General features: G+C 69.0%; 172 protein-coding genes and 4 tRNA genes (2 of these 176 cut by a window edge). 110 read left to right on the forward strand and 66 right to left on the reverse strand.

Features of this window, described 5'->3' with window-relative positions; translation table 11 throughout:
• The 5 genes in view from QFZ53_RS04830 to QFZ53_RS04850 are tightly spaced (at most 42 nt apart) and all read left to right on the forward strand, a layout consistent with a single transcriptional unit that may run on beyond the window.
• Positions 1-476: the 3' end of an ABC transporter substrate-binding protein gene (locus tag QFZ53_RS04830; RefSeq protein ID WP_307294118.1), read on the forward strand. It extends 802 nt beyond the left edge of the window; only the last 476 of its 1278 coding nucleotides appear in the window; its start codon lies off the left edge, out of view; it ends in the stop codon at positions 474-476.
• Between the two features lie 8 nt (positions 477-484).
• Positions 485-1444: a carbohydrate ABC transporter permease gene (locus QFZ53_RS04835; RefSeq protein WP_307294122.1), complete on the forward strand. Its 960-nt coding sequence runs from the start codon at positions 485-487 to the stop codon at positions 1442-1444.
• A complete protein-coding gene (locus QFZ53_RS04840; RefSeq protein WP_307294125.1) occupies positions 1437-2327 on the forward strand; it encodes a carbohydrate ABC transporter permease in 891 nt (296 codons plus the stop codon). The genes QFZ53_RS04835 and QFZ53_RS04840 overlap by 8 nt, the downstream gene beginning before the upstream one ends.
• A gap of 3 nt (positions 2328-2330) precedes the next feature.
• A complete protein-coding gene (locus QFZ53_RS04845; protein WP_307294128.1) occupies positions 2331-3380 on the forward strand; it encodes a LacI family DNA-binding transcriptional regulator in 1050 nt (349 codons plus the stop codon).
• A 42-nt stretch (positions 3381-3422) separates the two neighbouring features.
• A complete protein-coding gene (locus QFZ53_RS04850; RefSeq protein WP_307294131.1) occupies positions 3423-4592 on the forward strand; it encodes a Gfo/Idh/MocA family protein in 1170 nt (389 codons plus the stop codon).
• 113 nt (positions 4593-4705) lie between these two features.
• On the opposite strand, the gene QFZ53_RS04855 is transcribed toward QFZ53_RS04850, so the two are convergent.
• Complete coding sequence (locus QFZ53_RS04855) at positions 4706-5794, reverse strand: hypothetical protein (RefSeq protein ID WP_307294134.1); 1089 nt, start codon at positions 5792-5794, stop codon at positions 4706-4708.
• Positions 5795-5973: 179 nt separating this feature from the next.
• On the opposite strand from QFZ53_RS04855, the gene QFZ53_RS04860 reads away from it, so the two are divergent.
• Together QFZ53_RS04860 and QFZ53_RS04865 are read left to right on the forward strand one after the other, a co-directional pair.
• Positions 5974-6540 carry a TetR/AcrR family transcriptional regulator gene (locus QFZ53_RS04860; RefSeq protein ID WP_292907527.1) on the forward strand — a complete coding sequence of 189 codons (567 nt, stop codon included), beginning with the start codon at positions 5974-5976 and terminating at the stop codon, positions 6538-6540.
• Positions 6541-6554: 14 nt separating this feature from the next.
• On the forward strand, positions 6555-9761 hold the full coding sequence (locus QFZ53_RS04865) for an efflux RND transporter permease subunit (protein WP_307294136.1): 3207 nt from the start codon (positions 6555-6557) through the stop codon (positions 9759-9761).
• Positions 9762-10037: 276 nt separating this feature from the next.
• On the opposite strand, the gene QFZ53_RS04870 is transcribed toward QFZ53_RS04865, so the two are convergent.
• Positions 10038-10934, reverse strand: coding sequence for an aldose 1-epimerase family protein (locus tag QFZ53_RS04870; RefSeq protein ID WP_307294137.1), 897 nt, complete (start codon positions 10932-10934; stop codon positions 10038-10040).
• Positions 10935-11295: 361 nt separating this feature from the next.
• Here QFZ53_RS04870 and QFZ53_RS04875 point away from each other — a divergent pair, with 361 nt between their 5' ends.
• A complete protein-coding gene (locus tag QFZ53_RS04875) occupies positions 11296-13524 on the forward strand; it encodes a DEAD/DEAH box helicase (protein ID WP_307294139.1) in 2229 nt (742 codons plus the stop codon).
• Between the two features lie 231 nt (positions 13525-13755).
• Here the strand turns inward: QFZ53_RS04875 and QFZ53_RS04880 are convergent, their stop codons facing one another.
• From QFZ53_RS04880 to QFZ53_RS04900, 5 genes are all read right to left on the reverse strand, one after another.
• Positions 13756-14295, reverse strand: a complete 540-nt coding sequence (locus QFZ53_RS04880) for a YaeQ family protein (protein ID WP_307294141.1) — start codon at positions 14293-14295, stop codon at positions 13756-13758.
• Positions 14296-14322: 27 nt separating this feature from the next.
• The gene (locus QFZ53_RS04885) at positions 14323-14502 is read right to left on the reverse strand and encodes a hypothetical protein (RefSeq protein WP_307294146.1); all 180 of its coding nucleotides are present in this window, start codon (positions 14500-14502) and stop codon (positions 14323-14325) included.
• 29 nt (positions 14503-14531) lie between these two features.
• Positions 14532-16055, reverse strand: coding sequence for an Rv2578c family radical SAM protein (locus tag QFZ53_RS04890; protein ID WP_307294148.1), 1524 nt, complete (start codon positions 16053-16055; stop codon positions 14532-14534).
• Between the two features lie 58 nt (positions 16056-16113).
• Positions 16114-16653 (reverse strand): SRPBCC domain-containing protein, encoded by a 540-nt coding sequence (locus QFZ53_RS04895; protein ID WP_307294150.1) that lies wholly within the window; start codon positions 16651-16653, stop codon positions 16114-16116.
• A gap of 91 nt (positions 16654-16744) precedes the next feature.
• Entirely contained in the window at positions 16745-17950 is a 1206-nt protein-coding gene (locus QFZ53_RS04900) for a trans-sulfuration enzyme family protein (protein ID WP_307294152.1), read from the reverse strand.
• Between the two features lie 96 nt (positions 17951-18046).
• Between QFZ53_RS04900 and QFZ53_RS04905 the strand changes: the two genes are divergently transcribed.
• Positions 18047-18490 carry an Lrp/AsnC family transcriptional regulator gene (locus QFZ53_RS04905; protein WP_307294155.1) on the forward strand — a complete coding sequence of 148 codons (444 nt, stop codon included), beginning with the start codon at positions 18047-18049 and terminating at the stop codon, positions 18488-18490.
• A 44-nt stretch (positions 18491-18534) separates the two neighbouring features.
• Here QFZ53_RS04905 and QFZ53_RS04910 read toward each other — a convergent pair whose 3' ends face one another.
• Positions 18535-19944, reverse strand: coding sequence for an aldehyde dehydrogenase family protein (locus QFZ53_RS04910; RefSeq protein ID WP_307294158.1), 1410 nt, complete (start codon positions 19942-19944; stop codon positions 18535-18537).
• The gene (locus QFZ53_RS04915; protein WP_307294161.1) at positions 19941-20996 is read right to left on the reverse strand and encodes a homoserine dehydrogenase; all 1056 of its coding nucleotides are present in this window, start codon (positions 20994-20996) and stop codon (positions 19941-19943) included. The genes QFZ53_RS04910 and QFZ53_RS04915 overlap by 4 nt, the downstream gene beginning before the upstream one ends.
• Before the next feature lie 292 nt (positions 20997-21288).
• Here QFZ53_RS04915 and QFZ53_RS04920 point away from each other — a divergent pair, with 292 nt between their 5' ends.
• Entirely contained in the window at positions 21289-22764 is a 1476-nt protein-coding gene (locus tag QFZ53_RS04920) for an amino acid permease (protein WP_307294164.1), read from the forward strand.
• A gap of 110 nt (positions 22765-22874) precedes the next feature.
• Positions 22875-23624, forward strand: a complete 750-nt coding sequence (locus QFZ53_RS04925) for an IclR family transcriptional regulator domain-containing protein (protein WP_307294167.1) — start codon at positions 22875-22877, stop codon at positions 23622-23624.
• Between the two features lie 8 nt (positions 23625-23632).
• On the opposite strand, the gene QFZ53_RS04930 is transcribed toward QFZ53_RS04925, so the two are convergent.
• Entirely contained in the window at positions 23633-24418 is a 786-nt protein-coding gene (locus tag QFZ53_RS04930) for an IclR family transcriptional regulator (RefSeq protein WP_307294168.1), read from the reverse strand.
• Positions 24419-24481: 63 nt separating this feature from the next.
• Here QFZ53_RS04930 and QFZ53_RS04935 point away from each other — a divergent pair, with 63 nt between their 5' ends.
• The 5 genes from QFZ53_RS04935 (at position 24482) to QFZ53_RS04955 (ending at position 31424) form a co-directional block, all read left to right on the forward strand.
• Positions 24482-25411, forward strand: a complete 930-nt coding sequence (locus QFZ53_RS04935) for a M15 family metallopeptidase (protein ID WP_292907557.1) — start codon at positions 24482-24484, stop codon at positions 25409-25411.
• 121 nt (positions 25412-25532) lie between these two features.
• Positions 25533-26696 carry an acyl-CoA dehydrogenase family protein gene (locus QFZ53_RS04940; RefSeq protein ID WP_292907559.1) on the forward strand — a complete coding sequence of 388 codons (1164 nt, stop codon included), beginning with the start codon at positions 25533-25535 and terminating at the stop codon, positions 26694-26696.
• Between the two features lie 238 nt (positions 26697-26934).
• Entirely contained in the window at positions 26935-28491 is a 1557-nt protein-coding gene (locus QFZ53_RS04945; protein ID WP_307294173.1) for a glycosyltransferase family 2 protein, read from the forward strand.
• A gap of 64 nt (positions 28492-28555) precedes the next feature.
• Positions 28556-29890: a glycoside hydrolase family 26 protein gene (locus QFZ53_RS04950; RefSeq protein WP_307294177.1), complete on the forward strand. Its 1335-nt coding sequence runs from the start codon at positions 28556-28558 to the stop codon at positions 29888-29890.
• Between the two features lie 109 nt (positions 29891-29999).
• Positions 30000-31424: a UDP-glucose dehydrogenase family protein gene (locus QFZ53_RS04955; protein WP_307294179.1), complete on the forward strand. Its 1425-nt coding sequence runs from the start codon at positions 30000-30002 to the stop codon at positions 31422-31424.
• 96 nt (positions 31425-31520) lie between these two features.
• Here QFZ53_RS04955 and QFZ53_RS04960 read toward each other — a convergent pair whose 3' ends face one another.
• Genes QFZ53_RS04960 through QFZ53_RS04980 form a run of 5 tightly spaced genes read right to left on the reverse strand, consistent with a single transcriptional unit; the run spans position 31521 to position 36567 of the window.
• Positions 31521-32219, reverse strand: a complete 699-nt coding sequence (locus tag QFZ53_RS04960) for an ECF transporter S component (protein ID WP_307294182.1) — start codon at positions 32217-32219, stop codon at positions 31521-31523.
• Positions 32216-33091, reverse strand: a complete 876-nt coding sequence (locus QFZ53_RS04965) for a siderophore-interacting protein (protein ID WP_307294185.1) — start codon at positions 33089-33091, stop codon at positions 32216-32218. Before QFZ53_RS04965 ends, QFZ53_RS04960 begins: the two co-directional genes overlap by 4 nt.
• Positions 33092-33101: 10 nt before the next feature.
• Complete coding sequence (locus QFZ53_RS04970) at positions 33102-33908, reverse strand: energy-coupling factor transporter transmembrane component T (RefSeq protein WP_307294187.1); 807 nt, start codon at positions 33906-33908, stop codon at positions 33102-33104.
• On the reverse strand, positions 33905-35629 hold the full coding sequence (locus tag QFZ53_RS04975; RefSeq protein WP_373426234.1) for an ABC transporter ATP-binding protein: 1725 nt from the start codon (positions 35627-35629) through the stop codon (positions 33905-33907). Before QFZ53_RS04975 ends, QFZ53_RS04970 begins: the two co-directional genes overlap by 4 nt.
• Before the next feature lie 50 nt (positions 35630-35679).
• Entirely contained in the window at positions 35680-36567 is an 888-nt protein-coding gene (locus QFZ53_RS04980; protein WP_307294192.1) for a helix-turn-helix transcriptional regulator, read from the reverse strand.
• Between the two features lie 101 nt (positions 36568-36668).
• On the opposite strand from QFZ53_RS04980, the gene QFZ53_RS04985 reads away from it, so the two are divergent.
• Both QFZ53_RS04985 and QFZ53_RS04990 read left to right on the forward strand, forming a co-directional pair.
• Positions 36669-37901, forward strand: a complete 1233-nt coding sequence (locus QFZ53_RS04985) for a multidrug effflux MFS transporter (protein WP_307294195.1) — start codon at positions 36669-36671, stop codon at positions 37899-37901.
• Between the two features lie 11 nt (positions 37902-37912).
• Entirely contained in the window at positions 37913-38938 is a 1026-nt protein-coding gene (locus tag QFZ53_RS04990) for a zinc-dependent alcohol dehydrogenase family protein (RefSeq protein ID WP_307294197.1), read from the forward strand.
• Between the two features lie 119 nt (positions 38939-39057).
• Here the strand turns inward: QFZ53_RS04990 and QFZ53_RS04995 are convergent, their stop codons facing one another.
• Positions 39058-39603 (reverse strand): ECF transporter S component, encoded by a 546-nt coding sequence (locus tag QFZ53_RS04995; RefSeq protein ID WP_307294199.1) that lies wholly within the window; start codon positions 39601-39603, stop codon positions 39058-39060.
• A gap of 146 nt (positions 39604-39749) precedes the next feature.
• On the opposite strand from QFZ53_RS04995, the gene QFZ53_RS05000 reads away from it, so the two are divergent.
• A complete protein-coding gene (locus QFZ53_RS05000) occupies positions 39750-42797 on the forward strand; it encodes a S8 family serine peptidase (protein WP_307294203.1) in 3048 nt (1015 codons plus the stop codon).
• A gap of 60 nt (positions 42798-42857) precedes the next feature.
• Here the strand turns inward: QFZ53_RS05000 and QFZ53_RS05005 are convergent, their stop codons facing one another.
• Positions 42858-43796, reverse strand: coding sequence for a pirin family protein (locus QFZ53_RS05005; protein ID WP_307294206.1), 939 nt, complete (start codon positions 43794-43796; stop codon positions 42858-42860).
• Positions 43797-43879: 83 nt separating this feature from the next.
• Between QFZ53_RS05005 and QFZ53_RS05010 the strand changes: the two genes are divergently transcribed.
• Complete coding sequence (locus QFZ53_RS05010; protein ID WP_307294208.1) at positions 43880-44260, forward strand: hypothetical protein; 381 nt, start codon at positions 43880-43882, stop codon at positions 44258-44260.
• 1 nt (position 44261) lies between these two features.
• On the opposite strand, the gene QFZ53_RS05015 is transcribed toward QFZ53_RS05010, so the two are convergent.
• The gene (locus tag QFZ53_RS05015) at positions 44262-44567 is read right to left on the reverse strand and encodes a GNAT family N-acetyltransferase (RefSeq protein WP_307294211.1); all 306 of its coding nucleotides are present in this window, start codon (positions 44565-44567) and stop codon (positions 44262-44264) included.
• Between the two features lie 93 nt (positions 44568-44660).
• On the opposite strand from QFZ53_RS05015, the gene recQ reads away from it, so the two are divergent.
• On the forward strand, positions 44661-46694 hold the full coding sequence (recQ, locus tag QFZ53_RS05020) for a DNA helicase RecQ (protein WP_307294212.1): 2034 nt from the start codon (positions 44661-44663) through the stop codon (positions 46692-46694).
• A 10-nt stretch (positions 46695-46704) separates the two neighbouring features.
• On the opposite strand, the gene QFZ53_RS05025 is transcribed toward recQ, so the two are convergent.
• Together QFZ53_RS05025 and QFZ53_RS05030 are read right to left on the reverse strand one after the other, a co-directional pair.
• Positions 46705-47940 carry a hypothetical protein gene (locus QFZ53_RS05025; RefSeq protein ID WP_307294216.1) on the reverse strand — a complete coding sequence of 412 codons (1236 nt, stop codon included), beginning with the start codon at positions 47938-47940 and terminating at the stop codon, positions 46705-46707.
• A gap of 34 nt (positions 47941-47974) precedes the next feature.
• The gene (locus QFZ53_RS05030) at positions 47975-49240 is read right to left on the reverse strand and encodes a TetR/AcrR family transcriptional regulator (RefSeq protein WP_307294219.1); all 1266 of its coding nucleotides are present in this window, start codon (positions 49238-49240) and stop codon (positions 47975-47977) included.
• Between the two features lie 138 nt (positions 49241-49378).
• Here QFZ53_RS05030 and QFZ53_RS05035 point away from each other — a divergent pair, with 138 nt between their 5' ends.
• From QFZ53_RS05035 to QFZ53_RS05060, 6 genes are all read left to right on the forward strand, one after another.
• Positions 49379-50677 carry an MFS transporter gene (locus QFZ53_RS05035; RefSeq protein WP_307294222.1) on the forward strand — a complete coding sequence of 433 codons (1299 nt, stop codon included), beginning with the start codon at positions 49379-49381 and terminating at the stop codon, positions 50675-50677.
• Between the two features lie 2 nt (positions 50678-50679).
• The gene (locus QFZ53_RS05040) at positions 50680-52440 is read left to right on the forward strand and encodes a glycoside hydrolase family 3 protein (RefSeq protein WP_307294225.1); all 1761 of its coding nucleotides are present in this window, start codon (positions 50680-50682) and stop codon (positions 52438-52440) included.
• Positions 52441-52770: 330 nt separating this feature from the next.
• The gene (locus QFZ53_RS05045) at positions 52771-56247 is read left to right on the forward strand and encodes a choice-of-anchor G family protein (protein WP_307294227.1); all 3477 of its coding nucleotides are present in this window, start codon (positions 52771-52773) and stop codon (positions 56245-56247) included.
• A gap of 74 nt (positions 56248-56321) precedes the next feature.
• Complete coding sequence (locus QFZ53_RS05050) at positions 56322-57125, forward strand: DUF5819 family protein (protein WP_307294230.1); 804 nt, start codon at positions 56322-56324, stop codon at positions 57123-57125.
• Positions 57122-58291, forward strand: coding sequence for an HTTM domain-containing protein (locus QFZ53_RS05055; protein ID WP_373426236.1), 1170 nt, complete (start codon positions 57122-57124; stop codon positions 58289-58291). The genes QFZ53_RS05050 and QFZ53_RS05055 overlap by 4 nt, the downstream gene beginning before the upstream one ends.
• 288 nt (positions 58292-58579) lie before the next feature.
• Positions 58580-60619: an acyl-CoA dehydrogenase family protein gene (locus QFZ53_RS05060; protein WP_292907605.1), complete on the forward strand. Its 2040-nt coding sequence runs from the start codon at positions 58580-58582 to the stop codon at positions 60617-60619.
• 106 nt (positions 60620-60725) lie between these two features.
• Here QFZ53_RS05060 and QFZ53_RS05065 read toward each other — a convergent pair whose 3' ends face one another.
• On the reverse strand, positions 60726-61706 hold the full coding sequence (locus tag QFZ53_RS05065) for a hypothetical protein (RefSeq protein WP_307294232.1): 981 nt from the start codon (positions 61704-61706) through the stop codon (positions 60726-60728).
• A 115-nt stretch (positions 61707-61821) separates the two neighbouring features.
• On the opposite strand from QFZ53_RS05065, the gene QFZ53_RS05070 reads away from it, so the two are divergent.
• The 10 genes from QFZ53_RS05070 (at position 61822) to QFZ53_RS05115 (ending at position 79211) form a co-directional block, all read left to right on the forward strand.
• Positions 61822-62865 (forward strand): NAD(P)-dependent alcohol dehydrogenase, encoded by a 1044-nt coding sequence (locus QFZ53_RS05070; RefSeq protein WP_307294233.1) that lies wholly within the window; start codon positions 61822-61824, stop codon positions 62863-62865.
• On the forward strand, positions 62862-63431 hold the full coding sequence (locus tag QFZ53_RS05075) for a DNA-3-methyladenine glycosylase I (protein WP_307294236.1): 570 nt from the start codon (positions 62862-62864) through the stop codon (positions 63429-63431). Before QFZ53_RS05070 ends, QFZ53_RS05075 begins: the two co-directional genes overlap by 4 nt.
• A gap of 103 nt (positions 63432-63534) precedes the next feature.
• The gene (locus tag QFZ53_RS05080; protein ID WP_307294239.1) at positions 63535-64662 is read left to right on the forward strand and encodes a serine/threonine-protein kinase; all 1128 of its coding nucleotides are present in this window, start codon (positions 63535-63537) and stop codon (positions 64660-64662) included.
• The gene (locus QFZ53_RS05085; protein ID WP_307294242.1) at positions 64662-70616 is read left to right on the forward strand and encodes an Ig-like domain-containing protein; all 5955 of its coding nucleotides are present in this window, start codon (positions 64662-64664) and stop codon (positions 70614-70616) included. The genes QFZ53_RS05080 and QFZ53_RS05085 overlap by 1 nt, the downstream gene beginning before the upstream one ends.
• Positions 70613-71578, forward strand: a complete 966-nt coding sequence (locus QFZ53_RS05090; protein WP_307294244.1) for an AAA family ATPase — start codon at positions 70613-70615, stop codon at positions 71576-71578. Before QFZ53_RS05085 ends, QFZ53_RS05090 begins: the two co-directional genes overlap by 4 nt.
• On the forward strand, positions 71575-72945 hold the full coding sequence (locus QFZ53_RS05095) for a DUF58 domain-containing protein (protein ID WP_292907619.1): 1371 nt from the start codon (positions 71575-71577) through the stop codon (positions 72943-72945). The genes QFZ53_RS05090 and QFZ53_RS05095 overlap by 4 nt, the downstream gene beginning before the upstream one ends.
• Entirely contained in the window at positions 72942-75476 is a 2535-nt protein-coding gene (locus QFZ53_RS05100) for a transglutaminase domain-containing protein (RefSeq protein WP_307294248.1), read from the forward strand. Before QFZ53_RS05095 ends, QFZ53_RS05100 begins: the two co-directional genes overlap by 4 nt.
• A complete protein-coding gene (locus QFZ53_RS05105; protein WP_307294251.1) occupies positions 75473-77560 on the forward strand; it encodes a DUF5684 domain-containing protein in 2088 nt (695 codons plus the stop codon). Before QFZ53_RS05100 ends, QFZ53_RS05105 begins: the two co-directional genes overlap by 4 nt.
• Positions 77557-78390 carry a PP2C family protein-serine/threonine phosphatase gene (locus tag QFZ53_RS05110; protein ID WP_292907625.1) on the forward strand — a complete coding sequence of 278 codons (834 nt, stop codon included), beginning with the start codon at positions 77557-77559 and terminating at the stop codon, positions 78388-78390. The genes QFZ53_RS05105 and QFZ53_RS05110 overlap by 4 nt, the downstream gene beginning before the upstream one ends.
• Positions 78390-79211: a hypothetical protein gene (locus QFZ53_RS05115; protein WP_307294253.1), complete on the forward strand. Its 822-nt coding sequence runs from the start codon at positions 78390-78392 to the stop codon at positions 79209-79211. Before QFZ53_RS05110 ends, QFZ53_RS05115 begins: the two co-directional genes overlap by 1 nt.
• Before the next feature lie 103 nt (positions 79212-79314).
• Here the strand turns inward: QFZ53_RS05115 and QFZ53_RS05120 are convergent, their stop codons facing one another.
• Complete coding sequence (locus QFZ53_RS05120; protein ID WP_307294255.1) at positions 79315-80748, reverse strand: HNH endonuclease signature motif containing protein; 1434 nt, start codon at positions 80746-80748, stop codon at positions 79315-79317.
• Between the two features lie 193 nt (positions 80749-80941).
• Between QFZ53_RS05120 and QFZ53_RS05125 the strand changes: the two genes are divergently transcribed.
• From QFZ53_RS05125 to QFZ53_RS05235, 23 genes are all read left to right on the forward strand, one after another.
• On the forward strand, positions 80942-81697 hold the full coding sequence (locus QFZ53_RS05125; RefSeq protein WP_307294256.1) for a DUF4870 domain-containing protein: 756 nt from the start codon (positions 80942-80944) through the stop codon (positions 81695-81697).
• Positions 81698-81814: 117 nt separating this feature from the next.
• Positions 81815-87895 (forward strand): Ig-like domain-containing protein, encoded by a 6081-nt coding sequence (locus tag QFZ53_RS05130; protein WP_307294257.1) that lies wholly within the window; start codon positions 81815-81817, stop codon positions 87893-87895.
• Positions 87896-88033: 138 nt separating this feature from the next.
• Positions 88034-90847: an Ig-like domain-containing protein gene (locus tag QFZ53_RS05135; protein ID WP_307294258.1), complete on the forward strand. Its 2814-nt coding sequence runs from the start codon at positions 88034-88036 to the stop codon at positions 90845-90847.
• Positions 90735-94154, forward strand: a complete 3420-nt coding sequence (locus tag QFZ53_RS05140; protein WP_307294259.1) for an Ig-like domain-containing protein — start codon at positions 90735-90737, stop codon at positions 94152-94154. The genes QFZ53_RS05135 and QFZ53_RS05140 overlap by 113 nt, the downstream gene beginning before the upstream one ends.
• Before the next feature lie 123 nt (positions 94155-94277).
• Positions 94278-100343 (forward strand): Ig-like domain-containing protein, encoded by a 6066-nt coding sequence (locus QFZ53_RS05145; protein WP_307294262.1) that lies wholly within the window; start codon positions 94278-94280, stop codon positions 100341-100343.
• 40 nt (positions 100344-100383) lie between these two features.
• Positions 100384-101355 carry an AAA family ATPase gene (locus QFZ53_RS05150; protein WP_292907639.1) on the forward strand — a complete coding sequence of 324 codons (972 nt, stop codon included), beginning with the start codon at positions 100384-100386 and terminating at the stop codon, positions 101353-101355.
• Entirely contained in the window at positions 101352-102617 is a 1266-nt protein-coding gene (locus QFZ53_RS05155; RefSeq protein ID WP_307294264.1) for a DUF58 domain-containing protein, read from the forward strand. The genes QFZ53_RS05150 and QFZ53_RS05155 overlap by 4 nt, the downstream gene beginning before the upstream one ends.
• Complete coding sequence (locus tag QFZ53_RS05160) at positions 102614-104953, forward strand: transglutaminase family protein (protein WP_307294267.1); 2340 nt, start codon at positions 102614-102616, stop codon at positions 104951-104953. Before QFZ53_RS05155 ends, QFZ53_RS05160 begins: the two co-directional genes overlap by 4 nt.
• A 63-nt stretch (positions 104954-105016) precedes the next feature.
• On the forward strand, positions 105017-106582 hold the full coding sequence (locus QFZ53_RS05165; RefSeq protein ID WP_307294269.1) for an RDD family protein: 1566 nt from the start codon (positions 105017-105019) through the stop codon (positions 106580-106582).
• A complete protein-coding gene (locus QFZ53_RS05170; RefSeq protein ID WP_292908000.1) occupies positions 106579-107388 on the forward strand; it encodes a PP2C family protein-serine/threonine phosphatase in 810 nt (269 codons plus the stop codon). Before QFZ53_RS05165 ends, QFZ53_RS05170 begins: the two co-directional genes overlap by 4 nt.
• Positions 107388-109073, forward strand: a complete 1686-nt coding sequence (locus QFZ53_RS05175; RefSeq protein ID WP_307294274.1) for an FHA domain-containing protein — start codon at positions 107388-107390, stop codon at positions 109071-109073. Before QFZ53_RS05170 ends, QFZ53_RS05175 begins: the two co-directional genes overlap by 1 nt.
• On the forward strand, positions 109070-110692 hold the full coding sequence (locus QFZ53_RS05180; protein WP_292907996.1) for a serine/threonine-protein kinase: 1623 nt from the start codon (positions 109070-109072) through the stop codon (positions 110690-110692). Before QFZ53_RS05175 ends, QFZ53_RS05180 begins: the two co-directional genes overlap by 4 nt.
• Positions 110689-111408, forward strand: coding sequence for a hypothetical protein (locus tag QFZ53_RS05185; protein WP_292908006.1), 720 nt, complete (start codon positions 110689-110691; stop codon positions 111406-111408). Before QFZ53_RS05180 ends, QFZ53_RS05185 begins: the two co-directional genes overlap by 4 nt.
• Before the next feature lie 81 nt (positions 111409-111489).
• The gene (gene eccD, locus QFZ53_RS05190) at positions 111490-112842 is read left to right on the forward strand and encodes a type VII secretion integral membrane protein EccD (protein ID WP_307294279.1); all 1353 of its coding nucleotides are present in this window, start codon (positions 111490-111492) and stop codon (positions 112840-112842) included.
• 3 nt (positions 112843-112845) lie between these two features.
• Positions 112846-114162, forward strand: coding sequence for a type VII secretion protein EccB (eccB, locus tag QFZ53_RS05195; protein WP_307294281.1), 1317 nt, complete (start codon positions 112846-112848; stop codon positions 114160-114162).
• Entirely contained in the window at positions 114162-115433 is a 1272-nt protein-coding gene (locus QFZ53_RS05200) for a S8 family serine peptidase (RefSeq protein ID WP_307294285.1), read from the forward strand. The genes eccB and QFZ53_RS05200 overlap by 1 nt, the downstream gene beginning before the upstream one ends.
• A gap of 83 nt (positions 115434-115516) precedes the next feature.
• Entirely contained in the window at positions 115517-116263 is a 747-nt protein-coding gene (locus QFZ53_RS05205; protein WP_292907988.1) for a hypothetical protein, read from the forward strand.
• 16 nt (positions 116264-116279) lie between these two features.
• Positions 116280-117947 (forward strand): hypothetical protein, encoded by a 1668-nt coding sequence (locus tag QFZ53_RS05210; protein WP_307294290.1) that lies wholly within the window; start codon positions 116280-116282, stop codon positions 117945-117947.
• 33 nt (positions 117948-117980) lie between these two features.
• Positions 117981-118802: a hypothetical protein gene (locus tag QFZ53_RS05215; RefSeq protein WP_307294292.1), complete on the forward strand. Its 822-nt coding sequence runs from the start codon at positions 117981-117983 to the stop codon at positions 118800-118802.
• On the forward strand, positions 118778-119560 hold the full coding sequence (locus tag QFZ53_RS05220; protein ID WP_292907983.1) for a hypothetical protein: 783 nt from the start codon (positions 118778-118780) through the stop codon (positions 119558-119560). Before QFZ53_RS05215 ends, QFZ53_RS05220 begins: the two co-directional genes overlap by 25 nt.
• Before the next feature lie 100 nt (positions 119561-119660).
• Entirely contained in the window at positions 119661-120371 is a 711-nt protein-coding gene (locus QFZ53_RS05225; RefSeq protein WP_307294294.1) for a DUF2510 domain-containing protein, read from the forward strand.
• Positions 120372-120487: 116 nt separating this feature from the next.
• Positions 120488-120850, forward strand: a complete 363-nt coding sequence (locus QFZ53_RS05230) for a hypothetical protein (RefSeq protein ID WP_292907979.1) — start codon at positions 120488-120490, stop codon at positions 120848-120850.
• Positions 120851-120860: 10 nt separating this feature from the next.
• Positions 120861-122153, forward strand: a complete 1293-nt coding sequence (locus QFZ53_RS05235) for a hypothetical protein (RefSeq protein ID WP_307294297.1) — start codon at positions 120861-120863, stop codon at positions 122151-122153.
• A gap of 90 nt (positions 122154-122243) precedes the next feature.
• Here the strand turns inward: QFZ53_RS05235 and QFZ53_RS05240 are convergent, their stop codons facing one another.
• The gene (locus QFZ53_RS05240) at positions 122244-123740 is read right to left on the reverse strand and encodes an FHA domain-containing protein (RefSeq protein ID WP_307294300.1); all 1497 of its coding nucleotides are present in this window, start codon (positions 123738-123740) and stop codon (positions 122244-122246) included.
• On the reverse strand, positions 123737-125065 hold the full coding sequence (locus tag QFZ53_RS05245) for a hypothetical protein (protein WP_307294302.1): 1329 nt from the start codon (positions 125063-125065) through the stop codon (positions 123737-123739). Before QFZ53_RS05245 ends, QFZ53_RS05240 begins: the two co-directional genes overlap by 4 nt.
• A gap of 85 nt (positions 125066-125150) precedes the next feature.
• On the opposite strand from QFZ53_RS05245, the gene eccCa reads away from it, so the two are divergent.
• From eccCa to QFZ53_RS05260, 3 genes are all read left to right on the forward strand, one after another.
• On the forward strand, positions 125151-129143 hold the full coding sequence (eccCa, locus tag QFZ53_RS05250; RefSeq protein WP_307294304.1) for a type VII secretion protein EccCa: 3993 nt from the start codon (positions 125151-125153) through the stop codon (positions 129141-129143).
• 157 nt (positions 129144-129300) lie between these two features.
• Entirely contained in the window at positions 129301-129612 is a 312-nt protein-coding gene (locus tag QFZ53_RS05255) for a WXG100 family type VII secretion target (protein WP_292907969.1), read from the forward strand.
• Positions 129613-129632: 20 nt separating this feature from the next.
• Complete coding sequence (locus tag QFZ53_RS05260) at positions 129633-129923, forward strand: WXG100 family type VII secretion target (RefSeq protein WP_292907967.1); 291 nt, start codon at positions 129633-129635, stop codon at positions 129921-129923.
• Between the two features lie 88 nt (positions 129924-130011).
• On the opposite strand, the gene QFZ53_RS05265 is transcribed toward QFZ53_RS05260, so the two are convergent.
• Both QFZ53_RS05265 and QFZ53_RS05270 read right to left on the reverse strand, forming a co-directional pair.
• Positions 130012-130482 (reverse strand): recombinase family protein, encoded by a 471-nt coding sequence (locus tag QFZ53_RS05265; RefSeq protein ID WP_307294311.1) that lies wholly within the window; start codon positions 130480-130482, stop codon positions 130012-130014.
• A gap of 80 nt (positions 130483-130562) precedes the next feature.
• Positions 130563-131552: a malate dehydrogenase gene (locus tag QFZ53_RS05270; RefSeq protein WP_307294313.1), complete on the reverse strand. Its 990-nt coding sequence runs from the start codon at positions 131550-131552 to the stop codon at positions 130563-130565.
• A 44-nt stretch (positions 131553-131596) separates the two neighbouring features.
• Here QFZ53_RS05270 and ypfJ point away from each other — a divergent pair, with 44 nt between their 5' ends.
• Positions 131597-132499: a KPN_02809 family neutral zinc metallopeptidase gene (gene ypfJ, locus QFZ53_RS05275; RefSeq protein WP_292907961.1), complete on the forward strand. Its 903-nt coding sequence runs from the start codon at positions 131597-131599 to the stop codon at positions 132497-132499.
• 33 nt (positions 132500-132532) lie between these two features.
• Complete coding sequence (gene pip, locus QFZ53_RS05280) at positions 132533-133504, forward strand: prolyl aminopeptidase (RefSeq protein ID WP_307294315.1); 972 nt, start codon at positions 132533-132535, stop codon at positions 133502-133504.
• A gap of 140 nt (positions 133505-133644) precedes the next feature.
• Here pip and QFZ53_RS05285 read toward each other — a convergent pair whose 3' ends face one another.
• The 4 genes from QFZ53_RS05285 to QFZ53_RS05300 all read right to left on the reverse strand — a co-directional run bounded on the left by QFZ53_RS05285 (position 133645) and on the right by QFZ53_RS05300 (position 137761).
• Positions 133645-135414, reverse strand: coding sequence for an aldehyde dehydrogenase family protein (locus tag QFZ53_RS05285; protein WP_307294318.1), 1770 nt, complete (start codon positions 135412-135414; stop codon positions 133645-133647).
• A gap of 83 nt (positions 135415-135497) precedes the next feature.
• Entirely contained in the window at positions 135498-136874 is a 1377-nt protein-coding gene (locus QFZ53_RS05290; RefSeq protein ID WP_307294320.1) for an MFS transporter, read from the reverse strand.
• Between the two features lie 28 nt (positions 136875-136902).
• Entirely contained in the window at positions 136903-137166 is a 264-nt protein-coding gene (locus QFZ53_RS05295; RefSeq protein WP_292907953.1) for a glutaredoxin family protein, read from the reverse strand.
• A 142-nt stretch (positions 137167-137308) separates the two neighbouring features.
• Complete coding sequence (locus QFZ53_RS05300; protein ID WP_292907951.1) at positions 137309-137761, reverse strand: adenylyltransferase/cytidyltransferase family protein; 453 nt, start codon at positions 137759-137761, stop codon at positions 137309-137311.
• Between the two features lie 208 nt (positions 137762-137969).
• Between QFZ53_RS05300 and QFZ53_RS05305 the strand changes: the two genes are divergently transcribed.
• Positions 137970-139136 carry a glycosyltransferase gene (locus QFZ53_RS05305; RefSeq protein WP_292907949.1) on the forward strand — a complete coding sequence of 389 codons (1167 nt, stop codon included), beginning with the start codon at positions 137970-137972 and terminating at the stop codon, positions 139134-139136.
• A gap of 176 nt (positions 139137-139312) precedes the next feature.
• On the forward strand, positions 139313-141979 hold the full coding sequence (locus QFZ53_RS05310) for a right-handed parallel beta-helix repeat-containing protein (RefSeq protein ID WP_307294326.1): 2667 nt from the start codon (positions 139313-139315) through the stop codon (positions 141977-141979).
• Positions 141980-142027: 48 nt separating this feature from the next.
• Here the strand turns inward: QFZ53_RS05310 and QFZ53_RS05315 are convergent, their stop codons facing one another.
• The gene (locus tag QFZ53_RS05315) at positions 142028-143704 is read right to left on the reverse strand and encodes a polysaccharide deacetylase family protein (protein WP_307294329.1); all 1677 of its coding nucleotides are present in this window, start codon (positions 143702-143704) and stop codon (positions 142028-142030) included.
• Positions 143704-145914, reverse strand: coding sequence for a glycosyltransferase family 4 protein (locus QFZ53_RS05320; protein WP_307294332.1), 2211 nt, complete (start codon positions 145912-145914; stop codon positions 143704-143706). The genes QFZ53_RS05315 and QFZ53_RS05320 overlap by 1 nt, the downstream gene beginning before the upstream one ends.
• A gap of 122 nt (positions 145915-146036) precedes the next feature.
• On the opposite strand from QFZ53_RS05320, the gene QFZ53_RS05325 reads away from it, so the two are divergent.
• From QFZ53_RS05325 to QFZ53_RS05340, 4 genes are all read left to right on the forward strand, one after another.
• Positions 146037-146777, forward strand: a complete 741-nt coding sequence (locus QFZ53_RS05325) for a CDP-alcohol phosphatidyltransferase family protein (protein ID WP_292907941.1) — start codon at positions 146037-146039, stop codon at positions 146775-146777.
• Entirely contained in the window at positions 146770-147681 is a 912-nt protein-coding gene (locus QFZ53_RS05330; protein WP_307294335.1) for a glycosyltransferase, read from the forward strand. The genes QFZ53_RS05325 and QFZ53_RS05330 overlap by 8 nt, the downstream gene beginning before the upstream one ends.
• 78 nt (positions 147682-147759) lie before the next feature.
• Positions 147760-148410, forward strand: coding sequence for a hypothetical protein (locus QFZ53_RS05335; protein WP_307294337.1), 651 nt, complete (start codon positions 147760-147762; stop codon positions 148408-148410).
• 151 nt (positions 148411-148561) lie between these two features.
• A complete protein-coding gene (locus QFZ53_RS05340; protein ID WP_307294338.1) occupies positions 148562-154276 on the forward strand; it encodes a PKD domain-containing protein in 5715 nt (1904 codons plus the stop codon).
• Between the two features lie 107 nt (positions 154277-154383).
• Here QFZ53_RS05340 and QFZ53_RS05345 read toward each other — a convergent pair whose 3' ends face one another.
• The 4 genes from QFZ53_RS05345 to QFZ53_RS05360 all read right to left on the reverse strand — a co-directional run bounded on the left by QFZ53_RS05345 (position 154384) and on the right by QFZ53_RS05360 (position 159647).
• Positions 154384-155598, reverse strand: a complete 1215-nt coding sequence (locus QFZ53_RS05345) for a hypothetical protein (protein ID WP_307294340.1) — start codon at positions 155596-155598, stop codon at positions 154384-154386.
• A complete protein-coding gene (locus tag QFZ53_RS05350) occupies positions 155595-156920 on the reverse strand; it encodes a lipopolysaccharide biosynthesis protein (protein ID WP_307294342.1) in 1326 nt (441 codons plus the stop codon). The genes QFZ53_RS05345 and QFZ53_RS05350 overlap by 4 nt, the downstream gene beginning before the upstream one ends.
• A complete protein-coding gene (locus QFZ53_RS05355; protein WP_292907929.1) occupies positions 156917-158398 on the reverse strand; it encodes a polysaccharide biosynthesis tyrosine autokinase in 1482 nt (493 codons plus the stop codon). The genes QFZ53_RS05350 and QFZ53_RS05355 overlap by 4 nt, the downstream gene beginning before the upstream one ends.
• Before the next feature lie 73 nt (positions 158399-158471).
• Positions 158472-159647, reverse strand: coding sequence for a glycosyltransferase (locus QFZ53_RS05360; protein WP_307294345.1), 1176 nt, complete (start codon positions 159645-159647; stop codon positions 158472-158474).
• Positions 159648-159788: 141 nt separating this feature from the next.
• Here QFZ53_RS05360 and QFZ53_RS05365 point away from each other — a divergent pair, with 141 nt between their 5' ends.
• On the forward strand, positions 159789-160385 hold the full coding sequence (locus tag QFZ53_RS05365) for an arsenate reductase/protein-tyrosine-phosphatase family protein (RefSeq protein ID WP_307294347.1): 597 nt from the start codon (positions 159789-159791) through the stop codon (positions 160383-160385).
• A 10-nt stretch (positions 160386-160395) separates the two neighbouring features.
• On the opposite strand, the gene QFZ53_RS05370 is transcribed toward QFZ53_RS05365, so the two are convergent.
• Both QFZ53_RS05370 and QFZ53_RS05375 read right to left on the reverse strand, forming a co-directional pair.
• Positions 160396-161562, reverse strand: a complete 1167-nt coding sequence (locus QFZ53_RS05370) for a glycosyltransferase (RefSeq protein WP_307294349.1) — start codon at positions 161560-161562, stop codon at positions 160396-160398.
• A gap of 5 nt (positions 161563-161567) precedes the next feature.
• On the reverse strand, positions 161568-163100 hold the full coding sequence (locus QFZ53_RS05375) for a sugar transferase (RefSeq protein ID WP_307294351.1): 1533 nt from the start codon (positions 163098-163100) through the stop codon (positions 161568-161570).
• 319 nt (positions 163101-163419) lie between these two features.
• Here QFZ53_RS05375 and QFZ53_RS05380 point away from each other — a divergent pair, with 319 nt between their 5' ends.
• Positions 163420-164607, forward strand: coding sequence for a low temperature requirement protein A (locus tag QFZ53_RS05380; protein WP_373426241.1), 1188 nt, complete (start codon positions 163420-163422; stop codon positions 164605-164607).
• A gap of 14 nt (positions 164608-164621) precedes the next feature.
• On the opposite strand, the gene QFZ53_RS05385 is transcribed toward QFZ53_RS05380, so the two are convergent.
• Entirely contained in the window at positions 164622-165236 is a 615-nt protein-coding gene (locus tag QFZ53_RS05385) for a TetR/AcrR family transcriptional regulator (RefSeq protein ID WP_292904407.1), read from the reverse strand.
• A gap of 368 nt (positions 165237-165604) precedes the next feature.
• Between QFZ53_RS05385 and QFZ53_RS05390 the strand changes: the two genes are divergently transcribed.
• The 5 genes from QFZ53_RS05390 (at position 165605) to QFZ53_RS05410 (ending at position 169448) form a co-directional block, all read left to right on the forward strand.
• A complete protein-coding gene (locus QFZ53_RS05390; protein ID WP_307294353.1) occupies positions 165605-166552 on the forward strand; it encodes an intradiol ring-cleavage dioxygenase in 948 nt (315 codons plus the stop codon).
• Between the two features lie 217 nt (positions 166553-166769).
• Complete coding sequence (locus QFZ53_RS05395) at positions 166770-167054, forward strand: hypothetical protein (RefSeq protein ID WP_307294355.1); 285 nt, start codon at positions 166770-166772, stop codon at positions 167052-167054.
• Between the two features lie 140 nt (positions 167055-167194).
• Positions 167195-168313 (forward strand): fatty acid desaturase family protein, encoded by a 1119-nt coding sequence (locus QFZ53_RS05400; RefSeq protein ID WP_307299362.1) that lies wholly within the window; start codon positions 167195-167197, stop codon positions 168311-168313.
• Positions 168314-168414: 101 nt separating this feature from the next.
• Positions 168415-168852, forward strand: coding sequence for a MarR family winged helix-turn-helix transcriptional regulator (locus tag QFZ53_RS05405; protein ID WP_292904400.1), 438 nt, complete (start codon positions 168415-168417; stop codon positions 168850-168852).
• Positions 168849-169448, forward strand: coding sequence for a DUF998 domain-containing protein (locus tag QFZ53_RS05410; RefSeq protein WP_292904398.1), 600 nt, complete (start codon positions 168849-168851; stop codon positions 169446-169448). The genes QFZ53_RS05405 and QFZ53_RS05410 overlap by 4 nt, the downstream gene beginning before the upstream one ends.
• Before the next feature lie 53 nt (positions 169449-169501).
• Here the strand turns inward: QFZ53_RS05410 and QFZ53_RS05415 are convergent, their stop codons facing one another.
• Together QFZ53_RS05415 and QFZ53_RS05420 are read right to left on the reverse strand one after the other, a co-directional pair.
• Positions 169502-170935, reverse strand: a complete 1434-nt coding sequence (locus QFZ53_RS05415) for a cell division initiation protein (RefSeq protein ID WP_307294356.1) — start codon at positions 170933-170935, stop codon at positions 169502-169504.
• Between the two features lie 176 nt (positions 170936-171111).
• Complete coding sequence (locus QFZ53_RS05420; RefSeq protein ID WP_307294358.1) at positions 171112-171630, reverse strand: hypothetical protein; 519 nt, start codon at positions 171628-171630, stop codon at positions 171112-171114.
• Positions 171631-171690: 60 nt separating this feature from the next.
• Between QFZ53_RS05420 and QFZ53_RS05425 the strand changes: the two genes are divergently transcribed.
• The 4 genes from QFZ53_RS05425 to QFZ53_RS05440 all read left to right on the forward strand — a co-directional run bounded on the left by QFZ53_RS05425 (position 171691) and on the right by QFZ53_RS05440 (position 174765).
• The gene (locus tag QFZ53_RS05425) at positions 171691-172464 is read left to right on the forward strand and encodes a DUF2071 domain-containing protein (RefSeq protein ID WP_307294360.1); all 774 of its coding nucleotides are present in this window, start codon (positions 171691-171693) and stop codon (positions 172462-172464) included.
• A gap of 9 nt (positions 172465-172473) precedes the next feature.
• A complete protein-coding gene (locus QFZ53_RS05430; RefSeq protein WP_307294362.1) occupies positions 172474-173682 on the forward strand; it encodes a sensor histidine kinase in 1209 nt (402 codons plus the stop codon).
• Positions 173679-174341: a response regulator transcription factor gene (locus QFZ53_RS05435; RefSeq protein WP_307294364.1), complete on the forward strand. Its 663-nt coding sequence runs from the start codon at positions 173679-173681 to the stop codon at positions 174339-174341. The genes QFZ53_RS05430 and QFZ53_RS05435 overlap by 4 nt, the downstream gene beginning before the upstream one ends.
• Before the next feature lie 121 nt (positions 174342-174462).
• Entirely contained in the window at positions 174463-174765 is a 303-nt protein-coding gene (locus tag QFZ53_RS05440) for an SHOCT domain-containing protein (protein ID WP_292904387.1), read from the forward strand.
• Positions 174766-174813: 48 nt separating this feature from the next.
• On the opposite strand, the gene QFZ53_RS05445 is transcribed toward QFZ53_RS05440, so the two are convergent.
• From QFZ53_RS05445 to QFZ53_RS05465, 5 genes are all read right to left on the reverse strand, one after another.
• Entirely contained in the window at positions 174814-175731 is a 918-nt protein-coding gene (locus QFZ53_RS05445) for an AEC family transporter (protein WP_307294368.1), read from the reverse strand.
• A gap of 274 nt (positions 175732-176005) precedes the next feature.
• Positions 176006-179365, reverse strand: coding sequence for an AAA family ATPase (locus tag QFZ53_RS05450; protein ID WP_307294369.1), 3360 nt, complete (start codon positions 179363-179365; stop codon positions 176006-176008).
• Between the two features lie 331 nt (positions 179366-179696).
• Positions 179697-179769, reverse strand: a tRNA-Phe gene (locus QFZ53_RS05455).
• A gap of 68 nt (positions 179770-179837) precedes the next feature.
• Positions 179838-179911, reverse strand: a tRNA-Asp gene (locus QFZ53_RS05460).
• Positions 179912-179940: 29 nt separating this feature from the next.
• Positions 179941-180013 (reverse strand) — tRNA-Glu (locus QFZ53_RS05465).
• Between the two features lie 210 nt (positions 180014-180223).
• Between QFZ53_RS05465 and QFZ53_RS05470 the strand changes: the two genes are divergently transcribed.
• Positions 180224-181600 carry a peptidoglycan DD-metalloendopeptidase family protein gene (locus tag QFZ53_RS05470; protein ID WP_307294371.1) on the forward strand — a complete coding sequence of 459 codons (1377 nt, stop codon included), beginning with the start codon at positions 180224-180226 and terminating at the stop codon, positions 181598-181600.
• Positions 181601-181684: 84 nt separating this feature from the next.
• Here the strand turns inward: QFZ53_RS05470 and QFZ53_RS05475 are convergent, their stop codons facing one another.
• A complete protein-coding gene (locus QFZ53_RS05475; protein WP_045257580.1) occupies positions 181685-182176 on the reverse strand; it encodes an inorganic diphosphatase in 492 nt (163 codons plus the stop codon).
• 60 nt (positions 182177-182236) lie between these two features.
• Positions 182237-183205, reverse strand: a complete 969-nt coding sequence (locus QFZ53_RS05480; protein WP_307294373.1) for a LysR family transcriptional regulator — start codon at positions 183203-183205, stop codon at positions 182237-182239.
• 144 nt (positions 183206-183349) lie between these two features.
• On the opposite strand from QFZ53_RS05480, the gene QFZ53_RS05485 reads away from it, so the two are divergent.
• Entirely contained in the window at positions 183350-184720 is a 1371-nt protein-coding gene (locus QFZ53_RS05485; protein ID WP_307294375.1) for an MFS transporter, read from the forward strand.
• Positions 184721-184769: 49 nt separating this feature from the next.
• Complete coding sequence (locus QFZ53_RS05490; protein WP_307294377.1) at positions 184770-185561, forward strand: 3-hydroxybutyrate dehydrogenase; 792 nt, start codon at positions 184770-184772, stop codon at positions 185559-185561.
• A gap of 51 nt (positions 185562-185612) precedes the next feature.
• Here QFZ53_RS05490 and QFZ53_RS05495 read toward each other — a convergent pair whose 3' ends face one another.
• Positions 185613-186251, reverse strand: a complete 639-nt coding sequence (locus QFZ53_RS05495) for a TMEM175 family protein (protein WP_292907415.1) — start codon at positions 186249-186251, stop codon at positions 185613-185615.
• 76 nt (positions 186252-186327) lie between these two features.
• Here QFZ53_RS05495 and tilS point away from each other — a divergent pair, with 76 nt between their 5' ends.
• Entirely contained in the window at positions 186328-187329 is a 1002-nt protein-coding gene (gene tilS, locus QFZ53_RS05500) for a tRNA lysidine(34) synthetase TilS (protein ID WP_307294381.1), read from the forward strand.
• 20 nt (positions 187330-187349) lie between these two features.
• Here the strand turns inward: tilS and QFZ53_RS05505 are convergent, their stop codons facing one another.
• On the reverse strand, positions 187350-187808 hold the full coding sequence (locus tag QFZ53_RS05505) for a DoxX family protein (RefSeq protein ID WP_307294383.1): 459 nt from the start codon (positions 187806-187808) through the stop codon (positions 187350-187352).
• A gap of 81 nt (positions 187809-187889) precedes the next feature.
• Between QFZ53_RS05505 and QFZ53_RS05510 the strand changes: the two genes are divergently transcribed.
• On the forward strand, positions 187890-188450 hold the full coding sequence (locus QFZ53_RS05510) for a TetR/AcrR family transcriptional regulator (RefSeq protein WP_307294386.1): 561 nt from the start codon (positions 187890-187892) through the stop codon (positions 188448-188450).
• Positions 188451-188517: 67 nt separating this feature from the next.
• On the opposite strand, the gene QFZ53_RS05515 is transcribed toward QFZ53_RS05510, so the two are convergent.
• Entirely contained in the window at positions 188518-189111 is a 594-nt protein-coding gene (locus tag QFZ53_RS05515) for a DUF937 domain-containing protein (protein ID WP_292907407.1), read from the reverse strand.
• Between the two features lie 110 nt (positions 189112-189221).
• Here QFZ53_RS05515 and QFZ53_RS05520 point away from each other — a divergent pair, with 110 nt between their 5' ends.
• The 11 genes from QFZ53_RS05520 to QFZ53_RS05570 all read left to right on the forward strand — a co-directional run bounded on the left by QFZ53_RS05520 (position 189222) and on the right by QFZ53_RS05570 (position 198666).
• On the forward strand, positions 189222-190076 hold the full coding sequence (locus tag QFZ53_RS05520; RefSeq protein WP_307294388.1) for an isocitrate lyase/PEP mutase family protein: 855 nt from the start codon (positions 189222-189224) through the stop codon (positions 190074-190076).
• Between the two features lie 9 nt (positions 190077-190085).
• The gene (hpt, locus tag QFZ53_RS05525; RefSeq protein WP_292907403.1) at positions 190086-190637 is read left to right on the forward strand and encodes a hypoxanthine phosphoribosyltransferase; all 552 of its coding nucleotides are present in this window, start codon (positions 190086-190088) and stop codon (positions 190635-190637) included.
• Positions 190638-190708: 71 nt separating this feature from the next.
• The gene (gene ftsH / locus QFZ53_RS05530) at positions 190709-192709 is read left to right on the forward strand and encodes an ATP-dependent zinc metalloprotease FtsH (protein ID WP_292907401.1); all 2001 of its coding nucleotides are present in this window, start codon (positions 190709-190711) and stop codon (positions 192707-192709) included.
• 2 nt (positions 192710-192711) lie between these two features.
• Positions 192712-193350, forward strand: a complete 639-nt coding sequence (gene folE, locus QFZ53_RS05535) for a GTP cyclohydrolase I (RefSeq protein ID WP_307294391.1) — start codon at positions 192712-192714, stop codon at positions 193348-193350.
• Positions 193347-194147 (forward strand): dihydropteroate synthase, encoded by an 801-nt coding sequence (gene folP / locus QFZ53_RS05540; protein WP_307294393.1) that lies wholly within the window; start codon positions 193347-193349, stop codon positions 194145-194147. The genes folE and folP overlap by 4 nt, the downstream gene beginning before the upstream one ends.
• Positions 194148-194149: 2 nt before the next feature.
• Positions 194150-194530: a dihydroneopterin aldolase gene (gene folB, locus QFZ53_RS05545; protein WP_307294395.1), complete on the forward strand. Its 381-nt coding sequence runs from the start codon at positions 194150-194152 to the stop codon at positions 194528-194530.
• Positions 194527-195066: a 2-amino-4-hydroxy-6-hydroxymethyldihydropteridine diphosphokinase gene (gene folK / locus QFZ53_RS05550; protein WP_307294398.1), complete on the forward strand. Its 540-nt coding sequence runs from the start codon at positions 194527-194529 to the stop codon at positions 195064-195066. Before folB ends, folK begins: the two co-directional genes overlap by 4 nt.
• Positions 195063-195560, forward strand: coding sequence for a DUF3180 domain-containing protein (locus tag QFZ53_RS05555; RefSeq protein WP_307294402.1), 498 nt, complete (start codon positions 195063-195065; stop codon positions 195558-195560). The genes folK and QFZ53_RS05555 overlap by 4 nt, the downstream gene beginning before the upstream one ends.
• Positions 195496-196092: a PH domain-containing protein gene (locus tag QFZ53_RS05560; RefSeq protein WP_307294404.1), complete on the forward strand. Its 597-nt coding sequence runs from the start codon at positions 195496-195498 to the stop codon at positions 196090-196092. Before QFZ53_RS05555 ends, QFZ53_RS05560 begins: the two co-directional genes overlap by 65 nt.
• Positions 196089-197969, forward strand: coding sequence for a PH domain-containing protein (locus tag QFZ53_RS05565; protein WP_307294407.1), 1881 nt, complete (start codon positions 196089-196091; stop codon positions 197967-197969). The genes QFZ53_RS05560 and QFZ53_RS05565 overlap by 4 nt, the downstream gene beginning before the upstream one ends.
• Complete coding sequence (locus tag QFZ53_RS05570) at positions 197962-198666, forward strand: DUF2520 domain-containing protein (RefSeq protein WP_307294410.1); 705 nt, start codon at positions 197962-197964, stop codon at positions 198664-198666. Before QFZ53_RS05565 ends, QFZ53_RS05570 begins: the two co-directional genes overlap by 8 nt.
• Positions 198667-198716: 50 nt before the next feature.
• Here QFZ53_RS05570 and QFZ53_RS05575 read toward each other — a convergent pair whose 3' ends face one another.
• On the reverse strand, positions 198717-200564 hold the full coding sequence (locus QFZ53_RS05575) for a DUF2207 domain-containing protein (RefSeq protein WP_307294412.1): 1848 nt from the start codon (positions 200562-200564) through the stop codon (positions 198717-198719).
• A gap of 83 nt (positions 200565-200647) precedes the next feature.
• On the opposite strand from QFZ53_RS05575, the gene lysS reads away from it, so the two are divergent.
• Positions 200648-202198, forward strand: a complete 1551-nt coding sequence (lysS, locus tag QFZ53_RS05580) for a lysine--tRNA ligase (protein ID WP_307294413.1) — start codon at positions 200648-200650, stop codon at positions 202196-202198.
• Between the two features lies 1 nt (position 202199).
• On the opposite strand, the gene QFZ53_RS05585 is transcribed toward lysS, so the two are convergent.
• Positions 202200-203297: a DUF4192 family protein gene (locus tag QFZ53_RS05585; protein WP_307294415.1), complete on the reverse strand. Its 1098-nt coding sequence runs from the start codon at positions 203295-203297 to the stop codon at positions 202200-202202.
• Between the two features lie 113 nt (positions 203298-203410).
• Here QFZ53_RS05585 and QFZ53_RS05590 point away from each other — a divergent pair, with 113 nt between their 5' ends.
• From QFZ53_RS05590 to QFZ53_RS05600, 3 genes are all read left to right on the forward strand, one after another.
• Positions 203411-203584: a hypothetical protein gene (locus tag QFZ53_RS05590; protein WP_292907379.1), complete on the forward strand. Its 174-nt coding sequence runs from the start codon at positions 203411-203413 to the stop codon at positions 203582-203584.
• A 97-nt stretch (positions 203585-203681) separates the two neighbouring features.
• Positions 203682-205142: a cardiolipin synthase gene (cls, locus tag QFZ53_RS05595; RefSeq protein WP_292907377.1), complete on the forward strand. Its 1461-nt coding sequence runs from the start codon at positions 203682-203684 to the stop codon at positions 205140-205142.
• Positions 205143-205174: 32 nt separating this feature from the next.
• Positions 205175-205909 (forward strand): hypothetical protein, encoded by a 735-nt coding sequence (locus QFZ53_RS05600; RefSeq protein WP_307294418.1) that lies wholly within the window; start codon positions 205175-205177, stop codon positions 205907-205909.
• Positions 205910-205911: 2 nt separating this feature from the next.
• On the opposite strand, the gene QFZ53_RS05605 is transcribed toward QFZ53_RS05600, so the two are convergent.
• Positions 205912-206910: a diacylglycerol/lipid kinase family protein gene (locus QFZ53_RS05605; protein WP_292907373.1), complete on the reverse strand. Its 999-nt coding sequence runs from the start codon at positions 206908-206910 to the stop codon at positions 205912-205914.
• Between the two features lie 55 nt (positions 206911-206965).
• Here QFZ53_RS05605 and QFZ53_RS05610 point away from each other — a divergent pair, with 55 nt between their 5' ends.
• Positions 206966-207487: an RNA polymerase sigma factor gene (locus tag QFZ53_RS05610; protein WP_292907371.1), complete on the forward strand. Its 522-nt coding sequence runs from the start codon at positions 206966-206968 to the stop codon at positions 207485-207487.
• A 32-nt stretch (positions 207488-207519) separates the two neighbouring features.
• On the opposite strand, the gene QFZ53_RS05615 is transcribed toward QFZ53_RS05610, so the two are convergent.
• Positions 207520-207900 carry a YybH family protein gene (locus tag QFZ53_RS05615; RefSeq protein ID WP_307294424.1) on the reverse strand — a complete coding sequence of 127 codons (381 nt, stop codon included), beginning with the start codon at positions 207898-207900 and terminating at the stop codon, positions 207520-207522.
• 113 nt (positions 207901-208013) lie between these two features.
• Between QFZ53_RS05615 and serS the strand changes: the two genes are divergently transcribed.
• From serS to QFZ53_RS05635, 4 genes are all read left to right on the forward strand, one after another.
• On the forward strand, positions 208014-209303 hold the full coding sequence (serS, locus tag QFZ53_RS05620) for a serine--tRNA ligase (RefSeq protein ID WP_307294427.1): 1290 nt from the start codon (positions 208014-208016) through the stop codon (positions 209301-209303).
• Positions 209300-210142 carry an HAD family hydrolase gene (locus QFZ53_RS05625; protein WP_307294429.1) on the forward strand — a complete coding sequence of 281 codons (843 nt, stop codon included), beginning with the start codon at positions 209300-209302 and terminating at the stop codon, positions 210140-210142. Before serS ends, QFZ53_RS05625 begins: the two co-directional genes overlap by 4 nt.
• 42 nt (positions 210143-210184) lie before the next feature.
• Positions 210185-210269 (forward strand) — tRNA-Ser (locus QFZ53_RS05630).
• 60 nt (positions 210270-210329) lie between these two features.
• Complete coding sequence (locus tag QFZ53_RS05635) at positions 210330-211583, forward strand: LCP family protein (RefSeq protein WP_307294432.1); 1254 nt, start codon at positions 210330-210332, stop codon at positions 211581-211583.
• Positions 211584-211684: 101 nt separating this feature from the next.
• Here QFZ53_RS05635 and QFZ53_RS05640 read toward each other — a convergent pair whose 3' ends face one another.
• A complete protein-coding gene (locus QFZ53_RS05640) occupies positions 211685-212260 on the reverse strand; it encodes a TetR/AcrR family transcriptional regulator (protein WP_307294435.1) in 576 nt (191 codons plus the stop codon).
• 93 nt (positions 212261-212353) lie between these two features.
• Here QFZ53_RS05640 and QFZ53_RS05645 point away from each other — a divergent pair, with 93 nt between their 5' ends.
• On the forward strand, positions 212354-214645 hold the full coding sequence (locus QFZ53_RS05645; RefSeq protein WP_307294437.1) for a glycoside hydrolase family 3 C-terminal domain-containing protein: 2292 nt from the start codon (positions 212354-212356) through the stop codon (positions 214643-214645).
• A 138-nt stretch (positions 214646-214783) separates the two neighbouring features.
• Here QFZ53_RS05645 and QFZ53_RS05650 read toward each other — a convergent pair whose 3' ends face one another.
• A complete protein-coding gene (locus tag QFZ53_RS05650) occupies positions 214784-215239 on the reverse strand; it encodes a MarR family winged helix-turn-helix transcriptional regulator (protein ID WP_307294438.1) in 456 nt (151 codons plus the stop codon).
• Between the two features lie 78 nt (positions 215240-215317).
• Here QFZ53_RS05650 and QFZ53_RS05655 point away from each other — a divergent pair, with 78 nt between their 5' ends.
• A complete protein-coding gene (locus QFZ53_RS05655) occupies positions 215318-216175 on the forward strand; it encodes an SDR family NAD(P)-dependent oxidoreductase (protein ID WP_307294441.1) in 858 nt (285 codons plus the stop codon).
• Here the strand turns inward: QFZ53_RS05655 and QFZ53_RS05660 are convergent.
• Both QFZ53_RS05660 and QFZ53_RS05665 read right to left on the reverse strand, forming a co-directional pair.
• Complete coding sequence (locus QFZ53_RS05660; RefSeq protein ID WP_307294444.1) at positions 216161-217372, reverse strand: low temperature requirement protein A; 1212 nt, start codon at positions 217370-217372, stop codon at positions 216161-216163. The genes QFZ53_RS05655 and QFZ53_RS05660 overlap by 15 nt on opposite strands.
• 28 nt (positions 217373-217400) lie before the next feature.
• Positions 217401-218180 carry an SDR family NAD(P)-dependent oxidoreductase gene (locus QFZ53_RS05665; protein WP_307294445.1) on the reverse strand — a complete coding sequence of 260 codons (780 nt, stop codon included), beginning with the start codon at positions 218178-218180 and terminating at the stop codon, positions 217401-217403.
• Between the two features lie 122 nt (positions 218181-218302).
• Here QFZ53_RS05665 and QFZ53_RS05670 point away from each other — a divergent pair, with 122 nt between their 5' ends.
• Positions 218303-219199 carry an AraC family transcriptional regulator gene (locus QFZ53_RS05670; protein WP_307294447.1) on the forward strand — a complete coding sequence of 299 codons (897 nt, stop codon included), beginning with the start codon at positions 218303-218305 and terminating at the stop codon, positions 219197-219199.
• Positions 219200-219269: 70 nt separating this feature from the next.
• Here the strand turns inward: QFZ53_RS05670 and QFZ53_RS05675 are convergent, their stop codons facing one another.
• The 7 genes in view from QFZ53_RS05675 to QFZ53_RS05705 are tightly spaced (at most 39 nt apart) and all read right to left on the reverse strand, a layout consistent with a single transcriptional unit that may run on beyond the window.
• Positions 219270-221024 (reverse strand): DUF5605 domain-containing protein, encoded by a 1755-nt coding sequence (locus QFZ53_RS05675; protein ID WP_307294450.1) that lies wholly within the window; start codon positions 221022-221024, stop codon positions 219270-219272.
• 39 nt (positions 221025-221063) lie between these two features.
• Positions 221064-223847: an alpha-L-rhamnosidase gene (locus QFZ53_RS05680; RefSeq protein WP_307294452.1), complete on the reverse strand. Its 2784-nt coding sequence runs from the start codon at positions 223845-223847 to the stop codon at positions 221064-221066.
• Entirely contained in the window at positions 223844-225358 is a 1515-nt protein-coding gene (locus QFZ53_RS05685; RefSeq protein ID WP_307294454.1) for a glycoside hydrolase family 43 protein, read from the reverse strand. Before QFZ53_RS05685 ends, QFZ53_RS05680 begins: the two co-directional genes overlap by 4 nt.
• 29 nt (positions 225359-225387) lie before the next feature.
• Positions 225388-226518: a serine hydrolase domain-containing protein gene (locus QFZ53_RS05690; protein ID WP_307294457.1), complete on the reverse strand. Its 1131-nt coding sequence runs from the start codon at positions 226516-226518 to the stop codon at positions 225388-225390.
• Positions 226515-228920: a glycoside hydrolase family 3 protein gene (locus tag QFZ53_RS05695; protein ID WP_307294460.1), complete on the reverse strand. Its 2406-nt coding sequence runs from the start codon at positions 228918-228920 to the stop codon at positions 226515-226517. Before QFZ53_RS05695 ends, QFZ53_RS05690 begins: the two co-directional genes overlap by 4 nt.
• Entirely contained in the window at positions 228917-229768 is an 852-nt protein-coding gene (locus QFZ53_RS05700) for an ATP-binding cassette domain-containing protein (protein WP_307294463.1), read from the reverse strand. Before QFZ53_RS05700 ends, QFZ53_RS05695 begins: the two co-directional genes overlap by 4 nt.
• Positions 229765-230686: the 3' portion of a dipeptide/oligopeptide/nickel ABC transporter permease/ATP-binding protein gene (locus QFZ53_RS05705; protein ID WP_292907335.1), read on the reverse strand. It continues 974 nt past the right edge of the window; the window shows 922 of its 1896 coding nt (coding positions 975-1896); the start codon falls outside the window, past its right edge — the gene reads right to left on this strand; the stop codon is at positions 229765-229767. The genes QFZ53_RS05700 and QFZ53_RS05705 overlap by 4 nt, the downstream gene beginning before the upstream one ends.

The following is a 230686-nucleotide window of genomic DNA, read 5'->3' on the forward strand; positions in this document are numbered from 1 at the left end:
TGTTCCAGAACGGCTCGTGGGCGGCCATCGCCTACGCCGACAACGCCGACATCGGCGGCAAGGTCGACGTCGCCCCGCTGCCGGCGGGCCCCGACGGGAACCAGAGCGTCATCCACGGCGTCGGCAACGTCGCCAACGCCAAGAGCGCGCATCTCGAAGAGGCCCAGGCCTTCGCCGCGTTCGCCTCCGGTGAAGAGGCGGCCAAGATCCAGGCCGAGACCGGCACCGTGATCCCCGCGTTCAACGGCACCCAGCAGGCGTGGGTCGACGCGCTGCCGCAGTACGACCTCCAGGTCTACATCGACGCGCTCGACACCGCGGTGCCCTACCCCGTCTCGAGGAACACCTCGGCGTGGACCAGCATCGAGAGCGAGATCCTGTCTCAGGTGTGGTCGGGTGCAGTGACGCCGAAGGACGGCCTGAAGGACCTCGCCGAGAAGATGCAGGCCGCGCTGGACGACGAGCAGAAGAAGTAAGGACCTCCATGAGCGTCGTCGCGCCCCACGCGCGCACGTCGGAGGGGCGGATGCCGGAGGCCCCCAGCCCCGGCATCCGCCGCCGGCGGCGCAACCCCGGTGCCTCGCCGTGGTGGGCACTGGTCTTCATCGGTCCCACCGCACTCGGCATCACGGTCTTCTACCTCTGGCCGACCGTGCGCACCCTCATCATCTCGTTCACGAAGTCGGGCCCCTTCGGCGGATCCGAGTGGGTGGGCTTCGAGAACTACGCCCGCCTTCTGCAGGACCCCGAGCTCATCGGGGCGCTGCGCAACACCGCGATCTACACCGTGATCGCTCTGATCGGCATTCCGCTCGCCGTCGCGATCGCCGCCCTCTTGAACACCACCGGACTCAAGGGACGCAGCGCCTATCGCACGCTGTACTTCATTCCCTTCGTCACGATGCCGGCGGCGATCGCGCTCGTATGGCGGATGATCTACAACGGCGACTACGGCGTCTTGAACGCGGCGCTCGGAGCCGTCGGCGTCGAAGGCCGCAGCTGGCTCACCGATCCGAGCACCGCGCTCGTCGCGATCGCCGTCGTCGGGATCTGGGCGGGCCTCGGCACCAACATCGTCATCTTCCTCGCGGGTCTGCAAGGCATCCCCGACACGATCATGGAGGCCGCCGACCTCGACGGCGCTGGCCCTGTGCGCAAGTTCTTCTCGATCACGATCCCGATGCTGTCGCCGTCGATCTTCTTCGTGAGCGTGATCAGCGTGATCGGCGCGCTGCAGGTGTTCGACCTCATCTACATGATGCTCGGACGCAGCAACCCGGCGATGCCGAACACCCGCACCGTGGTGTACCTGTTCTACGAAGCGGGCTTCCTCGACAACGATCGCGGCTATGCCGCCGCTGTCGCGTTCCTGCTGCTCGTGATCATCCTGCTGCTCACCGTCGTCCAGTTCCGCCTGCAGAAGAAGTGGGTGCACTATGAGTGACCTCTCGCTCGACACGCGCGCCGTGATCGGCGTACCCTCCGGGCGCACGCCACGCGCGGGGAAGCCGAAGAACCGGGGCCTCTGGATCGTGCACCTGCTCCTGAGCCTCGGCGCCGTGATCATGGTGTTCCCCTTCATCTGGCAGCTGCTGACATCGTTCAAGACGCTGTCCGACTCTGTGCAGGTGCCGCCGAGCATCCTTCCTCGCGAATGGGTCTTCACGAACTTCGCCGAGGTCTTCGAATCGATGCCGTTCGCGCAGATGTTCGCGAACTCCGTGCTGCTCACGGTCGGGCGCACGATCGGCCAGGTGGTGCTGTGCACCATGGCGGGCTATGCGTTCGCGCGCATCCCGTTCCCCGGCCGCAACGCGCTGTTCGTGGTGTTCCTGTCCGTGCTCATGGTGCCGTCGCAGCTGTACCTGCTGCCGCAGTACGAGATCATCCAGTCTCTCGGCTGGCTGAACTCCCTGCAGGCTCTGACCGTGCCCGGCATCTTCAGCGCATTCGGCACGTTCCTGATGCGGCAGTTCTTCATGTCGATGCCGGCCGAACTGGAGGAGGCGGCGCGGATCGACGGAGCGAATCCGTGGCAGACGTTCTGGCGGATCATGGTTCCGCTCGCGAAGCCTGGCATCATCGCTCTCGTGGTGTTCACTGTGCTGTGGTCGTGGAACGACCTGCTCTGGCCGCTGATCGTGACGACGGATCCCGCAAAGATGCCGCTCTCGGTCGGGCTCTCGCAGCTCGTCGGCATCCACGGCACCGACTACCCCGTGCTGATGGCGGGCGCCCTTCTCGCGACGCTGCCGATGCTCGTGACCTTCATGATCCTGCAACGGCAGTTCATCCAGGGCATCGCCTTCAGCGGATCGAAGGGCTGACCGATGGTGCAGCGCAGGAAGACGGATGCTCGCCGCCCCACTCTTCGGATGGTCGCCGAACTGGCCGGCGTGTCGACTGCGACGGTCTCGTACGTGTTCTCCGGACGTGCAGGGACGGGCGGGTCCGGTGTCGCCGAAGCCACCGCGGCGCGGGTGATCGCGGCGGCCGAGGAGCTGAACTACCGGCCGAACACCGCGGCACGGGCGATCCGCACCGGACGCAGCGGCATGGTGCAGCTCTCGCTGCACATGCTCAGCGACCCGTGGTCGCTCGCAGTGGCCGATGCCGTGAACGCCGAGGCGAACAAGCACGGGCTCACGACGCTGATCCTCGCGGACGGCGACTGGCACGCGGCACTGGATCGGGTGGAGAGCGACGTCGCCTATCTCGACGGCGTCGGACTCGACGAGGTCGCGAAAGAGAAGCTGCGCGACCTCGTGCGGCGCGGGCAGCGGCTCGTGGTCTTCTCGGAGCACCTCGAACCAGACGGCTTCGACGTCGTGCGCTCGGACGCCATCCCGGGCTGCGAGCTCGCGATGGATCACCTGATCGAGCGTCGCACCCGGATCGGATGCCTCGCGGCGGAGGGGGCCGTGCGCCTGGCCTCCACCCAGGTGACCCGGTACACGCCGTACGTCGAGAAGATGTCGGCCGCAGGCCTCGTCTTCGATCCGGCGTGGACGGAGACCTACGCCGAGACCCAGGCAAGCGCCTTCGCCGCAGCCGTGCGGCTGCTGTCGAGCGAGAACCGCCCGGATGCGGTCTACGCGACCACCGACTTCGCGGCCATCGCGGCCATCAACGCCGCGCACATGCTGGGGCTTCGTGTGCCGCACGACGTCGCCGTGGTCGGCGTCGGCAACACGCCGGACGCCCGGCTGATCGCTCCCACACTGACGACGGTCGGCCCGACCGACTTCTACGAGCGGCAGGCGCGCATCATCATCGAGCGCGCCCTCTCGGCCGACGACGTCACCGGTCGGCTGCACGAGTTCTCGTGGTCCCTCTTCCCCGGGGCCTCGACCGACATCGACGCTCCGGCATCCCGCTGACGGCCCCGCCGTCCTCGAATCGACACTCCCAGAAAGGCCACCGTGGACCTCCGCATCGGCATCATCGGCTTCGGCGCGCGCGCCACTCTCCGCGAGGAGGTGCAGCGCCCCGGCGAGGGCTCGCGCATCACCGCCATCTGCGACCCGTCAGAGCGTGCTCGCGATGACGCACGACGACTCGTTCCAGACGCCCTCGTCACCGGCTCCGTCGACGAGCTGCTGGCCTCCGGCGTCGACGCCGTGATGGTGCTCACACCCGACGACATGCACGCCGCTCTCAGCATCCGCGCCCTGGAGGCGGGCGTCGCGGTGTTCTGCGAGAAGCCGCTCGCGATCGATCTCGCCGACGCCGACGCCATGCTGGAGGCCGCGCGCCGTACCGGCAGCCGCCTCTACATCGGACACAACATGCGGCACATGCCCGTGATCACGCTCATGCGCGAGCTGATCCTGGACGGGCGGATCGGCGACGTCAAGGCGGTCTGGGTGCGCCATTTCGTCGGCCACGGCGGCGATTTCTACTTCAAGGACTGGCACGCCGACCGCCGGCGCACGACCGGGCTCCTCCTGCAGAAGGGGGCGCACGACATCGACATCATCCACTGGCTGGCCGGCGCCTACACCGAACGGGTCGCGGCGATGGGCGAACTCAGCGTGTACGGCGGCATCGCCGATCGGCGCGACCGCACCGGCGAACGGATGCCGGACTGGTTCAGCGTGGACAACTGGCCGCCCACGTCGCTCACCGGACTGAACCCGGTGATCGACGTCGAGGACATCTCGATGGTGAACATGCGGCTCAGCGGCGGCATCATGGCGTCGTATCAGCAGTGCCATTTCGCCCCCGACTACTGGCGCAACTACACGGTGATCGGCACCGAAGGGCGGATCGAGAACTTCGGAGACACCGCGGGCAGTGAGGTCAAGCTGTGGAACCGCCGTCACCGCGGCGCGGGGGAGGCCGACGAGACCTTCATCGTGCCCGAGGTCGAGGATGCCGGGCATGACGGCGCCGACGCGCTGCTCGTCGCCGAGTTCCTGCGCTTCGTGCGCGACGGCGGTCTCACCGAGACGTCTCCCGTCGCAGCCCGCGAAGCCGTGGCCACCGGCATCCTCGCGACGCAGTCGCTCCGCGGAGACGGCTCGGCCATCGAGGTGCCGCAACTCGATCCCGAGCTGGTCGCATACTTCGAGCGCGGCCAGGTCGAGTAGCGGGCTTCAGTCCGCAGTGCGCCACCGTGATGTCGACGCGCCACCGCCGAGATGACGTCGCTCGGGTGGTGGCGCGTCGCTCACGTGGTGGCCGGCGCCCTCCGGCGCCGCGCTCACGATCCGGCGTTCAGCACCTCGCGCCCGACGGCGGTGTCGGTGAGACGCCAGTCGGTCTCCTTCACGGTGTGGAAGAAGTCGACGAACGACGCGCCGGCGTCCTGCGCGCGTTCGATCAGCATCCGCGACCATCCCTCCTGGGTGATCCAGTCATCCGCTGTCGCCTCGTAGGGAGGGTTCTCGGGCCACTGGAACACCCAGCTCCCCCAGGAGCCGTAGCCCGGTCCGCCGGGCTGGAAGTCGGCGGGACGGTCGGGAGCGGATGCCGTCTCGGCGATGCCCCACGGCTTGGAGCCCGCGAGCGCCTTGAGCCGCGGCACCGGGCCGTTCGGGTCGGTGAAGCCGAACACGTCGTCGGGGCTCTGCCAGCCGGCCTGGCTCATCGGGGTGTATCCCCAGTTGAAGCCGTCGAGAGCGAGCGCGTCGACATAGGCCGATCCGGGGTAGTACGCCTCGAACGGATGCGGGCCCGCTCCGTAGTTCAGCGGGTTCCAGAGCATGACGACGTCGGGGGCGACGGCTTGCTTCAGTTCGTAGACGTGCCGCCACATCGCGATGTAGTCGGCGGGGGTGCTGTCTCCCGGCGCGGTTCCACTCGACCAGGGACGCGTGGTGTCGTCCATCTCGGGTGCGAAGCGCACGATGATCTCGGCGTCGGCAGTGCGCTGCTGGGCCGACGTGAGCCACGACGTCAGATACGTGTCGTAGTCGCCCGCCGCGATCAGCGCCGGTGCGAACTCGGGCTGCTGATCGGCGGGGAGGTTCCAGTCCCACGGCTCCCACGCGATCAGCAGAGCTGAGCCGCGTGCCTCGGCGGCGTCGGCCTCGTCATCGGGGAAGGCCGGCGATTGCACGAAGTCGACGTAGGTCGAGATCATCGCATCCGATCGCCCGAAGGCCGCTTCTTCTGCGGCCATGGTGGTCAGGTCGTGCGATGCCCAGCCGAGGATCATCGTGTGGTCGCCGTCGAGGATGCTGACGCGTGTGGTGACGGATGCCGGAGCCGCGGTCGACGTCGTGAACACCGCGGCGGCGACGATTCCTGCGGCGATAAGGGCGCGCACGGTAGGGGGTCTTGCGACCATGGGGGCCTCCGGAAGGCCGCAGCGGTAGGGGAGTCGGCAGCGGCAGCATCCCATTGTCCGTGCCACGAGCGGCCGGCGGTAGAGACCATCGGCCAGACTTCGCCGGATGCGGCGAACGTTCAGCCTGCCTCGGCATAAAATGTACAAACGTACATGTACTGCTTGTACAGGGGGTGGGGATGAGCGAAGCACTGCGGCGCAGGCGCGACCCCGAGGCGCGCCGGCGCGAGATCGTGACCGCGGCAGCCGAGCTCATCGTCGAGATCGGCGTCGACGCGATCACGCACCGCAAAGTCGCATCCAGGGCAGGGGTGCCGCTCGGCGCCACGACCCAGTACTTCGCCACACTCGACGATCTCCGCGAAGCCGCAGTCGGCGAGCTCGCCGCCGAGGTCGACAACCGCATCGAGGCCACGCGACAGGCCGTCCTCGCCGACGGCGTCACACCTGCAGGCCTGGCTCGGCTGATCCACGAGAGCCTGTCGGACGTTCACGCCGTGCAGGCCGATCGCGCCGTGGTCACCGCGGCCGTCCATGATCCGCGCGTGCGCGAACTCGCACGGCACTGGTCCGACGAGGTCGTCGGATTCATCGCACCCGTTCACGGTCTGGACCGAGCCAGGGCAGCTGCCGTCTTCATCGACGGCGTACTCTGGCACGCTCAGATCCACGACGAACCGCTCGACGAGGGCATCATCCGCGACGCCCTCGTCGGAATCCTGACACCAGCCGCAGCATCCGCCTAACCGAGAGAACCGCCTTGTCGAAACTCGCCGTCCTGAGCCTGAAGAACCGCGCGCTCATCGCGCTGATCACGATCGTCGCCGCGGTGTTCGGCGGCCTCGCGCTGACGAACCTCAAGCAGGAGCTCATCCCGTCGCTCGAGCTGCCCAACCTCATGGTCATGACGACCTACCCCGGGGCGTCGCCGGAGGTCGTCGAGAACGACGTCTCCACGCCGATCGAGTCGGCCATCCAGGGCGTTCCGGGGCTCGAAGGAACGACGGCGACCAGCACGACGAACGCATCGATCGTGCAGGCGACGTTCACCTACGGCACGAACCTCGCCACCGCCGAGCAGAAGATCCAGCAGGCGATCAACCGCATCTCCTCCACTCTGCCGGATGATGTGACCCCGCAGGTCCTGTCGGTGTCGATCGACGATTTCCCGGTGATCCAGGTCGCGGTCTCCGGCTTCGCCGATGCCGACAACGCCCAGGCCGAGCTCCAGAGCGTCGCGATCCCGAAGCTCGAAGACGTCAAGGGCGTCAACGCCGCGCAGATCGTCGGCGGTGTCGGTCAGCGCATCACGATCACTCCGGACGTCGCCAAGCTCGCAGCCGCAGGCGAGAGCACCCAGGCCATCAGCTCGGCCCTGCAGCAGAACGGCACGCTGTTCCCTGGCGGTGACATCACCGAGAACGGTCAGACCCTGACGGTGCAGACCGGCGCGAAGATCACCTCTGTCGACGAGATCGCCGCGCTCCCGCTCGTGGGGACGGACGCGACGATCGGCGACGTCGCGACCGTGGTGCAGGAGACCGATCCTGTGACGTCGATCTCCCGCGTGGACGGCAAGGACGCTCTGTCGATCTCGATCACCAAACTGCCTGCCGCGAACACCGTCGAGGTGTCGCACGGGGTGATCGCCGCTCTCGACGACATCAAGGAGGCGTTCCCCGACGCGAAGTTCACGATCGTGTTCGACCAGGCGCCCTTCATCGTCCAGTCGATCGACACGCTCGCGACCGAGGGCCTTCTCGGGCTCGTGTTCGCGGTGATCGTCATCCTCGTGTTCCTGCTCTCGATCCGCTCCACGCTCGTGACGGCCATCTCGATCCCCACCAGCGTGCTGATCACTTTCATCGGGCTGCAGGCGTTCGGATACTCGCTCAACATCCTCACCCTCGGCGCCCTGACCATCGCGATCGGACGCGTGGTCGACGACTCGATCGTCGTGATCGAGAACATCAAGCGCCACTACGTCGGCGACGCCGACAAGGGCGACGCCATCCGTCTCGCCGTGCGCGAGGTCGCGGCGGCCGTCACGGCATCCACCATCACGACCGTCGCGGTCTTCCTGCCGATCGTGTTCGTCGGCGACATGGTCGGCGAGCTGTTCCGACCCTTCGCGATGACCGTGACGATCGCGATGGTCGCCTCTCTGCTCGTCGCGCTCACGATCGTCCCCGTGCTGGCCTACTGGTTCCTGCGCCCCGGCAAGCCTCTGCTCGACGACCACGGCGTGCAGATCGACCCGGAGCACCCGGACGCTCCGCCGACGCGACTGCAGCGCGCGTACCGGCCGATCCTCGGCTGGACGCTCAAGCACTCCGGCATCACGGTGATCCTCGCGGTCGTCGTGCTCGGCGCGACGCTCGCCGCAGCCCCGCTGATGAAGGTGAACTTCCTCAGCGACTCCGGCCAGAACACGATGACGGTCACGCAGGATCTCGGTCCGACCGCGAGCCTCGAATCCAAGTCGGATGCCGCGATGAAGGTCGAGAAGGCTCTCCTCGGCATCGACGGCATCACCCACGTGCAGGCCTCGATCGGCTCCAGCGGATCGGCGCTGCGCGACGCGTTCTCCGGCGGTGCCGGAGTGACGTTCTCGGTGCTCACCGACAGCGACGCCGATCAGGAGAAGCTGCGCGCCGACGTGCAGGAGGCCATCGACGGGCTGAAGGACGTCGGAGACGTCGCCGTAGGAGCATCCGCCGGCCTCGGGTCCAGCGACATCGAGGTCTCCGTCACTGCGTCGAACTCCGAGGACCTCGAGAAGGCGACCTCTGCGGTCGTCGACGAGATCAAGGGGCGCGACGGTGTCGGCCAGGTGACCGACAACCTCGCCGCCGCGCTGCCGTACCTCGCCGTGGTCGTCGACCGTCAGGCAGCGGCCGAGCGCGGGCTCTCCGAGGTCGCCGTGGGCTCGATCGTGTCGAACACCATGCGTCCGCAGCAGGCCGGGTCCGTCGAGATCGACGACACCGCGCTGACTGTGTACATCGCAGCCCCCGAGCCGCCCACGACGGCGCAGGCCCTGAAGGAGCTCGCGATCCCGACGATGGCCGGCATCGTTCAGCTGCAGGACATCGCGACCGTCGAGGAGCGCAACGGCCCCACCTCGATCACGACCGAGAAGGGCAAGCGCACGGCTACCGTGACGGTGCCCCCGGCATCCGACAACCTCGCCGTCGCGACCGCCTCCGTCTCCGCCGCGCTCGCCGCGGTGGACCTGCCGGACGGCGCCTCGGCAGAGGTCGGCGGTGTCGCGACGCAGCAGGCCGACTCGTTCTCGCAGCTCGGACTCGCGATGCTCGCGGCCATCCTCATCGTGTACGTGGTGATGGTGGCGACGTTCAAGTCGCTGCGCCAGCCGCTGCTGCTGCTCGTCTCGGTGCCGTTCGCGGCGACCGGAGCGATCCTGCTGCAGATCGTCACCGGCGTGCCGCTCGGCGTCGCCTCGCTGATCGGCGTGCTGATGCTCATCGGCATCGTGGTGACGAACGCGATCGTGCTCGTCGACCTCGTGAACCAGTACCGCGAGAAGGGGCTGCCCACGGCGGAGGCGGTGCTCGCGGGCGGTGAGAAGCGTCTGCGCCCGATTCTCATGACGGCGCTCGCGACGATCTTCGCGCTGACCCCGATGGCGCTCGGCATCACCGGCCACGGCGGGTTCATCTCGCAGCCGCTCGCGATCGTCGTGATCGGCGGACTCGTGTCATCGACCGTGCTGACGCTCATCGTGCTGCCGACGCTGTACAACCTCGTCGAGGGCGCCAGGGAACGCCGGAAGGCCCGCAAGGCCGGGGCGGGTTCGGATGCCGGTTCGGATGCGGCGGATGACTCGGATGCAGCCGAGGCGTCGTCCGGTGTCGAGGGGCCGTCGTCGGCATCCGCTTCCGGACTCCCGCACGCTCCGCAGCTCACCCGGCGGCAGCTGCGCGAGCACCCGACGGCCGAGTAGCCGGCGTTCCGGCATCCTCGTTCGGGTCGCCAACTGTGCCGCTCATCTCGTGAGTTGACGACACCGATCGCGACCTGAGTCGGATGCCGGTGGAGGTGTGCGTTGCGGTCGCCTTTTGGCGAGAAGGCGGCGGTAGCGCGCACCTCGGCTCGCGGGCTCGGTTCACCCGGGGCTGGCGGCTTTCGCGCCTTTCGCGCGGATGCCGGTGGAGGTGTGCGTTGCGGTCGCCTTCCGCAGCCCGAGGCGACCGTAACGCGCACCCGGGCAGCCGTCGGTTCAGCCGAGCTCGACGCCCCAGCGGAGGCTCCAGGTCTCGCCGGGAGCGAGGCGGCGGATGCCGAGACCGCTGTTCAGCGCATCGGCGGGTGCCGTCATCGGCTCGATCGCGACAGCGAGCTCACGGCCGGGGTAGTTGGTCGCGGTGTACACCTGGACGTAATCGAAGCTCTCGTCCTGCCAGAGCGTGACCCGTCGGCCGTCCGGGGCCGTGAGCGAGTGCCGCACCAGGCCGTCGTCGTCGCGGTCCAGGTCGGTGAAGCCGGTGTCGAGGGTGACGTCGCCCACGCGCACGCCGTCGCGCAGCGCCGGGTCCGCCGCGCGGGTTCCGGTGGGCAGCATCCGCTCGTCCGTCTCGATCGCCGTCCGGGCCGGGACCCGGAGCACCAGCTCGTGCGGGTCGACGTCGCCGATCGTGACGAAGGGGTGCGTGCCCAGCGCGACCGGAGCCGCCTCCGCGGAACGGTTCGTGAGCGTGTGCCTGACCTCGACGCCCCACGCCGTGAGCGTGTAGGTGACGGCCGTGTCGATCAGATACGGATAGCCGGTCTGCGGGACGACCGCCGCGCGCAGGGTGGCGGCGGCATCCGTCTGCTCGATCTCGTAGGCGGCGAAGCGGAGGAGTCCGTGGCTGGCGTTGCCGAACTTCGGCTCGCTGATGGCCAGCTGGCGCTGCGAGCCCTCATCGTTCCAGAGGCCGTCGCGAACCCGGTTCGGCCAGGGGACGAGCACCACGCCAGAGCACGAGGGCGTCGGCGCCTCGAGCGGGTAGGGCGCGATCAGGTCGACGTCTCCGATGCGCAGCGAGCGGAGCGACGCGCCCACCTGCGCGATCTGAGCGGTGACCTCGCCGCGTCGGAGATGAACCTGGGTGCCGGTGGGGGTTTCGGTGCTCACCCCGCAATCGTACGGCGCTGGCCGTGTTCGCAACTGCTCGCGATCCGCGAGCGGATGCAGGATTCACGATCGATCCGGCGGCTGCGAGGAGACGTGCTCCCGGGTCGTGCACGCCGCAGCCCGGCTCTCTCCCAGCCGAAGGCTGTAGACTCGTGCGGTCGGCTTCGGACACCCGCGCATGTCGCGGACGTTTTTGTGCAAGAAGTGTGAGTCCAGGGGCCGATGGTGAGCGTCGATCGACGTAAATCAACCATCACATGAATGGCCCCGGCCGCAGACAGTCCGGACCCGCGCTCAGTCGCAGGGTGCTCGCGCGTGCGCGCAGCGCTGTTCTCGTGCGAGAACTCAGAAGGACACACCCATGCCCAAGAACAAGAAGCCGCGCGGCGGCCGTCCCGCCGCCAACTTCGAGCCGCGCTACGGCGCCAAGAAGACCTCCTTCCACGACCGCCACGCCGGTGCCCGCGACGGCGCCCGCGATGGCGCCCGTCCCGAGCGCGGCGCCTTCCGCGCGGATGCCGGCGAACGCCGCAGCGCACCCGCCGCCGGCGGCTACGACCGTCGCCCGGGCAGCCGCAGCGCCGGTCACCGCGGTTACCGTCCGGCTGAGGCTGAGTCCGGTGCCCCCAAGCAGCGCTGGAACGCGCAGGAGCGCGCCGGCCGTGACGAGGCCCGCAGCATCCGCAACCGCGCCGAATCCGGTCGCCGCGAGGCGCCGCACCACCGCGACGAGCGTCCTCGTTTCGACGAGCGCTCCGAGCGCCCCCGGTTCAACGACCGCCCGACCACGGGGCGTCGCTTCGACGAGCGCTCGCGCCCGTCGACAGGCTCGGGAGCCCCGTACCGCGGCGCAGAGCGTCCTCGCTTCGAGCGCGACGGCCAGCGGCCCACCGGTCCCGGCACGTATCGCGACGACCGGGGCGGTCAGCGCCCGCAGCGCGACGACCGCCCGCAGCGCGACGACCGTGGTTTCGGCGATCGTGCCAATCGCGCAGGCGACCGCACCGAGCGCCCCCGGTTCAACGACCGCGGCGCCGACCGCCCGCGTTTCGACCGTGACGAGCGTCCGCGTCGCGATGACCGCAGCGAGCGCCCGCAGCGCAACGACCGCGGCGCAGCCGAGCGCCCTGAGCGTTCCTACGACGCCGACCGTGCGCGTCGCGCCTTCGACCGCGATCGCGCACAGCGCTCGATCGAGGGCGGCCGCGACGAGCGTTCGCGTCCGTCGACCGGCGGCGCGTACCGCACCGATCGCCCCCGTCGCGACGACCGCACGGCCCGTGACACGCGTCCGAGCCGCAACGACTGGAGCGCGAAGCCCAAGGCCGCGTTCGAGCCGACCGACGATGTCGTGCACGAGCGCCTCGAGGCCAAGTCCGTGGCGGCCGTCGAGGTCGACGGTGTGAGCTTCGGCGATCTGGGCCTCGGCTCCAACATCGTCGAGACCCTCGCGAACCTGGGCGCCGCGTCGCCGTTCGCGATCCAGGCGGCCAGCATTCCCGCAGTGCTCGCAGGTCGCGACGTCCTCGCCCGTGGCCGCACCGGCTCGGGCAAGACGATCGCCTTCGGCGCTCCGCTCGTCGAGAACGTGCTGAAGTCGCAGGCCGGCAAGCGTCGTGAGTTCGGCCGCTCGCCGCGCGCGATCATCCTCGCTCCGACGCGCGAGCTCGCGCTGCAGATCGACCGCACGATCCAGCCGATCGCGCGCAGCGTGGGCCTGTTCACCACCCAGATCTACGGCGGCGTGCCGCAGGGTCGTCAGGTGGGCGCACTCAAGAAGGGCGTCGACATCGTCATCGGCACTCCCGGCCGCGTCGAGGACCTCATCAACCAGGGCAAGCTCGACCTCTCCGACTGCCGCATCGCGGTGCTCGACGAGGCCGACCACATGTGCGAGCTCGGCTTCGTCGAGCCCGTGCAGCGGATTCTGCGTCACACCGCCGACGGCAGCCAGAAGCTCCTCTTCTCGGCCACGCTCGACCGCGAGGTCGCGGCTCTCGTCGATGAGTTCCTCGTCGACCCGGCCGTCTACGAGGTCGCCGGTGAGGACCAGGAGTCCAGCACGATCGAGCACCGCGTGCTCGTGATCGAGCACCGCGACAAGGCCGACATCCTCACCTCGCTCGTCGACCGTCAGGGCAAGACCCTCGTCTTCGCCCGCACCCGTGCCTACGCCGACATGCTCGCCGAGCAGTTCGACGACGCCGGCATCCCTGCCGTGTCTCTGCATGGCGACCTCAACCAGGCCAAGCGCACGCGCAACCTCGAGCGTCTGACGTCGGGCCGCGTGAACGTGCTCGTCGCGACGGATGTCGCCGCCCGCGGCATCCACGTCGACGACATCGACCTGGTCGTCCAGGCCGATGCGCCCGACGAGTACAAGACGTACCTGCACCGCTCGGGCCGTACGGGCCGCGCCGGTCGCTCGGGCCGCGTCGTCACGCTGATCACTCGTCAGCGCCAGCGTCGGATGACCGAGCTGCTGCAGCGCGCCGAGATCGACGCGCCGTTCGAGAACGCCCGTCTCGACGACGACCTGATCGAGGAGATCGCCGGTCGCGTTCCGACCGCAGCCGACCTCACCTCCTGAGCTGTGCTCACGAAGGCCCCGTCACCGCATCCGCGGGGCGGGGCCTTCGTCGTGGGATCTGCAGGTGCCGGGGCGCACGTTGTGGAGGAGATCTCTCGCTTCGAAGGAAAGGATCCGCCGGACTGATCCTTCGCAGCGAGAGATCTCCTTCGAAGCGAGAGCTGCTCAGACGGCAGACGGCAGACGGCAGACGGCAGAGGGCAGACGGATGCCGTGGGGCTGCGGCGGGGCTCAGCCGAGTTCGTGCTCGTGCACCGCGGTGCTCAGCGTCACGCCGTTGAGCGAGAGGTACAGCGTCTGCTCGGTGACGGTGATCGTCATGGTGTTGCGGCGCTCAAGCGCCGGCACAGCCGAATCGATGAACCCGGGGTCGAAGCTGTAGACCCTGATCTCCGAAGCGCGGTGGATGCGCTTGTCGGCCCAGGGCGCCATGACCTTGGCGGGATCGCGATGCGTGTAGACGACCGTGCGCTCGGCGATCCGGCTGCCGTAGTGCAGTCGCTCGGCGTCGGGAGCGCCGACCTCGATCCAGGCGGTGGTGAGGCCGGTGAGGTCTCGCACGAGCACGGCCGGCTCTTCGGTGGACGAGACGCTGCCACCGAAGGCGATGCCCTCGGTGTACTCGAGACCGTAGGCGAGCACGCGGGTGAGCATGTAGGCATCGGTCTCGGACGGATGCCGCGCCACCCGCAGCGCGTAGTCCTCGTACACCCCGCGATCGGTGTCGGCGAGCTGCACGTCGAACGTGTACATAGTCGATCCGATAGCCATAGGGCCCAAGCCTACGGCGCGCGGAGGCTACTTCTTCGCGGACTCCTGATCCCACAGGCGCGTGCCGATGTGCACGAGCCCCGCACAGAACGCGGCCGCGCCCAGGGCGACGATCGGGATGCCGATGCCGGCCGCCGGTATCGACGCGCCGAAGTACACCGCTCCGATTCCTCCGAGCAGCAGAACGATGATGAATCCGGCATACATGCGCCTGATCCTAGCGATACGGCTCCTGTTCAGAAGAGCATCGGCTGTGCCGGGGCGGATGCTGCCACAGGTGCCGGGCGCACCGGCATCCGTCCGAACCCCCTGCCGCTCGCCGGTTCGACCTCGATCTCGTCGTACCCGTCGAGCCGGTGCATGCGGATCAGCGGTCGCACGCGTTTCGACAGCCACTGCCGGTAGGGCTTGGGCGCCTCGGCCGACATCCCCGGATACAGCCCGCGATACGACGACAGCAGATCAGGGCGGAACTCGCCGAGCCACTGCATGAACCACGGCTTCACACCGGGTCGCAGATGCAGGGCGCCGTAGATCACGCGCACCGCTCCCGCCGCCTTGATGCGGGCCAGCGCCGTGTCGATCGCGTCGACCGAGTCGGTCATGTGGGGCATGATCGGCATCAGGAAGACGGTCACCCGGAACCCGGCATCCGTGAGGGCCCGCACCGTGTCGAGCCGCGCCTGCGTCGTCGGCGTGCCCGGTTCGATCGCCTTCTGCAGCTCGTCGTCGTACATCGCGATCGACATCTGAATGTCGACATGCACGCGCTGCGCCGCCTTCACCAGTTGCGGGATGTCGCGCCGGATCAGCGTGCCCTTGGTGAGGATCGACATGGGCGTGCCGGATGCCGCGAGCGCCTCGATGATGCTCGGCATGAGCTTGTAGCGGCCTTCGGCGCGCTGGTACGGATCGGTGTTCGTGCCGAGGGCGACGAGCTCGTGCTGCCAGCTGCCGCGCCGCAGCTCCTTCTCGAGGATCTCGGCGACGTTGACCTTGACGACGATCTGGGAGTCGAAGTCGGCTCCGCCGTCGAGGTCTAGGTACTCGTGGGTTCCTCGAGCAAAGCAGTTGTGACTGATCACTCCGTTGGCGATGAAATCCCCGGTGCCCGTCGTGATGTCGAGCAGGTCGTGCTCCCCCTCGAGCGGAACGATCTCGACGACGCGCAGATCGGCGACGGTCTTGACCGCTGTCCTCTCGACCGAGATGCTGTCGACACCGATGCCGAATCCCATGAGCCGGTTATTCAGAGTGAGGTGGGGACGCTGCCCGGTCTCCGCATCCGTCACGTGCTTCCATCCTCGGTCAGTGAGGAAACGGTGGTCTCCGCTGGCGACGAGCTGCGTGCCGTCGGCGAGGCCGACGCGATACGCCGGTTTCCGGCTGTCCCATTTCGCCGTGATCGTCGTCCTCACGTACCGTCTGTAGGCGCCCTGGACCTCGGTCCCGATGATCTCATCGCCGATCTCGAGATCGCGAAGCGGCCGCTGGCGCCCGTCGGCGCACAGGATCAGCGTGTCCGGAGACAGGCAGTAGACGCAGGCATGGCTGCATCCCCGATAGGGGTTGATCGTCCATGCGAAGGGCATCCGCGAGGCGCCGGGAACCTTGTTCAACGCGGACTTCGCGAGCACCTCGTGGAAGGTCATCCCGGCGAACTCGGGAGTCGTGACGGTGCGGAGGATGCCGGCACGGTTCTCGAGGCCGGGCAGGGCGGCGCTGTCGGTGTCTCCGAGCTTCTGACCCTGCCAACGCATGCTTCATTCGAACAAAGAAGCGAACAGATGTCAAGCCGACATCGAAACTATCTTCCCATCATGAGGCGGTGGACGGCTCGACTCCGAGGGCTGCGGGAAGACCGTTGAGCCGCAGCGCCGTGCCCGTGCGCAGATGCGGCAGATCGGCGCTGCCGTCGCCCGTCCGAACGAGGAAGGTCGCCTGCTCGGTCCACGTCAGTGTCGTGCCTCCCTCGGGTGCGTCCTCGAGCGTCACGGTCACCAGGGAGACCCATCGGGTCACGTCGTCGACGATCGCCTCGTACACGAACACGATCCGTCGGCCCGGAACGATGTCCAGATAGCGCGATCGATTCCGCACCGTCTCGGCCGGCACGCCTGGCAGAGAGAAGGTGCTTCGTGCATCCTCTCCGCCGCCGACCCGGAAGTCGTGATCGTAGGTGGCGCCGCTGCCCGGCATCCTGACCCATCGCCTGCGGCGTCGATCGTCGGCGAACCCAGCGAACACCTCGGCGCGCTCCAGGTCGAACGTGCGCGTGATGGTGAAGGTGTCGTGAGCGATTCCCGGGCCGGGCGTGGCTGGCACCTCGAGTGCGGGCGAGGGGTGCGTCTCTGTCATGTCGGCGTGCCGTCTCTAGTCGTCGTGCGGAAACCCTGCTTGTGAATGCAACACGCGGCGCCCGCGGGTGCTTCCCGCGCGTCGTGGCGAGTCAGTGCGAGAACGTCGCGTCGAGTGCGGCTGCGAGATCGTGCAGCAGGTCGTCGGCGTCCTCGAGGCCGACCGAGAGGCGGAGGTGCCCGTGCGTGCGGAACGGCTCGGGGTAGGCGGCGACCCGCCCGCCCTCGGTGCCGGTGTGCACGATCAGCGAATCGTCGTGACCGAGCGAGAACCCGGAGGTGATCAGGCGGAGGTTCGCGACGAAGCGGTTCTGCACGTCGGGCGACCCCTTCACTGCGAACGTCATCATGCCTCCGAAGCCGCGACCTTCGAACTGCCGCACGGCGAGGGCGTGATCGGGGTGCGAGTCGAGCCCAGGGTAGGCGATGTACTCCACGCGAGGATCGTCGGCCAGCATCTCGGCTATTCGGGCGGCCGACGTGAAGTGCTGACGCAGACGCAGAGGGAGCGTGACGGTTCCGCGTTGGATCTGCCAGGCGTTGAAGGGCGAGATGATGCCGCCGACGTCGACCATCGCGTCGGCCTTGATCGGCTCGATGAGCTCGTGACGGCCTGCGACGGATCCGCCCATCGCGTCGCCGTGACCGTTCAGGTACTTGGTCAGCGAATGCACGACGAGGTCGGCCCCGTTGCGGATCGGCCGGAAGAACGGCGGCGGGGTGAACGTCGAGTCGACCATCAGGAGCGCTCCGCCGGCATGGGCGATCTCGGCGATCGCGGCGACGTCGGCGACCTTCGTGGTCGGGTTCGCGATCGCCTCGATGCATACGAGTCTGGTCTCCGGGCGCATCGCGGCCCGCACCGCATCGAGATCGCTCACGTCGACGAAGGTCGCCTCCAGCCCGTAGCGGCGCGGGAGCAGTTCGGTCCACAGCCGCCAGGTCGCCTCGTAGACGACATCGCTCACCACGACGTGGTCGCCGGCGCGCACGTGGGTGAAGAAGACCGCGTGCAGCGCGGCGACGCCCGAGGCGAGGGCGACGGCTTCTTCGGCCTCGTCCAGCGCGGCGAGTTTCTGCTCCAGCGCGGCCTGGTTCACCCCGGTGTTGCGCGTGTAGAGACCCGGGGCCGTGGCGGACCAGCTGATGTCGCTCGGATCGTCGGGGAGCTGATACGAGTTCGCCATGACCAGCGGGGTGCGCAGCGCCAGCGTCGAGTCGAGCTGGATGCCGGCATGCACCGCCAGGCTCAGATCCGAGAGGGTGCGGGGGTCGTGGCGGTCAGGGCGCGCGTGCATGGATGCTCCTTCGCTCCGCGATGCGCGGATGGTTCTGTCCGATCTTAGAGTGCATAATAAGCACAGGCAATTGCTGATAATGCACGGGAGGTGCAGATGAGCGAGCATCGTCTGGACGAGATCGATCGCCGCATCATCGCGGCGCTCACCGAAGACGCGCGAGTCCCGCTGGTGTCGCTCGCCGCCCGCGTGCATCTCTCGCGCAACGCCGTCAAGCAGCGCATGGACCGCATGGAACGCGAGGGAGTGATCGCGGGATACACCGTCGTCTCCGGGCGCGCGGGCCGTTCGCGGGTGTCGGCCATCGTCATGGTGTATCGCAGCGACAGGATGCGCGGGGGAGGGGTGATCGCCGAGATCTCCCGCATCCCTGAAGTGCGCCGATGCGATGTGATGTCGGGGGATTTCGATCTGCTCGTGTCGCTGGAGGCGGAGTCCATGGACCGCATCGGGGAGATCTGGGAGATGCTCGCCGCGCTGCCCGGGGTGTCGAACACGGTCACGGCGGTCTCGCTCACCCGCGTCATCGACCGCGAGTGAGCGGTGGGCGGATGCTGCGCAGCATCCGCCCACCCACTCCTGCATCACAGCGCGATGCAGGTCACCTTCGGCTGCGTCATCTCCTCGAAGGCGAACCGCACGCCTTCTCGGCCCATGCTCCCGTACTTGGCACCGCCGAAGGGCATGCTGTCGACGCGGTAGTCGGAGGAGTCGTTGATCATCACCCCGCCGGCCTCCAGCGACTCGGCGACGCGCAGCGCGCGGGTGACGTCCGAGGTGAACACGGCCGCGTGCAGCGCGTACTCCACGTCGTTCGCGCGCGCGACGGCCTCGTGCTCGGTGTCGAACGGCATGAGCGCCACGACGGGGGCGAAGACCTCCTCGGTCCACAGTCCGCTCGTCGCGTCGACGTTCTCGACGGCGGTCGGCCAGTACACCGAGCCCTCACGGCGATGCCCGGCGATGACGCGGGCGCCGGCTGCGACGGCATCGTCGACCGCGGCCTCGGCGCGCTCCGCCGCGGCCTGGGAGATCATCGGACCCACATCGACCGAGGGGTCTGCCGGGTCACCGGCCGTGAGAGACGAGGTCCGCGCCGCAAGGCGATCTCGGAACTCGTCGTACACGGGGCGCGCGACGAGGAGGCGCTGGGCGCCCACGCAGTTCTGCCCCGCGGCCCAGAACGCACCGGAGACGCACGCCTCGACGGCCGCGGGGATGCCGGCATCTGCGAACACGAGCACGGGGGCGTTGCCGCCGAGCTCCATCGCGAGCCTCTTGAGACCGGCGGCGCGTGCGATCGCCTCGCCGGTCGCGAAACCGCCCGTGAACGACACCATGCGGATGTCGCGCACCGAGACCAGCGCCTGCGCCAGGTGGCGGTCGCCGTGCACGAGTGTCACGATCTCGTCGGGGAGGCCGGCGGAAGTGAGCACCTCGACGAGCAGCTGCGCGGTCAGCGGGGTGAACTGCGACGGCTTGAGAATCACCGAGTTGCCGCCGGCGATGGCGGGTCCGAGCTTGTGCGCGACGAGGTTGAGTGCGTCGTTGTACGGCGTGATGGCGAGGATCACGCCCAGCGGCTCCCGGGTGTACCAGCCGCGCCGATCGGCCGAGCCCTCGTACGCGTCGAAGGGGATGACCTCTCCCTGGAACGACCGCGCGGTCTCGGCCGAGAGCGACAGGGTCGTGATCGCCCGGCCGACCTCCTTGCGCGCCTGGACGATCGTCTTGCCTGCTTCGCGCACGATGAGCGCCGAGGCCTCGTCGGCACGATCCTCGAGCAGTCGCGCGGCACGGGCGAGGATGGCATGCCGTTCGAATCGGGTGAGCTCCCGCGACAGCGACGCCCCGAGGCGGGCGCGCGCCATGATCTCAGCGACGTCTGCGGCATCGCTCTGCACCACCTGCCCGATGATCTCGTCCGAGAAGGGATCACGGACGGTCAGCAGCGAGTACGCGGGAGCGGGCGGAAGCATGGTCTGCAGGCTCATCGTGCAACTCCGGCCAGAGCGGTCTGGTGCGCGTCGATCGCGATGATGTCGGAGAGCAGGGCGTACGCCGTCTCCATGCGCCCGGCACCCGGGCCGGAGATCGTCACCGTGCCCAGCAGATCGGTGGTGAAGGCGACGGCGTTGGTGGCTCCGGAGATTCCGGCCAGAGGATGCTCGGCCCCCAGCGCGAGCGGCTGGACCGATGCCGTCACCGATCCCGACTCGTCGCGGGCGATCGAGCCGACCAGCTTCCAGCGCTCGCCGTCGGCCGCAGCCGCAGCGACGTCGTGCTCGGTGATCCCGCTGATGCCCGTGCGGCTCACGTCGGCCGTGGTGATGCCGGCGCCGAGGATCTCGTTGGCGAGGATGACGACCTTGAGCTGCACATCCGATCCCTCGACATCGGCGGTCGGATCGGCCTCCGCGTAGCCGAGCGCCTGAGCCTCGGCGACGGCGGCGTCGAGAGAGGCCCCCGCCTCCATCCGCCCGAGCACGAAGTTGCTGGTGCCGTTGAGGATGCCCTGGATGCTCGAGATCTGGAGGCCCTTCAGCGTCTCCGCAGCGAGACGCAGCACGGGAGTGCCGCTCATCACCGAGCCCTCGTACTCGAACCGCACGCGGTGCGCCTCGGCCAACGCCGACAGCTCGCGGCCGGCCAGAGCCACGGGGCCCTTGTTGGTCGTGGTCACGCTCTTGCCCGATTCGAGGGCGGCGCGCACGTGCGAGACGGCCGGTTCCCCGTCGATCGGGTTCGTGAAGGTCGCCTCGACCACGATGTCCGCTGTCGTATGGCGGATGACGTGTTCGTTCTTCGGCTCGGAATCGCCGCCGGGCATCCCGGCGAAGCTCTGGTCACCCGTCATCGAGAGCACGGCGGCCAGGTCGATGCCTCCGCTCTGCATGAGCGACCCGAAGCGCAGGTCGGTGATCGCCACGACGCGCAAGGTGCAGCCGATGTCCGCGGCGAGGCGCTCGCCGCGGGAGTGGATGATCTCGGCGAGCGCCCGGTTGACGCCTCCGAAGCCGATGAGAGCGATGTCGTGGTGGCTCACGGGGTTCTCCAGTTCTTGATGGGGATGCCGCGCGGCGACGCCGTGCGGGGCAGATCTCCATCGTCGGCTCGGGTGATGTCCGTGCGCCCCTTCCGGAACGGCCGCGGACATGGGCGCATTGTCCGCCGCGATGACGGATCGCCCGCTCTGGCCGAGAGCGGGCACGGATGCGGATCGGGTTCTTGTGGGATGCCGCGTCGCCGGGGTAGTGTCCCGGCAACCCACAAAAAGATGCATCATAAACACAAGGATGTGAATATGATGCACATAGCACCCGATTGCGAGTTTCCCGATGACGCCACTCCCGGGGGAGAAGACCCTCCCCAATGCCCTGCCGCACACCACGGCTACCCAGGTGCCGCTGAGGCGTCTCCAGCGCACGATGGACGCGCGGCATCTCATCATGATCGCCCTCGGAGGCGTGATCGGCTCCGGCCTCTTCCTCAGCTCCGGGTACACGATCTCGCAGGCCGGCCCTCTCGGCGCGATCATCGCGTACCTCATCGGCGCGGCCGTCGTCTACCTCGTCATGGCGTGCCTCGGTGAGCTCGCTATCGCCTACCCGGTCTCCGGGGCGTTCCACATCTACGCCGCGCGCTCGATCGGCCCCGCAACGGGCTTCACGACCGCGTGGCTCTACTGGCTGTGCTGGGTGGTGGCGCTCGGATCCGAGTTCACCGCCGCCGGTATCCTCATGCAGCGATGGTTCCCCGGCGTCGCCGTCTGGGTCTGGTGCCTCGTCTTCGCCGCCGTGCTCTTCATCCTGAACGCGATCTCGGCGCGAGTCTTCGGCGAAGCCGAGTTCTGGTTCTCCCTCGTCAAGGTCGTCGCGATCGTCGCGCTGATCGTCCTGGGCGCCGCGGCGGTCTTCGGCTTCACGCCGCTGTCAGCCGAGCATCCTCCTGCCCTGCTCTTCAGCAACTTCGAGACACCTGGCGGGCTCTTCCCCAACGGATTCAGCGGCGTCCTCATCACCTCGCTCGCCGTCTTCTACGCCTTCAGCGGCTCGGAGCTCATCGGAGTCGCCGCCGGCGAGACCAAGGACCCGGCGAAGAACATCCCGAAGGCCCTGCGATCGACGGTGCTCCGGCTGGTCGTGCTCTTCGTCGGCGCGATCACGGTGGTCGCCGCGATCCTCCCGTATGACCAGGCCGGCGTCACGAGCAGCCCCTTCGTCGACGTCTTCCAGTACGTCGGGGTGCCGTTCGCGGCCGACATCATGAACTTCGTCATCATCACCGCGCTCCTCTCGGCGGGGAACAGCGGGCTCTTCTCCTGTGCGCGCATGCTGTTCTCCCTTGCCGAGGAAGGGCACGCTCCGAAGGCGCTGACCCGCCTCACGAAGCGCGGAGTTCCGATCATCGCTCTCAGCGTCAGCATCCTGATCGGCATGGTCTCGCTGCTCACCAGTGTCATCGCCGCGGGAACCGTGTACCTCGTGCTCGTGTCGATCGCGGGTTTCGCGGTCGTGGCGGTGTGGATGTCGATCGTCGCCTCGCTGTACTTCCACCGGCGAAAGTTCGTCAGAGAGGGCGGGCGCGTCGCCGACCTCGCGTACCGCACCCCGCTGTACCCGGTTCTGCCGATCGTCGCCTTCGCACTTCTGCTGGTCTCGGTCATCGCGATCGCCTTCGACCCGAACCAGGTCGCCGCGCTCTACTTCGGCCTGCCGTTCGTCGGCGCGTGCTACCTGTACTTCTGGTGGCGGCACGGACGCAAGGGCCACGCGACTGCCGTGGACCACGAGTCCGAATCCGACGGGGTCTGACTGCTCCGCACTGATCGACGGACGAGCGGGACGCTCCTGCGCAGGGGGCGGCGGCCACGCCGGCCCCTGCGGTTAGGCTGGCGGTCTCGACGCGTGGAGGAGATCGCACGGTGGCATCATCATCGCTGACCCAGGGGCTCGCCCTCCTGGCCGCCGCCGTCGAACAGGAACGCTCCGCTCGTCCCGGTGTCACGGCTTCCCGCCTCGCGGAGTACACGGGCATCGAGCGGAGCCGGGTCTCCCGCCTCAGCCGCGAGCTGAGCGAGCGGCGGCTTCTCGAGCGCGACGGCGACGCGCTCTTCACCGCCGGCGCGGAGTTCTTCCGCACTGCGGCTGCGCTCAACGTGTCCTGGCTGCGGGAGTCGCGTGTCGCGCTCCGCTCCCTCGCATCCGCTCTCGGCATGAACGCGTTCATCACCGTCGCCGAGGGAGTGCGCGGCGTGGTCCTGAGGCACGAGACCGCCGCGGAGGGTCCCGATCGCTCCCTCAGGGACGGCCTGGTGACGCCGATCTGGTGCACCGGAGCAGGGCGGGCGCTGCTGTGGGATCACGGCCGCGCCGACATCGAGACCCTGCTCCGCGACGTGCAGTTCGTCGGGGTGGGCGGACCGACTGCGCCACGTTCTGCGGACGAGGTCGAGCGGATGCAGGAGCGCGACCGTGCGGCCGGATTGATCTCCGCACGGGAGGAGTACGACCAGGGCGTGGACGAGTTCGCTCTTCCCATCCGGCATGGCGGCGCGGTCATCGCCTCGATCGCCGTGCGCGGCCGGCACACGGCCAAGGGGCCGAGCCGGCGGACCAGGATGCTGCTCGAGCAGTTCTCGCAGCAGCTCAGCGATATCGCAGAGCGCGGCTGAGCCTCATCTCACGCGCTTCGCGGCGCACCGAGGGCGTCTGAGAGGGCGGTCGCCGCGCGGGCGCACGCCGCACCGCACTCGGCCGCACGCGCCGACATCGCCTCGCGTGCACCCACCACCTGGATCGCGGCGACGACCTCTCCGCGGAAGTCCCAGACGGGAGCCGCGACCGAGTACAGCTCCGCCTCCGCCTCCTGATCGACGATCGAGTAGCCGCGGCTGCGATCGTCATCGAGCCTCGACAGGAACTCCTCGATCGACAGCGGCGTCCGCGGCCCTTGCGGCGAGAACTCGGTCGTCTCGAAGACGGCGCGGACCTCTTCGTCGGCCGCGTCCCAGAGCGTCGCCCGCCCGGCATCACTGCAGTAGGCGGGATATGCGCGCCCGATCCACGAGCCGATCATCCGCGAGGCAGCTGGCAGGCTCTCGAGCATCGTGAGCGTCGTCGCGCCCTGCAGCACGCTCAGGAACGCGGCCTCGCCCAGCTCGGCGGAGAGGCTCTGCAGCACAGCGAGGCCGTGCACGCGCATCCTCTGCGCCGTGAGCTCCTGCGCGGTCGCGTACCACCCCCAGGCGAGATCGAAGGAGCGATCGGCGCGACGCTCGATCAGGCCGCTGTCGGCCAGAGTGGCCAGGGTGCGCGACACCTGGGAGCGCTCGCGGTCGAGCACGCGGGCGATCTCCGCCACCGTCGGCTTACCGCCGTCTCGACGCAGCGCGGTCAGCGCGGTCAGAACGTCCATGCCGCGACCCATGCTCGTCGAAGGGGAGACGGACTCTCGGGCTTGCGGCATGCAATGAGGCTACAAGCATGCGTCCGCGTTGGCGTCGTCCCCGCGGTCGGCGACAATGGAGTCATGCATCTTCCGCGGCAGCCCCAGCACGCGCCGCCGCGTTCCCCGATCCACGGTCCCGCGCTGCCGATCGGGCTCGCGGTCACGGCGATCGGCATCCTCATCGCGATCGGCACGGCGCCGACGAACGGAGCGTCCGCCGAGCAGACGATGCCCGAACCCAGCGTCGTGGAGGCGGTGCCGGGGATCGAGCTGGATGCGATCGCGGCAGCCGATCCGTGTTCCGAGCCCGCCGTGCAGGCGGCCATCGCGAGCGCGGATGACGCCGCCACCATCGCCGCGTTCGGCGGGGGCGAGAGCTTCCGCGAGGCCGTCGTCGCCGGCAACGCCCCGTGCATCGCCCTGAACGACCCCTCGCACGTCTGGGTCGTGGTCAACAAGGCGCGGCCGCTCGACCCGATCGACTTCACACCGCAGCCGCTCACGGCGGCGCCGCTGCAGCTCACGACCGGGTCGGGGCAGGCGCGATCCGATGTCGCCGCAGCCGTCGGCGAACTCGCCGCGGGGGCTGCGGCCGACGGCGTAGGGCAGATCGGCGCCAACAACGGCTATCGCTCCTACGACCTGCAGGTTCGCACCTACGCCTCGCACGTGCGGGCGGAGGGGCAGGATCACGCGGATGCCGCATCCGCGCGGGCCGGGCACAGCGAGCACCAGACGGGTCTGGCCCTCGACCTCGTCGCGTGCGCTCCCTGCGGCGGCATCGAGGCTTTCGGCGCGACGCCACAGGGCGCCTGGGTCGCCGAGCACGCGTGGGAGTACGGCTTCATCGTGCGCTACGAAGACGGATCGACTCCGATCAGCGGATACATGCCCGAACCATGGCACGTCCGCTACATCGGCGTCGAGCTGGCGGAGGCGTACCACGCGGGGGGCTTCCACACGCTCGAGGAGTTCTTCGGGCTGCCGGCCGCGCCCGATTATCTGCAGTGAACAACGCAGGGCCGCAGCATCCGCCGATCGCGGTACTGAGTCTCACCAAATGTGGAATCAGTTCTCATTCCGACATAGAATCTCGGGAGCAACGACGCACGAGACTCATCGGAGGACCCCCATGGAACGCGACATCTACGAAGAGGACCACGAGGCCTTCCGCGACCTCGTCAAGGACTTCGTCAAGCGCCACGTCACGAACGAGGCGATCGAGAAGTGGGATGCCGCGGGTGAGATCGACCGCGAGACCATGCTGGCGGCGGGAGAGGCCGGTCTGATCGGACTCTCCGTCCCCGAGGAGTTCGGCGGCGCGGGAATGCTGCAGGACTACCGCTTCCGCACGATCGTGATGGAAGAGGTCATCGCGTCCGGTGCGGGCTCGCTCGCCGGCGCCTTCGGCATCCAGGACGACCTGGCCGTCCCGTACCTCGTGCACATGGGCACGCAGGAGCAGAAGGAGAAGTGGCTGCCGCGCATGGCCACCGGCGAGGTGCTCGGCGCTCTCGCGATGACCGACCCGGGCGCCGGCTCCGATCTGCGTGGCATCAAGACCAACGCGAAGAAGGTCGACGGCGGCTACATCCTCAACGGCGCGAAGACCTTCATCTCCTCGGGCACGACGGCCGACGTCGTCGTGACCTTCGTCAAGACCGGCGAGGGCAACCGTCCCGACGCTTTCAGCCTGCTGCTCGTCGAGAAGGGCATGGAAGGCTTCGACCAGGGCAAGAAGCTCCGCAAGATGGGCTTCCACGGCTGGGACACCGCCGAGCTCAGCTTCACCGACGTGTTCGTCCCCGACGAGAACCTCATCAGCGGCAAGGAGGGCCAGGGATTCATCCAGCTCATGCTGAACCTGCCGCTCGAGCGTCTGTCGATCGGTGTGGCCGCCGCGGCCGCCGCGCAGGCAGCGCTCGACTGGACCGTGGCCTACACGAAGGATCGCGAGGCGTTCGGCGAGCGCATCGCCGACTTCCAGAACACCCGCTTCCGGCTGGCCGACATGTCGGCCACGACCGACGCGATGTGGGCGTACATCGACCGCGCCCTGCTCGCGTACAAGGACAAGAAGCTCACCGCGGAAGACGCGGCGAAGGTCAAGTTCTGGGCGACCGAGCGCGAGTGGGAGGTGCTCGACACGGGCGTGCAGCTGCACGGCGGCTACGGCTACATCATGGAGTACCCGATCGCGCGGGCCTTCACCGACGCCCGCGTTCACCGCATCTACGGCGGAACGAACGAGATCATGCGCGACCTGGTGGGTCGCCAGATCGTCGGCAAGCGCTGAGCCGAGGAGGGATGAGAGGGCGGATTCCCCCTCTCTGACATCCCAATATTCTGCCACCTGAGCAGGGATTAGATCCGCGCTGTCCGCCAAATGGCGGACAGCGCGGATTTGTTAACGGCGTATGACGAATCTCGTCAGAAGCTTGCGCGCGGTCGCGAGTGCTCTCACACTCGGCCTTACCGAAAGCGCCCCCAGCGTCGCGGGCTCCACCAACCGTTCGAACTGTTGAGGGAGTGCGATGTTCATCTTTCTGCTGCAGCTGAGGAACATGCTCGGGGGGTATCCCGAGCTGTACCTCTTCGTCGTGTACTCGGCACTGATCTGGGGCCTGTGGCTCACCAAGCTCCTGATCAGCCAGCACTACCGGCCGTACACCGAGCCGCACAGAGCCGGCACGAGCGTGATCATCCCGGTGGTCGACGAGCCGCTCGACCTGTTCCGCGACGTTCTCGGGCGGATCATCGACCAGAACCCCGACGAGATCATCGTGGTGATCAACGGTGCGCGCAATGTCGGCCTCGAAGAGGTCTGCGCCGAGTTCGCCCCGAAGGTGCGCTGGGTGCATACGACGATCGCCGGCAAGCGCAACGCGGTCAAGGTCGGCGTCGAGCTGTCTTCGCATGAGATCTCGATCCTGGTCGACTCCGACACGGTCTGGACGCCCGGGGCGCTCGAGGAGCTGATCAAGCCCTTCGCCGACGAACGCGTCGGCGGAGTCACAACCCGCCAGCGCATCCTCGAGCCCGAGCGGCGGTGGATGACCCGCTGGGCCGACTGGCTGGAGAACTCCCGCGCGCTCTACGCGATGCCGGCGCAGAGCGTGCTCGGGCAGGTGGGATGCCTGCCTGGACGCACGATCGCGTTCCGCCGCGAGATCCTCGTCCGCGTGATGGACAGGTTCATGACCGAGAGGTTCATGGGCGTGTTCCTCGAGGTGTCCGACGACCGTACGCTCACGAACCTCACCCTCAAGGAGGGTTACCGCGCGGTCTATCAGCACACCAGCCTCGTCTACACGGATGCTCCGACCCAACTGGGGAAGCTGTTCAAGCAGCAGCTGCGCTGGGCCCGCGGCAGTCAGTACAACACCTTGCGGATGCTCCCCTGGATGCTCGCGCACGCCCCGATGCTCGCGGTGTTCATGCTCATGGACATCGTGCTGCCGTTCCTGCTCGCCGGCGTGATCGCGGGCTGGGTGTACCGCGCGGCGCTCGGAGCCGGGCACAACTTCTACGAGGCGATCCTCGAGGAGTTCGGCGTCGGATCAGGGCTGATCTGGGTGGTGGCGCTGATCGTCGTCTCGTCGGTGCTGAGCATGGCGATCCGGCAGCTGCGGCATCTCTCGGAGAAACCCAGCGACTTCCTGCGGCTGCCGGTCTTCATCCTCGCGTCGACGTTCTTCCTCATGCCTGTTCGACTCATCGGGTTCTTCCGAATGGGGCACGTGGCCGGCTGGGGGACCAGGGCGGGCGCCTACACCGCAGGTCAGGACGATCCGGGCGACAGCATCCGCGGTGCTGACCCGGAGAGCGAGCGGATGCTGCAGGAGCTGCGCGATCTCTCCGACGGCGTGAAGGTCTCCCCGGAGTCGAGCACGGCCGATCCGGTATCGACGTCGACGGGATCGACAGCGGTTCTCGTGAAGACCTCTGCTCCGCTTCGCCGCAAGACCATGCAGGACGTGCCGGCGGCCGTCGAACGCCGACGGCTGAACCCGAAGGCCGCGTGGCCGTACGTCATGGGGTTCACGATCTTCGGATTGGAGGCGATGTTCATTGTCCTCGGCACCGCGTAATCAGAGCTGGTGGGCTGCCACCCCCGCGGCAGGTCGCCGCGGGCTCATCGGAGGAGCCCTCCTGGTGGTCTCCCTCGTCATCGTCAGCGTCTTCGTCTGGGTGAGCCCGGGCGGAGCCACCCCGCCGCCGAGCGTCGACGCCCAGCTCGCCGCCAGCCAGACGGAGAACGCCGAGCTTCAGGAGAAGCTCGACGACGCTCAGGCGAAGCTGGATGCCGCCGGCAGGAAGGGCGACAAGTTCACCCCGACTCCCAGCCCGACTCCGACACCCGCTCCGACGCCCACGGCGGCGCCCGATGCCCCGACCATTCCCGAGTCCGAGACGATCGTGGTGTACCGCGATGCGGAGAGCGAGGGACAGCCGCACCCGACATCCCCGCCCAAGCCGACCGTGCCGGTGGCGCCCGAGACGGTCACGGCCCCCTCGATCGCCAGCATCCTCGCGCCGGAGTCGCGCTATTTCGGGATGTACACCTCGCAGGCGCCGTTCGATTTCGCCACCTTCGATGATGCCGCGATGGATGCCGGCAGCCGGCAGTCCCTCGTGGGCTACTTCGGCGGCTGGGATCAGACCTACCGCGGCGACGTGGTCACCGCGTCATGGAAGCGGGGGCTGCTGCCGATGCTCACCTGGGAGTCGCGGCCGATCAGCGCGCCGAACGACCAGACGGTGCTGCCGGAATACTCGCTGCCGCGCATCCTCGCCGGCGACTTCGACGCCTACCTGCATCAGTACGCGAAGGACATCGTGGCCACCGGGCTCCCGCTCGCGATCCGGCTGGATCACGAGATGAACGGCACCTGGTATCCCTGGTCGGAGCAGAAGAGCGACGGCTCATCGCTGAACGGCAACGGTCCTGGCGACTTCGTCGCGATGTGGCGCCACGTCCACGACATCTTCGCGGCGGAGGGGGCGAACCAGTTCGTGATCTGGACCTGGGCGCCCAACATCGTCAACAACCTGCCCACTCGTCATCAGGACGTCTCGTACCTGCAATCGCTGTACCCCGGTGACGAATACGTCGACCTGGTCGGCGCGTCGGGATACCTGCGCACTCCGTTCAAGCCGGAGAACGACTTCACGTTCGGGTACACGTTCGACGCCACTCTGGATCAGCTGCGCGCGATCACCGACAAGCCCATCATCATCGCCGAAGTCGGGGCGACCGAGACCGGCGGGCACAAGGCCGCATGGGTGACGTCGATGTTCGACGCGTTCGCCGATCCCGCGAATGACGACATCATCGGCTTCGCCTGGTTCAATCTCGCGGTCACGACCATCAGCGGAGGCGAGCGCGTCACGAACGACTGGCGCATCGATTCGCGGGCCGATTCGCTCGCCGCGTTCGCAACGGGGCTCGCCGATCCGGCTGGTCGCTTCCGCCTCATCCCCTATTGATCCGCTCCGGGGAGCGTCGGCCGACCCGCCCAGCGGTCTCGGCCCCGTCCCCTCGACCGCACGTCCGCACCACCCATCGCTCGACTCGTGTGAACTGGAGGGAAACATCATGAAGACCAAGAACGCGCACCAGATACACATCACCCCGCTGCCGTCGGAGGATCGATCCGCCCCATTGCGGATCAGCGTGATCGGCACCGGCTATCTCGGCGCCACCCACGCCGCAGCGATGGCCGAACTCGGCTTCGACGTCATCGGCGTCGACACCGATCCGACGAAGATCGCGGCGCTGGAGCGCGGCGAGGTCCCCTTCTTCGAACCGGGCCTGCCCGAACTGATCTCCCGACATGTCGAGACCGGGCGCCTCTCGTTCACGACGGATCTGCGAGCGGCCGTGCAGGCCAGCGATGTGCATTTCATCTGCGTCGGCACGCCGCAGCATCCGTCCAGCCATGCCGCCGACCTGCGGTTCGTGGATGCCGCGACCCGCGCGGTGGCCGAGAGCCTCGGCCACGATGGGCTCATCGTCGGCAAGTCGACGGTGCCGGTCGGCACGGCGGCGCGGCTGAGGGAGATGGTGGCCGCGACCGCGTCGCCGGCCGTGCACGCAGAGCTCATCTGGAACCCCGAGTTCCTTCGCGAGGGGCTGGCCGTGGAGGACACCCTGCGGCCCGATCGTGTCGTGATCGGGGGAGCATCGCCGTGGGCGGAGGAGCGGATGCGCCACGTCTACGGCACGGCGATCGCGGCCGGGGCGCCATTCGTCGCCTGCGATCTGCCGACCGCCGAACTCGTGAAGGTGAGTGCGAACGCTTTCCTCGCGACGAAGATCTCGTTCATCAACGCGATCGCAGGTCTCTGCGAGAAGGCGGATGCCGACGTCTCGGTGCTTGCCGACGCGATCGGCTACGACGCGCGGATCGGTCGGAAGTTCCTCAACGCCGGGTTGGGCTTCGGCGGCGGGTGCCTGCCGAAGGACATCCGGGCGCTGATGCACCGAGCCGGTGAGCTCGGGGCGTACTCGGCCGTGAAGCTCATGCAGCAGGTGGACGAGATCAACATGGACCAGCGCCAGCGGGTGATGGACATCACGCTCTCCGCTCTCGGCGGATCGGTGCTGAACGCGCGTGTCGCGGTGCTCGGGGCGGCGTTCAAACCCGACACCGACGACGTACGTGATTCTCCGGCTCTCAACGTCGCCGCGGCCCTGCACCTGAGGGGGGCTCTCGTGACGATCTACGACCCTGCGGCCGGGCCCACCGCCAAGCGGATCTTCCCGACGCTCAGTTACGCGGATCGCATGGACGACGCTGTGCGTGGAGCAGACATCGTGCTGGTGCTCACGGAGTGGGAGGAGTTCCGCGCCGCCGACCCGGCGCGAGTCGGCGCGCTGGTCGAGCGCCGCGCGGTCGTCGATGCGCGCAACTGCCTGCCCGCCGAATCGTGGCAGGACGAGGGCTGGGCGTACTGGGGTCTCGGGCGTCTGGGCACTGCCTCTGCGGCAGAGGTGGGCAGTCGCGTCAAAGCCGCCTGATCGAGCCCGACGAGCGTGCGAGGGGAGCGCCTGATTCCCTCGCACGCCCGTGCGGTCCGCGGCAGCATCGGGTGCAGATGCCTTGAGTGCGCGGCGTTACGGGCGCGAACGCCGGGGTTGCGGGAGACGCCCGCCGACGCCGGCCCTGCGCAGCCGGTCGGCGATGAGGATGCCGAGAGCCGTGGCCCCCACGCAGCTCGCGAGCGTGACCGCGAAGAACAAGACCTGGTACCAGAGGCCGAACGCTCCCAGGTCGAACGACACCCACGCCATCACGGGGTAGACGACGCTGACGACCAGCGCGCCGATGTAGTGCATCCAGGTGCCCCAATAGCGCCAGATCACGAAGAGGAACGGCAGCTCGGCGAACGCGGCCCACCACAGGTTCGTGAGGACGCTGCTGAAGCCGTAGCCGGAGAACGGCACGATCACGAGGCCCGCCAGCAGGCCGACCAGCATGCCGACCAGGGGACGCCGCAGCAGGCGCAGCCCGATCACCGAGGGCAGCAGCCACAACCCGGCCATCGCGACGCTCACGATCGGCAGCACGGGGAAGAGGATGGTCGACAGCCAGTTCGCCGGGGCGAGCAGCAGTCCGCCCGCGACGCCGAGCGCCGCGCAGGTGAGGAGGATCGCGGTCGGGAAGCGGAAGCGTCCGGCATCCGCTCTCCTCCCGCTCGCGCGTGGTCGATTCTGCATCTCCGCGGGCGGGGCGGGATGCGTTTCCGACCACGCGCCGTCAGGAAGGGGGGTCTGGGACTCGTGGCCGGCGTTCACGGCATCCGTCCCGCTCATGCGAGGGGCTCCGCTGCGGCTTCGCGGGCGGCCTTCGACGCGGGAGACGCCGCGCCGATCTTCCAGTACCCGCAGAAGCTGACGGCGTTCTTGTCGACACCGCGCTCGCCGACCAGATGCTTGCGCACGCCCGAGGCGAGCGACTGCTCGCCTGCCGCGTAGGCGTGGAAGGGCGCGTCGGGCAGGGCGTTCGTAGCCAGTGCCGCCAGGGCGAGCACGCCGGGGGCCGTATCGTGCGGACGTGTGATCCACGTGACGTCGACGCCGTCCGGGTGCGGGAACGCCAGGGCGTCCTCATCAGAGGGCACTTCGATGATCGCCGTGCCGACGGCGGTGGCGGGGAGTGAGGCGCAGATGCCGGCGATGGCCGGAAGCGCCGTCTCGTCGCCGACGAGCACGACCCGGTCGGTGCCTCGCTGCGGATTGAAGGTGAGACCCTCATCGATGATCAGCACGTGCTCGCCGGGCGAGCACGTCTCCGCCCAGCGCGACGCCGGTCCGGCGGTGCCGTCTGCGGCTGAACCGTGCAGCACGAAGTCGACGTCGATCTCGGCGCCGGCGTCGCCCGTCGCCCGTCGGTACGCCCGCACGGTGTAGTTGCGCATGACCGGCCGTTCGCCGTCGGGGATGCGCAGGAACTTCAGGTACCCGAACATGCTGTTCGCCTTGGCGGGCACACGCTCGAGCCCGGCGTCTCCGCCGATCGGGAGGAACAGCCGGAACCACTGGTCGTAGCCCATCGGGCGGAACCTCTCGACTTCTCCTCCGCCGAGAGTGACTCTCAGCCAGTGGGCGGAGAGCCGTTCGGTGCGCAGCACGGTGAGGTGGATCAGCTCTGCTGACTCGGGTTTGACCATCTTGCTGAATGCCATCGGGCGCCTTTCAGAGGTTCCAGGAGAGGAGGAAGATCGTTGCGGATGCGGCCAGCACCACCACGATGAAGACGATGTCGCGCGCGCGGAACGGCACCAGATGCCGCTCGGTGCGGGTGGAATGGGCGCCGAAGGCGCGCGAGTCCATCGCGAGGGCGACGCGCTCGGCGTGACGGATCGCCCCGGCCAGCAGAGGCACGATGTACCCCCAGCCGCGGGCGATCCGCGAGAACGGTCCGCGCCCGCCGTGGTGCCCGCGGACGCGGTGCGCGGCGCGGATCACCGAGAGCTCGTGCCCGAAGCGGGGCACGAAGCGGAACGCGGCGAGTGCCGTGTAGCCGATCCGGTACGGCACCCGCAGCTGCTGCACGCTCGCGCGCACCAGGTCGGGGCCGGTCGTCGTGAGCCCGCCGATCAGCGCCAGCGCGACGATCGAACCCAGCCGCAGCGCGGTGGCGAAGCCGATCGCGAGGGCGCCGGAGTAGAGCGTCCAGCCGCCGATCTGCAGGGCGGGGGCGCTGCCGTGCACCTGCGCCGCATCGACCCATACCGAGAACCCGAGGCCGATCAGGAGCATGCCGGCGGGAAGCGCCCCGAACAGGATCGCCGCGAGCCGGCCGGTGAGCCGCGCGCCGACGAGCAGCAACGCGTAGGCGAGGAGCAGGAACGCTGCGGGGGTCGCCAGATCGCGCGCGAACACGAGCAGGAACATGGCCGGCGCGACGGCGGCGATCTTCGAGATCGGGTTCAGGGCGTAGAGGAACTGTCGCGGCGAGGTCGCCACGATCCGCGCGTAGGGGTCGAAGGCGCCGCTCACGAGAGCTCCGCTCGCATCCGCTGCAGCGCGGGCAGACGCAACCCGGCGTCGGCGAACGTCTGCTCGCTCCGGAACAGCTCCTCGGTGGTGCCGGCCGCGTGCACACGTCCGTCGGCGAGGATCACGGTATGGGTCGCGTGCTCGGCGACGAGCTGCAGGTCGTGGGTGACGATCACGATCGTCGTGCCCTCGGCGCGCAGGTCATCGAGCAGGCTGAGCAGTTCGGCGGCCCTCGCGCGATCCTGTCCGAAGGTGGGCTCGTCGAGCGCGAGCACGTGAGGGCGCGTGATCAGAGCGGTGCCGACCGAGAGGCGGCGCTTCTCGCCCCCGGAGAGGAGGAACGGATGCCGGTCGGCCTTGTCTTCGAGCCCGAAGCGGACGAGCATCTCTCGGACGTCGTCGCCGACGGACGGCCCGCGGGCGCCGTGCGCGAGTTCGTCGAAGACGGTGTGCGCGATGAACTGGTGCTCGGGATTCTGGAACACGAACCCGATGCGCGCCGCGAGCTCGTGCGGTGAGGCCTTGGCGGGGTCGAGACCCGCGACGTCGACCTGCCCCTTGGGCGGAGGGACGACGCCGGCGAGAGCCTGGATCAGCGTGGTCTTGCCCGCGCCGTTCGTGCCGACGATCGCGGTCAGGCTGCCGGCCGGGATGTCGAGGTCCACGCCGTGCAGGATCTCGCGGCGCCCCTTGCGCACGGTGAGGCCGCGGGCCCGGATGACCGGGTCGTCTTCCGCATCGTTCGTTGAGCGAGCGAAGCGAGACGAAACGCTTTTCTCCGAGCTCGACGTGGGGTGGACGCGTTTCGTCTCGGTCGCTGCGCTCCCTCGCTCAACGACCCGTGAGCGTGCTCGCTCAACGACCGGTGCGGCCGAGAGGACGCGCCCCAGCTCTTCGGCGGTGAGCGGCAGCGGGTCGAGCACGACACCGGCATCCCGCATCCGCAGCGCCTCCAGCGTCGCGGCCGGAAGCCATACGCCCATCGCCAGCAGTTCGTCGACGTTGTCACGCAGCACCGGGGCCGCTGGGCCGTCGAAGGCGATACGGCCGGCGCGATCGAGCACGATCACCCGGGTCGCGAATCCCATGGCGGCGTCGAGGTTGTGCTCGACGAGCAGGATCGCGCGGTCGCCGGCCGAGACGACGTCGGCGAGTGCGTCGTACACGTCGTCGATGCCCTGCGGGTCGAGGTTCGCGGTCGGCTCGTCGAGCACGATGAGCGGAGAGCCCATCGCGAGGGCGCACGCGATCGCGAGACGCTGACGGCCGCCGCCGGAGAGCTGGTCGGGGTTGTCGGCGCGCCGTTCCCAGAGGCCGATGCGACGAAGAGCGTCCTCGGTGCGGCGTTGCACCTCGGCGAGCGGAAGCAGCAGGTTCTCGGGGCCGAAGGCGACCTCGTCGTACACGGTGCCGGTGACGATCTGCGCGTCCGGATCCTGGAACACCATGGCGACGTGCGTGCTGAGGGTGGGCGTCGGAGTGGTCGCGGCGTCGAGACCGCCGACCTCGACGGCGCCCGTGAGGACGGCCGGAACAGCGTGGGGGATGAGCCCGTTCGTCGCGAGCGTGAGCGTCGACTTGCCCGAGCCGGACGGTCCGAGAAGCAGCACGACCTCTCCTGAGCGGATGTCGAAGTTGACGTGCGCGGGAGCGGGGTCGGCGGCATCGGCGTGGGTGATGGACAGGTCACGCACGCTCAGCAGGGGCGCAGATGGGCGCACGGTGCCCTTCGACAGGCTCAGGGACCCAGGGGTCAGCGAAACGAACCCTTCTAACTTAGCTGAGCCTTACCTATTTCGCCACGCGCGTCCGCCGCCTCCCACGATGCGAGCAGACGCAGCCGCTCCGCCGAGGGCGACCCGGGCTCCGCGCTGTAGATCAGCATCACGTTCCCCGGCTCGGCGGTGAGCGTCAGCTCCTCGAAGGCCAGCACGAGCTCGCCCACCAGCGGATGCCGGAACCTCTTCGTGCCGGTGCCGTGGATGCGCACGTCGTGCGCGGCCCAGAGCTGACGGAACGTCTCGCTGTGCGTCGACAGCTCACCGACGAGGTCCTGCATGGCCTTGTTGTGCGGGTCGCGCCCCGCCTCCGCCCGCATGACGCCGACGCACATCCGCGCCATGAGCTCCCAGTCGGGGTAGAACTCGTGCGATGCCGGGTCGAGGAACTGGAAGCGCGCCAGGTTCGGCATCCGTCCTCCGTCGCCGACCACGAGAGTGTAGAAGGCGCGTCCGAGCGCGTTCATCGCGACGAGGTTCTGCTGCGGGTCGCGCACGAACGCCACGGCCTCGGTGATCGCGTCGAGCGCCCAGTGCAGGCTCGGTCGTGGAGCCGCGGCTTTCGCGACGCGCCCGCGGGAACGTCCGCTCGTCGGGATGCCGTCGGCGGCACGGGCCAGATCGAACAGATGGGCGCGTTCGGCGTCGTCGAGCTGCAGAGCGCGCGAGAGCGCGTGGAGAACGGATGCCGAGGCGCCGGCGATCGCGCCGCGCTCGAGCTTGGCGTAGTACTCCACGCTCACTCCGGCGATCGCGGCGACTTCGCTGCGGCGGAGGCCGTCGACGCGGCGGTTGCCGCCGGCGTTCAACCCCGCGGCTTCGGGGCTCACCCTGGCGCGCCGCGACATGAGGAACTCCCGCACCTCTGCTCGATTGTCCATGAACAGCAGGCTAGACCGGCTGCCCGCGCTGTGGGATGCCCTGCCGGTACACCCTTTCTCAGGGACTCCCACGCGATCGCTCGAATGCGGATGCTGGAGTCATGACCACTTCGTCCCGATCGCTCGCCCAGCGGATCCTTCCGGCCCTGCTGCTCCTGCTGACCGTGTTCGGCCCGATCTCGATGGACCTCTACCTTCCGGCGCTGCCCGCCCTCACGCTCGAGCTCTCGGCTGCGACGTCGGTCGCGCAGCTCACCGTCACGGCGTGCCTCGTCGGCCTCGCGGCGGGGCAGCTGATCGCCGGTCCGCTCTCCGACCGGTACGGGAGGCGGGGCATCCTGCTCATCGGCATCGTCGCGTACATCGCGACCTCGCTGCTGTGCGCGGCCAGTCCCTCGATCGAACTGCTGATCGCCGCGCGGCTAGTGCAGGGGCTCACCGGAGGGGTCGGCATCGTGATCGCCCAGGCAGCGGGGCGCGACGTATACGCGGGCGGCGCGCTCATCCGCTTCTACGGCCGGCTCACCGTGGTCGGCGGCTTCGCGGCGATCGTCGGACCGCTGATCGGCGGGCTGCTGAACAGCGTCACGGACTGGCGTGGGCTCTTCGTGTTCCTCGCCGCGATCGGCGCCGTCATCCTCCTGACCACCCTCATCGCCTTCGATGAGACGCTGCCGATCGCGTCGCGCACGGCGGGTGGCCTCGGCCGCACGCTGAGCGACTTCCGCACGCTCGCGAGCGACCGGGTGTTCCTCGGGGCGATCCTCAACCAGGGATTCCTGTACGCCGCGTTGTTCGCGTACCTCTCCGGCGCCACCTTCGTACTGCAGGACATCTACGGCCTGTCCCCGCTCGGCTATGCGCTCGCCTTCGGCGCGAACTCCGCAGGTTTCATGGTGCTCGGCTTCGTCGCCGGTCGCACCGCCGGCCGTTCGCTGCGCGGCACGTTGAGCGTCGGCATCGTCGTGGCCGGCGCCGGCGCGCTCGGCCTCCTCGCCTCGGGCCTGACCCGGATGCCGCTGTGGGTCGTGCTCGTGTCGCTGTTCCTGCTCGCGGGCGGTGCGGCCGTCACGTCGCCGCCCGCCACCACGATCGCCCTCGTCGAGTATCCGCAGATCGCGGGCACGGCGTCCTCTCTGCTCGGCATGGTGCGGTACGGGTTCGGCGGCATCGCCGCGCCTCTCGTCGGGGTCGCGGGGGCGACCAGCATCCTCCCCCTCGGCATCGTCACGGTCACGTCCCTCGCGCTCGCCGCCCTCGCCTTCGTCTTCCTCGTCCGGCCGGCTCGCGTCCCGCAGCCGATCGCCACGGGGACCATCACCACCATCCATTGAAAGGAACCCTCATGCGCGGAGTAGTCATGCACGCCCCCGGCGACGTGCGCACCGAAGAACTCGACATGCCTGTGATCGTCGAACCCACAGACGCGATCATCCGCGTCACCGCCACCTGCATCTGCGGATCGGATCTGTGGCCGTACCGCGGCATCGAGCAGCTGAACGGCCCGCAGCGCATGGGGCACGAGTACATCGGCGTGGTCGAGTCGGTCGGCGACGCGGTCGTTCTCGTGAAGCCCGGCGACCACGTCGTCGGATCGTTCGTCGCCTCCGACAACACCTGCGAGATCTGCCGCGCCGGCTACCAGTCGCGCTGCGTGCACCAGGTGATGATGGGCGCGGTCGGCACACAGGCGCAGTACGCCCGCATCCCGCTCGCCGACGGCACCCTGGTCGTCACCCCGGGCGAACCTCCCGCAGACCTCGTGCCCTCGCTGCTCGCGGCGTCCGACGTGCTCGGCACCGGCTGGTTCGCCGCGGTCGCCGCAGAGGCCGGCCCTGGGAAGACCGTGGCCGTGGTCGGCGATGGCGCGGTCGGACTGCTGGGTGCGCTCGCCGCAGCCCAGCTCGGCGCAGAGCGCATCATCGTGATGTCGCGTCACGCCGACCGACAGGCGCTCGCACGCCGCTTCGGTGCGACCGACATCGTCGAGGAACGCGGAGACGCGGGCGTCGCGAAGATCAAGGAGCTCACAGACGGGCTCGGCGCCCACTCGACGATCGAGGCCGTCGGAACTCAGGAGTCGATGGACCAGGCGATCCGCGCCACTCGCGCCGGCGGACACGTCGGCTTCGTCGGCGTCTCGCACGACGTCTCGATCGACGGGCTCGAGCTGTTCTTCTCGAGCGTGCACCTGCACGGCGGCCCCGCCCCCGTGCGGCGTTTCCTGCCCGAGCTCATCCGCCTGATCTGGGATCGCGAGATCGACCCGGGCGCGGTCTTCGATCTGACGCTGCCGATCGACGAGGCCGCCGAGGGCTACCGCGCGATGGACGAGCGCCGCGCCACGAAGGTGCTGCTCACGACCGATTGACTCACGACGCCCCACCTCAGCGTCCGCGCCCCATCTGGGTGACGGCGCCCAGGTGGGGCCTCGGCGGGGTGGGGAACGGGGAGTCGGCGGCTCGGAGAAGGAGCGGTCGGATGCCGACGCTATCGCCGTGCGACTCCCGCGCGGTTCAGCGCCGACCCGATGCCGAGCCCGACGGCCGTCCAGGCCACGGGACCGAGCACGGAGATCACGAGGTAGGCGATCTGCTCCCACGCGGGCCTGACCGACAGATCGACCGCGAAGTACACCACGACGGCGACGATCACACCGATCAGGGCGGCCGAGACGAAGAACCGCCAGGCGCCCCACGCGCGGTAGCGGGTGAGGGCGGCAACGCCCTCCTGGATCGCGCCGAACAGCAGCGCGGTGCCGAGGAAGCGCATGGTCCACGCGGGGTTGAACGCGCTCGCGATGAGCGCTGCGATCACATGAGTGATCAGGGCGACGAGCGGGCGGCGCAGCACCTCCTGCGCGATGATGCCGGGCAGCACGTGCGACCCGAGGACCAGGCCGTAGAGGAAGGCCGGCCCCGCGATCACCGGAACCGTGACCCAGCCGGCGATGCCTCCCAGCATCCCTGTCGCCACGCCGATCGCGGCGCACACGAGGAGCACGCGGGTCGAGAGCGCGGAGGAGGGGGATGACACGCCTCCAGCCTACTGTCGACCATCGGATGCAGAGCCTGGCCGATCGGCCAGGAAGCGCCTATGGATCTGGTGTGAGTCCAGGGGCGAGGCTACGTTGAGCGATGGTGCGGCAACCCAGTCGCATCGTGATCATCTGGGAGCAGCACATGGGTCGAACCCCCCTCCGGATGGCAGCAGCCACCACCCTGGCAACGCTGTTCATCGCGTCGACGGCCACCGCAGGCTACGCAGGCGTGGAGGAGGTGACACATCCCACTCCCGTCGAGGGCACCCCCGGGCACTACATCGTCGTGATGAAGTCCGACCCCCTCGCCAGTTACACCGGCGACGTGAAGGGTCTCCAGGCGACGAAGCCCGCCGAAGGCGAACAGCTCGAGACCGACTCGGCCGAGTCGCAGCGCTACGTGCAGCACCTCGAGACCGAGCAGCAGAGTCTGGCTCAGCAGATCGGCGTGACTCCCGACACCAGCTACCAGGTCGTCCTCAACGGCTTCAGCGCCCAGCTGACCGGTGAGCAGGTCGACAAGCTGCGCGCGTCGAAGGACGTGTACGACGTGTATCCCGATGAGATCCGCCACCCCGACGCGCAGACCTCGACGTCGTTCCTCGGGCTCGGCGACGACAAGAAGGGCCGCGGCGGCATCTGGCAGGCGACCGGCGGCGTCGACCGGGCAGGCGAAGGCATCGTGGTCGGCGTGATCGACACGGGCATCGCGCCCGAGCATCCCTCCTTCGCGGGCAAGAAGCTCAAGAAGCAGAAGAAGCAGCAGAACCGTCACAAGGGTGCGGAGCCCTACACCGACGGTACGTACATCTACTTCGACAAGTCCGACGGCGGTCAGTTCAAGTCGCTCATGGTCGAAGGCCAGGAGTGGGACAAGAGCGACTACTCGTCGAAGATCATCGGCGCGCAGTACTTCTACACGGGCGCCGAGGCCGACGGCTTCGACTTCCAGTACGACTTCCTGTCGCCGCGCGACGGCGCAGGCCACGGCTCGCACACCGCGAGCACGGCTGCCGGGAATTTCGGCGTGAAGGCGTCGATCGAGAACGTCGACTTCGGCAAGATCTCGGGCGTCGCGCCCGGGGCGAAGATCTCGGCGTACAAGGCCTGCTACGAGGGCCCCGACCCCGCGGTGACCACCGATGACATCTGCGCGCTCAGCGACCTCGTCGCGGCGATCGACCAGGCCGTCGCCGACGGCGTCGACGTGATCAACTACTCGATCGGCGGAGGCGCGGCCAAGACCGTGCTCGCACCGGAGGACATCGCGTTCTTCAACGCCGCAGCCGCCGGAGTCTTCGTGTCGGCTAGCGCCGGCAACGACGGCCCCGACGCCTCGACCGCCGACCACGCGTCGCCCTGGTACACGACCGTCGCGGCATCCACGATCCCCACGTGGGAAGGAACCGTCACGTTCGACGGGTTCGCCCAGGCGGGCGCCTCGGTGAGCGTGCCCTTCGGCAGCGAGGTGACCGGTCCGTCGATCTACGCGGGAGACGCGGCCGCCTCCGGCGCCGCGAACGCTCAGCAGTGCCTGCCGGGGACTTTGGATCCTGCGAAGGTGACCGGACATGTCGTGGTCTGCGATCGTGGCAACAACGCGCGCGCCGAGAAGTCACAGGTCGTAAAGGATGCCGGAGGCACGGGCATGATCCTCGTGAACGTGCCCGGTGGCGCCGACTCGCTCGACAACGACTTCCACGCCGTGCCGACCGTGCACCTCGCCTCCGCCCACCGCGCTGCGGTGCTTGCCTACGTGCAGGGCGGCGTCGACCGCCCCGTCACGCTGATCGGCGAGAACACCACCGGAGTCACGACTCCGGTTCCGCAGATCGCCGGATTCTCGAGCCGTGGACCGATGCTGGCCGACGGCAGCGACATCATGAAGCCCGATGTCGCGGCACCCGGTGTCGCGATCCTCGCGGCGACGAACAACGCCGCCGACGAGGCGCCGACCTTCGGCATCCTCTCGGGCACCTCGATGGCCGCTCCTCACGTCGCGGGCCTCGCCGCCCTGTACCTCGGCGAGCGTCCGAATGCGACGCCGGCCGAGATCAAGTCGGCCATGATGACCACCGCCTACGACACCGTGAACGCCGACGGCTCGAAGAACACGAACCCCTTCGAACAGGGTGCGGGTCAGGTCGATCCGAAGCGATACTTCTCGCCGGGTCTGCTGTATCTGAACGGCGTCAAGGACTGGACGGCGTACCTCGAAGGCAAGGGGCTGGCCGACTTCCCCGGAGACCCGATCGACGGCAGCGATCTCAACATCGCCTCGTTCTCGATCGGCTCGCTCGCCAGCGCGCAGACGGTCACCCGCACGGTCACCTCGACCGAGAAGGGCACGTTCACGGCATCCGTCGACCTCCCGGGCATCGACGTCACGGTCGAGCCCTCGACGCTGAAGTTCGATCGTGCGGGGCAGACCGCCAGCTTCGCGGTGACGTTCGACAACGCCAGCGCTCCGGTCGAGCAGTGGGCGACCGGCTCCCTCACCTGGTCGAGTGCGAAGAACTCGGTGCGCTCGCCGATCGCGGTGTTCCCGGTGACGGCGGATGCTCCGGCAGAGGCGTCGGGCACAGGCGTCGACGGAACCACGGCGGTCGAGATCACCCCCGGTCTGAGCGGAGACCTCGCGCTCGACCTGTCGGGCCTCACCCCGTTCGAGTTGCTCGCCGACCCGGATGGCCGGGTTCAGGGCCACTCGGGCGACGAGGCCTCGGGTGACGAGAACAAGGACGTGTCGTGGATCGTCGACGTGCCCGCCGGCACGACGCTGTCGCGCTTCGATCTCGACTCGTCCGACGACACGGGCAGCGACCTCGACCTCTCGGTCTACCACGTGGTGAGCCCTGACGATCTGCGCTACTACACCAAGTGGCAGTCGGCGACAGGATCGGCCGACGAGCAGGTCACGCTCACCGCTCCGGAGGCGGGGACCTACCTGGTCGTCGCGAACGTGTACTCGACCTCGGCGCCGATGACGTGGGACATGACCTACGCCAATGTGCAGCCGGGCGGCGAGGGCGCGTTCACGGCGAACCCGAACCCGATCGCCGCGGTGCGCGGCGAGAAGACGAGCTACGAGCTCAGCTGGACCGGTCTGACCTCCGGCGCCCGCTACCTCGGACTCGTGCGGTACGCCGATTCGGCCGTGTCGACCATCGTGACGGTCGACGCGCGCTAGCGCTCAGCGATCGACGCCCCGTGCTCTTCGGAGTGCGGGGCGTCGAGCTGTGCGGATCCGTCAGATCTTCCGTCCCCGGGGCATCAGCCGCACATCGGGAAGCGGAGGCGCGGGGATGCGCACGTCGTGGCCGTCGACGACGCCGAAGCGATCGGTCGGCGCCCCGGCGGACTCGGCCTCCCACTCGGCCCTCGCCTGAGCGATCTCGTCGTGGCTGCGGCCGGCGAAGTTCCACCACATCACGATCTCGTCCTCGAAGGGCTCTCCGCCGAGCAGGAACAGCAGCGCGCCGCCACCGCTCGACACCTCGACATGATCACGGGAGTCGCCGAGATACAGCAGATCGTTCAGAGCGAGCGGATGCTGAGCCACGGCGACGTCGCCCTCGACGAGCATCACGGCGTGCTCCCACCCGGAGTCGAGCGGCAGCCGCACCGTCGCACCCGCCGGCACGACGATCTCGGCGCCGACGATCGGGGTGTGCACGGTGGCGGGGGAGCGCACGCCGGCGAAGTCCCCCAGCACGACCGTGGCCGCAGCATCCGCTCCCTGCACAGCGGGAAGAGCGATCCGCGGCAGATCGATGTGGCGCTCGAAACCGGGAGAGCCGTGCCGGGCCGAGTCCGGCAGCACCACCCAGAGCTGCAGAGCGTCGAGCGGGATCGGGTCGTCGCCGATCGAGTACTCGGAGTGCGAGATGCCGTCGCCTGCGGTCATGAGGTTCAACTGTCCGCGGCGCAGATCCGCGTCGCTGCCGATCGAATCGCGGTGGCGGATCTCTCCGACCAGAGGCCATGTCACCGTCTGCAGTCCGATGTGCGGGTGCGGCTCGACGCGCATGCGCGTGTCGGCAGGGCCGAACCTGTCGAGGAAGCACCAGGCGCCGATCGTCGGAAGGTTGCGGTGCGGCAGCGCGCGCAGCACGTTCATGCCGCGCACTCCGCCGAGCGGCACCTCGCGCGGCTCGAGGACTATGCGTCGTTCACCGACAGGTGTCATCGGGTCTCCCTCTTCTGGGTGTTTCGTACTGCGGGGCGCCGGTGGGCGACGGGCGCGAACTGCCGCTGGCTAGACTCGACGCCATGCGCGCCGCCACCTCATCGTCCCTCTTGGTCGTCCTCGGTGCTTCACTCATTCTGAGCGGCTGCGCCTCCGGCGGCAACGCGGGGTTCTGCGGGCCGCTCCATGACGACAGCGAGATGGCGGCCGTCGTGTTCACTCCGATGATCCCCGAGATGAACAACGGGGACGAGGCTGAGGAGCGGCTCGAACTCGCCGAGAAGCTCGAGCCGACCGCCGAGCTGGCGGACGATCTCGAGACCTGGCGCACCTATCTCGAGGCCGTGGTCGACACCATAGACGACGACCCGGCAGCGGCGCTCGCCGCCTACAACGATGATGCCGCAGTGGCGAAGGCCGGCACGGCGCTCTCCGACTACTACGGCGACGTCTGCCTGATGTAGCTCAGTCGGATCCGGGGGCCTTCGGCCAGCGGATCTCCGCTCCGGGGATCTCGTGCGTCTCGAGGTACTTGGCGATGTAGGGGCAGAGGGGCACGATCGCATCGCCGGATGACGCGGCGTCGGTCAGCGCAGCCTTCGCGAGGACACCGGCCAGCCCCCGGCCCTGGAAGGCGGGGTCGATCTCGGTGTGCGTGAAGCGGATCGCTCCGGGGCGCAGGTCGAACTCGGCGAATCCGGCGAGCACGTCGCCGACCGTGATCTCGTAGCGGGAGGCGTCGTCGTTGCGGGTGACGGTGGTGTCTGTCATGCGACCAACCTACGCCCCGTGCAGACCGTGGGCGCGGGCGGATGCTGTGGAGAACGCGGGCCTGGTGTCGGCGCGGGTCGTTACGCTGGAGGGATGCCGCAGACTTCCCGTGACCCCTACGAGGATCTGCCGTATGCAGACGAGCCCTGGGGCGACGGGTGGGAGCCGAGCGATGCGCCGGAGCCCATGGACTGGGAGCCTCAGGGTGCCGGGTACGAGCCGCCGCTCGACTGGGGTCCGGGCCCGGTGACACCTGTGGCGGCGTCCGCCGCGGGTGCGAGGCGGGCGACGCCGAGCCGCTACGCGACCGCCCGCGAGGCCCTGCACACGGTCTTCGGCTACGACGAGTTCCGCGCCGACCAGGCAGAGATCGTCGAGCAGGTGATCGGCGGCGGAGACGCCGTGGTGCTGATGCCGACCGGCGGCGGCAAGAGCATCACGTATCAGGTTCCCGCTCTCGTGCGCGAGGGCACGGGGCTTGTGATCAGCCCGCTCATCGCCCTCATGCACGACCAGGTCGACGCGCTGCGCGCGAACGGCGTGAAGGCCGCGTACCTCAACTCGACGCAGTCTCTCGACGAGCGCCGCGAGGTCGAGCGGGCGTACGTCGCCGGCGAGCTCGACCTCATCTACGTGGCCCCCGAGCGGCTGTCGAGTCCGGCGACGACCTCGCTGCTGCAGCGAGGCACGCTCAGCGTGATCGCGATCGACGAGGCCCACTGCGTGTCGCAGTGGGGCCACGACTTCCGCCCCGACTACCTCGCTCTCGGCGACCTGGGCGAACGGTTCCCCGGCGTGCCGCGCATGGCTCTCACCGCGACCGCGACACGCGAGACGCACAAGGAGCTCACCGAGCGCCTGCGCCTCGACGGTGCCGACGGAAGAGCGGCCGCGAAGCACTTCGTGGCGAGTTTCGACCGCCCGAACATCCAGTACCGGATCGTGCCGAAGGTCGATCCGCGCAAGCAGCTGGTAGCGTTCATCCGCTCCCAGCCGAGCGGATCCGTCGGCATCGTCTACGCACTGAGCCGCAAGTCGGTGGAGCAGACCGCGTCCTACCTCGTCGCGCAGGGCTTCGATGCGCTGCCGTACCACGCCGGTCTTCCGGCCGAGGTCCGTGCGGCGAACCAGTCGCGCTTCCTCCGGGAAGACGGCGTCGTCATGGTGGCCACGATCGCCTTCGGCATGGGAATCGACAAGCCCGACGTCCGCTTCGTCGCCCACATCGACCTGCCGAAGTCCGTCGAAGGGTACTACCAGGAGACGGGGCGAGCCGGCCGCGACGGCGAGGCGTCGATCGCATGGATGGCCTACGGCCTGGGCGATGTCGTGCAGCAGCGGCGGTTGATCGACCAGAGCCCCGGCGACCGCACGTTCAAGATGCGCATGGGGCAGCACCTCGATGCGATGCTCGCGCTGTGCGAGACCGTCGAGTGCCGACGGCAGAACCTCCTGGGATACTTCGGGCAGGACTCTCAGCCCTGCGGCAACTGCGACACCTGCCTCGAGCCCGCTGACACGTTCGACGGGCTCGTGCCCGCGCAGAAGCTGCTGTCGACGATCGTCCGGCTCAAGCGCGAACGCAATCAGGCCTTCGGCGCCGGGCATCTGATCGACATCCTCCGGGGAGCCTCGACCGAGCGCATCCGTCAGCAGGGGCATGAGCAGATCGCGACCTATGGCATCGGCGCAGACCTGTCCGACCAGGACTGGCGCAGCGTCATCCGCCAGCTCCTCGCCCGCGGCATCCTCGTCGCGCAGGGAGACTACGGAACCCTGGCGCTCGGCGAACCTGCCGCCGGTGTGCTGCGCGGCGAGATCCCGGTGCCGTTGCGCAAAGACACGATCGGCAGGCCGGCGTCCACCTCGCGGGCCCGGAAGGCGAGCGCCGCGGACGCGCTGGATGCCGGTGACCGCCCGCTCTTCGAGGCGCTGCGCTCCTGGCGCGCCGAGACCGCGCGGGAGCAGGGCGTGCCCGCCTACATCGTGTTCGGCGATGCCACGCTTCGTGCTCTGGCCGAGCACCGGCCGGCATCGCTCGCCGATCTCGACGGCATCACCGGCATCGGCGCGAAGAAGCGCGAGGCCTACGGCGAGGGCGTGCTCGCGGTGATTTCCGCAGCCTGAGCGCCCGCGTTCAGCGCTCTGCGGCCCACTCGGGGTCCACGGCGATCGCTGTGACGTGGAGGTCCTTCCGCGGGAAGTCGATGCCGTCGACCTCGATCTCGATCCTGCGCTCGCCCGTTCCCACGTCGGCGCTGAAGATCGCGAGTCCCAGGAGCTTGTCGTAAGACTCGCCGCGACTGGGGTTGATGAAGTCCGTGTCGTCGGCGACCCCGAACACGCGACCACCGGCCTCCACGAGCACTCCTTCGTCGGTGCGGACGACGGGCCAGTAGTCGCCGATGAAACCGCTCAGGTCCGCTGCGGCCTCAGCCTCGACGGTGTCGGTCTTGGAGACGAGCGGAACCGACCACAGAGTCGACTGTGCAGTCCAGTACAGCCGCCCTTCCCAGACGAAGGGAGCGCCGTACGTCCAGGCGCTCACGGCCTCCGGATAACGGATCTCGACCGAGCTCGACGCGCCGGTCGCACGATCCCACACGCGCAGCGTCTGATGCGAGGTGCTCTCGTCGGAGACGATCTCGTCGAGGCCGTATAGACGATCCTGTTCGCACACCAGGGCCTGCACGCCGTCGAAGACTCCGAGACCGTCGAAGTCGGTCGTCTCGGCTGTCACCGTGCGCACGCCGGTCTCGCCCACGAGGACGAGCTCCTCGCCGCAGGCCGCGAGCGCCGTGCTGGTGTAGCCGGCGTCGACCGCCGTCAACTCGTCGGCTGCAGCATCAACGAACGCCAGCTGCTGGCCTTCGGCTGAGCCGGTGTAGACGGCGAATCCGTCGCCGAGGGCGAACCGGCCCCGCTCTGAGGGCGCCTCGCCTGCAGCGGGCAGGGGCAGGCGGGTGAGTCCGTCGTCACGCAGAAGGTACTCGTCCGTCGGTCCGCCGGTGCTCAGACCTGCCTCCGACCAGGCGAGCCCTGACTCTTCGAATCCGCGTTCGTCGAGTTGGACGGAGCGGGTCTCGCCGGCTTCGTTCACGAGTACCAGGTACGACACCTCGTCAGCATCGAGGCGCAGCGCGACGACGGCGTCTTCGATCCCGAAATCCTCCGAGATCGGCGGTGCGTTGACGTTCCTCATCAGTGCCGGGATGCCGAAGAAGACCGCCCAGATCCCGAACGCGACCAGGGCGATGATGCCCCAGTTCCGCAGGAGCCCGGGTTTTGAGACTTTCTTCCCGCCCTCGGGGGCGGCCCGCTTGGCAGACGCCGTCTTCGCAGGCGTCGTCGATCTGCCCCCCGCTGAGCTCATGCCTCGATCCTCTCAGAACCTCAGTGCGCGCTGATCACCGCCGAGGCAGCACGTCCTCGAGGTGCGCACGAAGCTGAGCTGCGACGTCGACGGCGTTCCGATCGTAGAGCCACTGGTACTGCAGGCCGTCCCACAGCGCGATGAGCCAGACCGCCTCGCGCTCCGGGTCGCGGTGTGCGGGGAGATCGCCGTCGAGCTGCGCGAGCCGGAACACCTCGGTGAAGTACTCCATGCTGCGGGCGAAGCGGTTCTGGAAGTAGGCGTGCGCCGGGTGCGAAGCCGGCACGGCCTCGCATGACAGCACGGCGTACACCTCGATCAGGCCCGGTTCGTCGACCGCGTTGTGCACCGCCCCCGATGGCATCCCGCGCAGCAGGTCAGCAGCCCGACGGGCGTCGGCCGTCTCACCCTGCACGCGGATCGCCTTGTCACGCTCTGTGAGCACGGCTCCCAGCAGCGCCTCCTTCGTCGGGTAGTGGTGAAGCAGCGTCGACTTCGAGACCCCGACCGCCTGAGCGATGTCACGAAGGCTCGTGTCGCCGTAGCCCCGACGGGCGAACAGCTGCATGGCGTCGGCGAGGATCTGCGAGCGACGCCGCCGACCAGCGGCGTAACCCGATTCGTCGTCGTGGTCGTCCGGTCCGCCGATGACGAGCTCGGGCAACGGACCGGCGCTCTCCGCAGACGTCTCCTGCTCGCCGGGATCCCGCCAGCCGACGGGCGTGGCCCACAGGGACTCGCGCTCTTCGAGCATGTCGACGACGTCGACGCGATCGGGGAGGTACTGGGCCATGAGCTGCAGGCCGTCCCACCCCGCGATCGCTCGAGTGGTCTCCGCCTCGACGTCGCGATCGGGGGCGATGACACCGTGGTCGACCGCGTCCTGCAGCGCATCGATCGTGAGAGCGCGCATGTCGGCGTATCGTTCGCGCATGCGCTCGTGGCTCGGGTGGCCGGGAGCGGATGCTTCGCCGGTGAGCGCCGCGAACAGCTCGAGATAGCCCGGGGTGGTGGCGTTGCGCGCCGCGAGCTCAGAGAACATGAGCGCGCCGGGTTCAGCCGCTGCGACGACCACGGTGAAGACGTCGGCGTTGTCCTGCTCGAACTGCGCCACGACCTCGGCCAGCAGGTCGTCTTTCGACGCGAAATGTCCGAGGAGCCCCGGGTGGCTGACGGATGCCGCCGCCGCGATGTCGCGCAGCGACGTGGCGCGGTAGCCCTGGGAGACGAACAGCTCGTGTGCGGCGTCGAGGATGCGCTGCCGTGTGGCAGCGGCGCGAGCGCTCCGGGTGCTGGTCATCGCATCCTCCAAGGTCACTCTATCCTCGCGCATTACCAATCGGTCGACATTCACTTACCAAACGGTCGAATTTGAGGTATCGTCGATTGCGCGCCGCGTCGTGGACGACCGGCGGAACCTTGCCCGAAAGGATCTCCCATGACAGAGCTGTCATCGGCGGCGAGCGCCGCCGCTGCCGGAACGACCGGTTTCAAGCTCCCCGGAACCACGCCGGAGAAGACCCCGCGCGGATACACGCCCGGCCTCGCCGCCGTGAACTTCGGCGTCTACCTCGCACTGCTCACGCCGGTCATGGTCTCGATGGCCTTCAAGGTGCAGCACCTCGACCCCGTGAACACCGAGGGCAGCCTCGGGCTCGTGATGGGTGTCGGCGCGGCGTTCGCGCTCATCGCCAATCCTCTTGTCGGGCGGCTCTCCGACCGCACCACTTCGCGCTGGGGCATGCGTCGTCCCTGGATCCTCGGCGGAGCGATCGTGGGCCTCGGCGGCTTCGCGCTGATCGGCGCGGCATCCTCGGTCTGGGTCGTGCTGCTCGCCTGGTGCCTCGTGCAGACATCGATGAACGCCGTGCTGGCCGCGGCCAACGCGACCCTTCCCGACCAGGTGCCCGTGTCGAGCCGTGGCAAGGTCTCGGGCCTCGTCGGCATCACCACGCCCATCGGCATCCTCGCCGGCAGCTTCATCGTGAACTTCCTCCCCGGCGACTTCGAGCGCTTCGTCGTGCCCGGCGTGATCAGCCTCATCCTCGCGGTCGTCTTCGTGGCGATTCTCAAAGACCGTGTGCTCACCGAGAAGCCGGCCGAGAAGTTCACGATCGGCATGTTCTTCGGCTCGTTCGTCTTCAACCCGCGCAAGCATCCCGATTTCGGCTGGACCTGGCTCACCAAGTTCCTGGTGATGTTCGGCTACGCCGGCATCGCGACCTTCCTCCCGCTCTACCTCGTCACGAAGTTCGGCCTCGACGAGCAGGGCGCCGTCGGCGTCATCCTCGCCGCCAACCTCGCGTCGATGGCCGCCATGGCCGTCTCCTCGCCGCTCGGCGGGTTCCTCTCCGACAAGGTCGGCAAGCGGCGTCCGTTCGTCGCGATCGCGGGCGTCATCATGGTGGTCGGCCTCGTCATCCTCGCGGTCGCGCCGAGCATCGCCGTCGTCATCATCGGGCAGGCGATCATCGGCCTCGGGGCCGGGTCGTTCCTCTCCGTCGACCTGGCGCTCGCCACCGAGGTGCTGCCCAACGCGGATGACGTCGCGAAAGACCTCGGCGTGCTGAACATCGCCAACGCTCTGCCTCAGTCGATCGCTCCGGCGATCGCGCCAGGAGTCATCGCCCTGGGTGCGGCCACGCCGCTCGGCGGCTACCCGACCTGGTACCTGTTCGGCGCGCTCGTCGCGCTCGCCGGCGCCGTTCTCGTCTACCGCATCAAGGGAGTCAAGTGACCATGACCGAACAGAGTGGACGTCCCTGGCTCGATGCCGGGCTGCCGATCGAGGAGCGGGTCGGGCTGCTGCTCGCCGAGATGACTCTGGAGGAGAAGGCGGGTCTCTTCTTCCAGACGATGATCGTGATGGGCGAGGGTGGCGAGCTCTCCGAGGGCGATGCGAACTTCGGTATCCCCTCGAACCGCGAGTACGTCGTCGGCCGGCACATGAACCACTTCAACCTGCTCGGCGTCGCGCCGAAGGCGAGCGACATCGCCGCCTGGCACAACAGGCTGCAGGAGCTCGCGGCATCCACCCGCCTCGGCATCCCGGTGTCGATCTCGACAGATCCGCGTCATTCATTCAGCGACAACCCTGGCGCCACGATGTTCGCCGGCCCGTTCTCGCAGTGGCCCGAGCCTCTCGGCCTCGCCGCCACGCGCGACGCCGAGCTGGTTCAGCGCTTCGGCGACATCGCCCGTCAGGAGTACACGGCGGTCGGCATCCGCGTCGCGCTGCACCCGCAGGTCGACCTCGCGACCGAGTCGCGCTGGGCGCGCCAGCTGCAGACCTTCGGAGAGGATGCCGCGCTCGCCGGCCGGCTGGGAGCCGCCTACGTTCGCGGGTTCCAGGGTGCGTCGTTCGGACCGGGCTCGGTCTCGACCATGACCAAGCACTTCCCCGGAGGCGGCCCGCAGAAGGACGGCGAGGACCCGCATTTCGACTACGGACGCGAGCAGGTGTATCCCGGAGACAACTTCGAGCACCATCTCACGCCCTTCGAGGACATCTTCGCCGCGGGCGGACGGCAGATCATGCCCTATTACGGCATGCCGGTCGGTACGCAGTACGAAGAGGTCGGCTTCGGATTCAACAAGGGTGTGCTCACCGGCCTGCTCCGTGAGCGCTTCGGCTTCGACGGCATCGTGTGCACCGACTGGGGGCTGGTGACCGACCAGCCGATCATGGGCGCCGACTTCTCGGCCCGCGCGTGGGGCGTCGAGCACCTGACCCCCGCCGAGCGGATGGTGAAGATCCTCGACGCCGGGGCCGACCAGTTCGGCGGCGAGAGCGAGACTGGTCTGCTGATCGACCTGGTGCGCTCGGGCGAGGTCTCCGAAGAGCGCCTCGACGTCTCGGCACGCCGTCTGCTGCGTGAGAAGTTCGAGCTCGGCCTCTTCGAGGATCCGTACGTCGATGTGTCCGCGGCGGACGCGATCGTGGGGTCGGCGGAGTTCCGTGCGGCCGGCGAGCAGGCGCAGCGCGCGTCGATCGCGGTGCTCTCGAACGATGGCGTGCTCCCGCTGCGCCGCGGGCTGAAGCTGTACGTCGAAGGGATCTCCCCGGAGGTCGCCGCACGGTTCGGAGAGGTGGTCGGGTCTCCTCAGGAAGCGGATGCGGCGGTTCTGCGCATCCAGGCTCCGTACGAGCAGCGCGCCACGATGTTCGAGAACTTCTTCCATGCCGGTTCCCTCGACTTCCCCGAGGAGGTCGTCGCCCATGTCGCGGAGATCGCGGCATCCGTCCCGACGGTCGTGGACGTGTTCCTCGATCGGCCGGCGATCCTCGGTCCGATCGTCGACGCCGCGAACGCGGTCGTCGCGAACTGGGGAGCGAACTCGGAGGCGCTGCTCGACGTGCTGACGGGTGCAGTGACGGCGACCGGAAAACTGCCGTTCGACGTGCCGAGCTCTATGGCCGCAGTCGAGGCGTCGCGGCCGGACGTGCCCTTCGACACGGCCGACCCGCTGTTCCGATTCGGACACGGTCTGTCGCTGTAAGCATCCCCCGTTCCTCGAAACGCCCCCGCAGCCGTCTGCGGGGGCGTTTCGACGTTGGCGGCGCGGGGCTGGCGGCCCGAGGGCGAGGCGATTGTCACGATTCGCTCGCGGTGTGACGGAAGTCTGTGCATTTGCTGGACATACCCTAGGGATACCGAGATACTGGCATGGCATGCGCTCTGCCGACTTGTCGTCGGCGCCTGGGGAGGGCCGCGTGACGCGAACACAGTCCGCATCACACGGGAGAGGCAAATGAGAATATTTGAGGGGAAGTCTCTGCGGCAACGCAGAGCAATCGGTGGGAGCATCGCCGCGGCAACCGCGGGCGCTGTGATTCTCACCAGCGCGTTGGTGCCCATGGGCGCCACAGCCGCACCGACAGATGACTCCGAGGCACTCGGCCAGGTCATCCGCACCGAGCTGCTCGGCGGAGGCATCCTCGATGTCTCACAGGCGATCAGCGGCAACCCGAGCGACCTGGGCCCGAACGTCACGCCGCTCAACGTCACCCTGCTCGAGGGCTTGACCGTCGACCTCGGCGGTGGCCTGCAGCTTCCGCTGATCTCGGGACCCGGCGGCGCCGGTCTTCTCGACCTCGGCGAGCTCGGAGCCCTCAACTCGTTCGCAGGCTCGCCCACGGCGAACACCTCGACGGCGAGTGCGGGAGCGATCACCTCGGACGGCGCGATCGCCACCGACATCAACAACCCCGGCGCCTACGGCAACGCGAAGGTCAACCTGACCGATGTGCTCGAGCAGCTCGGTGTCGCGGGAATCACTGACCAGGTGGTCGACAACCTCGGCCTCGAGCTGGGCGCCATCGCGTCGACCGCGACGGCGACCGGTGCTGCCGGAACGGTCGACTTCGCGTCGGAGTACACGGTCGCGGACCTCGAGCTGAACGTCTCCAGCCCGCTCGTGGGCACAGTGGCCACTTCTCTCGGCGGAGTGCTCAACGGCGTCGGAGACACGCTGAACACGGCAGTGGGGGCTGGGGGAGTCCTCGACACCGTCGTCGGCGCAGTCGACCTCGACTTGGGCGTTCCAGCCGTTCTGCAGGTGCAGATCGGCGGCGGCACGATCGCGATCGACGGACTCGACGCCGCGATCACCGCTGCGACGAACACCCTGATCGCGGAGCCGCTCGCTGACCCGAACGGCATCGTGTCGATCGATCTCGCGAACGGTCTCATCTCAGTCGATCTCGCGAAGATCGTGAACGGGCCGGCGGCGACAGACCTCAACGGTCTGGCCCCGAACACGCTCGTCCTCGACGACACGACGATCACGGCGATCACCTCGGCCGTCTCCGCGGCTCTGGGCACGTTGACGACCAAGGTCACGACCGTCGTCACCGACTTGATCAACAACCTGAGCGTTCACATCACGCTCGGAGCGCACGTGACCGCTCTCCTGCTCAACGCCGACGTCGACATCACCGTCGACGCGAAGCTCGGCCAGCTCACGGGTGCCATTCCCGGCGCCCCGGTCGTGGCAGTCGTCGGCGACCTGGCGGGCATTCCGCTCGGCGGCGTGCTCAGCCTCGTCACCACCCCGGTGATCAACCTGCTCACGTCCACGCTCGCGCCGGTCATCAACACGCTGGTCACCACCGTGACCACGGGTCTCGCTCCGGCAATCGACGGCATCATCAACCCGGTTGTGACCGCGCTGAGCCCGCTGTTCGACGCGCTGAACGAGGTCGTGGAGATCACGATCAACGAGCAGCCGACGCCGGGCATCCTCGGCGCCGAGTCGTTCACGGTGAACGCGATCAGCCTCGAGCTCCTCCCGGGCCTGGGCGCGCTGAACCTCGACCTCGCGTCCTCCACGGTGCGTGCGGCTGAGCTCGCCGTCGCCGCGGTCGACGCGGCGGCTCAGGTCCAGGCAGGCACGAGCCTTCCGGTCACCGGTTCCGGCTGGCCCGCGAACACTCAGGTGTCGTTGCAGCTGACCGCTCCTGGTGGCGGTGCCAACGTCGGCGGTCCGGTGCTCGTTCAGACCGACGCGAACGGCGCCTTCACCACGACGTACCCGGTGCCCCCGGGAACGCCCGCAGCCACCGGCTACACGGTGACGGCGACAGCCGGTACGGTCACCGCGACCGACACGACTGAGGTCACAGCCGGTGGCGGCGGAGACGTCAACACCAACGCGGCGGCCTCGGCATCCGCATCGGCTGACGCCACCGCTGACGGCGACCCGTCCGCACAGGCGGCGGCTGAGGCTGCGGCCTTCTCCGACGCGACCGCGATCGCCTCTGCTGCGGCCACGGCCGACGCTGAGGCGGCAGCCGAGGCTGCGGCCACGGTGACCGCTTCTTCGGAGGCCTCGACCACGGCTGACGCCGATGTCAACGCTTCGGCAGCTGTCGCTGCTCAGGCTGCGGCACAGGCTGACGCGTCGGATGACGTGAACGCTGCGGCTTCGACCGCTGCGGAGGCGAACTCCTCGGTCGCATCCGACTCGGCAGCAACCGCTGATTCATCGACGGAGGCCTCGAGCGAGGCATCGGCGAACACCAATGCGACGGCTTCGGCCACCGCATCGGCGAACGCCGACGCATCGACCGCGGCAGTCGCCGAGGCCGCTGCTCAGGCGGCTGCTTACGCTGAAGCCGAATCGGACGCCTCCGCGGCAGCCGACATCGACGCGAGCGCAGCGGCGGAGACCGCGGCAACAGCGACCTCGTCGACTGCGGCCACCGCCGACGCCACTTCGGCGGCCAACGCCGGTGCGGCCATCGCCGCTCAGGCTGCGGCTCTCGCCGACGCCACGTCCAACACGGAGGCCGACACCTCGGCGACGTCCGATGCGAGCACGTCCGCTGCGGCGAACGCCTCTGCCGCGGCGATCGCCACAGCGTCGACCACGGCGTCGGCTGACGCGGTGGCCGAGGCCACCTCGACGGCTACCGCTGCGGCTGACCCGGACGCGACGGCAACGGCAACGGCATCGGCTGAGGTGAACACCAACGCCTCGGCGTCGGCGGCAGCTTCGGCTCAGGCGGATGATGACAGCAACGCTTCGGCGGAGGTTGCGGCTCAGGTCGCTGCCCTCGCAGACGCGACGAGCGTCGCTACGGCGGCTGCGGACGCCTCGGCGAACATCGCAGCCGAGGCGGCCGCGACGGACGACGCATCGACCGATGCATCGACCACGGCCACGTCCGAGGCGAATGCTGCAGCTGCGGCATCCGCTCAGGCGGCGGCGCAGACGGACGCGACGTCCACGAGCGCGGCTGACACGTCGGCATCGGCTGACGCCGACCCGAACGCGGCAGCTTCGATCGCGGCCAACGCCACGTCGTCGAACACCGCCTCGGCCACTGCTGCGGCTGACGCCACGGCAACGGCCACGGCGAGCGCCACCACGTCGGCTACCGCGTCCGCCTCGGCGAACGCGAACCCGACGGGCAAGCTCGGCATCACGGTGAAGGTTCCGGTCCTGGAGCGCGGCCAGCAGCAGACCACTGTCGGCACGGGCTTCAAGCCGGGCGAGGTCGTCACCGGTGTGATGACCTCCGACCCGCTGGCACTGGGCACCCAGGTCGCCAACGCGCAGGGAACCGTCACCTTCACGTGGGCGATCCCGGCCGGCACCGACCTGGGCACGCACACCGTCACCCTGACCGGCGCAGAGTCGGGCAGTGTCGCGGGTACGTTCCAGGTCGTGGCCAAGGGCCTCGCCGCAACGGGTGGCACCGCGCCGAACGGCTGGATCGTCCTCGGAGCACTGCTCCTGATGTTCGGTCTCGGCACGGCGCTGGTCGCACGCTCCAAGCGTGAGACCGTCACCGCAGAGTAAGTGAGACGCTGACAGAGGTCGGGGTCGCCCGTTCAGGGCGGCCCCGGCCTTCAGTGATGAGAAGGACCTTTTCGATGAGCACGAACACTGAACCGGTGCAGAGCGACGCGACCGTCGCCTCCCGACCGCGGCCGACCTGGTGGGTGAAGCTCATCGCCTTCGCCGCGTGCCTATTGACGCTCTGGCATGTCGGGGCGTCGTTCCTGTGGATCGCGCCGTACTCGGCGCTGCGTGAGATCCCCACCCAGAACGTGCTCGCGAGCTACATGCTGCCCATGTTCGGCCAGTCCTGGAGCGTCTTCGCCCCAGAGCCGATCAACGGCGACTACCACTTCAACGTCCGCGCCCTCATCGAGAAGGACGGCGAGGAGACCGAGACCGGCTGGGTCAGCGCGACCGACGTCGAACTCTCGATGATCCGCTACAACCTGTTCCCCCCTCGCGCCGGCATCCAGTCCAGCGAGGTCGCGAGCAACCAGATGAACGCCTACAACGACCTCAGCGGCGAACAGCAGGCCGTTGCCGCGCTCGACTTCGACGAGGATGACTGGGAGGACTGGATGGTCCGCTCCTTCGACAAGCTCGAGGGCGACGACAACCCCGACACGACCGAGTACATGGCGGCGGAGCATCTGGCCACCGCGTACGCCACCCAGGTCGCCTACGCGATCTGGGGAGCGGATGCCGTCGTCAAGGTGCAGTACCGCGTGAGCCGGCAGAACGTGGTCCCGTTCGCCCAGCGCAACAATCCCAATGCGCAGCGCCCCGACCCCACTTTCGCGACGACAGGCTGGCGCCTGCCGATCGAAGAGAAGGGGCAGAGCCGCGAGGACTTCGCCGACGTCTTCCGCGCCCAGTTCGAGAGGACCCAGCAGTGACCGTCGCGCCCGACACCAAGAAGAAGGCGGATGCTGCGCCCACGAAGTCTGCGTCGAAGGCATCCGCTCCGCAGAAGAAGAATGCACCGGAGCCCGAGACTCCGCAGGCGTCGCTGCCCGCGCGTCTGCTGACCTTCGCCGCCTCGATGATCGCCGGCTTCTGGAACATGGTGCTGTCGGCGGTCGACCGCATCTCGGCATTCGTGTTCGATTGGCTGTTCGGCGGCAAGAAGGCGCTGTACGGCCTCGCCGTGACCCGCATACTGTTCGGCGTCACCGCGCTCGGGCTGCTGGCGTCGAACTTCGGCACGCGGCTCTACACGTTCGGTGCGGGTTCCGCCTGGAACGGCGAGATGGTCGAGCCGGTCAGCGATTTCCCGAAGATCTGGGTGTTCAGCGCGTTCCACGCCGCGATGGGCAACGACGCCGTCTACACCGCGCTGTACGTGCTGCTGGCCGTGCTCGCCGTGCTGTTCGTGCTCGGCTGGCGTTTCCGCATCGTGCTTCCGATCTTCTTCTGCATGTGGGTGGGCTTCATCGAGGCCAACGACATGGTCGGCGATCAGGGCGACAACATGTTCCGCATCGCGCTGCTCCTGCTGTTCTTCGCAGACCCCGCCGCTCGCTGGTCGCTCGACGCCCGTCGTCGTGCGAAGAGCGGGGAGTGGTTCGCTCCAGGCAGCCAGCCGGCTCTGCTCGGCACCGTGTTCCACAACCTCGCACTGGTCGCGCTCACCGCGCAGGTCTGCTTCGTCTACGCGTCCGGCGCGCTGTTCAAGGCCGGCGGCGCTCCGTGGGAGCAGGGATACGCGGTCTACAACCCGCTGCACACCATGCGGTTCGGCACCTGGCCGGTGCTCAGCGACCTCGTCACGACCTGGGGACCCATGGTCGTGCTCTTCAGCTGGGGATCGATCCTGCTGCAGGTGGCGTTCCCGCTCGCGCTGCTCACGCGGCCGACCCGGCTCATCGCACTCGTCGGCATCCTGTCCTTCCACGTCGGCATCGCGGTGCTGATGGGCCTGCCCTGGTTCTCGCTCACGATGATCGCGATCGACTCGATCTTCATCCGCGACCGCACCTGGCAGCGTCTGAGCGTGGGGGTCGTGAAGCGCTGGAACGAGGCGAAGACCGCACCGCCACCCCGCGCGTCCTCGCTCGCGTAGACCGGCAGCCGCTCGTGGGTGGTCAGATGTGCAACTCCGGCGGCGGATTCAGATGCAGATTTGACCACGCACCGGCGGCGCGATGCGACTGTGGCCCCGCAGGAGCTCCGCGGCGCGCATCGTCGCTCGCTGAGGGAGCCGGGGGACGCGCGGCCGCGACTGTGCGGTGGTGACAACGAGACCCGGCGACGTCGCGGCATCCGCTTGTGTGAACCCCACACGCGAGTTCGTTTGATGTTGTCGCAGACCTACCATTGACGTATCCCTGAGTCCTTTGAGAGGAACGCCATGGTCGACGTCGCCACCGTGTCCGAAGTGAAGAATCCGCAGCTCGATGTGGAGCAGATCAACGAGCTCCTGATGGGCACCTGGGCGCAGACCCGCCGTCAGGCCCGAGAGATGATCAAGGACCCGGCGTTCTGGCGCAAGGACGACCTCGGCAAGGACGAGCACCGCGAGCGCGTGCTCAGCCAGCTGCATCTGCTCGTCGAGAACAAGGCCGTGCATCGCGCGTTTCCGAAGCGCCTCGGCGGCGAGGAGAACAACGGCGGCAACATCGCCGGGTTCGAAGAGCTCGTGGTCGCCGACCCCAGTCTGCAGATCAAGTCGGGCGTGCAGTGGGGCCTGTTCGGCTCGGCAGTGTTGCAGCTCGGCACCGCCGAGCATCACGACAAGTGGCTTCCGGGCATCATGAGCCTCGAGATCCCTGGCGCCTTCGCGATGACCGAGATCGGCCACGGCTCCGATGTCGCCTCGGTGGGCACCACCGCGACCTACGATCCCGCGACCGAGGAGTTCGTGATCCACACGCCGTTCCGCGCGGCGACCAAGGAGTATCTCGGCAACGCCGCCCTGCACGGCATCGCCGCAACGGTCTTCGCTCAACTGATCACGAACGGGGTCAATCACGGCGTGCACTGCTTCTACGTGCCGCTGCGCGGTGACGACGGCTCCGACCTCCCCGGCATCGGCCGTGAGGACGACGGGCTCAAGGGCGGCCTGAACGGCATCGACAACGGCCGGCTCAGCTTCGACCACGTGCGCATCCCCCGCACGAACCTGCTGAACCGCTACGGTGACGTCGCCGCCGACGGCACCTATTCGAGCGCGATCGACAGCCCTGGCCGCCGATTCTTCACGATGCTCGGCACCCTCGTGCAGGGTCGCGTGTCGCTCGACGGCGCCGCCTCGTGGGCCTCGGCCCTCGGTCTGAAGATCGCAATCACGTACGCCACCGAGCGCCGCCAGTTCGGCGGCGCCGATGGCCAGGAGGTCGTTCTCCTCGACTACGGCAAGCACCAGCGCCGTCTGCTGCCGCGGCTCGCGACGACCTACGCGCAGATCTTCGCGCACGACGAGTTCCTGCAGAAGTTCGACGGCGTCTTCTCGGGTCGCACCGACACCCCGGACGATCGCGAAGACCTCGAGACTCTGGCCGCTGCTCTCAAGCCGCTGTCGACGTGGCATGCGCTCGACACGCTGCAGGAGGCCCGGGAGGCCTGCGGCGGCGCCGGGTTCATGTTCGAGAACCGTCTGGTGGGCCTGCGCGCAGATCTCGACATCTACGTCACCTTCGAAGGCGACAACAACGTGCTGCTGCAGCTGGTCGGCAAGCGTCTGCTCACTGACTACGCCGCGCAGTTCAAGGGAAAGGATGCTGCCGCACTCGCCAAGTTCGCGGTCGGTCAGACCGCGGGCAAGGTCTTCCACGGCGCCGGCCTCCGGCAGCTCGGCCAGGCCGTCGCCGACCTCGGCTCGACCGCCCGCTCTGTCGAGAACGGACTTCGCGAGGAACAGCAGCACGAGCTCCTCACCGGCCGCGTGCAGCAGATGATCGCGGACATCGCGGGACGGCTGCGTGCCGCCGGCAAGGACAAGGAGCTCGGCGCGCGCCTGTTCAACGAGAATCAGGCAGAGCTCATCGAAGCCGCGCGCGCCCACGGCGAGCTGCTGCAGTGGGAGGCGTTCACCGACGGCGTGAATCGTGCGACGGATGCCGACACCAAGAAGGTTCTGACCTGGCTGCGCGATCTGTTCGGTCTGCAGCTGGTCGAGAAGCACCTGGCCTGGTACCTCATCAACGGGCGACTGTCGACGCAGCGCGCCGCAGCCGTGTCGAGCTACATCGACCGCCTGTGCGCGCGCCTGCGCCCGTACGCTCTCGATCTCGTCGACGCGTTCGGATACGAGCAGGAGCACCTGCGCGCCCCGATCGCGAGCGGTGCGGAGAAGATCAGGCAGGACGAGGCCCGGGCGTACTACGCCGAGCTCGCAGCATCCGGCAACGCCCCCGTGCAGGAGAAGGCGCTCAAGGCCAAGAAGCGCTGACGCTGCTCACTCGATGACGTGGCGCCTGCCATCGGATTCCTGCGCGGATTCAGACGACGGGCGCCACCTCAGTCATCCCCGAGCAGGCAGTGGGGCTGACCGGTGGTTACGGCTGCGCGTGGGGCTGACCGGGATATGCCGGCGGCTGCGCGGGCGGATAGGTCTGCGCCGGCTGAGCTGCTGGGTAGGGCTGAGCCGGCGGGTAGGGGTAGGGCTGCGCATACGGGCCGATCGGTGCACCTCCGACTCTGGCCCGGCGTCGGGCCCGCAGCAGCACGACCGTGAACAGCACGTAGCTCAGCGCGGCAGCGACGCCGGCGCCCGTCAGCAGCAGCGGAAGGAGCGCGCGGCTCAGATCCATGGACGTGCGGAAGATCAGATCGTAGAACCCGCTCACCGGCGTCAGCGACATCGGCGTGATGATCAGCAGCACGAGTGCCGGCAGGAGCAGGGCGAACGGCGACCATCGGGTGGTCATGATGCCCGCGACGATCAGGATGACGCCGGCGAGGACCGAGGCGGCCGCGTCGATCGCGAAGTCGAACCGGAACTGCTGGAGGGCGACGAGCGTGCCCCTGGCGAGTCCCAAGGTGAGCAACCAGGCGCCGGCGATGAGCAGAACAGGTGCGACGAAGAGCCCGACGACGCTCAGAGCGGTGTTCGGCCGTGCGGGGTACCTCTTCGAGAGCAGCAGCACGAGCCCCATGGCCCCGAAGGCGGGGAACAGGGCGAGCGGGATGCCGTACATCATGCCGTCGACCCACTCCATCGGCAGCGGGCTCTGATACATGTCCAGGAGCAGGACGGGGAACAACGCGAGCACGATCGGCACCACGGAGAGGACGCCGACTGCGAGCAGCCCGGCGGAGCTCCAGAACCCGGTCGCGACGACGGCGAGCAGAAGCAGGATGCCGAGCGCCTGCAGCAGGACGGGACCTGCGAACTCGGCGGCGTCGACGCCCCCGTATGCGCCGAAGGCGTACTGCCAGGTCCTCCCGCCGGCGTTGAGCACGCCGACGCCGACGGGTGCGACGATGACGGAGAACACCGCGGTGATGATCCGCGCGGGCACGGTCGATGGACGCATGGGACTTCCCTCCAGAGTCGTACCGCCACGGTACCGCCCGCCCGGCTGCGGCGGAAGGCGACCGAGCGGGCGCGGAACAGGAAGAATGGAGAGCATCACACCGAAAGAGGACCCGATGACCCGCGTCACCGCCTACGCCGCACCCCGCGAAGCAGCCCCGCTCGAGAAGACCCTCATCGAACGCCGCGAGCTGGGCCCGAACGACATCCTGATCGACGTCGCCTTCGCAGGCATCTGCCACTCCGACATCCACACCGTGCGGGGCGACTGGGGCCCGCAGCGCTACCCGCTCGCTCCCGGACATGAGATCGCCGGCACGGTGGCCGCGATCGGCGATGCCGTCACAGCGCACGCCGTCGGAGACCGGGTCGGCGTCGGCTGCCTGGTGAACTCGTGCGGGGAGTGCCGCAGCTGCCTGCGCGGCCAGGAGCAGTTCTGCCTCGAGGGCGCCGTCTTCACCTACGGCAGCGTCGACCGCGACGGCACCGTGACGCAGGGCGGCTACTCGCAGCAGGTGGTCGTGACCGAGCGCTTCGCGGTGCGCATCCCCGATGCACTCCCGCTGGACAAGGCCGCGCCTCTGCTCTGCGCCGGCATCACCACGTACTCGCCGCTGCGCAACTGGAACGTCGGGCCCGGCACCCGCGTCGCGGTCGTCGGAATGGGCGGTCTGGGCCACATGGGCGTGCAGATCGCACACGCTCTCGGCGCCGAGGTCACCGTGCTCTCGCAGACGCTGAGCAAGAAGGACGACGGCATCCGTCTCGGCGCCGATCACTACTTCGCCACGAGCGACCCCGCCACGTTCAAGCAGCTGCGCGGATCGTTCGACGTCATCCTCAACACGGTGAGCGCCGTGGTCGACCTCCGCTCGTACCTCGGCCTGCTCGATGTGGGCGGCGCGATGGTCTGCGTCGGCGCCCCCGGCGAACCGCTCGAGGTCGGCGTGATGTCTTTGATCGGCGGCAACCGGATCCTCGCCGGTTCCAACATCGGCGGCATCGCGCAGACCCAGGAGATGCTCGACTTCTGCGCAGAGCACGGCATCGCCGCCGAGATCGAGGTGATCCCGGCATCCGAGATCAACGCCGCCTACGAGCGGGTCCTCGCCTCCGACGTGCGCTACCGGTTCGTGATCGACGCGGCGACCTTCGCATGACGTCGCTCCGTACCGGGCCCGACGCACGAGACAGATGCGCCTGGGTCGGCGACGACGCGGAGTACCGGCGCTACCACGATGAGGAGTGGGGAACCCCGTTGCACGGCAACAGGGCGCTGTTCGAGAAGATGGCGCTCGAGGGCTTCCAGGCGGGGCTCAGCTGGATCACGATCCTGCGCAAGCGCCCGCGGTTCCGAGAGGTGTTCGCGGGCTTCGACCCCGAGATCGTCGCGGAGTTCGGCGAGAGCGACGTCGAGCGCCTGATGGCGGATGCCGGCATCATCCGCAACCGCGCCAAGATCGGGGCCACGATCGGCAATGCGCGCATCGTGCGCGAGATGGCCGAGGGTGAGCTCGACGAGCTGATGTGGTCGTTCGCGCCGTCCGCATCCGGCATCCGCCCTCGCGGCATGGCCGACGTGCCGGCCGTCACGCCGGAGTCGACCGCGATGAGCAAGGAGTTGCGCCGACGGGGGTTCCGATTCGTCGGCGCGACCACGATGTACGCGCTCATGCAGTCGGCAGGCATGGTCGACGACCACATCGAGGGATGCTGGCGAGCCTGAGCGCCGAAAGGCGACCCCTGACCACAGATATAATCCCCGTTGGGGGAACTGCGCTATCGGGTCGATGCGCCTCTCGCCGTGAACGAACTCGAGGGGAATCGCAGTGGCCAAGCGCACCATGTCGGCACCACCGGTGCTCGCCGGGTACAGCTATGTGCGCCCGCTGGGCTCCGGCGGCTTCGCCGACGTCTTCCTGTACGAGCAGGACCTGCCTCGACGCGTAGCCGCGGTCAAGGTGCTGCTGGCGGATGCCGTCAACCCCGAGGTGCTGCGCAACTTCAACGTCGAGGCCGACATCTCGGCCCGGCTCAGCGCGCATCCGGCGATCGTGACGATCTACCAGGCCTCGATCTCGTCCGACGGTCGGCCGTACATCGCCATGGAGTACTGCCCCGACAACATGGGCACCCGGTACAAGAAGGGCCCGCTGCCCGTCGCCGAGGTGCTCGACGCAGGCGTGCGCATCGCGGGCGCCCTCGAGACCGTGCACCGCGCCGGACTCCTGCACCGCGACATCAAGCCGTCGAACGTCCTGATGAGCTCGCTGGGCTCGCCCGTGCTCGCGGACTTCGGCATCGCCGCCGCGGTCGTCGACGAAGGCGACCCCGAGATCATCGCCATGTCGGTTCCGTGGAGCGCACCTGAAGTGCTGCAGGAGCGGATCTCCGGCTCGGTGGCCAGCGAGGTGTGGAGCCTCGCCGCCACGTTGTACACGCTGTTCGCGGGTCGCACGCCCTTCGAGAGCGACGACCGCTCCGCGAACTCGCGCGCACAGCTCACCAAGCGCATCGTCAAAGCGCACTACACCCCGGTGCCGGTTCCCGGTTTCCCGCGCGCGATCGACGACGTGCTCTCGACGGCCATGCAGCGCGACCCGTCTCGCCGTTTCTCGTCCATGGCCGAGTTCGCCGAGCGGCTGCGCTGGGCGCAGTACGACCTGGGCACCGCCCCCACGGCCTTCGAAGCGGCCTCTGCCGAGTGGGCCGCCGCCGCGCCGGTCAACTTCTCCGATGCCGCACCCCGCGGCCCGGTCGTGACCACCGTCGACGAAGGCGGGCGCCGAGCGGTGCGCGCCGCCCGTCAAGACCGCGGGCCACGTGAACGCGACGAGCTGCCGGCGCCGTCCAGGCAGCGCTCGCCGCTCGCCGCGGGCCTCATCGGCGCCGGAGTCGGCATGGCGGTGCTCGCCGTCGTGGGGGTCGCCGTGCTCATGATGACGGGGGTGATCTGATGCCGATCGGCGATCGTGCAGCCACCGAGACGCGGCCCCGTTCACGCAGCCGCGTCATCGCGGCCGTCGCCGGACTCGCGTCGCTCGCGGCCGTCGTCACGTTCGCGGTCACCGCCCAGGGATACCAGGCGCAGGAGGTTCCGCGCCTGGAGTCGTCGGTATGGGTCATGCGCGACTCCGGTCAGTACGCACGCGTGAACACCGATCTCGCCGAGATCGACACGGTGCGCGACGTCGACTCCCCCGAGCACGTGTGGCAGAGCGGGGCGGATGCCGTGCTCTTCAGCCAGGGCTCCCGCCACCGCTGGGACCTCGATCCCGCCGATCCGCAGGACCTCCTCTCCGACTCTGGCGAGGAGGGCGCACCGCTCGCCTCGCAGCCCACTCCCGTCGGCACCCGTGAGATCGTCTCGGCCGGCTCCTACGTCGCTTATCGCACCGACACGGGCCAGGTCTCGGTGACGACTCTCGAGGCGAAGGCCGCCACCGCCCTCGTCGACCCGTTCGCCGAGGTCGAGGTGAAGAAGGGCGAAGAGAAGCCCACCTACACGGCCGACGCGATCGGGCTCTCGCCCGACGGCATCCTGGCGCTGTACTCGTCCGAGGAGTCGGCCGTCCGCCGCTTCGACGTCACCGAGCATCGTTTCATCGGCGACGGCGACAAGATCTCCTCCGCACCCAAGAGCACCGCAGGCCTCGCCATGACCGTGGTCGGCGATACCTGGGCCCTTCTGCAGCTCGACAAGAGCAGGCTCTGGCTCTCCGGCCGCGGCGATCCCGTCAGCGTCGACCTCGGCGAGGGCGCGCTGCTGCAGAGCGGCGCCTCGTCCGGCGACGAGATCCTGATCGCCGATGCCGACGGGCTCGTCTCCGTTCCGCTGTCGGGCGGCAAGGCGACGCGCATCGCCGAGGCGAACGGCGTTCCCGCAGCTCCCGTCGTGATGAACGGGCACGCCTTCGCCGCCTGGATCGACACCGGCTCGGGAACCCTGTGGGCCGACGGCGACACAGTCCCGCTGACGGTGCCGGACGCCGCACTCGAGTCCTCAGCCATTCGGCCGGTGCTGCAGACCAACGGCGACCGCACCGTGCTCGTCGAAGCGGGAACCGGCCTGATCTGGACCGCGCCCGAGGGTCGTCTCATCCCGCTCGAGCAGTGGGCCATCGAGGACGAGACCGAACAGCAGGAGGGCACGGTCGTCGTCGAGGACGTCGCCGAGGAGCTCCCGCCAGTGGCGGTCGACGACTCCTTCGGAGTGCGCAGCGGCCAGCAGGTGATCCTGCCCGTGCTGTTCAACGACCACGACCCGAACAAGAAGGACGTGCTCACGATCGACCCGGCGTCGGTCGGGGCGTTGGCGGATGCCGGCTTCGGCGACCTGTCGCTCGTCGGCAACGGGCAGTCGCTCGTCGTGAACGTGCGTGCGGCGTCAGGGCAGACGAGCTTCACCTACACGGTGACCGACGGAGCGGCGGTCTCCGAGCCGGCGACCGTGACCCTCACCGTGGTGAGCCCCGACGTGAACTCCGCCCCGGTGTGGTGCGGAGTCGAAGCGTGCCAGCAGGAGTGGCCAGCGCCTCAGCTGCTTCCCGGTGGCAGCACGATCGTCTCGGCGCTCGCGGGCTGGGTCGATCCCGAGGGCGACCCGTTCGTCCTCAGCGACGCCTACGAGACCGACTCCGCGGCACCCGTGATGGTCGTGCCGATGGCTGACGGGCGCGTGGCGATCCGCCACACCGATCCGAACGCCTCCGACGCCGCGATCGCGATCACGATCATCGTGCAGGACTCGCACGGCGCCACAGCCGAGAAGACCATCGAAGTGCGCGTCACCGGCAGCCCGACGATGGTGGCGGCTCCCGTCGCCCTCACCGTGCGCATCGATGAGCCCCAGTCGATCGACATCGCCGACCACCTCTCCGGCGGATCCGGCACGTACCGTCTGCTCGACGCCGTGCAGACCGCTGCGGCCGCCGAGGGACTCGAGGTGTCGCCGAACACCGCTGCGGGCACGGTCGACGTCACGGTCGCCGTACCGGGCCAGTACATCGTCACCTACACCGCGCAGGACGTCACGACGCAGGCCGAGAAGTCGGCGGTGATCCGCATCACGGCGGTGGACGGCTCGTCGGCTCTGGCCATGGCGCCGCTCACGGCGTTCGTGCGCGAGGGCGAGGACACCACGGTCGACGTGCTGCGAGCCGTGCAGAACACCAGCGGACGCGTGCTGATCATCTCGGAGGCGTCGAGCTCGACCTCGCGCCTCAACGTCGGCATCGTCGGCAACGAGAGCATCCGCGTGAGCGGCACGACCGAGAACGGCGAGTCGGGAGTGATCGGCACGGCCGGTGTCACGGTCGCCGACGGCGCAGGCGCCGCGGTGAAGGGCACAGTGACGGTCTTCCTCGCGCCGCCGTCATCCGTCACACGTCCGATCATCTTCCCCGATGCGATCACCGTGCGGGCCGGCTCCCTCGCGCGCATCGACGTCGCTGCGAACGACGTCGCCCCGCGCGGCGAGGCGCTCATCGTGCAACCCGAGGTCATCGGTTCGGGGCAGCCCGACGAGCTGGTCTTCGCCGACGGCAACAGCCTGCGCTATCTCGCCCCGAGCACGCCTGGCACCTATCGCCTCACCTACGCCGTCTCGCTCGAGCGCAATCCCTCGCTCTCCGACAACGGAACGGTCACCGTGACTGTCGTTCCGCCCGGGACCAACCGCGCACCCACGCCCACCGGTCTCACCGGTCGCGTGCTCAGCGGGCAGACCGTCACGCTCACGGTGCCGACGACCGGGATGGATGCAGACGGCGACAGCGTCGTGCTGTCGGACGTCGCCCAGCCGGGCAAGGGACAGGGAACCGCCACCGTCACCGCCGCCGGCGACGCGATCGTGTACCGCGCGCCCGCTGCGGGCGTCGAGGGCGGCCAGGTGGCGTTCAACTACACGGTTCGCGACCCCGGGGGCGAAGAGGGCACGGGGCAGGTGCGCATCGGCGTGCTCGACGGCAAGGTCGACGACGCGGCTCCCGTGACCTACAGCGACTACGTGCGGGTGCAGGCCGGTTCGTCGACGCCCGTCATCCTCGACCCGCGTGCCAACGACCTCGACCCGGCCCAGGGCGACCTCGAGCTGATCGAGCTCGTGCCGAACGCGCCGCAGGTCGAAGGCAACCCCGACTTCGAGCGGCTGAAGGCGCTCATCGACGACAGCACCTCGCTCGACGACGGCAGGGTCGTGCTGCGGGCGGGTGAGACCGAAGGCACGAACTCGTACATCTACACCGTGCGCTCGACCCGCACGCAGAGCACCTCGCAGGGCCTCGTCGTGGTCACGGTCACCGAAGACGCCGTGACCGACCAGCCCACCGTCGCCGACACCGTTCTCACCGCACGCACCAGGGGAGAGCTGGGCGACGGTGGTCTCGATGTCGTCACCGACCGGGTGCAGTGGACCTCGGGCGACACCGGGTCGCTCCGGCTCAGCCTGTGGGGCGAGCAGCCGGGCTTCACCGTGAACGGCAGTCGTATCGTCGGTGAAGCGCCCGCGGAGGGTGCTCTGATCCCGTTCCAGCTGACTGGCACGGCCGAAGGCGGTCGAGAGGTGGTCGCCTACGGCTTCCTCCGCATCCCGCCGTTCGACGATCTGCGCGTGCAGCTGAAGCCGGGGGTCACACCCGTCGTGGTCGACGAGGAGAAGTCCAAGGCGTTCGACGTGATCGACTACCTCGACCTCCCCTCGTCCGACCGGGTCGAGCTCGCGACCGGGGAGTTCACCGTGCAGCGCGCCGCCGCAGGCTGCACCGCGGAGGGAAAGCTGTCGGTCGAGTACTCGGCGGGCGCCGACGCGCCCTGGTCCGACACCTGTCTCGTGCAGGTGCGGCTGCAGGGCCAGCAGCGCTGGTCGTACGTCGAGGTGCCGATCGGCATCCGCCCCGCCGCCCCGCAGGTCGTGCTCACCTCGATCTCGCACACCGTGGCGCCGGGTGAGACCGAGACCGTCGACCTGTACTCGACCATGACCTCCTGGGAGGGCGGTCGCGAAGGCGACCCGAAATCCCTCGACTTCGGCGTCGTCTACACCGGCTCCTCCTTCACGGTCACGCAGAACGGCTCGTCGGTGTCGATCCTCGCGAACGCCGATGCGAAGCCGGGCACGCGTGAAGACGTGGATGTGACCCTGACCGCCTTCGGCGGAGCCTCTGCATCCCTGCGCGTCGTCGTCGGGATCGCACCGCCCGACGCTCCCCGCGGCGCGACGCTGACGCGTCAGTGCGTCGTGACGAGCGCGAACTGCTCGATCGAGGTCGTCGGCGTGGCCGGCGAGTACGACCCGTTCCAGGGCAAGCCGGGGGCCGGCCTCACTCTGGTCTCGCTGGGCGAGGGCTCGCGCTGCGACGTCGCGACCGCCTCCGCATCGGGAGAGCGCGCGATCTCGGTGAGCTGGCCCGGTGGCGGCAAGGCGCCCGGCGGTCAGTGCATCTTCCCGTTCGTCGTCGCGGATGCGCAGGATCGCACAGGCACCGGGTCGCTCACGCTCGATCTGCAGGGTTATCCGCAGGCGCCCGCCAGCGTGACGACGGTCGGCTACACGCGGACCACGGTCGTTCTGGAAGTGCCGCTCGGTGAAGCCGCGAACGCGCACCCCGCCGTCACCTCGGTGACGATCATGCAGGACGGCGCCCCTGCGAACGCCTCGTGCTCGGCGTCCGGCGCCGTGTACCAGTGCACCGTGAGCGGACTCGTCACCGGTGCACCGCACAGCTTCACCGCGGTCGCCGTGAACTCCGTGGGGGCCTCGGCGCCGACCTCGGCGCACACGAGCTGGGCATACGCGCCCCCCGAGGTGACGAACGTCACCGCGACTCCCGTCTATCGCCCCGGCGTCACCGACACCACGCGGGGCGTCGCGGCCCTGTCGATCACGTCGTCGAACGACGCGGCGTCGTTCCGCGTGCAGGAGACCGGCGAGATCATCCAGCGTCAGGGGCCGACGACCACGGCAGACATCGTGCTGAGCCCCGGCGGCCAGTCGGTCACGATCGTGCCGATCAGCCAGTTCCAGCCGCCCGCGGGCAACATCGGCAACGAGGGCGGCGCCTTCCCCGTCTCCGTGCAGGTCGCTGGCGCTCCCTACTTCGACCCGCGGTCGCCGAGCGCGCAACCCGTGTCGAACACGTCGGTCAACGTCTCGGGGATCGCCGCACAGAGCAACGGCAGCACGCAGCCGCTCACCGTGAAGTACGTCGCCTGGCGTTCGGGCAACGTGAGCTGTACGGTCGACGGCAACGGCGGTTTGATCGTCTCCGGAGGCATCGCCTCTGACTCCCCGTCGATCGGCAATCTCGAGCAGTACAAGCGCTACAACGTCAAAGCCTGCGTGTCGAACGGCTTCGGCGTCGGCGAGTCGAACACGACCACCGTGTTCACCTTCACTTCGGTCAGCGGCCCCGGCGGCAACACCACGTACTCCGTGGCGACCTCTCCGCAGCAGAACGGCAGCACGTACACCTACGGGCTGGCCTCGGCGCCACTCGCCGACGGTCGAGGCGGAATTCACGCCGTGGTACCTGCTGTACGGCACCTGGCGCACCGATTTCACCCTCTCGTCGGACTCGGCACCGGGGCAGATCAGCGTCAAGGCGTGCAACAACTCCGAACCCGACAAATGCTCGGGGACGGCGCCGATCACGGCGGCCACCGCCCCCACCACCGTGAAGGTGACATTCGACGCCTGCCTGCCGCTGGTGGACCAGCAGAGCGCGGTGAACGTCTCGGCGGCCGCGAGCGGCTCGTACAGCTTCTCAAGGACCGCCGTTCCCGACACGATCGGCGTCTACGACGTGAAGATCGACTTCACCGGCGCCTACAACACCCTGTCGACCATCACACATCGGATGAACCTGTGCTGAGCGCGCAGCATCCGATCCGAAAGGAAGCCCGGATCTCATGACCATCGCGAAAGAGCAGGCGGCCTGGTTCGCCGAGACGTTCTCGATCCTCGCCGGCAACGTCGAGCAGGCCATCCTCGGCAAGCGCCACGTCGTCGAGCTGGTGCTCGCCGCGGCCGTGACCGGCGGCCACGTGCTGCTCGAGGACTTCCCCGGCACCGGCAAGACCGCGCTCGCGCGGTCGATCGGGCAGACGATCGACGGCGTCAGCTCGCGCATCCAGTTCACGCCCGACCTGCTTCCCGGAGACGTCACCGGCATCACGGTGTACGACCAGAAGCAGGGCACCTTCGAGTTCCACGCGGGGCCGATCTTCGCCAACATCGTGCTCGCCGACGAGATCAACCGCGCATCGCCGAAGACGCAGTCGGCGCTGCTTGAGGTCATGGAAGAGGGCACGGTCACGGTCGACGGCGTCTCGCGCCCCGTCGGATCGCCGTTCCTCGTGATGGCCACCCAGAACCCGATCGAGCAGGGCGGCACCTACCGCCTGCCAGAGGCGCAGCTCGACCGCTTCATGATCAAGACCTCGATCGGCTACCCCGACGACGCCGCGACCATGCGCATCCTGCAGGGGGCGGCGACCGTGAAGCCGCCGCTCAAGGGCATCGCCGGCACCGACACGATCCTCACGATGGCCGAGATGGCCCGTGAGGTGTACGTGAACCCGCTGATCTCCGACTACATCATGCGCATCGTCGACGCCACCCGTCGCGCCTCCGAGGTGCGCCTGGGCGTGAGCGTGCGCGGAGCCTTGGCGCTCTCGCGTCTCGTGATGACCTGGGCCGCGAAATCGGGTCGCACCTTCGTGACGCCCGACGACGTGCGCGACCTCGCGGTCACAGCCCTCGCGCACCGCCTCGTCCTCGAGCCGGAGGCCGAGTTCGACGGCGTCACGGCCGTGGCCGTCGTGGGGCAGATCCTGCTCGACGTCGAACCGCCCCGTGAGAACGGGACTGCGTGAGCTACAGCACCGAATCGCGTATCACGCGCACCGCCGCCGGGACGAGCACCTCGACCCGGACGTCGACGGTGACGCGATACGACCGCACGCGCCGCGGACCGGTCCGCGGCGCGGTGTTCGGCACGCGCAGGATGCTGCGCCGCACCGGACGGATGCTTCGTCGCGTGTACGCCTGGATCGGCGAGACCGTCACCGCCGCAGGCGTCCTGGTCTCTGCGGCCCTGGTGCTGGGCCTGGTCTGTGGTCTGCTGTTCGGCTGGGTCGAGGCGTGGGCGGTGGCGGCGATCGCCTTCGTGCTGCTCGTGGTCTGCATCCCGTTCATCCTCGGTGAGCACGACTACCGCATCGAACTCGCACTCGGCCGCGACCGCGTGGTCGCCGGCACCGACATCGGGGCGGTGCTCGACGTACGCAACAACGGCTCGCGCCTCGCGCTGCCGGGCGTCGTCGACGTGCCGGTGGGCGAGGGGCTGGTCGAGGCGCACGTCCCGCTGCTGCGACCCGAAGGGCACCACCGCGAGGAGCTCACGATCGCGGCGCATCGCCGCGGCATCATCGACGTGGGCCCCATGACCATCACGCGCGGCGACCCCATCGGCATCCTCCGCCGCGAGTTGAGCTGGCCCGAGGTGCAGCGCATCCACGTGCATCCGGTGACTGTTCGCATCCCCAGCACGAGTGCGGGGCTCATCCGCGATCTCGAAGGAACCCCGAGCTCGGTGCTCGTCGACGCCGACCTCTCGTTCCACGCCGTGCGGGAGTACGTGGTGGGTGACTCGCAGCGCCACGTGCACTGGAAGTCGACCGCCAAGACCGGCAAGCTCATGGTGCGGCAGTACGAGGAGTCGCGCCATGCGCGGATCGCGATCATCCTCGATCTCGCCGCGTCGTCGTACGACAGTGATGACGAGTTCGAGACGACCGTGAGCGCCGCGGCGTCTCTCGCCCTGCAGGGCGTCACCGAGGGTCGCGACGTGTTGTTCGTCGTGAGCAACGAGATCCCCGAGCACGCACGAGCCGAGGTGCTGTCGATCAGCACGCTGCCGACCGTGACCCCGAAGGCGCTCTTGGATGCGACGAGCGGCGTCGACGCCGCCGACAACGTGATGCGCCTCGAATCCGTGACGAAGCTCACAGTCCAGTCCTACCCCGACCTGTCGATCGCGTTCCTGATGACGGGTTCGCTCATGCCTCTGGATCGCCTGAGGATGGCGGCGATCTCGCTGCCGGCCGCCGTGGAGGCGGTCGCCGTGCGCTCCGAGCTCGGCCAGGAGCCGACCCTGCGCAGCGCGCGGGAGCTCGTGGTGATGACGCTCGGCGCTCTCGGAGACCTGCCGCAGATGCTCGCTCGCGGAGTCCTGAAATGAGCGGCACGGCGGCTCGACGCGAGCAGGATTCCCTGTTCAGCGTGCTGAACCTGTGGGGCCTCGGCTACGTCTTCGCCGGCGTCGTGCTCGCGACGCTCGCGGCCTGGCCCGTGTACGACGCGCCGCGCGCGATCGTCGTCGGCATCGTGGGAGGGCTCGTCGGCATCGCCGCGGCCGTCGTCGCCCGGGTGCTGCGCTGGGGCACGCTGCTCGCCGCGCTGCTCGCCGCGGTCGCCTATGTCGTCGTCGCCGTGCCGCTCGCCATCCCCTCCGCGCTGTCGTCGCCGGGCGCGTTCTTCGGCGGGCTGCGCGACGCCGTACTGGGCATCGTGCTGGGCTGGAAGCAGATCCTGACGCTGAATCCGCCGCTGGGCGAGTATCAGGCGGTGCTCATCCCGTTCCTCGTCGTCGTGCTGTTCGGCGCCTTCATCGCGAGCCTTCTCGTGCTCGGCCGCAGTAGCCGGCGCTCCACGTTCGCCGTGATCGTGGTGTCGGCCATGAGCGTGTTCGGCATCGCGTTCGGCGCCACCGGCACCAGCGCCCCTGTCGTGCTGCTCGGGTTCACGCTTCCGTCTCCGCGCGAGTGGGTCATCGGCGTCGCGGTCTTCGTCATCGCCCTGGTCTTCCTGGTCGGGGCGTCCCGCCTCCGGCGCGCGCGGGCGCTGCGCGCCGTCGCCGCGCACAACATCACGCGGCGGGCGGCTCCGGTATGGCTCAGCATCCGCCGCCATCTGCTGTCGGGTGCGCTCATCGTCGTCGCGCTGGTGGCCGGTCTCGCGATCGCCCCTGCGGCAGCGGGCTGGCACGATCGCTCGGTGCTGCGCGACGAGGTCGAGCCGATGATCGTGGTGCAGCAGCAGTCGAGTCCTCTCAGCGAGTACCGGTCGTGGTTCACGGCCGAGCGCGCCGACGAGACGGTCGTGAAGATCGACGGCGACCCCGGTGCCATCGAGCGCATCAGGATCGCGACCCTCGACGCCTACGACGGCCAGGACTTCCACATCGCCGCAGACGACCGATTCACCCGACTGCCGCGTGCCGCGGCCCCCGGCGATGGCCGGGTGCAGCTCGGCATCACGGTGGGCGACGCGTACAGCGGGATCTGGGTGCCGACCCCATCGGGGCTCGCGCAGGCGCCCACGTTCTCGGGTTCGCGTGCCGACGAACTGGCCGACGGCTTCCACGTGGATGCCGACGGAGACACCGCGATCACGATCGCCGAGACCTCAGGCACGGGAGCAGGTCTCGTGCCGGGCGACCGCTACAGCGTGCTCGTCGACGCCCCGGGTAAGCCCGCTTCGCTGACCGACGTGCAGGGAGGGGAGTCGCTGCTCGACGCCGATGATCATCCCGCCCTCGCGGAGTGGGCGGACATGCAGGAGCTTCCGCGCACCGGAGCCGGTTTCCTGGAGCTGATCGAGAGGCTGCGGGCCCGCGGCTATCTCTCGCACGCACTGCTCGACGACGAGGCGGCGGCGACGTGGATCGCCGCACTGAAGGCGTCGGAGGGCTACTCGTTCGCCCCCAGCTACGCCGGACACTCCACGGCGCGGATCGAGGAGCTCTTCACATCGTTGGTCGAACAGCAGCGCAGGGCCGGCGCCGATGCGACGCCCGAGATGCTCGTGGCGGCCGTCGGCGACGACGAGCAGTTCGCCACCGCGGCCGCCCTGCTCGCGCAGCTGTGGGGTCTCGAATCGCGCGTCGTCCTCGGCGCACGCCTCCCCGCGGCTGACGAGGTGCCGGGTGTGCCCGCCTGCGACACCGAGTGCACAGGGGCGAACATGACCGCCTGGGTCGAGGTACGCGCGTCAGGCGGAGAATGGGCCGCGGTCGACGTCACGCCGCAGTACTCGCAGCTTCCGAGTCTGATCACGGAGGGCGAGCAGCTGCCCGAGCACCCGACGGTGCCCGAGCAGCCGCATTCGGAGGCTCTCGACCCGCCGCAGGCGCAGAGCGACTCGCATGACGGAGAGGTGCCGCCCGAGCCGGTCGCCTCCGACGCGCTCGCGGTCGTGCTGTTCATCGCGCGCATCGTCGGCCTCAGCCTGCTCGCGCTCGCTCTGCTGCTGCTTCCGCTGATCGTGGTGCTCGTGGTCAAGGCTCTGCGCAGCAAAGCTCGTCGCACCGCGGCGGACCCGGAAGTGCGTCTGGTGGGAGCGTGGGAAGAGCTCACCGACGTGTATCTCGACCACGAGATCCCGATCTCGACCGAGGGCACCAGGGTGCAGAGCGCCCGCACCGTCGAGCGTCCCGCCGCAGAGCGTCTCGCACGAGCCGTCGACCAGGCCGTCTTCGCCGCGCATCCGCCCGGTGAGGACGACGCCGATCACGCCTGGAGCGTCGTCGACGAGGAACGCGAGGCGCTGCGCGCCGAGCAGAGCCGATGGGCCGCTCTGCGGTCACGGCTGCGCCTGAGGTCGTTCGTAGCCAGGATCGCGCCGACACGGAGGATCGCGTTCGGGAGCCGCCACCTGGCACTCGGTACGCTCGCATTGGCCGGTCCCCGCCGGCAGGAGGAGGACGCATGATCGCGGTCGCAGACCCCAGGTTCCTGGCAGAGGTCACTGCCCCCGACCTCGTCGCGGCATCGGCCGTCGTCACGGGCGTGACCGCACTCATCGGGCTCGGCGTGTACGTCTGGTACGCGTTCGCCCTGTCGAAGCTCTTCCCGAAGCTCGAGCAGGACGCCTGGAAGGGTTGGGTTCCCGTTCTCAACGAGGCGACGATCCTGCAGATCGGCGGTCGGCCCGCCTGGAACGTCGTGTTCTACTTCATTCCGATCGTTCAGCTGTACGGTCTGTACCTCAAGGTTCTCGCGACCCACGACATCAACAAGCGGTTCGGCCGCGGTGCGGGATTCACCGTGCTCGCGGTGCTGCTGCCGCCGGTGTGGGCGACGCTGCTCGCGTGGGGCGCCCCGCCGTATCCCGAGGGCGACCGGCTCGCGGGCCTGCACGGTCCTCGTCGGGTGGGAACGGATGCTGCGCGCGCCGCCGGCGCGCCCTCAGGCCAGGGCTTCCTCGCCGCGCCGATCCCGCATGCGGGCGCCGCTCCTGGTCCCGCATCCTTCGCACCCGCTCCGGGCTCTTTCGCACCGGCGCAGCCCGCGGCGCCGGGCGCATTCGCCCCGCAGGGCTTCGTTCCGCAGCCACCGGCACCGGGATCCGGTCCGGCGGCCTACGTCGATCCGAGGTATTCGGATGCCGCTGCGCCTGATGTGACCATCCCGGCGCTGAACCGCACGAGCGCCTCGACGGTCGATGCGGCCACCGGGCTTCCGTCTCCCGCCTTCGAGCAGCCGGCTCCCCCGCAGCCGGCGCCTCTGCCCATTTCACAGGGCCTGATCGACTCCGTGCCCGGCGTCGCCCCCCACGTGCCGTCCGCAACGGTCGAAGCCGAGCCGCAGAAGCCCGTCGTGCCGGTGGAGCCTGCTGCTCCGGCGGCGCCGGTGGAGCCTGTGCAGCCCGTCGAGCCCAGCGTGCAGTATCAGCCGGTGGAACCGTCTCAGCCGGCCCCGCCTCCTGCGCCGGTTCAGCCCGCCGAGCCGACGCCGCCCGTCTCGCCCGTGCAGCCGGTCGCTCCGCATGATCCGTACTTCCCGGTTCCTGCTGAGCCTGCTCCTGCTGAGCCTGCTCCTGCTGAGCCGACCTGGCCGGCCTCGCCCGCGGCTCCGGCCCACCCGGCTCCCGCCGATCCGGCTCCGGCCCAGCCCGCCTGGCCTGCCCCGTTCGAGACTCCGGCGCCGCCCGCAGAGTCCGTCGCACCCGCTCAGCCGGTCGCGTCCGCCCAGCCGATCGCGCCGGCACAGCCGGTCGCACCCGCTGAGCCGGCTGGCGTCGCTCAGCCTGCCGATCCCGGCGCGACGCCGCCTCCCCCCGCGGCGCCGCAACAGGAGCCGCTGGTATCCGCACCCATTCCGCCCGAATCACCGGCGGCCCCCGACGCGTCAGCTCCCTCGGCCGCTCTCGGGCCGGTCCCCTCCGCAGCCGAGGCGCCTGCTCCGCCCGCATACGACGGCGGCGCCGCCAGCGACGAGCCGCCGGTGGCGCCGGAGCCCGCCGCTGAGGGCGCTCCCGAAGCCCCGGCATCCGATCCCTTCGCCGAGCCGCAGCGTCTTCGCGGCTCGGGCCTGGGAACCCGCGCCGACCGTGCGGCGTCGATCAAGCCCGTCCCGGTGGTGCTGCCGGTTCCCGAGCCCCAGGTTCCCGTCGCCGCGGCGGCGCCCGAACCCGCGACCGCTGATGACGACATCGAGGCGACGGTCGTCGTGCATCGCAGCCGCGGTCCTCGTCGGGTGCTCGTTCTCGACGACGGGCGCACCTTCGCCCTCTCGGCGACGAGCATCGTGATCGGCCGCAACCCCGAGGGCGATCCGGGCGAGCAGCGTCTGTCGATCCCCGACAAGACGCGCACTCTGTCGAAGACTCACGCGCGTCTCGTCGTGCAGGGCGAAGAGTGGCGTCTCACCGACCTGCACTCGACCAACGGCGTCGTGGTCGTCGCCGATGACGGCGCCGAGACCCTGCTCGACGCCGGTGAGAGCGTGACCGGAGCCGGGCGGTTCGTGCTCGGTGAAGTCGGCATGCACGTCGCGGTGGAGTCCGGTTCGTGACACTCGCATCCGTCGTCCTCAACGTCGCAGCGCTCAGCGATCTCGGCTTGAAGCGCGCCGTCAACGAGGACTCGGTGTTCGCAGAGTCGCCCGTCTTCCTCGTCGCCGATGGCATGGGCGGGCACGCGGCAGGAGACAAGGCCAGCCAGGCCGTGGTCGCCGCATTCGCGCCGCTGGCAGGCACGCGGGTGTCGACGGCCGAGATCGGCGCCGCACTCGCCCGCGCGAACGAGGCGGTGTCGACGATCTCGGCCCAGCATTCGCGCGGCGCCGGAAGCACGGTCGCGGCCGTCGCCCTCGTCGAGTACGAGGAGGTGCCGCACTGGCTGGTGTTCAACGTCGGCGATTCGCGTGTCTATCGTCATCACGGCAACGAGCTCGAGCAGCTCACGATCGACCATTCGCTGGGTCAGGAGCTCGTCGACGCGGGCGAGCTGCGTGCTGAGGATCTCGCGACCTTTCCGCAGCGCAATGTCATCACACGGGCGATCGGCGCCGACGACAACATGGCCGACAGCTGGCTGGTGCCGGTCGTGAACGGCGAGCGGCTGCTGATCTGCTCCGACGGGCTGAGCGGCGAGGTCAGCGACGAGGGCATCAGGGCGACTCTGACCATGTGCGGACGTCCCGAGACCGCGGCTGCCGCTCTCGTGCGCCGGGCCAAGCAGGCGGGTGGGCGCGACAACATCTCGGTCGTCGTGGTCGACGTCGTCTCGGGCGGAATAGCGGGCGGTCTGCAGGACTCCACCGACAGCCGCCAGTCCTCCTCGGCGGTGCACACGTCGACCATGCTCGAAGGCACCACGGTCCCCGTGAGGAGGCGCGGCTGATGGACTCCGACGACGACATCCCCGAGGCGACGGTGAGACTCACCCGCCGGGTGCGTCGGCGCAGCCAGGCGGGCGAGGGGCCGATCCCAGCGGATGCCGGCACCGAGGCCGTCGCAGGGGACGGCGCCGACGAGGATTCGCCGATGGTCGAGGACCGCACCGTCGTGATGGGTCGACGCCGGCGTGCCGTGGATGCGGAGTCCGATGACGACGTCGACGAGGATTCGCCGATGGTCGAGGACCGCACGGTGGTGATGGGTCGACGCCGGCGTGCCGTGGATTCCGAGTCCGATGACGACGTCGACGAGGATTCGCCCCTGGTCGAGGATCACACCGTCGTGATGGGTCGTCGGCGTCGCGGCGGCGCAGACGATTCCGAGTCCGACGACGACCTCGATGAACACACGCACATGATCGACGATCGCACCGTCGCGGTGGAGCGGCGGCGTCGACCAGATCTGACGGCTGACGAGGTTTCCGTCGAGGACCGCACGGTCGCGGTCGAGAGGCGCCGACGGACGGATGCTCCACCGGAGCGCGCAAAGGACGACGAAGAGCTCTACGACACCGTGAGCCGTCCTCCGGCTGCCGAAGTGGAGAAGCCCCCGGCCATCTACAAGCCTCGTGCAGCGCCGCGCACACCGCACCGTCCTCCTGCGTCTCCTGGAGACATCGCTCCGACCCGCGTGATCGACGCCGACAGGGTCTCGGTGGCGAAGGCCGCACGCCGGCGCAGCCTGTATGCCGTCGCTGCCGTGTCGGGGGCCTGCGTCGTGTCGGCCGTCGGCCTGGTGCTCCTCGGATTCAGCGTCCTCCTCTGATCGCGCTTCCCCCGAATCGTGCTTCCTCTGAATCGCGCTCGGCGCGCCGAGGGAGGGTGCCCCCCGCGCCATAGCGTGAACGCTGAACCCGGTGCGTGATCGGTCAGACGAACATCACTCGCCGGGGCGGCGGGTCGACGTACGCGCGACCGAGAGGGCTGGTCCACTGCACTTCTCCGCCGGGGAGCTGCCGCGCTGTCCATCGGTGCCGCTCATCGAGGTCGGGGTGTTTCAGAGTGTGATGGCCGACGCAGAACGCCGAGAGGTTGTCGAGCCGGGTTCTGCCGCCGAGAGCATGGTCGTGATTGTGGTCGATCTGGCAGCGGTGCACCGGCATCCGGCATCCGGGGAATCGGCAATGCGGGTCGCGGGCACGCAGGAACCGTTTCATCGCGGCGGTCGGTGTGTACGCGTCGGTCTCGACGAGCATCCCGGTCGGGGAGAGGAACAGTCGCGACCAGGTGTCGGCGTGCCCGGCGAAGTCGCGGGCGGCGTCGGGCTGCAGGGGCCCGTGCCCGTCGAGCTCCGCGGGGCGGTCGTCGTGGTCGGCGAGGGTCGTCGCAGACAGGGTGACCTGCACCCGCCCGCGAATGTTCTCGATCGCCGTGCCGGTCACGGTGGTCGGGGCGGCGCCGAGGAGGAGGTCGGTGGCGAGATCGGCGCGCACCGCGTCGATTCCGCGGTCATCGATCCGAGGATGCTCCCAGTCGGGTGACGCGTCGTCGGTGAGGGGGTCAACGAGCGGGTCGGTGGTGAACGTGTCGGACTCGCCGAAGATGGCCATGTCGTCCCAGCCAGGGTCGGCGGCGTCGAGGTTCTCTGGGCGCACAGGGTCGTCACCGCGGTCGAGGACGTCGAGGTCGAGCACCGGGTCGGAGTCGTCAAGGGTGCTCATCAGATGCTGAGCGACCTGAGTCAGTCGGTCGAGGATCGCGACTGCGAGGTGCTCGGGCAGCACGAGCTGCAGCAGCGCGAGACCGTCGCCCACGCTCGTCATCGTCACGGTCCGCTCGCTCTGCGCGCGCCGATGCCGCTCGGTGACGCCGACGCCGGCAAGGGCGGCTGCGATCTGACGCACCTGTGCCTTCGTTCGCGCCGGGGTCGCGGTTTCGGCGACGAGGAGAGCGGCCGCCTCGTACATGTGATGCAGGCCCGCATCCGCTCGCCCGTCGTCGATCGCGTCGCGCACAGCGAACCCGGCCGAGATGATCTCGTGCACGTGCGCCGCCGTCACCTGTCCGCGCGTGAAGGATGCCACGACCTCGGGGTAGTCCCGCTGAAGGAAGAACGCGTCGACGAACGCCCGCTCGACTGTGCCCTGCGCGATGCGGCCGGAGGCGGAGTACTCCGCGATCATCGACCGGTGCATCGCGTCACGGTGGAACCCGTCACCCTGCACGTCCGCGTCGTACACCCGCAACCGGGCGGCAAGAAGATCGGACGCCCGCGCCTCCAAGACCGCGATCTGGCGGCGCGCCTCGAGCCAGTCGTCGAGCAGCGTCTGCCGCAACGCGAACTCGTCATCCAGGGAGGTCATGCCTCAAGTTTAGAACATAAGTACGAATAAAGGAAGGGGGCAGTCGCCTGTGTCCCCTCATCCATCAGCAGTTCGGACCGGAGCTCGAGCGCCTCTGCGGCTGCCTTCCCACGCGACGGAATCGCGCGCCCTCGATCGTGCGAGGATGGGAGCGTCGGGACTCAGGGGGAGCCCGACTGGCCGGGGGAGAGTCATGTCCGACGCGCAGTATCCGCAGCAGCCGAGATCGGCATCCGCCTACGAGCCGACGGCTCCTCCCGCGGTGCCACCGGGGCAGAGCCTGCCGCTCGCTCCTCTGAACCCCGGCCACTCCGCCGGCCCCGCACCTCTGCATCCGGCACCCGCACCGGGCTACCCGACGGCGCAGGGCGGCTACCCCGCGCCGAGCTACCCCAACGCGCAGGGCGGCTACCCGGCGCCGGGTTACCCGAGCGCACAGGGCGGATACCCCGCCCAGGGCTACCCGACGCCGCAGGGCTACCCGATGGCGCAAGGCGGATACCCGATCTCGCCCGGCTATCCCGCATACGGCTACGTCGTGCCCAGCGGTCGAAAGTTCTGGGGCCTGCAGTTCCTCGTCTTCGTGCCCTACGTCGGCGCCCTCGTGACGGTGATCGTCTCGCTCGTGCAACGCTCGAGCGCGCGTCGATCACCCCTCCCGATCGTCCGCGAGAACGCGCGCTGGGCGGCGAACTGGGCCCTCAGCTTCCTGCTGTACGTGATCGTCTCGTATGCGCTGATCGTGATCGTCGGCATCGCGACGTCGATCTCTTCATATGAGGAGTCGTACGGCGCCTATCGGAGTGCGCCGTCGGGCTGGATCGGCATCCCGGTGCTCCTTCTGCTCGGCATCGGGGTCTACTGCCTGGTCACCATGATCCGCGGGTGCGTGGTCTCCGACCGTGCTGTGCACCGCCCGGTGCTCGCGCTCCCGTTCCTCCGCGACTGAGGGCGGGATGGGCAGGTCTGCCCATCGTCGGTTCAGTCCGCGACAACTAGACTCGCCGGGTGCGTCGTCGGCTCGGAGCCGGCGCGGCGAGCAACAACCCCGGGGGAGTATCACCAGATGAAGGTCTTTTCGCGAATGCGCGCGCGGCCGAAGACGCTGGCGTCGGCGGCGGGCGTCGTCGCAGGCGTCGTCGCGATCACCACGTTGGCCTTCTCCTACCAGGGCAATCCCACCACCAAGGTCGACCTGAACGACGGCGGCGTGTGGATCACCAAGACCTCGAGCCTGCTCGTCGGGCATTTCAACTACGAGTCCGCACTTCTCGACGGCGGGCTGCGCAACGGCACCGACAGCTTCGACATCCTTCAGGATGCCGCGAACGTCGTCGTCGTCGACACCGACGCCGCCACCGCGACGGTCGTCGACCCCGCGCACGTCACACTGGCGGATTCGACCGCGATCCCCGGCTCGGCGAAGGTCGCGCTCGGGAATCAGACCGCTGCCGTCCTGGACCGCAAATCCGGCGATCTGTGGGTCGTGCCGATCAAGGGGCTCTCGTCGTTCGAGATCAAGGCCGCCGATCCCACTGCTGAACTCGGCGCGGACGCCGACGTCACGGTGGCGAAGGACGGCACCGTGTTCGGGCTCTCCTCGGCGCGCGGCGAGGTCGTCACGGTTCCCGTCGACAACGAAGGCGAGGGGCTGGAGCCCTCCACGTCCTCCATCGGAGAGATCGACGATTCCGAGACGGCGTCGATCACCGCGGTCGGCAGCACTCCCGTGGTGCTGGATTCCGCGGCGGGGGTCGTCCTCGCCCCCGGCGGCATCCGCACCGAGATCCCCGACGCCGATGGCGCGGTGCTGCAGCAGCCGTCGGCGCAGACGGGCTCGGTGTCCGTGGCCACGGCATCCTCGCTTCTGAGCATCCCGCTCGACGGCCGCGAGCCGACGACGACGGATGTCGGCGGCACGGGGGCGCCGGCGGCGCCGGTGTGGCTCCGCGGCTGCGCCTACGGCGCCTGGGCCGGATCGGCGACCTTCGTGCGGGAGTGCGAGGGCGACACGAACGACGTGAACCAGCAGATCCCGGATGCCGAGGGCTCGAAGCGCCTGGTCTTCCGTGTGAACCGGGACGTGATCGTGCTGAACGACACCGTCGGCGGAGCGGCATGGCTGCCCAACCAGAGTCTGCAGCGGGTCGACAACTGGGACGACATCGTCCCTCCTGAGGGCGAGTCGGAGAACCAGGAGGACACCACCGAGGAGACGGTGGAGACCACACTCCCCGAGCGCAGTGAGCAGAACACGGTCCCCGTCGCTGAGGACGACGACTTCGGCGTCCGTCCTGGACGCACGACGATGCTCCCGGTGCTCGACAACGACACCGACGCCGACGGCGACGTGCTCGTCGCCGCGCTCGCGCAGAGCCAGCCCGCGCTCGGCGACGTGCAGCCCGTGAACAACGGCGGCGCCCTGCAGATCGCGGTCGACGAAGACACCACGGGCGGCGGATCGTTCGAGTACGACATCGACGACGGGCGAGGAGGCAAAGCGTCGGCGACGGTGCAGCTCTCGGTGCACGGGTGGGATGTCAACGGCGCGCCCGGGCAGCAGCGCACGACCGCGCTCGCCGTCGAAGAAGGGGGCGCCGTCTCGTACAACGTGCTGCCCGACTGGCTCGACCCCGACGGCGACGACATGTATCTGCAGGACGTGATCGCCGCCCCGGGAGACGAGGTCGACTTCACGACCGACGGCCAGGTCACCTATCGCGCGGTCGCCAGCCTGCAGGGGCGCAAGGATATCCAGATCGTGGTGTCCGACGGACTCGGCGAGACCACCACGGGCACGCTGCGGCTCGACGTCCGACCGGCGGGGTCCACGCTCCCGAAGACGAACGCCGATCACGTCGTGACCCGCGTCGGTGAGACCATCGCCGTCGCGCCCCTTGTCAACGACACGAGCTCAGGGCGAGAGCCGCTGCGTCTCGTCAGGGTCGACGAGGTGGCGGGAGCGACCATCGTTTCCGACTTCCAGAACGATTCCTTCACGTTCCGCTCGGATGCCGCAGGCGTCTACTACGCCCAGTACCTCGTCAGCGCGGGTCCCAACGCGGTGCCGGGTCTGGTCAGAGTCGATGTGATGCCGCCCTCCGAGACCGCGCTGCCGCCGATCGCGGTGCGCGACGTCGCGCTGCTGCCGTCGGGCGGCGAGGTCCTCGTCGGCGTGCTCGGCAACGACACGGAGCCCTCGGGCGGCATCCTCGTGGTCCAGTCGGTCACGGTGCCGCCGCACAGCGGCATCTCGGTCTCCGTGCTGAATCACGAGACTCTGCGCATCGGCGACCAGGGTGCCCTCGATGAGCAGGTGCGCATCAGCTACCGCATCTCCAACGGCACGCAGACCGCCGAGGGAGACGTGATCGTGATCCCGATCCCTCGGCCGGCGCAGCTGATGCCGCCCGTCGCCAACGACGATGAGGTCGTGGTCCGCGCCGGCGACGTGGTCACGATTCCGGTGCTCGACAACGACACGCATCCCAACGGCGATGTGCTCCACGTCGATCCCGAACTGGTCGAGCCGCTGGTCGATCCGAAGGACGGCGAAGCCTTCGTCTCGCAGGACTTCGTGCGGTTCCGTGCGTCCGACACACCCGGAACCGTCTACGTGACCTATCAGGCGGTGGACTCGGCGGGCCAGAAGGATGCCGGATACATCACGATCCAGGTCCGCGCGATCGACGAGGAGGCGAACTCCGCCCCGAAGCCGAGGGACCTCACCGTGCGCGCGCTCAGCGGGTCGACCGTGCGCATCGCGGTTCCGCTCGACGGCATCGACGCGGACGGTGACTCCGTGGAGCTCATCGGTCAGGAGAGCGCACCGGGGAAGGGCCAGGTCGCCGAGGTGGGCAGCAACTACCTCGTGTACGAGGCCTTCGAGGATGCGACCGGAGTCGATTCGTTCACCTATCGCGTGCGCGATCGCCTCGGCAAGGAAGGCGTGGCGACGATCAGGGTCGGCATCGCGCCGGGAGACGCGGCGAACCAGGCGCCCTACGCGGTCAAGGACACGGTGGTCGTGCGGCCGGGCCGGACGATCGCCGTTCCCGTGCTCGCGAACGACTCCGACCCCGAAGGCGATGCGATCTCGCTGGTCAAGAAGGGGCTGGAGATCGCTCCCGATGCCGGTGTCGAGGCCAGCGTGTCGGGCGACCGTGTCGTGGTGAAGGCGCCGAACACGTCGATGGACACGTCGATCCAGTACACGATCCGCGATGCCAGGGGAGCCACGGCGACGGCCGTGCTGCAGATCACCGTCGACGAGGACGTGCCGCTGAAGGTGCCGACGGCGCGCGACGATCGCGTGGTCGCGGCCGACGCGAAGGAGAGCCTGCGCGTCGACGTCGATGTGCTCAAGAACGACGAGGACCCGGACGGCACCGTCGACGCGCTCGATCTGTCGGTCGAATCCGGCGGCGTCGTGCAGGACGACCGCTCCATCAGGGTGACCGTCGGCGCGGAGCGTCAGCTCATCCGCTACACGATCACCGATCAGGACGACCAGGCGGCTTCCGCCTTCCTCTTCGTCCCGGCGCTGAGCGAACTGCGCCCGACGCCGACGTCCACGAAGCCGGTCGTGGTCAAGAGCGGCGAGACGATCGAGCTTCCGCTGTCGAAGTACGTCACGGTCGCCGGCGGTGGCGACGTCGTGATCACCGAGGCGGCGAAGGTGAGCGCGGTGAACGCCGACGGAGCGCCGCTCATCAAGGACCAGTCGACCCTCGTCTACACGTCGAAGCCGGGGTACTTCGGCAAGGACGCGCTGACATTCGAGGTCACCGACGGCACCGGTCCGGACGATCCCGAGGGTCGGAAGGCGACCATCACGATCCCCATCACGGTGCTGCCGCCGGAGAACCAGCAGCCGGTGTTCGTGAACGGCCAGGTCGAGGTGGCCCCCGGAGAGCCGGCCACGACTCTGGATCTCGCCGCCCTCACGACCGACCCCGATCCCGAGGACGCGGACAACATCAGCTTCACCGTCAGCGGTCAGCCGAGCGGCGGCGTGAAGGCGCGCATCGACGGCACGAAGCTGCTCGTCGAAGCCGATTCGAGCACGCCCAAGGGGACGAGCGCGACCGTGCAGCTGCGCATCGACGACGGAACGACCGAGCCTGTCGAGGGCTCGGTGGCGGTGCTGGTCGCCGCGTCCACCAGATCGCTGCCGACGGCGAACACCGACACCGTCCCCGAAGCCGATCAGGGCAAGTCCATCACGGTGCCCGTGCTCGACAACGACGTGAATCCGTTCCCCGAGACACCGCTGAAGGTCGTCTCCGCCGTGTCCGAGACGGGATCGGGCGCGGTGTCGTTCACCGCGAGCGAGGTGAAGATCACACCCGATGCCAGCTTCGTCGGGACCATGGTGGTGCGCTACCGCATCCAGGATGCGACGAAGGATGCCGACCGCGAGGTCGACGGTCGCATCGTCGTGACGGTGCAGGGTGTGCCGGAGGCGCCCGGCACCCCGACGGTGTCGAGCGTGCAGGACCGCACCGTGGTGCTCTCCTGGTCGCCGCCGGCGAACAACGGCGCCGAGATCACCTCGTACACCGTGACCTCCGTCGCGGGCAACTACACGAAGAAGTGCACCTCGACGACGTGCACGCTCGACGGGCTCACGAACAACGTCGAGTACGTGTTCCAGGTCGTGGCGACCAACCGCGTCGGCGATGGCAAGCCCTCGGCGACCTCGGCTGTGGCCCGCCCCGATGCGCGCCCCGACACCCCGCAGCCGCCCAAGCTCGTGTTCGGCGACAAGAGCCTCAAGGTCTCCTGGGTGACGCCGACCACGCCTGGTTCGCCGGTGGAGTCGTACACGCTCGAAATCTCGCCGGCCCCGCCATCGGGAATCGCTCAGAAGACCGGCGTGACCGGCAACTCGCTCACCTGGGACGGACTGGAGAACGGCGCGAACTACCAGGTTCGCGTGCAGGCCGTCAACCGAGCGCCTGAGCCGTCCAGCTGGAGCGGGTGGTCGGCCGCAGAGATCCCGGCCGGAGTTCCGGGCACAGTGGCCGCGCCCGCGGCGCACAGCGCGCCGTCGGTCGGCAACCAGGCGCAGATGACCGTGACCTGGGGCGCCGCGCCTCAGAACGGCGACGCGATCGCGGAGTACCAGCTCATCGTGATGCGCGGCGGAAGCGTCGTGAACCGCGTCACCGGCATCCCCGGAACCCAGCTCAGCCAGACCGTGACCGTGGCGACGTCGACGGCCGACTACACATACGCCGTGCTCGCCCGCAACAAAGCCGGCTGGAGCGCGCAGAGTCCCGCGTCGGCACCGCAGCGCGCGTTCGGCAGCCCGGGTGCGCCGACCATCACCGGGGCGCAGGAGCACGACGGCTACGTCACCGTGACATACAGCGTCGCAGACACCAACGGGGCGAACGCGGCAAGCGGAGAAGTGCGTTACGAATACTCCCTCAACGGCGCCGCGTGGAGCCGCAGTTGGGACGGGACGCGCATCAATGCGGCCAACGGCGCCAGTTACACGGTCCGGGTCAGGGCCTACTCGGTCGTGAACGGACAGGAATCGCAACCGGGGGCGTCGTCCGCGTCCTCGGCCCCGCTTCGGCCGTACGGGCCGGTGCGGAACCCGGGTGTCTCGGCCGCGAACCAGGGCACGTCGGTCAAGGTCGCCTGGTCCCCGCCGAACCCGAACGGCCGAAACATCGTGCAGGTGCTGGTCAGCCTCGACAACGGCGGCTGGCAGGACCTCGGTCTGAGCGGCAGCCGCAACCTCGGCAACGGGTACAGCGAGACGCACAGCATCCAGGTCAAGGCCAAGGACGAGGCCGGCCAGTGGTCGAACGTGGTGTCCGCATCGGCGGTGACCGACTCGAAGCCGGTACCCGAGGCGTGGGTCACCAGAGGTGAAGCGAAGACGAACGGCTGCACCAGCGTGAACGGCGGACCCTGCTACAACCTCAAGCTGAACACCAAGAACTTCGCGGGCGGCTCGTACCGCGTCGAGTGCACCGCCGACGGGAAGGTCTTCTCGACCAACGCGGGGTTCCCCGTCGACATCCCCTCGAACGGATCGGTGATCATCGACTGCTGGAACGGCTACGTCACCCGGAAGGGCGTGAACATCATCGGCGGCAACCCGTCGAGCGCGCAGGAGGGCAACTTCTAGACGCCGTCACGAGCATGCACCCATGGGCAGAACTGCCCATGGGTGCATGACCGCCGACGGCTAGACTCGGCACGGGCGTGGAGTGCCTCAGCGCGCACGCGCGGGCACCCGAGAACGTGGCCCTGGGGGGAACCGGGTATGAGGGTGCTGTCGTGGATGCGCGCGCGTCCGAAGGTGCTGGCGTCGACGGCCGGAGTCGCCATCGCGGCCGTCGCCATCACCACGATGGCGATCACGTACCAGGGCAACCCCACCACCAAGGTCGATCTGAACGACGGCGGCGTCTGGATCACGAAGACCTCGAGCGTGCTCGTGGGGCACTTCAATCACGAGTCGACCCTGCTCGACGGAGGTCTTCGGACCACCGGCGAGAACTACGACATCCTGCAGGACAAGAGCAACATCCTGCTCGTCGACCGCGGCTCGTCCTCGGTCACGGCAATCGACGCCGCACGTGTCGCGCTCGGTGACAACAGCCGCATCCCTGCGTCGGCGAAGGTCGCGCTCGGCGACAAGACGGCCGCGATCCTCGATCAGAAGTCGGGAAAGCTCTGGGTCGTGCCCGTGAAGGGCATCGCGGCCTTCGAGATCGAATCCGCGAAACCCGCCGCTGACCTCGGCGCCGGGGCCGATGCGACCGTCGCCTCCGACGGCACCGTGTTCGGCCTGTCCGCGGAGCGTGGCGAGGTCGTCACCATCCCGGTCGACCGCGAGGGCCAGGAGCTCGCGTCCTCGACGGCCTCCCTCGGCGACATCGACGACTCCGTCGCCCCGAAGATCACGGCCGTCGGGCGAGTGCCCGTCGTCCTCGACGCGGCAGCAGGAGTGGTCACCACCCCCGGCGGGTTCCGGACGAAGATCGCGGATGCTGCGGACGCGGTGCTGCAGCGGGCGTCCGCAGCATCCGGCGAGGTCGTGCTGGCCACCGCCGACGCACTGGTGAGCGTGCCGCTCGACGGCAGCGAGCCGACCACGACCAAAGCAGGGGGCGCCGGCATCCCCGCCGAACCTGTCTCATTGCGCGGCTGCACGTACGGCGCCTGGGCGGGGTCCGCCCGTTTCGTGCGCGAATGCGCCGGATCCGAGGACGACGTCTCCGCCCGGATCAGCGGAGCCGAGGCATCGACCTCGCTCACCTTCCGCGTCAACCGCGACGTCATCGTGCTGAACGACGCGGTGGGAGGCGAAGCGTGGCTCGCGAACGAGAGCCTGCAGCAGGTCGACAACTGGAACGACATCACTCCGCCCGAGGGTGAGACCGAGAACGAAGAGGACTCCACCCAGGAGACGGTGGAGACGACGCTCCCCGATCGCAAGGCGGAGAACACCCCTCCGGACGCGGGAGACGACGCCTTCGGCGTGCGCCCAGGGGCGACCGCGCTGCTGCCGGTCCTCGACAACGACAACGACCCGGACGGCGACGTTCTGGTCGCCGAGCTGATCGAGCAGCAGCCCTCCATCGGAACCGTGCAGTCGATCCAGAACGGCGGCTCGCTGCAGATCGCCGTCGACGCCAAGGCGTCGGGCACGGCGTCGTTCACATACGAGGTGAACGATGGCCGCGGCGGCAAGGACACGGCCGTGGTCACCCTCGCGGTGCACGACGGCGATGTGAACGCGGCGCCGACGGCCAAACGCAAGACCAGCCTGACGGTCGAGAGCGGCGGCACGATCTCCTACAACATCCTCCCCGACTACATCGACCCCGACGGCGACGACATCTATCTCCAGAACGTCGAGCCGGCGCCGGGCGACGAGGTCGACTTCACCACCGACGGTCAGATCACCTACAAGGCGACGGCGAGCCTGCAGGGACGCAAGGACGTTCAGGTCACGATCGCGGACGCGCTGGGGGAGGTCTACACGGGTTCGATCTCGCTCGATGTGCGTCCGCAGGGGTCGACCGCGCCGAAGACGAACGCCGACCACGTCGTGACCCGCGTCGGCGAGCAGGTCACGGTCTCCCCGCTGGCCAACGACACCAGCTCCGGTCGCGAGCGCCTGCGGCTCGGGCGTGCCGACGAAGTCGCCGGCGCCACGGTTCTGCCCGACTTCACGAACGACACCTTCACCTTCGAGTCCGACGTCCCGAACACGTACTACGTTCAGTACCTCGCCACGGCCGGACCCGAGAACGGCGAGGGACTGGTCCGCGTCGACGTGCTCGACGCGGCCGCGAGCGAGCTGCCGCCCGTCGCCGTGCGCGACGTCGCCCTGCTCCCCACCGGCGGAGACGTCCTCGTCGGCGTGCTGGCCAACGACATCGATCCCTCGGGCGGCGTCCTGGTCATCCAGTCCGTGTCGATCGAAGACCGCACCGGCGTCTCGGTTTCCGTGCTCAATCACGAGACGCTGCGGATCACCGATCAGGGTGCGCTCAAGGATCAGGTCCGCATCAGCTACACGATCTCGAACGGCACCGGTTCGGCCGACGGCGAGGTCGTCGTGATCCCGATCCCCGCCCCCGACAAGATCCTCCAGCCCGTCGCGAATCCCGACATCGTGTACGTGCGCGCCGACGACGTCGTGACCATCCCGGTGCTCGACAACGACACGCATCCGAGCGGCGATGCCCTGCACGTCGCGCCCGAGCTGATCGAGCCCTTCGTCGACCCCGTCGACGGCGAGGCGTTCGTGTCGCAGGACACGGTGCGGTTCAAGGCCGGCTCCGAGGCGAAGACGGTGTATCTCACGTACGAGGCCGTCGACTCCCGCCAGCAGAAGGCCGCGGGCTACGTGACCGTGCAGATCCTGCCGGTCGACGCCGAGACGAACGCTGCACCCAGCCCGAAGGACATCACCCGCGCGAGCGCTGAGCGGCACCGAGATCGACATCGCGGTGCCGCTCGACGGCATCGACGCCGACGGCGACTCCGTCGAGCTTCTGAACATCTCATCGAGCCCGACGAAGGGGCGCATCACCGCCACCGGCGCCAACTACTTCACCTATGAGGCGCTCGACGGGTCGACCGGGGTCGACACCTTCACCTATCTGGTGCGTGACCATCTCGGCAAGGAGAGCACCGCGACGATCCGGGTCGGCATCGCGCCACCGGAGGACGTCAATCAGGAGCCGTATGCGGTGAAGGATGCGGTGGTGGTGCGTCCTGGGCGTGAGATCGCGGTGCCGGTGATGGCGAACGACTCCGATCCCGAGGGCGACAAGATCACTCTGGTCGATGAAGAGAACGATGGACTCGAAATCCCCGAGATCGACGGGCTGTCGGCGCGGGTGTCGGGGGACCGGGTTCTCGTGGATGCGCCCGATCGTGCGTTGGAGACGTCTTTGCAGTACACGATCCGCGACGCGCGGGGTGCGACGGCGTCGGCGGTGCTGCAGATCACGGTCGACGAGGACGTGCCCTTGCTGGCGCCCGTCGCGCGCGACGACCGCGTCCGTCCTGAGGACCTCACGGGCACAGGGCTGACCGCCGACATCGACATCCTGAAGAACGACGAGGACCCGGACGGCACGACCGAGGGTCTCGCCCTCGACCTCGGCACGGGCGCGAGGGAGCTCGACGACGGCGTGGTGCGCGTCACCGTCACAGACGAGATGCAGCTGATCCGCTACACGCTGACCGACCGCGACGGCCTGGAGGCCTCGGCGTTCATCTTCGTCCCCGCGGTCTCCGGTCTGCGGCCGACCCTGAAAGACGGCACGAAGCCCGTGCAGGTCGTCAGCGGCGAGACCAAGTCGCTGCCGCTGTCGGAGTACGTGACGATCGCCGGCGGAGGCACCGCCCGCATCACCGAGCATGCGAAGGTCAGCGCCATTCACGCGAACGGCGCCGACCTCGTGCAGGACGAGACGACGCTGGTCTACACGTCGGCGGCCGGGTTCTTCGGCCAGGACGCGGTGACGTTCGAGGTCACCGACGGCACCGGCCCGGATGATCCCGAGGGGCGCAAGGCGACGCTCACCATCCCGATCGATGTGCTGCCGCCGGAGAACCAGCAGCCCTCGTTCACGGGCGCGCAGATGGAGGTCGCTCCGGGCGAGGAAGCGATCGGCCTGGACCTCGCCGCGCTCACCGACGACCCCGACCCTGACGACGCGGGCTCGCACACGTTCACGTACGTCAGCGGGGCAGGCTCCGGGATCAAGGCAGAGGTCGACGGATCGACGCTGCGCGTCTCGGCTTCTTCCGACGTCGAGAAGGGCACCGTCTCCTCGCTCACGCTGAAGATCACCGACGGCGTCACCGAACCCGTCGAGGGGACCGTGCAGGTGATGGTGACGGCATCCACGCGTCCCCTCCCTGCGGCGAACACCGACACGGTGTCCGAGGCCGACCAGGGCAAGAGCATCACCGTGCCGGTGCTCGCCAACGACTTCAACCCCTTCCCCGAGACGCCGCTCACGCTCGTGTCCGCGGTGACCGAGTCGGGCAGCGGCGGCGCGACCGTGAAGGGCGACTCGGTCGTCGTGACTCCGTCAGCGAACTTCGTCGGGACGCTGGTGGTGCGATACCGGATCCAGGATGCGACGAAGGATGCCGAGCGCGAGGCGAACGGGCAGGTCGTCGTCACCGTGCAGGGCGTCCCCGATGCGCCGGGCACCCCGACCATCACGAGCGTGCAGGATCGCACGGTCGTGATCTCCTACGGCGCTCCGTCGAACAACGGGGCCGAGATCACGAGGTACACCGTGAAGTCGGTCAAGGGCGGGTCGTACAGCAAGGAGTGCACGTCGACGACCTGCACGCTCGACGGGCTCACCAACAACGTCGAATACACGTTCCAGGTGACGGCGACCAACAGGGTCGGCGAGGGCAAGCCCTCCGCGGCGTCCGAGGTGGCGCGCCCCGATGCCCGACCGGACACTCCGCTTCCGCCGACGCTCGCGTTCGGCGACCGGTCGCTCTCGGTGAGCTGGAAGACCCCGTCGACGCCGGGATCTCCCGTCGAGAGCTACACGCTCGAGATCTCGCCGGTGCCCCCGTCGGGGATCACCCAGAAGCAGGTGACGGGCAACTCCCTCGTGTGGGAGGGCCTCGAGAACGGATCGAACTACCAGGTTCGTGTGCAGGCGCACAACAAAGCTCCGGAGCCGTCGGCCTGGAGCACCTGGTCGGCGAAGGAGGTCCCTGCGGGTCCTCCGCTGAAGCCTGCGGCTCCGACCACCGCCGAGATCCAGGGCGTCGGCACGCAGGCGCAGATGCAGGTCAGCTGGGTGCCGCCGGGGATCAACGGCGACAAGCTCGACGCGCTCGAGCTGCAGGTGTGGGAGGGCGGCACCCTGGTGCGCACGATCACGCCCGCCGCAGACGCCAAGACGCAGGCCGTGACGGTCCCGACCTCGGAGACGCCGTACACGTACCGGATCCGTGCGCACAACAAGGCCGGCTGGGGTGACTACAGCGACGCCTCGGCGCCGCGCCGCGGCGTGAACCGGCCGGGCAAGCCCACCGGGGTCACCGCGAAGCCGACCGGCGCCGACGGCCAGCTGCAGGTGGCGTACACACCGGGCGCTCGCAACGGCGCCGCGGCGAGCGAGATCGCCTACCAGTACTCGCTCAACGGCGGCGGCTCGTGGGTGAACCTGCCGGGCAACGGCGTCATCGGCGGCCTCGCCAACGGCACCGACTACAACGTGACCGTCCGCGCTCTCGCCACCGTGGCAGGAACCGCCTACCCCGGCGACTCTTCGGACGTGGCGAGAGGCAACCCGTACGGCCCGCTGAAGCAGCCGCGAGCGACGGCAGCAGGCAACAGCACCAGCGTGACGCTGGGGTGGGACGGCAACGTCTCGGCGAACGGACGTGCGATCACGAAGGTCGAGATCAGCATCGACGGGGGCGGCTACCAGACGGTCGCCAACAGCGGAGCGCAGACGGTGGGGAATGGCCACAGCCAGACCCACAGCATCCGCGTGAGAGCGACGGATGCAGTCGGCCAGACCGTCGAGAGCGCGACGGCGAGCGCCGCTTCTGATCCGCCGCCCCCGCCCACCGCCTACATCACCTCGGACGGTGACGCCAACGGCCAGGACAACTGCGGCGACGGCACCTGCGCCTGGTACTACGTGCACATGGACAACTTCGCGGCCAACACCTCGTACTCGGTGCAGTGCGCCGACTACCGTCCTGCCGACGGCTATTGGGGTTCATGGGGCGGTCCGTACTCCGTGACCACGGACGGCAACGGGCACTACGAGGGCCGGCTCGGCTGCTACCACGGCTCACGCGGCTACGGCACCTATCAGGCGTCCGCCGTCATCAACGGCACGGAGTACGAGCGACGAGCATGGAACTGACCGCCCGCCCGTGGGCAGCTCTGCCCATGGGCGCTAGAGGCCTCGGCGGTTAGACTCGACGGGTGCGTCGCCGCTCGCGGGGCGCGGAGAGTGCGAGTGACTGACCCAGGGGGGAGTCCGGGGATGAAGGCGTTGACGTGGATGCGTGCGCGCCCGCGACGGCTCGCGTCCGCCGCAGGCGTCGCCGCCGGTGCGGTCGCCCTCACCACACTCGCGTTCGCGTACCAGGGCAACCCGACGACCAAGGTCGATCTGAACGACGGCGGCGTCTGGATCACGAAGACGTCGAGTCTGCTCGTCGGGCACTTCAACCACGAGTCGACGCTCCTCGACGGCGGGCTGCGGACCGCGGCCGAGAACTACGACATCCTCCAGGACGAGACGAACGTCCTCGTGGTCGATGAGGCGGCGTCGACCGTCACCGCGGTCGACCCCGCCAGAGTCACGCTCGGCGACTCCGCCAAGATCCCGGCATCCGCGAAGGTGGCGCTCGGCGATCGCACCGCAGCCGTCCTCGATCGCGACTCCGGTGATCTCTGGGTCGTTCCGGTGCGCGGCATCGCCGCCTTCGAACCCGAGACCGCCGAGCCCGTCGCCGAACTGGGCGAGGGCGCCGAGGTCGCGGTCGCCCAGGACGGCACCGTGTTCGGGCTGTCCGCCTCGCGCGGCGAAATCGTCACGATCCCGGTCGACCGCGAAGGGCAGCCGCTCGACTCCTCTACCGCGTCGGTCGGCGATCTCGACACCTCGGAGGCCCCGCAGATCACGGTCGTCGGCCGGACTCCCGTCGTCTTCGACGCCGCTGCAGGCGTGCTGACGACGCCCGGCGGGTTCCGCACGAGCATCGGGGACGCGGCGGATGCCGTGCTCCAGCAGTCGTCTGCGGCGGCATCCGCCGTGCTGGTCGCGACGAGAGACGAGCTCGTCTCGGTGCCGCTCGACGGCGGTGAGCCGACGACGACGAAGGCCGGCGGCGATGGCGAGCCGGCGGCGCCGGTCTCGCTGCTCGGCTGCGCCTACGCCGCCTGGGCCGGAAGCGCGCGATTCGTCCGTGACTGCACGGGTGATGCGAGTGACGTCGAGGCGCAGATACCGGGCGCTCGGAACTCGACCGCTCTGACCTTCCGGGTCAACCGCGATGTGATCGTGCTGAACGACGCGGTCGGCGGAGAAGCGTGGCTCGCCGACGAGAGTCTGTCGCAGGTCGACAACTGGGAGGATCTGGTCCCGCCGGAAGGCGAATCGGACGACCAGGAGGACACCACGGAGGAGACGGTCCAGACGACGCTCCCCGAGCGCTCGGATCAGAACACCCCGCCGGTCGCCGAAGACGACTCCTTCGGCGTCCGCCCTGGTGCGTCGACGATGCTGCCGGTGCTCGACAACGACAACGATCCCGATGGCGACGTGCTGGTCGCCGCGCTCGCCGAGCAGCAGCCGGCGCTCGGCACCGTGCAGCCGATCCAGGACGGCGGATCGCTGCAGATCGCCGTCGATGAGAAGGCGTCGGGGACGGGCAGCTTCACCTACGAGGCCGACGACGGACGCGGGGGCAAGGACACCGCGGTCGTCACGCTCTCGGTGCACGGATGGGACGTGAACTCGGCCCCCGGCCCCAAGCGCAAGACGAGTCTCACAGTCGAGACCGGCGGCACGATCTCGTACAACATCCTCCCCGACTGGATCGACCCCGACGGCGACGACATCTACCTGAAGTCGGTCGTCGCCGCACCCGGCGACGAGGTCGAGTTCACGACCGACGGGCAGATCAGCTACAAGGCCACGGCGAGCCTGCAGGGTCGCAAGGACGTCGAGGTGACCGTCGCTGACGGCTTCGGCGAGGTGGGCACGGCGACGATCACGCTCGATGTGCGAGCCGAGGGCAGCACCGATCCGAAGACGAACGCCGACCACGTCGTGACGAGGGTCGGCGAGCAGGTGACCGTGTCTCCGCTGAGCAACGACACCAGCTCGGGGGCCGAGCCGCTGCGGCTGGGGCGCGTGGGCGATGCGCCCGGCGCGGCCGTGGCGCCCGACTTCACGAACCAGCAGTTCAGCTTCACCGCGCAGGCCGCCGGGACCTACTACGTGCAGTATCTGGCGACCGCAGGTCCGAAGAACGCCGAGGGTCTGGTCAGAGTCGACGTGCTCGACGCGAGCGCCTCCGAACTCCCGCCGATCGCGGTCCGCGATGTCGCGCTGCTGCCCGCAGGCGGCGACGTGCTGGTCGGCGTGCTGGCCAACGACACCGACCCCGGCGGCGGGATCCTCGTCGTGCAGTCGGTCTCGATCGACCCGAGCAGCGGGGTCTCGGTCTCGGTGCTCGACCACGAGACGCTGCGGATCACCGACCAGGGATCGCTCGATGGGCAGATCCGCATCGAGTACACGATCTCGAACGGCTCCGCATCCGCCGACGGCGAAGTGATCGTGATCCCGATCCCCGCCCCCGACAGCATCCTGCCGCCGGTCGCCACCCCCGACACCGCCTATGTGCGTGCGGGCGATGTGGTCACGATCCCGGTGCTCGACAACGACGTGCAGCCGAGCGGCGGTGCCCTGCACGTCGCGCCCGAGCTGATCGAGCCGCTCGTCGACCCCGCCGACGGCGAGGCGTTCGTGTCGCAGGACACGGTGCGGTTCAAGGCCGGCTCCGAGGCGAAGACCGTGTACCTCACGTACGAGGCCGTCGACTCCCATCAGCAGAAGGCCGCCGGACTCGTCACGATCCAGGTGCTTCCCGTCGACGAGGCCACCAACTCGGCACCGCGCCCGCAGGACCTCGTCTCGAGAGCGCTCGCCGGATCCGAGACCAACATCGCGGTGCCGCTCGACGGCATCGACGCCGACGGCGACTCCGTCGAGCTTCTCGACATCGCCTCGAGCCCGACCAAGGGCCGCATCACCGCCACCGGGCCGAACTTCTTCACCTACGAGGCGTTCCGAGGTTCTTCCGGAGTCGACTCCTTCACCTACCGCGTGCGCGATCATCTCGGCAAGGAGAGCACTGCGAGCATCCGCGTGGGCATCGCTCCGGTGCAGTTGGTCAATCAGGAGCCGTATGCGGTGAAGGATGCGGTGGTGGTGCGTCCTGGGCGTGAGATCGCGGTGCCGGTGATGGCGAACGACTCCGATCCAGAGGGCGACAAGATCACTCTGGTCGATGAGGAGAACGGCGGACTCGAAATCCCGGAGATCGACGGGCTGTCGGCGCGGGTGTCGGGGGACCGGGTTCTCGTGGATGCGCCCGGCCGTGCGTTGGAGACGTCTTTGCAGTACACGATCCGCGATGCGCGGGGTGCGACGGCGTCGGCGGTGCTGCAGATCACGGTCGACGAGGACGTGCCCCTGGTGGCGCCGATCGCCCGCGACGACCGCATCCGCTCCGAGGATGTGGCCGAGGGCGGCCTCACGGCCGACATCGACATCCTGAAGAACGACGAGGACCCCGACGGCACGACCGAGGGGCTCGCGCTCGACCTCGGCTCCGGCGCGACCCTGCTCAAGAACGGCGAGGTGCGCGTCACCGTCACCGAAGAGCAGCAGCTCATCCGCTACACGCTCACCGACCAGGACGGTCTGGAGGCCTCGGCGTTCATCTTCGTCCCCGCGGTCTCGGGTCTGCGCCCGGCGCTCGACTCGACCAAGCCGGTCGAAGTGGTCAGCGGCGAGACGATCGAGCTGCCGCTGTCGAAGTATGTCGTCGTGGCGGGTGGCGGGACGACGCGGATCACCGAGCACGCCAAGGTGAGCGCAGTGCACGCCGACGGTTCCGACCTGGTGAAGGACGAGACCACGCTCGTCTACACCTCGGCCCCGGACTACTTCGGTCAGGACGCCCTCACCTTCGAAGTCACGGACGGCACCGGACCCGACGACCCCGACGGCCGGACGTCCACCCTGACGATCCCGATCGACGTGCTGCCGTCCGAGAACCAGCCGCCGGTGTTCATCAGCGGCGAGGTGCAGGTCGCACCGGGCGAGGAAGCGACGACGCTCGACCTGGAAGCGCTCACGGTCGATCCCGACGTCGATGACGAGCACGAGTTCGAATACGTGAGCGGAGCAGGCAAGGGCGTCACGGCGAAGGTCGACGGCGATGAGCTGAAGGTCGAGGCATCGTCTGGCGCGAAGAAGGGCACCGCGCTGACGCTGACGCTGCGCATCTCCGACGGCGAGACCGAACCCGTCGAGGGAACGATCACCGTCATCGTCGCGGCGTCGACCCGAGCGCTGCCCGCGGCCAACACCGACACCATCGCCGAGGCCGATCAGGGGCGCGCGGTGAACGTGCCCGTTCTCGCCAACGACTTCAACCCGTTCCCCGAGACGCCGCTGAAGATCGTGTCGTACGTCGTCGAGTCGGGCTCTGGCGAGGTCGACAAGAAGGGCGATGAGCTGATCGTCACCCCGGCGAAGGACTTCGTCGGGACGATGGTCGTGCGCTACCGGATCCAGGATGCGACGAAGGATGCTGATCGCGAGGCCGACGGACAGGTCGTCGTCACCGTGCAGGGCGTGCCCGACGCGCCGGGTGCACCGACGGTCGTGAGCGTGCAGGACCGCACCGTCGTGGTCTCGTACTCGGCTCCGTCGAACAACGGCGCCGCGATCACGAAGTACACCGTGAAGGCGGCCGGCGGCGGCGCGTACTCGAAGGACTGCCAGTCGACGACCTGCACGCTCGACGGGCTCACCAACAACGTCGAGTACACGTTCCAGGTGACGGCGACGAACAGGGTCGGCGAGAGCGAGCCCTCCGCGGTCTCCGCGGTCGCGCGTCCCGATGCGCGACCCGACACCCCGAACCCGCCCGCACTCGTCTTCGGCGACAAGTCTCTCGCCGTGAGCTGGTCGACGCCGTCGACCCCTGGTTCCCCCGTCGAGCGCTACACGCTCGAGATCTCTCCCGCCCCGCCCTCCGGGATCGCCCAGAAGGAGGTCACCGGCAACTCGTTGACCTGGGAGGGGCTCGAGAACGGCACGAACTACCAGGTGCGCATCCAGGCGCACAACAAGGCGCCGGAGCCGTCGAGCTGGAGCGGCTGGTCGGCATCCGAGATCCCCGCCGGTCCTCCGCTCGCCGCCGCTGCGCCGACGACGCAGGAGCTCTCTCCTGTCGGTTCGCAGGCCCAGATGCAGGTGAACTGGGCGACTCCCGACAACAACGGCGACGCGATCGACAGCTATCAGCTCGAGGTCTACGAGGGGTCGGCGCTCGTGCGCACCCTGACGCCGGGCGCCGGCGCCACGAGCCAGGCCGTGACGCTGCCCACCAGCGAGACCGAGTACACCTTCCGCATCAGGGGCCACAACAAGGCCGGATGGGGTGACTACAGCGCCCCGTCGGCTCCGCGCCGCGGAGTGACGGCTCCCGGTGCTCCCACCGGTCTCGTCGCGCAGCCGGGCGACCGGTTCATCGACATCCAGTACACGCCCGGCGCGCGCAACGGTGCGCGAACCGGCGAGGTCTCGTACCAGTACAGACTGAACGGCGGCGGCTGGCAGGGACTGTCAGGCACCCGCATCTCGGGCCTCACCAACGGCGCGAGCTACACCGTCGAGGTCAGGGGCGTGGCGTCCGTGAACGGCTCGACCTACTCGGGCGCCCCGTCGAACGCGGCGACCGCTGTGCCCTTCGGCGTGCCCTTCGCGCCGACGGCGAAGGCGCAGAACCTCGGCACCCAGGTGAAGCTCTCGTGGGACGCCTCCGGATCTGACAACGGCCGTCCCATCTCGGTCGTGCAGATCAGCGTCGACGACGGCGCCTGGACGAACGTCGGAATGAGCGGCTCGCGCACGGTGGGCGACGGCTACAAGCAGACCCACAGCATCAAGGTGCGCGCGCAGGACTCCGAGGGGCAGTGGTCGCCGGTCGCCTCCGATTCGGCACGGACCAACGACCCGCCGGCCGAGGTGCTGAGGACCGAGAAGGGCGCGTCCGGATCATGGCCCGACTGCGGATCGTCGTCCTGCGCCAGGGTGCGTCTCACGGTCTCGAACTTCGCGAACCCCGGAAGCTATCACCTGGCCTGCGACGACGGCGGTCGATGGGGAGGCTCGCAGGCTCAGCACGTGCCCGCCAACGGCAGCGTCGACCTGAACTGCTACTACGGCTATCCCGGCAACACGGTCCGCGTCTACATCAAAGAGCTCGACAGATACGCCACGGCGCTGGTCTGGTACTGACGCTCACCGACTCCCACACGAGAACAGGAACACGATCCCCATGACAATGACCCCTGAGCAGGCGACCTGGTTCCAGGGAACCTTCACCCGTCTCGTCGACAACGTCGACAAGGCCGTGCAGGGCAAGCGCGAGGTCGTCGCGCTCGTGCTCTCCGCGATGCTCGCAGAGGGGCACGTGCTGCTGGAGGACGCTCCCGGCACCGGCAAGACGAGCCTCGCCAAGGCGCTCGCCTCCACCGTGCAGGGCACCAGCGCCCGCATCCAGTTCACGCCCGACCTGCTGCCGTCCGACGTCACCGGCGTGACCATCTACGACCAGCAGCAGCATCGCTTCGAGTTCCACAAGGGACCGATCTTCGCGTCGATCGTGCTCGCCGACGAGATCAACCGCGCCTCGCCGAAGACCCAGTCGGCGCTCCTCGAGGTCATGGAGGAGTCACGCGTCACGGTCGACGGCGTGACCCACGAGACCGGTCGCCCCTTCCTGGTGATCGCCACCCAGAACCCCATCGAGCAGGCGGGCACGTACAAGCTCCCCGAGGCGCAGCTCGACCGCTTCCTCATCAAGACCTCGATCGGCTACCCCGATCTGGCGATCACCGAGAGCATCCTCGCCGGAGCATCGGATCGCAACCCCTCCGCCGGCCTGACCGCCGTGATCACGACCAACGCGGTCGCCGACATGGCCGACCTGGGCGCGACCGTGCACGTCGAGCCCGCTGTGCTGCGCTACGTGGCCGAGCTCGCCGAGGCGACTCGCAAGGACTCGGGCGTGCGCCTGGGCGTCTCGGTGCGGGGCGCGATCGCGATGGTCCGCCTGGCGAAGGTCTGGGCGGCCACGCACGGCCGTCACTTCGTCCTCCCCGACGACATCAAGACGCTCGCGCGCCCGGTGTGGCAGCATCGCCTGCTGCTCGACGCCGAGGCCGAGTTCGCCGGAACCACCGGCGAGGTCGTCATCGCCCGCGTGCTCGACTCCGTTCCGGCACCGCAGGCGCGAACGGCGGCATGATGACCACGGAGGCACTCGAGGCGTCGCCTGCGCCGACCACCCGCGACGCCGGCTGGCGCGACATCGCGGCGGTCATCGGCGCGCGGCTCCTCGCGCGCCTTCGCAGGATCACGGCGGCGATCCGTCCACTCGCCTGGGTGCTGATGGCCCTCGCCGTGGGCTTCTGGATCATCGGGCAGATCGGCGGCTGGGCGGAGTTCACGTTCGCGGCCGTGGTGATCGCGATCACCGTCGTGCTGTGCGCGCTGTTCCTGATCGGACGCACTGCCTACGACGTGTCGCTCGATCTGGCGCGCACGCGTGTCGTGGTCGGAGAACGCGCGATCGGAGCCCTGAAGCTCGCGAACCGCGGGACCAGGGCCATCCTGCCCTCGCGCGTGGTGCTGCCCGTCGGCGCCGGCCGTGGCGAGTTCGGCATCCAGCGCCTCGCCCCGGGGGAGGAGGCCGAAGAGCTGTTCACGATCCCGACGCAGAAGCGGGGCGTCGTGAAGGTCGGCCCGGTGAGCGTCGTCCGCGGCGACCCGCTGGGCCTGTTCGAGCGGGCCCACCACCGGGACGATCCGGTGGATCTGTTCGTGCACCCGCGGACCATCCTGTTCGACGGTCAGTCGCTCGGATACCTGCGGGATCTCGAAGGGCTTCCTGCCACCGACCTCTCGCGCGACGACGTCTCCTTCCACGCTCTGCTCGAGTACCAGCCCGGCGACGACCTGCGCCACGTGCACTGGAAGTCCACGGCGCGCACCGGCACCCTGATGATGCGCCAGTACGAGGAGACGCGCCGTTCGCACTTCGTGATCGGCCTGTCGCGCGCGGCCTCGGAGTACGCGACGCCCGAGGACTTCGAACTCGCGATCTCGGCGGCAGGGTCGATCGGACTGCGGGCGATCCGCGACTCGCAGCGGGTCGACGTGCGCGTGCAGGGCCGTGAGCTCCCCTCCGGCACAGGCAAGCAGCTGCTCGACTCGCTGTCGGCCGTCAAGAACTCGCGCCCGCGCCGCGGCGGCATCGACGAGCTCGCCGGCGTGCTCGCGAGGACCATGCCGCTCGCCAGCGTCGTGGTGCTCATCTGCGGCTCGAAAGTCCGCAGCGACGATCTGCGCATGGCATGCTCGCGGTTGCCCTTCGGCGCCAGAGTGCTCGCGGTGGTCGCGGATCGCACCGCGACGACGCCGGGACTGCGGCGGATCGGAGACGCCGATGTCGTGACCATCGGCGCGCTGGAACAGATCCCCCTCGCCCTGCAGAAGGTGCTCGCATGACCGCCCCCGCCACCGCACCCGCGGCGCTGCCGCTGCGCCGCTGGATCCTCGACCTCGCCGCCGCCGCGGTGCTCACCGCGGTCGCGATGACCGGATTCTGGACGACGTTCGCCGGCCCCTCCTACCTTCCCGCCGTCGTCGGCGGCATACTCCTGGGGCTTGCGATCGCCGCGGTCGCGGCCTGGCGCCGCTGGGGCATCCTGATCATCACCGGGCTGACCGTCGCGGCGTACTTCGTGTTCGGCGGGGCTCTCGCCCTGCCGCACACCGCGTTCCTCGGGTTCGTTCCGACGATCGACACGCTTCAGAAGCTCGCTCTGGGCACCGTCACCTCGTGGAAGCAGATGCTGACCACGGTGGCGCCGGTCGCTGCTGCCGACGGCCACCTCATCGTGCCGTTCCTGCTCTCGCTCGTGGGCGCCGTGCTCACGGCATCCCTCGCCCTACGGCTGAGTCAGGTGGGCTGGGCGCTGATCCCCGCGGGCGTCGTCCTGATCCTCGCGATCGTTCTGGGGACCCCCGAGCCGGCCTTCCCGCTGGCTCAGGGCCTCGTGTTCGCGATCTTCGCCATCTCCTGGCTCGCGCTGCGTCAGCTGTGGGCGCCGCAGAACGCCGCCGTCTCGGTGAGCGAGGTCGACCCCGCCCGCGCGGCGTACATGCGCATGCGGAGACTGCTGGCGGGAGTCGCCGTGCTCGCGGTGGCCGGCGGTGCAGGGATCGCCTCCAGCGCGATCGCCCAGCCGGTTCAGCCGCGGCACGTGTTCCGCGATGTCGTGATCCCCCCGTTCAACATCCACGACTATCCGAGTCCCCTGCAGTCGTTCCGCAAGAACGTGCGCGACGAGTCCGAGGACACGCTGTTCACGGTGAGCGGCCTGCCCAAGGGAGCGCGCATCCGGATCGCGGTCATGGATCAGTTCGACGGCCAGGTCTACAACGTCACCGATGGCGGCCCCGGCTCCTCGAGCGCCTTCGCCCCGCTGCGCTCGAACATGTCGCCCGAGGCGAAGGGCGTCCCGGTGACGTTGAAGGTGGCCATCGAGGACTACAGCGGAGTGTGGATGCCGGATGCCGGCGCCGTCTCCCAGATCGACTTCACCGGCAAGCGCGCCGATGAGCTGCGCCGTTCGGGGTACTACAACAGCGACACGGGCACCGCTGTCGTCACGGCCAAGCTCACCAGCGGCGACACGTACACGGTCGACACCGTGATCCCGGCGAAGCTCGACGACACGCAGCTCGCCGACGTCGACTTCGGCAAGGTCGCGCTGCCCAAGCAGAGCAACGTGCCGGAGGAGCTGACCTCCCTCGCCGCCGAGACGGTCGCGGGAGCGGAGTCTCCGATCGAGCAGGTGCGGGCACTCGAGACCTTCCTCGCAGACGGCGGATTCTTCAGCCACGGCCTGGAAGGCGAGGTGCTCTCGCGCGCCGGGCACACCTCGGAGCGCATCTCGACGCTCATCGGCGGCGACCAGATGATCGGCGACGATGAGCAGTACGCGGTCGCGATGGCGCTGCTCGCTCGCGAAGTCGGCATCCCGGCCCGCGTCGTCATGGGCTACTACCCCGACGAGGACCAGGAGGGCGAGGCCGAGTTCGCGGCGACGGGCGATGACGTCCACGCATGGGTCGAGGTCAACTTCGAGGACATCGGCTGGGTGACGTTCAACCCGACCCCGCCGGAGGACAAGGTACCGAACGATCAGAACACCAAGCCCAAGGTCGACCCGAAGCCGCAGGTGCTGCAGCCGCCGCCCCCGCCGCAGGAACCGGTCGACCTGCCGCCGACGCTTCCCGACGACCGCAAGGGCGACGACGAGACCTTCAACCTCGCCGCCCTGCTCGGCTTGATCGCTGCGATCGGCGGGACCGCACTCGGCGTGATGGCCCTGCTCGCGTCGCCGTTCATCGTGGTCGGAGCGTGGAAGGCGGCGAAGCGCCGCACACGCCGCAACGCCGCTCGGACGGCGGATCGGATCACCGGCGGGTGGGACGAGCTCACGGACCGCGCGATCGACTACGGCGCGCGGCTCGCGCCGGGCGGCACCCGCGCCGAGGAGGCGGCGACCCTCGCCGCGTCCCCTCCCGATCCCCGCTGTCACGGCTCTCGCGGACCGCGCGGACGCCGAGGTGTTCGGCCCCTCCGAGCCGACACCGGCCCAGGTCGACGAATTCTGGGCCGAGGTCGACGGGATCGTCGGAGGCCTCGGAAAGGATGCCGGGTTCTGGAAGCGCCTGCGCGCTCGCCTCAACCTGCGTTCCCTGATCGGCGGGACGGCCGTCGCCAACAGCATGCAGAATCTGAAGGATGCCGCAGCCGCGCGGGTTCGCCGTGAACCTGGCACGATCAAGGGCAGCAGCCGCACGAAGACGTCCACCTCAGCCGAGAGCGAGACCCCATGACTGAGCCAGCGATCGACAGCATCGCGCCGATCTCGCGGCGTGCGGTCGCCTATCTGATCGATGCGCTCATCGCCGGAGGGGTCGCGATCGTCGCGGCGGTGATCGTCGGAGTGATCGCGGGGACCTCCGGGTCGTTCGAGGCGATGCTGATCCTGTTGTCCATCGGCTACGGAGCGCTGCTGCTCGTGCTCCTGGGCTGGCTGCTCGTGTACACGGCCATGCAGGCGAAGTCCGGATCCATCGGCATGCGCGCGCAGGGCGTGCGCCTCGCGTCCGCCGAGGACGGGATGCCGGTGGGATTCGGCCGTGCTCTGCTGCGCAACGTCGTGTTCGGCGTATCGGGCTGGATCATCGTCGGCTACTTCACGCCGCTGTTCGACAGCTCAGGACGCTTCCAGGGCTGGCACGACCGTGTGGCGAAGGCCGTCGTGCTCGACGCGCGAAAGAGCCCGCTCCCTGTCGCCGTGCCCGACTTCGGCCCGGCACCCGCGACGACGGCCGTTCCGATCCCGCAGGGGATGCCGGGGATCCCGGGGATCCCGGGGATCCCCGCCCCCGGGGGCGTGCAGGGCGGGTTCACGACACCGTCCACTGGCGCGTTCGCGTTCGCGGACGCACCGGCGCCGAGCGCTGTCGGTGCCCCGGTCGCCCCTCCCGCCCCGGTCGCGCCTCCCGCTCCGGTAGCGCCGCAGGTTCCTCCCGCGCACGGCGTGCCGCCGGTGCCGATCGTTCCTCCGGGGCCGGTTCCGCCGCCCGCACTGGGTCAGCCGCAGTCCGCCGGCGTGCAGCCGTACTCTGCGCCGCCGGTTCACGACGCGGGGACGCCGAGCGCTCCGACGCCCCCGGCGTACCAGGCTCCTGCCGTGCTTCCGGCAGCTCCGGCCTACACGCCCCCGACTCCGCAGGCTCCTGCCGCCTACACGCCCCCGGTCGCATCCGCACCCGCGGGCGGCGACTCGCCCATCGCATACGTGCCCGGGGTCGCGCCCGCGGGCGCGATCGTCCACCCGCCGCAGTCCGCCGACTCGGAGACCGATCCCGAGCTGTACGAGACCCTCATCCAGAAACCGGCGCCGGCACAGCCCGAACCCGCGGCTCCCGTGGCGCCCGCGACTTCCTGGGTGCGTTCGGGGCCGGATGCCGGAGCGCATCCGGTGCTTCCCGCATCCGCGGCTCCGGTCGACGCCCCTCTCGATCCCCACGAAGCCGAGATCGAGGCGACACGCATCAGCATTCCCGGGCACGGCCTCGTGTTCACCTGGGACGACGGCGCGCGCATGACAGTGACCCGTCGAACGATCTTCGGCCGCAACCCCGCGCCCGAGGCAGGCGCCGTGCTGGTGACGGTTCGCGACGAGACGCTGTCGTTGTCGAAGACCCATTTCGAGGCCGCCGCCGATGTGTCGGGGGGATGGGTGCTTGATCGGCACTCGACCAACGGCATGACGATCGTGCGCGACGGGCAGCGCATCGCCTGCCCGTCCGGGCAGCGGGTGCCCGTGCGTCTGGGAGACGCGATCGAGATCGGCGACCGCATCGTCGTGATCGGCGGCTACGCGTGACGCCGGGGCTGGTCGTCACGACAGGATCGGCGACGCACACCGGCCTCCGCCGCGCCCTGAACGAGGACTCCTACCTGGCCGACGCTCCCGTGTTCGTGGTCGCCGACGGCATGGGCGGGCACGAAGCGGGCGAGCGCGCGAGCGCCACCGTGATCGAGGAGTTCTCGAAGTACCTCGGGCGCGCATCGCTCGAGCTCGACGAGGTGCGCGTGGCCCTGGAACGGGCCCGTCACGGGGTCGAGCACCTGTCGACCACCGGCAACGGACGCGCAGGCACCACGCTGAGCGGGGTCGTCGTCGCGTCCGTCGACGGCATGGGGTACTGGCTGGCGATCAACATCGGCGACTCGCGCACCTACCGCCTCGCCGACGGCGAGCTCGAGCAGATCACGGTCGACCACTCGGTCGTGCAGGAGCTGATCGAGGCGGGCGAGCTCACGGCCGAGACCGCGGCGACCGACCGCCGGCGCAACATCATCACGCGCGCCATCGGCGCGAGCAGCACGGGAGACGCCGACTACTGGCTGTTCCCGGCCGAGCTGGGAGATCGGATGATGATCTGCTCCGACGGACTCACGTCGGAACTCGGCGACGACCGCATCCGCGAGATCCTGACCGGTGTCACGGATCCGCAGCAGGCCGCCGAGGCGCTGGTGGCGGAGGCGCTGCTCGCGGGTGGGCGCGATAACATCACCGTCGTGATCGCGGATGCGGTGCAGGTGGCATCGCGGCCGGGTGCTCCGCGCGAGACCGACGACATCGACATGGACACACGTCCACGTGAGGCAGCAGGAGGGGTTCGCTGATGCAGACGATCTACCGACCGGGACAGTGGTACCTGATCGTGATTCCGGGCGCGCTGGTCGCGTTGCCGCCGGATGTGCCCAGCGACATCGTCTCGCGGCTGTGGGACCAGCTTCCGTCCGAGAAGACGCTGGCGAGCGTCGTCGACGTGCTGACGACTGCGGCCGGGGGCTCGTTCGTCGCCCTGCCGCCGTTCGTCGCCGCCGTGGCCGAGGGCACCGACGTGCGCATCGCATTGCGCGGTGGCGTCGTCGCCCGCGTCAGCAGCGGGACGGATGCCGAGTACGAGTTCTCCGGTGCCGAGGTGACGACGTGGAGCGAGCGTTTCATCGCCGGCGCCACGCGCATCGAGATCACGGTGGAGGAGACGGATGCCGCCTCCGCTCTGCCTGTGCAGAGCGGCATCGTCTGTGCCGCCGCGGTGAGCGCAGAGCTCGAGGCGAGCGACGCCGCACCGATCGTCGCCGTGCTGGGCCCTGCGCCGCGCATCGACGAGATCGAGGCGGGCGCATCGGCCGCGGCTCTCGGAGGAGGCCCTGCGCCGGCGCTGGCTCTGTTCGGGGTGCCGTCGGCGCCTCATGTCGACGACGTGCCCGATGCTCCGCTCGCCGTCTCGCCCGGGGGGCTTCCTGCTGTCGTGGTCGCGCCCGTCGTGATCCCGTCCGCCGACCTCCCGTCTGCCGACCTCCTCTCCGCCGACCTTCCGTCGGCCGAGCGACACCTCGACTCGTCGGAGACCGCTCAGGAGGAGTCCCCGCGAGACGAAACGCCCGCAGCAGGCCTCGACGACGGGGCAGAGAGCTCCGAACCGACGCCTGACGACGAATCGGCGGCGTCCGAGTCCGTGGCAGCGGAGCCGGAGGCCCCGAAAGAGGCGGTCCTGCCCGTCGAGACGGCTCCTTTCGACCTCCCGCCCGTCGCAGCTGCGGACGAGGACTCCCTGGTCGCCGAGCGAGGGGAGCGGGACGAAACGTCCGTGTCCGACCTCGAGGCAGGGGAGGAGTCGCTGCCCTCGTCGCCCGACGAGGCGGAGCACGACGCCTCGCTCGACGACAACGGCCTCGACGAGCACACCTGGGAGCCCCCGGAGCAGACGTTCGCTCCGGCCGGCGATGCTCCGGCCAGCGACATCGACGAGTTCGAGCAGCTCTTCGGCGAGACGCTGCATTCCGGATCCGCTCAGCCTGCCGGGCCCGCTGTTCCGCCCGTGATCCCGCCGCTGCCGGGTGCCGACCTTGGTGACCACGACGGCGCGACGATCTCGACATCCGAGCTCGCAGCGCTCCGCCAGCGGCGCGCGACATCCGACGAGACAGCCACTCAGGTGATTCCGGTCGTGCCCGGCTCGGCCGGTCGCATCACGGTCTCGACAGGTCAGGTCGTCGAGCTCGACCGCACGGTGATCATCGGACGCCGCCCGCGCTCGACTCGCGCGAGCGGCGACAGCATGCCGCACCTCGTCGCCGTCGAGAGCCCGCAGCAGGACATCTCTCGCAACCACCTCGAGGTGCGCCCCGAGGCCGGATCCGTCGTCGTGATCGACCTCCACACGACCAACGGCTCCACGCTGCTGCGCCCTGGCGCCGACCCCGTCCGTCTGCACCCCGGCGAGCAGACCCTCGTCCTGTCCGGCGATGTCGTGGATCTGGGAGATGGAGTGACCATCGTCTTCGAGGGCCTTTCGTGAGTCGACGTCCGTCGCCGCCGCCGCAGCTGCCCGGCTTCACCTACCTCGAACCGCTCGGGACGGGCGGCTTCGCCGACGTCTTCCTCTACGAGCAGCAGATGCCGCGCCGCCGCGTCGCGGTGAAGGTGCTTCTCGCCGATCGCCCGTCTCCGCAGGCTGCGCAGGAGTTCGCCGACGAGGCGAACGTGATGGCCATGCTGTCCACGCATCCGGCGATCGTGACGATCTACCAGTCCGGCGTCGCGGGCGACGGCCGGCCGTATCTCGTGATGGAGTACTGCCCCCGGCCGAACCTCCAGATCCGCGCGCGCAAAGAGACCTTCCTGGTGGCGGAGGCGCTTCGGGTCGGCATCCAGGTGGCCGGCGCCGTCGAGACCGCGCACCGCGCGGGAGTCCTGCACCGCGACATCAAGCCGGCGAACATCCTCGTCACCGAGTACAACAGGCCCGCTCTCACCGACTTCGGCATCGCCTCGACGACCGAGGCCACGGGGGAATCCTCCGGAATGTCGATCCCGTGGTCGCCACCCGAGTCCTTCGCCGAGCCGCCGCAGAGCGGGCCGCGCACCGACGTGTGGGCGCTCGGCGCCACCCTGTACACGCTGCTCGCGGGGCGTTCGCCGTTCGAGCGCCCGGGCGAGCGCAACTCCAGCGCCGACCTCATCGAGCGCATCGAGCGGGCGGCCCTTCCGCCGCTGGGGCGGCCCGACTCGCCGGAGAGCCTGCAGCGCGTGCTCGAGCGCGCGATGGCCAAGAACCCGGATGACCGGTTCCCCAGCGCCGTCGCCTTCGCACGCGCGCTGCAGAAGGTGCAGATCGAGCTGTCCCACTCGGTGACGCCGATCGACATCGTCGACGAGCATCCGGCGCCCGAGGAACTCGAGGACGACGGCGACGGGCTCACCAGGGTCCGCGATGTCCGCTCCATCAACCCTGACAGCCCGACGGCGACCAGGCCCTCCGCCACGACCCTGCGCAAGCAGCCCGGCGGGGCCGCGGTCGAGGTGCCGCGGTTCGATCGGCCGCCGCAGGCCGATGCGCTCGAGGCGACCCAGCACCGTGCGCCCGCCGCGCTGCAGCCGGACGACGACGCCACCGCCCTGCGCCCACCCGCGGTCGTCGCACCCGAGATGCAGGCGCCGTCGGCTGCCACCTGGGCGCCGGCAGCGCCCACTGGTGTGCAGGAGAGTCCGCAGCGGCGCCGCAGCGGCATGCCGTGGTGGGGGTGGCTCATCGCGGTGATCGGCGTGGTGGTGGTCGTCGGCGGCATCGTGCTCGCGAGCAGTCTCACCGGTGCGCTCGTGCCGGCGCCGACGCCGACCACGGAGGCGCCGCAGCCGCAGGACCCGCTCGCGGGGGTCGTTCCCGCGCCGGAAGACGTCACAGGCGGCAACGAGGGCGGCGTCGTCGCATTCACCTGGACGAACCCCGCACCGGAGAAGGGCGACACGTACATCTGGTACGAAGTCACGCTCGATGGTCCGGGCGAACCGCATATCGTGGAACAGACGAACGCCACCCTGGAGGGGGAGCGGACGGGGCGCACCTGCATCGAGGTGCTCATCAAGAGGGCTGACGGGCGTTCCACGCCCGAGCCCGTCAGGGGGTGCGTGGGCTGATGGAGATCACAGTCGAGTTCGCGGGGGAGTACTACTCACCGCAACCGGAGGAGCCGTTCTACGTCGGGCGTCAGGGGGATCTGGAACTCGATGACGACAATCTGTTCCTGCATCGTCATTTCCTCGAGATCTCGCACAACGACGGCCTCTGGTGGCTGTCGAACGTCGGGGCCAGGCTGACCGCGACCGTCACCGATTCGTCGGGTGGGGTCAACGCGTGGCTGGCACCGGGGGCGCGCCTGCCGATCGTCTTCGAGCAGACCACGGTCGTGTTCACCGCCGGGCCCGTGACGTACGAGTTCACGATCCACTCCCAAGCCCCGACGCTGCGTATCGACTCGAGCGGTGGCGCGGACGGCGGCCAGTCGACGATCGGGCACGTGCCGCTGACCACGCGTCAGAAGATGCTGATCCTCGCTCTCGCCGAACCCGCGCTGAAGCGCGAGGGCACCGGCGCCAGCGAGATCCCCAGTTCTGCGCAGGCGGCTCAGCGGCTCGGGTGGACCAGCACGCGGTTCAACCGCAAGCTCGACAACGTGTGCGAGAAGTTCGACCGCATCGGCGTGCAGGGAATGCGCGGAGGCCAGGGCAGGCTCGCGATGAACCGCAAGGCCCGGCTGGTCGAGTACGCGGTCTCGAGCAGGCTGGTGACCAAGGACGACCTGGCCCTGCTGGACGCGCCCATCGCGGATGCCGAGGACGACGAGGACTCGTAGCAGCCGGTATCGCCGCACCGGAGGCCGACCGTACGCGCGATAGTGTGAAACGCGCGTGTTCAAAGAAAAGCAGGGGGATCGATGTCGCCTCAGACGACAGCTGCCGCATCATCGCAGCTCATGCGCCTGTCGGTGCAGTGGGAATCCGAGCGGATCGATGTCGGCGTCCCCGGCGGCGTTCCCGTCGCCGAAGTGCTCCCCTCGCTGACGCGGCGTCTGCGCATGCTCGACAGCCACTCGGCGTCCTCGGGCTTCCGGCTCGTCCAGGCCGACGGCCAGACGCTCGACGGCGACCGGACGCTTGCCGCTCAGGGCGTGCAGGACGGCGACCTCCTCGTTCTCGAGCAGGGTGCATCAGCGGCGCTCGCCAAGCGCTACGACGACCTGGTCGAAGCCGTCGCCGATGCCGTCGAGCACAACGCACCGGCCTGGTCGCTGCAGAACTCTGTGACGACCGCCACCGTGGTCGCCTCCGTGCTTCTGCTGCTCGGCCTGGTGCCCGCCGTGTGGGCATGGGTCGACACGGGCACGATCATCACGGCCGCCGGGGCGGGGGCCGCAGCGGTGGTGCTTCTGATCTGCGCACTAGTGATGGCGCGCACCGGCGCCCCGCAGCAGGCGACCATGTCGCTGGCTCTTGTCTCGTCGGTCTACGCGGGGGCGGCCGGATACACGCTGCTTCCGGACGCGGACCCCTGGGGGCTGCCTCTCGTCGTCGGCGGCGCCGCGATGCTCGTGTTCGGCGTGATCGCGCTGCTCGCGCTGAAGAAGCTGCGCGAGTACGGACTCATCCCCATCGCGGTCGGCGGTGTGCTCCTCGTCATCGGCGCGGTCATCACCTGGCTCGACGCACCGGTCGCGGGGACGCTCGCGGCGGCGATGGCGATCGCAGGTATCGCCGGACTCGGCGCCCCCTGGGTGGCGCTGGCCTCGGTGCCGTTGCGCGTCGTGTCGGCACGAGACGAGTCCGAGGTGTACGACGCTCCGACGCACATCTCTCCTGCCGAGGTGGCGAAGCTCTACAGCCGTGCGCACCGGTATCAGGTGTCGCTGCGGATCTCGCTCTGCGTGATCGTCCTGGTGGCGACCGTGCCGGTCGTCGCATCGGGATTCTGGGGGCTCCTCCTGTGCGCGGTGACGTACATCGGCATGTTCCTGGGAACACGACAGGTGTACTCGCGTTTCGACATCGTGGCCGTGGCCGCCGGTGTCCTCACCGGCGTGGCCATGGGAGTCGTGACAGCCGTCGTCGCCCACCCCTCCTGGATCGGGGGCCTCGTCGTCGGGCTCGCCGCGGTGGCCGTCTGCATCATCGTGGTCGTTCTGCTGAACCCGAAGACGAGACTGGCGCTGACCCGCTTCGCCGACTTCGCCGAGTGGGCGACGATCGCGCTGCTGCTGCCGCTGGCCATCATCGCCGGAGGCTGGTTCTGAGTCATGGCATCCAAATCCGAGCTGCTGCAGGCACAGGCCTTCAACCGTCGACGTCTCCAGCGCGCATTCGTCAGCGGCGCCCCCGGCGGGCGCGAGCTGCCTCCCGGAAAGCCGCTGCGCGGCGTCGTGGTCAGCGTCGCCCTCGGCGTCCTGACCGTGATCGTCTCGCTGCTGATCGGCACGTTCTCCGGCACGCTGCCGAAGGACTGGCGGGACGGCGCGATCATCGTGGTGCAGGGCGAGGGCTCCCGCTACGTGGCTCTCGACGGCACTCTCTATCCGGTCAAGAATCTCGCCAGCGCTCGACTTCTGGTCGGTTCCGTGAAGATCACCTCGGTGCCGGCCGACAAGCTCGACGGGATCAGCCGCGACCCGTCTCCGGTCGGGATCGACGACGCCCCCGACTACCTCCCGGCCCCCGACCGGCAGTACACCGATGCCTGGCTCAGCTGTGTCGCCGCCGATCGCCCGCTGGAGATGTCGACGCGGCTCCTCGGGGATCGGGTCGGCTCGCTCGATCAGGGCGCCCTCGTGAAGGACGACCGCGACAGGTACTGGTTCGTCGAGGGCTCTCGGCGATACGCCGTGGCGGAGGACAACGTCGCTGTAGTCGCGAGCGTGTTCCTCGGCATCGACGACGTGAAGTCGGTGCCCACCGTCTCGGCCCTGTGGCTCAACCTCGTCTCACCGGGATCGCCCCTTGCCGTCGACCTGGGCAGCGAGCTGGGTGAGGATGCAGGAGCCGCCGGCCTCGTCGTCGGTCAAGCCGTGCAGACGCAGGCCGATGGCAAAGTCGTCAACGAGTACATCGCCGACGGGGACGGACGACTCGTGCCGGCCACGCCCTTCGCGCGCCAGCTGCTGACGGCGTACGTCGGGGTGGATCCCGTCGTCATGACCGTGGCCGAGGCGACCGACCTCGCCGACGTCAACTCGGATGCTGTTCCCGAGGACTGGCCCGAGAACGCCCCCGCTCCGTCGGGCGACGGATCGACGGCCTGCCTGCAGATGACGCCCACGGCAGACGGACCCGTCGTGTCGGTGGCGACCAGCCCGCAGGATCTCGAACCGGGAACGCGGGTGATGCCCGGAGCGGGAGCGGCGATCACCTCGCGCTCGAGGGGCGAGGGTGCGACCTACGGCTTCGTCTCGGAAGCAGGCGTGTACTTCCCCGTCGAGACGGCAGAGGATCTGGCGCTGCTGGGGTACTCGACGAAGGACTCGGTGACGGTGCCCGCCTCGTGGACCCAGCTGCTCGAACAGGGACCGACGCTCAGCCGGGCCATCGCGCAGAGGACGGCGCCGGGGCAGGGGGGCTGATGCGCACGCGCACTCTGAGAGGCGCAGCGGCGATCGTCGGCATCGTGGCAATGCTGGGAACCGCGGGAGCGACCGGTTCGCTCATCGCGGATGCAGATGCCCGGTCGGTTCCAGTGATCGACGCAGGACAGCAGTGCACCCCCGGGTCGCAGGTGCTGGTCTCGGGGTCGAGCTATCTCGTCGAGCGGCTGGGACTCGAGGACGCGTGGACGCTCAGCCGCGGACGCGGGGTCACCGTCGCGGTCGTGGACTCCGGTGTCGAGGCGGGCAACGTGCACTTCGCCGATGCCCTCGTTCCCGGGGTCAGCACCTTCGGCGACGGTTCCGCCCCCGCCGACGACGACCTGTTCGGCCACGGCACGGCCGTGGCCGGTCTGATCGCGGCCCGGCCGGCCGATGGCTCGGGGGTCGTGGGCATCGCACCCGAGGCGAAGATCATGCCGGTGCGGGCTTTCCAGTCCGCGCCGGAGGACGGGCAGTCCTCGCGCGATCTCGTGGGGCCGACCGCGGCGTCGGTGGTGGCCGGCATCCGCTGGGCCGCCGATCACGGCGCGCAGATCATCAACGTCTCGCTGTCCGACGACCAGTCGGCCGACCTCTACGCCGACGCGGTGGCCTATGCGCACGCGCGCGGTTCGCTCGTGGTCGCGAGCGCGGGAAACCGCAACACGGCGAACGCCAACAGCCCGGACCCCGCGCATTTCTACCCCGGAGAGCTGCCCGGCGCCCTTGCCGTCTCGGCGGTGCTGACGGACGGCACGTGGAATGCGGATTCCTCCTACGCGGGGGCGCATGTCGACGTCGCCGCCCCGGGTCAGTCGATGCCCTCGGCCTACATCTCGGGTGGCGACTGCGTGTTCAACGGAGACTCGGCGTCGTCGAGCTACGCGACGGCCGTGGTCTCGGGTGCGGCGGCGCTCGTCGCCGCACGCTACCCGGCCGAGACCCCCGACCAGTGGGCGTTCCGGTTGACGCAGTCGGCGATGCGCGTCTCTCCGGCCGAGCGCAGCGACACGGTCGGGTGGGGCGAGGTGCGCCCGGCGGAGGCGCTCTCCCTGGTCGACGACGGGTCGCTTCCCGGCCCGCAGTCTCCGGCGTACCCGGCAGCCGAGCCGACGCCGGAGCCGACCAGGACCATCTCGATCGAGCCCGACGCCGACCCGCTCGATCCCGCGCGGGAGATCGTCGGGTGGGGCTTCGGCGCGGCCGCGACGATCTCGGTCATCACGCTGCTGCTCGCACGAGGGCGGGCGCGCCGCGCGCAGCGCTGAACGCGGGCATGGGGACTTCTCCCCCTATGGTCATCGCGCACCGCTTCGTAGGATTGCCTCAACGGTCTACGGAAGAGGAGCCCATGGTCAGCTTGGATATGGCGGACGCCAACCGTCTGATGGCGGAACTGCAGCAGACGGCCGGCGAGCTGCAGCGCGAACTGCGTGCGCTCGCCACGGCTTCGGAACGGCTGACTCCGATCACCGTGAAGGACGAGCGGGGAGCCGTCGCCCTCACTCTCGCCGCGAACGGCGCCGTTCAGTCGCTGGTGCTCGATGAGGACTGGCGCGACACGATCGGTGAAGAGTCGCTCGGCGTCGTGATCAGCGCGTGCTACCAGGATGCTGTCGGCCAGCGCGCCGGTGAGTGGATGAAGGCGTACTCCGAGAACGCCGATGACAAGGGCGAAGCGACGCCTCTCCCCGCGCCGGAGCCGGTTCAGCTGGGAGACCCGAGCTCTTCATGGGGCATCGAGGGCCGTGAGAAGCTGCGCGAGATGTACGCGGCGGCCGACGCCGAGCAGCAGGACTTCCTCGCGTACCGGGCGCAGCGCGCCCGTCAGCCGCGCGACGGCGTGAACGCGGCCAAGACCATCACCGTCACGCGCGAAGGCGACACCATCTCGGCCGTGAAGTTCGACGAGCGCTGGGTGCGCAACACGAACGACGAAGTGATCGAGAAAGAGATCGTCCGCGCCATGAACAACGTGATGGCGATGTCCGCGCGGGAACGAGAGAACAAGTACGAGGGTTTCCCCGCGATCGAGCAGTTGGCGAAGATCGCGCACAACCCCCACGAGCTGATGCGCCGCATGGGCGCGATCCGCTGAGGCAGGGAGCACAGCAATGGGAATTCTGGATGCCGTCGGCGATGTCGTCGACGCGGTCAACCCGGTCGACGAGATCGTCGACTTCGGTCAGAACGTCATGGAGGGCGATGTCCTCGGCGCGTTCGGCAACGTGCTCGATGCGGCCACCCCGCTCGACGAGGTGGTGAGCGCGGGCACGCATCTCTTCTCCGGCGGAGGCGGCGGTATGAGCAGCCCGAGCCTGCAGACCCCCACGGCCACGCCGCTGCCGAGCACGCAGGGCCAGTCGGTTCTGCCCACTCCGCCGGCGCAGCCGGCAGCATCGTCCTTCACCTCGGGAAGCGAGAAGGGTGTCGAGGTCGACACCAACACGCTGTACGAGGACGCGGGCAAGTTCGAGGCGGCATCGGAATCGTATGCGTCGATCGAATCCGCTGCCCAGGCTCTCACGATCGATGCCGCGGCCTTCTCGTTCATCGGCGGACAGGCATCGGCGGCCTACAACAACTTCCAGGCGACCATGGTCGCGGTCCTCGGCACGGCGCCGGAAGCGCACACCGGCTTCGCCGACTCGCTCCGGCTGACCGCCAAGGCGTATGACGACCAGGAGGCCGCTGAGGAGAAGAACGAGAAGAAGGACGTCGGCGGCACCGGCGACACCGGTGGCGGAACAGGCGGTGGCGGCACCGGCGGCGGTGGCACCGGCGGCGGAACCGGTGGTGGCGGGACCGGCGGCGGATCGGCGCAGGTCGACGACCCCCGGGTGGACGGCTCCCTCGAGGGCGAGACGGGTGACGAGGAGGCGCGCGCCGAAGCCGACGCGAAGGCCGACCAGCTCGACGCTCGCGCCGATGCGCTCGACAAGCAGGCGGATCAGGCCGATCAGCACGCCGACAAGGCTCAGGAGCAGGCGGAGGCTCTCGACGCGCAGATCGACGAGCTCGAGGAGCGCGCCGCAGAGCTCGACAGCAGTGCGACCGAGACCGAGTACCGGGCGACCGAGCTCGATCTGAAGGCCGAGCAGCAGGAAGCGGCGGGAGACCAGGCCGACGCCCTGCAGACGCGGACGGAGTCCGCAGCGCTCCGAGCCGATGCGTCCGCGCAGCGCGCCGAAGCCGCGGAGATCCGCGAGCAGATCGCGAAGCTCGAAGAGAGCCGCGACGACGCCATCGAAGAGATGACGGATGCTCGTGAAGACGCCGCGGAGCTCCGTGACAAGGCTGCCGAACTGCGCGACCAGGCCGCTGAGCTTCACCACGAGGCCACCGGCCTCGACCATGGCGGAGAAGCGGAGATCGTCGACGACGCGAACATCGACGGCGACGTCGACGGTGGCACGGGCGAGACCGGTGGCACGGGTGAGACCGGCGGCACGGGTGAGACCGGCGGCACGGGTGAGACCGGCGGCACGGGTGAGACCGGCGGCACGGGTGAGACCGGTGGCACAGGTGAGACCGGTGGCACGGATGAGACCGGTGGCACAGGCGACGCAGACGATGCGCCGGCATCCGAGTCCGATGCAGATGGCGACGTCTCCGAGCAGCCGCGCGACGACGAGGCGACCACGGACGGGCAGCCGACTCCGACCCCCGAGGGCGAGGGCGACGAGGCGATCCGGCTGCACCCCCCGCTCGACGCTTTCGGTCAGCCGATGCCGGCCCAGCCGGTCGCGGCTCCGGCCTGGCAGACCCGACTGAACAGCTGATCGCAGAACTCACGACTGAAGGAAGACGTCATCATGGTTAGTACTCGCAGAGGTCCGGGTTCGGGTGCCGGCAGGGGCGGCAGCAACGGTTCGCACGGAAGCGGCAGCGGATCGCACGGCGGCGGCGACAACGCGGGCGATGTCGCCCGCTCGACGTCCAAGTTCGACGAGATCCTCGACAAGACGAATTCGGTCGTCGACATCATCAACGGCGTCCTCGAGCTCGCAAGCCACATCCCGCTGATCGGCGATCTGATCGACAAGCTCAACGATCTGATCGGCAGGATGTTCGAGAAGGTCAACGAGGCCATCCAGAAGACGACGCAGATCTTCGCCTTCGTCGGCAACCCGGCGCTGCTCCGCCAGACCGGAACGAGCTGGGTGCAGACCGTCGGCACCCCGGCCACGGTGGCCACGTCGACCGTCGTCCTGACCGCGCTGCCCAGCACGGGGCACTGGACGGGCGCATCGCACGACGCCTACGCCGCGCGAGTGGAGCTGCAGAACCCGGCATCCGAGAGCGTCTACGCGAAGTGCGAGATGGTCGATGAGCAGCTGAACACGTTCGCGGACGCGATCGTCGACTTCTGGGTGAACTTCTCGCTCGCAGTCCTCATGACTGCGATCGGCGTCGGCCTCGGCATCGCCGAGATCGTGTCGGTGTGGGGCGCACCGGCCGGCGTCGTCACGATCATCGCCGAGATCGTCGCGATGATCGCCGACGTGGTGAGCCTGGTTGACATCATCATGACGGCCAACCAGGCTGCCGCCGACTTCATGACCACCGTGACCAGTGAGCTCAGCGCCGCCAGCGCCTTCCCCGGCGGAGCATGGCCGCGCCACACGGCAGCATGACGACGGCGGAGATCGGACGGGTCGACGGCGCCGGAGCGGCGTCGGGCGGCGCGATCGTCCTCGACTTCGACGGTCGACGCGAACGCATCCCTGCGGGGACGACGTTCGTGATCGGCCGAGGCGCCGATCTGTCCATCGACGACAACCAGTACGTGCATCGGCGCTTTCTCGAGATCGCGCAGCACGAGGGGATCTGGCGGCTGGCGAATGTCGGTTCGCGGCTGACGGCCTCGGTCGCCTCGGCTGACGGGATGGCGCAGTCGTGGCTCGCCCCCGGCGGGTCGATGCCGCTCGTGTTCGACTCGACCGTGGTGATGTTCACCGCGGGCGAGACGACCTACGAGCTGACCCTCATCGCCGAGACGCCGTTCTACCAGGTGTCCACTCCGTGGACGACGTCTGCCGACGACGGCGTCTCAGGGCTGCTCTCGCCGATGCAGCGGATCGTGCTGACCGCGTTGGCCGAGCCGATGCTGCGGCTGAACGCGCCGGGGTCGGTGCGGCTGCCTCCGCTGGACGAGGTCGCCGGCCGTCTGGGCTGGTCGCAGGAGAAGCTCGAGCGTCGTCTCGGCAGTCTGATCGACAAGTTCGGCCGGCACGGCGTCCGCGGTCTGGAGCGCAACGGGGCGGGCGAGCTGCCCGACTCCGCGCGCTCGCGCCTCGTCGAACACGCGGTCGGGGCGCGAATCGTCACGACCGAGGATCTCGATCTTCTCGAGGCGTTCGCGCGGGACGCGTTCGTCGGCGCAGCGTCCTGAGTCCGCCCGCAGCCCCGATGCCCGTCGTCGTCGCGAGTGGTCGCGGTCGTAGGATGAGTGTTCGCGTGGTGAAAGCTGAGGCGTTGAGGAGGGTGCACGGATGAGCATGCCGGCGGGTTGGTACGACGATGGTTCAGGGCGGCAGCGCTGGTGGGACGGTGCGCGGTGGACGGATGACTACGCTCCCGCCCACGCCGCGGCTGGCCCGCAGGCCGCCCCCGTGACGCCCGCGCCTGCTGCCCGGGTGTCGCCGGTTCTGGGTTTCGTCGGCCTCGGCCTCGCGGTACTGGGCACGGTGCTGGCGTGTATTCCGGCGACGTTCGGCGTTGGGGCGTTCGTGCTGGTCGCGGCCTTCGTGGTGTCGCTGATCGGGCTGTTCCGGAAGGGAGCGCCGAAGTGGCCGTCGATCATCGGGATGATCCTGTCCGTCGTGGGCGGGGCGATCGGCGCCATCGTGCTGATCGCGTCGCTGCTCGCGAACGCGACTGATCCGGTGGGCCCCGCGCCGACCGGCACGTCGTCGACCTCGACGACGCAACCGTCGGACTCGCCCACGACGGACGCGAGCGATGCCCGGCCCTCGCCGGATCAGCTGGGGGAGACGATCCTTGCCGACCTTCAGCGTTCCGGCATGCACCAATACGATGACGACCCGGAGTGGGTCGCCTGCTGGGGGCAGTACGTGTACGACTCGGACCTGTCGGACGAGGCTCTCCAGGAGTACGTCACCACCATGGACGTTCAGGGGGAGGAACGGGAGCTGATGGGAAGCGTCAGCGCGGAAGCGACGGTGTCCTGCAGCACGCAGTAGTAGTTCGCAGACCCGAAGCCGTCTCCGAACGGGCTCCTCAATGGGGACTGCTACCCATGGAGACGTACCGCGTGCGCGGACTAGTATCGTCGTGCGCAACGTCGGAGGGAAACGCAATGGTGATCAAGATGCAGCGGTTCTTGGAGATGGATCTGGAAACCGCCGAGACCCAGGTCGATCTGGTGGTGAACGCGTACGATTCGATCGTCTCCTCGCGGACGACATTGGCGAATCTCGCCGAAGGCCAGACCACCTCGTTGTGGACCGCGGACGGCAACTCCGTCGCACTCGCCGCAGCGCTGACGACGAGGTACGCCTCTGCGCTCAAGTGGCTGGATGCGATCGAGGCGAACCTGAGAGCGGCAGCCGAGAACATCGCTCTCGCCATCAAGGAGACGACCCAGCTGAACGAGTCCCAGAAGGACGGGTACTCCGCACAGCTCGAGAAGATTCTCGGCACCCGTACGATCGAGGCCTGAGGGGGCGAACATGGGAAAGAACCTTGAGCGGTTGGGAAGGCTGAAGGCCAACCGAACGAGCATCGCAGTGCTCGGTGTCCAATCCGGACAGGCGATGATGCAGGCCGCCGCGCAGACGGCCACGACTGAGGCGACGACCAGCGTCCAGAAGGCTGCACGCACAGAAGGCTTCGGAGGCGACTACGGCGTGACGGTCGCCGAGGCGCTGTCGCTGATCCGCGCCGACCTGGACAAGTTCGTGGACTACCAGAGCGCGGTGAGCGCGGCGTTCGAGCAGGCGAACCAAGCCCTCGCGGACACCGCGAGCGGCACGGCGGGATTGCCCGATTCCGGACTCACCCCCGCACAGCAGAGCACCGTCGACATGGCGGCCAAGACCGACAGCCCCGTGCAGGTGTCGCCCGGCGTCACGATGACGGCATCCGAGGCTCAGCAGTACTACCTGGACCAGGCGGCTGCTGCACAGGAGGAGCAGGCGGCGAAGATGGCCGCCGCTCTCGACGCGCGCCTCCAGGAGATCATCGACGGGATGCCGACGACCGAGTACGACGAGCCGGAGCCCCAGCCGGATCCTTCAGACGACGACGAGACCGGTGGAAACGGGCAGGTCGGCGGCTCCGGAACGACCGGCGGCGGAACAGGTGGAGGCGTCACGGGCGGCGGCACCGGATCGGGAGTCACCGGTGGAAACGGCGACGGCGACGGAACCATCAGGCGCCCGCCGATCATCTACGATCCGCCGCGTGTCGTGGATCCTCCGCATGTCGTGGATCCTCCTCGTATCGACGACCCGCGATTCCCCGACCCGAACAACCCCGACGATCCACGCATCGACGGCAACATCGGGGGCGAAGTGCCCGGTGTGGGACCTGGCGGCAACGGAGGCTTTCCCGGCGGAAGCACTGGCGGAGGCGGCTCTGCATCGGTCGGCGGTGGCCTGAGCGGCCTCTCCGGAGGGGCGAGTCTCGCCGGCGGCGCCGGTCTCGCGAACCGCCTGAGCGGCGGCGCAGGCCTGGTGGGCGGGGTCGGCGCACCAGGTGGCGTGGGCGGTGCGGGCGGCGCCGGGGCATCCGGAGTCGTCGCGCAGTCCGGTGCGGCGAACGGCGGCCGCGGCGGAGTCATGGCGGGAGGCGCCGCCGGCGGCGCTGGCGCCGGAGGACGTGGTGACAAGCGCAAGCGTCGACGTGGCCAGGATCTGATGGCTTTCGAGGTCGAAGCCGATGATGAGGCCGTGCCCGACATCGGAGCCGCCGGCGCCGCGGGACGTTCGACGTCCGAAGGACGCGAAGAGCTCGGCTGGTAGCCCTTCGCTCTCCATACGAGAAAGCCGCTCCCCTGCCCAGGCGGGTGGAGCGGCTTTCGTCTGCCTCGGGAGCGGTTCCTCCCGCCGGGCTCAGACGGTGACGACCCGGATGACGCAGTCGCCGATCTGCAGCACCATGCCGGGAAGCAGACCGAAGCGCTGGTGGGGGGTCATCGGACCGGAACGGCCGTCGGGCGTGCGCAGCGACGAGCCGTTGCCCGAACCGAGGTCCTCGAACCAGGTCTGCCCGTCGACGATGCCGAAACGTCCGTGCGTCCGCGAGACCGAGCGGTCGCCGCCGGGAACGGCGACCAGCGCAGCCTCCGGGTGCTCCCCCTCGGGCAGACGCGGAGCGCGCCCGATGTAGCCCAGGCCCCGGATGGGGACGGTCGTCCCATCCGGGAACTGCATGGCGATCACCAGTGCAGGTGCAGGTGCAGGTGCGGGTGCCGGTTCCGGAACCGGCGGTGCGGGGGGTGCGTTCTCCTGGGGAGGGGCGGCTGTGGCGGGTGCAGGGACTGCGGCCGATGACGCAGCCGCGGGCCGGGCCCCGCGCGCGGCCACACGCTGGAAGGCCAGCTCGGCGTCACCTCCGAGCACGAGAACGTCGCCGGGCACGAGGAAGCTGGGCACGTGCGGCGAGAGCTCGGTGACACTGCCGCCGAGATGACGCACCGACGCGCCGTTGGCCGAACCGAGATCCTGCACCCAGACCTGTTCGTCTTCGATGCCGAACGCCGCGTGGGTCCGTGACAGCGACCTCGTGCCGTCGGGTACCCGGATGAGGATCGGGTCGGGGATCGACTCCGGGGCGCGCGGCGCCCGACCGATGAACCCGAAGCCCGTCGCCTGGATCACAGTGCCGTCGACGAGTTGGAACACCGGGACGCCCCCGACGTCGACGAGCGGCGCCGACGCGGGTGCCGGCGGCTGTGCGATCGGCGCCTGGCCGGCAGACGTCGGAGCAGGGGGCGCCGGCGTGCCGGGGGCGTGCGTGATGACGCCCGGCGCGGGTGGTGGTGTGAGAGGAGTCTGCGTGATGACTCCCGGCTGAGCTGCGATGACACTCGTCGAGGAACCGCCGCCGGTCACCCGCGCTTCGAGGTCGAGGTCACGGCCCACTCCGCTCGCCGCCGACTGGCGGGTCTTGCGCACGTCGATCACGCGCGCCCCGGCGAGGCCGTCGAGCAGCCCTGAGGCGGTGAGACCCACCGGCAGCAGCACCGGTACGACGTGCGAGACGCCGAGCACGAGGCTGCGGAAGAAGAGGCCACGAGCGCCGACGCTGACATCCGCGTTCTTCTGCACCGTTCGGATGCCGCAGATCAGGTTCCCCGGTGTCGCGCCGGTGTGGCCCTCCCAGATCCAGCCGATCGCCCACAGTTCGATCACGGCGACGGCGACCAGCAGGAGCGAACCCGTGGCGAGTCCCACCAGGGTGCCGATGAGCGCGATGATCGCGATGTCGATCAGGTACGCGCCGGCGCGCTGTCCCGCCGTGGCACGCACCCCCGCCGCTGTCACCGCGCGGGGAGCCGCCGACCGTGCCTGCGACCGCAGCGGTGCTGCCGGTGGAGAGATGGTCACGAGAAGACCTCCAGAATCTGTCCGGCGATCCCGGAACCGTACAGCAGCGCCGCCGGAGCCAGGGCGAGGAGCACGCCTTCGATGATGTCTCCGGTGCGCGACCAGCCCAAGGAGCGCCAGTCGCGAGCGAGGGGCACCGTCAGGCACCCCACGACGGCTCCTGCGAGCACAAGGATCAGTGCGACCAGCAGGGCGCTGAGCTGCAACGTGATGACCAGGGCGCCCGCCGCGAGCGCGGCGATGACGGTGCCCGTGGCGAGCGCGGCAGCGCGCGCGAGACCGTTTCGCAGCATGCGCGACGTGAGCAGGAAGTAGCAGCCGGCTCCCAGAGCCCCGCCCAGCACGCACCACGTCTCGATGGAGGGGCCGACCGCAGCCGGAACGGTGTACAGCGCCGACAGCAGGGCGAGCGCGCAGGCCGAGATGATCCCCGCCTCCGAGCGGCGACGGGCGAGCAGGAACTGCCTGGCGGCCTCGTCGGCGTGCACAGGAGACGGCTCGACCGGAGTCTCGAATCGGAGACCCTGCGCGTCGCGGATGACGAACGGCGTATCGATCAGGTCGTGCGCGTCGACGTCGAGCGCGGCGGCGCGGATGTAGTGGAAGACCGGCACGGCGCAGGCCAGCTGCACAGCTGTGATCGTCGCCGCCGGAACGCCTGCGAGGAACGCCGCGGTGTCGACGACGGCGAGGACCGACCACAGCATGGCGATGACGGCCGTCGTCGCCATGGGCACGGGCCCGCTCACCCGCGCCTGGGCGTGACGCATGCACGCGAGCGCAGCGCCCGCCACGGCCCCAGCCGCGATCATGCCGCCGGCGTCTCGGAACGGTGCGAGCGCCACGGCGCCGGCGGCGCAGCCGAGCAGAGGAGCGACGAAGGCGACGTAGATCGTCGAGTCCGCCACCGGTTGGGCGAGGAGGGCCACGGCGCCCGCGAGCAGCAGCACCGCACCCGCCGACACGATCAGCGGTGTCGGCGCGATCACGGCGCACAGGACGAGGACGGCGGTGACCACCAGAAGCAGGGCGAGCAGCAGCGGGTGGTGCTGACGGGCGACAGGAGAGCCGCTCTTCGACGTCGGATCCGTGCGCGTCGCGGTCTGGGTGCGGTCGAACAGCCAGATCACCCCGCCGTCGCCAGGACTGACGGACACCTCGCTGTCGAGATCGATCGCCGCGCCGGATGTGGTGATCCCGACGTATCGCCGCAGGTCGACTCCGCCTACCGCGAGCAGCTCCGACACGGTCGAGTCAGCGGCGACGACCAGATCGTGTCGCCCGTTCGCGTCGGCGACGGTGAGGCGAATCGTCTTCGCTGACATCCCCGCCCCTCGAAGTTCCGCAGCTCCCATACCGGTTCATCTCGGCATCCTGACACAATAGTAAGCGACTCGAGGAGGGCCAGTCGTGAGCATCACCAGTAATCGCCGTGCGCCGAAACCCCCGGCCGGCGGCCAACTCACTCTGCAGCAGGCACCGGAACTCCCGAAGCCCGAAGGCGCGTCGAACACGCTCATGATGGCCCTGCCGATGGTCGGCAGCCTCGGATCGGTGGCAGTGCTCTCCCTCACCCAGGGCGGCGACGCGACCCGGACCTACATCATGGGCGGTCTGTTCCTCTTCATGGCGCTGTCGATGGTGGGCGGCCAGATGTGGCGGCAGAAGTCGCAGCACTCCACGAACGTCGAGAACACCCGCCGCGAGTACCTCGCCTACCTCGCCGAGACGCGCGACGCGGTGCGTGAGGTCGCATCGCGACAGCGTCGGTACGAGGAGTGGATCCTCCCCGCACCCGAGACACTGCCGTTCATCGTCGAGGAGGGTTCTCGCGTCTGGGAGCGACCCGTCGGAGACCCGCAGTTCCTGGTGACGCGAGTGGGCACGGCGACCCAGCCGCTCGCCATGACGCTCGACGAGGCGCCCATCCCGCCGCTCGCTCAGCTCGATCCCGTCAGCGCCTCCGCAGCGCACCGCTTCGTCCTCACGCACGATCAGGTTCCCGACCTGCCGTTCGGGCTCAACATCGGCACCTGCGCGCGCATCGAGCTGGTCGGAGACGTGACCCGTGCCCGCGGCCTGACCCGGGCGATGATCGCGCACCTGGTGACCTTCGCCGCTCCGGAGGACCTGCAGATCGCCGTCGTCGCCTCCGGCGTCGAACTGCCGTACTGGGAATGGATCAAATGGCTGCCGCACGCGCAGTCGGACAGCAGGACGGATGCCGTCGGAGGTGCGCGCCGCATCGGCTCCTCGTGGGCTGAGGTCGAGTCCCTGATCGCCGACATCCGCTCACGCGGCCCGGTGAGCGGACGTGGTGGCGGAGCCGTACCCCACGTCGTGGTCATCACCGACGGCGTCGACCTGCCACCGGGGAACCTCCTGACCGAAGAAGGCGGAGTCGACGGCGTGACCGTCATCGACATCGCCCGCGAGTGGGACCAGCTCGCAGACCCGCTCACGATCCGGCTCATCCTCGACGGCGAGGAGGGCTCGAAGCTCACCGTCGCCCGACGCGGAGTCGGCACCGTCTCCGCATCCGCCGACTTCCTCGGCATCGCCTCGGCCGAGGCCGTCGCACGACGGCTCACCGGTCTGGGCGAGAGCGCGCAGGACGAGGATGCCGCCGGCGGCAGCCGCACGATCAGCGCAGAGCTGACCGACCTTCTGGCGCTGCCCGATGTGCGCGACTTCGATCCGGAGCTGGCGTGGAAGCCGCGTTCGGCGCGAGATCGGCTGCGGGTGCCGATCGGACTGACCGCCACCGGGCAGCCCATGGTCCTCGACCTCAAGGAGTCCGCGCAGCAGGGCATGGGGCCGCACGGCATGCTGATCGGCGCCACCGGCTCGGGAAAGTCCGAGGTGCTCCGCACGCTCGTGCTGTCGCTCGCGATGACCCATTCGTCAGAGGCGCTGAACTTCGTGCTGATCGACTTCAAGGGCGGCGCGACCTTCGCCGGCATGGCCGACATGCCGCACGTGTCAGCCGTCATCACGAACCTCGGCGACGACCTCACGCTCGTCGATCGCATGCAGGACGCGATTCAGGGAGAGATGACGCGCAGGCAGGAGCTGCTGCGCGATGCGGGCAACTTCGCCAATGTGACTGACTACGAGACCGCGCGCAAGGGCGGACGCACCGACCTCAAACCGCTGCCCGCGCTGCTCATCGTCGCAGACGAGTTCTCCGAGTTGCTCTCGGCGAAACCCGACTTCACCGAGCTGTTCGTCGCGATCGGCCGCCTCGGTCGATCCCTGCAGGTGCATCTGCTCCTGTCGACCCAGCGTCTCGAAGAGGGCAAGCTCCGAGGCCTCGACTCGCACCTGTCGTACCGGATCGGTCTGAAGACCTTCTCGGGCGCCGACTCACGTGCGGTCATCGGTGTGCCCGACGCGTTCACGCTTCCCGGTGGCGGCGGCCACGGCATCCTGAAGTCCGATGCCGAGACGCTCACCCAGTTCCGGGCCGCCTATGTCTCCGCACCGCCGAAGACGCGACGACGCAAGCCCGGCTCGGCACCCGAGTCCGCCGACAGCGGGCAGCCGGTCCGCGCGATCGAAGCCAGGGCGTTCACCGCGGCTCCCGTCCTCGCGCAGGAGACGACCGACGAGCAGACGCCCGCGCAGGGCTTCGCAGGGCCGGAGGCGCCTGAGAAGCGCGTCACCTTCGACATCGCCGTCTCGCTCATGAAGGGCCGGAGCATGCCCGCCCATCAGGTGTGGCTGCCTCCTCTCGACGTGCCTGCCACCTTCGACGAGATGCTCGGCGATCTGATCGAGGATCCGCAGCTGGGTCTGATCTCGCCCCGCTGGCGTCAGGCGGGTCCGCTGACGATTCCGCTGGGCATCGTCGACCGCCCTCTCGAGCAGCGTCGCGACAGCCTCGTGATGAGCCTGACCGGCGCGGGAGGCCACCTCGCGATCGTCGGCGGCGCACGCAGCGGCAAGAGCACGCTGGCGCGCAGCGTGGTGACCGGAATCGCACTGACCCACACGCCGCAGGAGGTGCAGTTCTACGTCATGGACTTCGGCGGCGGCACTTTCGTGCCGTTCTCCAAGATGGCGCACGTGGCCGGCGTCGCAGGCAGGAACCAGCCGGACGTGCTCCGGCGCATGTTCCAGGAGGTCGTGGGCATCGTCAACGCCCGCGAGCGGTACTTCACGGCGAACGCCATCGATTCGATCGAGACGTACCGGCGCTTGCGCGCTCAGGGACGGGCGGATGACGGCTACGGCGATGTCTTCCTGGTGATCGACGGCTGGCCCACGATCCGCGCCGAGTTCGACGACATGGAGTTCGAGATCCAGGCGCTGGCGGGTCGGGCGCTCACGTTCGGCGTGCACCTGATCGCGACGACGACGCGCTGGATGGACTTCCGCACCGCGATCCGCGACACCTTCGGATCGAAGCTGGAACTCCGACTCGGTGACACCAGCGACTCCGAGATCGACCGCAAGGTGGCCGCGAACGTCCCGATCGGACGCCCCGGGCGCGGACTCGCGCCGTCGAAGCACCACATGCTCACCGCCCTGCCGCGCGTGGACGGCTCCGGTGACCCCGACACGCTCAGCGAGGGCGTGGAGCACCTGATCGAGAGGGTGAACTCCGCGTGGAAGGGCCCGCGCGGGCCCAAGCTGCGCCTGCTGCCCGAGATGCTCGAGCTCTCGCAGCTGCAGCAGCTCGCGGCGGGCACGCCCCTGCAGAACCAGGTTCTGCTGGGTGTCGACGAGGCCGCGCTGGCTCCCAGCGCCTTCGACGTGCGCCGCAACCCGCACCTGTACGTGTTCGGCGACAGCCAGTCCGGCAAGTCGAGCTTCCTGCGGACGTTCGCGCACGAGGTCATGCGCACGACCCCCCCGAAGTCCGCGCAGATCTTCGTGGTCGACTACCGGCGCGCGCTGCTCTCGGAGATCCCCGATGAGTACCTCGCCGGCTACTACACCACCGCACAGCAGGTATCGGAGGAGCTGGCCGGACTCGCGGAGTACCTGCGCAGCCGGCTGCCGGGCCCCGACATCACGCCGCAGCAGCTGCGCGACCGCTCGTGGTGGTCGGGTGCCGAGGTCTACGTGCTGGTCGACGACTACGACCTCGTCAACACGCAGTCTGGCAACCCCATCGCCGTGCTGCAGCCTCTGCTCGCCCAGGCGACGGACGTCGGCCTGCACCTCGTGCTCGCACGCCGTTCCGGAGGGGCGTCGCGCGCGACGTTCGAGCCGGTCATGCAGACGCTCCGCGACCTCGCGGTGCCCGGCATCCTGCTGTCGGGAAGCCCCGACGAGGGGCCGCTGATCGGCAACGTGAAGGCGACGCCGGCCGTTCCCGGGCGGGCGAAGGTGATCACGCGGGAGCGCGGAGTGCAGACGATGCAGCTCGCATACGCGCCGTCATCGCACCTCTAGGCCTTCGGGGCAGATGGAGCGAAGGTGGGCAGAGCTACCCATGGGCATCCCCGCCCGAGCGCCGTAAGGTGTTATTTGTCGCCGGGCATCGGCGTCACGGCCCTTCCAGGGGCTGAACCAATCGGGGCGAACAGGCCCTTATGACCAGGAGGTGACCGTGGCCGGAGAAGTTTCCGCAGCGGATGGTGCCCTGCAGCGGGGTGCCAGTATCGTCAACAGCTCGAAGACGGACATCATCGGTGAACTGAACGCGATTCAGAACCAGCTGTCCGGCATCAGCGCATCGTGGGCCGGCTCGGGGGCTGCCGCCTTCCAGCAGACCTTCCAGGCGTGGCAGGAGAAGTCACGCAAGATCACCAGCGCGCTCGACGGGTTCGAACAGAACCTTCGCGACTCGCAGTCGACGTACACGCAGACCGACGACGACTCTGCGCAGGCGCAGAACAAGTTCATGGGCCGTCTCGGCTGAGACCGGAGGGATTAGACATCATGGGTGGTAACGGCTACAAGATGCAGTTCGGCGCCGTCGACACGGCGGGTTCCGACCTCGTCGCAGGCGCAGGAAAGATCGAGAACAAGCTCAACGACATGGAGAACGCGCTCAAGCCGCTCCAGGCGGACTGGACCGGTGAGGCCTCCGAGGCTTACGTCCAGGCGAAGGCGCAGTGGAACTCGGCTCTCACCGAGATGAAGGTTCTGCTGAACGACATCGGACGTCAGGTCTCGCAGGACTCGTCCGACGCGCAGTCCACGGAGAACCGCAACCGCAACCGTTGGTGACACTGTGAGTCACTGACGCGGTCAGCGTCTGAGCCGGCTGTCACCCTCTCGGGTGGCAGTCGGCTTTCGCATGCTCGCGGTCTGCGGCTCAGCGGGAGGCGTCGGCGAGGTGCCGCGCGTTGTGGCTGAGCACCTTCACCATGATTCCGTGGCGGCGCAGTTCCGCCACGGCGCGGTTGCCTTCTTCCGCATCGCGGCCGAGGGCGTTGATGTTCGCCACGACCAGCACGTCGCCCGTGCGCAGGGTCGCGATCAGCCGGGCGATGCGGTCGCTCCAGCTCTCGAGGATGTCGGGGGCGGGATGCCGGAACCCTTCGATCGGCACTCCGAAGCGCGTCAGGTCTTCACGCTGCTCGACGACCGACGGCATCCCCTCGCGCGACACGACGAGGCCGACCAGACGCGACCCGTCAGGGCGCGCCGACCAGAAGTCGCGGTTCTGCTGCAGCTCGGTGAAGCACTTGGGGCACTCGGCCGCGGCGTGCGGCAGGTGCAAAGGGCTGGTCAGGGCTTCGTCGACGGATGCCGTGGACTTCGCCGTCTCGTTCGTCTCGCTCATCGCGCACCTCCGGCATCCATTCTGCCCTGCTCGGAGCGCCTCGGGATACGCCGTCTCGACGTGCCGGAGGTGCAGCGGGATCAGAGGAGCCCGAGGGCCCGGACCGCGTCCCGTTCCTCGACGAGTTCGGCCACCGAGGCGTCGATGCGCGTTCGGGCCCAGTCGTCGATCTCGAGCCCCTCGACGACGTGCCACTCGCCGTCGATCGACCGCACGGGGAACGAGGAGATGAGGCCCTCAGGAACGCCGTACTCGCCGTGCGACACCACGGCAGCGGAGGTCCAGTCGTCGGTTCCGAGCGCCCAGTCGCGCACGTGGTCGATGGTCGCGCTCGCCGCGGACGCGACGGATGACGATCCGCGCACCTGGATGATCTCGGCGCCGCGCTTCGCGACGCGCGGGATGAAGGTCTGCTCCAGCCACGTCGGCACGTCGCCGACGATCTTCGCCAGCGCCTCGGATGCAGGAAGGCCCGCGACCGTGGCGTGAGAGATGTCGGGGAACTGGCTGGCGGAGTGGTTGCCCCAGATCGGCACTCGCCGCACCGTGTCGACCGGCATGCCCAGGGTCTGCGCGAGCTGCGCCCGTGCGCGGTTCTCGTCGAGCCGGGTGAGCGCGCTGAAGCGTTCGGCCGGAACCCCCTCGGCCGATGCGGCGGCGATCAGCGCGTTGGTGTTGGCCGGATTGCCCACGACCGTCACGCGTACTCCGGGCGCCGCGTTCTCGGCGATCGCGCGGCCCTGCGGCCCGAAGATCCCACCGTTGGCCGCGAGTAGATCGCCGCGTTCCATACCGGGCCCGCGGGGCCGCGCGCCCACCAGCAGAGCGAGATCGCAGCCGTCGAAACCGGTGGCCGCGGCATCCGTCACCTCCACGTCCTCCAGCAGCCCGAACGCGCCGTCCTGCAATTCGAGGGCCGCGCCTTCGGCGGCTCCGAGGCCCTGCGGGATCTCGAGCAGCCGCAGCCGCACCTTCTCATCCGGACCGAGGAGATCTCCTGCGGCGATGCGGAACAGCAGTGCGTAGCCGATCTGTCCGCCGGCACCGGTGATCGTGATGGTCGTGGTCATATTCAGAGCCTACGACGGCAGCCGCCCCGGAGTACCCTCGATCCATGACGTTCAATCCGGATGCCGACATCTCGACCAACACGACACGTCGGCGCGGGCGGGGAGCCGTCGTCGCCGGCGCCGGTGGCATCGGTCTGCTCGGAATCATCGCGCTGATCGCGGGGCCTTTGCTGGGCATCGACCTGACGGGACTGATCCCGTCCGGCGACGGCAGCGGCGGAGGCGGTGGGGGTGCGGGTTCGCCCGAGGAGTCGAGTCTCACGGAGTGCAAGACCGGTCAGGACGCGAATGAGAAGGTCGACTGCCGCATGGCGGGAGCCGAAGTCGCACTGAACGCGTTCTGGGAGGACAACGTCACGGGCTACGTGAAGCCGGGAATGGTCGTCGTGGACGGGTCGGCCACGACCGCATGCGGCACGGCATCCAACGCGGTGGGCCCCTTCTACTGCCCGCCGGATCAGACGGTCTACATCGACCCGACGTTCTTCCAGCTCATGCAGCAGCAGTTCGGAGCATCCGCCAACGAGCTCGCGCAGCTCTACATCGTCGGGCACGAGTGGGGGCACCACATCCAGTACATCACCGGCACGATGGACAAGTATCCGAACAACGGCACCGGACCAGACAGCAACAGCGTGCGCACCGAGCTGCAGGCCGACTGCTATGCGGGAGCGTGGATCGCGCGCATGTCCGAGGAGAAGGACGCCGATGGCGTCCCCTATCTGCAGCCGTCCACCGAGGAGCAGCGCCGCGATGCGCTCAACGCCGCCCTCGTGGTCGGCGATGACCACATCCAGGAGCAGTCCGGCGGCTTCGTGAACCCCGAGAGCTTCACGCACGGCACCAGCGAGGAACGGCAGTTCTGGTTCGCGAACGGGTACGCCAACGGTCTCGATGTGTGCGCCGCGACGTTCACGCTCCCAGGGGATCAGCTCGGACCCCAGTAGCGTTCAGGGGTAGGTCTGTGATCTGGAGGATCGATGACGATGAATCTGGATGCGCTGTATCCGCCGATCGAGCCGTATGAGACGGGCGAACTGCTCGTGGGCGACGGCCACCGCATGTACTGGGAGGTCAGCGGCAACCCCGAGGGCAAGCCGGTCGTCTTCCTGCACGGCGGACCGGGCAGCGGCACCTCACCCTGGCAGCGGCGGTTCTTCGACCCCGAGTCGTATCGCATCGTGCTGCTCGATCAGCGCGGCTGCGGACGCAGCACGCCGCACGCGAGCGATCCCGGCGCCGACCTGCGCTACGTCACCACGGCGCATCTGATCGCCGACATCGAGCTGCTGCGCAAGAACCTCGGCATCGCCGCCTGGCAGGTGTTCGGCGGCTCGTGGGGGAGCGCGCTCGCGCTCGCCTACGCGCAGGCGCACCCGGATGCCGTCACCGAGCTCGTCCTCCGCGGCATCTTCACGCTGCGCCGCGAGGAGCTCGAGTGGTTCTACGAGGGCGGTGCCGCAGCTCTCTACCCCGACCTGTGGGAGGCGTACGTCGCGCCCATCCCCGTGCTCGAGCGCACCCGCATGATCGAGGCATACCATCGGCGGCTGTTCGATCCCGATCCGGCCGTGCACGAACCCGCCGCGGTCGCCTGGACGACGTGGGAGGCCTCGACCGTGACGCTCGTGCCGGACGCCGAGCAGATCGCCTCGATGTCTGATGCGCACAGGGCCATCGCGTTCGCACGCATCGAGAACCACTTCTTCGTCCATCGCGGCTGGTGGGAGGAAGGGCAGCTGATCGCGGGGGTCGACGGCATCCGGCACATCCCCGCCGTGATCGTGCAGGGGCGGCACGACGTGTGCACGCCGATGATGACCGCGTGGGATCTGCACCGGGCCTGGCCCGAAGCGGAGTTCGTGGTCGTCGACGACGCCGGGCACTCAGCCGCCGAGCCCGGCATCCAGCGCGCCCTCCGCGCGGCGACCGATCGCTTCGCGGCGCGCTGACGCGGGGGCAGGCGGCTTATCCCGGTCGTTGAGCCAGGGAGTGCCGCGACCGAGACGAAACGCGTTCTCCGGGTTTCAACATCGGCTCACGACGTTTCGTCTCGCTTCGCTCGCTCAACGACCGGCGGGTACGCGCAGCGCTACGCGCGCAGTGCCTTCAGCAGAGTCTTCAGGAGCAGGGCCGCGCCGCCGTTCGCCCGGAACCTCGTGAGCCCCTCGCTGACGTCGGCGCCGGTGCGAGCCGACACGAACCAGGGCGGCTTCGGCAGAATCGTCAGCCGCCCGCCGCCGTTGGCTCCGGGCAGTGATCGCGGGAACGGCCGGAACGGTCCGCGGATCACCGAACGCTCCACTGCGTCGAGCAGCAGGGCGTTGTGCACGACACCGATCCCGCTGCCGACGTCGGCGATCGTGCTGCCCGGGAAGGCGCCCCACGTGAGCGTCGGAGTGATGAACCCGAACGCGGTCCAGCCGTTGATCGCGATCGAGCCATAGCGCAGGTCGGCGATCGCCCTCTCGAATCCCGTGCCGAGCGACTTCTCGGTCGCGGGGTCGATCAGCAGGTTCGCACCCAGCGTGCCCTGCAGCTCGTCGTTCGCGTAGGCGACGGCCGCGTCGAGGAAGGCCTGTCCGGAACCGGGCACGGTGACGACGCCGAGCACGGGAGCGAAGTACTCGGTGCTGCGCAGGGCGGCGGAGTCGTCGCCGTCGCCGATCTCGACCAGCACACGATCGCCGAGCACGAGCGCGTCAGGGTATGCATCTGCCGCAAGCCCCATTCGAGAGGGCGCCCCGGGGTACCAGATCGGTCGCTCGGGGGCGTTCGCGTAGGCGCGGCGGAGCTCGGCACGGAACTGGTCGGCCTGCGCCCAGTCGCTCGACAGGATGACGACCTGGCCGGCGATGCAGTTGTGACCGCTGTTCTGCAGGCGCATCGTGGCGATGTGCTCAGCCTGGTACGTGAGGTCTGCGGCGGTCCAGTCGCCTGGGACGACGATGATCGGCGACACCCCGCCGAGCTCGGCGGTGATCGGCTTCTTCAACTGCGGGCGGGTCTCGCGTCGGCGGCGTGTGGCGGCCGTGCCCGTGTCCCAGACGATCGCGTCGAAGGTCGCCGCCGATCCCGTGATGTGCACGTGGACGAGATCGGGGTGCCCGGTCAGGTAGGCGCCGACCGCGGGGCCGCCGCGGACGATCCTGAGGAGCCCCGGTTCGATGAGCGGCGCGAATGCGCGCTTGTAGACCGGCACCAGAGCGTCCTGCGTGGGATTGACCTTGAGCAGAGCGGTGCGGTTGTGCGCGAGCAGCTCGTACAGCACGTCGAGCACGGGAATCGAGGTGATGTTGCCTGCGCCGAGCACCAGGCCGACTCCGCCGGATTCGGTCGGTGTGCGCTGGGCGAGCCCGGCGGCGGCGCGCGCCTGATTCGGGGTGGTGCCGGGCTCGAGCCATACCTCGCCGGTGAAACCCGACAACAGGAATCGATCGATGCCGGTCAGCGGAAAGGCGTGGACCCGCGTGCGCCCGCCCGGCGCGCGGTCGATCTTGATGCCGTCGAGAGGGTTGGTGCCGTTCGCGAGTCGGGACAGCGTCTCGATGTACGCGTCGAGTGCGCCGAGCACGCTGTACGGGCCGCTCAGCCACTCCTCGCCGCGGAGCGGATGCCGGGCGTCGAGACCCTTCGAAGCCGATGCCGTGTTCGCCCAGTCTTCGGCAGCGGATGCGACGCTCGTGCGCACCGCTCGAAGCAGGGTGACACGCTGTGCGATCGTCAGCGCCGACCAGATCGAGGTGCCGGTCTGCAGCTCGCCGATCGCCGTGTCGAGATCCGCGCGCTGACCATCACTGAGTTCGGCGATCACAGGCGGGGCGGCATCCGTCTTCGTGGCGGGCGTTGTCGCAGAAGTCATCGGCGTCTCCTTAAAGCGGGATCCCAGCTTATGCCGGAGGACGAGGTCGGGGTGCGGAAGAGGCGTTTCGTCCCGCTGCGGGCTCAGGCCTCGATGTCGCTCCGGCGCAGACGGTAGCGAGAGAGAGCCACGATGCTCGCGGCCATGAGCACGGCGGGCAGGATGCTGAAGCTCAGCGCGATGCCGGTGACGGCGGCATCCGGCTGCTGCGCTGTCGCGCCTGCGACGGTTGACACGTAGCCGGTCGCGGCGAGCGTGAGCGAGACGAAGGTCGCACCGAGGGCGAAGCCGACGGTCTCGCCTGCGGTCCAGACTCCGGTGAAGGTTCCGGCCTGCCCGGGCGCGTTCGTGCGTTCGTCGTGCGAGATGACGTCGGGCAGCATCGCCATCGGCAGGGACTGCAGACCGGCGTAGGCGATGCCGGCGACGGCGACGGATGCATAGATCCACGCACCGGGAGCCCAGACGGCCGCCGTGATGGAGGCGGCGGCGATCGTGAACACGGCGCTGGCGATGCGGAACGCGCGTTCCTTGCCGATGCGGCGTGCGATCGAGGTCCAACCCGGTGTCGCGAGCAGCGCGGGCCCGACGAGTGCGAGGAACACCAGCGTCACGGCGTCCTCCGATCGCAGCACCCAAGTGGCCACGTACTGCGCGCCGGCGAGCATGGTTCCCGTCGCGAGCGCCTGAAGCAGGAAGGTCGTGAGCAGAGCGCGGAACGGCTGGCTGCGGCGCAGGGCCCGGAATCCCGAGGCGTACTGCTCCCTCACGCTCGGCGGATGCTCCGTGGGGGAGGCGGGCGCGACGCGGCTCGCCGCCGCATCCGCCGTCTTCGACGCCACGTACATGCCGATGCCGATCACCAGACCCGCCGCGATGCCCATCAGCAGGTATCCGATCACCTGATCCGGGCCCGCTCTGCGCAGTTCGGGCCCGCCCGCGCCGAACAGCAGGATGGCTGCGGTGAGCACGATCACGCGCCAGCCGAGCAGACGAGTGCGCTCGTCGTAACTGCCGGTCAGTTCGGCGGGGAGCGCGACGTAGGGCACCTGGAACAGGCTGAACGAGGTCGCCGTCGCGAGGAAGGCGAGCAGCACGCAGATCGCTCCGGCCGTCGGCCCCCATGACGGAGGCACCGCGAACGTGAGAGCGAAGAACAGCGGCAGCGTCATCGCTCCGGTGATCATGAAACCGCGCCGCGATCCCGTGCGCGCCAGCTGCCGATCGGACGCGGCGCCGATGAGCGGGTCGATCACCACGTCCCAGATCTTGGCCGAGGTGACGATCAGGCCGGCCGCGAGGGCGGCGACCCCGAGGTTGTCGGTGAGGAAGTACGTCAGCACGAGCCCGGGCAGCGTGGCATAGCCGCCGGTTCCCAGCGAGCCGATCGCGTACAGCGCGATCGTGCGCGCAGGGAGGCGTGCGGCGGATGCTCGCTCGGGTCGAGCCTCGGTGCTCATCGCGCCAGTGTAGCGGCGCGATGAGTCGTCAGATCAGGGCGAGCTCGCGGAGCTTCGCTTCGACGTCGGCGTTCGAGGGCTCGACGTGATGCGAGGAATCGGGATACACGACGACGGGGATGTTGGTGCGGCCCGAGATCTCCTTGGCGATGTCTGCCGCGGCGGGGTCGGCGACCAGGTCGACATAGGTGTATTCGATGCCGAGCTCGTCGAGCTGCTTCTTCGTGCGGATGCAGTCGCGGCACCAGTCGGCGCCGAACATCGTGATCTCGGATGCTGCAGGAGTGGTCATGCATCAAGCCTACGGCGGCGGCGATAGGAGAGGGCCGGGCGTGTTCCCGACTCCGTACCGCCTGCGGCAGCGACGCACGAATGCCGGAACCCCAGATTCCGGCCCCCAGCCATGCGGTGCAGACAGGCGGTACGGGCGGGGGTCAGTGGCCGGCCGCCGCAACCGGCGTCGCGCCGGCGGTGATCGCGTCGAGCGCTCGACGCAGCGATGAGCTCGAGGTATGAGCGGTGTACGGGAAGTACACGACCTCCACCCCGACCTCGGCGAACTCGCGCTCGAGACGCAGGCCCTTCTCGGTGCCTCGCCAGTCGTCACCCTTGAAGAAGTGGGTGAACTGCACGTCGCGCCACGAGTCCATCTTGGATGGACTGGTCTCGACGTAGACCTCGTCGACGAACGAGATGTGTCGAACGATCTCCGCACGTTCCGCCGTAGGGATGACGGGCTCGATGCCCTTCACCTGGCGCAGCATCTCGTCGCTGACGACGCCCGCGATCAGAATGTCGCAGTGCTGCTTGGCGTGACGAAGAAGGTTCAGATGCCCGACGTGAAACAGGTCGAAGGCACCAACGGCATAGCCGATGCGCGTCCCCATGATCTCCCCAGATCAGTATTCCCCAGAAGCGGATCCCCATCCGCTCAGCGACTCCCACAGCCGCGTCGGATCAGACTAGCAGAACGATGACGTCGATGTCAGCAGACCGCTAGCAAGGAAAGAATCTTTACGAAATCGTCGGGACGGGTTCTCAACGCATAGCAAGGCATGAAACGATAGGTGCGAAGCCGAAGAGGGGGAGCAGGTGGTGGCACAGGTCACGGTCATCGTGCCGACGTACAACGAGCGCGACAACGTCGCCGAGCTCGTCGCGCGCGCCGCCGCCGCATTGGCCGGACGAGACGCCGAGATCCTCTTCGTCGACGACAGCACCGACGACACGGCACTCGAGGTCGGAAGGGTCGCCGCCGACGCTCCCCTCCCCGTCCGGGTGATCCACCGAGATGACAACACCGGCGGACTGGGCGGGGCCGTCGTGGCAGGGCTCAAGGCGGCCGCATCCGACATCTGCATCGTCATGGACGGCGACCTCCAGCATCCGCCCGAGCTGCTCCCCGCTCTTCTCGACCGACACGACGAAGGCGACGCGGACGTCGTCGCCGCCTCGCGCTACATCGGCGGCGGAGACACGAGCGGACTCGGAACCGCCGTGCGCTTCGGCGTCTCGCGAGCGGCCACCTGGCTCACCAAGGCGATGTTCCCGATTCGCCTGGCGCGCAGCACCGACCCGATGACCGGCTTCTTCCTCGTCGATCGCTCCCGGCTCGACCTCGCCACGCTCAAGCCGCAGGGGTTCAAGATCCTCCTCGAGATCCTCGCCCGCACCGATCTGCGCATCGCCGAGGTTCCGATGGAGTTCGCCGAGAGGCGCCACGGCACCTCCAAGGCGAGCATGCGTCAGGGCGCCACGTTCGTCGCGCATCTCGCCAGGTTGCGCTTCGGCAAGATGTCGCTGTTCGCACTGATCGGCGTGATCGGCGCGGTCGTCAACCTCGGCATCATGTGGCTGCTCGTCGAAGCGGGAATCCCCTATGTGTGGGCGGCGATCATCGGCGCCGAGGCCACGATCGTCGGGAACTTCCTGCTGCAGGAGCGCTTCGTCTTCGCCGACATGCGGACGGATGCTCGAGGAATCGGCATCCGCTTCCTCACCTCCTTCGCGTTCAACAACGCCGAAGCGGCGCTGCGCATCCCGGTGATGGCCCTCATGGTCGAGACCTGGCACATCTCCAGCGTGCTCGCGACCGGGCTGTCGCTCATCGTCGCGTTCTTCGCGCGGTTCCTGTTCCACTCGCTCGTGGTGTACGCGCCGAGCCGGAGGCGGGCGGATGGCGTCGAGCCGAAGCCGGACACCGCCGCGATCCGCGTCATCAAGGCCATCGACGCCGAGGCCGTTCGGCCGGGGGAGCTGTAGGGAACCGGTTCCCGAAACCAGTATGCAACCTGGCAACTTCCCGAAAGAAGTCCGCCAGAGGTTTGTGGATGCGCTGTGGGCTGTGTTGGATGAACTCGGTCGTTACCGAATCTATATATTTCGGATCCGGTTACCCCCCTCCCGAAACGGCCGCCCCCTCCCGAACAGGTACCCGTATGCGCAACCCCCGATATCGCCATGCCCTCCTACCCCTCTCAGCCCTAGCGATCGCCGCTCTCGTTCTGACGCCGCAGCTCGCCAGCGCCTCGTCGTCGTCGCCGACGGCATCAGCTGAGAGTCCGCAGACCAGCTGGGCCGACGCCTTCAATCGAACGACGGAGCGGGGGTGGGGCGATCAGTACGAGTCGTCACCCACCCGGGTCGCCTCTGTCGCCGATGATGCGGGGCGCATCCGGGTGAACGGCGGTGAGCGGACCATGCACGAGTCCACCGTCGCGGAATCCACGGACGGCGTGGTGGGCGCCACGCTCAGCTTCTCCGCTGTGCCGACCGACGGACACGGCGCGACCGCCATCGTGACGTCGCGCAACAACGGCACCGGGTCGTACGGCGTGCGCTTCCGCCTCGACACGCAGGCCCGCGGAGTGCTCTCGATCGCCCGCTACGACGAGGACGACGTGCAGACCGTGCTCCGACAGGACCGTCTGCTCATCGGAGAGGTACCTCAGAACGCGCCGGTCCGAGTGGAGATCGACACCGAAGGCGTCGACGACGTCGTGATCCGCGCCCGCGCGTGGGTCATCGGCACCCCTCAGCCCGACTGGCAGATCTCCGCGACCGACAGCTCTGATGAGGCCGTCAGCGCACCGGGCACCCCGGGGATTCAGACCTACATGTCCCGCGGCAACCGCTCGATCTACCTGCGGGTGGACGATCTCACGGTCGATTCCCCGGACCTGAAGCCGGTGCCGGAGCCCACGCCGACCGCGGAGCCGACCCCCGTGCCGGAGCCGATGATCACGCCGACTCCGACGGCGGAGCCGACTCCGACGGCAGAGCCGACTCCGACTGCCGAGCCGACGCCGACGGCGGAGCCGACTCCGACGGCAGAGCCGACCCCCGAGCCGACGCCGACCCCGACTGCCGAGCCGACACCGCAGCCCACCGCGGAGCCGACCCCCGAGCCGACGCCGACGACGAATCCTGAGCCGCCTGCGCCTCCCGTCACACCGCCCGCCGCCGACGGGAGCGCCGGTTCCCTCGCCGTCGGTCAGACGGCGTACGCGGCGCCGGCCGATGCGATCTACGTCGTTCCCGAGGGCTCGCGCAGCGGCGGGACCGGGACGAAGGCGAGCCCCGTCGCCGGCGTCCAGCACGCGATCGACGCCGCCCCCAGCGGTTCCACGCTGGTTCTGCGTGCGGGCACCTACCGGGAGAGCATCAGCGTCCCCTTCTTCAAGAAGCTGACGATCCAGTCGGCACCGGGCGAGGCCGTCTGGTTCGACGGCTCGAGGCCCGTCACCGGATGGACTCAGTCCGGAGCGACCTGGGTCGCGCCGTGGAGCACGTTCTTCGATCCGCGGGTGTCGTTCAGCGCGAACCAGGATGAGACGAGCTGGTGGGTCAACAAGGCGAACCCGATGGCCGGATATCCGGATCAGGTCTGGTTCGACGGCAGCCGCCTGACTCAGGTCGGCAGCCGTTCGGCCGTCACCGCCGGTACGTTCTTCGTCGATCAGGCCGCGCGTCAGCTGGTCATCGGATCGAACCCCGACGGGCACGGCGTCGAAGCGAGCGCGCTCGCGAAGGCGATCAAGATCCAGGGCGCGGGCACCACCGTCCGCGGGATCGGCGTTCAGCGCTACGCCACCACCACCGCGCTCCTGGGCACGGTCAGCGCCGAGGTCGACGGGATCACCCTGGAGAACATGGTGATCCGCGACAATGCGACGGTCGGACTGTTCGCCTGGAACGACGACAAGACGTTCCGCAATCTGACGGTCACCGGCAACGGGCTGCTGGGCATCGGAGTGAACGATGCCGAGAACCTGACGATCGAGAACTCCGTGGTCACCGGCAACAACGCCTCGAAGTTCAACTACACGCCCGTCGCCGGCGGAGTGAAGATCTCGCGAGGCACGGATGTGACTGTGCGTGACAGCATCATCTCCGACAACGTCGCCGCCACCGGGCTGTGGTTCGACGTGTCGAGCTCGAAACTGACGATCACCGGCAACGTCTTCGCGAGAAACGGTCGCGAGGGGCTGGAGATCGAGTTGAGCCAGACAGCCTTGGTCGCCGACAACTACATCGTCGACAACCTCAACAGCGGCGTGTTCGTCTTCGACTCCGGCGACGTCGACATCTGGAACAACACGATGGCGGGTAACGGCCGCACGATCACCTACATGCAGGACGAGCGTCGCCAGGAGGTGTCGGGGCTGAGGTCGCTGATCCCGTGGGTGACCAGCGATGTGGCGGTGCGCAACAACGTGCTGTCGTACGGCGGGCAGGCCTGCCCGATGCTCACGCAGGATCTGACGAACCAGTGGTTCGGCAACGATTTCGGGGTCTCGCAGGATGCGAACCTGTACCACCGGACCTCGGCATCGTCGCCCTCCAACTTCGCGTGCTGGGCGGCGGGTTCGAGCGGTACGCGCGGCTTCACCACGATCGAGGAGTTCCGCTCCTCCACCGGCGGCGACGCGAAGTCGGTGCTCGTGCAGGGAGCGCCCGTGATCGATCCCGGTACCTGGCAGCTGACGGCGGTCAGCCCCGTGACCGGTGCATATGCGCTGCCGTCGAACATCGCGGACACTCTCGGCGTTCCGGCTCAGACGCGCACCGTAGGCGCTCTGACGCCGCCGGTGACGGCTCGCTGAGCCGCTTCCGATCCGACCTCGTCGGCTGAGCCCGCTGTCGCAGGCGACTCAGCCGACGAGGACCATGCGGCGCCGGAGGCGCCCGGAACGCAGAGCCTGATCGAGCGAGACCGCTTTCAGTCCGCGGCGGTCGTACTCGTCGAGCACATCCGAGATCAGCTGCGCGCGGTCGATGGGAGCGATCGCGGGGTCGTCCGCGCCATCCTGCGCTGCAGCCCGTGAGTCGTGGGCGAGCAGGATCGCGCCCGAGGAGATGCCGGATGTCGCCCTCGCCAGCCGTTCCGCATGCGGTGCGTCACGACCGTCGAGCGCGCTCGTCGTCCACAGCACCGAAGTCATGCCCGCGCGTCGAACAGCCCACCAGGTCGAGACCGAGAGCGCGCCGTACGGCGGGCGGTACCAGCGGATCGAGCGGCCGGTCTGGTCCTCGAGCTCGGCCTTCGACTCCGTCAGCATCCGAAAGCCCTCGGCCCGGGGGAACGACGTCAGCCGGCGATGGTCGGCGCCGTGCAGGGCGATCTCGTGACCCTCCGACAGGATGCGCTCGACCAGCTCCGGGTGGGTGCGGGTGCGGGTGAGGAGCACGAAGAACGTCGCGGTGGCGCCTCGCTTCGCCAGCTCGTCGAGGATGCGAGGGGTCCACTCGGAGTCCGGTCCATCGTCGAGTGTGAGCACCACGACGGGCTGCGATGTGTGCACGCCCGTGACCGAGCGGAAGAAGGGCGAGATCGCGCGAGCGAGACGGGACAGCGCCGCTCGCACCGCACGGATGCCGCCGGTGCGAGGAGCGTTGTCGCGCGCGTACTCGGGTGCAGCGGCCCCCAGCGCGCCTTGCACGAGGCCGATGCCGCGCTGCACTTCCCGTGAACCGGCGGCGCGTCGGGACAGCGAGCGCGTGAGAGCACCGGAGGCCTGCCGCAGCGCGCCGCGGACGGCCCATCCGGCGCCCTTGATCAGATTGCGCACGCGCGAGACCGCCCTCGCAACGGCTCCGTCGGCGAGACGCAACTCGATCACGGACTGGGTCTGCCCGTGATGGCGTGCACGTGCGAGCGCGAATCGTCGAGTGGCCCTGCCCTCCTCCAAGAGGTCTTCGGCGACGGATGCCGGACATGCGACGACGCGGCCGCCGGCACGGACGATGGCGCGGGTGAACAGCGTGTCCTCTCCGCCGGAGAGGCCGAGCGACGCGTCGAAGGAGATCCCCGCGCGCCGGATCCAGGCGAGATCCAGCAAGAGGTTGCCGGCGCCGGCCGCGGGAAGGGACTCGCCGTCCTCGCGGAGCGGCCGCGCGAACAGACCGGAGGCCAGCACCCAGGGGTCGGTCCCGGACGGGAACACGGTGCGCACATGTCCGGCCACAGCCGCAGCGCCCGTGCGACGCCAGGTGTCGACGAGGGCGCGAAGCCAGTTCGGATGCGGCACCTCGTCGTCGTCGATGAATGCGAGAAGGTCGAACCCCGTCGTCACGTCGAGCGCGTGCTGGCGCGCCGCCGCGATCCCCGGAGTCGGTTCAGGCGCGTAGGTCGTCGCGACGGGGAGGTCGTCGGACGTCGCGAGCGCCTCTGCGCTGCGATCCGGATCGTTGTCGATCACGAAGACCTCGACGCTGACACCGTCCTCCAGCTCGGCGAAGCGGTCGGGCAGGGCGGCCAGCAGGCTCGCGAGTCGTTCAGGTCGACGGAAGGTCGGGATGGCGACCGCGATGCGAAGATCCTGCGCCATCAGCCGGCCCGTCGGAGCATGGATGCTGCGCGGAAGGCTTCGGCGTGCGCGGCGCCGACCGTGGTCCAGTCGCGCTGCGACAGGTCAGGCTCGCCCTTCACTCCCTCGCCGATGGCTGCTCTTACTCGGGCGAGGTCGGCATCCGCGAGCTCCCCGTCGAACAGGTGGACCCATCGTTCGCCGACCTCCTCTGCCAGAGCGCGGTTCACCGCGTTGTCAGGCACGAGGATCGGTCGAGTCACGGAGAGCGCGGCGAGAGCCGTCCCCGAGTTGTGCATGTGCCGATAGGGGAGAACGATGAACTCCGCGTCGGCGATCCGGCGCACCAGCTCCGCATCGTCGAGGAAGCGGAAATCGAACTCGACGCGTTCATCGCCGCCGGCGAGCGAGATCAGCTCGGACTTCAGGTCGTCGGTCGACGGGCGCCCTGCGATCGACAGCGACGTGCCCTCGGCATCCAACGAGCGGAAGGCCCCGATGAGCTGCTCGACGCCTTTGTAGCGGCGGATCAATCCGACGTAGCCGATGCGGCCCTTCGTCGGGGCGGGAGCGGGATGAGGGGCGAACCAGTCGCGGTAGTGCCCGTGCAGGATGGTCCTGCGTGCGTGCCCGTCGGGGAGCGGTGTGTCGTCGTTGAGGGTGATGGTCAGCGTCGTCAGACGATCGAGCCGGTCGAGCAGCGCGAGATCGAGTCGCGACATGTCGGATGGCCGGTCGAGATTGTGGAGCGTCCGCACTACGGCCACACGAGTCAGCCGCACGCGGATCAGGAAGGCGATCGTCAGCACTCTTCGGGCCATCCGCCCGGCGAGCTTGTGGCCGCCGACCAGCAGCTCCGGCCAGTGCACGTGGAACACGTCGAGTCGCCCGATCAGCGCTCGACGCCAGGAGAAGAACGACAGCTCGATGCCCGGGGTATCGTCCAGCGCGGTACACAACTGCACCAGGTACGGATTCGTCGTGGGGCGGAGGCGGGTGAGCGACTCCATCACGACGAGCGGACGCCGCCGCGCGTGCAGAGCCGTGGAATACCACTGACCGACGACCGACGGCAGCCGGGCCTCGGACCACCGCGAGTGCGGGCGACCGGGATTCGTCTGCGCATCGCGCAGCGCCTCGGCGAGACGATCGGGCAACCCGGGGGCGTCGGCGCTGACGACGCGCGCATTGATGTGGGCGAGCGTCGGAGGCCCGCCGAGGTCGAGGCACACCACAGGCATGCCCATTGCGCTCGCTTCGCCGACGATCCATCCGGCCTGGTCGTGCATGGACGGGAACAGGAGCGCGTCCGACGATGCCAGGCTCTCCAGCGTCTCCTCGCGTGTGAGATGCCCGCGGAAGTCGACGCGGTCTTCGATACGGAGCTTTCGTGCGAGCCGGCGCAGGCGACCGAGTTCGTACCCCTCGCCCAGTATCTGGAGGCGCCATCCTTCCGCCGCCGGGCGGGAGATGGCCTCGAGGGCGAGAGCCGCGCCCTTCCACGCGAGCAGGCGGCCAGCGAACACGGCCGTCCGGCCGGAGTCGCTTCCCCGGTGGGCGGGGATCTCTTCGGCGAAGGCCGCGTTCGGCTCGACCACGACGTTTCGCGCATGACGGAATCGTCGAGCGACGTCGGGGTTCTGCGCCACGACCAGGGCAGCGCGCCGGGCCGTCGAGTCACCCCAGACGGCTCGAGGGAGAGCGGTGAGGGCGATGCGCGCGAGTTCGGTCACGGTGCCGCGTGCTCCGAGCCATCGTCGCAGTTTCGAGACGGGCACACGGCTGGCACCGCCGACGGGTCCCCACACCACAGGGGTGTCGAGCCCTGCTACGCCGCACGGCATCCAATCGTTCGCGAAGGTGACATGGTGGGCGAGGTCGAATCCGACTTCCGCATGCAGGCGCCGGGCGGTCCGTCCGGCGAGCCGCTGCCACAGCGCGTAGTACCAGTACAGATCCCAGCCGCGCCGCTTCCAGCGCATGATCCGCTGCGGAAGGTCGATGTGCACCACGTTCACGCGGGCCGCGAGGTCGGGCGATGCGGCCAGCGCTTCCTCGAGCGAAGCGCGGAAGCGTTCGCGGGTGAGGATCCAGACGTCCCCGGTCTCGGCGGCCGCACGTGCGATGGCCCACCCGGCTGACGCCTCGGGGCCCTGCCCAGGGCCGCACGCGTAGGCGCTGATCAGGATCCGAGGCCTGTGCGCTCTGCTCAGAGGGTCGACGACGGTCATGACAAGTCCTCCCCTTCGCCGAGGCGTCGGCGTCGCTCCCCAGATGCGGGCCCCCTCGGCAAGGCATACTCTATCTGGTGGATGAGGGCCCTCACGGGGGTTCGACTGAGGGGACGGGCCGAATGACCACCGAGAGCTTCGCGGATTCTCTGAGGCGTCTGTCGTCCGCGCAGAAGGGCAGAGCGAAGGGCGCGCCCGCATACAGCGTCTACGTGAATCGGCCGGTCGGACGCGTGTTCGCCGCCGTCGCGTACCGCATCGGGCTCTCGCCCAACGGCGTCACCGCCGTCAGCGCGGTGTTCACCTTCTCCGGCATCCTCGTGCTCGCCCTCGTCGACCCGTCGTGGTGGACCGGCCTCGTCGTCTGGCTGCTCCTGGCGATCGGCTACGCCCTCGATTCTGCAGACGGACAGGTCGCGCGGCTGCGCGGCGGCGGCTCGCTCGCGGGGGAGTGGCTCGATCACTTCATCGACGCGATCAAGATCGTCTCCCTCCCCATCGCGACCGCGATCGGCCTCTACCGTTTCAGCGGCCTGCCCACGCTCTACGTCCTGGTGCCCCTGGCTTTCGCCGTGTGCGCGACAGCGACGTTCTTCGGGATGATCCTGAACGACCTCCTGAAGGCGTCGAAGGGGATCGCGTCCTCGGCGCAACAGGGCGGTGGCGGCGCACTGCGCTCTATCGTCCTGCTTCCGGTCGATTACGGCATCGTGTGCCTCGTCTACGTGCTGTGGGGGTGGCCGAGCATCTTCGCATTCGCGTACGCCTTCTTCTTCGCGGCCGCCGCCGCCTTCTGTCTGCTGGCCGCAGTGCGCTGGTTCCGGAACATGCGCAGCCTCGGCAACGGCGGCGGGAATGACTGACGACACGACGCTCGCCGTCATCGTCGTGAACTACGGCTCGTCGGATCTGCTCGAGCGCAACCTCGTTCCGACCAGCCGCGCGCTCGACGACGTCGCCGTGTACGTCGTCGACAACCGCTCCACGAGCGACGAGGCGAGCGTCATCCGCGCGCTCGCGGAGCGAGAGGGATGGGTCGCTCTCCTGCAGGACGAGAACGTCGGTTTCGGAGTCGGCGTGAACAGAGGAGTGGATGCTGCGCGGGCAGACGGGCGGACCCGCTTCCTGCTCATCAATCCGGATGCGTCGATCGGCGCGCCTGACGTGCGCCTGCTTCTCGACGCGGTCGATTCGAGCGAGAAGATCGTCGCGGCGCCGGTCATCACAGACGGCGCGGGGCGGGTCTGGTCGGCCGGGCACGTGCTCGATCTCCGCGACGGCGCCACGCACGGGCGGGCCTGGTCCGAGCGGAATCCGCACGCGGAGGTGCGGCGCTGGCTCACCGGCGCTGCACTCATGATCAACTCCGCCGCATGGGACGCCGTGGGCGGGTTCGATGAGGACTACTTCCTCTATTGGGAAGACGTGGACTTCTCCCTGCGGGTCGAGGACGCCGGCGGTCGGCTGCTCCTCGTCGAGGAGGCGAAGGCCGTGCACGACGAGGGCGGGACGCAGGGCATCGGCGACCCCGACGTCCATGCCAAGTCGCCGCTGTACTACTACTACAACGTCCGGAACCGGATGCTGCTCGCACAGAAGCTCTTCGAATCCGAGACCGTGCGGCGTTGGGATGCCGTATCGACCGCGGCCGCGCGGGAGATACTCCTCCGCGGCGGCAAGCGTCAGCTGCTGCGGCCGTGGCGTCCCGTGGGCGCCGTGTGGCGCGGCTGGCGCGATGCGCGGCGCATCGCCAGGCGGGCGAACTGATCCCTCGGTCGGCGTGCGCGGGGTTCGGATAGAATCGCCCCGTCCGTCGAGAGCGCGACGGCCGGGTCAGGGGAGTGCGTGAGCATGGTCGAAGCATCGAACGGATCGGGTCGGAGCCCACGGCGCAGGATCTGGTTGTGGGCCGGCATCGCGCTCGCGCTCGCGGTCGTCGTCGCGATCATCGTGTACGTCGCCCTCACCTCCGGAAACGGAGACGAGACGGATCCGGGCGCGGGCCCGTCGTCGTCGGCCACGCCGACCGCGCCGTCCGGTGACGCGGATCCCAGCGCGCCGCCCACTCCGGACCCCGCCGCGACTCCGGGAACCATGCCCGAACTCGCCCCCGTCTCCCCGGACGCGCCAGCCGACAACGGCGAAGGGCTCGTCGCCCGGATCTCCGCGATGAAGGCCGTCGACGGAGAGGCCGTGCAGGCCGGTGAGATCGGTGGACCGGCCGTGCAGTTCACGCTCTCGATCACCAACGACACCGACGAGGCGATCGATCTGGGCCTCATCGCCGTGAACGCCTACATCGGGGAAGCGCGCACCCCCGCCGGCGGGCTCGTGCGACCAGGCGGAGCGCCTTTCGAGGGAACGCTGAAAGCCGGAGACTCCGCGGAGGGCGTCTACGTCTACACGATTCCCGAGGATGAGCGCGGTGACGTGACGCTCACGATCGACTACCGGGCCGGTCAGCCCGCCTTCGTGTTCCGCGGACCCGTCGGCTGACCCGCGTCCCGTCCGGCTCCCCGTCCCGCGTCCCGCCGGACGCCGATGAGGACGAAGGTCCACATATCGGATCGACCTGAGTCTTGCCGATATGCAGGCTTTGCTCTATGCTCAGCCCAGGGGAAAAGGTCGTCTGTGGGAGACGGTCTTCATGAAGCGCCGCTCAGGTGTGCGCTGTGCAGAACTCTGGGGAGAAAAAGTGCACATCAATTGGGGTGGCCGTTTCGTTGCGGCCGAGAAGCGCGTCATCCGTTCGCGCGGCGCATCGCTGTTGGGGGCGATCGCCACGGCGCTGGCTCTGACCATCGGCGCTCTCGTCGTACCGGCAGCCGCCGTCGCCGACACGGTTCCTGCGGCGGGGACGCCCGAGACATTCGCCGGCGACGCCCTTCCCACCGTGCAGATCGACGGCGTGGTCTACGCGCAAGAGGTCGTCGGCAACACCGTGTACGTGGGCGGCAGCTTCGCCAAGGCGCGACCGGCCGGCTCTCCGGCGGGAACGAACGAGACCCCGCGCGCGAACCTGCTCGCGTACGACCTCACCACCGGGGCGCTGATCTCGTCGTGGAACCCGGGCACCAACGGCACGGTCCTCGACATCAAGAAGTCGGCCGACGGTAGCCGCATCTACGTCGCGGGCATGTTCTCGCAGGCTGCGGGCGCCTGGCGCTACCGAGTCGCCGCCTTCGACACGGCGACGGGCGCCTTGATCACGAACTGGGCGCCTGAGGCGAACGGACGCATCGACTCGATCGCCGTCGCCGACTCGACCATCTACCTCGCCGGAGAGTTCACGACGCTCAACGGGACCCAGCGGACGAAGGTCGGCGCGGTATCCGCGTCGACCGGCGCAGTCACCGGGTTCACGGCTGACGTGCAGGGCGGATACGGCGCGAAGGGCGTCGTCGTCTCGCCCGACCGCAGCAAGGTCGTGGTCGCCGGATCGTTCACCTCGGTCAACGGCTCGACCAACCCGGGCCGCGGCATCACCGCGCTCGACGCGAGCACCGGCGCCCTGATGCCGTGGGCGATGAACAGCGTCTTGCGCGATGCGGGCACGGTGGCAGCGATGTACTCGCTCTCATCCGACGGAGACAGCGTCTACGGGACGGGCTTCGACTACGGCGGAACCTCGCAGGACGGCTTCGAAGGCTCGTTCCGCGCCAGCTGGGTCGACGGCAGCCTCACGTGGATGGAGGACTGCCACGGCGACAGCTATGACGTCGCACCCACGGCGGACGCGATCTACGTCGTCGGGCATCCGCACTACTGCGGCAACATCGGCGCGTTCCCCGAGACGAATCCGCGTTCCTACCACCACTCCCTGGCGTTCTCGAAGACGCCCACCGGACCTGTCATCACCCCTGACACGCAGGGCTATCGGAGCTTCACCGGCCAGCAGGCGCCTTCCCTGCTCCAGTGGTACCCGGAGTACGTTCCTGGCAGCTACACCGGACAGTCCCAGGGGCCGTGGCAGGTCTCGGCATCCGGTGACTATCTGCTCATCGGCGGCGAGTTCCTGAAAGTCAACGGAACGGCCCAGCAGGGCATCGTCCGATTCGCGAAGAAGAACGTCGCCCCGAACACCCAGGGCCCTCAGGTGCAGGGCGGCGCCTGGACTCTCAGCGCGACGTCCAACCAGACCGGCGTGAACCGGGTCTCCTGGAACGCCAACTACGACCGCGACAACCAGAGCCTGCACTACCAGGTGTTCCGCCAGGACAAGGGCATGACGACACCGCTCTACGAGGTCGACCAGCTCTCGAATTTCTGGACCCGCCCGGCGATGTCGTATCGTGACACCTCCGCCGTGCCCGGCAGCACGTACAACTACCGCGTGCGTGCGATCGATGCGTTCGGCAACAGCACGCAGACCGATTGGGTGCCCGTGACGACAGCGGCGGCAGGTGTGTCGACCGCTTACGACGACGCGGTGCTGGCAAGCGGCGCGGTGGACTACTGGCCCATGAACGAGGCCAGCGGAGCCTCGGCCTTCGACTGGGCCGGCAGCAACGACCTCGTGGTCGCGAGCGCCACTCGCGGAGCCACGGGTCCGAACCTCGTGACCGCGACGACCGCGACCACGTTCAGTGGCAGCAGCGGCTCGGGGGCGCGCACGTCCACGTCGATCCCCGGACCGCAGACGTTCACTGTGGAGGCATGGTTCAAGACCAGTTCCCTGCGCGGTGGGAAGATCGTCGGATTCGGGTCCTCGGCGACCGGCAACTCGTCGAGCTACGACCGGCAGGTGTACCTGGACAATTCCGGTCGGGTGACCTTCGGGGTGTACTCCGGAGCGGCCAGGACGATCTCCAGCGGCACCGGCTTCAACGACAACAAGTGGCACCAGGTCGTGGCCTCGCTGAGCCCCGCGGGACAGGTGCTGTACGTCGACGGAGTCAAGATCGGCGAGCGTACCGACACCACCTCTGCTCAGGCCTACACCGGTTACTGGCGGATCGGCGGCGATTCGGTCAGCTCCTGGCCCAACGCCGGCACCAGCGGCTACCTGAGCGGCGCGATCTCGAACGTGGCGGTCTACGACAAGGCGCTCACGCGCGGCGAGATCGATGCGCACTGGGTCGCCAGCGGACGCTCGACCACGATGACGCAGGCGCCCGCGGACAGCTACGGCAAGGCGGTGTTCGGTCTCGATCCGACTCTCTACTGGCGTCTGGGTGAGACAGGCACCGCGACGACGGCCGTCGATGCGGGCATGAACAAGTCGACGGGTACGTACACGGGAAGCACGAGCATCCTCGTCAAGGGGCAGGCCGGTGCGCTCTCGGGCGTCTCCAGCACGGCGGTGCGCTGGGCGCCGACGACAGGGACGACCACGGCGCGCCTCGCAGGCACGAAGCAGTACGTGAACCCGCAGATCTTCTCGGTGGAGGCGTGGTTCAAGACCACGACCGCGGCCGGAGGCAAGATCGTCGGATTCGGTGACAGCAACAGCGGGCTCAGCAGCAGCAACGACCGTCACGTCTACATGTCTCCGAACGGGACGCTCAACTTCGGCGTCTACAACAACGGGCAGACGCTGATCAGCACGTCGTCCGCCTACAACGACGGCCAGTGGCACCACGTTGTCGGGGAGCTCTCCGGCAACGGGATGGCGTTCTACGTGGACGGCGCGGTCGTCGGGACGAACCCGAACACCGCCGCACAGAACTACAACGGATACTGGCGTGTGGGCAACGACAGCGGTTGGGGCGGAGCCACGACCTTCACCGGGACTATCGACGAGGTCGCGGTCTACGGCACCGCGCTGACGCAGTCCCAGGTGAACGAGCACTACCAGCTGGGTGCGTTCGGTTCTGTGAACCAGGCCCCGACCGCGGCGTTCAGCGCGATCCCCACGAACCTCGACGTGGCATTCGACGCGTCGACCTCGACGGACCTCGACGGCACGATCGCCTCGTACAAGTGGACCTTCGGCGACGGCGGGACCTCGACGGCCGGTCCGACGGCAGCGCACACCTACGCCGCCGGTGGAACCTACCAGGTGAAGCTCACGGTGACCGACGACCGCGGCACGACCGATTCGATCACGCAGTCGGTCACGGTGCAGGCGGCCAATGTGCTCCCGACTGCGGCTTTCGACGCGACGATGACGCACATGAGCGTTTCGGCTGACGCCACGGCATCCACCGACTCCGACGGCACGATCGCGACCTACTCCTGGTCGTTCGGTGACGGCGCCGTGGGCAGCGGCGTCACGGCGACCCACGTCTATTCGACGCCGGGAGACTACACCGTGACGTTGACGGTGACGGACGACCGCGGGGGCAGCACGATCGCGACGAAGCAGGTGACCGCGGCTCTCGCACCCAATGTGCTGCCGAGCGCTGCGCTCTCGGCCACGATCGAGAACCTGACGGCGTCTCTGGACGCGTCCGCGTCCACGGATTCCGATGGCCAGATCGTCTCCTACGCCTGGAACTTCGGCGACGCGGCGACGAAGACGACGACCACTCCGACCACGACCCATGACTACGCGACAGCCGGGGCGTTCACGGTGACCGTGACGGTGACCGACAACCGCGGCGGGACGGCGACGGCGACGAAGCAGGTCACGGCCGTGGAGCCGCCGAAGTTCGCCGTGGTCGCCGAGGACCAGTTCCAGCGCACCGCAGCCACCGGCTGGGGCACGGCCGACAAGGGCGGAGCCTGGACCACATCGGGTGGGAACGCGAGCTTCTCGGTCGATGGTTCGGCCGGTCGCATCGTCTCCAACATCTACGACACCCGTGGCGCGATGCTCAACTCCGTGTCGTCGAAGAACGCCGACCTCACCGCGAAGTTCGCGGTAGATCGAACCGGCGCGGGGTACTCCTGGACCCTCATCGGCCGTCAGATCGGTTCGGACAACTACTCGGCACGAGTGCGGTTCGAAGCGGGCAACACGATGCGGCTCTACATCCTTCACGGTGAAGCTGCGATCGGCGCCTCCTACGTGCTGCCCGGGACCTACGTGCCCGGCGACGAGCTCTCGGTCAGGCTGCAGGTCACCGGCACCTCGCCGACGACCGTCCGGGCGAAGGTCTGGCGTTCGGCCGATGCCGAACCGGCATCGTGGCAGCTGTCGGGCACCGATACCACGAGCGCCCTGCAGGCGCCCGGATCGGTGGGCGTGCTGACCTACCTCGGCGGCTCCTCCACGACGCCGACGGCCACCATGAGCCTGAACTCGCTGTCCGTCGTCGATCCGTCGTCGCCGACCGCGCCGAACCAGCTGCCGACGGCCGCGTTCACTCCGACGCCCGCAGGGCTCGTGGTCAACGTGGACGCGTCAGCATCCACCGATGCCGACGGCACCATCCAGTCGTACGCCTGGACCTTCGGTGACGGGGGGACGGCCACGGGGCCGACCGCATCGCACGCCTACGCGGCAGCCGGCACCTATCCTGTCAAGCTGACCGTGACCGACGACCGCGGCGGAGTGTCGACGAAGACCATCGACGTGACGGTGGCGCCCGCGCCGAACCAGGCGCCGGTCGCCGCGTTCACAGCGAACGCGACAGGGTTGTCCGTCGCGACGGACAGCACCGGATCGACCGATGCCGACGGCACCATCCAGTCCTACGCTTGGGCGTTCGGCGACGGCACGACCGGCACAGGGGCAACGGCGACGCACGTCTACACGGCCGCCGGGACCTACTCCGTGACCCTGACCGTGACCGACAACGCCGGCGCGACCGGTTCCGTCGTGAAGCAGGTGACTGTCACAGCGCCGCCGGCGGCGAACCTCCTCGCATCCGACGCGTTCGCGAGGACGGTCGCCGCCGGAGGCTGGGGCTCGGCCGATCTCGGTGGGGCCTGGGCGCTCTCCGGGGGCTCGGCATCCTTCGCGGTCGCTGACGGCGTTGGGACGGTCTCACTCACGCCCTCGAACACGAGGATCGCGCGACTCGGCGTCTCGGCTACTGACACGGTGATCCGGGTCTCGATCTCCGCGGACGCGGTCGCGACCGGCGGCGCCGCGACGGCGACGGTCATCGGACGTCAGGTGGGAGCCTCGAACTACTCCGCCCGCGTGCGGTTCGAGGTGGGCGGAGGCGTGCGGCTGTACCTGCTGCGCGACGAGGTCGCACTCGGTTCCTACCTGATGCCCGGATTCACCTACACGCCGGGGACCGTGCTGAACGTGGCGTACTCGACGACGGGCGCCAGCCCGACGACCCTGGCTGCCAAGGTGTGGAAGTCCACCGATCCGGAACCGGCGGCCTGGCAGGTCACGGCGACCGACACGACCGCTGGCATGCAGGCCGCGGGCACTGTCGGCCTCATGAACACCCTGTCCTCGGCCTCCACGCTGAGCTCGATGGTCTTCAAGTGGGACGACCTGAGCGTCACCAAGCCGTAAGACACAGCAATGCAGAAGAGGGGCGCCGGCTGCCGGCGCCCCTCTTCTGCATTGTGAGACTACGGATTTCCGCGATGCCTTCCGGCACGGCGGGTCCGGGCGGATTCTCAGCGTTCGAAGCTCACGAAGTCGGGGCTCGCAGACCGGGTCACGGCATCCCGCGCGCGCGGGGCCAGCATGAGAGCGACGCCCAGGATGAGGGTCGAGATCGAGGTCGAGAAGAAGGGGGCGAACATCGAATCCCAGAACACCTGGATGGTGAGGAAGATCGTGAGGCCGCTCGCCTGCCGCTGAGCGACCTGCCCTGCCGTTCCGACTGCGACGACCACCAGCATCGCGATCAGCATCGCGGCGCCGAAGAGACCGAAGCGTATCCAGAGGTCTCCGAGCATCGAATGGACCTCGTAGCCGTCGCCGAACATGTACTTCTCGACGTAGCCGTTGTTCGGGTCGTAGTTGAGCCGCGCCATTCCCGACTTGGCGATGAACAGGTCGACTCCGTTCGCGACGGTTCCCGACCCGAGCCCGAAGGGATTCGCGGCGAGCAGTTCGGTGGACGCCCCGATCTCCGGACGCCCGCCGAGCAGGAGCGAGCCGGACTGGGCGATCTGCGCCTCCGAACGGACCGCGGCAGCCTTGCCGAACCAGCCTTCGAGGATGAAGGCCTGCAGTGCGGCATACCCGATCACGGCGACGAATCCGAAGACGGCGAGCGTGCGCACGGTGGTGGAGCTCTTGGCGAGTCTCGAGCCGAGTGCCTGCCACATCACGAGTGCGGCCGCCACGAGCAGCATCGACCCTGCGGAGCGCGAGTCGTTCAACGCGGAGACGACTGCGAGCAGGAGGAGGGCGGCGACCTCGAGCCACAGGCGACGGCTGAGCATGCAGAGCGCGAGCACGATCACCGTGGCCGGAACCGACAGATCGAACTTCCACAGATTGTCCGTGTTGACGCCGTGCGTGACGACGCTGACCAGCAGGCCGCAGCCGTAACAGAGCGCGGTGGCCGCGGGTCCGAGGATGCTGCGGGCCCACACCACGACTCCGATGCCGCCGAGCAGCCCCACGAGCGAGAACGTGTTCAGCTGCATCATCGAGTCGCTGGTCGGGTGGTCGGCGGCGAAGAAGTCTGTCAGCACGAATCCGCTGAAGACCGCGAGGACCCCCAGAGACAGGATGGTGGAACCGCCGCGGAGTCGCCAGAGCGCGACCACCCAGACCGGCAGCAGCAGGACGCTCAGGACGATTCCCGCGGTGACACCCTGCTGGATCGTGATGCGTGCCGCGATGATGACGCAGGCCAGGGCGGCGAGCGCTTTCATGTGGCGACTTCTTCTTCCGGGCGAGGAGTCGTGCCCATCAGCCGTTCACGGTGGCGTGCCGTGTACACCGCGAACGGGACGATCTGGAACACCAGCACGGATGCCGCGTTCGCGAGCACCGGTCCGGCTGTGCCGAGAACGGGCGTGACCAGGAGGGCGAGGACGATGGTCGACACCGTCATCAGAGCGACCGGGATCATCTGGAAGCGGATGCCGGCCTCGTCCATCAGGAACATCCCGAGCGGGTAGAGCGCCGCCTGGCACACCACCATGAGGCCGAACGCCAGGACTGTCGTGCCGGACACCTCCAGCGAGCCGTCGGTGATGAAGTCGAACAGCCAGGGGGATACCGCCCACACGAGCGCGCAGATCACCGCGGCTCCGACGGCGAAGAGCGCCGCGATCGCGTAGGGCCCCCGATTCAGAGTGCCGCGGGCTCGCGCGCGGGTGAACAGCGGCCACAGCGCGAGCCCACCCGCCGCGACCACGCCGTTGATGGCGAAGAACACCTGGCCGACGGCGCCGTACTCGGCCACGTCATGAGTCGTGCCGGACTGGGCGAGGATGTAGCGCAGAAGCGCGACGGAGAGCGGCGCGGAGACGAGCTGCACCAGCATGGGCCAGCCGACATGCATGACCTGCACTCCGGGTGCCCGGCGGAAACTCGGAATATCGCGCATCGCCCGACCCAGCAGCGGAGCGAGTGCGGTGAGTGCGAAGCCGAAGCCGACCATCGCGATCATGATGCCGGACACCATCGACGACAGCGCGAGAAACGTGCCGGCCGACGGGGGAGCGAAGGAGACCAGCAACCAGACCAGCAGCAGGTTGAGAGGGCCCTGCGCGGCTTGGATGAGGATGATCCAATGGTTCTTGTGCAGGCCGAGCAGCACTCGCTGCCAGATGCCGAACGGGATGCCGAGGCAGAAGATCATCAGGGAGACGAACGCTGCGAGGTCCGCTCCCGGTATCCGGCCGGCATCGCCGAGGATGAGACTCCACGCACCGGTGAGGTAGAGGACGGCGTTGATGACCATGCCAGCGCCGGAGAACCCGACCATGATGCGTCCCACAGTGGTGAGCTGCGCCTTGATCACCGGGTCTTTGCGGGGTGTGTCGCTGACGGCGATGCTGTTCACGAGCACAGCGCCCGAACCCAGATCGGAGAACGAGATCAGCCCGGGGAGGGAAGCCACCAGGGTGTAGAGGGCGTAGTACTCGACGCCGGGTCCCCCTAGGATCAAGCGCACCGTGAGCACGCCGCAGACGAGGGAGATGGCCATGGAGACGGCCCTCGCAGCGAGTGCGAGCAGGACGCTCATGACTTCGACGTGGGGGCGTCGTCGAGCTTCTCCGACACCGGGGCGTCGTCGAGTGTCTCCGACACCGGGGCGTCGCGGGACGGCTTCTTCGCGGCATCGGCCGCGGAGCGCAGCGGCAGAGACCAGCGGCGACCGGGAGTGTCGTCGGGCACGTAGTAGGGCCCGCGCTCCTTGCGCTTGACGGCGTTCAGGACGATGCCGACGACGTCCTTGTGCGTGGACTTCAGCGTGGCGAGGACGTTGATGACCTGCTTGCGGCGTGTGCGACCGGATCGCGCGACGACGAGCACGCCGTCGGCAAGATCGGCGAGCAGCAGCGCATCCGACACGACGAGGGCGGGGGCGCTGTCGATGATGACGTACTCGTACTTCTCCCGCGCCTCTTCGACCAGCTCGCGAAGGCGGTGCGAAGTGATCAGCTGCCCGGGGTTGGGCGCCGGCGCGCCACCGGCGATGATGTCGATGTTCATCGATTCGGAGTGCTGCACGGCTTCTTCGAACGTGGCCTCGCCGACGAGCACGGAGGTCACGCCGACGGATCCTTCGAGTTGCAGCTGAGTCGCGATCGACGAACGGCGCAGATCGGCATCGATCAGGAGAACACTGTGTCCGGGTTCTGCGAGTGCGGTGGCCAGACCGATGCTCACCGACGACTTCCCCTCGTGAGGGGCTGAAGAGGTCATCATCACGACCCGCAGGTCGCGATCGACGGCGACGTACTTGAGGTTGGCCGCGAGTCCACGGAAGGACTCTGCGGAGCGGCTGTCGCGGCTGCGGAGCATCGTCGACAAGATCGAGTAGTTCCGCCGCCATGCCACGATCTCGCCGATCACGGGAGCGTCTGTCACCGCGGAGATGTCGGCCCGCTCGGTGACGCGCGTGCCCAGGACGCGACGGAAGAGCGCATAGGCCACTCCGAGGGCGAGCCCGATCGCGGCTCCGATGAGGGTGAGTAGACGGGTGTTGGGGCCGATGGGCGCCTGTGGCATCCGTGCTGGAGCGATCGTCTCGAGGCGCACGGCCGGCTGGTTGTCGGCGTCGCTGGGGGACACGGCAGGAACGGCCGCGATGAGCGAGTCCGTGATCGCTTCTGCGATGCGCTGCGCCTGCTCCGCGCTGCTGTCCGTCACGGAGATCTCGATGACGACCGTGTTGAGGGTGTTGACGACAGACACGCGTTTGGCGAGTTGAGTGGGTGTGCCTTCGAGGCCGAGTTCGTCGATCACCGGGCTGAGAACGAGCGGCGACGACGCGAGCACGGCATAGGTCTGCACCAGGCTCTGCACGTAACTCGTGCCCTGGACGAGTTCGTTGGTGCTGTCACCGCGCTGGGGCACCACCATGACGGCCGCGGTCGAGCTGTACTCGGGCGGGAGGGTGCGGGCGTACCCGAACGCGGCTCCGGCCCCGAGGATCGTCAGTGCGATGATCACGAGCCAGTGCTTGCGCAACGAGTCGACGTAGTCCTGCAGTGTCATGTTTCCCTCCCCGATGGGCCGCGAGTGCGCGTCTCCCCGAACGATGCGACTCGCTCCGGTGCCATTCTCCCCCTCAGACGGGCCCGATATCTGCGTGCGTTCCAGGTTTCCTACGCGCGGCCGCGATCTCCATCAGCTCGACGAGTGCGTCGCGATACCTCTGGACGGAGTGATGCGTCCTGGCGTCCGCTGCTGCGGCGGGTACGGCGCCGACGATCTCCGGCCACGCATCGGCGACGGCTTCGATCGTATCGGCGAGCTTCACAGCATCACCGCCGGGCGTGATCCGGGTCGTCGGATACAGCTCCACGGCCTCTCGGAGACCTTGCAGGTCGCTCACGATGACCGGACGCTCCGCGAGCACCGCCTCCACGGCGGTGTTGCCGAACGACTCGTCGGTCAACGACGGAACCACCATCACGTCGGACGCGGCGATGTGCGGCCAGACGTCGGGCTCGTACCCGTACCGGGTGACGGCGTCCGCCAGACCGAGCTCATCGATCTGCTGCGCCAGCTCGTCGGCGAACCACTCGTACCCGCGGAACACGTCGCCCACGATCGACAGCCGCGCGTCAAGCCCGCGCGCGCGCAGTATCGCAAGCGCCTGCACGACGACGGCCGGCCCCTTGCGTGGCGACAGGCGTCCGACATAGCCGATGCGGATGCCGTCGAGGCTCGGACGGGGAGCGGTGGGGTGCGGGGGGCCGGGGACCGGGTTGTGGATCACGCGGATCCGGCGCTGCAGCGAGCGGATCGTGCGAGTCATGAGATCGCCGGTGAAGCGGCTGTTCGCGATGATGGCGTGCGACCACAGCTGAGGGGCGTACAGCGTCGCCCGCACGATCCACGCCGATGCGGACTCCGCCTCGTGGACATGCGTCACGACCGTGATGCGCCGCAGGCGCAGCAGCAGCGGCCACTGCGGCAGGACGATGGTGCTGACATAGGCCACCTGCGGGCGGTGGCGGGAGATGAGCTGCCAGCCGGCCCGGAATCCGGTGACCGCGGACGTGAGCAGACGCACCCAGTTGCGTGGCCGCAGCAGCTCCTTGCGGAGCACGAACATCGGACCGACCGCGATCTTCGCTCCCAGGGCCTTGAGCTCGGCGGCCAGCGGGCCGTGCTCGGGCAGCGCCACGAGCACGTCGTGACCGGCGGCGCACAGGCCTGCGGCCGTTTCGAGCATCACCCGATCGGCGCCGTAGAGCTCAGCCCCGGGATGGATGACGAGGATGCGCACGGCTGTCACCGTTCCCTTCGTCGCGGCGGTGTCCGCAGCAGCGTCGCTGCACCGGCGTGTGAGATCATTCTCGCAGGGTCGGCGCCAGGGAGCCGAGGGCATTTCCACAACCGGATCGTCCCGAACGGAGCACGGGGAAGGGGAACCCGAATGGTCGCGAGAGTCCTGTTCGTGTGTGCGCAGAACATCTGCCGCTCCCCGCTGATGGCAGCCGCCTTCTCACAGGCGATCGCGGCATCGCCCGTTGAGGGACGGATCGACTGGTCCGTCGACAGCGCAGGCGTCGACGCGGATCCCGGGCGGCGTGCGTGCAGGGTCGCCGCCGAGGTCGTGACGGGTGTCGCGGGGCATCGCTCGAGCCTGTTGACCCCGACCATGCTCGATGACGCCGACCTGGTGATCGCCGCTTCGCTGGCCGAACGCGCGGCGATCGCTCGATTGCGACCCGCCGCGCGGACACGGGCCTTCACGTTGCGTGAGGCGCTCCTGCTGGACAGTGGAGGACCCATCGTCGCTGAGGGCCTGCCGCAGTATGCGGCGGCGCTGGACGCTCGCCGGGGCACCGTCGAGCCGCCGCGCGCCCCTGCGTTCCGGTGGCGTCGTGACAGGGGCAACCCGCTGGACGTCGTCGACGTCCACACATTCGGTTCGCGCCCCCACCACCGGGGTCTCACCTCGGCGGCCGAGGATGCCGCGCTCCTCGCGCGCCGTGTGCTGCGGGCGCTCGATCCGGCCTCTGCGCTCTGAGCAGGCCCGATCACCATTCGTGGCGGCTCCGCCGTGCCTTCCGCGCGACGCGATGCACGCTTTCGCCCGCGGCCAGGCGTCTGGCCAGATTCTCATACGCGTCGGTGACGTCGTTCCAGCGGAACGCCGCCCGAGCGCGATCCTTCGCGCGTTCGCCCCTCGCCCGCGTGACCGCGGCATCCGCCTCGGCCGCTTCGAAGGCGCTCGCGACGTCGTCGGGACCCGTGAAGAACCACCCGTCGCCGTCGAGCACCTCCCGGTTGAACGGCACGTCGAAGGCGATCACGGCGGCGCCGGCGCCCATCGCCCGCAGCAGGGACGGGTTCGTGCCTCCGACGGAGTGGCCGTGATCGTACGTGAGGGCGTGGAAGTAGAGGGCGTCGAGCAGCGCCTGATCGTAGACGCCGCCGACCAGGCGGATGCGCTCGTCTCCGGCTGCGGCCTGCTGGATCCGCTGGGTGTACTCGCTGCTGTAGGGAGCGGAGCCCACGACCACGAGCGGAAGAGCGGCGGTGCTGCGTCTGTAGCCGTCGACGATCTCGAGCACGTGGTTCTCGGGTTCGAAACGGGCGACGACGAGGTGATACCCCTTGGCGGTGAGACCGAGCTCGTCGATGCGTCCCTCGTCGACCTCGTCGAGGATCGGGGCCCCGTAGCGGATCATCTCGGTGGGAACCTGGAATTGATGCGCGTAGTAGTCGGCGATGCCGGGTGCGTCGGCGATCAGCGCGTCGCCGGTGCGGACGCCGAACTGCTCCGCCCAGCGGTAGTACGCCTTTCCCCGCGGCCCCCACTTGGAGCGCCTCCACTCGAGGCCGTCCATGTGCAGTGCCGTCGGAATGCCGCGGGCGCGCAGCAATGGCAGGAACGGCGAGTTCGCCGCGTTGAAGACGAACGCGGCATCCGGGCGACGTCGGGCCATCAGATGCAGCGCCGAGAGGCCGGTGTGGCTGAGGGTCTCGATCTGCTTCACGGGCATGGCGGGCAGATGCACCACCCGCATCCCGAGATACTCCGTGTCACGGCTCTCGGAACCGCGTGTGTACACGACGACGTCATGGCCGCGCTCGGCCAAGCGCTTGCCCACCTCTTCGACTGCCGTCTCGAATCCGCCGTATGCCGCAGGCACCCCTCGGGTCCCCACCATCGCGATGGTGAGGACGTTCCCCTTGCTCATGCGTCTCAGTATGCCCCGCTCGGCTGCACCATGACCTTGGCGGTGCGCCACATGATCTGCAGATCGTTCATGACAGACCAGTTCTCGACGTAGCGCAGGTCGAGGCGGACGCTCTCGTCCCATGACAGGTCGCTGCGTCCGGAGACCTGCCAGAGGCCGGTGATGCCGGGTTTGATGTACAGGCGGCGGAACACGGTTCCGTCGTAGGCCGTGACCTCGCTGGGCAGGGGCGGACGGGGACCGACCACGCTCATGTCGCCCGTCAGCACGTTCCAGAACTGCGGCAGCTCGTCGAGCGAGAGCTTGCGCAGGATCCTTCCGACACGCGTGACCCGGGGGTCGTCCTTCATCTTGAACAGGAGTCCGGCGCCCTCGTTCTGCGCCTTGAGTGCAGACAGCTGCTGCTCGGCATCCGTCTTCATGGAGCGGAACTTCACCATCTTGAACGTGCGACCGTCGCGGCCGACCCGCTCCTGGAAGAAGAACAGCGGGCCCGGCGAGTCGAGCTTCACGAACAGAGCGATGAACGGCGTCGCCAGGGCGATCGGGATCAGCGCGATCGTCGCCACGACGACGTCGAGAGCCCGCTTGAGCACGTGACGACCGCCTTCGTAAGTCGGAATCTGCACCTGGATCAGGGGCAGGCCCTCGACCGGGGCGAAGGAGATCCGGGGACCCGCGACGTCGGTCAGGCGGCTGGAGAGCACGAGCTCGGATGCCGTGCCCTCCAGCTGCCAGCTCAGCTTCTTGATGAACTCCGGATCGCCGTCGGGCCGGCTCGCCACGATGATCGTGTCGGCCCCCCGCTCGGCGGCGATCGCGGCGACCGTGTTGACGTTGCCCAGCACGGGGAAGTGCGTGCCGTCGATCTCGACGTCACGGGCGTTCCCGTCGAGGAGCGTGGCGCCGACGACCTGGTAGCCCGAGGCGCCGATCGGGTGCAGCGTGCGGACCACGTACTCGACGTCATCGCGGTTGCCGACGACGAGCGTGCGCGACGTGAATCGACCGTGCACGCGCTGCGCACCCAGCCAGTTGCGCCACGCCCACCGCGTGATCAGCAGCGCGAGCAGGCCGACGGGCATGCCGACGAGCAGCACGAGCTGCAGATGCTGCCAGTCGAGCAGCACCCCGATCATCGCGGTCGCCCCGAATGCGAGACCGCTGGCGTGCGCGACGCTGCGGTACTCGGCGGCACTGGCGCGGAACAGCGCTGCATCCCGGGTGTGCAGCGCACTGAGCGTCAGATACCAGAGCGCACCCAGCAGGATGCCGTCGCGCAGGGCCTCTTCCCCTGCCGCGCCGACGACCATCTGGATCGCTGCGGTGACACCGACCGCGAACAGGATGACGACAGCATCCGTGACCCGCAGTCGCATCCGGTAGCGGCGCTCCCACTGGCGGCGCCGCTCGAGAGTGGCGGACACGCGCGGCGCGATGGCCGGGCGAGGTGCCACCCTGGTGACCCGTGGTGCAGAGACCGGCAGGAAGACCGAGCCCGTGCGTGCGATGCTGACAGCATCTTCGACGGAGGTCATGCCGACGCCTCACAGGCCGTCAATGTACGCAGAAATCCCCAGTGCGACATAGTGTTCCCCAGATTTGTTCCCCAGACCGAGAGCCCCACGCTCACGGCGTTCTGCCTGCAACCCGACCCCTCGGGTCCTGCTGAGTTATTCGTGACCCCACGTCACAACTCGCCGTCGCCGTCCCACACGGCGGGGCTTGCAGCAGGAACTGCAGACCTGATCACCATATCCCATACGGCGGGTGAACGGAAGGTTACTCACGCATATGGATGAATTGATATTCCAGAACACCGCGGGTGTCTGACCCTGCGGTCGCTATCCTGACCCGGTGACCGCCACTTCCACGACCCGCTTCCATCTCAGCCGGATGAACCCGCGCGACCCTGCGCAGCCTCACCGCGCAGCCAGCACGCTCGAGCTCTTCTTCGATCTGGTGTTCGTGGTGGCCGTGAGCGCCGCGTCCGCGCAGCTGCACCACGCGCTCAGCCACGGCGAGTTCGTGCACGGCATCACGTCGTACGGGATGCTGTTCTTCGCGATCTGGTGGGCCTGGATGAACTTCACCTGGTTCGCGACCTCGTTCGACACCGACGACTGGCTCTACCGCGTCACCACGATCGTCCAGATGGGCGGCGTGCTCGTGCTCGCGGCCGGCGTTCCGCAGGCGTTCGAGGGGAACTTCACGGTTCCCGTCATCGGCTACATCGTGATGCGCTTCGCGATGATCGCCCAGTGGCTGCGTGCGACACGTGCGGCCGACGGCCCGCTCCGGTCTGCGACCGTCCGCTACGCGCTCGGGATCGGGGCGGCTCAGGTCCTCTGGATCCTCTTCCTCCTCGTCCCCAGCGGTCCCGTGCAGCTCGTGCTCTTCGTCGTCTTCGCCCTCATCGAGATCGCCGTGCCCGTCTTCGCCGAATACCGGCACCAGACGCCGTGGCATCCGCACCACATCACCGAGAGGTACGGTCTGTTCACGCTCATCGTGCTCGGTGAGAGCCTGCTCGCCTCGGCGAACGCGATCATCGAAGCGATCGATGATGCCGAGTCGCTCGCTCCGCTGGTGTGGATCTCGGTGCTGACGCTCGTGGTGACCGCATCCCTGTGGTGGATCTACTTCTGGCCGCCGCACCACCGCGCGATCACGAGCTTCCGCAGATCGCTGCGCTACGGCTACACCCACTTCTTCGTCTTCGCCGCGGCCGCGGCGTTCTCCGCCGGCATCGAAGTCCAGCTCGACATGCTGACGCATGTGAGCCACATCAGCCCGGTCGCCGCCTCGTTGACGGTCTCGCTGCCCATCGCGATCTTCCTGCTCGGCATCTGGTGGATCGCCATCCGCGACAACGCCGACCGCATCGTGAACGTCGTGGTGCCGCTCGGCGCCGCGCTGGTCCTGCTCGACGCGTTCATCCCCACGTCGATCGCCATCACGGCCTTCGTGATGGTCGGCATCGTGGTCGTGCTGGTCGTGCGGCCGCCCATCGGCGAGGACGCAGACGTCACCCGATCCGAGTAGGCCGAATCCTGCCGTCAGGCCGACGCGAGGATGAGACCCTCGCACTCGCGACGCAGACGGTCGATCGCATCGACGTCGCCGCGGATGAAGCGGATCAGGGCGTGCTGGAACATCCCGTCGACGAGGGCGTAGGCGAACGGAGGCGTGAGTGCGATCGTGCGGCCGACCAGCTCGGCGTGCCGCGTGAGGATCGCCCACACCATCTCCTCGAGCACTCCGTCGATGCGCACGATCGTGTCGCCGAAGCCGGTCTCGAACAGAGCCTGGTTGCGCAGGTCGTACCAGAGCCGGTGCATCGACGCCTCGTCTCGCAGCGTCCTCGTCATCTCCTCGGAGACGCGGACGGCGAGCTCTTCGCCGCTTTGAGAGGTGGCGACGATCCCGTCGTACCGCCGGGCGCATTCGGACTTGAACAGCCAGACGGCCTCAGCGATCAGGTCGTCCTTGTCGGTGAAGTAGTAGTGCAGCGAGCCGTGCGACAGCGCGGAGTGCTTGGCGATGTCGCGCAGGCCGGTGTGGGCGAAACCGCGCTCGGCGATGGTGGCACTGGCTGAAAGGGCGAGCATCCGCCGACGCTGCGCGAACTTGTCGACGCTGCCGCGCACCGCTCGCTCGCCGGCTGTCGTCATGTTCGCGCCCCCGTACTGAAATATCGGTTCAGTCGCGATCCTAGCCGCCACCTTGGACAGTCGTACAGACTTTTCTTGACAAGTGTCCAAAATACTGGTGCAATCTACGTGTAGGTCGAGAGCTCGGGTCCCCAGTTCGAGAATGCCGACCTACGCGCTTCGTTCGCGATCCCCAGTCGCGAACCCAGCAGCACGGCCGCGCATCGATCGCGAGGCCGCAGCAGGACAGAGAAGAGCGGATGCTCCGGCATCCGCTCTTCTCTGTGCCTCGGCTTCATAGAAAGCGCATCGAGGAGCCAAAGCCCTCTGAGGGGCAACTCCGTGAGCATGGCAGCAGAACCAGCCGTTCTCTCGAGAGGAGCCAGATCATGAGCCGCGTTCCGGAACCGACCCAGACCCCTGAGGGCCCCGCCTACGAGGGCCGCCTGCTGGACCATCCGCATGAAGAGGTGGTCGACCAGGGCGCCCCCTTCGACATCCGCACGCTGCTCACCCGACGCGGGGTGCTCGGTCTCGCCGGCATCGGCGTCGGCGCGGTCGTCCTCGCCGCGTGCGCCCCGACGGACCCGACCTCGGGAGCCGGCGCCACAGCATCCACAGCAGCGGGTGGGGAGATCCCGGATGAGACCGCCGGCCCCTATCCGGGCGACGGATCGAACGGGCCCGACGTGCTCGAGGACTCCGGGATCATCCGCAGCGACATCACCACGTCCATCGACGGCTCGGCGACAGCTGACGGCGTACCGCTGATCTTCGAGTTCCAGGTGCTCGACATGGCGAACGAGGATGCACCGTTCGAGGGCGTCGCGGTGTACGCCTGGCACTGCAGCGCGCAGGGGGAGTACTCGATGTACTCGGCAGGTCTGGAGGACGTCACGTACCTGCGAGGTGTGCAGGTGGCGGATGCCCAGGGCAAGGTCTCGTTCACCTCGGTCTTCCCCGGGTGCTACTCGGGGCGCTGGCCCCACATCCACTTCGAGGTCTACCCCGACGTGGACTCCCTCAGCGACTCGGCGAACGCGATCGCGACCTCGCAGATGGCGATGCCGGAACCGGCCAGCGCCGAGGTGTACGCCGGGTCGGCCTACGCGGGCTCTGCGCAGAACCTCGCTCAGGTCACGCTCGCGAGCGACAGCGTCTTCGGCGACGACTCGGGCGCGACACAGCTCGCGACGATCACGGGTGACGCGAGCAGCGGCTACAAGGCGACCCTCGTCGTACGCGTCGACACGAGTACCGCCTCGGGTGCAGGGTCGGCGCCCGGCAGTGGCGGCCAGGGCGGGCCCGCAGGCAGCAGCCGACCGCCGGCCGGGTGAACGCCCGCGACCACCGCAGAATCGCGATGTTGGCTGAACGTGGGTGATCTGTTAGAGTTGGGGTGCAGCGTGTGTGCCTAGCCCTCTCGGCCGCCCACGTCGCCACTGATCAGGGCCATTCCGGACCGCGTGCATCGACGCGCGCGGCATCCGCCCTCGGTCTCACATCTTGCGAGGCGCACCGACGTGCGCCCGCCACACAGCAATGAGCACCACCATGAGCATGACCACCATCCCCCCGTCCGACCCGTTGTCCTGGAAGCAGGCCGATGTGGACGTGCACGTCGCGACCCGCGACGGCGAGTTCGCCGGCTTCGTGGAATTCGACGGCACCGTCCACCTCGTGCGCGACCAGCGCGGCGCCGACCTCGGGTCGTTCGAGACCCTCGACGACGCGCGCATCGCGCTCGAAGACGCCCAGGAGGAGCGGCGTCGTCCGCTCCCGTTTCCGTTGACGCTTCCGCGTGCCCTGCGGCGTCGTCCGCGGCGCGTGCGCGCCTGACGATCCGGGCCCACCTGGCAGAGCCCTGGCAGTGCTGTTCGTATGCCTTGCGGCGCATGTGCCCCGGGCTACCCTGAGGTAAGCGAACGGCATCCGCCCTTGGCTTCCACAGCTCAAGGGCTCCCGATCGACAGGAGAACATCATCTCCATCACACAGGTCGATAAGACCGCCGCAACTCTCGGGCCGGTGCGCCAGACGTACTCCGGCAACGCCGACTTCCCGCCTATGGCGCAGGCCTACAAGCAGGTCTCGCAGGTCGTCAAGGAGACCGGGCTGCTGCAGCGCGCCGGCTGGTTCTACGCCGTCGTCGGCGCTGGCATCGTCCTCGCGCTCGGCGGAGCCATCACGGGCTTCATCCTCCTCGGCGACAGCTGGTTCCAGCTGCTGATCGCCGGGGCTCTCGGCATCATCTTCACGCAGATCGCCTTCCTCTCCCATGAGGCCGCGCATCGGCAGATCCTCAGCTCGGGCCCCGCGAACTTCCGTCTCGCCCGCATCCTCGCCGGCAGCATCGGCATGAGCTACTCCTGGTGGGACTCCAAGCACACCAAGCACCACGGCAACCCGAATCAGGTCGGCAAGGATCCCGACATCCAGGTCGACACGATCTCGTTCCTCGAGACGGATGCCGCGCAGTCGCGCGGCCTGATCCGGCTGATCACCCGCAAGCAGGGGTGGCTGTTCTTCCCGCTGCTCACGCTCGAGGGTCTCAACCTGCACTACATCGGGCTGAAGCACCTGATGACCAAGAAGAACGTGAAGGGTCGCTGGATCGAGCTCGGCATCATCGCCGTGCGCTTCGCGATCATCCTGATCCCCGTCTTCATGATGCTGCCGCTCGGAATGGCGTTCGCGTTCATGGGCGTGCAGCTCGCCGTCTTCGGCGTCTACATGGGAGCGTCGTTCGCCCCGAACCACAAGGGCATGCCGATCATCGATCCGAACGCCCGCCTCGACTTCTTCTCGAAGCAGGTCCGCACCTCGCGCAACATCCGCGGCGGCTGGTGGGCGACGACGCTCATGGGCGGCCTCAACTACCAGGTCGAGCATCACCTGTTCCCGAGCATGCCTCGCCCGCACCTCGCGAAGGCACGCGAGATCGTGCGCGACTACTGCGCGGCGAATGACGTGCCGTACACCGAGACGAGTCTCGGCCGTTCGTACGCCATCGTGATCGCGTACCTCAACCGCGTGGGTCTCGCCGCAGGCGCCGATCCTTTCGACTGCCCCGCAGTGGCGCAGTTCGGTCGCGCATAACAGCTTCAGACAGCAGGGGCGCAGGCGGTTCACACCGCTTGCGCCCTTTCTCTGTGCGCTGTGGCTTGCGCGTAGTAACTTAAGGACTTAAGTTACTAAGTATGGATCTCGCATACGAACTGCATGACCTGGTCCGCACACTCGACCGTGCGGCGGAGCGGATGCTTCGCCCAGAGGGGCTCAGCTACAGCCGCTATGTCGCGCTCGTCATCGTGTGCGAGCACCCCGGACTCACCGGGCGCGATCTCGCCCGCGGCCTCGGGGTCAGCGAGCCGGCGGCCAGCGGACTGATCAAAGCGCTGCTTCGCGACGATCTCATCGAGAACTCGGCGGGCCCGGGTGACGGCAACATGCGCCGGCTTCACGCCACCGTCGCCGGTCATGACAAGCAGCAGCAGTGCGCAGAGCTGCTGGGCGACTCGCTCGATCGCAATGCGCGCGCCATCGGCGTCGACCCGGCGCAGCTCGCGCTCACGATACGGACCCTGCACGACGAAGTCCGCATCGTCCGCACCGACATCTCGGAGGAACCATCATGATCTTCGCCGCCGTGGCCGCTCTGCTCTGGGTCGTGCGCCTCGTCATGTTCGTCGCGCTGCACCTGGTGCGCAGCGACTACTCTCCGGTCAGGCATGCGGTCAGCGACTACGCCGTCGGGCGAACTCGCACGCTCAGCTCGATCATGACGTGGACGACAGCCGCGGCATGGGCCGCGCTCGCCGCTGCGGTCTGGTCAGGACTTCCGAACTGGAGCGCTCGAGGCGGCATCGCCGCTTGGCTCCTGGTCCTCGCCGTGATCTTCCTCGTGCTGCCGTTCGTCCCGACGACCTTGGAAGGGGAGCAGGCGACCGTGATCGGGCGGCTGCACATGCTCGCCGCCGTCTCCTGGTTCGCGATCAGCTACTCGTGCATGAGCGACTTCGTGCGCCTTGCCGAGTCGTCGGTCGGAGGAGTGCTCGCGTTCACGCTCATCGTGCTCAGCTGGATCGCACTGGTCGGTCTGATCGTGCTCGTCGCTTCGCTCGTGCTCCCCGGGTTGCGCAGCCGCACTTTCGGCATATCCGAGCGGGTGTTCATCGTCGCGGTGAACCTGTTCTATCTGCTCGCCGCAGTCGTGCTGCTGGTCGCGGCCTGACACGCGAAAGGGGCGCGAGCGATTCGCTCGCGCCCCTTTCGGGAGTGGCCGGATCAGCGCGAAGCGGACTCGTCGACCTCGACCACATCGATCGTGATCTTGCCGTCGATCGTCGCGGCGTCGTCATCGAGGAGCTCGTCCTCGAGAACCTCATCGCCGAGGAACACGTCAGACGGGTCGGCCTCGACGACCTCGGCCACGTACGTCTCGATGTCGTCGTCATCGACGTCGGCATCGGCCAGGTCGGCGACGCCGGCGCTCGTGGCGGCGGATGCCGCGGCACTCGCCGTCGGCGCGGCGGCGGGGGTCTCGTCGCTGAAGACGCCGTCGGGGCGGATGAGCTCTCGCACCTCCGCCATGAAGCTCGCGAGCTGCTGCTGCTGCCAGCGGAGCTTGCGGGCGTGGTCCTCTGCGTCGCGGAGCACGGTCGAGGTGTGGCCGGTGACCGACTCGACGATCTTCTGCGACTTCACGCGGGCGCGCTCGAGAGCGTCGCGGGCGCGGACCTGGGCGTCGGCTTCGATGGCCGCGGCCTGGGTGCGCATCAGGCGCTCGTAGTCGTCTGCCTTCGCCGAGATCCGCTGGGCGTGGTCGAGAGACGCGGCGACCTGCTCGTTCGCATCGGTCGTGATGCGCTCGGCGTGGGCGACGGCCTGGTTGTGCAGCAGAAGGAACTCCTGCTGCGCGTCGTCCTGGCGACGGGTGAGGGTCTCTTCGAACTCCAGGACGCGGGCGTTCATCTCGCGGACCTCGCGCTCGGCGTCGGCCCGCAGCTGCTCGGTCTCGCGGGTGACGAGAGCGCGCAGCGCGGCGGCGCCCTTCTCAGCCTCGGTGCGGATGGCCGTGGCCTCCTGCGAGGCCTGGTGCACCTTCTCGGCGGCGTGCGCGGCCTCGCGCTCGAGGCGCGCTTCGTGCGCGGTGAACTCGGTGTCGACCTTCAGGCGGATCTGGTCGGCGTCGTGCTGGGCGTGCGCGATGATGCGCGTCGCGTCGGCGTCAGCCTCGGCGCGCTGCGCCGCGACCTCTTCGCGAGCCGCGGCCATCAGGCGGTCGGCCTGCACCGCGGCGTTCTGGATGAGGACGTTCGCCTGTTCCTCCGCGACCCGCAGGATCGCCTCGAACTGCTCGCGCGACGGAGCGTCCTTGCCCTCGGGGCGAGGAGCGTCGACGAGCTCGTTCGTCAGCGTGGAGACGCGGTCCTCGGCATCCGAAGCCTGCGCCTTCGCCGCCGTCAGCTCGGCCTCGAGCAGTTCGCGCGCAGAGCGCTCCTCGGCGCGCACCGCTTCGAGCGTGTCCTCATGGCGGGCCTCGGCATCGGCGAGATCGGCTTTCATCTGCTGCAGCTGGTTGCGCAGCGTGGTCAGCGCGGAATCGACTTCCGCCTTGTCATAGCCGCGGAACGAGGCGGTGAAGCCGCCAGGCTGTTCGCGCGGAGTCTCGTCGATCAACTTGTCGAAGAAGTCGTTCTCGGCGGGGGACTCGCTCATGAGGTCGGCCTTTCTGGCGGGGCCGTGGCGCAGACCGTTCGTGGTGCCGCGCAGGCCGAAGGGGGAGGGGCTGACGCACCGCGACGACGTGCGGTGGCGCTGGGTCCAGCCTAGCCGCGCTCGCTGTGAGTTGTGCAGTGGATTCCGGCGCGAGGTCGCGGGGCGGCTGCGGGCGTTCAGGAGCTTTCGTGCGTGATCTCCCAGTAGACGGGATTACCGTCATGACGGACGAAGCTGTGTTGCGGGCCGTCGGCCACCGAGATCGCCTGCGCTTCGGCGCCGGAGGTCACTCGCGAGCGCAGTTCCCTCCAGAACTCGAGGTTCTGCGGCATCCCCAGCCGCTCGGTCGTTCGCACCACCTGCATCCGGGTCCCCTCGGCGTCGTCGACGAGGCGCACGACGGCGTCGTCGGCCTCGACGAAGCGGATGCCGTACCCGCCGTCGTCGAGCAGGGAGAACTTGCGGGGCTGCTGCAGCACCACGCGGTCGAGGACCTCCCTCGCTGCGGGTTCCGGTGCATGGATCACGATCGTCGCGGCGAGTTCGGCGAGGATGCCGTTCACCCGGTCGTCCGTCGTCCGGCGCCCGTAGCGGCTGCCCGACTTCGAGACGCTGCGGCGCAGTCCGCGGTTGAGGAACATCGCGCCGACGATCACCGCGACGATGATCGCGACGTAGATGACGGGGTTGTCCACGGCACCAATCTACGCACGCTCCATTGTGTAGATATTTAGCCATAGTGCTATATTGCGAATATGAAGGCGATGGTTCCCGAGGTGCAGGCCCACCTGCGACGGCGACTCCTGATCAGCTACCGTGTGGATCCCGCCGTCGCAGCCGGGTTGCTGCCGCCGGGATTCCGTCCGCAGCTGATCGACGGTTCGGCGCTCGCGGGCGTCTGCGTTCTCGGTCTCGACGCCATCAGGCCTCGATGGTTCCGCCCCGGCTGGGGACTGCGCTCCGAGAACGCCGCGCATCGGATGGCCGTCGAATGGGATGCCGCGGAGGGGGTGCAGCGGGGCGTGTTCATCTTCGAGCGGCACAGCTCAGCGTGGCATCCGGTGCTCCTCGGAGGTCGCCTGTTCCCCGGCGTCCATAGGAAGGCTCGATTCACGACGCGGGAATCGGGCGGACGCTACGCGCTCACGATGGATGCCGGAGCGCACAGCCTCGATGCCGACGTCGAGATCGGCGGTGCGTGGTCGAGCGGGTTCTTCGGATCGGTCGACGAGGCGTCGGAGTTCTACCGGGCAGGACGCATCGGATGGTCCCTGGGTCACGACGGGCGCGGCGTGGAGCCCGTCGCGCTCACCAGCGGAGCCTGGGCCGTGGAGGGGGCGCGCCTGCACGGCCTGCGCTCGTCGTTCTTCGACGCCCTCCCCGAGGGATCGGCGGTGTTCGACAGCGTCGTCGTGATGCGCGACCTGCCCGTCGTGCTGTCTGACCTCCGAGGCGACAGTGACGTACTCCCCAAGGAGCATGTCGCGGGCCTCCACAGAGCGGATGCCCGGCGGATCCCTGAGGGATAGCATCGGGGGATGCCGGACGCGGGGCGCAGACCATGGGGAGAGGGCCCGCCCTGGGCGACGCGCAGAGCGCGACTGATCGCGCCGGTCGTGATCGCTTTCCTCGTGCAGGTCCCGGCATCCGTCTGGGGTGCCGTCCGCCTGCATCACGGTGCGCCGGGCGGGCAGGCCGCGCTGCACGTCGCGCTGGCCGTCGCCGGGCCGCTCGCGCTGCTCGGGGCTCGCCGGTTCCCCGGACCCGTCGTCGCGCTCGTGAGCGCGTGCGCGGCCCTCGACGTGCTCACGACTCCCGTCTTCGGACCGCCGTACATCGCGCTCGCCTTCGCGATCATCGGAGCGGTCGTGCGGGGCGCGGCGGTGTGGGCCGCCGCATCCGTCGCCACCGCCTGGGCGATCGTTCTGCTCGTCGCCTCGTTCAGCGGGCGCGAATGGCGGCCGCCCGTGGTCGTCGCTGCGACGATCGGACTCGCCGTCTGCTTCGGCATCGGGGCCTTCGTGCGCACTCGGCGCGCACGCTTCGCCGCGATGCGCGCCGAGTCGGCGCGGCAGCGGCAGAGCGTCGAGGAGCGCGAGCGAGTGCGCATCGCCCGCGAACTGCACGACGTCCTGGGGCACGCGCTGTCGCAGATCACCGTGCAGGCGGGGGTGGGCCTTCACCTGTTCGACCGCGACCCGGAGCAGGCGAGGGCAGCGCTCGCGAACGTGAAGGAGTCGTCGAAGCGGGCGCTCGACGAGGTGCGCGGGGTGCTCGGGGTCCTGCGCGACGGAGAGACGCCCCTCACCCCCGAAGCCGGGCTGGGAGAGCTCCCTGGCCTGGTGTCGGGAGCGGCCGGACCGGGGTTCGAGACGACGCTCGACGACCGGCTCGGCGGCGAACTGCCAGACCGGTCGGCCCAGCTCGCCGCCTACCGCATCGTGCAGGAGGCGCTGACCAACGTCATCCGCCATTCCCGCGCCCGCCGGGCGGAGGTGGTGCTCGAGCGCTCCTCGGAGCGGATGCTGACAGTCAGAGTCGTGGACGACGGGCGCGGCCTCAGCGCCCCCGACACGATCGACGGCGGACACCGGGGGATTCTCGGCATGCAGGAGCGTGCCGCGCTGCTGGGAGGATCGGTGACGATCACTGACCGGCCCGGCGGAGGCGTCGAAGTCGTCGCCGTGCTCCCGTGGAGGTCGGCAGCGGGTGCGGCGGGCGCCCCGAATTCAGGGAGGAACCGATGATCAGAGTCGCACTCGCCGACGACCAGCTGCTGGTGCGGGCAGGGTTCCGCGCGCTGCTCGATTCGGAGCCCGACATCGACGTCGTCGCCGAAGCCTCAGGCGGGCGGGAGCTGCTGCAGCGGATCAGGGAGGCGCAGGTCGACGTCGTGCTCATGGACATCCGGATGCCGGAGGGCGACGGGCTGTGGGCGACCGAGCAGATCGCCGCCGATCCCGCGCTCGCCGATGTGCATGTCGTGATCGTGACGACCTTCGAGCTCGATGAATACGTGGTGCGCGCCGTGCGCGCTGGTGCGGCCGGATTCCTCGTGAAGGACACCGAGCCCGCCGATCTCGTGCGAGCGGTGCGATCGGTCGCTGCTGGCGATGCGCTGCTGTCGCCGGGAGTGACGAAGACGCTGCTGTCACGCATGGCAGCGGGGTTGCGCGAGGGGCCTTCGCGTTCGTCGCTCGAGGTGATCACCGATCGTGAACGGGAGGTGCTGCGACTGGTCGGGATGGGGCTGACCAACGATGAGATCGCAGAGCGCCTGTTCCTCAGCCCGCTGACCGCGAAGACGCACGTGTCGCGGATCATGAGCAAACTGCATGCCCGCGATCGGGTGCATCTCGTCGTCGTGGCGTATGAGACCGGGCTCGTCTCACCGGGCTGGCAGTAGCGGCGTACTCCCGGGGGAGCAGTCGAAGAGACGTCTACGGCCGGATTCGCGGGGAGCCTGCGGCGAGGAGGCTGATGTGCACCGGTCGAGACACGGCCGGACGAATCGAGGGATGCACATCATGCTCAGCACAGTCGCGGCGATGACCGCACAGCACGTCGGCTATTGGGGCGGAGGAGCCCCGTTCTGGCCCTTCTTCATCATCTTCCCGCTGATGTTCCTGCTCGTCGTGGGCCTCATCATCAGCCTCGTCGTGCGCCGCCGGCGCTTCGGCGCCTATGGACCGCCGTGGGCGCAGGGCCACATCGCGGGAGCGCGGAGCGCAGAGCAGACGCTCGCCGAGCGCTTCGCGAAGGGCGACATCGACGAGACCGAGTACCGCGCTCGCCTCGAGGTGCTCAGAGCCAACCGCCCGGAGATGTGACCTGGCACCACGACGCCCGGGCCGATCGCGGTCCGGGCATCGTGGCATTCAGCCCAGCATCGTCATGACCAGGAGCAGAACGGGCAGGCATCCGATCGTCGTGAGGAAGACCGTGTCGCGCGAGATCGCCTCGCCGATGTCGTAGCGCTGCGAGTAGTTGAACACGTTCTGCGCGGTCGGCAGCGCCGCGAGCACGACCACGATCAGCGTCTGCGCCGCAGACAACCCGAACAGCAGCGCAGCGCCCCAGGCGATGATCGGCATCGCGATCAGCTTCAGGATGCTGGCCAGGATCACGTCGCGCCGGTGGCCCTGCGTGCCGAGCACGCGCTGGCCGTGCAGGGAGATGCCGTAGCTGATCAGGAGCACGGGGACCGCGGCATCCGCGATCAGCTGCACCGGGTCCATCACGATGGCGGGGACCGTGAGGCCGAACACCGACACGAGGGTGCCGAGCAGCGAGCCGATGATGATCGGGTTCGTCGCGGTGCGCACGAGCGTGCGGCGGATCGAGACCGTCTCGCTCGTCACCGCGTCGAGGATCGTGAGGGAGATCGGCGTGAAGATCAGCAGCTGCATGAGGATCACCGGCGCCGGGTACGCCGCGCTGCCGAGCAGGTAGATCGACAGCGGGATGCCGATGTTGTTGGAGTTCACCTGGCCGGCCGAGAGCGCTCCGATCACGGTCTCGCCGATCGAACGCTTCCACACGAGCCGCGCGATCACGGCGTACGCCGCGATCACGGCGACGGCCGCGATCGCCGAGACCGGCAGCAGGGCCGAGAACAGCATCTTCGCGTCGGCATGCGCCAGCACGCTGAACAGCAGGAATGGCGACAGCACGAAGAAGATGAGCCGCCCGAGCACATGGCGGGCATGCGGTCCGAGCAGGTCGATGCGCCCGATGACGTACCCGAGGGCGATCGCGACGGCCACCACGGCGAATCCGGTGAGCGTCTCGAGCATGGTTCGAGCGTATCGGGGGAGCCGGGTCCCCCTCGCGCGGGCGTCGGAGCGGGCTCCGATCGGCACCGGGTCGCGGGATCCCGCCGCCTGCTGTGGTTCTGGCGCTTCCGGTTGCGATTCGTGTCGTCTCGGCATCCGCTCTCATGGTTCCGGTCGCGATTGGTGCCGCCGCCGACCGCTTCGGGCGGCACGAATCGCGACCGGAACGACAGCCAGGTTCTGGAGAACGGCACGAAGTGCGACCGGAACGGGAGGCCGGGATGCGGGCAGCGCGTCAGACCTGAGCGACGCCGTGCGCGCGGGCGAACGCCTCGAGCACGGTTGCCGGGATGACGTGGAGCTCGGCATCTGGCACGTCGTCCATCGCGATGTGATCCGCCTGCAGGCCCTCGAGCTCTTCTGCGAGGATGCGCGCGCTCCGGCCGTTCGCCCGTTCTTTCTCGGGAAGAGCGCGATAGACCCCGGCGATCAGTGCGGTGAGCCGAGCCGTGTCGACCGTCCAGGTGCTCGTGATGATCCGCACCACGATCTCGGCGACCTCCTCGGGGGAGTAGTCGGCGAAGCGCACGGTGTGCGGCACACGGGAGCGGAGCCCGGGGTTCGCGGAGAAGAAGACGTCCATCTCGGCCGCGTACCCGGCCAGGATCGCGACGAACTTGTCGCGGTCGTTCTCGAGGCGCGGAAGCAGCGTCGCGATCACGGCCTGGCCGTAGTCGGCGGAGTCGCCGCCATCGCGGAAGAGATCGTATGCCTCGTCGATGAACATCACGCCGCCCATCGCCTCGTCGATCGCGAGCGATGTGCGCTGCTCGCTCTGGCCGACATAAGGGCCGACGAGAGCCGCGCGATTCACCTCTTTGACGGTCGGCTTGGACAGCACGCCGAGCTCGTGGAAGAGCTGGGCGACGATGCGGGCGACCGTGGTCTTGCCCGTGCCGGGGCTGCCGGTGAAGGTGACGTGATAAGTGGGGCGCGAGACGGTGGCGTCGGCCTGGATGCGGCGCTGATCGGCTTTCACACGGTTGACGAGCTTCGCGACCCAGGCCTTGACCTCGGCGAGACCGACCATGCCGTCGAGCTCGGCGAGCAGAGCGGCCACCGCGGCCGAGCCGCCCTCGGCATCCATCTCCACACCAGCGACCGCGTAGAGGTCATCGTCGGCGATCAGTCGGTAGTCGGCGATGCTCCGGGTGCGGAGTTCGTGCACCCGATCGGCCTGTCGGCTGATGAGCTCCTGATTGAAATTGCGCACCCAGCGAGCGTTGCTGCGGTCGGCGCTCTGGGTGTAGCCGCGACTGAGGATGCGGCGGTACAACTCTTCGTCCTCGAGTTCGTAGTCCGTGTCGCGGAGGGCGTTCACGCCGATGGTGGCGAGCTCCTCGCCTGTGTAGTCCTCGAAATCGAAACGATTGGGAGTCCGCGACTGCAGGCCGGCGTTCATCTCGAGCAGCCGCTGCATCTTGTCGGTGTATCCGGCGAAGATGATCATGAGGTCGTCCCGATGGTTCTCCATATAGGCGATGATCGTGTCGATCACCTCCTGGCCGTAGTCCTCGTCGACTCCCTGTGCGAGGGTGTAGGCCTCGTCGATGAAGAGGATGCCGCCGCGGGCGCTGTCGAGCACCTTCTCGGTCATCGGCGCCGAATCTCCGATGTGCGTGCCGACGAGATCGGTGCGTCCGACCTCGACGAACACATCGGAGGAGACCACGCCCTCTGCGAAAAGGGCCTTGCCGAGGAGCCGTGCCACGGTGGTCTTGCCGGTGCCCGGATTGCCGAGGAACAGACTGTGCAGCGTCAGCTGCATGGACTTCAGCCCGAGCTGCGACCGTTCGCGGTTGATGACCGCGTTCTTCACGAACTGACCAGCCTGCTCCTTCACCGTGCGGAGCCCGACCAGGTGGTTCAGCGCTGTCAGCGAGTCCTCGCGCACGCCCGTGACGTCGGACCCGTCGGAGTGCTGCTCCTCCGCGACGGCGGTTCGTCCCGGAAGCGAAGACGTGACCATGCCACCACGGGAGCCCTCGCGATACCCGCCTGCGGCACCCTGCGACATCTGCGCGGCCCCGCCGCGCGTGATCGTCGGCATCCGTCCGGAGGCGAAGGAGGCGATGGCGAGCGACGACTGATCTTGGATGTTCAGTTCGTCACCTGGCGGGCAGTCGAGCACATCGATGTCGATGGACGCCTGCCCCTTGGCGGTCACGGAGCACTGATTGCGTGCGTTCGGATGCACCGTGAGCCGGCCCGCGGATGTCACGCGCGCCTGCTCTCGAGTCGCGAGCCGGAACAGCGAGCACGACTCGAGGGAGACGACGCAGGAGCCGGCGAAGTCCGCCCACCCGAGCTCGCACATGAGGGCCGAGAGACGGCCACCGCCCGCGAGCGTGACGGTGGCCCTCGTCTCCGCTGCACCGGCGCGCAGCTCGCAGGCGGTCGCGGTGACGGCTCCCTGCGCGTACAGCGCGGGGAGCTCGGCCGCGGCGTCGCTGCGTATCGTGACGCCGTGCATCGAGAGATCGGCGCCGGCCGACACGTACACGGCGTTGGTCGTGATCGGATGCTCGATCGTGAGGTTGGTGAGGGTCACGTGGGATCCGGGCGGAAGGGTCAGGCGGACGCGCAGCACGATGCGGTCGCGTCGGCCCTCACCGTCGAGATTCACCTCGCACGAAAAGTCGCCGTTCGCCAGATCATCGAACGAGTACTCGCCCTCTTCGAGCACGAGCGTGTCGCCGGGCTTGAGCCGCGACTGCACGTCGGTCGCGAAACTGCGGCCCTGATGCGCGGGCCAGAGCACGCGCTGAGGGCCGGACCCGGCTCTCGCCCTCGGTGGCTTCCGGGGCACCGGCGTCGCCCGCACGATCTCGGCCAGCGGGCTGTCGCAGTGGATTTCGGCCTCCGCCTCGGCGACCACTCGGAGCGGTGCGCCCTTCGGAGATTCGAGCTGCGCGATGCGCAGCACAGCCGCGTTGGCCTGCGCCTCGAACGCCTGATCTCCGTTGAGGCGGACGCACTCCAGGTCGAGAGTCGCTCCGCTGAGTGATCGCAGCGCCCGCTTTCCCGGTACCGGTGTGAGGTCCAGAGGGGAGTATCCGCGGACCTGCGCCCCGTCTCGCGCCAGCACCAGATGAGCGGCGCAGCCGATGAGGTCAGCCGAGCCTCCGTTCACCTCGAGTCCACCGAGTCGTGAGGCGGTGGCATGAAGGCGCGCGCCGGCTGCGATCTTGACGGTGGTGAGATCGGCATCGTCCGCGATGACGACTCTGTTGAGAACCAGCGTGCCGCGGTCGACTCCCACGGTGAGCGTGCTCGCGGTGGAGTCGCCCGCGATGCGGCAGTCGGTGATGCTGAGATACGCGTCAGCACCGTGCACCATGGCGACCGCGCTGCCCCGGGGTTGCGCGGTGAGCGTCAGCGAGGCGACGCTGCAGTTCCCATGGGGCGCGATCGTGCCGATCACCGTCGTCGCCTCGGCTCCGCCCTCACCCGTGATCGTCACGCCGTTCAGCGTGACTGAGCCGATCGAGTAGATGCCAGGGGCGAGCGAGATGACATCGCCGGGAACGGCCTGCGTCAACGCGACCGCGATCGGGATCCGGCTCGGGTCGTTCCCGACGTACAGAGTGGTCACGGGCGCGCGGCTCCACGGCGCCGGGCTGCGGCCGAGAGGAGACCCGGCGCCCGAGCGGCATCGAGGAGATCGACGGCGTACTGCGCGACTGCACCCATGCAACCAGTATGGGCCAGGGGCCGGAGGTGCTGAGGGAAGGGGCGGCGTGAGCTTCGGCGTCTGCGCGCTTCGTCTCGCTTCGCTCGCTCAACGACCGGGAGGGAGCGCGTTGCGTCTCGCTTCGCTCGCTCAACGACCGGGGTCGTGGCCGGGTCTCGCCAGGGCAAAGCAAAACCCCCGCCATGTAGAAGCTAGGCGAGGGTTTCTGGGACCGTTGTAACGACGGTCCGTGTGGCTCCGACGGGCGTCGATCCCGTGACCTCACGATTTTCAGTCGTGCGCTCTACCAACTGAGCTACAGAGCCGTGCGACCGGCGAACCTGCCGCATCTAGACGAAAGGCCCTCTCCGAAAAAAGGACCCATCGCTCAGAGCGACCCTGACGGGACTTGAACCCGCGACCTCCGCCGTGACAGGGCGGCACGCTAACCAACTGCGCTACAGGGCCATACTTGTTTTCAATTGTATCGGATGGAGTGACCCCAACGGGATTCGAACCCGTGCTACCGCCGTGAAAGGGCGGCGTCCTAGGCCGCTAAACGATGGGGCCGAGTCAGTCCCGGGGGACTTCCTTGCCGACGCTCAAGCATAAGGGATGTTTTGACCAAATCGCGAATCGAGGGCGAGTCTGCTTACGCCCGGGCGTGTTTCGGAGGACCATGGGTGCTGTTCACCGTGCCCACGGATGCATCGCAGAGCCTGTTGCGGATGTGAAAGTTGTTGTTAGTGTGGCATGAGTGAAACCGGCGGAAGGGGCCGTGTGAACGACAAGTCATCCATCGCAGAGAGCGCGGAGGCGGCATCCGAAGACTGCGGATGCGCACCCACTCCTGCTGAGAGTCGCGCCTTCTGGAAGAACGGTTCGCTCAGCCGCCGTCACGCCCTCGGTCTCGGCGCGCTCAGTGCCGTGGCCCTCAGCGCTTTCGGCGTGACGAGCGGGGTCTCCGCCGCATACGCCGCGTCGTACCCCAGCTGGGACGACGTGCAGAACGCCATGGCCAACGAGTCGGCCAAGGCCTCCGAGGTCACTCGCATTCAGGGCCTCATCGACAGTCTGACCCAGAAGGTCGCCGAGACGCAGGCCGCATCGGAAGCGGCTGGTCAGGCGTTCTACGAGGCGCAGCAGGCGTTCTTCGACGCCGCGGCCAGGGCCGACATGCTGCAGTCCAAGGCCGACGTCCAGGCGGCGACTGCTGACGAGGCCGAGCGCAAAGCCGCCCAGGTCGCCACTCAGCTCTACCGTGACGGTGGCGACGACGCCTCTCTCGAACTGTTCTTCTCGGGCTCATCCGAGAACGCCGACGAACTGCTCTCGCGTCTCGGCACGATGGACAAGGTCTACGCGTATACGCAGAAGATCTACGACACGGCCACCGCCTCGCGCGACGCCGCGCAGTCGCTGAGCGATCAGGCCGTCGTCGCCAAGACCGAACGCGACCGTCTGCAGAAGATCGCCGAGCAGAAGATGATCGAGGCGCAGGCTGCCGCGGATGCGGCGCAGGCTGCTCTCGCCGAGCAGACCGCCAACCTCGCCACCATGCAGGCCCAGCTCGCCGCCCTGAAGGATGCCACAGCGACCACGGTCGCCGGCTACCGAGAGGGCGTGCGCGTCGCCGAAGAGCAGCGCAGGGCAGCCGAGGCTGCTGCCGCTGCTGCCGCCGCAGCGAACAACGGTGGCGGAGGCGGCGGCGGTGGCGGAGGCGGCACAGTCGGACGCGACGGGTGGGTGCGCCCGCAGGGCGGCCATCGCAGCTCCGGCTACGGCCCTCGCCCGGCACCGTGCAGCGGGTGCTCCACCTTCCACTACGGCGTCGACCTCGCCAACGGCTGCGGGGCGGCGATCTACGCCGCGAATTCGGGCCGCGTCGTGTATGCAGGCATCAACGGAAGCCTGCACTCCGGCTACGGCAACTACATCAAGATCGATCACGGTGGTGGCGTGGGCACCGGGTACGGGCACATCCGCCCTGGCGGCTTCGCGGTGAGCAACGGCCAGTCGGTGAGTGCCGGTCAGGTCATCGCATACGCCGGAACGACCGGGTCGTCCAACGGCTGCCATCTGCACTTCGAGGTCTACATCAACGGCAAGACGACGAACCCGATCGACTTCCTCGCGGCGCGAGGCATCTCGGTCTGAGCATCCGCTCGTCAGAGCCCCCGAACGAAGAGAATCCCCCGGCCGCGATGCGACCGGGGGATTCGTCGTCAGTGACGGATGACGTCAGTGGCCCTGCTCCTGGAAGCGGACGATCGCCTCGTCGAGGATGCGCTGCGCCTCGGCGGCGTCGCCCCACGCGTCGACCTTGACCCACTTGTTGGGCTCGAGGTCCTTGTAGTGCTCGAAGAAGTGCTCGATCTCCTTCTTCGTGTACTCGGCGACATCGCCGATGTCCTGGATGTGGGCCCACCGCGGGTCCTTCGACAGGACGGCCACGAGCTTGTCGTCTCCGCCGGCCTCGTCACTCATCTTCAGAACGGCGACCGGGCGCACCTCGACGACGACGCCGGGGTAGATGGCCTGGTCGAGGAGCACGAGCACGTCGAGCGGGTCGCCGTCCTCGCCGAGCGTGTTGTCGAAGTAGCCGTAGTCGGCCGGGTAGCCGAAGGTCGTGTAGAGAACGCGGTCGAGGTGCACTCGTCCGGTCTCGTGGTCGACCTCGTACTTCACGCGGCTGCCGCGCGGGATCTCGATGACGGCGTCGTGTGCGCCCATGCGTGTGCTCCTTGATATCGGATGGATGCCGAAAACTTCGGTCGGATGCCGCCGACCAGCCTACTCGGGCGGCGAGGCAGTACCCGAGTCGTCCAGCCGGGCGCCTCCGCGCGGCTCGATTCCCCGCAGGGCGTCCTGCACGGCGGCGGTGCGCCGGCGCAGTGCGTCCGCAACAGCGGCCACGGCGGGCTGACGCAGGGAATCCGGGCGCAGCACCATCCAGTACGGCAGGCGCTCGGCGAACTCCTCGGGGAGCAGTCGCACGAGATCCGCATGCCGGTCGGCGAGGAAGCACGGCAGGAATCCGATCCCTGCGCCCGAGCGAGTCGCCTCGACGTGCACGAACACGTTCGTGGAGCTGAGCGAGTCGAGCATCCCTGGCACCAGCCGCCGAGGCGCGTCGAGATCGTCGACCTGCAGCATCGAGTCCACGAAGTACACGAGCGGATGCGCGCTCAGCTCGGCGATCCCCGTGGGCGCGCCGAACTCGTCGAGATAGTCGCGAGACGCGTACATGCCGAGGGTGTAGTCGCCCAGTCGGATCGCCTCCGCCCGGTGCACCTGGGGCTGTCCGACGACGACCTCGAGGTCGAGACCCGAACGATGCTGCAGGGCACGGCGGGTCACGTTCACGATCTCGACGCTGAGCTTCGGATGCCGTCGCCGCAGCTGCGCGACGGCGGGAGCGATCACGAAGGCGCTGAATCCGTCGGTCGCCGAGATGCGCACGACGCCGCTGACCTGATCGCTCTGCTCTTCGCTCCCGTGGATCGCGCCCACCGCGGTCTCCACGTCCTCCGCGGCGCGCATCGCGCGACGGCCCAGTTCGGTGAGCTCCCAGCCGCCCGCGGTACGCGCCAGCGTGCGTCCCCCGAGGTCGGCGTCGAGCGCCGCGATCCGCCGCGAGACGGTGGTGTGGTTCAGACCGAGGCTCTCGCCGGCCGTCGTGAACCTGCCCGTTCGCGCGACCGCGAGCAGGATGAGGAGATCGTGCGGGTTCGGGGCGGACGAGCCAGCGATAGGGGTCATATCTGCAATTCTGCACTCATCATCTGCTGGACTGGTCATTGTTGCACAGGTGCGCGGATGCCCATACTGGCTCAGGCCTCACCGAGCACGATGTCGACTCAGGGCCGGAACCCGGAACGAACCAGAACACGAAGGAGTGCACTGATGAGCGTCAGCAGGCAGGTGAAGCCCGAGACCGAGACGTCCGGGCTGAAGAAGATCGTGGCGGCCTCGATGGTCGGCACGGTGGTCGAGTGGTACGAGTTCTTCCTCTACGCCACCGCGGCCTCGCTCGTCTTCGGCAGCTACTTCTTCCCGAATGCCGGCACCGAGCTCGACGGCATCATCGCCGCCTTCCTCACCTACGCCGTGGGCTTCATCGCGCGCCCGCTCGGCGGCATCGTCTTCGGCCAGATCGGCGACAAGCTGGGCCGCAAGCACACGCTGCAGATCACCATCATCCTCGTCGGCGTCGCCACGTTCCTGATGGGGTGCCTTCCGGGCTTCACCGCGATCGGATACTGGGCGCCGGTGCTGCTCGTGCTCCTCCGCTTCGTCCAGGGCTTCGCCGTCGGCGGCGAGTGGGGCGGCGCGGTGCTGCTGGTCGCTGAGCACAGCCCGTCGAAGTCCCGCGGGTTCTGGTCGAGCTGGCCGCAGGCGGCCGTGCCCGTCGGGAACCTGCTCGCCACGCTCGTTCTTCTCGGCATGTCCTGGATACTGCCGTCCGACCAGTTCCTGGGCTGGGGGTGGCGCGTCGCGTTCTGGGTCTCCGCGATCGTGGTCATCATCGGCTACTACATCCGCACCCACGTGAGCGAGGCTCCGATCTTCCTCGAGGCCCGTGCGCAGGTCGAGGCCGAGAAGGCCGTCAGCTACGGCGTGCTGGAGGTCGTGCGCAAGTACCCGAAGGGCATCCTCGGCGCGATGGGGCTCCGCTTCGCGGAGAACATCCTGTATTACATCATCGTGTCGTTCTCGATCGTCTACCTGAAGACCGTGCACGCCTACGACACGAGCCAGCTGCTGCTCGCACTGCTGGTCGCGCACGCCGTCCACTTCCTCGTGATCCCGCAGGTGGGCCGGCTGTCGGATGCCGTCGGGCGCAAGCCGGTCTACCTCGCCGGCGCCGTGCTCGGAGCCAGCTGGGCGTTCTTCGCCTTCCCGATGTTCGACACGGAGACCCCGATCGTCATCATCGCCGCCGTCACGATCGGACTGTGCTTCCATGCTCTGATGTACGCGGGCCAGCCGGCGATCATGGCCGAGATGTTCCCGACCCGCATGCGCTACTCGGGCGTCTCGCTCGGCTATCAGGTCACCTCGATCATCGCCGGCTCCCTGGCGCCCATCATCGCGACCGCGCTGCTGCAGCAGTACGGTTCCGGCTTCCCGGTGGCCGTCTACGTCGCTCTGGCCTGCGCCGTCACCGCCGTCGCGGTGATCACGTTGAAGGAGACGCGAGGAGTCTCCCTGCACGACATCGACGATGCCGACGCCCGCCGCCACGGCCTCACCACGGCGCGGGTCGGCGGCTGAGCGACCGCCCCGCCCGGCATCCATCCCCGCCCCCTCCCTAGGAGACCTCATGATCGACCTGCACGCACCGACGACGGACGCCGCAGCCCTGTCAGGCCGTCGGGCGGTGGTGACGGGCGGCGCGAGCGGCATCGGCTTGGCGGTCGTCCGGGCGCTGGCCGCCCGCGGCGCGCACGTCGTCGTCGCCGACAGAGACAGAGACGCCTGCGAGGCCGCGGCGGCGGAGGTGGGAGGTACGGCGTGGACCGTCGACCTCCTCGACCCGGCATCCGTGGCCGATGACCGGCTGGCTGAGGCGCTCGCCGAAGCGGACATCCTCGTGAACAACGCGGGCATCCAGCACGTCAGTCCGATCGAGGACTTCGACCCCGCGCAGTTCCGGCAGATCATGGCGCTCATGCTGGAGGCGCCGTTCCTGCTGGTCAGAGCCGCACTGCCGGGGATGTACGCGCGCGGTTTCGGCCGGATCGTGAACGTCTCCTCTGTGCACGGCCTGCGGGCCTCGCCCTTCAAGGCGGCCTACGTCGCCGCGAAGCACGGACTCGAGGGGCTGTCGAAGGTCACCGCCCTCGAGGGCGGGTCGCACGGAGTCACCAGCAACTGCGTGAACCCCGGCTACGTGCGCACACCCCTGGTCGAGAAGCAGCTGACCGACCAGGCGCGGGTGCACGGCATCCCCGAGGCCGACGTGCTGGCGAAGATCATGCTCACCGAGAGCGCCATCAAGCGACTGATCGAGCCGGAGGAAGTGGCCTCGCTGGTCGCCTGGCTGGCGAGCGATGAGGCGGCCATGGTGACGGGGGCCAGCTACACGATGGACGGCGGCTGGTCGGCACGCTGATTCCGCCGGTTCCCCGGCGCGGAAGCAACCGTGCGTGATCTGTCGCCGGTCTTACCCGACATCAGCCTGCCGACGCCACAGGCGCAGGACCAACCGTGCCAGCGGGCCGGTGAACAGCAGCAGCAGCAATGCGAAGTACCCCACCGGGCCGATCGCGATGCCCAGGCCGAGGGCGATCGCGAACAGCACGATCGTCGCCACGTCGGCGGCCGCGCCGTGGCGGATGCGGTCGGCGGAGGCCGTGGTCAATTCGGGATGCCGCAGCAGATATGCCCGCGCGATGAGCGTCGCCACGGACGTGAGGATGAGCGTGCCGATGTAGACCACCTGCTGGAGGGGGTCGGTGTCCATCTGCCCGAGCATGGCCGTGGGGACGGGCAGCCAGACGATCGTCGCCATCCAGAGCACGTTGCACAGCAGCAGCGGCCGGGTGATCGCGGTGACTTCGTCGTACTGCCGATGGTGGCCCATCCAGAAGTTCGCGATGAGGAAGAAGCTCAGCAGGAAGCTCATCAGCTGACCGGTGTGCTCCGCGAGGAACTCGAAGGTGGTCAGCTTCGCCGCCCCTGCGTCGGACACCGACTCCATGAGGGGCAGGATCAGCAGCGTCATCGCGATCGCGACGACCGCGTCGACGAAGGCCTTGAACCGCTCGGTTCGATACGACTGGGTGCTGGTGCGATCTGTCACGGCGCCAGACTAGTGTTCGCACGAACTCCGCCCGAGCCGGGCGCGCGGGGGCGGGCGTGTGATCTACCGTTGAGGGGTGCCGTCGCTCTCACCCGCCATCGCAGAGATCCGCCTCGCCGTTCGCACCTCGCTCGCCGACCTCCCCGAGGGGGCGACTGTGATCGTCGCGCTGTCGGGCGGTGCCGACTCGCTCGCACTCGCCGCAGCCGTCGCCTTCGAGGCCCCGAAGCGGGGTCTGCGCGTCGCATCGGTGACGGTCGATCATGCACTGCAGGACGGGTCGGATGGCGTCGCCGTGCGCGCCGGTCAGATCGCAGCCGGTCTCGGCATCGATCCGCTGATCGTGAAGGTCGCGGTCGGAGGTGAAGGCGGTCCGGAGAACGCCGCCCGCGAGGCGCGCTACGGGGTGCTGCGAGATGCCGCCCTGGATACCCGCGCGGCCGCGGTGCTGCTGGGCCACACCCTCGACGATCAGGCTGAGACCGTGCTGCTCGGCCTCGCGCGAGGCTCCGGAGCGGCGAGCCTGCAGGGCATGGCGCCTGTGCGCGATGACGACGACGGCATCCGCTGGCTGCGCCCTCTTCTCGGTGTGCGACGCGAGGCGACGCGGGCGTTCTGTGCGGCATCCGATCTGGAATTCTGGGACGACCCGCACAACGTCGACGACCGCTTCGCTCGCGTGCGCGTCCGCGAACGCGTGCTGCCCGTGCTCGAGGCCGAACTCGGACCGGGCATCGCAGAGGCGCTCGCGCGCACAGCCGAGCAGCTGCGCGAAGACGCAGAGGCGTTCGATGAGATGATCCACGAGACGATCGAGGACATCGTCGAGCACGCCGAGGCGGGAATCTCGGTGAGCGTCGCAGCGCTCGCGGCGAACCCGGCGGCGTTGCGCAACCGCATCATCCGCCTCGTCGTCGGCAGCGAGTTCGGAGCGAGTCTGACCCGTCTGCAGACGCTCGAAGTCGCGCGACTCGTCACGGACTGGTCCGGTCAGGGGCCCATCGGGCTGCCCGGATGCTTCGCCGCGCGTGTCGGTGGCCGCATCGTGTTCACGGCGTCCGCCCCCGCCGCTCGCTGAGCAGAGCATCGGGTCGCCGCTCAGGCGGCGACGGCGACGAACACGGCGCTCGCGATGAACACGATCTGCAGCAGCGTGCGGGGCACGAGCGGCGTGTGCGGCGCCGCGGGATGCCGCTGCCCGGTCGCTGCGCGCACGTTGGCGGGGAACATCGCGATCATGAGCGCGGCGAGGCAGACTGCCGCAGCCGTCCGGATGCCGGGCGCCGCTGTGCTGGGGATCAGCAGGCCGACCGCACCGAGGATCTCGAGGATGCCGGTGGCCGTGATGATCAGGCCGGGCTGGGGCAGCCGGGCCGGCACGATGGCGATGAGACCGTCGCGCCGCGGCTGCAGGAAGTGCGCGCTCGCGGTCAGCAGGAACATCGCGGCGAGCCCGACCGCGAGAGCGTCGGGCCAGGTCTGCACGTAGCCGACGCCGAGTGCGCCCAGCAGGCGGCACGTGAGCGTCACCGCCACCAGTGCGAGGAAGGGGGCCATGGAGTCTCCGATCTAGTCAATGACAAGTTAGACCTGCCATGGAGAACTTGTCAATGACTAGATAGTGGGTAGAGTAAGGGAATGGCCGATCGCTATCACCACGGGAGCCTGAGGGCCCAGGCGCTGCGCGTCGCCGCGGAGATCGTCGCGGACGAGGGGCCCGAGGCGCTGTCGCTTCGCGATCTGGCGCGACGGGCCGGGGTGTCGCACGCCGCCCCCGCTCACCACTTCGGCGACCGGCGGGGTCTGTTCACGGCGCTCGCCGCCGAGGGGTTCGAGCTGCTCGGCGATGCGCTGCAGCCGTCGGTCGACGCGCGCGACTTCGCCCGCACGGCCGTCGCCTACGTCGAGTTCGCCACCGCGCACCCGGGGCACTTCGCCGTCATGTTCCGACCCTCGCTGCTCGACCCCGACGATGCCGTGCTGCACGAGGCTCAGGCGCGTGCGGCCGGTCTGCTGCAGGCGGGATTCGATTCCGTGCCGGACGACCGCATCCGCATCGGAAGGGAGGACGCCCGACAGGCGTCCTGGGCGCTCGTGCACGGACTGGCCGACCTGATGCTCTCCGGGGCGCTGCCCGGCGCCGATCTCGAGCGGCTCACCCTCGCGGCCGCGCGCCAGCTGCTCGGCGACGACGCCTGACGCACACACCTTCCGCGCACGCGACGGCGGCCGGGGCATCCGCCCCGGCCGCCGATCCGCGTCGTGGTTACTTCTTGCCGCCGAGAAGACCCCCGAGGATGTCGCCGAGTCCGCCGCCGGACCCGCTGCTCGAGCCGCCGCCCAGGAGGCCGCCGAGGATGTCGCCGAGTCCGCCGCCAGAAGATCCGCCGGACCCGCTGCTCGAGCCGCCGCCCAGGAGGCCCCCGATGATGTCGCCGATTCCGCCGCCGCCGGATCCGGCATCCGATGACTTGCTCTTGTTCGCGTTCGCGATCAGGCCCATGATGATGGGCGCGAGGATCGGCAGGAGCTTTCCGAAGTCGATGCCCGCAGTCTTGTCGGACTTGGTGAGCTTCTCAGTCACGTCCTGCTTCTCGGAGCCGAGGATGTGCGAGACGATCTTGCCGCCGTCGGCCTCGTCGACCTCGTCGACCGAGGTCACGCCCGTCGTGCCCTCATGGCGCTTGAGGGCGTTCTCGATCGCCGAGGACCCCTCATCGGTCGAGGCGTTCTTCGCGAGGCCGCCGAGAAGCACAGCGCCGCCCTGCGCCACGGCTTCCTTCGCGACATCGTGGGAGACCCCCAGCTTCTTGGCGATGTCGTCGATCGGAACCTGCGAGAGGATGTCGTCAAGGGCCATGGTGGATCCTTCCGGTTGTCAGGCGTCTGCGCCTCTTTCCGCTCACAGTACCGGGGCGCGACCTGCGGCGACACCTCGCCACCGGAGAAGTCGACGGATGGAGAACGCGCATGGCCGGGAACCTCGGAGCCGAGACTCTGCTCGCGCTGCACAGGGGCCGGGGGTTTCTCATCCCCAACGCCTGGGACGCCGGTTCCGCTCGCCTCCTGGCGCAGCTCGGCTTCCCCGCCATCGCGACCACGAGCGCCGGGATCGCCTGGTCACGGGGACTGCCGGACGGCGGGCCGCTCAGCGCGGATCTGATGTTCGAGACCGTGGCGGAGATCGTGACGGCCGTCGACGTACCGGTCTCGGCGGATCTCGAGGCGGGCTACGGCGCCACCGCGGCCGAGGTGGGGGAGACCGTCGCACGGGCGGCATCGCTCGGCATCGCGGGAGGGAACATCGAGGATGCCGTCGGCGGCGCTCTGATTCCGATCGAGGAGGCGGCCGAGCGCGTCGCAGCGGCTCGGGCGGCGGCGCCCGCGGGGACATTCGTCCTCAACGCCCGCACCGACGCCTACTTCTCGCGCTTCGACGGCGATCCCTTCGCCGAGACCATCGCGCGGGCCGAGCGGTTCATCGCGGCGGGAGCCGACTGCATCTTCGTGCCCGGCGTCAGGGACGCCGAAGCGATCCGCCGGCTCGCGGTCGAGATCGCCGCGCCGGTGAACATGGTCGCGGGTCTCACTCCCCCGGTGCTCGACGCGCCTGCTCTCTACTCCCTCGGAGTCGCGCGGGTCAGCGTCGGGGGCAGCATCGCGCGGGCCGCTTACGACGCCGTCGAGCGTGCGGGTCGAGAGCTGCGCGAGTCGGGCACGCTGGGCTTCCTCGACGGGGTGGCCTCGTACGCCGACATGCAGCACCGTCTCGGCGGCCGAGAGGACCGGATGCCGCGTGCCGCGGCATCCGATTCCATCACCTAAAATCGATCCATGCGCGCCGCGGACATCCAGGACGACCTTTCCCAGATCCTCGTCACCGAGGAGGAGATCATCGCGAAGCTCGACGAGCTCGCGACGCAGGTCGCCGCCGACTACGAGGGCAAGGAGCTCCTGCTCGTCGGCGTCCTGAAGGGCGCCGTCATGGTGATGGCCGACTTCGCACGCGCGCTGCCGTTCCACGCCCCGATGGACTGGATGGCGGTGTCGAGCTACGGCACGAGCACGAAGTCCAGCGGCGTGGTGCAGATCCGCAAAGACCTCGACAGCGACCTGAACGGCAAGCACGTGCTGATCGTCGAGGACATCATCGACTCCGGCCTGACCCTCAGCTGGCTGCTGGAGAACTTCGGCTCCCGCGGAGCAGAGTCGATCGAGGTGCTCGCGCTGCTGCGCAAGCCCGAGGCCGCGAAGGTCGAGATCGACTGCAAGTACGTGGGCTTCGACATCCCCAACGAGTTCGTCGTGGGCTACGGCCTCGACTACGCCGAGCGCTACCGCAACCTCCGCGACGTCGCGGTGCTCGCGCCGCACGTGTACGCCTGACGATTCGAGGGGTACGCCGTGGGTGAACGCACAGCCGACCGCAAGGACGCGCGCGATACTCTGATTCGATCATGGATGTGAAGAAGCTCAGCCGGAATCCGCTGATCTACGTTGCGCTGATCGGTCTGCTGTTCGTCGGCGGGTTCCTGCTGATCTCGAACCTCGCCGGTCCCAAGCAGATCACCACGCAGGAGGGCCTGAAGCTGCTCTCCGGTGAGACGGTCAGCGAGGTCGTCAACACCGACGGCGACCAGCGCGTCGACATGACCCTGTCGAAGGAGTTCGAGGGGTCGAAGACCGTGCAGTTCTACTACGTCCAGGCCCGTGCGGCCGACGTGGTCGCGGCGATCGACGAGGCCGCCCCCAAGAAGGGCTTCGACGACGCCGTGCCGCGCGCGAGCTGGTTCGACGGCTTCCTCTCGCTCCTGATCCCGATGCTCCTGCTCGGCCTGCTGTTCTGGTGGCTGCTCTCCTCGATGCAGGGCGGCGGCGGCAAGGTCATGCAGTTCGGCAAGTCCAAGGCCAAGCTCGTCAACAAGGAGACCCCGACGGTCACCTTCGCCGACGTCGCCGGTGCCGATGAGGCCATCGAAGAGCTCCACGAGATCAAGGAGTTCCTGCAGGACCCGGCCAAGTTCCAGGCGATCGGCGCCCGCATCCCGAAGGGCGTGCTGCTGTACGGCCCTCCAGGAACCGGCAAGACGCTGCTCGCCCGCGCCGTCGCCGGCGAAGCAGGGGCTCCCTTCTACTCGATCTCCGGGTCGGATTTCGTCGAGATGTTCGTCGGCGTCGGCGCCTCTCGCGTGCGCGACCTGTTCAACGTCGCCAAGGAGAACTCCCCGGCGATCATCTTCATCGACGAGATCGACGCGGTCGGCCGTCACCGCGGCGCCGGTCTCGGCGGCGGCAACGACGAGCGCGAGCAGACCCTGAACCAGATGCTCGTCGAGATGGACGGCTTCGACCCGAACGCGAACGTCATCGTGATCGCGGCGACCAACCGCCCCGACATCCTCGACCCCGCGCTGCTGCGCCCCGGCCGCTTCGACCGCCAGATCGGCGTCGACGCCCCCGATCTCAAGGGTCGCCAGCGCATCCTCGAAGTGCACGCCAAGGGCAAGCCCCTCGCGAAGAGCGTCGACCTCGAGGTCGTCGCGCGCAAGACGCCGGGCTTCACCGGCGCCGACCTCGCGAACGTGCTGAACGAGGCCGCGCTGCTCACGGCCCGCTCGAACGCGCAGCTCGTCGACAACCGCGCGCTCGACGAGGCCATCGACCGCGTGATCGCCGGCCCGCAGCGCCGCACGCGCGTGATGAAGGACAAGGAGAAGCTCATCACGGCGTACCACGAGGGCGGTCACGCTCTCGCCGCGGCGGCGATGAACTACACCGACCCCGTCACGAAGATCACGATCCTGCCCCGAGGCAAGGCTCTCGGCTACACGATGGTGTTGCCGCTCGACGACAAGTACTCGGTGACCCGCAACGAGCTGCAGGATCAGCTGACCTACGCCATGGGCGGCCGTGTCGCCGAGGAGATCGTCTTCCACGACCCGACGACCGGCGCCTCGAACGACATCGAGAAGGCGACCTCGATCGCCCGCAAGATGGTGATCGAGTACGGCATGACGACCGAGCTCGGCCCGGTGAAGCTGGGCTCCGAGAGCGGAGAACCGTTCGCCGGGCGCGACATGGGTCGCGGTCGCGAGTACTCCGAGACGATCGCCGAGCGCGTCGACGCGGAGGTGCGCGCGCTCATCGAGCAGGCGCACAACGAGGCCTACCAGGTGATCAGCGACAACCGCGACATCCTCGACAAGCTGGCTCTGGCCCTGCTCGAGGAGGAGACCCTCGACCACAACCGGATCGCCGAGATCTTCACCGAGGTGCGCAAGCTGCCCGAGCGCCCGCTGTGGCTCTCGAGCAACGAGCGTCCCGTGTCCGAGCGGCCTCCGATCGAGGTGCCGAAGAAGGACGTGTCGCTCGCAGCATCCGTCGAGGCCCCCGCTGCGGCTCCTCGCACGCAGTCGGGATCGGCAGGTGCCGGTCACGCACGACCTGCGACGGCGTGACCGTGGCCGTCGACCGGGAACGCGTCGAACGCCTCACGCATGAGCTGCTCGAGGCGATCGGCGAGGATCCCGATCGCCCGGGGCTCAAGCAGACACCCGCGCGGATGGCCGAGCTGTACTCCGAGTTCTTCTCGGGCGTGGGGGCGGATGCCGCGGCACCCCTCGCGCGCACGATCAGCGTGACGCGGGGCCCTGCGCCCGACACGCTGCCGTCGGGCGCCGTGCTGCTGCGCGACATCCTCTTCCGCTCGGTGTGCGAGCACCACCTGCTGCCGTTCGCGGGTCATGCGCACATCGCCTATCTCCCCGGGGAGCAGGTGGTCGGACTCGGCGCCCTGGTGAAGGTCGTCGAGATCCTCGCCGCCCGCCCGCAGGTGCAGGAGCGGCTGGGCGAGCAGATCGCCGACACGATCGCCGAGCATCTCGACACCCGCGGCGTGCTCGTCGTGCTCGACGCGAGCCACGGCTGCGTCACGATGCGCGGGGGCCGTCAGCCCGAGGCGTCGACGCTCACGATCGCGGCACGCGGGGAGTACACGGATGCCGCGGCTCGCGCCGAACTCATCGCCCTGATCGGCGCACGCACGCCGGTCGTTGAGCGAGCGGAGCGAGACGAAACGCAGGGGATCCCGCGCCCATGACCGGCATCTGGGGCATCGTGAACGTCACGCCGGACTCGTTCAGCGACGGCGGACGCTACCGGGACACCGGGATGGCGCTGCAACACGCCGGCCGTCTGCGCCTCGCGGGCGCAACCGTGATCGACGTCGGCGGAGAGTCGACCAGGCCCGGGGCCGAACGTGTGCCGGTCGCCGAGGAGCAGGCCCGAGTCCTGCCCGTCATCGAAGCGCTCACGGAGGGCGGCATCCCGGTGTCGATCGACACCCTCAACGCGGACACGGCAGTGGCCGCCGTGCGCGCCGGCGCGCGGATCGTCAACGACGTCTCCGGCGGTCTCGCCGACGAGCGGATGCTGGAAGCGGTCGCCGAGACTGGAGCGGACATCGTGCTCGGCCATTGGCGTGGACCGTCCGACGACATGTACGCGAAGGCGAGTTACGGCCGCGCCGCGCGTGAAGTCGCGGGCGAGTTGCGAGCGCGTGTCGAGGCAGCGGCAGCGGCCGGCATCGCCCCGTCTCGCGTGATCGTCGATCCGGGCATCGGGTTCGCGAAGACCGGTGCGCAGAACTGGGACGTGCTGCGAGGCCTCGACGAGATCGTCGCCCTCGGCCATCGAGTGCTGATCGGCACCTCTCGCAAGCGGTTCCTGGCCGAGACGCTGGCTGTTGCCGATGTGCAGGTGTCCGAGGCCCGTCGCGACCTCGCGACCGCCGTCACGAGCGCGCTCGCCGCGCGCGCCGGAGTCTGGGCGGTTCGCGTGCACGACGTCGCGTCCACGCGCGACGCGCTCACGATCGCGCACGCCTGGGAAGGATGAGAATGTTCCCCCTCGACGAGATAGTGCTCACCGGGCTCACCGTGTTCGGCCGTCACGGCGTCTACGAGCACGAGCGCGAGAACGGTCAGGAGTTCACGATCGACGTGCGCCTGACCATGCCCTTGAGCCAGGCGGCGGCATCCGATGACGTCGCCGACACCGTGCACTACGGCGAACTCGCCGAGAAGATCGCCGCGGTGGTGGCGGGCGATCCGGTGAACCTCATCGAGACGCTCGCCGAGCGCATCGCCGACGTCGCCCTCGCAGATGCTCGCGTGCAGTTCGCGACCGTCACCGTCCACAAGCCGCACGCGCCGATTCCGCTGACCTTCGCCGATGTCTCGGTGACGGTGCGCCGTGCCCGAGAGGAGGCATCGGAATGAGCCGCAATCTCGCGAACCCGCCGCACGTCCCCGGACCCCGCGAAGGCCGCCCCGAGACCGTCGCGGTCGTGGCCCTCGGCGCCAACCTCGGCGACCGCGACGGCACGATCCGCGCGGCGGCCGAGCGCATCGCTCGGCTTCCGCTCGTCAGCGATGTCCGGCTCTCCCCGCTGCACGAGACGGTCGCGCTCACCGTAGACGGCCCCGACCCCGATGCGCCCGGCTACGTGAACGCCGTCGCGCTGATCACGACCCGGCTCGCCCCCAGCATCCTGCTCGGCATGCTGCACGCTATCGAAGACGAGAACGGTCGCGAGCGGCATGAGCGATGGGGCGACCGCACGCTCGACCTCGATCTCATCGCCTACGGCGAGGAGACCTCGACCGACCCGCACGTGATGCTGCCGCACCCGCGCGCGTTCGAGCGGCTGTTCGTGCTCGAGCCGTGGCTCGATCTGGATCCGGACGCGGTGCTCCCCGGGCACGGCCGGGTCGCCGCGCTCGCCGCGGAGCTGCGTCGACGGGAGCGCGGATGAAGCGCACCTCGGCCGGCCTCCTCGTGCTCCTCGCCCTGATCGGGGCGGCGGCGGGGTTCGTTCTCGACCAGGTGCTCACGACGATGGGCCGCGCGACCTTCACCCCGTCGCTGCTGCTGCCCGTGCTGCTCGTGATCATCGGCGGCGCCGCCCTCGCTCTCGCGTGGCCCGTGCGCAGAAGCGTGCGCACCGGCGTCCGCATCGATCCCTTCCGTGCCATGCGAGCCGTGACCCTCGCGCGAGCGTCGAGCCTGCTCGGCGCGATCATGGGCGGCTTCGGCGCGGGCCTGCTCGTGTTCCTCCTGTCACGTCCGATCGATCCGCAGGTAGGGTCGACTGTGGCGATGGTCGTCCTGATCGTGAGCGCGGTCGTGCTCGTGGTCGCGGCACTGGTCGCCGAACAGTTCTGCACCCTTCCGAAGGATCCTGATGACTCAGAACCCCGAGAGCCCCATGCCGATCCCGGCCCCGCTGAATTCGGCGGCAGTCACTGACGCGTCGGCTCTCGACCAGGGAACCTACTCTCAGCTGCGCACGGCTCGCAACGAATCGAGGCTCGAGCTCGACGGCGTCTGGCACCAGATCTCGCCGCGCTACGTCGCCTCGCAGATCGTGCAGAACGTGATCTTCATCGCGGTGGTCGTTGTCGTGGCCCTCGTGGCGTTCTTGGGCTTCGAGCAGACATGGGTGCTGATCCCCGGCGGCGTCATCGTCGTGCTCACGCTGGCCACCCTGATCATCCTGCCCCGCCAGGCGCGGGCGATCGGATACATGCTTCGCGCCGACGACATCGTGTTCCGCAAGGGCATCCTGTGGCAGCGCATGATCGCCGTGCCCTACGGCCGCATGCAGCTCGTCGACATCACCCAGGGCCCGCTCGATCGCGCCTTCGGGGTGTCGCAGTTGAAGATGGTGACCGCCGCCGCGACCACCGGTGTGCAGATCCCCGGGCTCACGCAGGATGCTGCGGAGGCTCTCCGCGACACCCTCATCCAGGTGGCCGAGACGCGCCGGACCGGCCTGTGAGCACGCAGCCGCCGATTCCGTCGAAGGTCGGTGCGTCGTCGTCGCTCGCCGACGGCGAGTGGCACCGGATGCACCCGCTCACCCCGCTGTTCAAGGGCGGGCTGGCGCTGATCGTCATCGGCGGTTTCGTGATTGCGAACCTGCGCGAGCGCTTGATCGGCTGGGTCGTCGACCTGTTCGAGCCCGACGCCCACTACGACCAGTACGGTGGCGACCCCGTCGACTGGGTGCTGTCGAACAACCTCGCCATCGTCGCGCTGCTGTCGGTGCTGGGCGTCGTGGTCGTGCTGATCGCGGTGTTCTGGGTGATCTGGCGGTTCCAGCAGTTCCGGATCACCGGCGACCACGTCGAGGTGCGCAAGGGCATCGTGTTCCGTTCGCACCGCCGTGCGCCGCTCGACCGCGTGCAGGGCGTGAACCTGACCCGGCCCTTCCCCGCGCGCATCATCGGCCTTGCCAAGCTCGAGGTCGTCGGCGCCGGCAACGACGCGAACGTCGAGCTCGACTACCTCGCGACGTCGACGGCTGAAGCGGTGCGGGCCGACATCCTGCGCCTCGCCTCCGGCGCGCGGGCCGCGCGACAGGGTGAGGCGTCAGCATCCGCTCCCTCATCCGTCTCTGCTCGCGCTCAGCTGCGAGGAGAGGTCAACAACGGCGTCACGGGCATGATCAACGGCGTCGACCTCGCCGACGTCGCCCCGCACAGCGTCGTCAGGATCCCCACCGGGCGCCTCATCGGCGCCGAGCTCATCGGAACGCTGGCGTGGGTGATCTTCTTCGGACTGATCTTCCTCATCTCGATGGGCGGGGTGCTCATCGGCACGGTGCTGGATGGCGACCCGCTCGGTGGGGCGCTCACCATCGGATTCAGCCTCGGCATCGGCGTGCCCATGGTGCTCGCGATCGTCGGCATCACCTGGGCGCGCATCTCGAAGTCGCTGCGCTACTCGATCGCGCCGACCCCTGACGGCGTGCGCATCACGTATGGTCTGCTCACGACGGTCACCGAGACGCTGCCGCCGGGGCGCATCTTCGCCGTCGAGGTCTCGCAGTCGCTGCTGTGGCGCCCGTTCGGATGGTGGACGATAAAGATCAACCGCATGGGCGGCAAGAGCGCCGCGCAGCAGCAGTCCGGCAGCGCACAGCAGTTCAACATCGTGCTGCCCGTCGGCAAGCGTGCCGACGTCGAGCGCGTGCTCGGGCTGATCCTGCCCGATGCGCCCGCGTCCGACATCCCGCTCGTGTGGGAGCACGGCATTCTCGGCCCCGTCGCAGGCGACCCGTACCGCACGATGCCCGGCCGAGCATGGTGGCGTCGCCCGGTCTCGTGGAAGCGCCACGGCTATGCGCTCACCGAATTCGGGCTGCTTCTGCGACGAGGAACGATCTGGCGCAAGCTCGCGATCTTCCCGCTCGCGCGCCTGCAGGGAGTGTCGCTGTCGCAGGGACCGATCGATCGTGCCCAGCGCGTCTCGGGCGCCCAGGTGCACTCGGTACAGGGGCCGATCACCGGAACGCTGTCTGGGCTGGAGCGTGCAGACGCGCTCGAGCTGATCAACGGCGTCAGCCGGGCCGCCGTGCTCGCAGCCGCCCGCGATCAGACGCACCGCTGGGGCGAGCACGTGCAGACAGCTGCAGCGCCGCCGCCCGCATACCCGGCTGCACCAGCCCAGCCCGTGGGGGCGCCGGTCTCCGCACCGCCTGCGTATGGTGTGCCGCCCGCACCGCCTGCGTATGGTGTGCCGACTGCACCACCTGCCTACCCGGCACCGCCTGCGTATGGTGCGCCGCCGGCATACCCTGCACCGCCTGCGCCGGCGGCACCGCCTGCGCCGGCCGCGGTACCGCCGCCGACGACCGAGTCGAACGGTGAGTGACGTTCAGCGCCGCGATGGTCGCCTCGGCGTGGGCATCATCGGCGCGGGTCGCGTCGGACCCGTGATCGGAGCCGCGCTCGCCGGAGCGGGCCACGCCGTCGTCGGGATCACCTCCGGGTCCGACGACGAGCGGGCCTCGGCCGTGCTTCCGGACGTGCCCGTGCTGGATGCGCTCGACGTGGTGCGTCGCAGCGAGCTCGTGATCGTCGCGGTGCCGCACGAGCAGCTCCCAGGACTCGTCGCTGGCATCGCCGAGATCGGCGGATGGCAGCTCGGGCAGCTCGTGCTGCACACCGATCCCGCGTTCGGCATCGAGGTGCTGCGCCCGGCCGCAGAGCGCGGCGCCATCCCGCTGGCCGTGCATCCGGCGATCACCTTCACGGGAACATCGATCGATCTGCGTCAGCTCCAGGCGGGGTACGCCGCGGTGACCGCGCCGCCGGCCGTGCTGCCGATCGCGCAGGCGCTCGCCGTGGAGATCGGATGCGAGCCGATCGTCGTCGCCGAGGCCGACCGCGCAGCATACGCCGACGCGATCGAGGCCGTCACCGCGTTCTCCCGCTCGATCATCGGCCAGTCGACGGCGCAGCTTCGCGAAATCGGCGTGGAGAACCCCGGCGGATACCTCTCGGCCCTCGTGCAGTCGACCGTCGAGCGCGCGCTGCGCGAAGAATCCGACCCTCCGCCCCTGATCTGACGCTCCCGTCTCGTACTGCAGGGCGAGGCGCCGGAGGTGCGCGCCGGGCCTCAGCGCCCGCCGGAGAATCCGCCCCCGCCGCCCCCGCCCGAGAATCCACCGCCGAAGGATCCGCCGGAACTCGACGAGCTGCTGGCGGCCGTGTACGAGGTGGCCGCGCCGGACGACGACCGGAAGGCCGACAGCTGCGAATAGACGAACGGACGGCTCGGGTCGCCGATCCACCCCGCTCCGCGCCGTTCCTGTGCGTAGACGAACTCGAGCACCTCGCCCCACTCCTTCTCCATGCCGAACAGCATCGCGTAGGGGAGCAGGCGCTCGTACACCACGATCACGTTCGCGGATCCGTCCTGACGACGTTCGGCGCCGGTGTACGACTGCAGCATGCGCAGGCGGTCGGCCTCCGCGACGCGGATGAACTCCCGCACCCCCTGCAGATACTCGTAGGTGGCCGCGCCCGCCGGAGTCAGCACGACGTGCTTCGCGAAACTGTAGAAGCAGGAGAACCCGACGAGGAACAGTCCGAACACCGAGGCGACGAGACCGGGAATCGCCGATTCGCGTCCGCTGATCGCGCCGAAGATGCTGAGGCCGACACCGATCACGGCGATCGCGATGCCGATCGACTGCAGCACGACAGCGATTCGGCTGCGGGCCTTAGACGTCAGGCCGCGCGCGCCGGCCGCGTCGACGCCGGCGGCTGTGACCAGGTTCATCCGGGCGGCGAAGGACTCGCTGGCCTCGGGAAGCTCGACCACGCCGTCGGCATCCGTTCCGAGGAACAGCGCATCGAGCGCGGTCACGTCGAGCTGATCGGGGATGCGGGCGCCGGGGAGCCGCCGCAGTCGGGGGCGGGGCGTGCTCTCCTCGATGCGCAGCGTGCCGCGGACAGCCAGGTGCACGATCTCCGCCGGCATCACGTCCTTCGGCCGGGGGATGACCGCGGCCGCCACCAGCGGGGGAAGTGAATCGGGCACGTCGTACTGTGCGACGATGATGCCCGTCGCCTTGCGCCGCGAACCCTTGAACACGGATACGGCGATCCAACCTGCGAGCGATGCGGCGACTGCGCCGAGCGCGGCCAGGGCCGGGACGGTGTCGGTGACGGGATTGTCCATCCGGGCAGACGGCTGCGCGACCGTGCCGGATTCGAACCCGATCGCGACCGTGACGCCTTCGCCTGCTGCGAGTTCGGCCCCCTGTACGTGGAAGACCGATCCGTCGCGGGCGAGGTCGCACTCCGTCGTCGATCCCGCATACCCGGCGTAGCAGCGTGCGTTGCCGTTGAGCCCTGCGGCCAAAGCGTCGTCGAGCACGATCTCGGCGCTGAACCGGTCGATCGGCTGCGTGCTCTCGAGCGGCAGCAGGTCCCAGTAGAACTCGTCGACACCCTGGGGGCCCGATCGCGTCGAGGGGTCGGCGGCGAGGATCACGTCGCGCATCTCGTACTCGATCACGTAGGTGGTGAGTCCGTGCACGTACGAGTCGTCGCCGACGCTGATGTAGAGCACGCCGTCTTCCTGATCGGTGTCGTACGGCACGGCGGCACCGCCCTGATCGGTGACCGAGAGCACGTCGAGATGCAGAGACGACCCCTCGTAGCTGGTCGGCAACCCTCGCACGATCCCGCGGTTCTGATTGAAATCGGGGAACTGTGCCGCAAGAGTCTCGGTCACCCGCATGGTGGCCCTCCCCTCGGCGTCGACACCGAGTACGAAGCGTGCGTCCCAGGACGCGTAGGAGAAGTCGTCGACGTCCGCATCGACGTCGGAGGACGAACGGGCGGATGCCGTCGCGGAGGGCGCGGATGCCGAGGCGAACGCCGCTGCGGGCATCGACAGGCCCGCGACGGCGAGCGCGATCACGGCGGCGGCACGGAGGAAGCGGGATGCGGGCATGGTCAGAGGGTACCGAGCATCCGCGGCCGAATGAGCCGCCCTCGCCTCGGTAAACTGGATGAGACTTCCAAGGAGCCCCGCACATGACTGACGCGTCCGCCGCGCCCACTTCGACAAGCTCAGCGACCCAAACGGAGGGGACAGCGATCACCGAAGAGGACGTCCACGAGCAGAAGGCCGTTCGCCTCGCCAAGCGTGAGCGCCTGATCGCGAAGCGCGCGGATGCCGGGGGAGGCGCGTTCCCGGTGAGCGTGCCCGTGACGCACACGATTCCCGCACTGCGTGCCGCATACGGCGAGCTCGAGGCGGGTGCGGAGACGGGCGTCGTCGTCGGTGTGGCCGGCCGTGTCGTGTTCAGCCGCAACACCGGCAAGCTCTGCTTCGCCACGCTGCAGGCCGGCGACGGCTCGCGCATCCAGGCGATGATCTCCCTCGCGAACGTCGGCGAGTCCTCGCTCGCCGACTGGAAGGAGTACGTCGACCTGGGCGACCACGTGTTCGTCCACGGCGAGGTCATCTCCAGCCGCCGCGGCGAGCTGTCGATCATGGCAGACGACTGGACCATCGCCTCGAAGGCGATCCTGCCGCTGCCGAACGCCTACGCCGAGCTGAGCGAGGAGGGGCGTGTCCGCAGCCGCTACCTCGACCTCATCGTGCGCGAGCAGGCCCGCACCACCGTGCGCGCCCGCGCCGCCGTGAACGCGAGCCTGCGTGCGACGTTCACGAGCCACGACTACCTCGAGGTGGAGACGCCGATGCTGCAGGTGCAGCACGGCGGAGCATCCGCTCGTCCCTTCATCACCCACTCGAACGCCTTCGACACCGAGCTGTTCCTGCGCATCGCGCCCGAGCTGTATCTGAAGCGCGCCGTCGTCGGCGGCATCGAGCGGGTCTATGAGATCAACCGCAATTTCCGCAACGAGGGCGCCGACTCCACGCACAGCCCCGAGTTCGCGATGCTCGAGGCGTATCAGGCGTACGGCGACTACAACCAGATGGCGGCGCTCACGCAGGAGCTCGTGCAGAACGCGGCAGTGGCGGTGTCAGGTTCCACGACCGTGACCTGGGCCGACGGCACCGAGTACGACCTCGGCGGCGAGTGGGACCGTGTCTCGATGTACGAGTCGCTCTCGGCCGCGGCCGGTCGCGAATTCACCCCGCAGGATCCGGTCGAAGATCTCATCGCGTTCGCCGAGGCGAACGGCGTCGACCTTCCGCCGCAGGCCACCCACGGCAAGCTCATCGAGGAGCTCTGGGAGCACTTCGTGAAGGGCGACCTCGTGCGTCCGACCTTCGTGATGGACTTCCCCGTCGACACCTCTCCGCTCGTGCGCGAGCACCGTTCGGTCGAGGGCGTCGTGGAGAAGTGGGACCTGTACATCCGCGGCTTCGAGCTCGCCACCGGATACTCCGAGCTGGTCGACCCGGTGATCCAGCGCGAGCGCTTCGTGGAGCAGGCCAAGCTCGCGGCGCGCGGCGACGTCGAGGCGATGCCGGTGGACGAAGAGTTCCTGCGTGCTCTCGAGCACGCTATGCCGCCATCCGGGGGCATGGGCATGGGCATCGATCGGCTGCTCATGGCGATCACCGGCCTCGGCATCCGCGAGACGATCCTCTTCCCGCTCGTCAAGTAGTTCACGCCGCGTCTCGCGGTCCGCGCCGGAACGCCCACTCGGGCAGCATCCCGGCGCCGACGATCGTGCCCAGCAGCTCGGCCAGGCCATACTCCGGGTCGATCTCGCGCACGAGCTGCAGGTGGTGCTCCGCGTGCGTCGCGTGCCCGAGAGCCCATGACAGCCACGCCGCGATCGTCAGTGGGGCGGGGCGCAGCCCGCGGGGCGCGCGGGCTGCAGCGAGCCTCGCCACGGTGAGCGCGTGCCGAAGCCGGTCGACATCGGGGGAGGGGCCGTGCCCGAGGAAGACGCCGCCCAGGTCGTCGGGGATCGCTGAGCCCGTGTCGGCGAACGCGTACTGCGCCTCGAGCGTGCGGACGCCGTCGTCGAAGGACGTCGCCCATTGCACGAGCGCGACGTCCCGCAGGAGCGGCCGGTCAAGACACCACAGCAGGGCGGCCGTGGCGAACGGCGGCTGCTCGTCGGGCGAGTCCAGCAGGGTCTCGAAGAACTCGGGGATGTCTTCGAGCATGACGAGCGTCGCGATCGCCAGCGGGTTCTCCGAGCCGTCGAGACGACTGTGCGCCTCGCGATCGAGCATCGCGCCGATGTCACGCAGCGCTCGCCCGACGTGCTCCTTCTCGACGAGATCGGCTACCGGCAGCTCGGCGCCGGCATGCTGGTCGCCCGCGAGCGGGTCCGATGCGGGAAGCGCGGCGAGCTCCGGGTCGTCTTCCAGATAGCTCGACCAGCCGGCCGGCGTCACGCACAGGGCGTCGACGATGCGCAGCCCTGCGTCTTCGGCGCACCCGAGCAGTTCATCGACCTGCACGATCAGCGGCAGCACGAGACCGTCGGGGGTGCGGCACGGGATGTCGTCGCAGTACACGACGATCGCGACGGCATCCGCCCCCTCGACCTTCGCGATGAGGCCGATGGCCGCATTCGCATAGTCTTCGGGCGAGACGTCGTCGCGCGGCAGATCCAGGCGCATGGCGCCGTGGGCCCGAGACCCGTGAAAGGGGAGCAGGACGAGGCTCTGCGAAGGGGCGAAGCCGGCGAGGGCGGGTACCAGGCCGAGGAACTCGGCGGAGTCGGATGCTCGGAGAAGTGTGGTCATTCCGAGAGTGTGCGAGATCCGGGATCGCCGTGGGGCCCTTCCACAGACGGAACCGTGCAAAAGGCGGGGAAGCGCCGAATGTGCAGGAAGAGTGGCTCGCGTACCATGGAGGCATGGAGAACTTCTGGCTCACGGCTGCCTGGTCGATCCTGCCGACCCTCGCCGTGTGCACGGTCTTCTACTTCGTGATCCGCAGCATCCTTCGCTTCGACCGCACCGAGCGGCGCGTGCACGCCAAGATCGAGGCCGAGGAGCGCGCTGCTCGAGGTCTGCCTCCGCGCGCCTGAGCGAGGTCGCCGGCATCGGTTACTGTTAGCGAGAGCGCAGGATTCTGCGCTCGCCGCGACGATCCTCGCGGCACCGACTCGCTGAGAGGCTCCGCCGATGAGTGCCGATGCGTGGGGACTGTGGCTCGCCGCGGTCCTCGTCGTGATCGACATCTCGATCCGCATCACGGCGATCATCGTGATCCCGCGCAATCGTCGTCCGACGGCCGCGATGGCGTGGCTGCTCGCCGTGTTCTTCATCCCCTACATCGGCGTCTTCCTTTTCCTCCTGATCGGAAACCCGCGTCTGCCGCGCGCGCGCCGGCGCAAGCAGGACCAGATCAACGAGTACATCCACGAGACCAGCGAGCAGCTGCACTTCGGCACGCTTCGCCCCGACGCGCCGAACTGGTTCCCGCCGTTGGTCGAGATGAACCAGCGCCTCGGCGCTCTGCCGATCTCGGGCGACAACGGCGCGCACCTGATCGCCGACTACCAGGAGTCGCTCGACGCGATGGCCGAGGAGATCCGCAAGGCCACCGAGTACGTCCACGTCGAGTTCTACATCCTGCAGGCCGACGCCGCGACCGACAACTTCTTCCGCGCCCTCGAAGAGGTCTCCGCGCGGGGAGTGACCGTCCGGGTGCTGCTCGACCACTGGGCGAACCGCTGGAAACCCCGCTACCGGGCGACGGTCAGGCGCCTGAACGGCATGGGCGCGGACTGGCACCTGATGCTGCCCGTGCAGCCTCTGAAGGGGCGGATGCAGCGCCCCGATCTGCGCAATCACCGCAAGCTCCTCGTGGTCGACGGCAAGGTCGCGTTCCTCGGCTCGCAGAACGTCACCGACTCCACCTACAACCTGCCGAAGAACATCAAGCGCGGCCTGCACTGGGTCGATCTGATGGTGCACATCGACGGGCCGGTCGTGCTCAGCATCAACGCGATCTTCGTGGCCGACTGGTACAGCGAGACCGACGACATCCTCGAGGAGATCGACATCACCTCGGCGCAGCCGGGCACGGGAGATCTCGACTGCCAGGTCGTGCCCTCCGGCCCTGGCTTCGAGGTCGAGAACAACCTGCGGCTCTTCCTCGGTCTTCTGTACGCGGCCAAAGAGAAGATCATGATCGTCAGCCCGTACTTCGTACCAGACGAAGCACTGCTGCTCGCCGTGACTGCGGCGGTCGATCGCGGCGTCGACGTCGAGCTGTTCGTCTCGGAAGAGGGCGATCAGGCGATGGTCTACCACGCTCAGCGCAGCTACTACGAGGTGCTGCTCAAGGCCGGTGTGCGCATCTGGATGTACCGAAAGCCGTACATCCTGCACACCAAGAGCCTCACGATCGACGACGAGGTGGCCGTGATCGGCTCGAGCAACATGGACATGCGCTCGTTCGGTCTGAACCTCGAGGTGTCGATGCTCGTGCGCGGCGAGGAGTTCGTCTCGGAGATGCGCGAGGTCGAGGCCCGGTACCGGGCGCTCAGCCGTGAGCTCACACTCGAGGAGTGGATGCAGCAGCCGTTGCGCTCGACCGTCCTCGACAACCTCGCCCGGCTCACGTCCGCCCTGCAGTAGCGGCTGTTCCGAGGGCTGGGTACCGTGGGGGCATGACCTCCCCCACGCGTCTGTTCCCCGTTCTCTCCGCGCTCGCCGGCGTCCTGCTGATCGCCGGATGCGCCTCGTCGAGCCCCGGGTCCACCACCCCGAGCAGCTCACCTGCTCCCTCGTCGAGCTCGTCCGGCGGCGGCGACACCGACCTCGACGGCACCCTGCTCGACGACGGACGGATGTTCGCGGTCATCACCCAGGGATCGTCGTCGCTGGCGTGCACTCCCCAGATCACCCAGGTCACGGCGAAAGGCCAGGTGGTCGATGTGACCGTCGAGGACAAGACCGACCCCGCCGTGATGTGCACCGCCGACTACGCGCCGCGGGCCAGCATCGGGGCGCTCCCGGAGGGCGTCGACCCGACGAAGGAGATCACGCTGAACGTCACCTACGGCGAGGTCATCGACGACGTCGATCTCGACGGCGACCCCGCGTTCACGGGGAAGCCCGGTTCATCGACCGATTACCTGCCCAGCGCCGGATGGATCGACGACGGTTCGCTCGTGCTGCTCACCTGGGGTTCGTCCACCTGCCCGCCGGTGGTCGAGTCGGTGGAGGGTGCGGGAGCGACAGGGACGGCGACCTTCGTCACCGATGACGGCGAGGTGTGCACCATGGACATGGCGCCGCGCGGGACGATCATCGCCTTCGCCGATGATCAGGTCGACGACGACGGCTTCACGCTGACGCTGGTCGGCGGCGGCCTCGACGGGACTGTCGACGTTCGCGGCTGAGGTCACAGCCGATCGGTCGGATGCCCGGCCGGAAGCGCGAGCAGCAGCGCTCCGGCATCCACCCGGCAGACCATGCGCACGGCCTCGCCGAACTCGTCGCCGTCGATCTGCACGGGAGTCGGCGCCGTGGCGGCGGCTTCAGCGGCTTCGCCGCGGAAATAGTGCACGGCCGCGTTCCGGCGATGGTGCTCGAGGGCCTTGCGCCCCACCTTGCTGCGGCGGAGCACGGAGTTGTCCCACCAGATCTTGCGCCACACGTTCAACCAGCCGAAGACGCCCGTGGGCTGGATGACCGCGATGTCGAGGGTGCCGTCGGCGATCGACGCCTCGGGTACCAGTTCGATGCCGGCGGGCAGCGTGCCGCAGTTGGCGAAGAGGATGCTGTGCACCTTCGCCGAATGCAGCCGCTCCTCGTCGACCTGGTACACGGCGCGGAAGGCCTGAGCCTTCGCGAGCGAGCGTGCGGCGCCATCGACGTAGGCGATCCAGCCGACCGTCTTCTTGAGGTCGGAGCGCGTGTTCGCGATCATGTCGGCATCCAGCCCGATGCCGGCCAGCACGACGAAGGCGTGGGTCGACTTCTCACCGCCCAGCCTCGTGATCTCGGCCCAGCCGACGTCGATCGCTTGCCGGTTGTCGCCGAGAGCCGCGCGGATCATGGCTTCGGGTTCGGCGAGGGGAAGGCCGAGGTTTCGCGCGAGAAGGTTGCCGGTGCCGCTGGGGATGATGGCGAGAGGTACATCGGTCCCGGCCATCGCCTCCGACACCGCGCGTACCGTGCCGTCGCCGCCCGCGACGAGGACGACGGCGACGCCCCGTTCCAGAGCATCTCGGGTGAGACCCTGACCCGCGTCGGCCACGGTCGTCGGATAGAAGGCCGGATGCTCCCATCCCGCATCCCTCGACAGGGAGACCACCTGGGCGCGCAGGCGCTTCGCGTCGACCTTGAGCGGGTTGTAGACGAGAGCTGCCTGCGGTCGGGCTCCGGGGTAGGTCGTCATGGCGCTACTCTAATCCGGACGGAGGGCGGCGCCCCGACCTCGTGCGGGAGGGCATGTGAGCGACACGCAGGATCCGCGATCTCTGCTCGAGGCGATGGTGTCAGAAGACCCGCAGCGCCTGCGACGTCGCAGCATCTCCCTGGGCGTAGACCTCGACGATGCGGACGACGTCGCGCAGACCGCGCTGCTGAGAGCCTGGCGCTCGATCGAGAGGCTCGAGATGCCGGAGCAGGGGGCCATGTGCTCCTGGCTCGACACGATCGCTCGGAACGTCGCGATCGACCTGGCCCGACGACGAGCCAGGCGCCCGGTCGGTGAGCTCGACCCGCAACAGGCGAGCGGCACACGCGTCGCCGAGCAGGTCGAGGTGCGGGTGATCCTCGATGGGGCGCTCGCCGCGGTGCGATCGCTGCCGGAGGCGCTGCGGGAGCCGCTGCTGCTCACCGTGGTCGACGGCCTCACGACGGCACAGGTCGCCGAGCGGCTGGGCATTGAGCCGGCAACCGCTCGGCAACGGATCTCGCGGGCGCGCAAGGCCATGAGCGCTTGCCGGAGATCAGGTATGGACGCGGACTGAGGGACCGGTCACGACCGGCCCCTCAACCCGCCTCAGGCCGTGCCGAAGGGATTGTCGACTGCATAGCGCCAGCCGTGCTCTTCGCTGTAGACGGCCACGTCGGCGGTCGTTCCCGCGAGCGAGATCTCGGAGCCGTCGGGTCCCGTGCCCGTGATCGTCCAGTCGGCGATCGCGAGCCCGACGCCCTCGGATTCGAACGTCTGGCGCACGGTCATCGTGATCGGCAGGTTCAGCCCCAGGAACTGCTCGAGCGCGCCCCGGACGCCGGCTTCGCCGGTGACGGGCTGACCCGGTGCGGGCACGAACACGACATCGGGTCGATTCAGTGCCATGAGGCCGTCGAGATCGCGCGCGTTGAAACGCGCGGCGAAGGCGAGGTTGAGCTGGTCGAGGGCGGTGACGGGAGTGGTCACGATGGATCCTTTCGCGGGGGATCGGCGCAGTGCCGACCTCTGCAGGGAAAGACGACGTCCGCCGTGGTTTGTGACGGACGGGGAGCATCGGAGTGCACACGTAGAATCGGAGGATGATCGACCTCGCTCTGCTTCGCGACAATCCCGAGATCGTCCGCCGCTCCCAGGCCGCCCGCGGAAACGACGTGGCGACCGTCGATGCGGCCCTCGAGGCCGACCGATCGCGCCGGGCTGCGCTCGCCGTGTTCGAGGAGCTGCGGGCCGAGCAGAACCTCTTCGGCAAGCAGGTCGCCAAGGCTCCGAAAGAGGAGAAGGCCGCCCTCGTCGCGCAGGCGAAGGATCTCGCAGACCGCGTCAAGCAGGCGCAGCAGGCCGCGAACGAAGCCTCGGATGCTGCATCCGCCGCTCTCGCGCTGATCGAGAACGTCGTGATCGACGGCGTGCCGGCCGGCGGTGAAGCCGACTTCGTCGAGCTGCGACGGGTCGGCGACGTGCCCGCGTTCGCCTTCGAGCCTCGCGACCACCTCGAGATCGGCGAGATCCTCGGGGCGATAGACATGGAGCGCGGGGCGAAGGTCTCCGGAGCGCGTTTCTACTTCCTGAAGGGCATCGGCGCCCGCCTCGAGATCGCGCTGATGAACCTCGCGCTCGACAAGGCGCTGCAGAACGGCTTCACGCCGATGATCGTTCCGACTCTCGTGCGGCCTGAGATCATGCAGGGCACCGGGTTCCTCGGCGAGCACGCCGACGAGGTCTACCACCTCGACAAGGAGGATCTCTACCTCGTGGGCACGAGCGAGGTCCCGCTCGCCGGGTACCACAAGGACGAGATCGTCGACCTGTCGACGGGTGCCCTGCGGTACGCCGGCTGGTCGACCTGCTACCGCAGCGAGGCCGGATCGCACGGCAAGGACACCCGCGGGATCATCCGCGTGCATCAGTTCAACAAGCTCGAGATGTTCGTCTACACGAACCCCGAGGATGCCGAGGCCGAGCACCTTCGGCTGGTCGCCCTGCAGGAGGAGATGCTCACCTCTCTCGGTCTCGCCTACCGCGTGATCGACGTCGCCGCGGGCGATCTGGGATCGAGCGCCGCGCGCAAGTACGACATCGAGGCGTGGGTGCCCACTCAGGGCGCGTTCCGCGAGCTCACCTCGACCTCGAACTGCACGACCTACCAGGCGCGCCGCCTCGAGACGCGCTATCGCCCCGATGACGGCGGCAAGACGCAGCCGGTCGCGACGCTGAACGGCACCCTCGCGACCACGCGGTGGATCGTGGCGCTCCTCGAGACGCACCAGCAGGCCGACGGATCGGTCCGCGTGCCCGAGGTGCTCAGGCCATACCTGGGCGGCATGGACGTGCTGGAGCCGACCCTTCGACAGGCTCAGGGACCCAAATGACCGACGCTTCGGCAGGCTCAGGGAATCCGTGGCTCATCGCCCTCGACGTCGACGGCACGATCCTGCTCCAGGACGAGACGATGAGCCCCGGTGTGCCCGAGGCGGTGGCCCGCCTTCGCGACGGCGGTCACCAGGTCACGATCGCGACCGGACGCAGCTGGATGGCCACGCAGCGGTGGGTCGAGGAGCTCGGTCTCGCACCGGAATTCGTGGTGTGCTCGAACGGCGCCGTGATCATGCGACTGGTTCAGGGCGAGTGGGTGCGCTGGAACGTCGAGACCTTCGATCCCTCGCCCGTGCTCGAGCTGCTCCGCGAGCGCCTGCCCGACGCGCGGTACATGGTCGAGCTCGGCTCCGGGCAGCGTCTGTACACGCAGCAGCTCGACGACTGGACGCTCGACGGTGGTCGTCAGGTGTCCTTCGACGAGCTCGCCGACGAACCCGTGTCGCGCATCGTGGTGGTCTCGCCGGGCCACGACGAGGAGGACTTCCACCGCTTGGTGGCGGATGCCGGACTCAACGAGGTCTCGTACGCGATCGGCTGGACGGCGTGGCTGGACATCGCGCCGAACGGCGTCGACAAGGGCACGGCGCTGGAACGCGTGCGCACCGAGCTCGATGTCGACGGCGAGCGGGTGCTCGTCGCAGGAGACGGACGCAACGACATCGGGATGTTCGGCTGGTCGCGTTCGCTGGGCGGCCGCGCGGTGGCGATGGGGCAGGCTCCTGCGGAGGTGAAGGATGCTGCGGGTGAGGTGACGGACGACGTGCTCGAAGGAGGTCTCGCGCGCGCCCTCAACACGCTTCCAGCGCCCGCCCAGGTCAGCGCGGGAGAATAGAACTCGGCTAGACTCACGGCTTGTCGGCAGATTCGTCTGTCGGGAGGGTTGTCCGAGCGGCCGATGGAGCTGGTCTTGAAAACCAGTGGACAGAAATGTCTCAAGAGTTCGAATCTCTTACCCTCCGCTTCATGAGGGGTGCGTCGCCGGGGAGGGAGGCGCATCACCGAGAACCGAAAGGCCCCGAGTGAGTCAGAACACCCGACGCCGCCGTACCATCGCGCGGCACGGCCAGCTGCGCACGCCGGGTCCGGTCAGTCAGCTCCTCAAGTTCATCGCGATCGGCCTCTCGGTCGTGCTGGTCAGCGGTGCGGCCGTCGTCGGTTACATCGTCTACGACTTCACGAGCACGGTGACCGCGAACGCCGTCGAGATCGAGGGCCAGAAGGAGCTCCCGCCGGACATCAGCGAGTACAAGGGCGGCTTCAACATGGTGCTCGCCGGCGTCGACACCTGTGAAGACGCGTACAAGCAGTACTTCGGCGCGCGCTGCACGGGCAAGGACTCGGAGGGCACCCTCAACGACGTCAACCTGCTCGTGCACGTCTCCGACGCGCCCCGCCGGATCACCGTGGTCAGCTTCCCGCGCGACCTGATGCTCCCGATCCCCGAATGCACCGACGCCGAGGGCGAGAGGCACTCGGCGATGAGCAAGCAGCCGCTCAACACCTCATACACCGACGGAGGGCTCAACTGCGTCGTCCAGACGCTCGCGAAGCTCACCGGCCAGGAGATCCAGTTCGCGGCATCCGTCACCTTCGGCGGCGTGATCGAGATCACGAATGCGATCGGCGGCGTCGACGTGTGCCTCGCGAACCCGATCAAGGACAAGTACACGGGCCTCGACCTGCCCGCCGGCAACAAGACCCTGCAGGGCCTCGAGGCGCTGCAGTTCCTCCGTACCCGCCACGGCGTAGGCGACGGCAGCGACCTCGGTCGCATCGGCAACCAGCAGCAGTACATGTCGAACCTCGCCAAGAAGCTGATCAGCAGCGACACGCTCGGCAACGTGCCGGTCATGCTGAAGCTCGCGACGACCGCGATCGACAACCTCGAGACCAGCACGTCGCTGGCCGACCCGATGAAGATCGTGCAGATCGGCCTCGCCGTGAAGTCGGTGCCGTTCGAGGACATCGTGTTCCTGCAGTACCCGACGGCCACCGACCCCGACAACCCCAACAAGGTCGTGCCGAGCAAGGCGGCGGCGCAGGAGATGTGGGACGCGATCAACGCGAACGCCCAGCTGCAGATCACCTACGAGAACACCAAGAACGACGGCGTCGTCGTCACCGATCCGGGAACCACGGCGCCCACCGAGTCGACCGATCCGGCTGCCACGCCTGACCCGGCGGCGACCCCCGACAACGTGGTGGCGCTGCCCGACACCATCAAGGGCACGTCGGCTGCGCAGACCACCTGCTCGAACGGCAACGTCCGCTGACCGCGGAGCGGATGCCGTGGCATCCGCTCCGCGTCGTCCGGCTGTCGCGCCGCAGCTGATTCGGTCGAACGAGCCGGGGGCGTGATCGATGCGTGCGCGACTCAGTCGCGCCGCGGGGCCAGCGCGTCGATGAGCCGTTCGACGATGTCGGCCATGTCGACGGTGGGATCGATCATCCACTGCAGCTGCAGGCCGTCGGCCACCGCCTGGAGGACGCGGGCCATTGTGTCGGGGTCGAGCGCGGGCTCACGCGTGGAGTCGCGGTGGAGTCCTGCCGCGACGGCCGAGCGCAGCCGCTCGCTGCGCTCGAGGAAGTACGAGTGCGCCGGATGCTCGGGATCGACGGCGTCGACTGCGAGGCGCGAGAACAGTTCGACGAGACCCGGAACCTCGGCGTTGTGCCTGATGACGTCGATCAGCCCCTCGCGCGGATCGGCGAGGTCGGCGAGACGAGGGTCCATCCCGTCGTGCTCGTCGCGTTTGCGCAGCACCTCGGTGAACAGCTCCTCCTTGCTGCCGAAATAGTGCAGCAGAGCAGCGGGCGTCACTCCGACCATGTGGGCGATCTGCTTGAGGGAGGCGTTCTGGTAGCCGTCGCGCCCGATGACCTCGAGTGCACTCTCGAGGATCTCCTCGCGCCGCGCGACGCCTTTCGCATACGAACCGCGCTGTGCCATGTCTTCAGAGTAATACTGAACATCGTTTGGAATCTAATACTTACCGTCGTATAGTTTTCGCAGGACATTGCCGTCAGCGCGAAAGGGACACCTGTGAGCACCGCATCCGATCTCACCCTCGAAGAGAAGGCCTCGCTCACCAGCGGCGCCGATTTCTGGACGACCAAAGCCGTCGATCGCGCGGGCATCCCGTCGATCATGATGACCGACGGCCCGCACGGGCTCCGCAAGCAGGCAGGCGGAACCGACCACCTGGGCCTCGCCAGCAGCGTGCCCGCGACCTGCTTCCCGCCGGCAGTGGGCATCGGCTCGTCATGGGATCCCGAGCTCATCGAACGCGTCGGCGCCGCGATCGGAGTCGAGGCCGCGATCGAAGACGTCGCCGTCGTGCTCGGCCCAGGCATCAACATCAAGCGATCGCCGCTGTGCGGTCGCAACTTCGAGTACTTCTCGGAGGATCCGATCGTCTCGGGCGTGCTGGGCGCAGCCTCGGTCCGCGGCGTGCAGTCGCAGGGCGTCGGCACCTCGCTCAAGCACTTCGCCGCCAACAACCAGGAGTTCGACCGGATGCGCGCGAGCTCCGACGTCGACCCTCGACCGCTGCGCGAGATCTACCTGCGCGGATTCGAGCGCGTCGTGAAGGACGCCGCACCCTGGACGGTCATGTGCTCGTACAACCGTCTCAACGGCGTGTGGACCTCGGAGGACCCGTGGCTGCTCACGAGCGTGCTGCGCGACGAATGGGGCTTCGACGGGCTCGTCGTCTCGGACTGGGGCGCCGTGAACGATCGGGTGGCCGGCGTCGCCGCGGGACTCGATCTCGAGATGCCGGCCACGGGCGGACGGACGGATGCTCAGCTCGTCGCCGCGGTGCGCGAGGGGCGCCTCGATGAGAGCGTTCTCGACACCGCGGCTTCCCGTGTGATCGATCTCGTCCGAAAGGCGGGAGAGCGTCCGGGGGTCGAGGGGCCGCTCGATGTCGACGCGCACCACGCCCTCGCGCGAGAGGCCGCCGGTCGTTCGATCGTGCTGCTGAAGAACGAGGGGTCGATCCTGCCGCTCGCGCCCGGCCAGAAGATCGCCGTGATCGGCGCCTTCGCCGCCGAGCCCCGCTTCCAGGGCGCCGGTTCCTCGCTGATCAACCCGACCCGGGTGGATACCGCCGTCGACGCGCTGCGCGCCATCGCGGGCGACGACATCTCCTTCGCGCCGGGCTTCGGAGTCGAGGGCGGAGCCGTCGCGGCATCCGGTCGCCCTGCCGACGAACTGCGCGCCGAGGCCGTCGAGACCGCGGCCGCCGCAGAGATCGCGGTCGTGTTCCTGGGGCTGCCTGCGGCCGAGGAGTCCGAGGGCTTCGACCGCGACCACATCGATCTGCCGCCCGTGCAGCTCGAGCTTCTCGACGCCGTGATCGAGGCGAACCCGCGCACCGTCGTCGTGCTGTCGAACGGCGGTGTCGTCGCCCTGCCGTTCGTCGATCGCGTGCCCGCGATCATCGAGAGCTGGCTGCTCGGCCAGGCAGGCGGCAGCGCCGTCGCCGACGTGCTCTACGGTGCGGTCAACCCCTCGGGCAAGCTCACCGAGACCGTCCCGGCGCGGCTCGAGGACAACCCCTCCTACGGCAACTTCCCCGGCGAGTTCGGGCACGTCCGCTACGGCGAGGGTCTGCTGGTCGGATATCGCTGGTACGACGCCAAGGGGCTCGAGGTGACCTTCCCGTTCGGGTTCGGCCTCTCGTACACGACCTTCGCCTATGGACCGGCGACGGCATCGGTGACCGACGACGGCGACATCGCGGTCTCCTTCGATCTGAGCAACACGGGCGATCGTGACGGACGTGAGGTCGTGCAGGTGTACGCGTCGCTCGCCGGCTCTGTCGTTCAGCGCGCGCCGCGCGAGCTCAAGGCGTTCGCGTCGGTCGCCCTCGCTGCGGGGGAGACCCGCGCGGTCGAGCTCGTCATCCGCCGTGAGGATCTCGCGTATTGGGACGTCAGAGTCGACCGCTACGTCGTCGAGGGCGGCGAGTACACGCTCGATGTCGCGGCGTCGAGCCGCGACATCCGCTCGGCCGTCACGATCGCGATCTCGGGCGACGAGGTTCATCTGCCGCTCGACATGAACTCGTCGATCGGCGACGTCATGGCGAATCCTGTCGCCGGGCCGGTCATGCAGGGCGCGCTCTCCGGTTTCATGGGCGACCTGGACGGCGTCGACGCGGCGGCCGCCTCGATGATGCCGAACGACGAGGCGATGCAGAAGATGATGGCGTCGTTCCCGATCGGGCGCCTCGTCGGCTTCCCCGGGGTTCCCGTCACCCACGAGCAGATCGAGCAGCTCCTCGCCGCCGCGAACGCGGGAGTCTCCGCGCCGATTCCCGGTCGCTAGGCTTCGGCACCCGCTCGCTGAGCGAGCGAAGCGAGACGAAACGCGTGCCTCCCGCAGTCGACTGCAGGAGGCACGCGTTTCGTCTCGTCGTCGGCGCTCCTCGCTCGACGACCGGTGGGGGAGTGCGGCGCTCCTCGCTCAGCGCGTGCTGGGGTCGGCCGTCAGTTTCCCGAGGAGGCGTTCGAGCGCGCGGAGGTCATCCAACGACCAGTCCTTGATGCGTCCGAAGAACTCGACGCCGCGCTCTTCCAGCGTGCGTGCGATCCGCGCCTCCCCCAGATCTGTGAGCTGGACGATCACTCCGCGACGGTCCTGCGGGTCCGGGGCGTTCGCGACCAACCCGAGACTTCGCATCTTGGTGAGCAGCGTGCTCGTGGAGCTTCGATCCATCCCCACCGACTCGGCGATCACGCTGGGCCGTGCGGGGCCGAAGGCGTGCAGCCACCGCGCGATGTGGAAGGCGGCCGGCTGAAGCCCCTCGTGGAACTGGGCGGCGCTGCGCTCGCTCAAACCCCGGGTCGCGCTCAGGAGAGCATTGATCCGCTCGCCCAGGGCCAGCTCCACGGCAGACCGCGCCTGCTCGGTTGTTTGCATATCCAAACGATAGCACCTACAGTGATGGACATTTGCAAATCACTTCCGAAGGATGCGATGTCGAATCAGAGCAGCTCCATGTCCCCACCCGTCATCGTCCTCACCGGCGCCACGAGCGGCCTCGGACAACTCGTCGCCCTGCGCCTCGCGGAGCAGGGGGCGCACCTCGTCCTCCCCGCTCGCAACGCCCAGAGGGCAGCCGAAACCGCATCGCTCATCAGGCGAGTCGCACCGACCGCCACGGTCGAGACACCCATCGCGGATCTCTCCCGCATGGACGAGGTCCGCAGGCTGGGCCGGGAGATCGCCGACGCCCACGCCCAGGTCGACGTTCTTGTCAACAACGCCGGACTCCATGCCTTCGAAGCGCGCACCACCGTTGACGGCTACTCCGAGATGATCGCCGTCAATTATCTCGCCCCCTGGCTGCTCACCCACGAACTCCGGCCAGCACTCGAAGCCGCGCCCTCCGCGCGAGTCGTCACGGTCGCCTCCGAGGCCTCACGCCGACACGGCACGCTCCGCCTGCCTGAGGACCTCACCGGCACCCCCGCTTTCCGCGCTCGCGGGTCCTCCGTGCTCTACGGCAAGAGCAAGCTCCTCGACATCATGTTCACGAAAGAGCTAGCCCGGCGAAACGCCACTACGAACGTCACCGCGCTCTGTCTCGATCCCGGCTTCAACGTCACCGGCCTCGGACGAGAAGTCCGAGGCGCCGCCATCATCGAACGGATCCTCAGATCTCTCCGCATCGGCGACCCCGACCGGGGCGCCGGACTCATCGTCCGACTCGCCACGCACCCCGACTACCGAACCCGAAACGGCGAGTACTGGACGGTCCGCGGCCCCCGTGCGATCGAGCCCGCAGCTCCCGGAGACGACCCGGCGACCCAGAAGGAACTGTGGCGGCACACCGAAGACCTACTCCTCAACTGAACGTGAACGGTTCGCGACAGGCTTCGGCAGGAGGTTTCGTTCTGCGATGAACAGCACGATGAGCAGGCCCACGACGCTCGCCAACGCCGAGAGAGCGGGGAGCATGCTGATCACCGGCGCCAGCACGAGGAAGATCGCGGCGATCGTGAGGCGTACGGCGTTCCACGTGCCGAGCAGGCGTCGCGCGAATGCTGCGGCTCCCACCAGGTAGCACGCGGTTCCTCCCGCGAGCGAGGCGGCTCCGAAGAACCCGAGACTCTCGGTGGATTCGATGTGTGCCATCGCGACCTCGAGGCCGAGCGCGGCGAGAACGATCCCGCCGACCAGCAGCAGGTGGAGGTAGGTGTAGGCGCCGGTCGCAGCGCGCCCCCGGGCTGAGGCGTGGATGGCCTGGAGCGCGTGCTCGGCCTCGCCTGCCAGCCGAGTGAAATAGGCCCACCACAGCGCGATGCAGATGAGCATCGACAAGACCACACCGCTGAGTATTCCGACGCTGATCGGCTCAGTCGCAGCCCCGGCGCCGATACCGAGGATGGACTCACCGAGGGCGAGGATCACGATCAGTCCGTGCCGCTCGGTGAAATGAGCGGTGGAGCGTACCGGCCAGGCGATGCCGATGCTCGTGCGGTAGGACACGATGGGCTCGATCGCGACTGCGGCGATCGAGCACCAGATCTGCCACGGGCCGCCGAGCAGAGCACCGACGACGAGGAGTGCTCCGGACGGAACGACGGAGAGGGCGACGGTGATCAGCGTGCGTCGACGGAGTGCAGGGTCCGCGAGCCACACGAAGACGATCGCATGAGCGACCCGGGCGACGAGATAGGCGCCGACGAACACGAGGGGACCGGACAGACCGCCTGGCAGATCGTCGTAGGCCTCCATGACGACGAGGCCGGCGACGAACATCGCGGTCATGCCGATGATCATCGCCACACGCACGACGCCGTGGTCTGCGTGGGCGATGTTGGTGAGCCATCCGTAAGCGGTCCAGGCCCACCACAGCAGCGCGAGGACGACCATCGCCTGCAGGATGCCGAGGGCGTCATGCTGCTGCGCCATCAGGCGACTGAGTTGAGTGAACGCGAACACGAACGCAAGGTCGAAGAAGAGCTCCAGCGTGGTGACGCGATGGCCTTCGCGACTGGCGACCGCTCGGATCAGCGAGCCGCCTGAGCCGAACGTGCGATCCTTCATGGCCCGACCCGCACCTTGCCGCGGACGCTCACAGTGCGTACCCTCCTGAAGCCTGGATGTCCTGGCCGGTGATCCACGCCGAGTCATCGGAGACGAGGAACGCGATGACCTTCCCGACATCGGCCGGCTCGCCGATGCGGCCGAAGGCGGTCTTCGCTGCGAGCCCTTCGATCACCTCCGGGAACCGCTCGAAGGCGTTGTCGCCCAGACGGGTCCGGGTGGGGCCGGGGGCGATGGAGTTCACGCGGATCGACCGGCCGGCGAGCTCCTTGGCGAGGAAGCGGGTGGCGATGACCAAGCCGCCCTTCATCGCGGCGTACCCGGAGTAGCCGGGCTCCGTGTCACCGGGCCGCACGGAGCTGCTGGAGGTGTTCACGATCGCACCGCCGTCATCGATCAGAGGCAGGAGGGCCTGGGTGAGGAAGTACGGACCGCGCAGGAGCACCCGGTAGTAGGCGTCGAACGCGTCCTCGGTCATCTCCTCGAAGCTCATGCCGCCGCCGAAACCCGCGTTGTTCACCAGTGCGTGGACGCGATCCGCGCCCCACTCGCTCCTCAGCACGCGGGCGAGTGCATTCGCGAAGTCGGGAAAGGTGTCGGAGCGGCTGATGTCGAGCGGCAGCGCGACGGCGGTGCCGCCGTTCTCCCGGATCTCCTCGACAGTCCTCTCGGCCCCCTCGGGGCGTGCGTTGTACGTGATGACGACGCCCATTCCGCGGGCGGCGATCTCGATGGCGGCGCCGCGTCCGATGCCGGAGCTCGCTCCGGTGACGACGACGATCTTCTGGTCAGGTGTCTGTTCGTTCATGCTTCAACACAACCGTCAGCCGCACGCGACGAGTTAGGGGAATCCCGTCGACTCCTTGCACAAAGCTGCCGTGCTCGACAGAAATGGATGCCTTCCACGAGGGTTGATGCTTCACTCTTCACATGTCCTTCGACGAGTTCCGCGCCCTCGTGGCGCGACATGCACCGGGTGGTATCAGTTCGACGACCATCCCCGGCGTGCTCGTGTCGCGGATGGACGATGGCGGTTCGCAGGACGAGTCCACGACGGGCACGATCCTCGCCATCGTCGCTCAGGGCACCAAGCGACTCTCGGTGGGAGGAACGGTCCACGACTACGGGGCCGGACAGTACCTGGTCGCATCCGTGGATCTCCCGGTCTCCGGGCACTTCACCGATGCCACCCCTGAGCACCCGGCGCTGGGATTCGGTCTGGAGCTGCGTCCGGAGGCGATCGCCGAGCTGATGCTCACCGCCGCTGCGGCAGAGTTCCCCCGACCGTCGAGGGGCGAGTCGTCGCCGCCGGCGATCGCGGTCGGCGACACCTCACCGCGGCTGCTCGACGCCACCGTCCGCATGCTGCGGCTGCTCGACCACCCCCGAGACATTCCGGTGCTCGCGCCGATGATCGAGAGGGAGATCCTCTGGCTGATCATGTCGGGCGATCAGGGCGCGACCGTGCGTCAGCTCGGGCTCGCCGACAGCAGCCTCAGTCGCGTCCGCCACGTCGTTCGCTGGATACGGGAGCACTTCGCCGAGGCGCTTCGCGTCGACGACCTCGCCGACCTCGCGAGGATGAGCCCTTCGGCGTTCCATCGTGCGTTCCACGCGGTCACGTCGATGAGCCCCATCCAGTACCAGAAGAGCATCCGGTTGCAGGAGGCCCGACTGCGCCTGATCGCCAGCCCCGGTGACATCGGCGCGACCGCGTATGCGGTCGGCTACGAGAGCCCGTCGCAGTTCAGCCGCGAGTACCGACGGGAGTTCGGGGCGTCGCCCAGCGAGGATGCCGTCTCGCTCCGGGCCTCATCAGGGCTCTAGCTCCGAGTGGCCGACTGCGACGCCCGTCGAGAGTTGCCGACGATCGGAGCGGCGAGGTCCGTGCGCGGACTCAGACCCGGGTGAGGCGCACGGCCATGAACTGCCGGCCGGGGAGCTCGACCCGGGCGGATCCGGCCGGGTAGGTGCCCGACATCCGCTCCACCGTCATGTTCCACGTGTCGATCACGTCGATCGTCCATTCGCCCTCCTCGAGCATGACGTTGCGGAAGCGCGGCCGGTTGAAGCCGAAGTAGCCGATCTTCACCCGGCCGGCGACGCCGCCCCACGGCACGTCCCAGTCGCCGGGCAGCGGATCCCAGACACCATCGGGAGCCTCGGCGAGCAACTGCTCGAGGAAGCGGATGCGGTCGGGCGACGAGCCGTGCAGCACCCCTCCCTTCGACCACCACAGCACCTCGTCGTCGAGCCCGAGCGCCGACGGCAGGTAGGTCTCGCCGTGGCCGACGTAGCCGCCGCGCACCGCCCCCTCCCAGAAGCGCCGCACCATCTCCTCCCCGGTGATGTTGCCCCAGCCCTGGTCGATGTCGCCCTCGTAGGCGCACTCGTCGATCACGACGGGCTTGCCCCAGCGCTCGCGCCACTCGTCGGTGTTCTCGGCGGTGCGGTACACGTCGACGCGCTGCACGCTCACATGGGTGATCCACGGCATCGAGTAGTCGTAGAACGGGCGGCAGTTGTGGATCGAGTTCAGATGCCCGAACGGATCCTCCGCGCCGACGATCGCGGCCAGGCGTTCCCAGTCGGCGGTGTCCTTCGCCCACAGCAGGTCGTACTCGTTCGCCATCGACCACCACACGTTCGCGAACCCGCTCAGCCGCCGCACGACGTAGCGCAGGTAGCGGTCGTCGACGGCCGGACCGAGGTCGGCGAAGCCCCAGCGGTCGTACGCGTGGAACAGGATGAGGTCGGCCTGGATGCCGAGCTCGGCCAGCTGCACGATGCGCTGCTCCAGACGGCGGAAGTGGGCGGGGTCGAACCGCTCCAGGTCGAAGCCGTCATCGAGTGAGCCGACGAACGGGAAGTCGGCCGGCTCGTTCGCGTTGTACAGATACGACTTCGGGAACACGCACATGCGCATCTTCGTGAACGGCGCCTCGGCGAGCGTCGCCAGCGTCTGCTCCTGCAGCTCTTCGGGCTGGTGCGTCCACGCGTAGGCGGTGGTGCCGAGCGGCCGGTGCCTCGTGCCGTCGGCGTGCCGGAAGTGGAAGCCGTCGACGCGCACCGGTCCGTGCGCGCCCTCGGCAGGAGACCCGACCGTGACGGATCCAGTCAGACCGTCGAGCGAGCGGGCGGTCGAGCGGGTGACGAAGCGCCATTCGCCCTCGGCATCCGCCAGCGCCCGGATGATGTAGACGCCGTCGCCGTCGTAGAACCCGCCGACCCGCACATCCTGGCCGGCGCGGGAGAACACCGCCTCGAGCTCGACGTCGACGAACGGGTTGCCGTGCGAGGGTCCGTCGATGCGGATCTCGAGTGGAGCCCATTGCGTGACCGTCTCCGGCACCGACAGCGCCGCCGAGCCGCGCGTGACGTCGTCGGCCTCGTACGCCGGATCGGGCGCGATCGCCGGCGCGTACGGAGGCCGCTGCACCTCGTCGCCGATCTCGGCGAGCTCGGCCCACAGCCGCTCGCGCGCCTCCGGCGTCTCGAGCGAGGGCACGAGGGCGATGAGCGATCCGAGGCGCCCGTCGCGGAACTGCACGGCCATGGGCGATGCGGCGAAGCCGGGCATCAGCCGTTCGAGCACGGCGCGGGCCGCGGGGTTGTCGAGGGCTTCTCCGAAGGTGGAGCGGCGGTCGAACATCAGGTCTCCTCTGTCAGGCGGGGGCGTCAGGCGGGGGCGTCAGGCGGTGGCGGCGCGCACGGCGTCGTCGACGCGGGCGAGCACATCGGGCGGGGTGAACATGAGAGCGGTCGACAGCGGTCGACCCGCACCCCACACGGTCCCTGAGCGCACGGCCTCGGCGCGGTCGGGATCGATCTCGGCGAGAGTGCCGAGCAGCGCACGGTACGCCCGCGGGTCGTCGATCACATCGGCGAGCGAGGCGTGCAGGCCCGGCAGGGCGGGAAGAGCGGATGCCGCGGGCTCCCGATACCGCCACTCGTGCGTACCGGATCGCACCGCTTCGGGCGCGCCAGGCACCGACACCTCGGCGGTGGTGTTCGCGGGGACGACCGCGGTGACAACGACGTCGTCCCCGTCGCGCACCCAGGAGACCGAGGCGGTGCCGTAGGGCGTCTCGTGCCGGGCGGACGCATGGTCGAGCGCCGTGAGCGGTCGAGGGGCTATTCGCAGCCGACGGTAACCGGGGGCAGCGGGGGCGAGGCCGGCCACCGTGCGATGCAGCCAGTCGGCGACCGCGCCGAGCGCGTAGTGGTTGAACGAGGTCATCTCACCCGGGTTGACCGATCCGTCGGGAAGCAGCGAGTCCCAGCGTTCCCACACGGTGGTCGCGCCCTGCGTGACCGGGTACAGCCACGAGGGGCACTCGGTCTGCAGCAGCAGGCGTTCGGCGGTGGCGAGGTGCCCGGTGTCCGTGAGGGCGTCGGCGACGAGCGGGGTGCCGACGAAGCCCGTGGCGATGCGGTAGCCGCCTTCGCGGACGAGCGCCGCGAGGCGGTCGCCGAGAGCGGCGCGCTGCGCGGCATCCGTCACGAGCTCGAACTCGAGGGCGAGAGCGTAGGCGGTGACGGCGTCGCTCATCATTCGCCCGGCCGGAGTCACGTACTCGGCGATGAAGGCCGCGCGGCTGCGCTCGGCGAGAGCGGCATATGTCGCGGCATCCGTCTCGTTCCCGAGCAGGCGTGCGGCATCCGCCACCTGCCGCAGCGACTGGGCGAGGTACGCCGAGGCGACGATGTCGGAATCGACCTTCGCCTTGCCGGGCTGGTCTGGCGGAGCGGCCGGATCGAGCCAGTCGCCGAGCTGCATGCGTCCAGCCCACAGGCCGCTGTCGCCGGCGTCGCGGAGGACCGCATCGACCCAGTCGCGCATGCTCGGGTACTGCGCGGCGAGCACCGCGCGGTCGCCGAAGCGCTCGAACAGCACCGTGGGCACGACGGTCGCGGCATCGCCCCACGCGGCGGGAGTCGCTCCGCCGGATGCGCCGAACCCGGGGAGCGCGGCGGGGACGACGAGAGGCACCGCTCCGTGGTTGCGCCCCTGCTCGAACGCGAGGTCGCGCAGCCAGGAGGTGAGGAAGCCGTCGCAGTCGTACAGGAAGCTCGCGGTCGGGGCGAACACCTGGATGTCGCCGGTCCAGCCCAGCCGCTCGTCGCGCTGCGGGCAGTCGGTCGGGATCGACAGGAAGTTGCCGCGCATGCCCCACACGACGTTCTCGTGCAGACGGCTCACCAGGGGGTCGGATGCCTCGAACCAGCCCGTGCGGGTCATGTCGGTGTGCAGCACCACGGCCTCGACGTCGGCAGGGGAGACGTCGAGGCCGGTGATCTCGGCGTAGCGGAAGCCGTAGAAGGAGAAGTGCGACTCCAGCACGTCGTCGTCGCCCGACAGATCGAAGGTCGCGGTCGCTGCGGCGTTGCGCAGCGGCCGCAGCGCGAGCTCGCCGTCTTCGAGGACTTCGGCGTGCCGGACGACCAAGCGGGTGCCGGCGGGTGCCGTGGCGCGGATGCGGAGGCGTCCGACCAGGTTCTGGCCGAAGTCGAGGATGCGGCCGCCCGATGGCGTCGCGATCACCTCGGCCACGGGGAGCGTCTGAATTCGTCGGACCGGCGGGGCGATGCGCGCCTCGGGCACCGGGACGTGCTCGAATCCGGGCAGGGCGGCGGCGCCCACGCGCGCCGGCGTCCACGCGGTCGCGGCGCGGCGCAGGTCCTGATGCTCCCCGGGGTAGATGCCGCTGTCGACGACAGGGCCGTCGCCCGCGGCCTGCCAGTCGGCGCCGGTCGCGGCGAGAGTCTCGACGACGCCGTCTGCGTAGGTCACGCGCAGCTGGGCGAGGAACGAGGGCTGGGTGCCGTAGAGGCGGTCAGTGAACGTGAAGAAGCCGTACTTCTCGGTGTACCAGGCGCCGGCGATCGTGGCGCTCAGGTCGTTCCTCCCCTGGCGGAGGAGGGCGGTGACGTCGACGGTCTCGTGCACGAGCCGATCACGGTAGGCCGTCCACCCGGGGGCGAGCACGTCGTCCGAGACCGGCGCGCCGTTCACCGCGGGCTCGGCGACCCCGAGGGCCGACCAGAACAGCAGCGCGCGTTCGACGGGCCGGTCGAGCGTGAACTCCGTGCGCACCTCGGCGGGCTGCGCCTCGCGCTCGGCGTCTGCCAGGCCGACCGGCTGGGCGATCCACTCGCCGTCGGCGAGGAACCCTGCCGACACGGTCAGCGGGGAGCTCCAGTCGGTCTGAGCACCGGACGAGGCGGTGACGCGCACGCGTACGTCCCGGCTGTCGCCGGGCGTGAGCGGCTCGAACGGCCACGCGACGAGTGCGCTGTCCGCCCCGTCGACGACGACCGACTGCACCCCGTCGGTGAGCTCCGCCGACGACTGCAGCCAACCGGCATCCGTCGTCGTGACGATCCAGCTCAGACGAGGCGTCGGCGTCGCGACGAAGGTCGTGTCGTCGCGCAGCTCCGCCTTCAGCGTCGCGATGCGAGCAGCATCCGTCATTCGTCGTCTCCTTCTGCGCTCCAGCTGAGCAGAGCGACGGCGCCGGTCACGGCGTACACGCCGATGACGCGGCCGGTGAACGACTCCGCGGTCTCGGATGCGAGGAACCGTCCGTCGACCTGGGCGAGATCGATGCGCTCGCCGCCGACCGTGGCGGCGAGGTGGAACACGTCGCTCGTGCGGGGGAATCCGCCGCTCCCCTCAGGGCGGCGCGAGTCGATGTGCAGGTCGACCACGCCGCCGGAGAACGGGGCCGTCCACTCCTGCACGAGGTCGGCGACGACGGCGCGTGCGATGATCACGCCGTTCCCCGCCTCGATCTCGACGTGGAAGCGCTCGTCGTAGCGCACGGCGAGGCCTCCTGTGCCGTCGCCGACGTCGATGCGCGCGGTCGTCGCGCAGGTCAGATGCTCCTGCCGCCGGCCGACGAAGACGGGCCGGGGGTCGTTCATGGTGCGGCCGTCGCCGTGCAGCACGATCGCGTCGGGACGGGCATCGAGATCGACGAGGGATGCCGGGGTGGCGCGCACCGCGATCCACTCGCCGTCGAGCTCGCGGGTCTCGGCGAAGTCGATGTCGACGCGGGTACCCGGACGCACGTTCAGCTGCACGGGGTCGATGGCCGGCCAGCCGTTCTCCTCCCAGCGCACCGCCGTCACGAAGGTCTCGCGCCCGAGAGCAGAGAACGCGCGCGTCATGCTCCGGGGGCGCACGCCGAGCAGCACGCACAGCCAGTCGCCGTCCGGACCGATCACGAGGTCGCCGTGGCCGGTGTTCTGGATCGGCCGGATCGTCGATCGTGCCGAGACCAGCGGATTCTGCGGAGCGGTCTCGAACGGGCCTTCCGGGGAGTCGCCGCGGGCGATCGACACCCCGTGCCCGCGTTCGGTGCCGCCCTCGGCGATCATGAGGTACCAACGGCCGTCGACCGCGTAGAGGTGCGGAGCCTCGGGGAACTGCCCGCCCGTGCCCGACCAGACCGAACGCGGCTCCTCAAGGGCGACGTGGTTCTCGAGGTCCACGCGCACCTGCTGGATGCCGAGGTGCTGACCCGCGCCCTCGCCGCCGAGGATCAGGCCCGAGAACGTGATGTAGACGGTTCCGTCCTCGCCCCACGCGATGTCGGGGTCGATGCCGTCGATGGAGCCAGAGCCGTCGTGCTTCAGGATCAGGTCGCCGTCGCTCCACGCCCCCGCGGCGTCGGTGGCGGTGAAGTGCAGCATGCCCCGGCCCATCGCGTCGGTGATGACGAGGTGGAACACGCCGTCGCGGTGCCGGATCGTCGGCGCCCACGCCCCGCCCGCGGTCGGCACATCCTCGACCGCGAGCTGACCGGGCCGAGTGGCGACGTGGCCGATGAGCTCCCAGTTCTCGAAGTCGGTCGAGCGGTGGATCGGGATGCCCGGCAGGTACTCGAAGGTCGACGTGGCCAGGAACCACTCGTCTCCCACACGGACGACCGAGGGGTCGGGGTGGAAGCCGTTGATGAGGGGGTTGTGCAGCGTGGTCATGCGCGGTGCCTTCCGGAGGCGGGAGAGGATCAGGAGAGGATGCGGCCGAGATCGCGGGCGAGCGCGACGGCGCGCGGGTCTGCGCCGCCGGGCCACGGACCGCGGGCGATGGTCCACGCGAAGGCGAGGCCGGTGTCGGGGTCGACGCAGGCGAGGGCGCCCATCGCTCCGTCGTGCCCGAAGGCGCGCGGGCCGCCGAAGGCGAGCTGCTGCGAGGGCTTCTGGAACACGATCGCGTGCGCGCGGTCGTGCTGGTGCAGCACCTCGTCGTAGCCGCGGATCTGCTGCTGCCCGACCTGCGACACGGTGTCGGCCGAGAGGAAGGGAGCGGCTCCGTCGACACCGGTCACGGCGGCCGCGAAGAGCCGGGCGAGCCCCCGGGCGGTCCCGGTGCCCGAGGTTCCGGGATGTCCGTATCGCCAGCTCACCGGGTCGCCGGCGAGGTCGATGGCGCCGCTGCGCGAGGCGAAGACGACGGGGCCGAGAGCCGAGGACGATGGCACAGTGGCGTCCGACACCGGTCGCACCATCGGCAGCAGCGGAATCAGGCGCTCCTCTTCGGATGCGGGGAGGCCGAGGTAGAAGTCGACGCCGTGCGGGGCACGGATCTCCTGCTCGTAGAACTCGTGCAGCGTGCGGCCGGTCACCCGGTAGACGAGCTCATCGCCGAGATTGCCGATCGTCAGGGCGTGATAGCCGAACGCGCTGCCGGGATACCAGAACGGCCAGCTCGCGGCGAGACGTTCAGCGGCGGCGTGATGATCCAGCAGCTCGTCGGCGGTCAGCGCGGGCGCCGCCTGCGGCAGGCCTGCCTGATGCGAGAGCAGCTGCCGCACGGTGACCGAGCCCTTGCCCTTGGCGGCGAACTCGGGCCAATAGTGAGCCACCGTCTCGTCGAGATCGAGCTCTCCGCGCTCGACGAGAAGGCCGACCGACAGGCCGAGCGTGTTCTTCGTGACGGAGTACGGCACGGTGGCGGAGTGCTCACCGAGGTGCGGGCCGCCCCAGGCATCGAGTACGGGAACACCCTCGAGGAAGGCGGCCACCTGGAACGACAGGTCGGCGTCGGAGGCGAGGAAGCCCTCGAGACGTGCGACGATCTCGGCGAGCCGCTCGTCGGCGCGCCCCTGAAGAGCGCCGGTCAGGTCGGAGAGAGTCATGCCTGCTCCCACTCGACGCTCAGCGGCAGCTCGGAGACCGAGGAGCCCACGCGCAGCGTGTAGGCGCCCGGCTCGACCACCCACTCGCCGGCCCAGTGCGCCAGACGTCGTGCCGGTACCGGCACGACCGCGGTGACGGTGCGGCCGGGCTCGGCATGCACGACGGCGAACCCGACGAGCCAGCGTGCCGGACGGTCGACCGTCGAGTCGGTGCGCTCGGCGTACACCTGCACGACCTGCTTGCCGGCGCGGGCGCCGGTGTTCGCGAGGGTCACCTCGACGCTGTCGCCGTGGCGCTGCGCCGTGCCCCACGACCACGTCGTATAACCGAGACCGTGACCGAACGGGAACGCGGGTCGGGCGCCGCTCCTGAGCCACGCGCGATAGCCGATGTGCAGTCCCTCGGAGTAGACGAGACGTCCTTCGACCGGGGTGACGTCGGTCACCGGCACGTCGGCCAGCGCGGCCGGCCACGTGGTCGGCAGGCGTCCGCCCGGCTCGGCGGAGCCGGTGAGCACGTCGGCGATCGCATGCCCGAACTCCTGACCGCCGAAGTAGCCCTGCACGATCGCGGCGACCTCGCCCGCCCAGGGCAGCACCACGGGGGAGCCCGCGTTCACGACCACGATCGTGGGCGTGCCGGTGGCGGCGACAGCGCGCACCAGATCGTCCTGTCGGCCGGGAAGGTCGAGGTCGACGCGGTCATAGCCCTCCGACTCCACCTTCGAGTTCGTGCCGACCACGACGATCGCGACCTCGGCCGCGCTCGCCGCGGCGGCCGCGCGGGCGATCAGCTCATCGGGATCGGTGCGCTCGGGGGCGATGCCCAGTGTGACGCTGAGAGCCCCGTCGAGGGCGCCGCGCGACTCGCGCGTGAACTCCGCGCGGAGGTCGACGGCGCGGCCCGCCTCGACGGACACCGCGGCCGTGATCGACGGCGGGTTCAGGAACGCGGCGCCCAGATCCGTGCCCTCGATCACGGGGACGTCGTCGAGCACGAGCTCGCCGTCGACGAAGACGCGACCCGGGTTGGCCCCGGCGAAGCCGAGCTGGATCTCGCCGCTCTCGGCCGGGGTGAACCGGGTCTCCAGCACGATCGTGCGGCTCGCGCCGATCGGCGCATCTCCGCCGAACCACACCAGCGCCGTGGCCCGGCGGTTCTCGGCGAACAGCTCGGTGCCCTCGGCGTCGTGGAACGAGACGCGCAGCCCCGGCTCCCCGGTCGCGGGGTTCACGATCGACTCGAGCGGGATCTCGGCGACGCCCTCCTGCACGACCGCGCCGATCTCGTAGCCCACCTCGGCACCGGGCAGAGCGGCGCGGATCGCGTCGAGCGGCGAGACGACCTTCTCTGGCAGCACCGTCGCCGATCCGCCGCCCTGCGTGCGGGCGTCCTTCGCGTTGTGGCCGATGATCGCGACCTTCGCCAGCGCGGACGCATCCAGGGGCAGCACGCCGCTGTTCTGCAGCAGCACGGTGCCCTCGATCGCGGCCTCCTTCGCGAAGGCGGGCCCGTCGAGCGGAGCGGGGGTGACGGCATCCGTTCCCTCCAGGGCGCCCACCCGCTCGGCGAGCAGCAGGATGCGCAGCACCTTGCGGTCGACGTCGGCCTCCTGCACGCGGCCGTCGCGAACGGCCTCGACCAGGTCGGCCCACGCCGGAGCAGGACCCGGCATCGCGAGGTCCTGCGCGGCGGCGGCGGAGTCGAGCGAACGGACGGCCGTCCAGTCGCTGACGACGACGCCGTCGAAGCCCCATTCGCTGTTCAGCGGGTTCTCGAGCAGATCGTTCTCGGTCATCGTCACGCCGTCGACCGAGTTGTAGGCGCTCATGACCGACCACGCACCGGCCTCGACGGCGCGCTCGAACGGCGCGAGATAGACCTCGCGCAACGTGCGCTCGTCGACCTCGACGTCGACCGTGAAGCGGTCGGTCTCGGAGTCGTTGGCGACGTAGTGCTTCGGGGTGGCGGCGACGCCGTTCTCCTGCATGCCGCGCACGTAGGCCGCGCCGAGCTCGGCCGTGAGCTCCGGGTCCTCGCTCAGACACTCGAAGTGCCGGCCGCCCAGCGGAGAGCGGTGCAGGTTGATGGTCGGGCCGAGCACGACGTCGACCCCTTTGCGGCGGGCCTCGGATGCTGCGGCCGCGCCATACCGGTAGGCGAGGTCGGTGTCCCAGGACGCTGCCAGCGCCGAGCCCGAGGGCAGGTTGAGCGAGGGCTCTCGCTCGTCCCAGCGCGGCCCGCGCACCCCGGCGGGGCCGTCGGAGAGCGTGAGCGCACGCAGCCCGATCTCGGGCAGCGGCACCGTCGTCCAGAAGTCGGCGCCCTGCACGAGGGCCGCCTTCTGCTCGAGCGTGAGCTTCTCGAGCAGGGGGCGGAGGTGGTCGGTCGAGGCGGTCATGCTGCGGCTCCTTCTGAGGCCTTCTGCGCGTCGATGAGCGCACGGCGGTCGGCGCGGCGCTTCTGCTGCGCGTCGGGATCGGGTACGGGAGCGGCGAGGAACAGCCGCTGGGTGTACGGATGCTGCGGGCGTGCCGTGACCTGGTCGCCGTCGCCGGTCTCGACGAGCTCGCCCCGGAACATCACGGCCACGCGGTGGCTGATGTGGCGGACGACCGCGAGGTCGTGCGAGATGAAGAGATAGGCGACACCGGTGCGCTCCTGGATCTCGATGAAGAGGTCGAGGACACGCGCCTGCGTCGACAGGTCGAGGGCCGACACCGGCTCATCGCACACGATGAGCTTGGGATCCAGCGCCAGCGCGCGGGCGATCGCCACGCGCTGGCGCTGCCCGCCCGAGAACTCGCGGGGCAGCCGGCGGGCAGCATCCGCCGGCAGGCCCACCCGGTCGAGCAGGTCGGTGACCCGCGCGAAGGCCTCTTTCGCGGCGACGCCGCGCGCGGTGAGGGGCTCGGCGAGGATCTGCGCGATCGTCATCGAGGGGTTCAGCGAGGAGTACGGGTCCTGGAACACGACCTGGATCTCGCTCGCGAGGCTGCGGCGCTCGCGGCGGTTCAGGTGCCCGATCTCGCGGCCGTCGTACTTCACCGAGCCACCCGTCACGGGAGCCAGACCCAGCACCGCTCGGCCAAGCGTCGTCTTGCCCGAGCCGGACTCGCCGACCAGGCCCACGGTCTCGCCGGGACGGATGTCGAGCGAGACGCCCTTGAGCGCGTGGAACGGCTGCGCGCGGAACCCCTTGCCCGGATAGGTGACGTCGAGGTCGGCGACCTCCAGCAGATTGGTCATGACCGGCCTCCTTCGGCGGTCACCGCGGTGGCTCCCGCGGTGATGAGCGGGCCGCGGGCCGGACCCTCGTCGAGGATCGCGTCCAGCAGCGACTGCGTGTAGGCGTGCGAGGGGGTGCGCAGGATCGTGCGGACGGGGCCCTGCTCGATGAACAGACCCTGCTGCATGACGGTCACCCGATCGCACAGATCGGCGACGACGCCGAAGTTGTGCGTGACCAGCAGCATCGCCATCTGGCGTTCGCTCTGCAGGTCGCGCAGGAGGTCGAGCACCTCGGCCTGCACCGTCACGTCGAGGGCCGTGGTGGGCTCGTCGGCGATGATGAGGTCGGGGTCGGTCGACACGGCGCCGGCGATCAGTACGCGTTGCGCCATGCCGCCCGAGACTTCGAACGGGTACGCCTCGAACGTGCGCCTCGGGTTCGGGATGCCGACGCGGTCGAGCAGCGCGAGCGCCTTCTCGGTCGCCTCCTTCTTCGACAGACCAAGGTGCGCGCGCAGAGGTTCGACCAGCTGGTATCCGATCGTGAACGAGGGGTCGAGGTTGCTCATCGGCTCCTGCGGGATGTAGCCGATGCGCTTGCCGCGGATGCCGGCGTAAGCCCGCTCCGAGGCATCCGCCAGCTGCGTGCCCTCGAAGTCGATCGAGCCGGCGGTGACCTGCCCGCCGCGGGGAAGCAGTCCCAGCACCGCGAACGCGGTCTGGGTCTTGCCCGAGCCCGATTCGCCGATCAGGCCGTGCACCTCGCCCTTGCGGATCTGCAACGAGACGCCGTGCACGACTTCGATGTCTTCGCCCTGCGTCTGCTGGTACCCGACCCGCAGGTCGGAGATCGTGAGGATCGGCGCGGCGTCGAGCGCGCGGGTGCGATCGTCGTCGGGGTGCACGATGGTGTCGCCGATCACCGGCAGCTCCGTC

This window comes from Microbacterium natoriense, assembly GCF_030816295.1.
In the GTDB taxonomy this organism is placed as follows: Bacteria; Actinomycetota; Actinomycetes; order Actinomycetales; family Microbacteriaceae; genus Microbacterium; species Microbacterium natoriense_A.

Excerpts from the sequence above, each read along its gene's own strand:
- QFZ53_RS05435 (WP_307294364.1), top strand. The coding sequence starts at position 173,679 with ATGATCAGAGTCGCACTCGCCGACGACCAGCTGCTGGTGCGGGCAGGG.
- QFZ53_RS05355 (WP_292907929.1), bottom strand. The coding sequence starts at position 158,398 with ATGACACTGCAGGACTACGTCGACTCGTTGCGCAAGCACTGGCTCGTG.
- QFZ53_RS05025 (WP_307294216.1), bottom strand. The coding sequence starts at position 47,940 with ATGAGCTCAGCGGGGGGCAGATCGACGACGCCTGCGAAGACGGCGTCT.
- QFZ53_RS05230 (WP_292907979.1), top strand. The coding sequence starts at position 120,488 with ATGGTGATCAAGATGCAGCGGTTCTTGGAGATGGATCTGGAAACCGCC.
- QFZ53_RS05075 (WP_307294236.1), top strand. The coding sequence starts at position 62,862 with ATGACGTCGCTCCGTACCGGGCCCGACGCACGAGACAGATGCGCCTGG.
- QFZ53_RS04875 (WP_307294139.1), top strand. The coding sequence starts at position 11,296 with ATGCCCAAGAACAAGAAGCCGCGCGGCGGCCGTCCCGCCGCCAACTTC.
- QFZ53_RS05520 (WP_307294388.1), top strand. The coding sequence starts at position 189,222 with ATGGCCGGGAACCTCGGAGCCGAGACTCTGCTCGCGCTGCACAGGGGC.
- QFZ53_RS05310 (WP_307294326.1), top strand. The coding sequence starts at position 139,313 with ATGCGCAACCCCCGATATCGCCATGCCCTCCTACCCCTCTCAGCCCTA.
- QFZ53_RS05085 (WP_307294242.1), top strand. The coding sequence starts at position 64,662 with ATGCCGATCGGCGATCGTGCAGCCACCGAGACGCGGCCCCGTTCACGC.
- QFZ53_RS04860 (WP_292907527.1), top strand. The coding sequence starts at position 5,974 with ATGAGCGAAGCACTGCGGCGCAGGCGCGACCCCGAGGCGCGCCGGCGC.
- QFZ53_RS05485 (WP_307294375.1), top strand. The coding sequence starts at position 183,350 with ATGAGCGTCAGCAGGCAGGTGAAGCCCGAGACCGAGACGTCCGGGCTG.
- QFZ53_RS04855 (WP_307294134.1), bottom strand. The coding sequence starts at position 5,794 with ATGGTCGCAAGACCCCCTACCGTGCGCGCCCTTATCGCCGCAGGAATC.
- QFZ53_RS05300 (WP_292907951.1), bottom strand. The coding sequence starts at position 137,761 with ATGGGGACGCGCATCGGCTATGCCGTTGGTGCCTTCGACCTGTTTCAC.
- QFZ53_RS04910 (WP_307294158.1), bottom strand. The coding sequence starts at position 19,944 with ATGAGCCTGCAGACCATGCTTCCGCCCGCTCCCGCGTACTCGCTGCTG.
- QFZ53_RS05155 (WP_307294264.1), top strand. The coding sequence starts at position 101,352 with ATGATGACCACGGAGGCACTCGAGGCGTCGCCTGCGCCGACCACCCGC.
- QFZ53_RS04935 (WP_292907557.1), top strand. The coding sequence starts at position 24,482 with ATGCATCTTCCGCGGCAGCCCCAGCACGCGCCGCCGCGTTCCCCGATC.
- QFZ53_RS04965 (WP_307294185.1), bottom strand. The coding sequence starts at position 33,091 with ATGGCATTCAGCAAGATGGTCAAACCCGAGTCAGCAGAGCTGATCCAC.
- serS (WP_307294427.1), top strand. The coding sequence starts at position 208,014 with ATGATCGACCTCGCTCTGCTTCGCGACAATCCCGAGATCGTCCGCCGC.
- cls (WP_292907377.1), top strand. The coding sequence starts at position 203,682 with ATGAGTGCCGATGCGTGGGGACTGTGGCTCGCCGCGGTCCTCGTCGTG.
- QFZ53_RS04990 (WP_307294197.1), top strand. The coding sequence starts at position 37,913 with ATGCGCGGAGTAGTCATGCACGCCCCCGGCGACGTGCGCACCGAAGAA.
- recQ (WP_307294212.1), top strand. The coding sequence starts at position 44,661 with ATGCCGCAGACTTCCCGTGACCCCTACGAGGATCTGCCGTATGCAGAC.
- QFZ53_RS05505 (WP_307294383.1), bottom strand. The coding sequence starts at position 187,808 with ATGGCCCCCTTCCTCGCACTGGTGGCGGTGACGCTCACGTGCCGCCTG.
- QFZ53_RS05415 (WP_307294356.1), bottom strand. The coding sequence starts at position 170,935 with ATGAGCGAGTCCCCCGCCGAGAACGACTTCTTCGACAAGTTGATCGAC.
- QFZ53_RS04920 (WP_307294164.1), top strand. The coding sequence starts at position 21,289 with ATGACGCCACTCCCGGGGGAGAAGACCCTCCCCAATGCCCTGCCGCAC.
- QFZ53_RS05030 (WP_307294219.1), bottom strand. The coding sequence starts at position 49,240 with ATGACCAGCACCCGGAGCGCTCGCGCCGCTGCCACACGGCAGCGCATC.
- QFZ53_RS05475 (WP_045257580.1), bottom strand. The coding sequence starts at position 182,176 with ATGGGCGCACACGACGCCGTCATCGAGATCCCGCGCGGCAGCCGCGTG.
- QFZ53_RS05040 (WP_307294225.1), top strand. The coding sequence starts at position 50,680 with ATGACCGAACAGAGTGGACGTCCCTGGCTCGATGCCGGGCTGCCGATC.
- QFZ53_RS05490 (WP_307294377.1), top strand. The coding sequence starts at position 184,770 with ATGATCGACCTGCACGCACCGACGACGGACGCCGCAGCCCTGTCAGGC.
- QFZ53_RS05065 (WP_307294232.1), bottom strand. The coding sequence starts at position 61,706 with ATGCGTCCATCGACCGTGCCCGCGCGGATCATCACCGCGGTGTTCTCC.
- QFZ53_RS05670 (WP_307294447.1), top strand. The coding sequence starts at position 218,303 with ATGTCCTTCGACGAGTTCCGCGCCCTCGTGGCGCGACATGCACCGGGT.
- QFZ53_RS04845 (WP_307294128.1), top strand. The coding sequence starts at position 2,331 with ATGGTGCAGCGCAGGAAGACGGATGCTCGCCGCCCCACTCTTCGGATG.
- QFZ53_RS05660 (WP_307294444.1), bottom strand. The coding sequence starts at position 217,372 with ATGAAGGATCGCACGTTCGGCTCAGGCGGCTCGCTGATCCGAGCGGTC.
- QFZ53_RS05515 (WP_292907407.1), bottom strand. The coding sequence starts at position 189,111 with ATGGCCCTTGACGACATCCTCTCGCAGGTTCCGATCGACGACATCGCC.
- QFZ53_RS05340 (WP_307294338.1), top strand. The coding sequence starts at position 148,562 with ATGAAGCGCCGCTCAGGTGTGCGCTGTGCAGAACTCTGGGGAGAAAAA.
- QFZ53_RS05225 (WP_307294294.1), top strand. The coding sequence starts at position 119,661 with ATGAGCATGCCGGCGGGTTGGTACGACGATGGTTCAGGGCGGCAGCGC.
- QFZ53_RS04895 (WP_307294150.1), bottom strand. The coding sequence starts at position 16,653 with ATGACAGAGACGCACCCCTCGCCCGCACTCGAGGTGCCAGCCACGCCC.
- QFZ53_RS04905 (WP_307294155.1), top strand. The coding sequence starts at position 18,047 with ATGAGCGAGCATCGTCTGGACGAGATCGATCGCCGCATCATCGCGGCG.
- QFZ53_RS05325 (WP_292907941.1), top strand. The coding sequence starts at position 146,037 with ATGACCACCGAGAGCTTCGCGGATTCTCTGAGGCGTCTGTCGTCCGCG.
- QFZ53_RS05330 (WP_307294335.1), top strand. The coding sequence starts at position 146,770 with ATGACTGACGACACGACGCTCGCCGTCATCGTCGTGAACTACGGCTCG.
- QFZ53_RS05560 (WP_307294404.1), top strand. The coding sequence starts at position 195,496 with ATGACTCAGAACCCCGAGAGCCCCATGCCGATCCCGGCCCCGCTGAAT.
- QFZ53_RS05145 (WP_307294262.1), top strand. The coding sequence starts at position 94,278 with ATGAAGGCGTTGACGTGGATGCGTGCGCGCCCGCGACGGCTCGCGTCC.
- folK (WP_307294398.1), top strand. The coding sequence starts at position 194,527 with ATGAGCCGCAATCTCGCGAACCCGCCGCACGTCCCCGGACCCCGCGAA.
- QFZ53_RS05445 (WP_307294368.1), bottom strand. The coding sequence starts at position 175,731 with ATGCTCGAGACGCTCACCGGATTCGCCGTGGTGGCCGTCGCGATCGCC.
- QFZ53_RS05405 (WP_292904400.1), top strand. The coding sequence starts at position 168,415 with ATGGATCTCGCATACGAACTGCATGACCTGGTCCGCACACTCGACCGT.
- pip (WP_307294315.1), top strand. The coding sequence starts at position 132,533 with ATGACGATGAATCTGGATGCGCTGTATCCGCCGATCGAGCCGTATGAG.
- ypfJ (WP_292907961.1), top strand. The coding sequence starts at position 131,597 with ATGACGTTCAATCCGGATGCCGACATCTCGACCAACACGACACGTCGG.
- QFZ53_RS04985 (WP_307294195.1), top strand. The coding sequence starts at position 36,669 with ATGACCACTTCGTCCCGATCGCTCGCCCAGCGGATCCTTCCGGCCCTG.
- QFZ53_RS05235 (WP_307294297.1), top strand. The coding sequence starts at position 120,861 with ATGGGAAAGAACCTTGAGCGGTTGGGAAGGCTGAAGGCCAACCGAACG.
- QFZ53_RS05285 (WP_307294318.1), bottom strand. The coding sequence starts at position 135,414 with ATGACTTCTGCGACAACGCCCGCCACGAAGACGGATGCCGCCCCGCCT.
- QFZ53_RS05590 (WP_292907379.1), top strand. The coding sequence starts at position 203,411 with ATGGAGAACTTCTGGCTCACGGCTGCCTGGTCGATCCTGCCGACCCTC.
- ftsH (WP_292907401.1), top strand. The coding sequence starts at position 190,709 with ATGGATGTGAAGAAGCTCAGCCGGAATCCGCTGATCTACGTTGCGCTG.
- QFZ53_RS05265 (WP_307294311.1), bottom strand. The coding sequence starts at position 130,482 with ATGAGCGAGACGAACGAGACGGCGAAGTCCACGGCATCCGTCGACGAA.
- QFZ53_RS05575 (WP_307294412.1), bottom strand. The coding sequence starts at position 200,564 with ATGCCCGCATCCCGCTTCCTCCGTGCCGCCGCCGTGATCGCGCTCGCC.
- QFZ53_RS05315 (WP_307294329.1), bottom strand. The coding sequence starts at position 143,704 with ATGGCGCAGGATCTTCGCATCGCGGTCGCCATCCCGACCTTCCGTCGA.
- QFZ53_RS05100 (WP_307294248.1), top strand. The coding sequence starts at position 72,942 with ATGAGCGGCACGGCGGCTCGACGCGAGCAGGATTCCCTGTTCAGCGTG.
- QFZ53_RS05695 (WP_307294460.1), bottom strand. The coding sequence starts at position 228,920 with ATGACCGCCTCGACCGACCACCTCCGCCCCCTGCTCGAGAAGCTCACG.
- QFZ53_RS05320 (WP_307294332.1), bottom strand. The coding sequence starts at position 145,914 with ATGACCGTCGTCGACCCTCTGAGCAGAGCGCACAGGCCTCGGATCCTG.
- QFZ53_RS04835 (WP_307294122.1), top strand. The coding sequence starts at position 485 with ATGAGCGTCGTCGCGCCCCACGCGCGCACGTCGGAGGGGCGGATGCCG.
- QFZ53_RS05035 (WP_307294222.1), top strand. The coding sequence starts at position 49,379 with ATGACAGAGCTGTCATCGGCGGCGAGCGCCGCCGCTGCCGGAACGACC.
- QFZ53_RS05675 (WP_307294450.1), bottom strand. The coding sequence starts at position 221,024 with ATGTTCGACCGCCGCTCCACCTTCGGAGAAGCCCTCGACAACCCCGCG.
- QFZ53_RS05135 (WP_307294258.1), top strand. The coding sequence starts at position 88,034 with ATGAGGGTGCTGTCGTGGATGCGCGCGCGTCCGAAGGTGCTGGCGTCG.
- QFZ53_RS05125 (WP_307294256.1), top strand. The coding sequence starts at position 80,942 with ATGTCCGACGCGCAGTATCCGCAGCAGCCGAGATCGGCATCCGCCTAC.
- QFZ53_RS05425 (WP_307294360.1), top strand. The coding sequence starts at position 171,691 with ATGAAGGCGATGGTTCCCGAGGTGCAGGCCCACCTGCGACGGCGACTC.
- QFZ53_RS05130 (WP_307294257.1), top strand. The coding sequence starts at position 81,815 with ATGAAGGTCTTTTCGCGAATGCGCGCGCGGCCGAAGACGCTGGCGTCG.
- lysS (WP_307294413.1), top strand. The coding sequence starts at position 200,648 with ATGACTGACGCGTCCGCCGCGCCCACTTCGACAAGCTCAGCGACCCAA.
- QFZ53_RS05260 (WP_292907967.1), top strand. The coding sequence starts at position 129,633 with ATGGGTGGTAACGGCTACAAGATGCAGTTCGGCGCCGTCGACACGGCG.
- QFZ53_RS05120 (WP_307294255.1), bottom strand. The coding sequence starts at position 80,748 with ATGACCTCCCTGGATGACGAGTTCGCGTTGCGGCAGACGCTGCTCGAC.
- QFZ53_RS05210 (WP_307294290.1), top strand. The coding sequence starts at position 116,280 with ATGGGAATTCTGGATGCCGTCGGCGATGTCGTCGACGCGGTCAACCCG.
- QFZ53_RS05205 (WP_292907988.1), top strand. The coding sequence starts at position 115,517 with ATGGTCAGCTTGGATATGGCGGACGCCAACCGTCTGATGGCGGAACTG.
- QFZ53_RS05050 (WP_307294230.1), top strand. The coding sequence starts at position 56,322 with ATGAGCACGAACACTGAACCGGTGCAGAGCGACGCGACCGTCGCCTCC.
- QFZ53_RS05605 (WP_292907373.1), bottom strand. The coding sequence starts at position 206,910 with ATGACGACCTACCCCGGAGCCCGACCGCAGGCAGCTCTCGTCTACAAC.
- eccB (WP_307294281.1), top strand. The coding sequence starts at position 112,846 with ATGGCATCCAAATCCGAGCTGCTGCAGGCACAGGCCTTCAACCGTCGA.
- QFZ53_RS05270 (WP_307294313.1), bottom strand. The coding sequence starts at position 131,552 with ATGACCACGACCATCACGATCACCGGTGCCGGCGGACAGATCGGCTAC.
- QFZ53_RS05070 (WP_307294233.1), top strand. The coding sequence starts at position 61,822 with ATGACCCGCGTCACCGCCTACGCCGCACCCCGCGAAGCAGCCCCGCTC.
- QFZ53_RS05655 (WP_307294441.1), top strand. The coding sequence starts at position 215,318 with ATGTCCCCACCCGTCATCGTCCTCACCGGCGCCACGAGCGGCCTCGGA.
- QFZ53_RS05350 (WP_307294342.1), bottom strand. The coding sequence starts at position 156,920 with ATGAGCGTCCTGCTCGCACTCGCTGCGAGGGCCGTCTCCATGGCCATC.
- QFZ53_RS05585 (WP_307294415.1), bottom strand. The coding sequence starts at position 203,297 with ATGACCACACTTCTCCGAGCATCCGACTCCGCCGAGTTCCTCGGCCTG.
- QFZ53_RS05245 (WP_307294302.1), bottom strand. The coding sequence starts at position 125,065 with ATGTCAGCGAAGACGATTCGCCTCACCGTCGCCGACGCGAACGGGCGA.
- QFZ53_RS05395 (WP_307294355.1), top strand. The coding sequence starts at position 166,770 with ATGAGCATGACCACCATCCCCCCGTCCGACCCGTTGTCCTGGAAGCAG.
- QFZ53_RS05555 (WP_307294402.1), top strand. The coding sequence starts at position 195,063 with ATGAAGCGCACCTCGGCCGGCCTCCTCGTGCTCCTCGCCCTGATCGGG.
- QFZ53_RS05105 (WP_307294251.1), top strand. The coding sequence starts at position 75,473 with ATGATCGCGGTCGCAGACCCCAGGTTCCTGGCAGAGGTCACTGCCCCC.
- QFZ53_RS05295 (WP_292907953.1), bottom strand. The coding sequence starts at position 137,166 with ATGACCACTCCTGCAGCATCCGAGATCACGATGTTCGGCGCCGACTGG.
- QFZ53_RS04890 (WP_307294148.1), bottom strand. The coding sequence starts at position 16,055 with ATGCGTTGGCAGGGTCAGAAGCTCGGAGACACCGACAGCGCCGCCCTG.
- QFZ53_RS05175 (WP_307294274.1), top strand. The coding sequence starts at position 107,388 with ATGCAGACGATCTACCGACCGGGACAGTGGTACCTGATCGTGATTCCG.
- QFZ53_RS05150 (WP_292907639.1), top strand. The coding sequence starts at position 100,384 with ATGACAATGACCCCTGAGCAGGCGACCTGGTTCCAGGGAACCTTCACC.
- QFZ53_RS05410 (WP_292904398.1), top strand. The coding sequence starts at position 168,849 with ATGATCTTCGCCGCCGTGGCCGCTCTGCTCTGGGTCGTGCGCCTCGTC.
- QFZ53_RS05700 (WP_307294463.1), bottom strand. The coding sequence starts at position 229,768 with ATGACCAATCTGCTGGAGGTCGCCGACCTCGACGTCACCTATCCGGGC.
- QFZ53_RS04840 (WP_307294125.1), top strand. The coding sequence starts at position 1,437 with ATGAGTGACCTCTCGCTCGACACGCGCGCCGTGATCGGCGTACCCTCC.
- QFZ53_RS05115 (WP_307294253.1), top strand. The coding sequence starts at position 78,390 with ATGGACTCCGACGACGACATCCCCGAGGCGACGGTGAGACTCACCCGC.
- QFZ53_RS05650 (WP_307294438.1), bottom strand. The coding sequence starts at position 215,239 with ATGCAAACAACCGAGCAGGCGCGGTCTGCCGTGGAGCTGGCCCTGGGC.
- QFZ53_RS05000 (WP_307294203.1), top strand. The coding sequence starts at position 39,750 with ATGGGTCGAACCCCCCTCCGGATGGCAGCAGCCACCACCCTGGCAACG.
- eccD (WP_307294279.1), top strand. The coding sequence starts at position 111,490 with ATGTCGCCTCAGACGACAGCTGCCGCATCATCGCAGCTCATGCGCCTG.
- QFZ53_RS05685 (WP_307294454.1), bottom strand. The coding sequence starts at position 225,358 with ATGACCACGCTGCACAACCCCCTCATCAACGGCTTCCACCCCGACCCC.
- QFZ53_RS04885 (WP_307294146.1), bottom strand. The coding sequence starts at position 14,502 with ATGTATGCCGGATTCATCATCGTTCTGCTGCTCGGAGGAATCGGAGCG.
- QFZ53_RS04980 (WP_307294192.1), bottom strand. The coding sequence starts at position 36,567 with ATGGACAATCGAGCAGAGGTGCGGGAGTTCCTCATGTCGCGGCGCGCC.
- QFZ53_RS05680 (WP_307294452.1), bottom strand. The coding sequence starts at position 223,847 with ATGACGGATGCTGCTCGCATCGCGACGCTGAAGGCGGAGCTGCGCGAC.
- QFZ53_RS05480 (WP_307294373.1), bottom strand. The coding sequence starts at position 183,205 with ATGACCCCTATCGCTGGCTCGTCCGCCCCGAACCCGCACGATCTCCTC.
- QFZ53_RS05510 (WP_307294386.1), top strand. The coding sequence starts at position 187,890 with ATGGCCGATCGCTATCACCACGGGAGCCTGAGGGCCCAGGCGCTGCGC.
- QFZ53_RS05370 (WP_307294349.1), bottom strand. The coding sequence starts at position 161,562 with ATGAGCAAGGGGAACGTCCTCACCATCGCGATGGTGGGGACCCGAGGG.
- QFZ53_RS05640 (WP_307294435.1), bottom strand. The coding sequence starts at position 212,260 with ATGGCACAGCGCGGTTCGTATGCGAAAGGCGTCGCGCGGCGCGAGGAG.
- QFZ53_RS05220 (WP_292907983.1), top strand. The coding sequence starts at position 118,778 with ATGGCCGCGCCACACGGCAGCATGACGACGGCGGAGATCGGACGGGTC.
- QFZ53_RS04945 (WP_307294173.1), top strand. The coding sequence starts at position 26,935 with ATGTTCATCTTTCTGCTGCAGCTGAGGAACATGCTCGGGGGGTATCCC.
- folB (WP_307294395.1), top strand. The coding sequence starts at position 194,150 with ATGTTCCCCCTCGACGAGATAGTGCTCACCGGGCTCACCGTGTTCGGC.
- QFZ53_RS05690 (WP_307294457.1), bottom strand. The coding sequence starts at position 226,518 with ATGACTCTCTCCGACCTGACCGGCGCTCTTCAGGGGCGCGCCGACGAG.
- QFZ53_RS05430 (WP_307294362.1), top strand. The coding sequence starts at position 172,474 with ATGCCGGACGCGGGGCGCAGACCATGGGGAGAGGGCCCGCCCTGGGCG.
- QFZ53_RS05375 (WP_307294351.1), bottom strand. The coding sequence starts at position 163,100 with ATGACCTCCGTCGAAGATGCTGTCAGCATCGCACGCACGGGCTCGGTC.
- QFZ53_RS05665 (WP_307294445.1), bottom strand. The coding sequence starts at position 218,180 with ATGAACGAACAGACACCTGACCAGAAGATCGTCGTCGTCACCGGAGCG.
- QFZ53_RS05005 (WP_307294206.1), bottom strand. The coding sequence starts at position 43,796 with ATGACACCTGTCGGTGAACGACGCATAGTCCTCGAGCCGCGCGAGGTG.
- QFZ53_RS05345 (WP_307294340.1), bottom strand. The coding sequence starts at position 155,598 with ATGAAAGCGCTCGCCGCCCTGGCCTGCGTCATCATCGCGGCACGCATC.
- QFZ53_RS05625 (WP_307294429.1), top strand. The coding sequence starts at position 209,300 with ATGACCGACGCTTCGGCAGGCTCAGGGAATCCGTGGCTCATCGCCCTC.
- hpt (WP_292907403.1), top strand. The coding sequence starts at position 190,086 with ATGCGCGCCGCGGACATCCAGGACGACCTTTCCCAGATCCTCGTCACC.
- QFZ53_RS05600 (WP_307294418.1), top strand. The coding sequence starts at position 205,175 with ATGACCTCCCCCACGCGTCTGTTCCCCGTTCTCTCCGCGCTCGCCGGC.
- QFZ53_RS05015 (WP_307294211.1), bottom strand. The coding sequence starts at position 44,567 with ATGACAGACACCACCGTCACCCGCAACGACGACGCCTCCCGCTACGAG.
- QFZ53_RS05010 (WP_307294208.1), top strand. The coding sequence starts at position 43,880 with ATGCGCGCCGCCACCTCATCGTCCCTCTTGGTCGTCCTCGGTGCTTCA.
- QFZ53_RS04940 (WP_292907559.1), top strand. The coding sequence starts at position 25,533 with ATGGAACGCGACATCTACGAAGAGGACCACGAGGCCTTCCGCGACCTC.
- QFZ53_RS04960 (WP_307294182.1), bottom strand. The coding sequence starts at position 32,219 with ATGAGCGGGACGGATGCCGTGAACGCCGGCCACGAGTCCCAGACCCCC.
- QFZ53_RS04880 (WP_307294141.1), bottom strand. The coding sequence starts at position 14,295 with ATGGCTATCGGATCGACTATGTACACGTTCGACGTGCAGCTCGCCGAC.
- QFZ53_RS04930 (WP_307294168.1), bottom strand. The coding sequence starts at position 24,418 with ATGCCGCAAGCCCGAGAGTCCGTCTCCCCTTCGACGAGCATGGGTCGC.
- QFZ53_RS05215 (WP_307294292.1), top strand. The coding sequence starts at position 117,981 with ATGGTTAGTACTCGCAGAGGTCCGGGTTCGGGTGCCGGCAGGGGCGGC.
- QFZ53_RS05165 (WP_307294269.1), top strand. The coding sequence starts at position 105,017 with ATGACTGAGCCAGCGATCGACAGCATCGCGCCGATCTCGCGGCGTGCG.
- QFZ53_RS04900 (WP_307294152.1), bottom strand. The coding sequence starts at position 17,950 with ATGCACGCGCGCCCTGACCGCCACGACCCCCGCACCCTCTCGGATCTG.
- QFZ53_RS05160 (WP_307294267.1), top strand. The coding sequence starts at position 102,614 with ATGACCGCCCCCGCCACCGCACCCGCGGCGCTGCCGCTGCGCCGCTGG.
- QFZ53_RS05200 (WP_307294285.1), top strand. The coding sequence starts at position 114,162 with ATGCGCACGCGCACTCTGAGAGGCGCAGCGGCGATCGTCGGCATCGTG.
- folP (WP_307294393.1), top strand. The coding sequence starts at position 193,347 with ATGACCGGCATCTGGGGCATCGTGAACGTCACGCCGGACTCGTTCAGC.
- QFZ53_RS05385 (WP_292904407.1), bottom strand. The coding sequence starts at position 165,236 with ATGACGACAGCCGGCGAGCGAGCGGTGCGCGGCAGCGTCGACAAGTTC.
- QFZ53_RS05390 (WP_307294353.1), top strand. The coding sequence starts at position 165,605 with ATGAGCCGCGTTCCGGAACCGACCCAGACCCCTGAGGGCCCCGCCTAC.
- QFZ53_RS05290 (WP_307294320.1), bottom strand. The coding sequence starts at position 136,874 with ATGAGCACCGAGGCTCGACCCGAGCGAGCATCCGCCGCACGCCTCCCT.
- QFZ53_RS05090 (WP_307294244.1), top strand. The coding sequence starts at position 70,613 with ATGACCATCGCGAAAGAGCAGGCGGCCTGGTTCGCCGAGACGTTCTCG.
- QFZ53_RS05365 (WP_307294347.1), top strand. The coding sequence starts at position 159,789 with ATGGTCGCGAGAGTCCTGTTCGTGTGTGCGCAGAACATCTGCCGCTCC.
- QFZ53_RS04955 (WP_307294179.1), top strand. The coding sequence starts at position 30,000 with ATGAAGACCAAGAACGCGCACCAGATACACATCACCCCGCTGCCGTCG.
- QFZ53_RS05440 (WP_292904387.1), top strand. The coding sequence starts at position 174,463 with ATGCTCAGCACAGTCGCGGCGATGACCGCACAGCACGTCGGCTATTGG.
- QFZ53_RS05060 (WP_292907605.1), top strand. The coding sequence starts at position 58,580 with ATGGTCGACGTCGCCACCGTGTCCGAAGTGAAGAATCCGCAGCTCGAT.